At 67.9% G+C, this 219,962-nt stretch carries 220 protein-coding genes, 5 tRNA genes, 1 other RNA gene and 10 pseudogenes (1 of these 236 cut by a window edge); 118 read left to right on the top strand and 118 right to left on the bottom strand.

Features of this window, described 5'->3' with window-relative positions; genetic code table 11:
• Positions 1-331: 331 nt before the first annotated feature.
• A complete protein-coding gene (locus tag PXD02_RS09620; protein ID WP_275103695.1) occupies positions 332-1,093 on the bottom strand; it encodes a hydroxypyruvate isomerase family protein in 762 nt (253 codons plus the stop codon).
• Positions 1,093-1,635, bottom strand: a complete 543-nt coding sequence (locus tag PXD02_RS09615; protein WP_275103694.1) for a DUF1285 domain-containing protein — start codon at positions 1,633-1,635, stop codon at positions 1,093-1,095. Before PXD02_RS09615 ends, PXD02_RS09620 begins: the two co-directional genes overlap by 1 nt.
• A 64-nt stretch (positions 1,636-1,699) precedes the next feature.
• Between PXD02_RS09615 and PXD02_RS09610 the strand changes: the two genes are divergently transcribed.
• From PXD02_RS09610 to lpxB, 8 genes are read left to right on the top strand one after another with little or no spacing between them, the layout of a single operon-like run.
• Positions 1,700-2,707, top strand: a complete 1,008-nt coding sequence (locus PXD02_RS09610) for an AAA family ATPase (protein WP_275103693.1) — start codon at positions 1,700-1,702, stop codon at positions 2,705-2,707.
• Between the two features lie 7 nt (positions 2,708-2,714).
• Complete coding sequence (locus tag PXD02_RS09605) at positions 2,715-3,611, top strand: DUF58 domain-containing protein (RefSeq protein ID WP_275103692.1); 897 nt, start codon at positions 2,715-2,717, stop codon at positions 3,609-3,611.
• Complete coding sequence (locus tag PXD02_RS09600) at positions 3,611-6,358, top strand: DUF4159 domain-containing protein (protein ID WP_275103691.1); 2,748 nt, start codon at positions 3,611-3,613, stop codon at positions 6,356-6,358. Before PXD02_RS09605 ends, PXD02_RS09600 begins: the two co-directional genes overlap by 1 nt.
• A complete protein-coding gene (locus tag PXD02_RS09595) occupies positions 6,355-8,502 on the top strand; it encodes a hypothetical protein (protein ID WP_275103690.1) in 2,148 nt (715 codons plus the stop codon). Before PXD02_RS09600 ends, PXD02_RS09595 begins: the two co-directional genes overlap by 4 nt.
• Before the next feature lie 59 nt (positions 8,503-8,561).
• Positions 8,562-9,041 carry a 3-hydroxyacyl-ACP dehydratase FabZ gene (gene fabZ, locus PXD02_RS09590; protein ID WP_275103689.1) on the top strand — a complete coding sequence of 160 codons (480 nt, stop codon included), beginning with the start codon at positions 8,562-8,564 and terminating at the stop codon, positions 9,039-9,041.
• Positions 9,034-9,816, top strand: coding sequence for an acyl-ACP--UDP-N-acetylglucosamine O-acyltransferase (lpxA, locus tag PXD02_RS09585; RefSeq protein ID WP_275103688.1), 783 nt, complete (start codon positions 9,034-9,036; stop codon positions 9,814-9,816). The genes fabZ and lpxA overlap by 8 nt, the downstream gene beginning before the upstream one ends.
• Positions 9,813-10,625 (top strand): LpxI family protein, encoded by an 813-nt coding sequence (locus PXD02_RS09580; RefSeq protein WP_275103687.1) that lies wholly within the window; start codon positions 9,813-9,815, stop codon positions 10,623-10,625. The genes lpxA and PXD02_RS09580 overlap by 4 nt, the downstream gene beginning before the upstream one ends.
• Positions 10,626-10,671: 46 nt before the next feature.
• Positions 10,672-11,826, top strand: coding sequence for a lipid-A-disaccharide synthase (gene lpxB / locus PXD02_RS09575; RefSeq protein WP_275103686.1), 1,155 nt, complete (start codon positions 10,672-10,674; stop codon positions 11,824-11,826).
• Here the strand turns inward: lpxB and PXD02_RS09570 are convergent.
• Positions 11,810-12,157, bottom strand: coding sequence for a RidA family protein (locus PXD02_RS09570; RefSeq protein WP_275103685.1), 348 nt, complete (start codon positions 12,155-12,157; stop codon positions 11,810-11,812). The two genes, lpxB and PXD02_RS09570, sit on opposite strands and share 17 nt — an antisense overlap.
• A gap of 2 nt (positions 12,158-12,159) precedes the next feature.
• Positions 12,160-12,915 (bottom strand): sulfite exporter TauE/SafE family protein, encoded by a 756-nt coding sequence (locus PXD02_RS09565; protein WP_275103684.1) that lies wholly within the window; start codon positions 12,913-12,915, stop codon positions 12,160-12,162.
• Between the two features lie 275 nt (positions 12,916-13,190).
• Here PXD02_RS09565 and PXD02_RS09560 point away from each other — a divergent pair, with 275 nt between their 5' ends.
• From PXD02_RS09560 to PXD02_RS09540, 5 genes are all read left to right on the top strand, one after another.
• On the top strand, positions 13,191-14,294 hold the full coding sequence (locus tag PXD02_RS09560) for an ABC transporter ATP-binding protein (protein ID WP_275103683.1): 1,104 nt from the start codon (positions 13,191-13,193) through the stop codon (positions 14,292-14,294).
• A 70-nt stretch (positions 14,295-14,364) separates the two neighbouring features.
• A complete protein-coding gene (locus PXD02_RS09555) occupies positions 14,365-15,435 on the top strand; it encodes an ABC transporter substrate-binding protein (RefSeq protein WP_275103682.1) in 1,071 nt (356 codons plus the stop codon).
• 64 nt (positions 15,436-15,499) lie between these two features.
• Positions 15,500-16,585 carry an ABC transporter substrate-binding protein gene (locus PXD02_RS09550; protein WP_275103681.1) on the top strand — a complete coding sequence of 362 codons (1,086 nt, stop codon included), beginning with the start codon at positions 15,500-15,502 and terminating at the stop codon, positions 16,583-16,585.
• A gap of 61 nt (positions 16,586-16,646) precedes the next feature.
• Positions 16,647-17,945, top strand: coding sequence for an ABC transporter permease (locus tag PXD02_RS09545; RefSeq protein WP_275103680.1), 1,299 nt, complete (start codon positions 16,647-16,649; stop codon positions 17,943-17,945).
• Positions 17,946-17,948: 3 nt separating this feature from the next.
• Positions 17,949-18,899 carry an ABC transporter permease gene (locus tag PXD02_RS09540; RefSeq protein ID WP_275103679.1) on the top strand — a complete coding sequence of 317 codons (951 nt, stop codon included), beginning with the start codon at positions 17,949-17,951 and terminating at the stop codon, positions 18,897-18,899.
• Positions 18,900-18,955: 56 nt separating this feature from the next.
• Here PXD02_RS09540 and PXD02_RS09535 read toward each other — a convergent pair whose 3' ends face one another.
• The 7 genes from PXD02_RS09535 to PXD02_RS09505 all read right to left on the bottom strand — a co-directional run bounded on the left by PXD02_RS09535 (position 18,956) and on the right by PXD02_RS09505 (position 25,033).
• The gene (locus tag PXD02_RS09535) at positions 18,956-19,900 is read right to left on the bottom strand and encodes an AEC family transporter (RefSeq protein WP_275103678.1); all 945 of its coding nucleotides are present in this window, start codon (positions 19,898-19,900) and stop codon (positions 18,956-18,958) included.
• A complete protein-coding gene (locus PXD02_RS09530; RefSeq protein WP_275103677.1) occupies positions 19,897-20,715 on the bottom strand; it encodes an MBL fold metallo-hydrolase in 819 nt (272 codons plus the stop codon). The genes PXD02_RS09535 and PXD02_RS09530 overlap by 4 nt, the downstream gene beginning before the upstream one ends.
• On the bottom strand, positions 20,712-21,521 hold the full coding sequence (locus PXD02_RS09525; RefSeq protein WP_275103676.1) for a TatD family hydrolase: 810 nt from the start codon (positions 21,519-21,521) through the stop codon (positions 20,712-20,714). Before PXD02_RS09525 ends, PXD02_RS09530 begins: the two co-directional genes overlap by 4 nt.
• A 3-nt stretch (positions 21,522-21,524) precedes the next feature.
• Positions 21,525-22,631, bottom strand: coding sequence for a DNA polymerase III subunit delta' (locus tag PXD02_RS09520; RefSeq protein WP_275103675.1), 1,107 nt, complete (start codon positions 22,629-22,631; stop codon positions 21,525-21,527).
• The gene (gene tmk, locus PXD02_RS09515; RefSeq protein WP_275103674.1) at positions 22,628-23,224 is read right to left on the bottom strand and encodes a dTMP kinase; all 597 of its coding nucleotides are present in this window, start codon (positions 23,222-23,224) and stop codon (positions 22,628-22,630) included. Before tmk ends, PXD02_RS09520 begins: the two co-directional genes overlap by 4 nt.
• Complete coding sequence (locus PXD02_RS09510) at positions 23,224-24,369, bottom strand: D-alanyl-D-alanine carboxypeptidase family protein (RefSeq protein ID WP_275103673.1); 1,146 nt, start codon at positions 24,367-24,369, stop codon at positions 23,224-23,226. The genes tmk and PXD02_RS09510 overlap by 1 nt, the downstream gene beginning before the upstream one ends.
• Positions 24,370-24,460: 91 nt before the next feature.
• Entirely contained in the window at positions 24,461-25,033 is a 573-nt protein-coding gene (locus PXD02_RS09505) for a thymidine kinase (RefSeq protein WP_275103672.1), read from the bottom strand.
• A 138-nt stretch (positions 25,034-25,171) separates the two neighbouring features.
• Here PXD02_RS09505 and PXD02_RS09500 point away from each other — a divergent pair, with 138 nt between their 5' ends.
• On the top strand, positions 25,172-26,359 hold the full coding sequence (locus tag PXD02_RS09500; protein ID WP_275103671.1) for a multidrug effflux MFS transporter: 1,188 nt from the start codon (positions 25,172-25,174) through the stop codon (positions 26,357-26,359).
• Positions 26,360-26,431: 72 nt separating this feature from the next.
• Here the strand turns inward: PXD02_RS09500 and PXD02_RS09495 are convergent, their stop codons facing one another.
• The 3 genes from PXD02_RS09495 to PXD02_RS09485 all read right to left on the bottom strand — a co-directional run bounded on the left by PXD02_RS09495 (position 26,432) and on the right by PXD02_RS09485 (position 28,702).
• Positions 26,432-27,658: a DEAD/DEAH box helicase gene (locus PXD02_RS09495; protein WP_275106397.1), complete on the bottom strand. Its 1,227-nt coding sequence runs from the start codon at positions 27,656-27,658 to the stop codon at positions 26,432-26,434.
• Between the two features lie 349 nt (positions 27,659-28,007).
• Positions 28,008-28,457 (bottom strand): D-aminoacyl-tRNA deacylase, encoded by a 450-nt coding sequence (dtd, locus tag PXD02_RS09490; protein WP_275103670.1) that lies wholly within the window; start codon positions 28,455-28,457, stop codon positions 28,008-28,010.
• Positions 28,457-28,702, bottom strand: coding sequence for a hypothetical protein (locus PXD02_RS09485; protein WP_275103669.1), 246 nt, complete (start codon positions 28,700-28,702; stop codon positions 28,457-28,459). The genes dtd and PXD02_RS09485 overlap by 1 nt, the downstream gene beginning before the upstream one ends.
• Positions 28,703-28,800: 98 nt before the next feature.
• Here PXD02_RS09485 and PXD02_RS09480 point away from each other — a divergent pair, with 98 nt between their 5' ends.
• From PXD02_RS09480 to dusA, 5 genes are all read left to right on the top strand, one after another.
• Positions 28,801-29,049: a DUF2312 domain-containing protein gene (locus PXD02_RS09480; RefSeq protein WP_275103668.1), complete on the top strand. Its 249-nt coding sequence runs from the start codon at positions 28,801-28,803 to the stop codon at positions 29,047-29,049.
• 150 nt (positions 29,050-29,199) lie between these two features.
• The gene (locus tag PXD02_RS09475; RefSeq protein WP_275103667.1) at positions 29,200-31,086 is read left to right on the top strand and encodes a DEAD/DEAH box helicase; all 1,887 of its coding nucleotides are present in this window, start codon (positions 29,200-29,202) and stop codon (positions 31,084-31,086) included.
• 220 nt (positions 31,087-31,306) lie between these two features.
• Positions 31,307-31,543: a hypothetical protein gene (locus tag PXD02_RS09470; RefSeq protein ID WP_275103666.1), complete on the top strand. Its 237-nt coding sequence runs from the start codon at positions 31,307-31,309 to the stop codon at positions 31,541-31,543.
• A 57-nt stretch (positions 31,544-31,600) separates the two neighbouring features.
• Positions 31,601-31,675 (top strand) — tRNA-Val (locus PXD02_RS09465).
• 30 nt (positions 31,676-31,705) lie between these two features.
• Positions 31,706-32,689: a tRNA dihydrouridine(20/20a) synthase DusA gene (gene dusA, locus PXD02_RS09460; RefSeq protein ID WP_275103665.1), complete on the top strand. Its 984-nt coding sequence runs from the start codon at positions 31,706-31,708 to the stop codon at positions 32,687-32,689.
• 116 nt (positions 32,690-32,805) lie between these two features.
• Here the strand turns inward: dusA and mazG are convergent, their stop codons facing one another.
• Positions 32,806-33,606 carry a nucleoside triphosphate pyrophosphohydrolase gene (gene mazG / locus PXD02_RS09455; RefSeq protein WP_275103664.1) on the bottom strand — a complete coding sequence of 267 codons (801 nt, stop codon included), beginning with the start codon at positions 33,604-33,606 and terminating at the stop codon, positions 32,806-32,808.
• Positions 33,607-33,667: 61 nt separating this feature from the next.
• On the opposite strand from mazG, the gene PXD02_RS09450 reads away from it, so the two are divergent.
• Positions 33,668-34,834 (top strand): M20 aminoacylase family protein, encoded by a 1,167-nt coding sequence (locus PXD02_RS09450; RefSeq protein ID WP_275103663.1) that lies wholly within the window; start codon positions 33,668-33,670, stop codon positions 34,832-34,834.
• Here the strand turns inward: PXD02_RS09450 and PXD02_RS09445 are convergent.
• Positions 34,831-35,283: an Lrp/AsnC family transcriptional regulator gene (locus tag PXD02_RS09445; protein ID WP_275103662.1), complete on the bottom strand. Its 453-nt coding sequence runs from the start codon at positions 35,281-35,283 to the stop codon at positions 34,831-34,833. The two genes, PXD02_RS09450 and PXD02_RS09445, sit on opposite strands and share 4 nt — an antisense overlap.
• A gap of 90 nt (positions 35,284-35,373) precedes the next feature.
• Between PXD02_RS09445 and PXD02_RS09440 the strand changes: the two genes are divergently transcribed.
• The 10 genes from PXD02_RS09440 (at position 35,374) to PXD02_RS09395 (ending at position 42,213) form a co-directional block, all read left to right on the top strand.
• Positions 35,374-35,958 carry a LysE family translocator gene (locus PXD02_RS09440; RefSeq protein WP_275103661.1) on the top strand — a complete coding sequence of 195 codons (585 nt, stop codon included), beginning with the start codon at positions 35,374-35,376 and terminating at the stop codon, positions 35,956-35,958.
• Between the two features lie 156 nt (positions 35,959-36,114).
• Positions 36,115-36,450, top strand: a complete 336-nt coding sequence (yajC, locus tag PXD02_RS09435) for a preprotein translocase subunit YajC (RefSeq protein ID WP_275103660.1) — start codon at positions 36,115-36,117, stop codon at positions 36,448-36,450.
• A 36-nt stretch (positions 36,451-36,486) separates the two neighbouring features.
• Complete coding sequence (gene secD, locus PXD02_RS09430; protein ID WP_275103659.1) at positions 36,487-38,151, top strand: protein translocase subunit SecD; 1,665 nt, start codon at positions 36,487-36,489, stop codon at positions 38,149-38,151.
• 10 nt (positions 38,152-38,161) lie between these two features.
• Positions 38,162-39,142 (top strand): protein translocase subunit SecF, encoded by a 981-nt coding sequence (gene secF, locus PXD02_RS09425; RefSeq protein WP_275103658.1) that lies wholly within the window; start codon positions 38,162-38,164, stop codon positions 39,140-39,142.
• Positions 39,142-39,495 carry an Mth938-like domain-containing protein gene (locus PXD02_RS09420; protein ID WP_275103657.1) on the top strand — a complete coding sequence of 118 codons (354 nt, stop codon included), beginning with the start codon at positions 39,142-39,144 and terminating at the stop codon, positions 39,493-39,495. The genes secF and PXD02_RS09420 overlap by 1 nt, the downstream gene beginning before the upstream one ends.
• Entirely contained in the window at positions 39,492-40,118 is a 627-nt protein-coding gene (ccmA, locus tag PXD02_RS09415) for a heme ABC exporter ATP-binding protein CcmA (RefSeq protein ID WP_275103656.1), read from the top strand. Before PXD02_RS09420 ends, ccmA begins: the two co-directional genes overlap by 4 nt.
• A complete protein-coding gene (gene ccmB, locus PXD02_RS09410; RefSeq protein WP_275103655.1) occupies positions 40,115-40,771 on the top strand; it encodes a heme exporter protein CcmB in 657 nt (218 codons plus the stop codon). Before ccmA ends, ccmB begins: the two co-directional genes overlap by 4 nt.
• A gap of 41 nt (positions 40,772-40,812) precedes the next feature.
• Positions 40,813-41,538 carry a heme ABC transporter permease gene (locus PXD02_RS09405; protein WP_275103654.1) on the top strand — a complete coding sequence of 242 codons (726 nt, stop codon included), beginning with the start codon at positions 40,813-40,815 and terminating at the stop codon, positions 41,536-41,538.
• Complete coding sequence (gene ccmD / locus PXD02_RS09400) at positions 41,535-41,678, top strand: heme exporter protein CcmD (protein WP_275103653.1); 144 nt, start codon at positions 41,535-41,537, stop codon at positions 41,676-41,678. Before PXD02_RS09405 ends, ccmD begins: the two co-directional genes overlap by 4 nt.
• On the top strand, positions 41,671-42,213 hold the full coding sequence (locus PXD02_RS09395; protein ID WP_275103652.1) for a DsbE family thiol:disulfide interchange protein: 543 nt from the start codon (positions 41,671-41,673) through the stop codon (positions 42,211-42,213). The genes ccmD and PXD02_RS09395 overlap by 8 nt, the downstream gene beginning before the upstream one ends.
• 5 nt (positions 42,214-42,218) lie before the next feature.
• Here the strand turns inward: PXD02_RS09395 and PXD02_RS09390 are convergent, their stop codons facing one another.
• From PXD02_RS09390 to PXD02_RS09365, 6 genes are all read right to left on the bottom strand, one after another.
• Positions 42,219-42,485 carry a DUF2934 domain-containing protein gene (locus tag PXD02_RS09390; RefSeq protein ID WP_275103651.1) on the bottom strand — a complete coding sequence of 89 codons (267 nt, stop codon included), beginning with the start codon at positions 42,483-42,485 and terminating at the stop codon, positions 42,219-42,221.
• 20 nt (positions 42,486-42,505) lie between these two features.
• Entirely contained in the window at positions 42,506-44,581 is a 2,076-nt protein-coding gene (gene glgX, locus PXD02_RS09385) for a glycogen debranching protein GlgX (protein ID WP_473092008.1), read from the bottom strand.
• A gap of 13 nt (positions 44,582-44,594) precedes the next feature.
• The gene (locus PXD02_RS09380; RefSeq protein WP_275103649.1) at positions 44,595-45,725 is read right to left on the bottom strand and encodes a sugar phosphate nucleotidyltransferase; all 1,131 of its coding nucleotides are present in this window, start codon (positions 45,723-45,725) and stop codon (positions 44,595-44,597) included.
• 87 nt (positions 45,726-45,812) lie between these two features.
• Complete coding sequence (gene treY, locus PXD02_RS09375) at positions 45,813-48,062, bottom strand: malto-oligosyltrehalose synthase (protein WP_275103648.1); 2,250 nt, start codon at positions 48,060-48,062, stop codon at positions 45,813-45,815.
• Positions 48,059-49,774, bottom strand: a complete 1,716-nt coding sequence (treZ, locus tag PXD02_RS09370) for a malto-oligosyltrehalose trehalohydrolase (protein WP_275103647.1) — start codon at positions 49,772-49,774, stop codon at positions 48,059-48,061. Before treZ ends, treY begins: the two co-directional genes overlap by 4 nt.
• Positions 49,771-50,628 (bottom strand): SDR family oxidoreductase, encoded by an 858-nt coding sequence (locus tag PXD02_RS09365; protein ID WP_275103646.1) that lies wholly within the window; start codon positions 50,626-50,628, stop codon positions 49,771-49,773. The genes treZ and PXD02_RS09365 overlap by 4 nt, the downstream gene beginning before the upstream one ends.
• Before the next feature lie 176 nt (positions 50,629-50,804).
• Here PXD02_RS09365 and PXD02_RS09360 point away from each other — a divergent pair, with 176 nt between their 5' ends.
• Positions 50,805-51,017 carry a hypothetical protein gene (locus PXD02_RS09360; protein ID WP_275103645.1) on the top strand — a complete coding sequence of 71 codons (213 nt, stop codon included), beginning with the start codon at positions 50,805-50,807 and terminating at the stop codon, positions 51,015-51,017.
• Positions 51,018-51,024: 7 nt separating this feature from the next.
• A complete protein-coding gene (locus PXD02_RS09355; protein ID WP_275103644.1) occupies positions 51,025-51,270 on the top strand; it encodes a hypothetical protein in 246 nt (81 codons plus the stop codon).
• On the opposite strand, the gene PXD02_RS09350 is transcribed toward PXD02_RS09355, so the two are convergent.
• Positions 51,267-51,902: a cysteine hydrolase family protein gene (locus PXD02_RS09350; protein WP_275103643.1), complete on the bottom strand. Its 636-nt coding sequence runs from the start codon at positions 51,900-51,902 to the stop codon at positions 51,267-51,269. The genes PXD02_RS09355 and PXD02_RS09350 overlap by 4 nt on opposite strands.
• Before the next feature lie 106 nt (positions 51,903-52,008).
• The gene (locus PXD02_RS09345; RefSeq protein ID WP_275103642.1) at positions 52,009-52,458 is read right to left on the bottom strand and encodes a pseudoazurin; all 450 of its coding nucleotides are present in this window, start codon (positions 52,456-52,458) and stop codon (positions 52,009-52,011) included.
• Between the two features lie 190 nt (positions 52,459-52,648).
• Between PXD02_RS09345 and dinB the strand changes: the two genes are divergently transcribed.
• Both dinB and PXD02_RS09335 read left to right on the top strand, forming a co-directional pair.
• Positions 52,649-53,761, top strand: a complete 1,113-nt coding sequence (gene dinB / locus PXD02_RS09340) for a DNA polymerase IV (RefSeq protein WP_275103641.1) — start codon at positions 52,649-52,651, stop codon at positions 53,759-53,761.
• Positions 53,762-53,886: 125 nt separating this feature from the next.
• Positions 53,887-54,864 (top strand): annotated as a pseudogene (locus tag PXD02_RS09335) (sugar phosphate isomerase/epimerase family protein); the annotation flags it as partial.
• On the opposite strand, the gene PXD02_RS09330 reads toward PXD02_RS09335, so the two are convergent.
• The 4 genes from PXD02_RS09330 to PXD02_RS09315 all read right to left on the bottom strand — a co-directional run bounded on the left by PXD02_RS09330 (position 54,809) and on the right by PXD02_RS09315 (position 56,738).
• A complete protein-coding gene (locus tag PXD02_RS09330) occupies positions 54,809-55,084 on the bottom strand; it encodes a Gfo/Idh/MocA family oxidoreductase (RefSeq protein WP_275103640.1) in 276 nt (91 codons plus the stop codon). The pseudogene PXD02_RS09335 and the gene PXD02_RS09330 sit on opposite strands and share 56 nt — an antisense overlap.
• Before the next feature lie 23 nt (positions 55,085-55,107).
• Positions 55,108-55,374, bottom strand: coding sequence for a Gfo/Idh/MocA family oxidoreductase (locus tag PXD02_RS09325; RefSeq protein WP_275103639.1), 267 nt, complete (start codon positions 55,372-55,374; stop codon positions 55,108-55,110).
• On the bottom strand, positions 55,374-55,823 hold the full coding sequence (gene aroQ / locus PXD02_RS09320; protein ID WP_275103638.1) for a type II 3-dehydroquinate dehydratase: 450 nt from the start codon (positions 55,821-55,823) through the stop codon (positions 55,374-55,376). The genes PXD02_RS09325 and aroQ overlap by 1 nt, the downstream gene beginning before the upstream one ends.
• A gap of 96 nt (positions 55,824-55,919) precedes the next feature.
• The gene (locus PXD02_RS09315) at positions 55,920-56,738 is read right to left on the bottom strand and encodes a transporter substrate-binding domain-containing protein (RefSeq protein ID WP_275103637.1); all 819 of its coding nucleotides are present in this window, start codon (positions 56,736-56,738) and stop codon (positions 55,920-55,922) included.
• A gap of 88 nt (positions 56,739-56,826) precedes the next feature.
• Between PXD02_RS09315 and PXD02_RS09310 the strand changes: the two are divergent.
• Positions 56,827-57,192: pseudogene (locus tag PXD02_RS09310) on the top strand (3-keto-5-aminohexanoate cleavage protein); the annotation flags it as partial.
• A gap of 158 nt (positions 57,193-57,350) precedes the next feature.
• Positions 57,351-58,223, top strand: a pseudogene (locus PXD02_RS09305) (MFS transporter); the annotation flags it as partial.
• A gap of 50 nt (positions 58,224-58,273) precedes the next feature.
• On the opposite strand, the pseudogene pcaG reads toward PXD02_RS09305, so the two are convergent.
• The 4 genes and pseudogenes from pcaG to pcaD all read right to left on the bottom strand — a co-directional run.
• Positions 58,274-58,867: pseudogene (gene pcaG / locus PXD02_RS09300) on the bottom strand (protocatechuate 3,4-dioxygenase subunit alpha); the annotation flags it as partial.
• 1 nt (position 58,868) lies between these two features.
• Positions 58,869-59,597, bottom strand: coding sequence for a protocatechuate 3,4-dioxygenase subunit beta (gene pcaH / locus PXD02_RS09295; protein WP_275103636.1), 729 nt, complete (start codon positions 59,595-59,597; stop codon positions 58,869-58,871).
• The gene (gene pcaC, locus PXD02_RS09290) at positions 59,594-59,977 is read right to left on the bottom strand and encodes a 4-carboxymuconolactone decarboxylase (RefSeq protein ID WP_275103635.1); all 384 of its coding nucleotides are present in this window, start codon (positions 59,975-59,977) and stop codon (positions 59,594-59,596) included. The genes pcaH and pcaC overlap by 4 nt, the downstream gene beginning before the upstream one ends.
• Positions 59,974-60,759, bottom strand: coding sequence for a 3-oxoadipate enol-lactonase (gene pcaD, locus PXD02_RS09285; RefSeq protein WP_275103634.1), 786 nt, complete (start codon positions 60,757-60,759; stop codon positions 59,974-59,976). The genes pcaC and pcaD overlap by 4 nt, the downstream gene beginning before the upstream one ends.
• Positions 60,760-60,845: 86 nt before the next feature.
• Between pcaD and PXD02_RS09280 the strand changes: the two genes are divergently transcribed.
• The gene (locus PXD02_RS09280; RefSeq protein ID WP_275103633.1) at positions 60,846-61,748 is read left to right on the top strand and encodes a LysR substrate-binding domain-containing protein; all 903 of its coding nucleotides are present in this window, start codon (positions 60,846-60,848) and stop codon (positions 61,746-61,748) included.
• A 149-nt stretch (positions 61,749-61,897) separates the two neighbouring features.
• Positions 61,898-62,398 carry a YciE/YciF ferroxidase family protein gene (locus tag PXD02_RS09275; RefSeq protein WP_275103632.1) on the top strand — a complete coding sequence of 167 codons (501 nt, stop codon included), beginning with the start codon at positions 61,898-61,900 and terminating at the stop codon, positions 62,396-62,398.
• Positions 62,399-62,591: 193 nt separating this feature from the next.
• On the opposite strand, the gene PXD02_RS09270 is transcribed toward PXD02_RS09275, so the two are convergent.
• Genes PXD02_RS09270 through PXD02_RS09260 form a run of 3 tightly spaced genes read right to left on the bottom strand, consistent with a single transcriptional unit; the run spans position 62,592 to position 68,019 of the window.
• Positions 62,592-65,864 (bottom strand): ATP-binding protein, encoded by a 3,273-nt coding sequence (locus PXD02_RS09270; protein WP_275103631.1) that lies wholly within the window; start codon positions 65,862-65,864, stop codon positions 62,592-62,594.
• Positions 65,864-66,913, bottom strand: coding sequence for an effector-associated domain EAD1-containing protein (locus PXD02_RS09265; protein ID WP_275103630.1), 1,050 nt, complete (start codon positions 66,911-66,913; stop codon positions 65,864-65,866). The genes PXD02_RS09270 and PXD02_RS09265 overlap by 1 nt, the downstream gene beginning before the upstream one ends.
• Entirely contained in the window at positions 66,910-68,019 is a 1,110-nt protein-coding gene (locus PXD02_RS09260; RefSeq protein ID WP_275103629.1) for a trypsin-like peptidase domain-containing protein, read from the bottom strand. The genes PXD02_RS09265 and PXD02_RS09260 overlap by 4 nt, the downstream gene beginning before the upstream one ends.
• Positions 68,020-68,109: 90 nt before the next feature.
• Here PXD02_RS09260 and PXD02_RS09255 point away from each other — a divergent pair, with 90 nt between their 5' ends.
• Positions 68,110-70,392 (top strand): coiled-coil domain-containing protein, encoded by a 2,283-nt coding sequence (locus tag PXD02_RS09255; protein WP_275103628.1) that lies wholly within the window; start codon positions 68,110-68,112, stop codon positions 70,390-70,392.
• Here the strand turns inward: PXD02_RS09255 and PXD02_RS09250 are convergent.
• Positions 70,389-71,309 carry a trypsin-like serine peptidase gene (locus PXD02_RS09250; protein ID WP_275103627.1) on the bottom strand — a complete coding sequence of 307 codons (921 nt, stop codon included), beginning with the start codon at positions 71,307-71,309 and terminating at the stop codon, positions 70,389-70,391. The two genes, PXD02_RS09255 and PXD02_RS09250, sit on opposite strands and share 4 nt — an antisense overlap.
• A 13-nt stretch (positions 71,310-71,322) precedes the next feature.
• The gene (locus tag PXD02_RS09245; RefSeq protein WP_275103626.1) at positions 71,323-71,595 is read right to left on the bottom strand and encodes a hypothetical protein; all 273 of its coding nucleotides are present in this window, start codon (positions 71,593-71,595) and stop codon (positions 71,323-71,325) included.
• Positions 71,596-71,656: 61 nt separating this feature from the next.
• Here PXD02_RS09245 and PXD02_RS09240 point away from each other — a divergent pair, with 61 nt between their 5' ends.
• Positions 71,657-72,079 carry a hypothetical protein gene (locus tag PXD02_RS09240; protein WP_275103625.1) on the top strand — a complete coding sequence of 141 codons (423 nt, stop codon included), beginning with the start codon at positions 71,657-71,659 and terminating at the stop codon, positions 72,077-72,079.
• Between the two features lie 361 nt (positions 72,080-72,440).
• Here the strand turns inward: PXD02_RS09240 and PXD02_RS09235 are convergent.
• Positions 72,441-73,369 (bottom strand): annotated as a pseudogene (locus PXD02_RS09235) (IS5 family transposase).
• Between the two features lie 296 nt (positions 73,370-73,665).
• Here PXD02_RS09235 and PXD02_RS09230 point away from each other — a divergent pair.
• From PXD02_RS09230 to PXD02_RS09220, 3 genes are all read left to right on the top strand, one after another.
• Positions 73,666-74,088, top strand: coding sequence for a YsnF/AvaK domain-containing protein (locus PXD02_RS09230; protein WP_275103624.1), 423 nt, complete (start codon positions 73,666-73,668; stop codon positions 74,086-74,088).
• A complete protein-coding gene (locus PXD02_RS09225) occupies positions 74,078-74,995 on the top strand; it encodes a DUF2382 domain-containing protein (protein WP_275103623.1) in 918 nt (305 codons plus the stop codon). The genes PXD02_RS09230 and PXD02_RS09225 overlap by 11 nt, the downstream gene beginning before the upstream one ends.
• A gap of 745 nt (positions 74,996-75,740) precedes the next feature.
• Positions 75,741-75,914 (top strand): hypothetical protein, encoded by a 174-nt coding sequence (locus PXD02_RS09220; RefSeq protein ID WP_275103622.1) that lies wholly within the window; start codon positions 75,741-75,743, stop codon positions 75,912-75,914.
• Positions 75,915-75,963: 49 nt separating this feature from the next.
• On the opposite strand, the gene PXD02_RS09215 is transcribed toward PXD02_RS09220, so the two are convergent.
• The 4 genes from PXD02_RS09215 to PXD02_RS09200 form a co-directional block, all read right to left on the bottom strand.
• On the bottom strand, positions 75,964-76,620 hold the full coding sequence (locus PXD02_RS09215) for a YjbF family lipoprotein (RefSeq protein ID WP_275103621.1): 657 nt from the start codon (positions 76,618-76,620) through the stop codon (positions 75,964-75,966).
• Positions 76,617-78,791 carry a YjbH domain-containing protein gene (locus tag PXD02_RS09210; protein WP_275103620.1) on the bottom strand — a complete coding sequence of 725 codons (2,175 nt, stop codon included), beginning with the start codon at positions 78,789-78,791 and terminating at the stop codon, positions 76,617-76,619. Before PXD02_RS09210 ends, PXD02_RS09215 begins: the two co-directional genes overlap by 4 nt.
• Positions 78,792-78,906: 115 nt before the next feature.
• A complete protein-coding gene (locus tag PXD02_RS09205) occupies positions 78,907-79,809 on the bottom strand; it encodes a COG3650 family protein (protein ID WP_275103619.1) in 903 nt (300 codons plus the stop codon).
• Between the two features lie 106 nt (positions 79,810-79,915).
• Positions 79,916-81,298 carry an L-serine ammonia-lyase gene (locus tag PXD02_RS09200; protein WP_275103618.1) on the bottom strand — a complete coding sequence of 461 codons (1,383 nt, stop codon included), beginning with the start codon at positions 81,296-81,298 and terminating at the stop codon, positions 79,916-79,918.
• Positions 81,299-81,528: 230 nt separating this feature from the next.
• On the opposite strand from PXD02_RS09200, the gene dusB reads away from it, so the two are divergent.
• From dusB to hflX, 9 genes are all read left to right on the top strand, one after another.
• Positions 81,529-82,527, top strand: a complete 999-nt coding sequence (dusB, locus tag PXD02_RS09195; RefSeq protein ID WP_275103617.1) for a tRNA dihydrouridine synthase DusB — start codon at positions 81,529-81,531, stop codon at positions 82,525-82,527.
• Positions 82,524-83,642 carry a two-component system sensor histidine kinase NtrB gene (locus PXD02_RS09190; protein ID WP_275103616.1) on the top strand — a complete coding sequence of 373 codons (1,119 nt, stop codon included), beginning with the start codon at positions 82,524-82,526 and terminating at the stop codon, positions 83,640-83,642. Before dusB ends, PXD02_RS09190 begins: the two co-directional genes overlap by 4 nt.
• A gap of 11 nt (positions 83,643-83,653) precedes the next feature.
• Complete coding sequence (locus PXD02_RS09185; protein ID WP_275103615.1) at positions 83,654-85,120, top strand: response regulator; 1,467 nt, start codon at positions 83,654-83,656, stop codon at positions 85,118-85,120.
• Positions 85,121-85,192: 72 nt separating this feature from the next.
• Positions 85,193-87,457: a sensor histidine kinase NtrY-like gene (locus PXD02_RS09180; RefSeq protein ID WP_275103614.1), complete on the top strand. Its 2,265-nt coding sequence runs from the start codon at positions 85,193-85,195 to the stop codon at positions 87,455-87,457.
• Positions 87,454-88,845 (top strand): nitrogen assimilation response regulator NtrX, encoded by a 1,392-nt coding sequence (gene ntrX, locus PXD02_RS09175; protein ID WP_275103613.1) that lies wholly within the window; start codon positions 87,454-87,456, stop codon positions 88,843-88,845. Before PXD02_RS09180 ends, ntrX begins: the two co-directional genes overlap by 4 nt.
• Before the next feature lie 63 nt (positions 88,846-88,908).
• The gene (gene trkA, locus PXD02_RS09170; RefSeq protein ID WP_275103612.1) at positions 88,909-90,285 is read left to right on the top strand and encodes a Trk system potassium transporter TrkA; all 1,377 of its coding nucleotides are present in this window, start codon (positions 88,909-88,911) and stop codon (positions 90,283-90,285) included.
• Between the two features lie 6 nt (positions 90,286-90,291).
• Positions 90,292-91,920 (top strand): potassium transporter TrkG, encoded by a 1,629-nt coding sequence (locus tag PXD02_RS09165; protein WP_275103611.1) that lies wholly within the window; start codon positions 90,292-90,294, stop codon positions 91,918-91,920.
• A gap of 93 nt (positions 91,921-92,013) precedes the next feature.
• The gene (gene hfq, locus PXD02_RS09160; RefSeq protein ID WP_020949330.1) at positions 92,014-92,247 is read left to right on the top strand and encodes an RNA chaperone Hfq; all 234 of its coding nucleotides are present in this window, start codon (positions 92,014-92,016) and stop codon (positions 92,245-92,247) included.
• Positions 92,248-93,570 (top strand): GTPase HflX, encoded by a 1,323-nt coding sequence (gene hflX, locus PXD02_RS09155; RefSeq protein ID WP_275103610.1) that lies wholly within the window; start codon positions 92,248-92,250, stop codon positions 93,568-93,570. It begins immediately after the preceding gene.
• A gap of 31 nt (positions 93,571-93,601) precedes the next feature.
• Here the strand turns inward: hflX and PXD02_RS09150 are convergent, their stop codons facing one another.
• Genes PXD02_RS09150 through PXD02_RS09140 form a run of 3 tightly spaced genes read right to left on the bottom strand, consistent with a single transcriptional unit; the run spans position 93,602 to position 95,849 of the window.
• The gene (locus tag PXD02_RS09150; protein WP_275103609.1) at positions 93,602-94,240 is read right to left on the bottom strand and encodes a uracil-DNA glycosylase; all 639 of its coding nucleotides are present in this window, start codon (positions 94,238-94,240) and stop codon (positions 93,602-93,604) included.
• Positions 94,237-95,262: an anthranilate phosphoribosyltransferase gene (gene trpD, locus PXD02_RS09145; RefSeq protein WP_275103608.1), complete on the bottom strand. Its 1,026-nt coding sequence runs from the start codon at positions 95,260-95,262 to the stop codon at positions 94,237-94,239. Before trpD ends, PXD02_RS09150 begins: the two co-directional genes overlap by 4 nt.
• Positions 95,259-95,849 (bottom strand): anthranilate synthase component II, encoded by a 591-nt coding sequence (locus tag PXD02_RS09140; RefSeq protein ID WP_275103607.1) that lies wholly within the window; start codon positions 95,847-95,849, stop codon positions 95,259-95,261. The genes trpD and PXD02_RS09140 overlap by 4 nt, the downstream gene beginning before the upstream one ends.
• 105 nt (positions 95,850-95,954) lie before the next feature.
• Here PXD02_RS09140 and PXD02_RS09135 point away from each other — a divergent pair, with 105 nt between their 5' ends.
• The 4 genes from PXD02_RS09135 to trpE all read left to right on the top strand — a co-directional run bounded on the left by PXD02_RS09135 (position 95,955) and on the right by trpE (position 101,261).
• Positions 95,955-96,662: a hypothetical protein gene (locus tag PXD02_RS09135; RefSeq protein ID WP_275103606.1), complete on the top strand. Its 708-nt coding sequence runs from the start codon at positions 95,955-95,957 to the stop codon at positions 96,660-96,662.
• Entirely contained in the window at positions 96,655-97,839 is a 1,185-nt protein-coding gene (locus tag PXD02_RS09130; RefSeq protein WP_275103605.1) for an aminotransferase, read from the top strand. Before PXD02_RS09135 ends, PXD02_RS09130 begins: the two co-directional genes overlap by 8 nt.
• Positions 97,840-97,905: 66 nt before the next feature.
• Complete coding sequence (locus tag PXD02_RS09125) at positions 97,906-99,759, top strand: peptidylprolyl isomerase (RefSeq protein ID WP_275103604.1); 1,854 nt, start codon at positions 97,906-97,908, stop codon at positions 99,757-99,759.
• Positions 99,759-101,261, top strand: coding sequence for an anthranilate synthase component I (gene trpE, locus PXD02_RS09120; RefSeq protein WP_275103603.1), 1,503 nt, complete (start codon positions 99,759-99,761; stop codon positions 101,259-101,261). The genes PXD02_RS09125 and trpE overlap by 1 nt, the downstream gene beginning before the upstream one ends.
• 62 nt (positions 101,262-101,323) lie before the next feature.
• On the opposite strand, the gene PXD02_RS09115 is transcribed toward trpE, so the two are convergent.
• The 4 genes from PXD02_RS09115 to fabI form a co-directional block, all read right to left on the bottom strand.
• Entirely contained in the window at positions 101,324-102,133 is an 810-nt protein-coding gene (locus PXD02_RS09115) for a PRC-barrel domain-containing protein (protein WP_275103602.1), read from the bottom strand.
• Positions 102,134-102,242: 109 nt separating this feature from the next.
• A complete protein-coding gene (gene gpt / locus PXD02_RS09110; protein WP_275103601.1) occupies positions 102,243-102,743 on the bottom strand; it encodes a xanthine phosphoribosyltransferase in 501 nt (166 codons plus the stop codon).
• Between the two features lie 11 nt (positions 102,744-102,754).
• Positions 102,755-103,366, bottom strand: coding sequence for a LysE family translocator (locus PXD02_RS09105; protein WP_275103600.1), 612 nt, complete (start codon positions 103,364-103,366; stop codon positions 102,755-102,757).
• Positions 103,367-103,376: 10 nt separating this feature from the next.
• On the bottom strand, positions 103,377-104,204 hold the full coding sequence (gene fabI / locus PXD02_RS09100) for an enoyl-ACP reductase FabI (protein WP_275103599.1): 828 nt from the start codon (positions 104,202-104,204) through the stop codon (positions 103,377-103,379).
• Positions 104,205-104,284: 80 nt separating this feature from the next.
• Here fabI and pdxH point away from each other — a divergent pair, with 80 nt between their 5' ends.
• The 5 genes and pseudogenes from pdxH to PXD02_RS09075 all read left to right on the top strand — a co-directional run.
• On the top strand, positions 104,285-104,899 hold the full coding sequence (gene pdxH, locus PXD02_RS09095; RefSeq protein WP_275103598.1) for a pyridoxamine 5'-phosphate oxidase: 615 nt from the start codon (positions 104,285-104,287) through the stop codon (positions 104,897-104,899).
• A 155-nt stretch (positions 104,900-105,054) separates the two neighbouring features.
• On the top strand, positions 105,055-105,660 hold the full coding sequence (locus PXD02_RS09090) for a cold-shock protein (RefSeq protein ID WP_275103597.1): 606 nt from the start codon (positions 105,055-105,057) through the stop codon (positions 105,658-105,660).
• Positions 105,647-106,147 (top strand): DUF192 domain-containing protein, encoded by a 501-nt coding sequence (locus tag PXD02_RS09085; RefSeq protein WP_275103596.1) that lies wholly within the window; start codon positions 105,647-105,649, stop codon positions 106,145-106,147. The genes PXD02_RS09090 and PXD02_RS09085 overlap by 14 nt, the downstream gene beginning before the upstream one ends.
• Positions 106,148-106,318: 171 nt before the next feature.
• A tRNA-Pro gene (locus tag PXD02_RS09080) sits at positions 106,319-106,395 on the top strand.
• A 251-nt stretch (positions 106,396-106,646) separates the two neighbouring features.
• Positions 106,647-106,894: pseudogene (locus tag PXD02_RS09075) on the top strand (IS5/IS1182 family transposase); the annotation flags it as partial.
• Positions 106,895-106,961: 67 nt separating this feature from the next.
• On the opposite strand, the pseudogene PXD02_RS16870 reads toward PXD02_RS09075, so the two are convergent.
• A pseudogene (locus tag PXD02_RS16870) lies at positions 106,962-107,162 on the bottom strand (IS30 family transposase); the annotation flags it as partial.
• Between the two features lie 43 nt (positions 107,163-107,205).
• Between PXD02_RS16870 and PXD02_RS09070 the strand changes: the two are divergent.
• The 3 genes and pseudogenes from PXD02_RS09070 to PXD02_RS09060 all read left to right on the top strand — a co-directional run.
• Positions 107,206-107,331, top strand: a pseudogene (locus PXD02_RS09070) (IS3 family transposase); the annotation flags it as partial.
• A gap of 488 nt (positions 107,332-107,819) precedes the next feature.
• Positions 107,820-107,909, top strand: a tRNA-Ser gene (locus tag PXD02_RS09065).
• Between the two features lie 388 nt (positions 107,910-108,297).
• Positions 108,298-109,130 (top strand): annotated as a pseudogene (locus PXD02_RS09060) (protein NO VEIN domain-containing protein).
• Between the two features lie 3 nt (positions 109,131-109,133).
• On the opposite strand, the gene PXD02_RS09055 reads toward PXD02_RS09060, so the two are convergent.
• A complete protein-coding gene (locus tag PXD02_RS09055; RefSeq protein ID WP_275103595.1) occupies positions 109,134-109,517 on the bottom strand; it encodes a hypothetical protein in 384 nt (127 codons plus the stop codon).
• Positions 109,514-109,915 (bottom strand): hypothetical protein, encoded by a 402-nt coding sequence (locus PXD02_RS09050; RefSeq protein WP_275103594.1) that lies wholly within the window; start codon positions 109,913-109,915, stop codon positions 109,514-109,516. The genes PXD02_RS09055 and PXD02_RS09050 overlap by 4 nt, the downstream gene beginning before the upstream one ends.
• A 121-nt stretch (positions 109,916-110,036) precedes the next feature.
• Between PXD02_RS09050 and PXD02_RS09045 the strand changes: the two genes are divergently transcribed.
• A protein-coding gene (locus tag PXD02_RS09045) for an IS3 family transposase (protein WP_275103593.1) occupies positions 110,037-111,163 on the top strand; the annotation gives its coding sequence in 2 pieces (ribosomal slippage) (positions 110,037-110,301 and positions 110,301-111,163; 1,128 coding nt in all).
• Positions 111,164-111,411: 248 nt separating this feature from the next.
• On the opposite strand, the gene PXD02_RS09040 is transcribed toward PXD02_RS09045, so the two are convergent.
• Positions 111,412-112,199, bottom strand: a protein-coding gene (locus PXD02_RS09040; RefSeq protein ID WP_275103592.1) for an IS5 family transposase whose coding sequence is annotated in 2 segments (ribosomal slippage) — positions 111,412-111,860 and positions 111,860-112,199 — 789 coding nt in all. Because the reading frame shifts where the segments join, the coding sequence is not laid out codon by codon here.
• A 95-nt stretch (positions 112,200-112,294) separates the two neighbouring features.
• Between PXD02_RS09040 and PXD02_RS09035 the strand changes: the two genes are divergently transcribed.
• The 4 genes and pseudogenes from PXD02_RS09035 to PXD02_RS09025 all read left to right on the top strand — a co-directional run bounded on the left by PXD02_RS09035 (position 112,295) and on the right by PXD02_RS09025 (position 115,288).
• The gene (locus PXD02_RS09035) at positions 112,295-113,851 is read left to right on the top strand and encodes an anti-phage dCTP deaminase (RefSeq protein ID WP_275103591.1); all 1,557 of its coding nucleotides are present in this window, start codon (positions 112,295-112,297) and stop codon (positions 113,849-113,851) included.
• A 2-nt stretch (positions 113,852-113,853) separates the two neighbouring features.
• Positions 113,854-114,393, top strand: coding sequence for a hypothetical protein (locus tag PXD02_RS09030; RefSeq protein ID WP_275103590.1), 540 nt, complete (start codon positions 113,854-113,856; stop codon positions 114,391-114,393).
• Positions 114,394-114,879: 486 nt separating this feature from the next.
• Positions 114,880-114,972: pseudogene (locus PXD02_RS16865) on the top strand (protein NO VEIN domain-containing protein); the annotation flags it as partial.
• Complete coding sequence (locus PXD02_RS09025) at positions 114,950-115,288, top strand: DUF6362 family protein (protein WP_275103589.1); 339 nt, start codon at positions 114,950-114,952, stop codon at positions 115,286-115,288. The pseudogene PXD02_RS16865 and the gene PXD02_RS09025, both read left to right, overlap by 23 nt.
• 119 nt (positions 115,289-115,407) lie before the next feature.
• Here PXD02_RS09025 and PXD02_RS09020 read toward each other — a convergent pair whose 3' ends face one another.
• Positions 115,408-116,469, bottom strand: coding sequence for a Fic family protein (locus tag PXD02_RS09020; protein WP_275103588.1), 1,062 nt, complete (start codon positions 116,467-116,469; stop codon positions 115,408-115,410).
• 110 nt (positions 116,470-116,579) lie between these two features.
• Here PXD02_RS09020 and PXD02_RS09015 point away from each other — a divergent pair, with 110 nt between their 5' ends.
• Both PXD02_RS09015 and PXD02_RS09010 read left to right on the top strand, forming a co-directional pair.
• A complete protein-coding gene (locus PXD02_RS09015) occupies positions 116,580-117,305 on the top strand; it encodes a hypothetical protein (protein WP_275103587.1) in 726 nt (241 codons plus the stop codon).
• Complete coding sequence (locus PXD02_RS09010; RefSeq protein ID WP_275103586.1) at positions 117,284-117,676, top strand: hypothetical protein; 393 nt, start codon at positions 117,284-117,286, stop codon at positions 117,674-117,676. Before PXD02_RS09015 ends, PXD02_RS09010 begins: the two co-directional genes overlap by 22 nt.
• A gap of 26 nt (positions 117,677-117,702) precedes the next feature.
• Here PXD02_RS09010 and PXD02_RS09005 read toward each other — a convergent pair.
• The 5 genes from PXD02_RS09005 to PXD02_RS08985 all read right to left on the bottom strand — a co-directional run bounded on the left by PXD02_RS09005 (position 117,703) and on the right by PXD02_RS08985 (position 122,679).
• Positions 117,703-118,892, bottom strand: a protein-coding gene (locus tag PXD02_RS09005) for an IS3 family transposase (protein ID WP_275103585.1) whose coding sequence is annotated in 2 segments (ribosomal slippage) — positions 117,703-118,640 and positions 118,640-118,892 — 1,191 coding nt in all. Because the reading frame shifts where the segments join, the coding sequence is not laid out codon by codon here.
• Between the two features lie 479 nt (positions 118,893-119,371).
• Positions 119,372-119,448: transfer RNA gene (locus PXD02_RS09000), tRNA-Arg, on the bottom strand.
• A gap of 59 nt (positions 119,449-119,507) precedes the next feature.
• Positions 119,508-120,530 (bottom strand): hypothetical protein, encoded by a 1,023-nt coding sequence (locus PXD02_RS08995; protein ID WP_275103584.1) that lies wholly within the window; start codon positions 120,528-120,530, stop codon positions 119,508-119,510.
• Positions 120,531-120,601: 71 nt separating this feature from the next.
• A complete protein-coding gene (gene rpoH, locus PXD02_RS08990; RefSeq protein ID WP_275103583.1) occupies positions 120,602-121,510 on the bottom strand; it encodes an RNA polymerase sigma factor RpoH in 909 nt (302 codons plus the stop codon).
• 134 nt (positions 121,511-121,644) lie between these two features.
• Complete coding sequence (locus PXD02_RS08985; protein ID WP_275103582.1) at positions 121,645-122,679, bottom strand: RluA family pseudouridine synthase; 1,035 nt, start codon at positions 122,677-122,679, stop codon at positions 121,645-121,647.
• On the opposite strand from PXD02_RS08985, the gene PXD02_RS08980 reads away from it, so the two are divergent.
• The gene (locus tag PXD02_RS08980; RefSeq protein WP_275103581.1) at positions 122,678-122,983 is read left to right on the top strand and encodes a DUF6476 family protein; all 306 of its coding nucleotides are present in this window, start codon (positions 122,678-122,680) and stop codon (positions 122,981-122,983) included. The genes PXD02_RS08985 and PXD02_RS08980 overlap by 2 nt on opposite strands.
• Here the strand turns inward: PXD02_RS08980 and PXD02_RS08975 are convergent.
• Positions 122,974-123,222, bottom strand: a complete 249-nt coding sequence (locus tag PXD02_RS08975) for an accessory factor UbiK family protein (protein WP_275103580.1) — start codon at positions 123,220-123,222, stop codon at positions 122,974-122,976. The two genes, PXD02_RS08980 and PXD02_RS08975, sit on opposite strands and share 10 nt — an antisense overlap.
• Before the next feature lie 161 nt (positions 123,223-123,383).
• Here PXD02_RS08975 and lgt point away from each other — a divergent pair, with 161 nt between their 5' ends.
• From lgt to dacB, 5 genes are read left to right on the top strand one after another with little or no spacing between them, the layout of a single operon-like run.
• On the top strand, positions 123,384-124,271 hold the full coding sequence (lgt, locus tag PXD02_RS08970) for a prolipoprotein diacylglyceryl transferase (protein WP_275103579.1): 888 nt from the start codon (positions 123,384-123,386) through the stop codon (positions 124,269-124,271).
• A complete protein-coding gene (locus tag PXD02_RS08965; RefSeq protein WP_275103578.1) occupies positions 124,268-125,326 on the top strand; it encodes a class I SAM-dependent methyltransferase in 1,059 nt (352 codons plus the stop codon). The genes lgt and PXD02_RS08965 overlap by 4 nt, the downstream gene beginning before the upstream one ends.
• Positions 125,310-126,074: a peptidoglycan editing factor PgeF gene (gene pgeF / locus PXD02_RS08960; protein WP_275103577.1), complete on the top strand. Its 765-nt coding sequence runs from the start codon at positions 125,310-125,312 to the stop codon at positions 126,072-126,074. Before PXD02_RS08965 ends, pgeF begins: the two co-directional genes overlap by 17 nt.
• Complete coding sequence (locus PXD02_RS08955) at positions 126,074-126,664, top strand: nicotinate-nucleotide adenylyltransferase (RefSeq protein WP_473092080.1); 591 nt, start codon at positions 126,074-126,076, stop codon at positions 126,662-126,664. The genes pgeF and PXD02_RS08955 overlap by 1 nt, the downstream gene beginning before the upstream one ends.
• Positions 126,664-128,022, top strand: a complete 1,359-nt coding sequence (dacB, locus tag PXD02_RS08950) for a D-alanyl-D-alanine carboxypeptidase/D-alanyl-D-alanine endopeptidase (protein WP_275103575.1) — start codon at positions 126,664-126,666, stop codon at positions 128,020-128,022. The genes PXD02_RS08955 and dacB overlap by 1 nt, the downstream gene beginning before the upstream one ends.
• A gap of 26 nt (positions 128,023-128,048) precedes the next feature.
• Here dacB and PXD02_RS08945 read toward each other — a convergent pair whose 3' ends face one another.
• Positions 128,049-128,471 (bottom strand): tellurite resistance TerB family protein, encoded by a 423-nt coding sequence (locus tag PXD02_RS08945; protein ID WP_275103574.1) that lies wholly within the window; start codon positions 128,469-128,471, stop codon positions 128,049-128,051.
• Positions 128,472-128,567: 96 nt separating this feature from the next.
• On the opposite strand from PXD02_RS08945, the gene PXD02_RS08940 reads away from it, so the two are divergent.
• Entirely contained in the window at positions 128,568-130,151 is a 1,584-nt protein-coding gene (locus tag PXD02_RS08940; RefSeq protein WP_275103573.1) for a lysine--tRNA ligase, read from the top strand.
• A gap of 243 nt (positions 130,152-130,394) precedes the next feature.
• Here PXD02_RS08940 and recR read toward each other — a convergent pair whose 3' ends face one another.
• From recR to PXD02_RS08895, 9 genes are all read right to left on the bottom strand, one after another.
• Positions 130,395-130,994, bottom strand: coding sequence for a recombination mediator RecR (recR, locus tag PXD02_RS08935; RefSeq protein WP_275103572.1), 600 nt, complete (start codon positions 130,992-130,994; stop codon positions 130,395-130,397).
• 14 nt (positions 130,995-131,008) lie between these two features.
• Entirely contained in the window at positions 131,009-131,353 is a 345-nt protein-coding gene (locus PXD02_RS08930; protein ID WP_275103571.1) for a YbaB/EbfC family nucleoid-associated protein, read from the bottom strand.
• Between the two features lie 3 nt (positions 131,354-131,356).
• Positions 131,357-133,129, bottom strand: coding sequence for a DNA polymerase III subunit gamma/tau (locus tag PXD02_RS08925; RefSeq protein WP_275103570.1), 1,773 nt, complete (start codon positions 133,127-133,129; stop codon positions 131,357-131,359).
• Positions 133,130-133,260: 131 nt separating this feature from the next.
• The gene (locus PXD02_RS08920; protein ID WP_275103569.1) at positions 133,261-134,073 is read right to left on the bottom strand and encodes a DUF1194 domain-containing protein; all 813 of its coding nucleotides are present in this window, start codon (positions 134,071-134,073) and stop codon (positions 133,261-133,263) included.
• Positions 134,074-134,247: 174 nt separating this feature from the next.
• Positions 134,248-134,997, bottom strand: a complete 750-nt coding sequence (locus PXD02_RS08915) for a molecular chaperone DjiA (protein ID WP_275103568.1) — start codon at positions 134,995-134,997, stop codon at positions 134,248-134,250.
• A gap of 59 nt (positions 134,998-135,056) precedes the next feature.
• Positions 135,057-135,548, bottom strand: a complete 492-nt coding sequence (locus tag PXD02_RS08910) for a GNAT family N-acetyltransferase (RefSeq protein WP_275103567.1) — start codon at positions 135,546-135,548, stop codon at positions 135,057-135,059.
• A complete protein-coding gene (locus tag PXD02_RS08905) occupies positions 135,545-136,108 on the bottom strand; it encodes a VOC family protein (protein ID WP_275103566.1) in 564 nt (187 codons plus the stop codon). The genes PXD02_RS08910 and PXD02_RS08905 overlap by 4 nt, the downstream gene beginning before the upstream one ends.
• Complete coding sequence (gene trpA, locus PXD02_RS08900; RefSeq protein ID WP_275103565.1) at positions 136,108-136,905, bottom strand: tryptophan synthase subunit alpha; 798 nt, start codon at positions 136,903-136,905, stop codon at positions 136,108-136,110. The genes PXD02_RS08905 and trpA overlap by 1 nt, the downstream gene beginning before the upstream one ends.
• 87 nt (positions 136,906-136,992) lie before the next feature.
• Entirely contained in the window at positions 136,993-137,859 is an 867-nt protein-coding gene (locus tag PXD02_RS08895) for a LysR family transcriptional regulator (RefSeq protein WP_275103564.1), read from the bottom strand.
• Positions 137,860-138,077: 218 nt separating this feature from the next.
• Here PXD02_RS08895 and PXD02_RS08890 point away from each other — a divergent pair, with 218 nt between their 5' ends.
• Positions 138,078-138,224, top strand: a complete 147-nt coding sequence (locus PXD02_RS08890; protein WP_275103563.1) for a DUF1127 domain-containing protein — start codon at positions 138,078-138,080, stop codon at positions 138,222-138,224.
• 76 nt (positions 138,225-138,300) lie between these two features.
• On the opposite strand, the gene PXD02_RS08885 is transcribed toward PXD02_RS08890, so the two are convergent.
• The 6 genes from PXD02_RS08885 to PXD02_RS08860 form a co-directional block, all read right to left on the bottom strand.
• Positions 138,301-138,777, bottom strand: coding sequence for an arsenate-mycothiol transferase ArsC (locus PXD02_RS08885; RefSeq protein ID WP_275103562.1), 477 nt, complete (start codon positions 138,775-138,777; stop codon positions 138,301-138,303).
• A gap of 2 nt (positions 138,778-138,779) precedes the next feature.
• A complete protein-coding gene (locus PXD02_RS08880; protein ID WP_275103561.1) occupies positions 138,780-139,259 on the bottom strand; it encodes a UPF0262 family protein in 480 nt (159 codons plus the stop codon).
• Positions 139,256-140,569 (bottom strand): histidinol dehydrogenase, encoded by a 1,314-nt coding sequence (hisD, locus tag PXD02_RS08875; RefSeq protein WP_275103560.1) that lies wholly within the window; start codon positions 140,567-140,569, stop codon positions 139,256-139,258. The genes PXD02_RS08880 and hisD overlap by 4 nt, the downstream gene beginning before the upstream one ends.
• Before the next feature lie 85 nt (positions 140,570-140,654).
• On the bottom strand, positions 140,655-141,146 hold the full coding sequence (locus tag PXD02_RS08870) for a DUF2948 family protein (protein WP_275103559.1): 492 nt from the start codon (positions 141,144-141,146) through the stop codon (positions 140,655-140,657).
• 3 nt (positions 141,147-141,149) lie between these two features.
• The gene (gene murA, locus PXD02_RS08865) at positions 141,150-142,421 is read right to left on the bottom strand and encodes a UDP-N-acetylglucosamine 1-carboxyvinyltransferase (protein ID WP_275103558.1); all 1,272 of its coding nucleotides are present in this window, start codon (positions 142,419-142,421) and stop codon (positions 141,150-141,152) included.
• On the bottom strand, positions 142,422-142,586 hold the full coding sequence (locus tag PXD02_RS08860) for a hypothetical protein (protein ID WP_275103557.1): 165 nt from the start codon (positions 142,584-142,586) through the stop codon (positions 142,422-142,424).
• 123 nt (positions 142,587-142,709) lie between these two features.
• Between PXD02_RS08860 and PXD02_RS08855 the strand changes: the two genes are divergently transcribed.
• The 4 genes from PXD02_RS08855 to PXD02_RS08840 all read left to right on the top strand — a co-directional run bounded on the left by PXD02_RS08855 (position 142,710) and on the right by PXD02_RS08840 (position 145,293).
• Positions 142,710-142,784, top strand: a tRNA-Thr gene (locus PXD02_RS08855).
• A 78-nt stretch (positions 142,785-142,862) separates the two neighbouring features.
• A complete protein-coding gene (locus PXD02_RS08850) occupies positions 142,863-144,458 on the top strand; it encodes a peptide chain release factor 3 (RefSeq protein ID WP_275103556.1) in 1,596 nt (531 codons plus the stop codon).
• 81 nt (positions 144,459-144,539) lie between these two features.
• A complete protein-coding gene (locus PXD02_RS08845; protein WP_275103555.1) occupies positions 144,540-144,929 on the top strand; it encodes a MerR family transcriptional regulator in 390 nt (129 codons plus the stop codon).
• Positions 144,910-145,293 (top strand): carboxymuconolactone decarboxylase family protein, encoded by a 384-nt coding sequence (locus PXD02_RS08840; RefSeq protein WP_275103554.1) that lies wholly within the window; start codon positions 144,910-144,912, stop codon positions 145,291-145,293. Before PXD02_RS08845 ends, PXD02_RS08840 begins: the two co-directional genes overlap by 20 nt.
• 3 nt (positions 145,294-145,296) lie before the next feature.
• Here PXD02_RS08840 and PXD02_RS08835 read toward each other — a convergent pair whose 3' ends face one another.
• Together PXD02_RS08835 and ssrA are read right to left on the bottom strand one after the other, a co-directional pair.
• Positions 145,297-145,767, bottom strand: a complete 471-nt coding sequence (locus PXD02_RS08835; RefSeq protein ID WP_275103553.1) for an SspB family protein — start codon at positions 145,765-145,767, stop codon at positions 145,297-145,299.
• A 140-nt stretch (positions 145,768-145,907) separates the two neighbouring features.
• Positions 145,908-146,262, bottom strand: a transfer-messenger RNA (tmRNA) gene (gene ssrA / locus PXD02_RS08830).
• A 65-nt stretch (positions 146,263-146,327) separates the two neighbouring features.
• On the opposite strand from ssrA, the gene PXD02_RS08825 reads away from it, so the two are divergent.
• A complete protein-coding gene (locus PXD02_RS08825) occupies positions 146,328-146,594 on the top strand; it encodes a PepSY domain-containing protein (RefSeq protein ID WP_275103552.1) in 267 nt (88 codons plus the stop codon).
• A 48-nt stretch (positions 146,595-146,642) separates the two neighbouring features.
• Here the strand turns inward: PXD02_RS08825 and gndA are convergent, their stop codons facing one another.
• The 4 genes from gndA to PXD02_RS08805 form a co-directional block, all read right to left on the bottom strand.
• A complete protein-coding gene (gndA, locus tag PXD02_RS08820) occupies positions 146,643-148,043 on the bottom strand; it encodes an NADP-dependent phosphogluconate dehydrogenase (RefSeq protein WP_275103551.1) in 1,401 nt (466 codons plus the stop codon).
• Positions 148,044-148,116: 73 nt separating this feature from the next.
• Entirely contained in the window at positions 148,117-148,566 is a 450-nt protein-coding gene (locus tag PXD02_RS08815) for a PaaI family thioesterase (protein ID WP_473092007.1), read from the bottom strand.
• Positions 148,567-148,578: 12 nt separating this feature from the next.
• Positions 148,579-149,415 carry a pyridoxal kinase gene (gene pdxY, locus PXD02_RS08810; RefSeq protein ID WP_275103550.1) on the bottom strand — a complete coding sequence of 279 codons (837 nt, stop codon included), beginning with the start codon at positions 149,413-149,415 and terminating at the stop codon, positions 148,579-148,581.
• Complete coding sequence (locus tag PXD02_RS08805; RefSeq protein ID WP_275106395.1) at positions 149,412-150,092, bottom strand: MOSC domain-containing protein; 681 nt, start codon at positions 150,090-150,092, stop codon at positions 149,412-149,414. The genes pdxY and PXD02_RS08805 overlap by 4 nt, the downstream gene beginning before the upstream one ends.
• 132 nt (positions 150,093-150,224) lie before the next feature.
• On the opposite strand from PXD02_RS08805, the gene PXD02_RS08800 reads away from it, so the two are divergent.
• Together PXD02_RS08800 and PXD02_RS08795 are read left to right on the top strand one after the other, a co-directional pair.
• Positions 150,225-151,346 carry a Ppx/GppA phosphatase family protein gene (locus tag PXD02_RS08800; RefSeq protein ID WP_275103549.1) on the top strand — a complete coding sequence of 374 codons (1,122 nt, stop codon included), beginning with the start codon at positions 150,225-150,227 and terminating at the stop codon, positions 151,344-151,346.
• A complete protein-coding gene (locus tag PXD02_RS08795; RefSeq protein ID WP_275103548.1) occupies positions 151,343-152,107 on the top strand; it encodes an RlmE family RNA methyltransferase in 765 nt (254 codons plus the stop codon). The genes PXD02_RS08800 and PXD02_RS08795 overlap by 4 nt, the downstream gene beginning before the upstream one ends.
• On the opposite strand, the gene PXD02_RS08790 is transcribed toward PXD02_RS08795, so the two are convergent.
• Positions 152,095-153,021 carry a helix-turn-helix domain-containing protein gene (locus PXD02_RS08790; protein WP_275103547.1) on the bottom strand — a complete coding sequence of 309 codons (927 nt, stop codon included), beginning with the start codon at positions 153,019-153,021 and terminating at the stop codon, positions 152,095-152,097. The genes PXD02_RS08795 and PXD02_RS08790 overlap by 13 nt on opposite strands.
• Before the next feature lie 148 nt (positions 153,022-153,169).
• Positions 153,170-154,063: a tRNA (adenosine(37)-N6)-dimethylallyltransferase MiaA gene (gene miaA, locus PXD02_RS08785; RefSeq protein WP_473092006.1), complete on the bottom strand. Its 894-nt coding sequence runs from the start codon at positions 154,061-154,063 to the stop codon at positions 153,170-153,172.
• Between the two features lie 93 nt (positions 154,064-154,156).
• On the opposite strand from miaA, the gene pyrH reads away from it, so the two are divergent.
• The 8 genes from pyrH (at position 154,157) to PXD02_RS08745 (ending at position 162,690) form a co-directional block, all read left to right on the top strand.
• Positions 154,157-154,891 (top strand): UMP kinase, encoded by a 735-nt coding sequence (pyrH, locus tag PXD02_RS08780; RefSeq protein WP_275103545.1) that lies wholly within the window; start codon positions 154,157-154,159, stop codon positions 154,889-154,891.
• 116 nt (positions 154,892-155,007) lie between these two features.
• On the top strand, positions 155,008-155,571 hold the full coding sequence (frr, locus tag PXD02_RS08775) for a ribosome recycling factor (protein ID WP_275103544.1): 564 nt from the start codon (positions 155,008-155,010) through the stop codon (positions 155,569-155,571).
• A 6-nt stretch (positions 155,572-155,577) separates the two neighbouring features.
• Entirely contained in the window at positions 155,578-156,315 is a 738-nt protein-coding gene (uppS, locus tag PXD02_RS08770; RefSeq protein WP_473092005.1) for a polyprenyl diphosphate synthase, read from the top strand.
• Complete coding sequence (locus PXD02_RS08765) at positions 156,312-157,157, top strand: phosphatidate cytidylyltransferase (protein ID WP_275103543.1); 846 nt, start codon at positions 156,312-156,314, stop codon at positions 157,155-157,157. Before uppS ends, PXD02_RS08765 begins: the two co-directional genes overlap by 4 nt.
• A 3-nt stretch (positions 157,158-157,160) precedes the next feature.
• Positions 157,161-158,315: a 1-deoxy-D-xylulose-5-phosphate reductoisomerase gene (gene dxr, locus PXD02_RS08760; RefSeq protein ID WP_275103542.1), complete on the top strand. Its 1,155-nt coding sequence runs from the start codon at positions 157,161-157,163 to the stop codon at positions 158,313-158,315.
• Positions 158,312-159,643 (top strand): RIP metalloprotease RseP, encoded by a 1,332-nt coding sequence (rseP, locus tag PXD02_RS08755; RefSeq protein ID WP_275103541.1) that lies wholly within the window; start codon positions 158,312-158,314, stop codon positions 159,641-159,643. Before dxr ends, rseP begins: the two co-directional genes overlap by 4 nt.
• Before the next feature lie 105 nt (positions 159,644-159,748).
• Positions 159,749-162,049, top strand: coding sequence for an outer membrane protein assembly factor BamA (gene bamA, locus PXD02_RS08750; protein WP_275103540.1), 2,301 nt, complete (start codon positions 159,749-159,751; stop codon positions 162,047-162,049).
• Entirely contained in the window at positions 162,049-162,690 is a 642-nt protein-coding gene (locus PXD02_RS08745) for an OmpH/Skp family outer membrane protein (RefSeq protein WP_275103539.1), read from the top strand. Before bamA ends, PXD02_RS08745 begins: the two co-directional genes overlap by 1 nt.
• A gap of 18 nt (positions 162,691-162,708) precedes the next feature.
• Here PXD02_RS08745 and PXD02_RS08740 read toward each other — a convergent pair whose 3' ends face one another.
• Complete coding sequence (locus tag PXD02_RS08740; RefSeq protein ID WP_275103538.1) at positions 162,709-163,647, bottom strand: nucleoside hydrolase; 939 nt, start codon at positions 163,645-163,647, stop codon at positions 162,709-162,711.
• 109 nt (positions 163,648-163,756) lie between these two features.
• On the opposite strand from PXD02_RS08740, the gene PXD02_RS08735 reads away from it, so the two are divergent.
• Positions 163,757-165,562, top strand: a complete 1,806-nt coding sequence (locus PXD02_RS08735) for an ABC-F family ATP-binding cassette domain-containing protein (RefSeq protein ID WP_275103537.1) — start codon at positions 163,757-163,759, stop codon at positions 165,560-165,562.
• On the opposite strand, the gene PXD02_RS08730 is transcribed toward PXD02_RS08735, so the two are convergent.
• Positions 165,559-166,530: a putative zinc-binding metallopeptidase gene (locus PXD02_RS08730; protein WP_275103536.1), complete on the bottom strand. Its 972-nt coding sequence runs from the start codon at positions 166,528-166,530 to the stop codon at positions 165,559-165,561. The two genes, PXD02_RS08735 and PXD02_RS08730, sit on opposite strands and share 4 nt — an antisense overlap.
• 268 nt (positions 166,531-166,798) lie before the next feature.
• Here PXD02_RS08730 and rplU point away from each other — a divergent pair, with 268 nt between their 5' ends.
• The 4 genes from rplU to PXD02_RS08710 all read left to right on the top strand — a co-directional run bounded on the left by rplU (position 166,799) and on the right by PXD02_RS08710 (position 169,231).
• Positions 166,799-167,161 (top strand): 50S ribosomal protein L21, encoded by a 363-nt coding sequence (gene rplU / locus PXD02_RS08725; RefSeq protein WP_275103535.1) that lies wholly within the window; start codon positions 166,799-166,801, stop codon positions 167,159-167,161.
• A gap of 12 nt (positions 167,162-167,173) precedes the next feature.
• A complete protein-coding gene (rpmA, locus tag PXD02_RS08720) occupies positions 167,174-167,446 on the top strand; it encodes a 50S ribosomal protein L27 (protein WP_275103534.1) in 273 nt (90 codons plus the stop codon).
• A 91-nt stretch (positions 167,447-167,537) separates the two neighbouring features.
• Complete coding sequence (locus PXD02_RS08715) at positions 167,538-168,104, top strand: GNAT family N-acetyltransferase (RefSeq protein WP_473092079.1); 567 nt, start codon at positions 167,538-167,540, stop codon at positions 168,102-168,104.
• A 146-nt stretch (positions 168,105-168,250) separates the two neighbouring features.
• Positions 168,251-169,231 carry an LLM class flavin-dependent oxidoreductase gene (locus PXD02_RS08710; protein WP_275106393.1) on the top strand — a complete coding sequence of 327 codons (981 nt, stop codon included), beginning with the start codon at positions 168,251-168,253 and terminating at the stop codon, positions 169,229-169,231.
• 341 nt (positions 169,232-169,572) lie between these two features.
• Here the strand turns inward: PXD02_RS08710 and trpS are convergent, their stop codons facing one another.
• Positions 169,573-170,607 (bottom strand): tryptophan--tRNA ligase, encoded by a 1,035-nt coding sequence (trpS, locus tag PXD02_RS08705; RefSeq protein ID WP_275103532.1) that lies wholly within the window; start codon positions 170,605-170,607, stop codon positions 169,573-169,575.
• Positions 170,608-170,682: 75 nt separating this feature from the next.
• Here trpS and PXD02_RS08700 point away from each other — a divergent pair, with 75 nt between their 5' ends.
• Both PXD02_RS08700 and PXD02_RS08695 read left to right on the top strand, forming a co-directional pair.
• Entirely contained in the window at positions 170,683-171,384 is a 702-nt protein-coding gene (locus PXD02_RS08700; RefSeq protein WP_275103531.1) for a rhomboid family intramembrane serine protease, read from the top strand.
• Between the two features lie 51 nt (positions 171,385-171,435).
• On the top strand, positions 171,436-172,191 hold the full coding sequence (locus PXD02_RS08695) for an SDR family NAD(P)-dependent oxidoreductase (protein ID WP_275103530.1): 756 nt from the start codon (positions 171,436-171,438) through the stop codon (positions 172,189-172,191).
• A 1-nt stretch (position 172,192) separates the two neighbouring features.
• Here PXD02_RS08695 and murJ read toward each other — a convergent pair whose 3' ends face one another.
• From murJ to PXD02_RS08680, 3 genes are read right to left on the bottom strand one after another with little or no spacing between them, the layout of a single operon-like run.
• The gene (murJ, locus tag PXD02_RS08690) at positions 172,193-173,722 is read right to left on the bottom strand and encodes a murein biosynthesis integral membrane protein MurJ (protein WP_275103529.1); all 1,530 of its coding nucleotides are present in this window, start codon (positions 173,720-173,722) and stop codon (positions 172,193-172,195) included.
• A gap of 3 nt (positions 173,723-173,725) precedes the next feature.
• The gene (locus PXD02_RS08685) at positions 173,726-176,485 is read right to left on the bottom strand and encodes a [protein-PII] uridylyltransferase (RefSeq protein WP_473092078.1); all 2,760 of its coding nucleotides are present in this window, start codon (positions 176,483-176,485) and stop codon (positions 173,726-173,728) included.
• 26 nt (positions 176,486-176,511) lie between these two features.
• Positions 176,512-177,720, bottom strand: a complete 1,209-nt coding sequence (locus PXD02_RS08680) for a penicillin-binding protein activator (protein WP_275103528.1) — start codon at positions 177,718-177,720, stop codon at positions 176,512-176,514.
• Between the two features lie 89 nt (positions 177,721-177,809).
• Here PXD02_RS08680 and rsmI point away from each other — a divergent pair, with 89 nt between their 5' ends.
• Together rsmI and PXD02_RS08670 are read left to right on the top strand one after the other, a co-directional pair.
• Entirely contained in the window at positions 177,810-178,718 is a 909-nt protein-coding gene (gene rsmI, locus PXD02_RS08675) for a 16S rRNA (cytidine(1402)-2'-O)-methyltransferase (protein ID WP_275103527.1), read from the top strand.
• Positions 178,719-178,720: 2 nt separating this feature from the next.
• The gene (locus PXD02_RS08670; RefSeq protein ID WP_275103526.1) at positions 178,721-179,161 is read left to right on the top strand and encodes a YraN family protein; all 441 of its coding nucleotides are present in this window, start codon (positions 178,721-178,723) and stop codon (positions 179,159-179,161) included.
• A 456-nt stretch (positions 179,162-179,617) separates the two neighbouring features.
• Here the strand turns inward: PXD02_RS08670 and PXD02_RS08660 are convergent, their stop codons facing one another.
• Complete coding sequence (locus PXD02_RS08660; protein WP_275103524.1) at positions 179,618-180,394, bottom strand: alpha/beta fold hydrolase; 777 nt, start codon at positions 180,392-180,394, stop codon at positions 179,618-179,620.
• The gene (locus PXD02_RS08655) at positions 180,391-180,990 is read right to left on the bottom strand and encodes a 2-hydroxychromene-2-carboxylate isomerase (protein ID WP_275103523.1); all 600 of its coding nucleotides are present in this window, start codon (positions 180,988-180,990) and stop codon (positions 180,391-180,393) included. The genes PXD02_RS08660 and PXD02_RS08655 overlap by 4 nt, the downstream gene beginning before the upstream one ends.
• Before the next feature lie 83 nt (positions 180,991-181,073).
• Between PXD02_RS08655 and PXD02_RS08650 the strand changes: the two genes are divergently transcribed.
• Entirely contained in the window at positions 181,074-182,093 is a 1,020-nt protein-coding gene (locus PXD02_RS08650; protein WP_275103522.1) for a ribose-phosphate pyrophosphokinase, read from the top strand.
• A gap of 55 nt (positions 182,094-182,148) precedes the next feature.
• Here PXD02_RS08650 and purD read toward each other — a convergent pair whose 3' ends face one another.
• Positions 182,149-183,405 carry a phosphoribosylamine--glycine ligase gene (purD, locus tag PXD02_RS08645; RefSeq protein ID WP_275103521.1) on the bottom strand — a complete coding sequence of 419 codons (1,257 nt, stop codon included), beginning with the start codon at positions 183,403-183,405 and terminating at the stop codon, positions 182,149-182,151.
• Between the two features lie 62 nt (positions 183,406-183,467).
• Here purD and xseA point away from each other — a divergent pair, with 62 nt between their 5' ends.
• Positions 183,468-185,021, top strand: coding sequence for an exodeoxyribonuclease VII large subunit (gene xseA, locus PXD02_RS08640; RefSeq protein ID WP_275103520.1), 1,554 nt, complete (start codon positions 183,468-183,470; stop codon positions 185,019-185,021).
• Positions 185,022-185,071: 50 nt separating this feature from the next.
• Here the strand turns inward: xseA and PXD02_RS08635 are convergent, their stop codons facing one another.
• The 3 genes from PXD02_RS08635 to trhA form a co-directional block, all read right to left on the bottom strand.
• Complete coding sequence (locus PXD02_RS08635) at positions 185,072-186,274, bottom strand: MFS transporter (RefSeq protein WP_275103519.1); 1,203 nt, start codon at positions 186,272-186,274, stop codon at positions 185,072-185,074.
• Between the two features lie 2 nt (positions 186,275-186,276).
• Entirely contained in the window at positions 186,277-186,921 is a 645-nt protein-coding gene (gene eda / locus PXD02_RS08630) for a bifunctional 4-hydroxy-2-oxoglutarate aldolase/2-dehydro-3-deoxy-phosphogluconate aldolase (protein WP_275103518.1), read from the bottom strand.
• 101 nt (positions 186,922-187,022) lie between these two features.
• The gene (gene trhA, locus PXD02_RS08625) at positions 187,023-187,673 is read right to left on the bottom strand and encodes a PAQR family membrane homeostasis protein TrhA (protein WP_275103517.1); all 651 of its coding nucleotides are present in this window, start codon (positions 187,671-187,673) and stop codon (positions 187,023-187,025) included.
• A 239-nt stretch (positions 187,674-187,912) separates the two neighbouring features.
• Between trhA and rpsB the strand changes: the two genes are divergently transcribed.
• From rpsB to PXD02_RS08610, 3 genes are all read left to right on the top strand, one after another.
• On the top strand, positions 187,913-188,698 hold the full coding sequence (gene rpsB, locus PXD02_RS08620) for a 30S ribosomal protein S2 (RefSeq protein ID WP_275103516.1): 786 nt from the start codon (positions 187,913-187,915) through the stop codon (positions 188,696-188,698).
• A gap of 85 nt (positions 188,699-188,783) precedes the next feature.
• Positions 188,784-189,701 (top strand): translation elongation factor Ts, encoded by a 918-nt coding sequence (tsf, locus tag PXD02_RS08615; RefSeq protein WP_275103515.1) that lies wholly within the window; start codon positions 188,784-188,786, stop codon positions 189,699-189,701.
• A 121-nt stretch (positions 189,702-189,822) separates the two neighbouring features.
• Positions 189,823-190,422 carry a (d)CMP kinase gene (locus PXD02_RS08610; protein ID WP_275106391.1) on the top strand — a complete coding sequence of 200 codons (600 nt, stop codon included), beginning with the start codon at positions 189,823-189,825 and terminating at the stop codon, positions 190,420-190,422.
• Here PXD02_RS08610 and PXD02_RS08605 read toward each other — a convergent pair.
• Positions 190,409-190,684, bottom strand: coding sequence for an I78 family peptidase inhibitor (locus PXD02_RS08605; RefSeq protein ID WP_275103514.1), 276 nt, complete (start codon positions 190,682-190,684; stop codon positions 190,409-190,411). The genes PXD02_RS08610 and PXD02_RS08605 overlap by 14 nt on opposite strands.
• Before the next feature lie 73 nt (positions 190,685-190,757).
• On the opposite strand from PXD02_RS08605, the gene PXD02_RS08600 reads away from it, so the two are divergent.
• Positions 190,758-191,057, top strand: a complete 300-nt coding sequence (locus PXD02_RS08600) for a hypothetical protein (protein ID WP_275103513.1) — start codon at positions 190,758-190,760, stop codon at positions 191,055-191,057.
• Positions 191,058-191,062: 5 nt separating this feature from the next.
• Here the strand turns inward: PXD02_RS08600 and PXD02_RS08595 are convergent, their stop codons facing one another.
• Positions 191,063-191,608, bottom strand: coding sequence for a superoxide dismutase family protein (locus tag PXD02_RS08595; protein WP_275103512.1), 546 nt, complete (start codon positions 191,606-191,608; stop codon positions 191,063-191,065).
• 121 nt (positions 191,609-191,729) lie between these two features.
• Between PXD02_RS08595 and PXD02_RS08590 the strand changes: the two genes are divergently transcribed.
• The gene (locus PXD02_RS08590) at positions 191,730-192,038 is read left to right on the top strand and encodes an ETC complex I subunit (protein WP_275103511.1); all 309 of its coding nucleotides are present in this window, start codon (positions 191,730-191,732) and stop codon (positions 192,036-192,038) included.
• Between the two features lie 152 nt (positions 192,039-192,190).
• On the opposite strand, the gene PXD02_RS08585 is transcribed toward PXD02_RS08590, so the two are convergent.
• The 3 genes from PXD02_RS08585 to pyrC all read right to left on the bottom strand — a co-directional run bounded on the left by PXD02_RS08585 (position 192,191) and on the right by pyrC (position 195,499).
• Positions 192,191-193,678: a replicative DNA helicase gene (locus tag PXD02_RS08585; protein ID WP_275103510.1), complete on the bottom strand. Its 1,488-nt coding sequence runs from the start codon at positions 193,676-193,678 to the stop codon at positions 192,191-192,193.
• Between the two features lie 109 nt (positions 193,679-193,787).
• Positions 193,788-194,459 carry an orotate phosphoribosyltransferase gene (locus PXD02_RS08580; RefSeq protein ID WP_275103509.1) on the bottom strand — a complete coding sequence of 224 codons (672 nt, stop codon included), beginning with the start codon at positions 194,457-194,459 and terminating at the stop codon, positions 193,788-193,790.
• On the bottom strand, positions 194,459-195,499 hold the full coding sequence (gene pyrC / locus PXD02_RS08575; protein WP_275103508.1) for a dihydroorotase: 1,041 nt from the start codon (positions 195,497-195,499) through the stop codon (positions 194,459-194,461). Before pyrC ends, PXD02_RS08580 begins: the two co-directional genes overlap by 1 nt.
• A gap of 135 nt (positions 195,500-195,634) precedes the next feature.
• Here pyrC and PXD02_RS08570 point away from each other — a divergent pair, with 135 nt between their 5' ends.
• Together PXD02_RS08570 and PXD02_RS08565 are read left to right on the top strand one after the other, a co-directional pair.
• A complete protein-coding gene (locus PXD02_RS08570; RefSeq protein ID WP_275103507.1) occupies positions 195,635-195,934 on the top strand; it encodes an antibiotic ABC transporter in 300 nt (99 codons plus the stop codon).
• A 52-nt stretch (positions 195,935-195,986) separates the two neighbouring features.
• On the top strand, positions 195,987-196,739 hold the full coding sequence (locus PXD02_RS08565) for an SDR family oxidoreductase (RefSeq protein WP_275103506.1): 753 nt from the start codon (positions 195,987-195,989) through the stop codon (positions 196,737-196,739).
• Between the two features lie 33 nt (positions 196,740-196,772).
• Here PXD02_RS08565 and gap read toward each other — a convergent pair whose 3' ends face one another.
• The 3 genes from gap to purB all read right to left on the bottom strand — a co-directional run bounded on the left by gap (position 196,773) and on the right by purB (position 200,398).
• Complete coding sequence (gene gap, locus PXD02_RS08560; protein WP_275103505.1) at positions 196,773-197,774, bottom strand: type I glyceraldehyde-3-phosphate dehydrogenase; 1,002 nt, start codon at positions 197,772-197,774, stop codon at positions 196,773-196,775.
• A 227-nt stretch (positions 197,775-198,001) separates the two neighbouring features.
• Entirely contained in the window at positions 198,002-199,015 is a 1,014-nt protein-coding gene (locus PXD02_RS08555) for a FliG C-terminal domain-containing protein (protein ID WP_275103504.1), read from the bottom strand.
• 69 nt (positions 199,016-199,084) lie between these two features.
• On the bottom strand, positions 199,085-200,398 hold the full coding sequence (purB, locus tag PXD02_RS08550; protein ID WP_275103503.1) for an adenylosuccinate lyase: 1,314 nt from the start codon (positions 200,396-200,398) through the stop codon (positions 199,085-199,087).
• 147 nt (positions 200,399-200,545) lie between these two features.
• Here purB and PXD02_RS08545 point away from each other — a divergent pair, with 147 nt between their 5' ends.
• Both PXD02_RS08545 and PXD02_RS08540 read left to right on the top strand, forming a co-directional pair.
• Positions 200,546-201,271, top strand: a complete 726-nt coding sequence (locus PXD02_RS08545) for a hypothetical protein (RefSeq protein ID WP_275103502.1) — start codon at positions 200,546-200,548, stop codon at positions 201,269-201,271.
• 15 nt (positions 201,272-201,286) lie between these two features.
• Positions 201,287-202,312, top strand: a complete 1,026-nt coding sequence (locus PXD02_RS08540; RefSeq protein WP_275103501.1) for a YihY/virulence factor BrkB family protein — start codon at positions 201,287-201,289, stop codon at positions 202,310-202,312.
• Between the two features lie 2 nt (positions 202,313-202,314).
• Here the strand turns inward: PXD02_RS08540 and PXD02_RS08535 are convergent, their stop codons facing one another.
• The 7 genes from PXD02_RS08535 to PXD02_RS08505 form a co-directional block, all read right to left on the bottom strand.
• On the bottom strand, positions 202,315-203,994 hold the full coding sequence (locus tag PXD02_RS08535) for a peptidoglycan -binding protein (RefSeq protein ID WP_275103500.1): 1,680 nt from the start codon (positions 203,992-203,994) through the stop codon (positions 202,315-202,317).
• A 3-nt stretch (positions 203,995-203,997) separates the two neighbouring features.
• Positions 203,998-205,287 carry a biopolymer transporter ExbB gene (locus PXD02_RS08530; protein ID WP_275106390.1) on the bottom strand — a complete coding sequence of 430 codons (1,290 nt, stop codon included), beginning with the start codon at positions 205,285-205,287 and terminating at the stop codon, positions 203,998-204,000.
• A gap of 154 nt (positions 205,288-205,441) precedes the next feature.
• Positions 205,442-205,999 (bottom strand): gamma-glutamylcyclotransferase, encoded by a 558-nt coding sequence (locus PXD02_RS08525; protein ID WP_275103499.1) that lies wholly within the window; start codon positions 205,997-205,999, stop codon positions 205,442-205,444.
• 56 nt (positions 206,000-206,055) lie between these two features.
• On the bottom strand, positions 206,056-206,976 hold the full coding sequence (locus PXD02_RS08520; RefSeq protein ID WP_275103498.1) for a prephenate/arogenate dehydrogenase family protein: 921 nt from the start codon (positions 206,974-206,976) through the stop codon (positions 206,056-206,058).
• Positions 206,973-208,064, bottom strand: coding sequence for a histidinol-phosphate transaminase (gene hisC, locus PXD02_RS08515; RefSeq protein ID WP_275103497.1), 1,092 nt, complete (start codon positions 208,062-208,064; stop codon positions 206,973-206,975). The genes PXD02_RS08520 and hisC overlap by 4 nt, the downstream gene beginning before the upstream one ends.
• Positions 208,065-208,179: 115 nt before the next feature.
• Positions 208,180-208,800, bottom strand: coding sequence for a 30S ribosomal protein S4 (rpsD, locus tag PXD02_RS08510; RefSeq protein WP_275103496.1), 621 nt, complete (start codon positions 208,798-208,800; stop codon positions 208,180-208,182).
• Between the two features lie 126 nt (positions 208,801-208,926).
• Positions 208,927-209,073: a hypothetical protein gene (locus PXD02_RS08505; protein ID WP_275103495.1), complete on the bottom strand. Its 147-nt coding sequence runs from the start codon at positions 209,071-209,073 to the stop codon at positions 208,927-208,929.
• Here PXD02_RS08505 and PXD02_RS08500 point away from each other — a divergent pair.
• On the top strand, positions 209,048-209,449 hold the full coding sequence (locus tag PXD02_RS08500; RefSeq protein ID WP_275103494.1) for a nucleoside/nucleotide kinase family protein: 402 nt from the start codon (positions 209,048-209,050) through the stop codon (positions 209,447-209,449). The genes PXD02_RS08505 and PXD02_RS08500 overlap by 26 nt on opposite strands.
• Before the next feature lie 110 nt (positions 209,450-209,559).
• Here PXD02_RS08500 and PXD02_RS08495 read toward each other — a convergent pair whose 3' ends face one another.
• The 5 genes from PXD02_RS08495 to PXD02_RS08475 all read right to left on the bottom strand — a co-directional run bounded on the left by PXD02_RS08495 (position 209,560) and on the right by PXD02_RS08475 (position 214,716).
• A complete protein-coding gene (locus tag PXD02_RS08495; protein WP_275103493.1) occupies positions 209,560-210,780 on the bottom strand; it encodes a multidrug effflux MFS transporter in 1,221 nt (406 codons plus the stop codon).
• A gap of 54 nt (positions 210,781-210,834) precedes the next feature.
• Positions 210,835-211,458: a DsbA family oxidoreductase gene (locus tag PXD02_RS08490; protein ID WP_275103492.1), complete on the bottom strand. Its 624-nt coding sequence runs from the start codon at positions 211,456-211,458 to the stop codon at positions 210,835-210,837.
• A gap of 76 nt (positions 211,459-211,534) precedes the next feature.
• Positions 211,535-211,741 (bottom strand): cold-shock protein, encoded by a 207-nt coding sequence (locus PXD02_RS08485; protein WP_089388183.1) that lies wholly within the window; start codon positions 211,739-211,741, stop codon positions 211,535-211,537.
• A 205-nt stretch (positions 211,742-211,946) separates the two neighbouring features.
• Positions 211,947-213,893 carry a threonine--tRNA ligase gene (gene thrS, locus PXD02_RS08480; protein WP_275103491.1) on the bottom strand — a complete coding sequence of 649 codons (1,947 nt, stop codon included), beginning with the start codon at positions 213,891-213,893 and terminating at the stop codon, positions 211,947-211,949.
• A 142-nt stretch (positions 213,894-214,035) separates the two neighbouring features.
• Positions 214,036-214,716, bottom strand: coding sequence for a VPLPA-CTERM sorting domain-containing protein (locus PXD02_RS08475; protein ID WP_275103490.1), 681 nt, complete (start codon positions 214,714-214,716; stop codon positions 214,036-214,038).
• Positions 214,717-214,800: 84 nt separating this feature from the next.
• On the opposite strand from PXD02_RS08475, the gene PXD02_RS08470 reads away from it, so the two are divergent.
• Entirely contained in the window at positions 214,801-215,541 is a 741-nt protein-coding gene (locus PXD02_RS08470; RefSeq protein ID WP_275103489.1) for an alpha/beta hydrolase, read from the top strand.
• Entirely contained in the window at positions 215,528-216,484 is a 957-nt protein-coding gene (locus PXD02_RS08465) for an alpha/beta hydrolase (protein ID WP_275103488.1), read from the top strand. The genes PXD02_RS08470 and PXD02_RS08465 overlap by 14 nt, the downstream gene beginning before the upstream one ends.
• Here PXD02_RS08465 and PXD02_RS08460 read toward each other — a convergent pair whose 3' ends face one another.
• The gene (locus PXD02_RS08460; protein ID WP_275103487.1) at positions 216,485-216,964 is read right to left on the bottom strand and encodes a pyridoxamine 5'-phosphate oxidase family protein; all 480 of its coding nucleotides are present in this window, start codon (positions 216,962-216,964) and stop codon (positions 216,485-216,487) included. It abuts the gene before it with no gap.
• A 65-nt stretch (positions 216,965-217,029) separates the two neighbouring features.
• Positions 217,030-218,352: a polyhydroxyalkanoate depolymerase gene (gene phaZ / locus PXD02_RS08455; protein ID WP_473092077.1), complete on the bottom strand. Its 1,323-nt coding sequence runs from the start codon at positions 218,350-218,352 to the stop codon at positions 217,030-217,032.
• Between the two features lie 409 nt (positions 218,353-218,761).
• Between phaZ and phaC the strand changes: the two genes are divergently transcribed.
• Positions 218,762-219,962 carry the 5' portion of a class I poly(R)-hydroxyalkanoic acid synthase gene (gene phaC, locus PXD02_RS08450; protein WP_473092076.1) on the top strand. The gene runs 587 nt beyond the window's last position, so only the first 1,201 of its 1,788 coding nucleotides appear in the window; its start codon is at positions 218,762-218,764; its stop codon lies off the right edge, out of view.

Here is a 219,962-nt window from a genome sequence, read left to right as displayed (position 1 = left end):
GCATGGCGGGGTTCGATGATGTCCGTCGGATGGCCGCGCCCGACAGGATGGCGGGCCAGTCCATGATGCCGCGCCGCGCGGTCGGGTCGGGGCCGCGCGGTCGGGTCGGGATTGACGCTCATGTCCGATCAGCCTGTCACGGGGCGGGCCTCAGCGAAGGCCCAGGAACGACAGGATGAACAGGACGACGACCACCAAGCCGACGATATAGATGATGGAATTCATGGGTTGTCTCCGCTGTTGACCAGGCGCGCCAGGGAACGGTTTTTCCGAACGGCGTCATGGCGATAACGCGGTCCGGGAACCCCGGTTCCCTTGGCGGGCGATCCCGTCAGGCGGACGGACGCGGCAGCCAGTCCAGCCCCTTGGCCGTCGGGCCGGCGGGATTGTATTCCGCGCTGACCCAGCCCTTGTAGCCCGACTGATCGAGCGCGGCGAAGAACGCCGGATAGTCGATCATCCCGCCCGTGGGTTCGTGGCGTCCCGGAACGCCCGCGATCTGGACATGGCGGGTAATTCCCGCGTGCCTGCGCCAGACGGCCATCGCGTCGCCGGTGATCAGTTGCGCGTGATAGGCGTCGAATTGCAGCCCCAGATTGGTCGCGCCGACCTGACCGATCAGGTCGGCGGCCAGGTCGAAATCGGCCAGGAAATAGCCCGGCTGGTCGACGGGGTTCAGCGGCTCGATCGTCAGGCTGACATGGGGCGCGCGATCCGCCGCCCAGGACAGGTTGCGCAGGAAGGTGTCGCGCGCCTCCTGGCCTTCCGCATAGCCCGCCATGATGTGGATATGGCGCGCCCGCAACGCCCCGGCAAAGCGCAGCGCACGGTCGAAATCGCTGCGGAACCGGTCCTCTCGCCCCGGCTCGGCGGCAAAGCCGCGCGGGCCGCCGGCCCAGTTCGGGGGCGGCGTGTTCATCAGCACGAAGTCCAGCCCGGCGGCGATGGCGGCGCGGGACAGGTCGCGGGCGGGGATGTCATAGGGGAACAGGATCTCGACCCCTTCGAAGCCCGCCTCGGCGGCGGCGGCGAATCGGTCGAGCATCGGCAGTTCGGTGAACAGCATCGTCAGGTTCGCGGCAAAGCGGGGCATCAAGGCTCCAAGGCAAAGAAGGCCCCGCCCGAGCGGATGCCGCTGCGGCCCGCATCCTCGGTCGCGGCGGCGGCAAGGCGGTAGAAGGTCTTGCGGTCGATCAGCGCCTCCAGCCCGGCGCGGACATGGACATAGGGGCGCGGCGCGTCGGCCGTGCCGCGCAGGGTGATGGGGTGGTCCGGTCCCGCCGTCACCCGGTCGCCGACATTGGTGACGAAGGCCACGGCATCGGGAAGGATGTCGGCATCCACCGCGACGAAGGGCGCGTCCACCACGCGGATGCCGACCTTTTCCACGGGCGTGACCAGGAAGAAGCGGTCCCCCTCGCGCCTGAGGATGGTGGAAAACAGCCGCACCATCGCCGGGCGGCCGATGGGCGTGCCCTGATAGAACCAGGTGCCGTCGGCCCGGATTTCCATGTCCAGATCGCCGCAGAAGGGCGGGTTCCACAGGTGCACCGGCGGCAGCCCGCCCCTGGACGCCTTGCTGGCGGCGGCGGCAATGCCCTCGGCGCTCACAGCTTTGTCACCGCGATCTGCCATTCGCTATAGTCGCCTTTCCGTTATCCTCTTATGGTCCGATGTAGAGCAGTCGGGGAACATTGTCATGGCTTCGGATGAGAATCTGGTGACGAAGGTCGAACAGCTTGGGCAGACCCTTGCCGATGCCCGCGCCAGTATCGAGCGGCGCTTCGTCGGACAGCACCAGGTGGTCGAACAGGTGCTGGCGGCGATCCTGTCGGGGGGCCATGCGCTGCTGGTGGGCCAGCCGGGCCTGGGCAAGACGATGCTGGTCGACACGCTGTCCACCGTCCTGGGCCTGGACAGCCAGCGGATCCAGTTCACCCCCGACCTGATGCCCGCCGACATCCTGGGATCCGAGGTTCTGGACGCGCTGCCCCACGGATCGCGCGCCTTCCGGTTCATCGAAGGCCCGGTCTTCACCCAGCTTCTGATGGCGGATGAGATCAACCGGGCGTCTCCCCGTACGCAATCCGCCCTGCTGCAAGCCATGCAGGAACGCGAGGTGACGATCAGCGGCCAGCACCGCCCGCTGGGCCGACCGTTCCACGTTCTGGCCACCCAGAACCCCATCGAGCAGGAGGGCACCTATCCGCTGCCCGAGGCGCAGCTGGACCGCTTCCTGTTGCAGATCGACGTGGATTATCCCGACCGCGACACCGAACGCGCGATCCTGCTGGCGACGACCGGGGTCGAGGACGCGCGCGCCCATGCCGCCTTCGACGCCGATGGCCTGATCGCCGCGCAGCGCCTGATCCGGCAGATGCCGGTGGGCGAGGGGGTGGTGGACTCGATCCTGGATCTGGTCCGCGCCTGCCGACCCGGCGGGCCGGAATCGGCGGCGTTCCTGGGCGATGCGCTGATCTGGGGGCCGGGGCCGCGCGCGGCGCAGGCGCTGATGCTGGTCACCCGCGCCCGCGCGGTGCTGAAAGGCCGCTTCGCGCCCACGCTGGAGGATGTCGAGGCGATGGCCGCCCCCGTCCTGCGCCACCGCATGGCCCTGTCCTTCGCCGCCCGCGCGCGGGGCGAGACGGTCGATGGCGTGATTGCCCGCCTGCTGGGCGACCGCTTCGGCGCGCGGGCGGCGGCATGAGGGCGTCTTGAACCGATCCGCCACCGATCTTGACGCCCATCGCCGCGCCGCCGGCCTGCGGTCCGGGGCGCAGGCGGCCAGCGGCCATCTGCCCGCGCTGATCCTGTCGGCGGAACGGCTGGCGGCGATGATCGCGCCCGGCGCCCACGGCCTGCGCCGCAGCGGACCGGGCGAGGATTTCTGGCAATACCGCCCCGCCAGCCAGGGCGACAGCGCCCGCGCCATCGACTGGCGCCGCTCGGCCCGGTCCGACGCGCAATTCGTCCGCGACCGCGAGGCGCAGACCGCGCAGGCGGTGGGGCTGTGGATCTCGGCCGGGCGGGGGATGGGATATTCGGGCGGCCCCGACCGCCCGTCCAAGGCCGATCGCGCGCATCTGCTGGCGCTGGCCCTGGCGATGGTGCTGCTGCGCGGGGGCGAAAAGGTGGGCCTGCTGGGCCAGCCCGCCCGCGCGGGCCGGGTGCAGGCCGACCGGCTGGCCGAACAGATCGCCCTCGCCCCGCCGAAGGACGGCGACGGCGATGCGCCGACGCCCGAGATGCTGCGCCCCAACCAGCGGCTGGTGATCCTGTCGGATTTCCTGGACGACCCGGCCTGGGTCGAGGCGCTGCTGGCCCGCGCGACCGGCATCGGCGTGACGGGCGTGCTGATGCAGGTGCTGGACCCGGACGAGGAAGCGTTTCCCTGGACCGGCGCGGTGCTGTTCCGGTCGCTGTCGGGGGCCATGCGCCATGACAGCCGCGACGCGGGCGGGCTGCGGGACGCCTATCTGGCGCGGCTGGCCGAACGCCGCGACTGGCTGCGCCACCGGGCCTTGGGCGCCGGCTGGCAGTTCGGCCACCATCTCACGGACCAATCGCCCGCCCTGGCGTTAAGCTGGCTTTATCAGGTGCTTGCGGGCTGATGCTGATGCTTGGTCCCATAGGTTTCGCGGCGCCTTGGGTGCTGACGGCGCTGCTCGCGCTGCCGGTGCTGTGGGTGATCCTGCGGGCCATGCCGCCCGCGCCCCGGCAGGTGGCCTTTCCCGGCGTCGCGCTGCTGCGCGGGCTGGTCGACCGGGTGCCCATCGCCCGGCGCACGCCCTGGTGGCTGCTGCTGCTGCGCCTGGCCGCCGTGGCCGCGATGATCCTGGCCTTCGCCGGTCCAAGCTGGAAGCCGGTGGTCGCCTCGGGGCAGGACGGTCCGCTGCTGGTGATCCTGGACGCGGGCTGGTCGGCCGCCCCCGACTGGCCCGCCCGGCTGACCCGCGCCGAATCGGCGCTGTCTGACGCCGCCGCCGAGGGCCGCCCCGCCGCGCTGCTGCTGGCCGATGGCCGCGCGGCGGGCCTCGTGCCCTTCGCCCCCGCCGACCGCCTTCTGGCGGGGCTGCGCGCCGCCCAGCCCGCGCCCTGGGAAACAACCCTGCCACAGGATCCGGCGGCGATCCTGGCCGATGCCCCCGATGGCCGGCTGGAGACGCTGTGGATCAGCGACGGGCTGGATCATCCCGACCGCGCCGCCTGGCTGTCGGCGCTGACGGATCGCGGGCCGGTGACGGTGGTGCCCCCCGCCCGCGCGGTGCGCGCGCTGTCGCTGCACGCGGGCGACACGCCCTCGCTGACGCTGGCGGCGACGGATGACGGCGCGCCCGCGATTCTCGCCATCGGTCCCGATCCGCAGGGCGTCGAACGCGAGCTGGCCCGGCTGACCCCCGGCGATGCCGCGACCGCCGCCGGGATCGCCTCCCGGCCCGTCGCCATCGACCTGCCGCCCGAGTTGCGCAACCGCATCACCCGCTTCCAGGTCGAGGGCGAGGCCCATGCCGGTGCGGTGGTCCTGGCCGACGATCGCGTGAAGCGCCGCAAGGTCGGGCTGGTGGGCGACGCCGACCGCCAGGCCGAGGGGCAGGCGCTTCTGTCCCAGCTGCATTATCTGCGCCAGGCGCTTGCCCCGACGACCGATCTCGTCGAGGGCGGGCTGGGCGACGTTCTGGACAGCGCGCCCGACGTGATCGTGCTGGCCGATCAGGTCGATCTGGCCGAAACCGGCGATCTGACCGCCTGGGTCGAGGATGGCGGGTTGCTGATCCGCTTTGCCGGGCCGCGCATGGCCGCCTTCGACGGGTTGCAGGACGAACCGCTGATCCCGGTCGCGCTGCGGCAGGGCGGGCGCGACATCGGCGGGGCGCTGTCCTGGGGCGATCCGCGCGCCATCCTGCCCTTTGCGGCAGAGGGCATCTTCGCGGGCCTGATCCCTCCGCGGGACGTGGCGATCCGCGCGCAGCTGATGGCCCAGCCCGCGCCGGATCTGGCCGAAAAGACGCTGGCCTCGCTGTCGGACAACACGCCGCTGGTGACACGCGCCAGGATGGGGCAGGGGCAGGTGGTGCTGTTCCATGTCACCGCGAACGCCGAATGGTCGAACCTGCCGATCTCGGGCCTGTTCGTGCAGATGCTGGACCGGCTGGTCCAGACCGCCCGCGTCTCGCCCGCCGAGGCGCGGGCCGACGACCGGGACCAGCCCTTCTGGACGCCCGAGACGGTGCTGGACGGTTTCGGCCGCGCCGCGCCCGCCGAGGGGCTGGCCCCGGTCGCGGCTGCCGATCTGGCGCTTGGCCCCGCCCCGGACCGGCCTGCGGGCATCTATGCGGCGGGCGACCGGCGGGCGGCGCTGAACGCGGGCGGGCCGCTGGCCGTCGCCGACTGGCCGGGCGCCACGGTCGAGGCCGTGGGCAGGACCGGCGGGCGCGATCTGACCGGGCTGCTTCTGGCCCTGGCGGCGATGATCCTGGCGGCGGATGCGTTGGGATCGGCCGCCATCGCGCGCGGCGGGCGGGTGGCGGCGGCGGTCCTGCTGGCGCTGCTGATCCAGCCCGCGCCCCCGGCCACGGCGCAGGATCCCGGCCCCGAACTGGCCCGCGCCGCGAACGAGGCCGCGCTGGCCTATGTCGTGACCGGCGACGACCGGATCGACGAGGCGTCGCGGCAGGGGCTGCGCGGGCTGTCGATGGTGCTGGCGCAGCGCACCTCGGTCGAGCCGGGCGAACCCGTGGCCATCGACCTTGACGCCGACGACCTGTCGGTGCTGACCTTCCTCTATTGGCCGATCACCGACACGCAGGCGCCGCCCTCGCCCCAGGCTTACGTCCGGCTGAACCATTTCATGCGCTCGGGCGGGATGATCCTGTTCGACACCCGCGACGGCGACGTGACCGGCGTCGGCGGGCCGGATATGTCCGGGGCCTTGCAGGCGCTGGCCTCGCCGCTGGAAATCCCGCCGCTGTCGCCGATCCCCGAGGATCACGTCCTGACCCGCAGCTTCTATCTGCTGGCCGATTTTCCGGGCCGCTGGCAGGGCAATCCCGTCTGGCTGGAAGCCCCGCCCGCCGGGGCCGAGGCGGCCGAGGGCGTGCCCTTCCGGCAGTTGAACGATGGCGTCAGCCCGGTGGTGGTCGGCGGCAACAACTGGGCCGAGGCCTGGGCCGTGGACGACAACGGCTTTCCCGCCTATCCCATCGGGCGCGGCTGGGAGGGTGAGCAGCAGCGCGAGATGGCCTTCAGGTTCGGCGTGAACTTGCTGATGTATGTCCTTACGGGCAATTATAAATCCGATCAGGTCCATGTGCCCGCCCTGCTGGAGCGGATGCGGGTCGAGGAGACGCTTGGCCCGTGACCGAACTGCGCTTCGATCCCCTGCTGCCCTGGTGGGCCGTCGCCGCGCTGGCGGTGCTTGCGCTGCTGGTCGCGGGATTCGCGCTGTGGCGCGGGCTGCGGGGCTGGGCCTGGCGCGGCCTGGCCGGGCTTGCCGCCGCGCTGGCCCTGGCCGGTCCCGCGCTGGAGATCGGCAGCCGCATGGGCCTGTCGGACATCGTGATCCTGATCGACGACCGATCAGCCAGCCAGACCCTGCCCGAACGCGGCGCGCAAACCGATGCCGCCGTCGAGGCGATGACCCGCCGGATCGCCGCGCTGCCCAATACCGAACTGCGCCGCGTGACGGTGGGCGACAATGACGACGGCACCCTGCTGGCGACGGAAATGGCCCGCGCCATCGCCGCCGAACCCGAATCCCGGCTGGCGGGGGTGATCGCCGTCACCGACGGCCGCCTGCACGACCCGGCGATGCTGCCCGCCGCCGCGCCCGCGCCGGTCCCCGCGCCGGTCCATGTGCTGCTGACCGGCCGCCCCCGGGACTGGGACCGCCGCCTGGTGATCGAGGAGGCGCCCGCCTTCGGCCTGATCGACCAGCAGATCGCCATCCGCCTGCGGATCGAGGATCAGGGCGCCGTTCCGCCCCAGGCGCGGACCGGATCGGTCGACCTGCGCCTGTCGCTGGACGGCGGGCCGGAACAGGTGGTCGCCGTGCCCTTGGACCAGTCGATCAGCCTGCCGCTGACCCTGGACCATGCGGGCCAGAACGTCGTGCAGATCGGCTTCGACGCCCCCGAGGGAGGCGAGCTGACCGACCGCAACAACGCCGCCGCGATCAGCATCAACGGCGTGCGCGACCGGCTGCGGGTGCTGCTGGTCTCGGGCGAGCCGCACGCGGGCGAGCGGACCTGGCGCAACCTGCTGAAATCCGACGCGGCGGTCGATCTGATCCATTTCACCATCCTGCGCCCGCCCGACAAGTCCGACGGCGTTCCGGTCAACGAACTGTCGCTGATCGCCTTTCCGACCCAGGAACTGTTCATGGAGCGGATCGAGGATTTCGACCTGATCATCTTCGACCGCTACAGCGTGCGGGGCATCCTGCCGCTCGAATATTATGCCAATATCGCCCGCTATGTCCAAAACGGCGGCGCGATCCTGGTTTCGGCCGGGCCGGAAATGGCGGGGGTGGAAAGCCTGTATCTGTCGCCCCTGGGCCGCGTCCTGCCCGCCCGGCCCACTGGGCAGGTGCTGGAGGAACCCTATCTGCCGCGCCTGACCGACCAGGGCCGCCGCCATCCCGTCACCGCCGGGCTGCCGGGGTCGGGGCCGGGCTTGGGCTCGGGCTCGGGGCCGGACGATCCGACCTGGGGCCGCTGGCTGCGCATGGCGACCGTCACCCCCGATCCCGGCGCGCAGGTGGCGATGACCGGGGCCGACGACCAGCCGCTGCTGATCCTGGACCGGGTGGACCAGGGGCGGGTGGCGCTGCTCACCTCGGATCAGGTGTGGCTGTGGGGGCGGGGATTCGAGGGCGGCGGCCCGCAACTGGAACTGCTGCGCCGCATCGCCCATTGGTCGATGAAGGAACCCGAGCTTGAGGAAGAGGCCCTGCTGGCCGATGTCGCGGGCGACCTGTCGGTGCGCTTCACCCGCCGCACCATGAAGGACAGCGCCGGGCCGCTGGTCGTGACCCGCCCCGACGGCCAAACCGAACAGGTTCCGCTGGAACCCGCCGGTCCGGGCCGCTTCGTCGCCGACTGGACCGCACCGGAGCCGGGGCTGTATCGCCTGGCGGACGGCGACCTGCGCCGGGTTCTGGCGCTCGGCCCCGCCGCGCCGCGTGAATTCGAACAGACCGTGGCCGATGCCGCGGCCCTCGCGCCGCTGGTCGAGGGGACGGGCGGCGGCGTCGTGGCCCTGTCCGAGGGAATGCCCGACCTGCGCAGCGTCGCGCCGGGGCGGATCGCCCATGGCAGCGCGGGACTGGGCGACTGGATCGCCATAACCCCGCGCGAGGCGGCATCGGTCACCGGGCTGGAACGGCGGCCGCTTTTGCCCGGTTGGGCGTGGCTGCTGCTGGTTTCGGGGCTGATCCTGACCGGCTGGCTGCGCGAGGGCAGGGGAGGCAAGGCCGTGCCCATGCGGCGGGGCACGTCCGGCTGACCGCTTGCCAAGCGGCAGAGGCATTGCTAACCGGAAAGAAACGTCCCGAAGGAACGCTCATGGCCGACGAAACGCGCGCCCCCGCCCCCTATACCGAGGCCGACCTGACGCTGATCAAGCGCATCATCCCGCATCGCTATCCCTTCCTGTTCATCGACAAGGTGCGCGACATCGTCGCCCACGAGGGCGGCGTGGGCATCAAGATGGTCACCTGCAACGAGCCGCATTTCCAGGGCCATTTCCCGGAAGAACCCATCATGCCCGGCGTCACCATCGTCGAGGCGATGGCCCAGACGGCGGCCGTGATCGTCGGCATCAGCATGAACGTCATCGACAAGCCGCTGGCGACCTATTTCATGGGCATCGACAAGTGCAAGTTCCGCCGCATGGTGGTGCCGGGCGATGTGCTGGAGCTGCATTGCAAGGCCCTGCGCGGCGGCGGCAAGATCTGGAAATTCGAAGGCCGGGCCACCGTGGACGGCCAATTGTGCGCCTCGGCCGAATTCACCGCCATGATGGCGCTGAAGGCCGATGACTGACATTCACCCCACCGCCATCGTCGAGGATGGCGCCCGGATCGGCGCGGGCGTCCGGATCGGCCCGTTCTGCGTGGTCGGGCCGAAGGTGACGCTGGGCGCGGGCGTGGTCCTGAAGTCCCATGTCGTGATCGCGGGCGACACCGCCATCGGCGACGGCACGGTGGTCTTTCCCTTCGCCTCGATCGGCGAGGTGCCCCAGGATCTGAAGTTCCGCGGAGAGGACGTGCGCCTGGACATCGGCGCGCGCAACCGGATCCGCGAATATGTCACCATGAATCCGGGGACCGAGGGCGGCGGCGGCGTGACCCGCGTCGGCGATGACGGGCTGTTCATGGCGGGCTGCCATGTCGGCCACGACTGCCAGTTGGGCGACCGGGTGATCCTGGTCAACAACGCCTCGCTTGCCGGGCATTGCCACCTGGATGACGACGTGATCGTCGGCGGGCTGTCGGGGGTGCATCAGTTCGTGCGCATCGGACGCGGCGCGATGATCGGCGCGGTGACGATGGTGACGGCGGACGTGATCCCCTATGGGCTGGTGCAGGGGCCGCGCGGGCATCTGGACGGGCTGAATCTGGTCGGGCTGAAGCGCCGGGGCGCCAGCCGGGCCGACATCCACGAATTGCGGGAAATGCTGGACCGGCTGGGCGCGGGCAGCTTTCGCGACACCGCCCGCCACCTGGCCGAGGGCGAGACGGGCGGCATGGTGCGCGATGTGCTGGACTTCATCCTCGGCCCGTCCGACCGCAGCTTCCTGACGCCTAGGCCCGCATGACCCGGACCGCCGTCATCGCAGGCCAGGGCGCGCTGGCTCCGGCCGTCATCGCCGCCCTGGACGATCCGCTGGTCTATGCCCTGGACGGCTTCGCCCCCGCGGGGGTGGAGGCCCAGCCCTTCCGCCTGGAACGGCTGGTGCCCTTCCTGGACAGCCTGCTGGATCAGGACGTGTCGCGCGTGGTCTTCGCGGGCGCGATCCGCCGCCCGCGCCTGGAGCCGGACCTGTTCGACGGCCGCACCGCGCAACTGGTGCCGCGCATCATGATGGCGATGCAGGCGGGCGACGACGGCGCGCTGCGGGCGGTGCTGGACGTGTTCCAGGAACACGGCCTCGCCATCGCCTCGGTCGCCGAGGTCGCGCCCGGCCTGATACCTGCCCAGGGCGTGCTGGCGGGCGAACCCTCGGCGGCCGACCGGCGCGACGCGGCGCGGGCGGCGCTGATCCTGGCGACGCTGGGGCCGCTGGACGTGGGGCAGGGCGTGGTGGTGGCGCAGGGCCAGTGCCTTGCCATCGAGACGCTGCCCGGCACGGCGGCGATGCTGGATTTCGCGGCGCGCCATGCCGGGCTGCGGCCCAATCCGGACGGCCCCAGGGGCGTGTTCTTCAAGGCCCCGAAGCCCGGTCAGGACATGCGCATCGACCTGCCGACGCTTGGCCCGGACAGCGTGACCCAGGCCGCTCAGGCCGGGCTGGCGGGGATTGCCTGGCAAGCGGGCGGGGTGATCCTGCTGGACCGGGCCGAGGCCGTCCGCCGCGCCGATGCCGCAGGGCTGTTTTTGTGGGCGATGCCGCCCTTGGATATTTAGGCACAGAAGTATTCCCAGCCAGCCGACCGGCGAAAGGATGAGGCGCATGAAGTTCTTCCTGATCGCGGGCGAGCCTTCGGGCGACCAGTTGGGTGCTGCGCTGATGGCGGGGCTGCGCGAACTGGTCCCGGATGTGCGGTTTGTCGGCATCGGCGGCCAGGCGATGGCCGCGCAGGGGCTGGACAGCCTGTTTCCCATGCAGGAACTGAGCCTGATGGGCATCTGGGAGGTGCTGCCGAAATACCGCCATCTCAAGCGGCGGATCGCCGGGACGGCCGCCCGTGTCGCCGCCGAAAACCCCGATGCGCTGATCACCATCGACAGCCCGGATTTCTGCCTGCGCGTGGCGCGGGCGGGGCGGGCGGAACGGCCCGGCCTGCGGACCATCCATTACGTCGCGCCCTCGGTCTGGGCCTGGCGGCCGGGGCGGGCCGTGAAGATGGCCGAGGTGGTCGATCACGTGCTGGCGATCCTGCCCTTCGAGCCGCCGCTGATGCAGGCCGCCGGGATGAGTTGCGATTTCGTCGGCCACCCCATCGCCACGGCGCAGGTCGCCGGTCCCGACGAGGCCGCGCTGTTCCGCGCCGGTCACGGCATTGCCCCGGAAAGCCCGGTCCTGCTGTGCCTGCCCGGTTCGCGCGGCGGCGAGGTCGCCCGCCTGCTGCCCCGCTTTGGCGAGGCGCTGACGGACCTGCGCCATCATGGTCTCGACATGCAGGTGGTGCTGCCCACGGTGCCGGGGGTGGTCGGGCAGGTCCGGCATCTGACCGCCGGATGGCCTGACCGCCCGCTGATCGTCGAGGACGCGGACCAGAGGCGCGCCGCCTTTGCTGCGGCCGATCTGGCGCTTGCGGCCTCGGGGACGGTCAGCCTGGATCTGGCGGCGAACCGGGTGCCGATGGTGATCGGCTATGACATGGCGCCGCTCAGCCGGATGCTGATCGGGATGCTGCTGAAGACCGACACGGTGACGCTGGTGAACCTGGTCAGCGACACCCGCGCGGTGCCGGAATTCCTGGGCCGCGACTGCAAGCCCGCGCCGATGGCGCAGGCGCTGCGCCGCCTGCTGGACGATCCCCAGGCCCGGCAGGCCCAGCTGGACGCGATGGACCTGACCATGGACCGGCTGGGCAAGGGGGGCGAGGCGCCGGGCCTGCGGGCGGCCCGGTCCGTGCTGCGGGCGATCAAAGAACCGCGGTGACGATCACCTCGACCTTGTAGTCGGGGGTGGCCAGCTTCGCCTCGCCCGTGGCCCGCGCCGGGGTATGGCCCTGCGGCGCCCAGGCGTCCCAGACGGCGTTCATTTCCGCGAAATCGGCCATGTCGGCCAGCCAGATCTGGGCCGAGACGATGCGGGTCTTGTCGGTCCCGGCCAGGGCCAGCAGGCGGTCCACCTGTTCCAGCACCACGCGGGTCTGGTCGGCGACGGATGCGCCCGGTTCGCCCACCTGGCCCGCCAGCCAGACGATGCCGTTGGCGATGACCGCCTGGCTCATGCGCGGGCCAGTCTCGATACGCTTGATGTCGCTCATGTTCATGCTCCTTGAATGAGACGCCAGAAGAAGATCGCGGTCATGCCAAGGCCGATCACGGCGATCAGCAGCCGCAGGGTTTCGCGCGGAATGCGCCGCGCGACCGGCGCGCCCGCATAGCCGCCGGTGATGGTGCCCGCGGCCATGATCGCGGCGGGCATCCAGGCCACCGCGCCGCCCGCCGCGAAGATCGCGAAGGCCACCACCGACAGCGCGAAGGAAAGCCAGCATTTCAGCCCGTTCATCGCGTGCAGGTCGCTCATGCCCCACATGGCGAAGACCGCCAGCAGCACGATGCCCAGCCCGCCGTTGAAATAGCCGCCATAGATCGCCACCGGCAGCAGGATGCCCAGCCCGAACGGCTTGACCACCGACCGCCAGCGGGACGCCGCGCGCCGCACGTCGTTGGCGAAATAGAACACCAGCGTCGCCGCCAGCAGCAGGAACGGCACCAGGGCCGAGAACGCCTTGTTCGAACTGATCAGCAGCAGCCCGCTGCCGATGGCGCCGCCGATCATCGTCCAGACCGTCAGCTTGGCGAAGGGCGCGTCCTGGATGCGGCGGATGTCGCCCCGGAACGCGATGGCCGCCGACAGGTAACCCGGCAGCGCGGCGATGGTGCTGGTCGCGTTGGCGACGACCGGCGGGATGCCGATGAAGACAAGCACCGGAAAGGTGATGAAGGTGCCGCCGCCCGCGACGGCGTTCAGCATCCCGCCCAGGAATCCGGCGGCGAACAGAAGCAGGGCCTCCAGCATGACGGTCCTTCGGTCGGGGCGCGAAGGACACGCGTCCTTGGCCGATGGCGGGAATCGGATCGGCCGCGACGCTAGCCGCAGGGTTGCAGGGGCACAAGCCCATGCGCCATGCCTGCTTTCCGGGCAGGGGTGGCTGCGGCGCGGGCCGCCGCCGCGATAGCATGTTCGCGACCTGGACCTGGGAAGAAATGTCGCAAACGGTGTTGCGCGGATGGCGGGGCGCCGCTTAACCTGTCGATGCGCCGAACAAGAAACCAGAACAGGGAGAGCGCCTTTTGCTGGACAACCGCCATGGCGACAGCTTCGTTGCCTTCGAACATGTGCAGAAAAGCTATGATGGTCAGACGCTTGTCGTCAAAGACCTGAACCTGTCCATCGGCAAGGGAGAGTTCCTGACCATGCTTGGCCCGTCGGGGTCCGGCAAGACCACCTGTCTGATGATGCTCGCCGGGTTCGAGATGGCGACTCATGGCGAAATCCGCCTTGCCGGGCGGCCGATCAACCAGGTGCCGCCGCACAAGCGCGGCATCGGCATGGTGTTCCAGAACTATGCCCTGTTCCCGCACATGACGGTGGGCGAGAACCTGTCCTTCCCGCTGGAAGTCCGGGGCCTGTCCAGGGCCGAGCGCGAGACCCGGATCGCCCGCGCGCTGGACATGGTGCAGATGGGCAAGTTCGCGAACCGCCGCCCCGCGCAACTGTCGGGCGGCCAGCAGCAGCGCATCGCGCTGGCCCGCGCCCTGGTCTTCGACCCGGAACTGGTGCTGATGGACGAACCGCTGGGCGCGCTGGACAAGCAGTTGCGCGAACACATGCAGTTCGAGATCAAGCACCTGCACCAACGCCTTGGCATCACGGTGGTCTATGTCACCCATGACCAGGGCGAGGCGCTGACCATGTCGGACCGCGTGGCGGTCTTCAACGACGGCCGCATCCAGCAGCTTGCCGCGCCTGCGGATCTGTATGAACGTCCCGAAAACAGCTTCGTCGCGCAATTTATCGGCGAAAACAATAAGCTGCCCGGCGTCATCGAGGAACTGTCCGGCGACAAGGCCCTGGTGCGGCTGGCGACGGGCGAGCTGATCGACGCGACCCCGGTGAACGTGACCGCCAAGGGCCAGCAGACGCTGGTCTCGATCCGGCCCGAACGGGTCGAGTTCAAGCCCGAGATGATGCCGCCGGGCGCCCATATGATCGGCGCGACGGTGGTGGACGTGATCTATATGGGCGACATCCTGCGCACCCGGCTGGCGCTTGCGGGGACCGAGGATTTCGTCATGAAATGCCGCAACACCCTCGGCCAGACCCGGCTGGAACCCGGCCAGCAGATCAAGATCGGCTGGCATCCCGCCGATGCCCGCGCGCTGGATCCCGTTTGACGGACGGGCCGTCGCTGGGCCACAAGAAAATGACGGCGAATGCCGCCCATCCCAACAGTTGGAGTGATAGATGAAAAAGACGCTTGCCCTGACCACCGCGCTTGGCCTGATCGCCTCGCCCGTGCTGGCCGATGTGAACCTGCTGTCCTGGGGCGGGGCCTATGGCAACAGCCATCTGGAAGCCTATGTCAAGCCCTTCGAGGCCGAGACCGGGATCAAGGTCAGGATGGCCGATGCCGACAACCCCGCGACGCCGATCAAGGCCATGGTCGAGGCGGGCAACGTGACCACCGACGTGGCATCGGTGGAATATGCCGACGCGGTGCGGCTGTGCGACGAAGGGCTGCTGGAGGAAATCGACCCCGCGATTCTGGTGGCCGCCGCCGATGGCACGCCGCCGGGCATGGACTTCATCGGCGGCGCCGTCACCGACTGCTTCGTGGCGACCGACGTTTATTCGATGGTCCTGGCCTATGACGACAGCAAGTTCCCGGACGCCAAGCCCGCGACGCCCGCCGATTTCTTCGACTTGGAAAAATTCCCCGGCAAGCGCACCATGCGCAAGGGCGCCAAGTTCAACCTGGAACTGGCGCTGATGGCGGAGGGCGTTCCGGCGGCCGAGGTCTATGATATCCTGGGCACGCCCGAAGGCGTGGACCGGGCCTTCGCCAAGCTGGACACCATCAAGAACGACGTGATCTGGTGGGAAGCGGGCGCCCAGCCGCCGCAGCTTCTGGCCGATGGCGAGGTGACGATGGCCTATGCCTTCAACGGCCGGATCTTCAACGCCGCCCAAGGCGAGGGCAAGCCTTTCAAGATCATCTGGGACGGCCAGATCTATGAGATGGAAGGCTGGGTCGTGCCGAAGGGCGCCGCCAACCTGGAGGATGCGATGAAGTTCGTGGCCTGGACGACCTCTCCGGCGCCGCAGGCGCGCGCGGCCGAGTTCATCAGCTATGGTCCGCCGCGCAAATCCGCCGCCGCCCTGGTCGGCAATATCGAAGGCAGCGACGTGCCGATGGGGCCGAACCTGCCCACGACCGAGGCGAACATGACCAACGCGCTCGGCTCTGACCTGGACTTCTGGGTCGACCACGACGCCGAGCTGAACGAGCGTTTCAACAGCTGGCTGGCCGGCTGATCCCGCGCCGCGGGTGCCGCCGCATCGCTGCGGCACCCCCTTAGGAAAAACAGGAGAGGGGAACATGACGAGACGGCTGATTGCGGGTGCGGCTCTGGCGCTGCTTGCGGCGGGGGCGGCCGCGGCCCAGGACGGGCAGATTGCCATCACGACCTATGGCGGCGCCTTTGGCGAGGCGCTGAACGAATCGCTGGTGAAGCCCTTCACGCAAGAGACCGGCATCGGCGCGACGATGATCGACAACGACGATCCTCCGGCCAAGCTGAAGGCCGAGGTCGAGGCGGGCAATGTCACGAGCGCGATCTATGACGTGGAACAGTCCGACGTGATCGCGCTGTGCGACGAGGGGCTGATCGAGCCGATCGACCCGACGATCCTTCAGGCAGGGGCGGACGGATCGGCGGCTGCCGACGATTACCTGCCGCAGGCGCTGCACGACTGCGCGACCGCGATCATGGTCTGGTCCACGGTGATCGCCTATGACACCGAAGCCTTCCCCGATGCGACCCCTGCCACGGTCGCGGATTTCTTCGACCTGGAAAAATTTCCGGGCAAGCGCGGCATCATCAAGCGGCCCAAATACGCGCTGGAATTCGCGTTGCTGGGCGACGGGGTGGCCCCCGACCAGGTCTATGAGGTTCTGTCGACGCCGGAGGGCGTGGACCGCGCCTTCGCCAAGCTGGACACGATCAAGGACCAGGTGGTCTGGTGGGAGGCCGGCGCCCAGGCTCCCCAGCTTCTGGCAGACAAGGAGGTGGCGATGACGCTGGCCTATAACGGTCGGATCTTCGACGCCATCGTCGGCGAGAGCAAGCCCTTCGCCTTTGTCTGGGACGGCGCCAACCTGGACATGGATTACTGGGTCGTGCCGCGCGGCGCCCCGGACATGGAGGCGGCGATGGAATTCATCGCCTATGCCTCGAACCCGCAGCGCCAGGCCGACCTGTCGAAATACATCGCCTATGGCCCGCCCCGGAAATCAGCCGCCGCCAGCGTCGGCACCTACAAGGACGGCGCCACCGATATGAAGCCCTATCTGCCGACGACGCCGGAAAATGCCGAAAAAGCCCTGGTGAACGATGCCGGTTTCTGGGCCGACCACGGCAGCGAACTGACCGAGCGTTTCAACAGCTGGCTGGCCGGTTCGTGACAGGATGACTGCCGCCGCCCGGCGCGATGCGGGGCGGCGGCCTTGATAGCTTGGGGAATTCATGGCGAACGCTCTTGATCCGCACGCAGCCATTGCGACAACGGCCAGTGGCCTGACCGGCGGGGCGCTGCGGACCGCCGATGGCAGGCCGCTGGTGCGCGCGCTGGCGCGGTCGCAGAAACGCGCCCGCCGCCGCGCCTTTCTGCTGGTGCTGCCGCTGCTGGCCTTTGTCCTGATCACCTTCGTGGTGCCGATCGGGCAGATGCTGCAACGGTCGTTCTATAACGATGGCTTTTCGGCCAACATGCCGCAACTGTCGCAATGGTTCGCCGACCATCCGCGCGGCACCGAACCCGACGAGGCCGCCTGGGCCGCCTTGGCCGCCGACCTGACCGCCAGCGCCGAGGCGCGCACCATCGGCGTCGTCGGCACGCGCATCAACTATGACGTGCCGGGCACGCGGTCGCTGTTCACCTCGACCGGGCGGCAGGTCAGGCGCGGGCTGGAGCCGCCCTATCGGGCGGCCTTGCTGGACATCAACGACGACTGGGCCGAGCCGCGCCTGTGGTCGGCGATGCGCGAGGCATCCCGCCCGGTGACCGGCAACTTCTACCTGGCCGCCCTGGACCGCAGCCGGGCCGACGACGGCAGCATCCAGCAGGTCGAGCCGCGCCAGCGGGTCTATGTGATGCTGTTCATGCGCACCTTCTGGCTGTCGCTGCTGATCACCGCGATCACCTTCGTGCTGGGCTTTCCCATCGCGCATCTGCTGGCGACGCTGCCGATGCGCAGATCGAACCTGCTGATGATCCTGGTGCTGCTGCCCTTCTGGACCTCGCTTCTGGTCAGGACGACAAGCTGGATGGTGCTGCTGCAACAGCAGGGGGTCATCAACGATATCCTGGTCTGGCTGGGCGTGATCGGCGGGACCGGGCGGTTGCAGATGATCTATAACCAGACCGGCACGATCATCGCTATGACGCATATCCTGCTGCCCTTCATGATCCTGCCCTTGTATTCCGTGATGCGCACGATCAACCCGTCCTATGTCCGCGCCGCGCGCAGCCTTGGCGCGACAAGCTGGACCGCGTTCCGCCGGGTCTATTTCCCGCAGACCCTGCCGGGGCTGGGGGCAGGGGCGCTGCTGGTGTTCATCCTGGCCGTGGGCTATTACATCACGCCCGCGCTGGTCGGCGGATCCTCGGGGCAGCTGATCTCCAACATGATCGCCATGCACATGACCGATACGCTGAACTGGTCGATGGCGGCGGCGCTTGCCGCGCTGCTGCTGGCGGCGGTCTTGCTGCTCTATTGGGTGTATGACCGGATGGTCGGCATCGACAACCTGAAGCTGGGGTGATCCATGGCTGTTCCAACCTATGCAAGCCCGCTGGAGCGCATCTGGCATTATGCCTATCTGGTGATCTGCGGGCTGATCTTCTTCTTCCTGATCGCGCCCATCGTGGTGATCATCCCGCTGTCCTTCAACGTCGAGCCCTATTTCACCTTCACCGACCGGATGCTGTCCTTCGACCCCGAGGGCTACAGCATGAGGTGGTATCGCAGCCTGCTGACCTTCGGGATGCAGAACCCGAATGCGACCGGCTGGGCCTTCTGGTCGGATGCCTGGGCCAATGCCAACTGGATCAAGGCGGCCAAGAACTCGATCATCATCGGGGTGTTCTCGACCCTGCTGGCGACGGTGCTGGGGACGCTGGCGGCGCTTGGCCTGTCGCGTCCCGAGATGCCGTTCCGCCGGCTGATCATGGCGATCCTGATCTCTCCCATGATCGTGCCGCTGATCATCACCGCGACGGGGATGTTCTTCTTCTATTCGAACCCATGCGAGATGCTGGGCGTCGTCGGCCTGCCCACCAATTGCGGGCGGCTGGCGGGCACCTATCTGGGGGTGATCCTGGCCCATGCGACGCTGGGGATCCCCTTCGTCATCATCACCGTGACGGCGACGCTGGTCGGGTTCGACCAGTCGCTGAACCGGGCTGCGGCCTCGCTGGGGGCGGGTCCGCGCACGACCTTCTTCCGCGTGACCATGCCGCTGATCCTGCCGGGCGTGATCTCGGGCGCGCTGTTCGCCTTTGTGACGTCCTTCGACGAGGTGGTGGCGGTGCTGTTCATCGCCGGGCCGGACCAGCAGACCATTCCCCGGCAGATGTGGAACGGCATCCGAGAGCAGATTTCGCCCGCGATCCTTGCCGTGGCGACGCTGCTGGTGATCTTTTCCATCGCGCTCTTGACCACCGTGGAGTTGTTGCGGCGTCGGTCCGAACGGATCCGGGGCGTCACGCCGCGGTAAGCCGGGGGCGCTTCGCCGGCCGGACCCCCCGAGGATATTTAGGTGAAGAAGAAGCCCTAAGGCAGGATCGCCAGCCATATCCAGATCGACAGGACCGAGACGGCGGTGCCGACAAGAACGGTCGTGGCTGCGACCCGCTTGGCCGCGCCATAGAGGTTGGCGAACAGATAGGCGTTCACGCCCGGCGCCATCGCCGCCGTCATCACCGCCGAGCGCAGGCCCGCGTCGTCCAGCCCGGTGATCCGGCCCAGGCCATAGGCGATGCCCGGATGGATCAGCAGCGAACAGGCGCAGCACATGGCGATGGCCCCCGTGTCGCCTTCGGGGCGATAGCGATAGAGGATCCCGCCCAGCCCGAACAGCGCGGCGGGCAGGGCGGCGCCGGCGATCATGTCCACGGCGGCCCAGAAGCCCTCGGGCATGACAAGCCCCGCCTGTTGCAGCACGTTCATGGTCAGCCCGGTCAGGATGCCGATCACCAGCGGCGTCCGCAGCACGCCGATCATCGCGCGCAGCGCGACGCGGCCCACCGACAGCCCGCTGCCATGGGCGCGGGTGAACTCCATGAAGGTGATGCCGAAGGTGTAGAGCAGCGGCGAATGGATCGCGATGATCGCCCAGTTGCCCGAGAGCGATTCCGGGCCATAGGCGCGTTCCATGATCGGGATGCCCAGCAGCAGGCTGTTCGAGAACAGGCAGGTGAAGCCGATCGCCACGCAATCCACGGCCGGGCGGTTGAACAGGAAGCGCGCGCCCGCCCAGCCGAGGAAGAAGCTGGTGAGTGCGCCGATATAGAAGGGCAGCATCAGGCCCAGGCGGAATTCCGTGCCCAGATCCAGCCGCGACATCGAGGCGAACAGCAGCGTCGGCGCGGCGAAGTTCTGGGCAAAGACCATCAGCCCGTCCACGGCGCTTTCGCGGAAGATGCCGCGCCAGGCCACCAGATAGCCGAATCCGACGATCAGGAAGACCGGGACGATGATGTTGAACAGCGCGCTCATAGCGCGGCGGGGTGGTCGGGGCTGTCGGCGCTGGCCTCGATCGCCATGCCGTCGAAGGCGGGGGCGACATGGTCGGGCGTGCTGGCCCCGACCGTGGCATAATCCATGTCGATATGCATGTTGGTCAGCACCGCGCGCGGCGCGCCGGATCGGGCGATCCAGTCCAGCGCCAGGGCCAGATGGGCATGGCTGGGATGAGGCTGCGGGCGCAGGGCGTCGCAGATGAAGATCTCGGCCCCCTTGATCAGCGGCCAGGCGGCGGGGGGGATGTCGGACACGTCGGGCAGATAGACCAGGCCGCCGATGCGCAGGCCCAGGGCGGTGATCTCTCCGTGCTGGACGCGGAAGGGGATCAGCGTGACCGGGCCGCCGGGGCCGTCCACGGCGATGGGGCCGTCGATCAGGTGCAGGTCGCAGATCGGCGGGTAATAGCTGCCGGGCGGGGTTTCGAAGATATAGCCGAAGCGTTCCAGCAGGGCCTCGGACGTGGGCATGTCGGCCCAGGCCGACACGCGCCGCCCGGCGTTATAGGCCACCTGCCGCAGGTCGTCGATGCCGTGGATATGGTCGGCATGGGCATGGGTATAGACCACCGCGTCCAGCGTCGCGACATTGGCGTCCAGCAGTTGCGGCACCAGGTCGGGGCCGGTGTCGATCAGCACCTGGGTGGTGCCCTCGGGTCCGGGGCGTTCCACCAGCAGCGAACAGCGGCGGCGGCGGTTCCTGGGTTCGGACGGGTCGCAATCCCCCCAGCGGTTGCCGAGGCGCGGCACCCCCCCGGACGAGCCGCAGCCCAGGATCGTGGCGCGGATCATGCGGCGGCCTTCCAGAACAGCCGGTCGAAATTGGCCGTGGTCTGCGCGGCCAGGGCGGCATAGTCCATGCCCAAGGCTTCGGCCAAGATGGCCGCCGTTTTCGCGACATAGGCCGGTTCGTTGCGCCTGCCGCGATGCGGGGGCGGGGCGAGATAGGGGCTGTCGGTCTCGACCAGGATGCGGTCGCGCGGGGCGGCGGCGAAGATCGCCCGCAGGTCGTCCGAACGCGGAAAGGCCGCGATGCCCGAGATCGACAGGTAGAAGCCCAGATCCAAGGCCGTCTCCGCCAGCGCCGCGCCGGATGTGAAGCAGTGCATCACGCAGGTGAAGGCGCCCGCGCGGTATTCGCCGGTCAGGATCCGGGCCATGTCCGCGTCGGCGTCGCGGGAATGGATGATCAGCGGCAGGCGGGTGCGGCGCGCGGCCTCGATATGGACCGCCAGGCTTTCGGCCTGACGGGCGGCGCTGTCGGCGGTGTAGTGGTAATCGAGGCCGGTTTCGCCGATGCCCACGAATTTCGGGTGATCGGCCAGGGCGACAAGCTGGTCCACGGTGGCCATCGGTTCCTCGGCCACGCTCATCGGGTGGGTTCCGGCGGCGTAGAAGACCCCCTCATACCGTTCGGCCAGGGCGCGGACCTGGGGTTCCTGGCGCAGGCGAGTGCAGATCGTCACCATGCGGGTGACGCCCGCCGCGCGGGCGCGGTCGATCAGGGCGTCGTGTTCGCCGTCGAAATCGGGGAAATCCAGATGGCAGTGACTGTCGACGATCGGCGTGGGTGCCGACAGAGAGGCCGGGTGGGACATGGATCAACCTTTGGCTGGCAGGGCGGATCGCGCGGGCGGCAGATGCGCCAGTTCGATCAGCATATCCATCACCAGGGCGGCAGGGTCAAGGTTGACCGCCCGTCCGGTCCGCGCCCGCGCCGACAGCCGCGCCTGCGCCTCGGCCCAGACCCGCGCCGCCTGGTCGTCGGGCGAGATGCGGGCCAGCAGCGCGCCCTCGCCCCGCGCGGCCTGGGGCAGGGGCGGCCCCATCAGCCCGGCCCGCGCGGTGCGGGTCAGGAAGCGGTCCAGCACCGTCATCGTCAGATCGAAGGGATCGCCATCGGCCCCCGCCCGTCCCGCCGCGCCCTCGGCGAATGCCGCCGCGCGCGGACGGTCCAGCCGGGGCAGGGTGCCGATCAGGTCCACCAACTGCTGATAGCGGTCGAGGCCGCCTTGTCCTGCCAGCCGCAGCGCCTCACCCACCGAACCGTCGGACAGGGCGGCAAGCGCCTCGGCATCCTCGTCGATGCCCAGATGGGACAGGACGCTGCCCATCTGCGCGGGGTTCAGCGGCGACAGGCGCAGCGTCCGGCAGCGCGACCGGATGGTCGGCAGCAGGCCCGCAGGCTGGTGGGCGATCATCAGGATCAGCGCGTCAGCGGGCGGTTCCTCCAGCATCTTCAGCAGGGCGTTGGCGGCGGCGGGGTTCATGTCGTCGGCGGCGTCGATGATGGCGACGCGGCGTCCACCCTCGGCCGCGGACAGGTGGAAGAAGGACAAGAGCCGCCGGATTTCATCGACCGTGATCTGCGCGGACAGCCGCCCGGCCTTGTCGTCCCAGGGGCGGCGGACCAGATGCAGGCGGGGTTCCGACAGGGCGGCCATGCGCCGCGCCTCGGGGCTGTCCGCCGCGCCGAAGGGGCCGGTCGCCCCCGACAGCATCCAGCGGGCGATGGCCCAGGCCAGCGTCGCCTTGCCCACGCCGCGCGGGCCGGTCAGCAGCCAGGCATGGTGCAGCCGCCCGCCCTGCACGGCGTCGGTGAACTCGGCAATGGCGGCGTCCTGGCCGATCACGCGGCCGGTATGGCGCGGATGGGGCGCGCCGGGAACGCGGTCGGGTTCGGGAATGTCGTCGGGGTCAGACTTCACAGCGCGGCCCGGACGCGGGCGGCGACCTCATCCGCGCCGCCGCTGCCGTCGATCAGCCGGACGCGGGTGGGAAATTCTTGCGCAAGCGCGCGGAACCCCTGCGCCAGCCGCCGCTGGAAATCCAGCCCCAGGCTTTCGAAGCGATCCTCGGCCCCGCCGCGCGCATGGCCCCGGCCAAGCGCGGTGGCCGGGTCAAGGTCGATGACGAAGGTCAGGTCGGGGTCGACGCCGATGGCCAGATCGTGCATCCGGTCCACGAAGGCACGCAGGTCGCCGCGCGCCGCGCCCTGATAGACGCGGGTGGAATCCGCGAAACGGTCGGTGATGACGGTCTTGCCCTCGGCCAGGGCGGGGCGGATGGTGCGTTCCAGGTGGTCGCGGCGCGCGGCGGTGAACAGCAGGCATTCGGTTTCGGCCGACCAGCGTTCGCCCGCGCCCTCGACCAGCAGGCGGCGGATCTCCTCGGCGCCGGGACTGCCGCCGGGTTCGCGGGTCAGGACGACCGCGCGCCCTTCGGCCCGCAGGGCATCGGCCAGCAGCCGGGCCTGGGTGGACTTGCCGCAGCCGTCGATCCCGTCGAAGCTGATGAACATCAAAGGCCCGCGGCTTCGACCGCCTTGTGGCCCAGCCGCAGGACGGCGCCCTTCATGCGGCCCGCGAAACCCGCCTCGGGCACGTCCTCGGCCGCCAGCAGGGGGGTGATGGCGTCCTGGGTGCCCGGAACCGACACGACAAGGCGGCCGATCTGGTCGCCCTTGGCGATGGGGGCGGGGATGGGGGATTCAAAGACCGCCTCGACCTTGACCTGATCCCTGGACCCGGCGGGCAGCAGCACGTTCACACCGTCCCGCGTGGTCAGGCCCACGCGCGACCGGGTGCCCAGCCAGACCGGCGCCTCGACCACGGTCTCTCCGGCGGGCACCAGCGTTTCCATGCTGAACTGGCGGAAGGCCCAGTTGACGATGCGCTCCGATTCCTCGGCCCGCGCGGTGTCGCTGGCCAGTCCGCTGATCACGAAGATCACCCGGCGCCCGTCCTGCACGGCCGATCCGACCAGGCCGTAACCGGCCTCTTGCGTGTGCCCGGTCTTGAGGCCGTCGGCGCCGATATCCAGCCGCAGCAGCGGGTTGCGGTTGAAGCGGTTCGACGGCACCCGGTCCATATAGCGGAATTCGGTGAGCGCGAAATCGCCGTAATATTGCGGGAAATCCTGGATCAGACGCATCGCCAGCATCCCCAGATCCTCGGCCGACATGACATGGCCCTCGGCCGGCCAGCCGGTCGAGTTCTTGAAGACCGAATGCTTCAGCCCCAGGGCCTTGCCGCGTTCGGTCATCTGGCGGGCAAAGGCGTCCTCGGTCCCCGCCAGCCCCTCGGCCAGGACCACGCAGGCATCGTTGCCCGACAGCACGATCACGCCCTTGATCAGCTGGTCCACGGTCGGCGTGTCGCGCGGTTCCACGAACATCTTCGACCCGCCCATCTGCCAGGCCTTGGTCGACACGGGCAGGGTGTCGGTCAGCGTCAGGCGGCCGTTTTCCAGCGCCTCGAACACCATGTACAGCGTCATCAGCTTGGACATGGACGCGGGCGGGATCGGCGCGTCGGCATTCTTCGCCATCAGCACCGTGCTGGTGTTCACGTCATAGACCCAGGCCGAGGTCGCGGTCGTCTCGAACGCCTGCACAGGCGCGGCCAGCGAGAGAAGGGCGATCAGCCGCAGCAGGAAAGCACGCATGGAAAAATCCTTTGCCTGTTTGGGGCCGATGGTTACAGCAAGCCCCCGCCCGTCGCAACGCGGGCCACACGCATTCCGCGAGAATTGATGTTCAGTTCCCCGTCGCCTCGCGCCAGTGGCGCCGGCACAGCGAGACATAGGTTTCGTTGCCTCCGACCTGCACCTGCGCGCCCTCGGTGATCGCGCGGCCCTGATCGTCGCGGCGGATGACCATGGTCGCCTTCTTGCCGCAATGGCAGATGGTGCGCACCTCGCGCAGGTCGTCGGCCAGGGCCAGCAGGGCGGCGGAACCCGGAAACAACTCGCCCCGGAAATCGACGCGCAGGCCATAGCACATGACGGGGATATGCAGGTCGTCGGCCACGCGGGCCAGTTGCCAGACCTGGGCCGGGGTCAGGAACTGCGCCTCGTCCACGAAGACGCAGGCGCAATCCGCGCCGCGATCCCGGATCAGGGCGGCCATGTCGGTGCCCGGATCGAAGGTCAGCGCCTCGTCGCTGATGCCGATGCGGCTGGCGATGACGCCATGGCCTGCCCGGCTGTCCAGCGCGGCCGTCAGCAGCAGCGTGCCCATCCCCCGTTCGCGATAGTTATAGGACGCCTGCAAAAGCAGCGTGCTTTTGCCCGCGTTCATGGTCGAGTAATGGAAATAGAGCTTGGCCATCCGCGCCCCATAGCGCCGGGGCAGGGCGGCGGCAAGGGTTGCGCCGCGGCGCGCAAGCTGGCAAAAGGCCGCAGGCGGCGGTTAAATCACACAGCGCGATTCCGCGTTGCCTTCTTCTTTGCATGATCAGGTTTCCAGATGCGCGATCCCCTGTTCCGCATGGCCCTTGTGCTGGGCGTGCTTTCCGCCGTCGGTCCCTTCGCGATCGACATGTATCTGCCCGCGCTGCCGCAGGTGGCCGCCGACCTCGGCACGACCGAGGCCGGGGCGGCGCTGACGCTGACCTCCTATTTCATCGTCTTCGGCATCGCGCAGATGATCTATGGCCCGATGGCCGACGCCTTGGGGCGCAAGCGGCCGCTGGTGATCGGCGTGGCGATCTTCACCGCCGCCACGCTGGGCGCGGCGCTGGCGCCGACCATCGGCTGGCTGATCGCGGCGCGCGCGGTCCAGGGGCTGGGGGCGGCCACGCTGATGGCGGTGCCGCGCGCGGTGATCCGCGACGTGGCGACCGGGCCCCAGGCCGCCCGCGTCATGTCCACGATCATGATCGTCATCGCCGTCTCGCCCATGCTGGCGCCGCTGACCGGATCGCTGGTGATGGCCTGGGGCGGCTGGCGGGAGATCTTCGCCGTCCTCGCCGTCGCCGCCCTGGTCAGCCTGGCCCTGATCCTGTTCGTGCTGCCGGAAACGCTGGCCCCCGAACATCGCCGCCCGGTCAGCCTGGCGCCGATGCTGTCGGGCGCGCGGCGGCTGCTGACGGACCGCCGCTTCATGGGGCTGACGATGATCGGCGGCTTCGGGATGGCCAGCTTCTTCGTGTTCATCTCGTCCGCCAGCTTCGTCTATACGCGGCAATACGGGCTGTCGCCGACGGGTTTCTCGCTGGCCTTCGCGGCCAATGCGATCGGCTTTTTCGGCGCCTCGCAATTCGCGGGGCCGCTGGCGCAGCGATACGGGATGGAGCGGGTGATCTCGCTGGCGATCACGGGCTTCGCGGCGGCGATGATCGCGCTGGCGCTGATCGTCTGGCTGGGCTTTGATGCGCTGCCAGTGGTGATGGCGGGGCTGTTCGTCGGCAATGCCTGCCTGGGCCTGGTGATGCCCACGGCGATGGTGATGTCGCTGGACCCGCATCCCGACATCGCCGGTCTCGCCTCGTCCCTGGGCGGGACGTTCCAGATGCTGACCGGCGGCGTGATGATCGCGCTGACCGGCCCGTTCATGGACAACAGCGCCGCCAGCATGGTCGCGGCCATCGCGCTCTGCGCCGCGCTTGCCTGGTGCGCCGCCGCCGCATCCCTGCCGCGCCTGCGACTCGCATGAAAAAACCGCAGGGCGCGAACCCTGCGGCTTCTTCTTCACTCAAATATCCAAAGGGCGACGCCGCCCCCGGCACTACGCCTGCCGGCTTTTCGGCTGGCGCGAGGGACGCCGCGCCGGACGCTTGTTCGCGCCCGCGCCCATCGGCTTGCCGCGGCCGCCCTGGGGACGGGCCGAGGGCACCGGCCCGACCGGCGCCTCGCCGCCGATCACCGGGATCGGCGACTTCATCGCCTTTTCGATGGCGCGCAATTCGCCCAACTCGGCGGGCGCGCAGAAGGCCACGGCGCGGCCGTCGCGGCCCGCGCGCGCGGTGCGGCCGATCCGGTGGACGTAGTTTTCCGGCACGTTCGGCAGGTCGTAGTTATAGACATGCGCGACCTCGGGGATATCCAGCCCCCGCGCCGCCACGTCGGTTGCCACCAGCACCTGCGTCTGGCCCTTGCGGAAGGCGTCGAGCGCGCGTTCCCGCTGGCCCTGGGACTTGTTGCCGTGGATCGCGGCGACGGCGAAGCCCCATTTCTCCAGCAGCTTGGCAAGCTTTTCCGAACCGTGCTTGGTGCGGCCAAAGACCATCGCCAGTTCGCCCGGATGCTTGGCCAGGTATTCGGCCAGCAGCGTCGCCTTGTCGCCCTGGGTGACGAAATGCACGCCCTGCTCGATCTTCTTGGCCGCCTGGCCCGGAGGGTTCACCGCCACCCGGACCGGATCGGTCAGATAGGTGTCGGCCAGCTCCTCCATCAGCTTGGGCATGGTTGCGGAAAACAGCAGCGTCTGGCGGTCCTTGGGCAGCATCCGCGCGATCTTGCGCAGCGTGTGGATGAAGCCGATGTCCAGCATCTGGTCGGCCTCGTCCAGCACCAGATAGGTGGTGGCCTCAAGGCTGATCGCGCGCCGCTCGATCAGGTCCATCAACCGGCCGGGCGTGGCGATCAGCACGTCGACGCCGCGCGACAGCCGTTCGGTCTGCACGTTGATCGAGGCGCCGCCCACCACCCGGAAGGACCGGATCGGCGTGCCTTCGGCATAGGCGTCGATATTGGCGGCGATCTGGGTCGCCAGTTCGCGGGTCGGCGCCAGGATCAGCGCGCGGCAGGTCCGGGGATCGGGCTTCTTGCCGAAGTTGATCAGCCGGGTCAACATCGGCAGGCCGAAGGCCGCCGTCTTGCCGGTGCCGGTCTGCGCTAGGCCCAGCACGTCGCGGCCCTGCACGACCGAGGGGATCGCCTGGTCCTGGATCGGCGTCGGCTTGGTCAGCCCGATGGCCGCGATATTGGCGTTGATGCGGTGGTCGATGCCCATGTCCGCAAAGGCGCCGGTCGGCAGCGGGTCGCGCGCGGGCGCCCGGCGGCCTTCATTGGCGTCAAGCGGCGGCAGGTTGCGGGGCCGGGGCTTCTGGCCGCGCGAGGGGCGGCGGGTGTTCTTGTGGTCCATCAAACTCTCGTTCCCCGCGTCCCCCGTATCGGACGCAAGGCCATGGCCGCGTCGGATGCGCGGCGATCAGCAGGGATGCGGGCGCGATAGGGTGCCCGCAAGCCTCCCCGCGTGAATGGGAAACTGGAATGGATGCCGGGCCTTGGGGCGAAAATCGCGGCTGCTCACGCGGCAGCAGGCATCGGCACGCCCCAGATGGGGCCTTGCGGCGCGCAAGTCAAGCGCGGTCTGCCGTATCCAGCCAGATCGTCACCGGCCCGTCATTGGTCAGCCGCACGCTCATGTCGGCGCCGAAGCTGCCGGTTTCGACCGGGATTCCCTGCGCGGCCAGGCTGGCGGCAAAGCGGTCGTAAAGCCGCCGCCCGTCATCGGGCGCGGCGGCCGAGGAAAAGCCGGGGCGGTTGCCGCTGCGCGTGTCGGCGGCCAGCGTGAACTGGCTGACGACCAGGGCGCCGCCGCCGACATCCAGCAGCGACCGGTTCATCCGGCCCGCGTCGTCGCGGAAGATGCGCAGCCTGGCCACGCGCAGCGCCAGCGTGTCGGCGGCGTCCCGATCATCGCCCGCCATCGCGCAGACCAGCACCAGAAGCCCCGGTCCCGTCCGGCCGATAACGGTGCCGTCCACTTGGACGCTTGCCTCGGTGACGCGTTGGACCAGGGCGCGCATCAGCCCAGCACGATCCCGCAGATCACCAGCAGCAGCCCGATCATCGACGCGGCCAGGGCGCCCATGTTGACCGCCAGCACGCCCCGCATCCGGTCGCGCAGCGCGGCGTCGTCCAGGCCCCCCTTGCGCGCCCGCGCCACCGTCAGGATGCACCAGATCAGCGCCGCGACCCCCGCCAGCGTCAGCGCCGCGCCGCCCCAGATCAACCCGTCGAAGACCGTCATCGGATCATCATCCCCGCCCATGTTTCCGCTCCGCGCCCTAGCGGCGATTGCGCCGCGCGGCAAGACCGCCTAACAGGTGCCGCCAGGAACGGGCAGGACCAAACGGAAGGAATCCCAGGATGGACGATCAGGCCTACAGCGTGGCAGCCGACGAGCTGCGCCAGTTCATCGAGCAATACGAGCAACTGGAAGCCGAGAAGAAGGACATCACCGAACGCCAGAAAGAGGTGATGGCCGAGGCGAAGGCCCGAGGCTATGACACCAAGGTGATGAAGAAGATCGTCGCCCTGCGCAAGCGCGACCGCGACGACATCGCCGAGGAAGAGGCGATCCTGGAAATGTACAAGGCCGCGCTTGGGATGGGCTGACCGGCCCATTTCCTTTGACTTCCGCGGCCGGTCTGTCTAAAAGCGCCCTTTCGGCCTGGGATTTCCGGCGCGGCGGACCACGGGAGATGTCTGTCGCAAGGATCGCGGTGCCCTCACTCGGGTGTTCGGCACCCCCATTCTGGCGATGACATGACAAACGATACGATAGCCGCGCCGCTGGCCGCGGCCCTGGCGGCCAAGGGCTATGCCAGCCTGACCTCGGTTCAGCAGGCGGTGCTGGAAAGCGACGCGGCGGGCCGCGACATGCTGGTTTCGGCGCAGACCGGATCCGGCAAGACGGTGGCCTTCGGCCTGGCCATCGCGCCGCAACTGCTGGACGGCGACGCGCTGCCCGATGCGGGCGTTCCCCTGGGCCTGGCGATCGCCCCGACCCGCGAACTGGCGCTGCAAGTCGCCGCCGAACTGGGCTGGCTTTACGAACAGGCGGGCGCGCGCATCGCCACCTGCGTCGGTGGCATGGATTACCGCAGCGAACGCCGCGCCCTGGACCGGGGCGCCCATATCGTCGTCGGCACGCCGGGCCGGTTGCGCGACCATATCGAACGGGGATCGCTGGATCTGTCCGGCCTGCGCGTCGCCGTCCTGGACGAGGCGGACGAGATGCTGGACCTGGGTTTCCGCGAGGATCTGGAATTCATCCTGCAATCCGCGCCCGAACAGCGCCGCACGCTGATGTTCTCGGCCACCGTGCCGCCCGCCATCGAACAGCTGGCCCGGACCTTCCAGGACGATGCCCTGCGGATCATGGCCCAGGGCGAATCGCGCCAGCATGTCGATATCGAATACCGCGCCTTCACCGTCGCCGCGCGCGACCGCGAACCCGCGATCTTCAACCTTCTGCGCCTGCACGAGGCGCGGACCGCGATCATCTTCTGCAAGACGCGGGCCAATGTGAACCACCTGCTGGCCCGGATGGGCAATCGCGGCTTCAAGGCCGTGGCGCTGTCGGGTGAACTGAGCCAGCAGGAACGCACCCACGCGTTGCAAGCCCTGCGCGACGGCCGCGCGCAGGTCTGCGTCGCGACCGACGTGGCGGCGCGCGGCATCGACCTGCCGGGGCTGGAACTGGTGATCCATGCCGACCTGCCGACCAATTCCGAAACGCTGCTGCACCGGTCGGGCCGCACCGGGCGGGCAGGGGCCAAGGGCGTGTCCGCCCTGATCGTCATGCCCTCCGAGGTTCGCAAGGCGCAGATGCTGCTGAAACGCGCGCGGGTCGAGGCCGAATGGGGTCCGGCGCCCTCGGCCGACGAGGTTCGGGCGCAGGACGACACGCGGATGTTGGATCATCCCGCGCTGCAGGACGGCAATGACGACGACACCGCGATGGCGCAGATGCTGTTGCAGCGTTTCGGGGCCGACCGGCTGGCCCAGGCCTTCGTCAGCCTGTGGCGCGAAGGCCGCCCCGCGCCCGAGGAGCTGACGGTCTTGCAGGACCGCGCCCCCGCCGCCGCCCGCGAACGCCCGCCCTTCGGCGAGGCGGCGTGGTTCGAACTGTCGGTCGGCCATACCGGCCGGGCCGAGGCCCGCTGGCTGCTGCCCAAGATCTGCGACGGCGGCGGCATCACCCGCGACGCCATCGGCGCCATCCGCGTGCGCCAGGACGAAAGCTTCGTGCAGATCGCCGTGGCGCAGGCGGACCGCTTCGGCAAGGTGATGGAGCTTGAGCCGGGCCTGACCATGCGCCGCCTGGACGGCGAACCCGACCTAGACCGCGCGCCCCGCCCGGCGGAGCCCCGCGCCCCCCGCCGCAAGCCCGAAGGCGACTGGCAGAAGGCGCAGCAGGCCGACGCGCCTGCGCAGGCCCCCGCCGATCCCGCCGCCAAGCCCCGCAAGGCCCGCTGGTCGGCCGAGGACCGCGCGGCCAAGGGCGCCAAGCCCGCCCGCAGCGGGGCCTCCTTCGACAAGCCGGGCGGGTTGCGTTCGGGCGCCCCGCGTCCCGGCGCGGCCAAGGATCGCGGCGCCAAGTTCGCTGCCCCCCGCAAGGGCGGCAAGCCCCGCAAGGGCAGCCAGTAACGACCCGCGCGGGCGCCCCGACAAGGGGCGTCTTCGTGCAACCTGTCGGCGTCGTTCACGAATAATGTTGACCTTGGGTCAAACAAGTCTCACGCTCAAGCCCGTATCCCGTCTTTTTTGGTGGAGTGTGATGATTAAGCGTGTTTCTTCCCCGGACGACGAACCGGCAACGCCGCCCCGAAATCCCCAGCCCGCGCATGTCGTTCAGAAGAAGGATTTCGTGGACCGTGTCGTCGCCGCCAGCGGCGCGAAAAAGGCCGACGCCCGCCCCATCATCGAGGCCACGCTGGCCCAGCTTGGCAAGGCCCTGTCGGCGGGCGAGACGCTGGCCGTCCCGCCCCTGGGCCGCGCCCGCATCAACCTGGAACGCGACCAGCGTGGAGGAGAGATCATCACCCTGCGCCTGCGCCGCCGCCCGACCGGCATCCGCCAATCCGCCCGGCCCTCGGCCGACTGAAATCGAACCGATTCGCCCTTGCGATCACCGTGGGCCCCTGCTAGATGCTGCGCCCACGGGTGATTAGCTCAGCGGTAGAGCGCTTCGTTCACATCGAAGATGTCAGCGGTTCAAATCCGTTATCACCCACCATCCTTTCCTTGTGCGCGTCTTCGGCGGATCATGAAAACCTCTGTCACAGACGCCGCATTGCTGTCCGTCGCACCGATGATGGACTGGACCGACCGGCATTGCCGGGTCTTTCACCGCCTGATGTCGCGCCGCGCGCTGCTGTATACGGAAATGGTGACGGCCCCCGCGATCATCCATGGCGACCGGTCCCGGCTGCTGGATTTCGACGCCTCCGAACATCCCCTGGCCTTGCAGATCGGCGGCTCGGATCCGGCGGAACTGGCGCGGGCCACGCGGATCGCGGGCGATTGGGGCTATGACGAGATCAACCTGAATGTCGGCTGTCCCAGCGATCGGGTGCAATCGGGCTGCTTCGGCGCGGTGCTGATGAAGACGCCCGATCTGGTCGCGGACTGCGTGGCCCGGATGATCGAGGCCAGCCCGGTCGAGGTCACCGTCAAATGCCGCATCGGTGTCGACGACCAGATCCCCGAGGATGTGCTGCCCGATTTCCTGGCCCGGATGCGCGCCGCCGGGATCCGCCGCATCGCCATCCATGCCCGCAAGGCGTGGTTGCAAGGTCTCAGCCCCAAGGAAAACCGGGACGTTCCGCCGGTGGATTACCCGCTGGTCCACCGGATGAAGCGCGATTTCTCCGACCTGCACCTGTCGGTCAACGGCGGCATCGGCAGCTTTGACGCCATCCGCGATCACCTGCATGTCATGGACGGAGTTATGGTCGGACGGGCCGCCTATCACCAGCCCTGGGACATCCTGGGCCGGGCCGACCGGCTGTGGGGCGACGCACCGCCCTTCGATACGCCCGACCAGGTCGCCCATGGGATGCGGCCCTATATCGCCGCCCATCTGGCAAGGGGCGGGCGGCTGCACCAGATCACGCGGCACATGCTGGGCCTGTTCCACGGGCTGCCCGGCGCGCGCGGCTGGAAGCGCACCCTGTCGGAAGGCGCGTCGAAAGGCGGGATCGAGGTCTATGACGCGGCCCTGCGCCAGGTCACGCAACTCGCCGCTTAAGGCTTCTTCTTCACGCAAATATCCTGGGGGGTGAGGAGCGCCCGGAAAAAGGTCCAGTGGACCTTTTTCAGCGACGAACGGGCGAAGCCCAGCCGCAGGGACGGGGGCGAAGCCCCCTATTCGGCCGCCTTGGCCTGATCCCACAGCCGGTCCATCTCGGCCAGGTCGCTATCCTCGGGGCGGCGTCCGTCGGCCGCCAGCGACGCCTCGACAGCCCCGAAGCGGCGGATGAATTTCGCGTTGGCCCGGCGCAGCGCCTGTTCGGGATCCACCTTCAGATGCCGCGCCAGGTTCGCCATCACGAACAGCAGGTCGCCGAATTCCTCCTCCAGGGCTTCGGGACCAAGGCTGTCGCGGGCCTCGACCAGTTCGGCGGTTTCCTCGACGATCTTGTCCAGCACCTCGGCGGGGCCGGGCCAGTCGAAGCCGACGCGGGCGGCGCGGTTCTGCAACTTGACGGCGCGGGTCAGGGCGGGCAGGCCCAGGGCCACGCCGTCCAGCGTGCCGCGTTCGGCCTTGCCCGCGCGCTCGACCGCCTTGATCGCCTCCCAGTCCCTGACCTGCTGTTCGGCGGATTTCTCGCGGGATTCGTCGCCGAAGACATGCGGATGGCGGAAGACCAGCTTGTCGGAAATCGCCGCCGCGCAATCCGCGAAATCGAACATCCCCGCCTCGGCCGCCATCTGCGCGTGGAACACCACCTGCAACAGCAGGTCGCCCAGTTCGCCCGGCAATTCGGTCCAGGCCCGCCGGTCTATGGCGTCGGCGACCTCGTGCGCTTCCTCGATCGTATAAGGCGCGATGGATGCGAAATCCTGCTCGATGTCCCAGGGGCAGCCCGTCTGCGGGTCGCGCAGCTGCGCCATGATGTCGATCAGGCGGGCGATCTCGGCCCCAGGATCGCGTCGGTCGGTCATTGCGATTTCCCCCGGATTCTGTCCTGATGGGCCATTGCCACAGCCAAGGTGTTTAGTCCACATGCCCGTCCTGAACCGCATCGCCGAATTTTCGGATGACATGACCCGGTGGCGCCGCCACCTGCACCAGCATCCCGAACTGGGCTTCGACTGCTACGGCACCGCCGCCTTCGTGGCCGAACGCCTGCGCGACTTCGGCGTGGACGAGATCCATGACGGCATCGGCCAGTCCGGCCTTGTCGGCGTCATCGAAGGGCAGGGGCCCGGACCGACCATCGGGCTGCGCGCCGACATGGATGCCCTGCCGATGGACGAGGCGACGGATCTGGCCTATGCCTCGACCGTGCCGGGGCGGATGCACGCCTGCGGCCATGACGGGCACACGACCATGCTTCTGGGTGCCGCCCGCTATCTGGCGGAAACACGCAATTTCGCGGGCCGCGTCGCGCTGATCTTCCAACCGGCCGAGGAAAACGGCGGCGGCGGGCAGGCGATGGTGCGGGACGGCATGATGGACCGCTTCGGGATCGAACGGGTCTTTGCCATGCACAACAGCCCCGGCCTGCCGGTGGGGATGATGAACACCACGCCCGGTCCCATCATGGCGGCGGTGGATACCTTTGAAATCCATGTCCAGGGCCGGGGCGGCCATGGCGCCATGCCGCATCTGACCGCCGATCCCATCGTCGCCGCCGTGGCGGTGGTGAGCGCGATCCAGACCATTTCCAGCCGCAACCATTACGCGCTCGACGACCTGGCCCTTTCCGTCACGCAGATCCATACCGGCAGCGCCGACAATATCGTGCCCGACACCGCCTATATCTGCGGCACGGTGCGGACCTTCGCCCCCCATGTCCGCGAGATGGTGCGCCGCCGCATGACGCAGATCTGCGACGGGCAGGCGGCGGCCTATGACGTGGCGATCCGGCTGGATTACGTCGAGGGCTATCCCGCCACCGTCAACGACCCCGCCCAGACCGACTTCGCCGTCCAGGTCGCGCAAGAGATCGTGGGCGCCGACAATATTTCCGGCGAGGCGGGGCGCGAGATGGGGGCCGAGGATTTCAGCTATATGCTGCAATCGCGGCCCGGCTGCTATCTGTTCATCGGCCAGGGCGATACGGCCAGCGTCCATCACCCGGCCTATGATTTCAACGACGCGATCTCGCCCATCGGAGCCAGCTTCCTCGCGCGGCTGGTCGAACGCGCGCAGCCGGTGGCGCGTTAGGCGCGTTCGTCCTTGGGGCTGTCCATCACCACATGGGTGGTGATGGTGGCGATCCAGGGAAAGGCGCCCAGCACATCGGCATGGAACTGCTTGTAGGCAGCCAGGTCGGCCACCTCGACCCGCAGCAGGTATTCCATCGTGCCGGTGATGTTGTGGCATTCGCGCACGGCGGGCGCGGCAAGGCAGGTCCGCTCGAACGCCTTTTGCGCATCGTTGGCGTGGCGCGCCAGGCCGACCGCGACATAGGCGACAAAGCCGATGTTCCGCGCCCTGGGGCTGATCACCGCGCGATAGCCCGCGATGATTCCGCGCCGTTCCAGATCCTGCACCCGCCGCAGGCAGGCCGAGGGCGACAGGCCCACGCGCGCGGCCAGTTCGGTATTCGGCAGCCGCCCCTCGCGCGATAGTTCGCGCAAGATATGGTCGTTGATCTGATCGTCCATGCTCATGAATTGCGCCATATGCTGCGTTGCGACCATCTTTGCAACATGTATCCGCCAATATCGCGCTATCGTTGCGCCGCGACGCGGAGAGATGCGATGACTGCCGAGATTCTTCTGGCCCTGCTGGGCTTTTCCTTCGTCACCTCGGCCACGCCGGGGCCGAACAACATGATGCTGATGGCCTCGGGCGCGAATTTCGGCCTGCGCCGGACGGTGCCGCATCTGCTGGGCGTATCGCTGGGATTCGGCGCCATGGTGGGGATCCTGGGGATGGGGCTGGACCGGATCGTCATGGGCAACCCCGCTGTGGCCGGGGCGCTGAAATGGCTGAGCCTGGCCTATGTGCTGTGGCTGGCCTGGAAGATCGCCACCGCCGCGCCGCCGTCCCCGGCCGATGCGCAGGGCCGTCCGCTGGGCTTTCTGGGCGCGGCCGCCTTCCAATGGGTCAACCCGAAGGCCTGGGCGATGGCGCTTGGCGCGCTGTCGGCCTATGCGGCGGGGGTGGGCGGCCCCTTGGTCGTCGCGGCGGTCTTTGCCCTGGTGAACCTGCCGGTGGTCGCGGCCTGGGCCGCCGCCGGGCAGGGATTGCGGGGCCTGCTGGACCGCCCCGGCCGGTTGCGGGCCTTCAACGGCGCGATGGCCGCCCTGCTGGTGCTGTCGATGCTGCCGGTCGTGCTGTAGGGCGTGGGAAACGTCGGGCCGCCGGGGGCGCTCACGATCCTGTTTGCCCGCGCGGCCCTGCGCGGGGCCGGGCTTCCTTGCCAAGCCGGGATGGCGGCGATAGGTTGCGCGCCAATTCGGGCGGGGTCCACCGCCATGACAGCCGAGAGGATAGCCATGTTCGTCACCCCCGCCTATGCCCAGGCCGCCGCAGGCGGCGGCGCCCCCGGCGCCGCCCTGATGCAGTTCGTCCCGCTGATCCTGATCTTCGCGATCATGTATTTCCTGATGATCCGACCTCAGCAGAAGCGGGTCAAACAGCATCGCGAGATGGTCGCGGCGCTGAAGAAGGGCGATCAGGTCGTCACCCAGGGCGGCATCATCGGCAAGGTCTCCAGCGTCCGCGACGAAGAGCTTGAGGTCGAGATCGCGACCGGCGTGCGCGTCCGCGTGGTGCGCGGCACCGTGTCGCAAGTCCTGTCCCGGACCGAGCCTGTCGCCGCCAACGGCTGATCCTTTCCACCATCACGTTCAAGGGCTTCGGCGAAGATGCTTCAGATCGACCGTTGGAAACGCATTCTCATCATCGGGCTGTGCGTCCTCGGCATCGGCTTTGCCGTGCCCAACATGTTCTACCAGCGGGTCGAATCCCATAACGACGCCCTGGCCGAGATCGCCAAGACCGGCGTCGAGACGCCCGAGCTTGCCGCCGCCCGGGACGGCTGGCCGGGCTGGCTGCCCAGTTCGCTGGTGGCGCTTGGCCTGGATCTGCGCGGCGGCGCGCATCTGTTGGGTGAGGTCCGCGTGGCCGAGGTCTACAAGGCGCGGATGGACGCGCTGTGGCCCGAACTGCGCCGCGCGCTTGCCGAGGAACGCGCCACTCTGGGCGCCATCCGTCGCCTGCCGTCGCCCGAAGGCACGCTGAAGATCGAGGTCGAGAACGCCGACCGCATCGCCCGCGCCATCGAGATCGTGCGCGGCTTTTCGACCCCCGTCACCACCCTGACCGGCGCGGGCCAGCAAAGCCTGGCGATCCAGCAGCAGGGCAACACCGTCACCATCCATCTGTCGGATGCCGAAAAGGCCGTGACCGACGACCGCACCGTGCAGCAGAGCGTCGAGATCATCCGCCGCCGCGTCGATGAGGTCGGCACCCGCGAGCCGACCATCGTCCGCCAGGGCGCCGACCGCATCCTGATCCAGGTGCCCGGCATCGGCTCGGCCGAGGAACTGAAATCGCTGATCGGCACCACCGCCAAGCTGACCTTCAATTCGGTGGTGGCGACCGGCACCAATCCCGACGCGCGCCCCGGCGTGGGGCAGGTGATCCTGCCCTCCGCCGAACAGGAGGGCGTCTATTACACGCTGGAGGAAAGCCCCGTCGTCACCGGCGAGGAACTGACCGACGCCGTTCCCGCGACCGACCAGAACGGGATGCCCGCGGTCGATTTCCGCTTCAACCCGACCGGCGCGCGCAAGTTCGGCGCCTATACGAGCGCCAATATCGGCCAGCCCTTCGCCATCGTGCTGGACAACAAGGTGATCTCGGCCCCGGTGATCCGGCAGGCGATCACCGCCGGGTCCGGCCAGATCTCGGGGTCGATGGATTTCGAGGGCGCGAACCAGCTGGCCGTGTTGCTGCGGGCTGGCGCGCTGCCGGCGCAGCTGGATTTCCTGGAAGAACGCACCATCGGCCCGGAACTGGGCCAGGACAGTATCGACGCGGGGCGGCTGTCCTCGGTCATCGCGACGGCGGCGGTGGTGGCCTACATGATCGCCAGCTATGGTCTGTTCGGGGCCTTCGCCTCGGTCTCGGTGATCCTGAACGTGATCCTGATCCTGTCGATCATGTCGATCATGGGCGCCACCCTGACCCTGCCGGGCATCGCCGGGATCGTGCTGACGGTCGGCACGGCGGTGGATGCCAACGTCATCATCTATGAACGCATCCGCGAGGAGTTGCGGGCGGGCAAGCGCGTCGCCAAGGCCATCAGCGACGGCTTCGACGAGGCGATGAGCGCGATCATCGACGCCAACGTCACCTCCTTCATCGCGGCGGCGGTGATGTTCTTCCTGGGCTCGGGCCCGGTCAAGGGCTTTGCCGTGACGCTGACCATCGGGCTTGTCACCTCGGTCTTCACGGCGATCTTCCTGACCCGGTTGATGATCGTGTGGTGGCTGGAATGGCGCAAGCCCAAAGAACTGATCCTGTAAGGGGACCGCTATGGCATTCCGTCTGAAACTCGTCCCCGACAACACCAACTTCAACTTCTTCCGCTGGCAGTGGCTGACCTTCGGGATCTCGGCGGTGGCCATGGCGATCTCGGTCCTGCTGATCGCGGTGATGGGGCTGAACTTCGGCATCGACTTCAAGGGCGGCACCACCATCCGCACCGAAAGCACGACCGCCTTCGAGGTCGGCGATTACCGCGATGCGCTGAACGACCTGGGCTTCAGCGACCTGGCCATCACCGAGGTCTTCGACCCCAGCTTCGGCGCCGACCGCCATGTCGCGATGATCCGCATCGGCACCACCGATGAGACGGGATCGGTCAGCCCCGAACAACTGAACCAGATCGAGGCCGCGCTGCATCAGGTCGATCCGCAGATCGTCTTCGCATCCGTCGAATCGGTCGGGCCGAAGGTCTCGGGCGAACTGATCCGGACGGCGTTCTATGCCGTGGGCGCGGCCTGCCTGGGGATCATGGCCTATATCTGGCTGCGCTTCGAATGGCAGTTCGCCATCGGCTGCGTGGTGGCGCTGATCCATGACGTGCTGCTGACGGTCGGGCTGTTCTCGCTGTTCCAGCTGAAATTCGACCTGACCACCATCGCGGCGCTGCTGACCACGCTGGGATTTTCCTGCAACGATACGGTCGTGGTCTTCGATCGGCTGCGGGAAAACCTGATGAAATACAAGACGCGGCCGCTGATCGACCTGATGAACCTGACCTGCAACGAAACGCTGTCGCGCACCATCATGACCGCCGTGACGACCGCCATCGCCCTGACCGCGATGCTGATCTTCGGCGGCGACGTGATCCGCGACTTCGTGATCGCGATGCTGTTCGGGGTGGTGGTCGGCTGCTATTCCACCATCTATGTCGCCAAGAACATCGTGCTGTGGCTGGGCGTGAAGCGCGACTGGTCCAGGAAGGATCCGAAGCTGGCGGCCTCGCCCTTTGAAAACGCGGAAAGGCCCTGATGAAGCTGACACCCAGCGATTTCGGCGGCTCGGTGCCGGTCGACGGCTATGGGCCGGGGTTCTTCCGGGTCGGCGGCAAGGTCGTGCAGGGCGCGGTGCTTGTCACGGCGGCGGGGGCCGAATCCTGGGGCGGGCTGGACGACCGCGCGGCGCTGACCGCGCTTGCCGGTCGGGTGGACGTGCTGTTCATCGGCATGGGGGCAGAGGTCGCCCATGCCCCCGCCGATCTGGTCGCCGCCCTGCAGGCGGCGGGGATCGCGGTCGAGGCGATGGCCTCGCCCACCGCCGCGCGCACCTATAACGTCACCCTGTCCGAGGGGCGGCGGGTCGCCTGCGCCCTGCTGCCCCTGTGAGCCTGCTCTCCGTCCATGACCTTGCCGTCGCGCGCGGCGGGCTGCGGACGGTCGAGGGTCTGTCCTTCACGCTGGCGGCGGGCCAGGCGCTGATCCTGCGCGGCCCGAACGGCATCGGCAAGACGACCCTGCTGCGCACCGTCGCGGGCCTGCAATCCCCCGTCGCGGGCCGGGTCGAGATGGCCGACGACGCGGTCGCCTATGCCGCCCATGCCGACGGGCTGAAAGGCGCGTTGACGGTGACGGAAAACCTGGCCTTCTGGGCGCAGGTTTTCGGCGGCGGCGATGTGGCGGGCGCGATCGCGGCGATGGATCTGGCGGCCTTGGCCGACCGCCCGGCGGCGGCGCTGTCTGCGGGGCAGAAGCGCCGCCTGGGCTTGGCGCGCCTGCTGGTCGCGCGGCGCCCGCTATGGGTGCTGGATGAACCGACCGTCTCGCTGGACGCCGCCTCGGTGGCGCGTTTCGCCCGCATGGTGCGCGGTCATCTGGGGCAGGGCGGGGCGGCGCTGATCGCCACCCATATCGACCTGGGTCTGGACGCCGGCCTGCTGGACCTGACGCCATACCGGGCCAGGGCGGACAGCACCGCCTCCCCGGCGGGCTTCAACGAGGCTTTCGCATGATCGCCCTTTTGCGCCGCGACCTGCGGCTGGCCGTCCGCGCGGGCGGCGGCTTCGGCCTGGGCGTGGCCTTCTTCCTGATCCTCTGCGCCCTTGTGCCCTTCGGCGTCGGCCCGGACACCGCCGCGCTGCAACCCATCGCGCCCGGCATCCTGTGGCTGGGCGCGCTGCTGGCCTGCCTGCTGTCGCTGGACCGCATCTTCGCCCTGGATCACGAGGACGGCAGCCTGGACCTGCTGGCGACCTCGCCCCTGCCGCTGGAAGGGGCGGTGGCGGTCAAGGCGCTGGCGCATTGGATCACCACCGGCCTGCCGCTGATCGTCGCCGCGCCCCTGTTCGGCATCCTGCTGCACCTGCCCGGCGCGGCGGTCCCGGCGTTGCTGGGCTCGCTTGCTCTGGGCACGCCCGCGCTGTCGATGCTGGGGGCCTTCGGCGCCGCCGTCACCGTGGGGCTGCGGCGCGGGGGGCTGCTTTTGTCGCTGTTGGTGCTGCCGCTCTATATCCCTACGCTGATCTTCGGGACCGAGATGATCCGGCGCGGGCAGCAGGGCGGCGACACGGGAACGCCGCTGCTGTTCCTGGCGGGCATCACGGCGGGAGTGCTGGCGGTGATACCTTTCGCCGCAGCCGCCGCGCTGCGGGTCAATCTGCGGTGATGCGGCTTGAGCCGCGTGCCCGCCGAGGCTAGGGGAACGATATGTCGATCTGGGAATACGCCAACCCCGTCAAGTTCATGCGCACATCGGGCGCGATCCTGCCCTGGGTGGTGGCGGGGGCGGCGGTCTGCACCGTCACGGGCCTGACCTGGGGCTTCCTGACGCCCGAGGATTACCGGCAGGGGTCCACCGTCAAGATCGTCTTCCTGCACGTCCCGGCCGCGATGATGGCGATCAATATCTGGGTGATGATGCTGGTCGCCAGCCTGATCTGGCTGATCCGCCGCCACCATGTCAGCGCGCTTGCCGCGCGGGCGGCGGCCCCCATCGGCGCGGTGATGACGGTGATCGGGCTGATCACCGGCGCGGTCTGGGGCCAGCCGATGTGGGGCACCTGGTGGGAATGGGATCCCCGCCTGACCAGCTTCCTGATCCTGCTGCTGTTCTATATCGGCTATATGGCGCTGTGGTCGGCCATTGAGGATCCCGACAGCGCCGCCGACCTGACCGCCGTGCTGTGTCTGGTCGGGTCGGTCTTCGCGCTGCTGTCGCGCTATGCGGTGTTCTTCTGGAACCAGGGCCTGCACCAGGGCGCCAGCCTGTCCGTGCAGTCCGGCGAACGGATGAGCGCGGTTTACCGATACCCGCTGTATCTGACGATGCTGGGATTCGGCCTGCTGTTCCTGTCGCTGCTGCTGATCCGCACCCGGACGGAAATCCGCAAGCGGCGGCTGGTCGCGCTGCAAGCACGGGAGATGCGCGCATGATCGAGCTTGGGAAATACGCGGGCGCCGTGCTGGGCGCCTATGGGCTGTCGCTGGCGCTGCTGGGCGGGCTGATCTGGCAGACGCTGGCCGCCAATGCCCGCGCCCGCCGCGACTTGGAGAAGCAGGAAAAGCATGGCTAGGATTTCGCCGCTTGTCGCCATCCCTCCGCTGGCCTTCGCGGCTCTGGCGGCGATGTTCCTGTGGGGCATGGGGCGCGACGATCCGAACGAATTGCCCTCGGCCTTGGTGGGGCGGCAGGCCCCTGCGGTCCCGCAGACCACGTTGCCCGGCAAGACCCAACTAACCGACGAGATACTGCGCCAGCCTGGCGTGAAGCTGGTGAATTTCTGGGCAAGCTGGTGCCCGCCCTGCCGCGCCGAACATCCGACGCTGACCGACCTTGCCACCCGGCTGCCGGTCTATGGCGTCGATCTGCGCGACACCGAGGCCAATGCCCTGGCCTTCCTGGCCCAGGACGGCGATCCCTTCGCCGCGCTTGCCACCGATCCCAAGGGACGCGGCGCCATCGACTGGGGCGTCACCGCGCCCCCGGAAACCTTCATCGTCGATGGCGAGGGCCGCGTCCTTTACCGCCATGCCGGTCCCCTGGTCCGAGAGGACTATACCAGCCGGTTCCTGCCCCAGTTGGAAAAGGCCCTCGCGGCCCAGGAGTAAGCCGGTTACGCCCCGTCGTTCAGATAGGGCGTCGGGTCGGCCTGGGCGGGTTTGGCGGACTTGCGCGGCGCCCGCCTCGGCTTCTCGGCGGCCTCAGTCTGGGCCAGTTCGGGCTGGCTGTCATCGCCGCCCTGCGATTCGCCGTCCGTCTGGGTGCGTAGTTCTTCCTCGGCGCGGGACCAGTGTTCCGCGTCGCGACCCTCGGGGCGGCCTTCGCTTTCCCAGATTTCGTGGGCGCGTCGCTTGATCCTTTCCTGATGGTCTTGGTCCATGTCGTCCTCCTTGGTCAAAGTCACTTGGGTTGCCGATCCACGCGCAGGAATGCCATGACGGTCTGCCAGGGCACCGGAACGGTGCCTTCGGCAAGGCTGTCCTGCGCCACCTCATCGGTCGAGGTGTCGATGCGCAGACACCAGTCACCCGGCGGCAGGGCGAATTCCGCGTCATCGCCCGCGTTCAGCAGGATCAGCACCTCGGATCCGCCGGGGATCGCCTGATGCAGCGCGAAGCAGCGCAATTCGCCATCCTGCCAATCGCCGTCCTCCATCGCGCCGCCGCGCGGATGCAGCCAGGTGATCGCGGGCTGGCGGTCCTGGGCGTCGCCGGGCGCCGCGCCGAACCGGGATTGCGACAGGGACGCCGCTTGCCGGAACGCGGCCAGGGCCTGCACGGCGGTCAGGATGCGGTCGTCGGCCTTGTCCCATTCCAGCCAGCTGATCGCATTGTCCTGGCAATAGGCGTTGTTGTTGCCGTCCTGCGAATTGCCGAAATCGTCGCCCGCGAGGATCATCGGCACGCCCTGGCTGAGCATCACGGTCGCCAGCATCGCGCGGACCCGGCGGTCGCGGGCGGCGAGGATGCCTTGATCCTCGGTCGCGCCCTCGGCCCCCAGGTTGTCGGACAGGTTGTGGTCGTGGCCGTCGCGGTTGTCCTCGCCATTGGCGTCGTTGTGCTTGTCGTTGAAGCTGACCGTATCCCACAGGGTGAAGCCGTCATGGGCGGCGACGAAATTCACGCTGGAGGTGGCGGGCCGGTGGCTGTGGTTGAACTGCACCGGCGATCCGGCCAGGCGTTCGGAGATCGCGGGCAGCAGCCCCGGATCGCGCCGCCAGAAGGCGCGGGTGTCGTCGCGGAACTTGTCGTTCCATTCCCGGAAGGGCCAGCGGTATCCGCCGACCTGGTATCCGCCTTCGCCGATGTCCCAGGGTTCGGCGATTAGCTTGACGCCCGACAGCACCGGATCCTGGCGGATGGCGTTGAAGAACGACCCGTCGCGTTCGAAGCCCTGGCTCTCTCGTCCCAGGGTCGAGGCCAGGTCGAAGCGGAAGCCGTCCACATGCATCGCCTCGACCCAATAGCGCAGCGAATCCATGACCATCCGCAGCACCATCGGATGCGCGACGTTCAGGGTGTTGCCGGTGCCGGTGGTGTCGAAGCCGTGGCGCGGATTGTCGGGCGCCAGCAGGTAATAGGACGCGTTGTCGATGCCCCGGAAGGACATGGTCTGGCCCAGTTCGTTGCCCTCGGCGGTGTGGTTGAAGACCACGTCCAGGATCACCTCGATCCCCGCCTTGTGCAGCCTGCGGATCGCCTCTTTCACCTCTCGGATCTGGCCGGATTTCAGATAGGGGGCGTGGGGGGCGAAGAAGGACAGCGTTGAATAGCCCCAGTAATTCGACAGGCCCTTCTCCACCAGATAGCGGTCGTTGGCGAAGGCGTGGATCGGCAGCAGTTCGATGGCGGTGACGCCGATCCGGTGCAGATGTTCGATCACCGCGTCGCTGCCCAGCCCGCGAAAGGTGCCGCGATCGGCTTCGGGAACGCCGGGGTGAAGCTGCGTCAGCCCCTTCACATGCGCCTCATAGATGACGCTGTTCTGCCAGGGGGTGCGGATGGCGCGGTCGGTATCCCAGTCGAACTTGGCGTCCACCACGACGCCCTTGGGCATGAAGGCCGCGCTGTCGCGGTCGTCGAAGGACAGATCGTCCTGTCCCATCCGATAGCCGTGCAGGGCGTCGTCCCAGCGGATCCGGCCGCGCAATTCGCGGGCATAGGGATCCAGCAGCAGCTTGTTCGGGTTGAAGCGATGGCCCTGTTCGGGATCGTAGGGACCGTGGACGCGATAGCCATAGACCTGGCCCGGACCGATTTCGGGCAGATAGCCGAACCAGATCCCGCCCTCCATGTCGGGCAGGTCGATGCGGTGCAGTTCCTGTTCGCCGCTTTCATCGAACAGGCACAGTTCCACGCGCGTGGCATGGTCGGAAAACAGGGCGAAGTTGGTGCCCTCGCCCAGATATTCGGCGCCCAGCATGTCGGGGCGGGTGACGGACAGGTCGAAGGCCGGGCGTTGCTTCATGTCGCGCATTCCGTTCCCCCGGTCAGGCGACATCTTGGCGCGGCATGGCGGTTTGCGCCATGGCCGATGCGGGCAGCCGCATCGCGTCCCGGCGATCCAGCATCGCCTGGGTGATCAGGATCGTGTCGCGGTCGCGGCGGAACCACCGGGCATCCTCGTCGGCGTCTTCGCCCGCGACCAGTCCGGCGGGCACGCGCGTTCCCGGCGCCACCAGGCAGCGCGTCAACCGGGCCGATGCCGGGACAAGCGCGCCCGTCATCGCCACGCTCTCGCGGCCCAGATACCATTCCGACAAGGCCGACATTCGCGGCAGGCGGACGGGATGGCCGCCCAGGAAATCCAGATGCGACCGCCGCAGCGCATCCAGGGTGCCGACGTCGCGCCAATAGCTGTGCCCCGATGGTCCCGGCGGCAGGCGATAGGCGCAGGCCATGCCCTGCGCCACGGCGGCCGGGATCACCTCATGCCCGAAGTCAAGCGCCTGGGCATCCTGCCCGAACAACGCATCGCGCAGCCAAGCCGCCTCGAACACATAGATGCCCATCGAGACCATCGCCTTGTCCGGCTCGCCCGGAATGGCGGGGGGATCGGCGGGCTTTTCCAGGAAGGACAGGATACGGCCGCCGGTATCGGTGTGCATCACGCCAAAGCCGCTGGCCTGAGACAGGGGCACCACGTCGACGGCGACCGTCGCCGCCGCGCCGGAGGCCCGGTGCGCCGCGATCAGCGGGCCGTAATCCATGTCATAGATGTGGTCGGCGGCCAGAACCAGCACCTGATCCGCGTCCCAGTCGCCGATGAGATCCCAGTTGCGCCGCACCGCGTCGGCCGTGCCCTGGTAACGATCGCGGCCGTCGCGCAGGACCATCCCGCCCTCCACGAAATGCTGGCCCCAGCGGGCGGGCAAGTGGTCATGCAGGGTGCGGGGCGCGAACTGGGTGGCGACGATCAGACGATCCAGGCCTGATCGGACGGCATTCGCCATCGCGAAATCCACGATGCGGTTGCGGCCCGCGAAATGCACGGCGGGCTTGCTTTCGGCAGCGGTCAGGTCGTGCAGGCGGCTGCCCTTGCCCCCGGCCAGAAGCACGGTCGCAACCCGATGATCCGGCAGCGAGACGACAGGAGAACGGGGCGACGGTGCTGCTGACACGGGTCTGTCCTTCGATTGGGGGATGCAAGCGCGCGCAGGGCGGCTTGTTTTCCAAACTGAAACAACGCGTGATAGTTCCGGGTGTCATCAAATGTTAGTATTTTCCGCCACCTGGATCAGCCGGACGGAGACGGAACTGCCGTCCTCGAAGACGCGGGCAAGAAGGGGTTCGGCGGGCAGGGCGGCGCCGGGTGAAAATCCGGCGATCACCTGTGTGCCGCCTGCGCTGCGGATCAGGCGCAGACCGTCGCCGTCGATCTGCACGCGGGCAGCGGCATCGCGCAGGAATTCCCCGTGGCTGCCGCGCAGCGCCAGAAGTTGGCGGGTCCAGTGCAGCTTGGCGTTCGGGTCGGCACCTTGCCGCCCGAGGGCGTCCCAATCGACGGGCAGGCGGTTGTCGGGGTCCGTCAGCGCCAGCAAGCCGCCCTCGTCGCCGCGATAGATGTCGGGAAAGCCGGGCATCAGCATCTGGAAGGCCAGTTGGGCGAAGGCCAGGGCCTCGCCCCGGTCCAGCAGGGCTTGCAGCGCGGGATCCGGGCGGGCCGCCCATTGGTCCATCAGGTCGTGGGCAAAGGACTGGGCGGCGGTCTCGGCCGCCTTGTCGGGATTGGTCCAGAAGCTGGTCAGCTTGGCCTCTCGCATCGCCTTTTCGATATGGCCGTCCAGCCGGTCCGCCGCCCGGCCCGCATCGCCGTCCCAGATCGCCAGGGCCGATTGCAGGATATACCACCGCCAGCGGGGTTCGACCCCGCCGGCCGAAGGCAGCCCGGCCGCGGCGTCGAACAGCGCCTGGAAGGATCGCGGCAGGTGGCTGATGGCGACCAGCCGCATCCGGGAATCGCCCGACCGCTTGGTGTCGTGGGACGAGACCAGCACCATGTCGCCCGGCCTGCGCGCGGCCAGGACGGCATTGGCCTGGTCGGCGGTGACATCCGGTTCATCGGGTTCGGCGCCGACCTCGTTCGCGGCCAGATAGCGGGTCCAGCGAAAACCCGCCGTGTCCTCTTGCGCCTTGGCCAGCAGCGCGCCCGAGACCTGCTGGAAGCGGCGGACGAAGGCGCGGGCCGCGTCGGATTGCGGATCCAGCATCAGATCCACCAGCAGGTCGACCACCGCCCGGCTGCGCAGCCCCTGGGCGGCCTCGTCCGCGACGCGGCCCAGCAGGTCGCGGTCATCCGGGCTGGCCCGGCAGACGACATAGCTGCGATAGCGCGGCATGGCCGTCAGCAGCGCCGTCACCGCCTCGCGCAGCGACTCCGGTCCCGGCTGGGCCAGAGGAGAGCCTTGCACGGCCAAGGCCGCCATGTCGCGCAGCTGACGCCGTTCGGCGGCCAGTTCGTTGTCCAGCACATCCAGCTTGGCCTGGCGCAGCTCGGCGCGGAAATCGGTGTCGATGCCGGTGGCCGCGCGCCACAGGCGGTCCAGTTCGGCGATCCCCGCCGGGTCGGTGAACAGCCTGGCGATCAGGCGCGCGGCCTCGTATCCGGTGGTGCCGACGGTCTTCCAGTCCGGCGGCAGCGTCTCATCGCCGACCAGGATCTTTTCGACCCAGACCGGGGTGCCGGGCAGGGCTTGGTGCAGCCGGTCCAAATAGGCCGCAGGGTCGGCCAGCCCGTCGATATGATCGACGCGCAGGCCCTGGACCGATCCCGCGCGGACCAGATCGAAGATCAGCGCATGGGTGTCGTCGAAGACGCCGCGATCCTCGACCCGCATCCCGATCAGGCTGGTGACGTTGAAGAACCGCCGATGGGTAATGCCGTCGCGTTCCAGATCGGAATGGACCAGCCGCCAGTGCTGGGCGTCGTGCAGGACGCGCAGGTCTCCGCTCTCGGGGCTGTCCGGGGCCAGGGGCAGCGCGGCATCGCCGAAATGCCACAGCCCGTCCGCCGCCCGGAAGGCGCCGTCGGCCAGCATCTTCTCGAAGGGCTCGGGCAGGAAGGGCAGGACCAGCGGCCCCGCGTCCCAGTCGATGTCGAAATGCCGGGCATGGCGGCTGGCCGGGCCGTGCTTCAGCACGTCCAGCAGCCAGCGGTTTTCCAGCGTGAAGGCGGTGTGATTCGGCACGATGTCCAGGATGATGCCCAGGCCGCGTTCGCGGGCCGCGCGGGCCAGGGCGTCGAACCCCTCGCGCCCGCCCAGGGCCGGGTCGATGCGGGTCGGGTCGGTGATGTCGTATCCATGGGTGGAACCCGCCCCGGCCTGGAAGATCGGCGACAGATACAGGTGAGAGATCCCCAGACCGGCCAGATAGGGCAGAAGCCGCGTCACCTGCGCGAAGTCCACGCCGTCGCGCAACTGAATCCGGTAGGTCGCCGTGGGAATGGTGGGGATCATGGGAACCTTGTGCTGACGGAAAGGGCATAGGGATCGGTGCCGATGCGGCCCAGGCAGAATGCGGCATCGCCGGCGGCTTGCAGATCGGGCGCGGCCCGACCCAGGCTCAGCCGCAGATCCAGGGTTCCCCGGCGAAACGGCCATGTGGCCGCCAGCGAGGCCGGGCCGTGCCGCACAACCCGTGCGGGCCCGCCGCATCCGCTTTTCAGCAGCGGCACCACATGGTCGCGCCGAAAGGCCAAGGCGCGCGCGGTCAGGGCCAGCCAGTCGCGCCCCGTGGCGTCGTCGCGCCAGTCCAGCCGGGATCGGGCGAAGGTCTCGGGATCCAGCGGGTCGGGCAGGCCGGACCCCATCCGGGCGATCCCGGCGAATTCGGTGGCGCGGCCTTCGCGGACGGCGCGGGCCAGGTCGCCAGAGAAATCCGCGAAGAACAGAAAGGGCGTCGTCGCGCCGCGTTCTTCGCCCATGAAGATCATCGGGACATAGGGGGCCACCAGCAGCAGCGCGAAGCCCGTCTGGACGCCGCGCGGATCGGCCAGAGACAGCAGCCGTTCGCCAAGGGCGCGATTGCCCACCTGATCATGCGTCTGGGTCGCGTTGACGAAGGCCGTCGGCGGCAGGTGACCGCAGGGCTGGCCGCGCGGGTTGTCGCGGGCGGGGCGGGGCTGGCCTTCCTCGACATGGCCGCGCTGCAAGGCCAGGCACAGGTCGCCGATGGGGTCATCCGCGAAGCTGGCGTAATAGCTGTCGGATTCGCCGGTCAACTGGCAGTGGATCGCATGGTGGAAATCGTCGTTCCAGCTTGCGTCATAGCCGTTCTCTCGCAGGAAGGGATCGTTGCGTTCGTCCTCGACGATCAGGTGGATGGCGCGGCTGCCGTCCACGGCGCGGGCGCGGCGGGCAAGGGCGGTCATGAAATCATCCGCGCCCGGCCCGGTGATCTGGTGGACCGCATCCAGCCGCAGCCCGTCCAGGCGGAAGTCGCCCAGCCAGTATTCGGCGCACTGGATCCAGTATTCCCGAACCGCAGCTTGCGAAAAGTCGATGGCCGCGCCCCAAGGGGTATGGCGGTCTTCATCGAAAAAGGCCGGGGCGGCGTGGTGCAGAGAGGCGCCCTCTGGCCCGAAATGGTTCATGACCAGATCCAGGATCACCATCAGCCCCAGCGAATGCGCCTGGTCGACGAAGCGGCGCAGGTCGTCCGGGCCGCCATAGGCCGGATGCAGCGCGAAGGGCAGCACCCCGTCATAGCCCCAGCCGCGATTGCCCTGCCACTGGCCGATGGGCATCAGCTCGATGGCGGTGATCCCCAGATCCGCCAGCCCGGCCAGCTTGTCCGCCGCCGCCCACAGCGTTCCCTGGGGGGTGAATGTGCCCAGGTGCAGTTCATAGATCACCGCATCGGCCCAGTCGCGTCCCGTCCAGGGCGTCCGCCAGCCGTCAGTGGCGGGCGCGGTAACGACGGACGGGGCATGGACATCGCCCGCCTGCAAGCGGCTGGCGGGGTCGGGCATGTCCCGGCCGTCCACCCGCAGCAGATAGCGGTCGCCGGGCCGCGCGGGGACGGTCGCGGACCAGAACCCGTCCGCCTGCCGCGCCATCGGGTGGGCCTTGCCGTTCAGGACCAACGCGACCCGTTCCGCCCGGGGCGCCCAGAGGCCCAGGGTCCAGCCCGCAACGGTCCAGTATCCGCCCCAGCGTCGCGCCGTCATATCATCGGCTTGCCGCCGGTGACGGCGATGGTCGCGCCCGAGACATAGCTGGACATCGGTTCCGCCAGCATCACATAGGCCGAGGCCAGCTCGACCGGCTGGGCGGGGCGCTTCATCGGATAGTTCTCGCCGAATTTCGACACCTTGTCCGGGTCCATGCTGGCCGGGATCAGCGGCGTCCAGACCGGGCCGGGGGCCACCACATTGGCGCGGATGCCGCGTTCGGCCAGCAGTTGCGCGAGCCCCATGGTAAAGTTCTGGATCGCGCCCTTGGTGGTGGCATAGGCCAGCAGCGTCGGGTTCGGATCGTCTGAATTGATCGAGGCGGTGTTGATGATCGCGCTGCCCGCCCGCATATGCGGCACGGCGGCCTTGGTCAGGTAAAACATCGCGTCGATATTGACCGCGAAGGTCTTGCGCCATTCCTCGTCCGGGATGTCTTCCAGCTTGTCGAAGGTTTCCTGATGGGCGGCGTTGTTGACCAGGATGTCGATCCGGCCGAACGCCGCCACGGCGTCGGCGATGATCTTGCGGCAATGGCCTGGGTCGGCGATGTCGCCCGGAAGGGTCAGGCATTCGCGCCCCGCGTCGCGGACCAGTTGCGCGGTGGACCGGGCGTCCTCGGTTTCGTCCAGATAGGACAGCGCCACGTCCGCGCCCTCGCGCGCGAAGGCGATGGCGACCGCGCGGCCGATGCCGCTGTCGCCGCCGGTGATGACGGCCTTCATCCCCTCCAGCCGGCCCGCGCCGCGCCAGCTGTCCTCGCCATGGTCGGGGCGGGGGTCCATCTTCTGGAAGCTGCCGGGCAGATCCTGCTGCTGCTTGGGGAAGGGGGGCTTGGGATAATCGCGCATCTTGCGGCCTTTCCGATGAAAACGTGGCGCCCCTTGCGGACAGCCTGCCCCGGTAGAACCGCCCAGCCGACCAAGGGTTTCCATCTTGCTGTATATCAGTTGAAAAACCCGCCGTGCCCCATGGGAACAACTGCCGCCGCGCGGTCGTTTGATCCTCGAACAACAGGAGCGATGACATGCGCAGTTGCGACATTCTGATAGCGGCGGGAGGGTTCTTGCTGGTAGGCGGGCTGATCGCCAAGGCGATGGGCGGGTCCAATTCTCCCGATCCGCGCTATGTCCGACCGGCGGGACGCCGCGAGATGTCGGCCCCGCCCCGCGACTGGGATCTGGTGGACGAGGCGGCGGACGAATCCTTCCCCGCCAGCGATCCCCCCGGCACCTATTGAGGCCGCCATGGCACCTGACGTCCAGGCGATCGCCCATGCCAAGCTGATCGACGCGCTGCCGGACCTGCTGACCCCGGAGGCGCGCCGGATGCTGTGCGACTGGCTGGCCGAGCGGCAGGTTCTGCATGACGGCCAAGAAGACCCCGGCGCCGTCATGGTCGAGGGGCTGGAAACCGAACTCGCCATTGCCGAGACCTTCCGCCGGATCGCCGAACGGCTGGACTGCCGCCGGGAAGATTACGGCAAAGACTAAACCAGCGCGGCGATCAGCGGGGCGGTGTCCACCATCTCGATCTGCTGACCGAAGCGCTTGGCATACATCTCCATCGCCGCGTCATGGGTGTCGTCCGTCGATGAGCAGACGGCATCCGACACCAGGATGACCCGGTATCCCAGATCGACCGCGCCGATGACCGCCGCCAGAAGGCAGATATCGGTCTCTCCTCCGGTCAGGATCAGCGTGTCGATCCCGTCCTGTTGCAGCAGGGGGTGCAGCCGGCCGTCCATCCAGGGCGAATAGACCGGCTTGTCGAAGACCTGCGCGCGCGGCAGATGGATCTCCAGTTCCGGCAGCAGGCGCAGCCGGTTGGGATCCAGATTGCGCCGCAGCATCTGCGGCCATTTCTCGTAATAGCGCCGCCAGGTGCCGGGCGCGTTGTCCAGCGTCTCGGGCGGGATGAAGCGGGTGAAGATGGTGCGGTCGGGAAGGGTCTCGACCAGACCGCAGACATTCGGCAGCACCCGACGCAGCCAGTCCACCTCCCATTCCGAACCCTTGTCGAACAGCCGCTGCATGTCGATGCACAGATGCACCGCGCGGTCGCCCGGCGGACCATAGGTCAGGCCGTCCTTCGCCCCATGGGCCCCGGCATTCTGCGGAAGCATGTCCTTACCCGTTTCTGAATCCCGTGGGAAAACGGCGCGCGAGGCGGGAAGTTCCGGTCCCGCCCCGTGCCGGGGCAGCCCTGGGCGGCCCCGCCGGATGATGGGGTCACTGGACCTGGGCGATTTCCGCGTCCATGCGCTCGCGCGCCTTCTTCGACATCTTCGCGGTCTTGGCGGCGTCCAGATTCGCGGGCGCGTCGCCCACCTGGATCAGCCCCACCATGCCCATCGCGAAATGCGGCGTGCATTTGACACCGTAAAGGCCGGGTTCCGTCACGGTCAGCGAATATTCCTCGTTGATCTTGCTTTTGAACGGCTCGACGCCCGCGGGCAGGATCTCCTTGATCGCCTCGACATTGTGGCTCTTGTCGGTGGGGACGAAGTGGATCACGTCGCCGGGCTCGGCCTTCACGAAGGCGGGTTCGAACACCATCATCCCGGCCTCGCCCTTGTTGAGCATGTGGACCTCGTGCTCGGCGGCGAAGGCTGTGCCGGACAGGGCCAGGGCGAGGACCAGGGCGGGGGTCGGGACGGCAAGGAAGAGGGCGCGTTTCATCAGTCTTTCTCCTGAAGTCGCGGACCAGGAACGGTCCGTTCGAGGGCCGGATTAGGCCCTTGCGCCGTCCCGCACTTTGACCGAGCGCAAACTGGGTGCGAAAACCGGCGGGCGGCGGAATATTCCGTTCCGTGTTTGTTTCCGCTGCGCGGTCGATTAGACTGGCGGGGCAAGTCAGGGACCGAACCAGATGCCGCAACCCGACGATCCTGCCGGACCGATGGCCGAGGCGGTGATCCGCAAGATCATCCATGTCGACATGGACGCCTTCTATGCCTCGGTGGAACAGCGCGACAACCCCGACCTGCGCGGCAAGCCCGTGGCCGTCGGCGGTTCGGCCGCGCGCGGCGTGGTGGCCGCCGCCAGCTATGAGGCGCGGGTGTTCGGCGTGCGCTCGGCCATGCCGTCGGTGACCGCGAAACGCCGCTGCCCGGATCTGATCTTCGTGAAGCCGCGCTTCGAGGTCTATCGCGCCGTGTCCCAGCAGATCCGAGAGGTCTTTGCCGAACATACCGACCTGATCGAGCCGCTGTCCCTGGACGAGGCCTATCTGGACGTGACCGAAAACAAGCAGGCCATCCCCGTCGCCACAACCATTGCGCTGATGATCCGCGACCGGATCCGGCAGGTGACGGGACTGAACGCGTCGGCCGGGATCTCCTACAACAAGTTCCTGGCGAAACTGGCCAGCGACCTGAACAAGCCGAACGGGCAGGCGGTCATCACCCCGGCGCGGGGACCGGCCTTCGTGGCCGAACTGCCGGTCAAGACATTCCACGGCATCGGCCCGGCCACGGCGGCCAGGATGGAACGGCTGGGCATCGTCACCGGCGCCGACCTGCGCGCCCGTTCGCCCGAATTCCTGCGCCAGCATTTCGGCAAGGCGGGGGACTGGTATTGGCGCATCTCTCGCGGGATCGACCATCGCCCGGTCGAGCCGCACCGGATCCGCAAGTCCGTGGGATCCGAGGACACCTTTTCCGCCGACATCTTCGACTTCGACCTGGCCCGGCAAGAGATCGCGCCCCTGGCGCAGAAGGTCTGGCGGGCCTGCGACACCAAGCGGCTGACCGGGCGGACGGTGACGCTGAAGGTGAAATACGCCGATTTCCAGCAGATCACCCGCAGCCGGACCTTGACCGGCCCGGTCCACGGCGCCGGGGATCTGGAAACCATCGCGGTGGGCCTGTTGCAGCCGCTGTTCCCGACGGCCAAGGGCATCCGCCTGCTGGGCGTCACCCTCTCCTCGCTGGAGGAGGATGAGGGGCAGGCCGCGCAACTGTCCTTGCCGGGCTTCGATTAACATCGTGTTATCCCCATGGCTGGAACGGTCCTTGCCAGTTATCCCCACGCAGGCATTATGGGTGAAAGCGCCCGATGGACCTGCCCCATGAAATCCCGCATCGCCACCGTTTCCCTGCCGGGCAAGTTCTGTTCTGTTCGTCGGTCCATCCGGCGGCAATGGGCGGGATCAGCCGGGCCGCCGCCGATCTGGCGGAACTGGGCGACATCGCCGCCCAGCGCGGCATCCGCGTGGGATACGAGGCGCTGTGCTGGGGCCGCCATGTCAACGACCACCGCGACGCCTGGGAAATCGTCCGCCGGGCGGATCATCCGAATATCGGCCTGATCCTGGACAGCTTCCATACGCTGGCCCGCCGCATCGACCCCGACACGATCCGCCGCATCCCCGGAGACAGGATCTTCTTCGTCCAGCTTGCCGACGCCCCCGCGATCGAGATGGACCTGCTGCACCGGTCGCGCCATTTCCGCAACATGCCGGGCGAGGGGGATCTGGACGTGACAGGCTTCATGCGCGCCGTGATGGCGGCGGGCTATACCGGCCCCGTCAGCCTGGAGATCTTCAACGACCAGTTCCGGCGCGGGATGCCCCGGCTGGTGGCCCAGGACGGGCGCCGGTCGCTGGTGCATCTGATGGACGCCGTGCGCCGGGCGGAACCGCAACTGCCCGTGGACCTGCCCGCCTTTCCCGGCCCTGTCGCGGTCGAGGGGGTCGAGTTCGTGGAATTCGCGACGGCCCCCAGCGATGCGGGCGGGTTGGAGGACTTTCTTGCCTCGGCCGGGTTCGCGCCGGTGGGGCGGCACCGGTCGAAGTAGCCAAGCCCCCGGGGCGCGGGGCTGATGGCGGTCGATCACATCGCGCAGACCATGGCCTATGACGAGATGCTCAGCTGGTCGCTGTTCTACACCTCGATCTTCGCGGCGGACAAATCGCCCATGGTCGACGTTGCCGATCCCGACGGGCTGGTGCGCAGCCAGGCGATCCGCGCGGGGGCGTTGCGGGTCACGCTGAACGGCGCGGAATCGCGGCGCACCCTGGCCGGGCGGTTCATCGAGGATACCTTCGGCGCCTCGGTCCAGCATCTGGCCTTTCGCAGCGACGAACCGGCCCCGCGCCCTTTTCGCGCCGCCAGGCCAGGTCGAAATAGTCATCGGGCTTGCACAGCCAGAACATCGCATTGGCGACGACCGGGGTGCCGATGCTGCCGTCGCGGATCAATTCGCGCGCCTTCTGCATCAGCGGGTTGTGGCGGCGATGGTGGCCGGTCAGCAGCGCGACGCCCGCCGCCTCGGCCGCCGCGACCAGCCGTTCGGCATCGTCCACGCTGTCGCAGAGCGGCTTTTCGATCAGCGCGGGCAGGCCGCTGCGATGCAGTCCAGGCCGTTCCGCATGTGCATCTGGTTCGGCGTCGCCACGATCACGCCGTCCGGGCGCGGGCCTGCCATCGCCTCGTCCAGCGACCGGACCCAGGGCGCGCCGTACTCCTCGGCCACCGCCTGGCCTGCGGGCGAAGGGTCGATGATGCAGGCCAGATCCGCGTCGGACGAGGCCGCGACATGCATCGCGTGGCGCCTGCCGATCAGGCCCGCGCCCATGACGCCGATGCGCGGCATCACGCATCCGCCCCGGTGGTCAGGGTCACGATGCGGCGCAGGGCCAGGCGATAGCCCTCGGTCCCGCATCCGGCGATCACGCCATCGGCGCGCAGGCTGACATAGGAATGGTGGCGAAACGCCTCGCGCTTGTGGACGTTCGAGATATGGACCTCGATCACCGGGCCGTCGAAGGCGTTCAGCGCGTCCAGGATCGCGACTGAGGTGTGGGTATAGGCGGCGGGGTTGATGACGATGCCCGCCGCGTCCTCGCGCGCCTGATGGATCCAGTCGATGATCTGGCCTTCGGTGTTCGATTGCAGGAAGCGCGTCTGGACGCCCAGTTCCGATGCCAGCGCCGCGCAGTCGCGTTCCACGTCGGCCAGGGTCTCGGACCCGTAGATATGCGGCTGGCGCTTGCCCAGCAGGTTCAGGTTTGGACCGTTGAGGATATAGACGAGCTTCGGCATGAGCGAGACCTTTGGGGCATGACCTTTGGGGGCAGGGGGCGCCCGGCGGCGGGACCGCCGGGCCGTGGGATTGTCGGGCAGTAGGATTCTCGGGGCTTACTGGGCGATGGCAAAGGGCACGCCGTCCATTTCCGCAGGCAGTTGCGGCGGATCCATGTGCATCCAGGTGTTGTAGATGCCCTTGAAATCGTCGGTCGCCATGAATTCGGTCAGGAAGGCGTTGACGGTCTGGTTCGAGTCGGCCTCGCCCAAGCGGGTGCCGACGCCGTTATACAGCGCCGTCAGCGGCATCTTGTTTTCGTATTTGCCCGGCGCGCCTTCCTCGATCCGGCTGATATAGAACTGATTGCCGCCGACCGCATCGACCTGGCCCGACATCAGCGCCTGGATGGTCGCCGCGTCGTCGTCAAAGCGCATGATGTTGGTGCCCGACGGCGCGATGGCCGTCACCGCGGTGTCCTGGGCCGCCGAGCGCGGCACGCCGATGCGGACATTCGCCAGCGATTCCGGGGTCGAGAGATCGGCGTCCTTCGGACCAACGACCGACAACTGGTTCGCGGCATAAGGGACCGAGAACTGGATGGATTTCGCCCGCTCCGGGTTCATCCCCATGGTCGCGAACAGGACGTCCACCTTGTCGGTGGTCAGCGCCGGGATGCGGTTGGCGACGGCCAGCGGCACGAATTCGGCCTCGACCCCCAGGTATTGGGCGAAGGCGCGGCTCATCGCGGCGTCGTAGCCGTCGGCCTGGCCGGACGAGTTGATGCAGCCCCAGGGGCAGTTGTCGCCCTGGATGCCGATGCGGATCGTGCCGGATGCCTTGGCCTCTTCGACCGAGCGGGCGTCGGCCTGGGTGCCGGCGACGGCGGCAAGCGCCAGGGCCGCGGCGGCGACGATGCGGGTTATCTGAAGCATGGTGTTTCCCCCCCTTGAAGATGCGGGCCGCCGGGCGGTCCCGCTTGTGTTAAAGCGTAATACCGCCGGGCCGTGAAGGCCGCATCCGGGGCAGATCAGGGACCGGCCCTATGTGCAGTTCGTGATGGGCGTGAAGAACGCCATGCCCGCCGAACGCGAGGTGTTCGATTATTACATCCATACCGTCAAGCGGCTGTTCGGCGAGGATGCGCCCTGGTGCGCGGCCGGGATCGGGCCGAACCAGATCGTGCTGAACGACTGGGCCATCGGCGCGGGCGGCCATGCCCGTACCGGGCTTGAGGACAACGTGCGGCTGGACCGCGACCGGCTGGCGCCCTCGAACGCGGGCCTGGTCCGCCGCGCGGTCGAGATCGCCGAGCGGCATGGCCGCCCGGTCGCGACATGGCGGCAGGCGCGCCGGATCCTGGGGCTGCGGATGCCGCAGGCGGCGTGAATTCATAACCCAGAGGATATGGGATTGATGAAAGATTTCATGCCATAGGCTAAGTGTTTCTTCTGTTCGCCGGCGGCTGCGGCGGTACTATCGCCGCCGGGGATGAAGCCGGATCGCAGATCGTCGCAACGGGTTGGACGCCTGTCGCCGTCCCTTTGATGGGAAGAAGACATCATTTGCCGACCACCTTTGTTCAAAGCAGCGCCGCCCGGACCGTCGCGGTCCTGTGCTGGATCGCGACCGTCCTGGACGGCTTCGATCTTGTCGTGCTGGGCGCGCTGATCCCCACCCTGACCGGCGGCGACATGCCCTGGATGACGCCCGCGCAGGCGACCTTCGTATCCACGATCAGCCTTGTCGGCATGACGCTGGGCGCGCTGTCCATCGGCATCGCGACCGACTGGCTGGGACGGCGCAAGGTGATGATCTTCGCCGTGCTGGTCTTTTCGGCGCTGACGCTGGCCTGCGCCTTTGCCCAGAACCATGTCCAGCTGGGCATCTTCCGCTTCCTGGCGGGCTTCGGGCTGGGCGGCTGCCTGCCCACGGCCATCGCCATGGTCACGGAATTCTCCAGCGGCAGGGCCGGCAAGGCATCCACCATGGTGATGACCGGCTATCACGTCGGCGCAGTGGCGACCGCGCTTCTGGGCCTGCTGGTCCTTCCGACGCTGGGCTGGCACGCGATGTTCGTCATCGGCGCCATTCCCGGCTTCATCCTGGCGCCGATCATGTATCGCACCCTGCCCGAATCGCCATCCTTCCTGCTGGCCACCGGCCGCCGGACCGAGGCCGAGGCGATCGCCGCCCGCCATGGCCTGACCCTGCCCGAGGCCGCGCCCCTGCCCGAGGCCCCATCCCTGCCCGAGGACCGCGCCTCGCTTGCCGCGCTGTTCCGGGGGCGGCTGCTGCGCAACTCCATCGCCATCTGCGTGACCTCGTTCATGGGGCTGCTGCTGGTCTATGGCTTGAACACCTGGCTGCCCAAGCTGATGGTGGCGGCGGGATACAGCCTGACGGGCGGGCTGTGGCTGCTGCTGCTGAACGCGGGGGCGATCTGCGGGCTGCTGGCGGCGGGGCGCGTGTCCAGGAACACCGTCTCGCCCTCGCCTTGCAGGCGGATGTCGAAACGGTATCGGCCGTCCCCGGTCTTTTTCGCGATCAGCGTGTCGACGCGCGGGCGCTGTTCGATCCGGGACAGCAGGGGATCGCCCTCGTTGTCCTCGTCCTCGAAATAGATGCGGGTTTGCAGGCCGATATTGATGCCCCGCGCCACCACCCAAAGCGAGATATGCGGCGCGAAGGCCCGGCCATAGCGCGACGGAACCCGGCCCGGCTTGACGGTGCGCAGCGTGAATTCCCCTGTCGCCGCGTCGGCGGCAAAGCGGCGATGGCCGCTGACGGCGGGGTCGGCGCCGTCCTGTCCGGCGAACCTGCCCGACGCGTCCGCCTGCCAGCTTTCGATCAGCGCGTCGCGCAGCGCCCAGCCGGTGCCGTCATAGACCGAGCCGACGATCTCGATGATCTGGCCCTTGGCGCCCTCGGCGATGGGGCTTTCTCCGATTTCCTGGTCGTAAGACCCGGCATTGCCCGCATAGGTCGGCATCAGCCCGATATGGACATAGGGCCCGGCGGTCTGCGACGCGGTTTCCGTCAGAACATTCAGCGGCTGGACCATCTTACATCCCCTCGGGCTTGTTTTCGAACAGGGTCTGGCGGCGTCCGCGCAGCACGATGTCGAATTTATAGGCCAGGTAATCCAGGGGCCGCGAATAGGCCATGTCCAGCGGCGCGACCAGCCGGTCCAGCTGGGACCGGTCGCGGATCGTGGCCGCGATCGGGCACAGCGGGATCAGCGGATCGCCCTCGAAATACATCTGGGTGATCAGGCGCTGCCCGAAGCTGTGGCCGAAGACCGAGATGTGGATATGCATCGGCCGCCAGTCGTTGCCCCGGTTCGGCCAGGGATAGGCGCCGGGCCGGATGGTCAGGAACTGGTAAGAGCCGTTGTCGTCGGTCAGCGTCCGCCCGCAGCCGCCGAAATTCGGATCCAGCGGCGCAAGATAGCTGTCCTTCTTGTGGCGATAGCGGCCGCCCGCATTGGCCTGCCAGATTTCCACCAGCGTGTTCGGGACGGCGCGCGCGTTTTCGTCCAGCACCCGGCCATGCATCAGGATGCGTTCGCCCACGGCGGGCGCTTCGCCTCTGGTCCAGTTCAGGATCGGGTTGTTGTCCAGCGCGCCGATCCGAGAATGCCCGAAGGTCGGGCCGGTTTCCTCGGACGGGCCGGATTCCATGGACAGCAGCGGCAGGTTCTGGGACCGCGCGACGGAGGTCTTGTAGTCGGGACAATACGCATCTGGGTGCGCCTCGCGGTTGCGAGGGATCAGCGGGCCTGGATCGATCATTCGGATGCCGCCTCCATCTCGGCATAGGTTTGCTTTGCCAGCTTGATGGCGTGGTTGGCGCGGGGAACGCCGGCATAGATGGCGACGTGCTGGAACGCCTCCATCACATCGCGCCGGGACGCGCCGGTTCGGGCGGTGGCCCGGACATGCATCGGGATCTCCTCGAAATTGCCGGTCGCGGCCAGCAGGGCCAGCGTCAGCATCGACCGTTCGCGTTTGGTGATCGCGTCGGACGACCAGATGGTCCCCCAGGCGGATTCGGTGATCAGATCCTGGAAGGGCCGGTCCAGGTCGGATGTCGCGGCCTCCGCCCGGTCCACATGGGCGTCGCCCAGCACCGCGCGGCGGGTCGCCATTCCTTGCGCGTGGCGGTCGGTCATGGGGCGGTCCTTTCCAGAAAATCGGTCAGCAGCCGGGCCGTGGCCGCCGGTTGTTCGACGCAGGGGATATGGCCCGCGTCGGGAATGAGGTGGAATTCGGCCCCGCACAGTTCGGCCGTGGCGCGCACCAGATCGGGCGGGGTCGAGCCGTCCCGGTCGCCCGCCATCGCCAGCACCGGCAGGGTCAGCGCGCGGGTGCTTTCGGTCAGGTCGGCGCCCGCGATGGCGGCGCAGCAGCCCGCGTATCCCGCGACCGTGGTGCGGGTCAGCATGTTGCGCCACAGGGGAAATTCCGGGTTCGTGTCGCGGAAGGCGGGGGTGAACCAGCGTTCCAGGATCGGCCCGGCCAGGGCGGCGATGCCGTCCGCGTTGATCGTGTCGATCCGGTCCTGCCACATCTGCGCCGTGCCGATCTTGGCCGCCGTGTCCATCAGCACAAGCGCGCGGACCAGATCGGGTCGGCTGGCCGCAAGCCCCTGGCCGATCAGCCCGCCGATGGACAGGCCCACGAAGGTCACGTCGCGCAGGGACAGGCCGTCGCAGACCGCCTCGGCATCCGCGACAAGCCGGTCGATGGAATAGGGGGCGGGCGTGGCGTCGGTCAGCCCGTGGCCGCGCTTGTCGAAGCGCAGGATCCGCAGCCCGGCCGGCAGCAGCGGCAGCAGCGCGTCCCAGATCCGCAGGTCGGTGCCCAGCGAATTGGCAAACACCACCGCGCGCCCGTCGCGCGGGCCTTCGTCGCGGATATGGATGGTGATGTCGGATGTCGAGATAGTCTGCATTCTTTCCCCCTTGCGCCGCTTATCGCATGACAGATACGGCGATGAAAATTATAATGACGGAAAGATACCATAACCGGAAGGTTATCATGCTGCATTCCCATCTGCGCCTGCGCCACCTGCGCTGCTTTCTGGAAACCGCGCGCCTGGGCAGCCTGTCGGCGGCGGCGGATGCGCTGCATGTCAGCCAGCCCGCCGCCTCGAAGACCATCCGCGAGCTTGAGGAGATCCTGGGCGTCCGGCTGTTCGACCGGTCGGGGCGCAAGCTGGCGCTGACCCCCGCGGGCCGGGTCTATCAGACCCATGCGGGCACCGCGCTGGCCGATCTGGAACGGGCGCAGTCGCTGGTCCTGTCGCCGCCCCCCGAACGCCCGCGCCTGCATCTGGGCGTGCTGCCCACCGCCGCGACCGGGCTGGTGCCGCGCGCCGCCCTGGCGTTCCGGGACAGCCGCCCCGATGTGCTGCTGGACGTGATGACCGGGCCGAACTGGCTGCTGCTGTCGCTGCTGCGGGAAGGCCAGCTTGACCTGGTGGTGGGCCGGATGCCCACCGCGGGCAATACCGAGGGGCTGGGCTTCCGGCGCCTTTACTGGGAACGCGTGGTGCCGGTCGTGCGGGCGGGCCATCCGCTGCTGCGGCGGGACTGGGACTATGGCGACCTGGCCCATCAGCCGCTGATGCTGCCGCCCGCCGGGGCGATGATCGCGTCCTCTGTCAGAAGCTGGCTGCATTCGGTCGGCATCACCGACCCGCAGCCCGCCTTCGAGAACGTCTCGCTGGCCTTCGGGCGCGAGGTCGTGACCCGGTCGGACGCGGTGTGGTTCATCTCCGAGGGCGTGGTGCGCCCGGAAATCGAATCGGGCGCCCTGGTCGTCCTGCCGATCCGAAACGAATTGCTGGGCGGCCCGGTCGGCATTTCCCTGCGCGAGGGCGGCGACCCCTCGCCCCCCGCGCAGGCGTTCATCGCCGCCCTGGAAGCCGCCGCTCAGTAGGGCAGGCCCAGGTCATTCTCGGCCAGGTCGCGGACGATTGATAAAGGTCGGTTCGGCGGCGGGGGCGCGGAACCGATGGGCGGGCCGGTTGTTAAAGAGGCGTCTCATGGCCGCGACCGTCGCGGCGGATCAAGCAACGGAGATTTTCCATGGCCGACAAGACGCTGGACACGCTGTTTCACGAAACGCTGAAGGACATCTATTACGCCGAACGCAAGATCCTGATCGCGCTTCGCAAGATGGCCCGCGCCGCGCAAAGCGAGGATCTGAAGGCCGCGTTCAAGGCCCACGAGGAGGAAACCCAGACCCAGGTCGAGCGCCTGTCCCAGGTGTTCGACCTGATCGGCAAGCGTCCGCGCGGCAAGACCTGCGACGCCATCGAAGGCATCATCGCGGAAGGCGAGGATGTGATCGACGAATTCAAGGGCAGCCCCGCACTTGACGCGGGCCTCCTGGCCGCCGCCCAGGCGGTCGAGCATTACGAGATCAGCCGCTATGGCACGCTGAAGGCCTGGGCCCAGACCCTGGGCCTGGACGAGGCGGTGTCGCTGCTGGACGAGACCTTGCAGGAAGAAAGCGCCACGGATGAAAAGCTGACCAGCCTGGCCGAGGCGGTCATCAACGCCGCCGCCACCCACGAAGCGGCCTGACCCCCGCCAAGGCCCGCGCCCGTCGCGGGCCTTTTTCGTGGGCCGATCCGGCGATGGACCTGGATCGTCGGAGGCCGCAGCATCCGCAGCCCGAGGGGCGCAAAGGCCGCGAATGACCAGGACTTGCTGTCGGCGCGGGATTCGTGACCGATCTGCTGGGACGCTTGCCCGGTGGCGATGCGGCGCGCCCGGTCTAGAAGGCGGCCTTGGTCGTCTGGAACCAGTCCGCATCGCTGACCGAACCGACGCTTTGGCGCCAGGGTAGGGGTTGCCTGCGGTCCTGCGGCAGGGGCAGGAGGCCGCGTCTGGCGTCCAGTTCCGCCGCCAGCAGGTCGGTCGCAAGGGCCATCATCGCATAGCGCCGCTGGGGCGTGTCGGCCTCGGCGATCAAGGTCAGCGCATTCACCATCCCCCCTTCGGGCAGCGCCATGTCGCCCAGGATCGCCTGGGCGCGCGGATCCGAGGTCGCCCCGGCCGCGCGGGCAGGGCCTGCGCCGCCCGGATCCGGGGGGACCGCGACATAGGCGCCCGTCACCCGCAGCGCCGCCGCCAGCAGTTGCGGGTTGCGCATCCCCAGTTCCGCCGCCAGTTCCCGCATCAGCCCCGGCGCGCCGTAAAGCGCCGACAGGCCGATGCGGTCGATGATGCCTTCGGCCTCGGCCACCAGGGCGGCGGGATCGGGACCGTCGGGCCGCGTGGCGTTCCGGTGCAGCCGCAGCAGGCTGGCGATGGATCGCAGGCGCGCCAGGTCGTTATGGGTCAGGGTGGCGACGCGATAGGCCTCGGACGCGGCGTGGCGGATGGCCTGGCGGTCCTGCGCGGGGGCTTGGATCGTGACGATCGGCGGGCCGTCCGCCGCCTTGCCCGCCTCGGCGCGGCCTGCCCTGACCCGGAACCACCCCGCCCCGGCCAGGACGAGGGCGGCGACCAGCAGCAGCCAGGGCAGCCGGTTTTCCTGCCGGGTCTCGGCGGGGGGCGTCGTCTCGGTCGATTGGGGGGCCTCGGGCCAGCCGGTCGCCATGTCGGCCTCGGGCGGGGGCGGCTGGCGGCGCATCGCCGAGGGCGGGACGATCGCACCGGACGGGGGCAGCGGCGGGTTCGGGGACATGGTTGCCGGACCGCCGATGGCCTCCGGCGGCGCGGACGGGCCGTCAGGCCGGATCGCCAGAGAGGCGACCCCCAGCAGCGCCAAGACCAGGGCCAAGATCAGCAGCGGCCACAGCGGCCCCGCGCCACGACGCCGCGCCGCTGCCCTGGACGGCGGCGCGGGCGGGGCGGGCGGCGCGGGCATGGGCGGCGCGGCCTTCGGCGCGCTCCGGTTCCCTTCGCGGGCCAGGCTTTCCAGCAGGCGCAGGTTGACGACCAGCAGCCGGTCGCCCGCCGCCTCGGCGCTGACCAGCCCCTCGGCGATGACATGCAGCGCGGTATCGGACTGGCCCAGCATGGTCAGCGCCTCGGCCTCGGTCAGATACAGGGGCGATCCGGGCAGGCGGGCGGCCCGTTGGTTCAGGACCGAGAGCGCCTGTTCCGGCAGGTCGTCGCGCATCAGGTTGCGGGCGGTCTGTTCGGCGCCTTGTTCCCATTGCCGCTGGTCGGCGGCGTCCTGCAGATCGGGGCGCAGATCCAGGTGCAGGCGGTTGGCCAGCCAGACCTGCGCGCGCGGCGGCAGTTCGTCCAGCGACCGCAGCAGATAGGGCTGCGCCCCGTCCTCCCAGCGGGCGTCGAGGTCGGCGGCATCGGCGTCGCGGGCCAGCAGGTGATAGATTTCCTCGGCCCGCGCGACGGGTCCGTCCTGGTCCCGGTAATAGGCGATGGCCGCGTCGTCCACCCGCGCCGCCAGGTCCGGCTGGTCGGCGCGCAGGTCGGCCAGGATCACCCGGCGCACGTCCTCGCGATAGCGCAGGGCCCCGGTGCCGGGTTCGGGCTCGGCCAGGGCGACCTCGGCCGCGAACAGGTCGAACAGACGCTCGGCCTCGGCATCGTCGGGGATGGGGACGCCGCAGGGTCCGGCCAGGACGTGGCGCAGCACGCCGGGCGTGACGCGGCGCAGGATCAGGCCCGGATAGGCCAGCCGCCGCACCTGAGGGTCGCGGATATGGCCCAGCACCCGGCCGTAAAGCTGGGCCTGGACCTTTTCGGTCCTGATCTGGCCGATCAGTCGCGCCAGATCCACGTCGCGGCGGAAGCTGTCCGGCCCCTCGGCGGCGAGGATCTTTCCCGCCAGATGGGTGGCCAGCGGGTTGCCGCGCGCCACAACGAAGATCTGGTCCGCCAGGTCGTCGGGCAGCGGGCCAAGTCCCGCGACCTTTTCCAGCACCGCCCGCGCCGCCACCGGGTCCAGGGCGCCCAGGGTCAGGGTGCGGCGCGGGGCCTGCGCCTCGTCCACGCGCCCGGCGATGATCACGCTGAGCCGGGGGTTCCCCGCGCGCAGGCTTTCGACCAGCTGCATCAGCCGGTTGACGGCGCTTGGCCCGGTGGTCTGGGCTTCCTCGAACGTGTCGATGACCAGCAGGACGGGTTGCCGGCCGGGGATCAGGGCCATGATGTCGCGGGCGATCCGGCTGACGGCCGACCATTCCACCGCCCCGCCCGACAGCGATTCCAGCGCATCCATCGACCGGCTGCGCCGTTGCAGCGAGGCGATATAGTCGCGCATCTCGTCCAGGCGGGGGTTCAGGACCGGATGCTGGATGCGCAGTTGCCGCCCGGCCTCTTGCAGCAGGGTGAAGGGATCGTCGATGACCAGTTGCGGATCGTCCAGGTTCAGGACCATCACGGTGGGCGGATGGGGGCTTTTTTCCACCGCGTCCAGGATGAACTTGGCCAGCACCGTGGATTTGCCCACCCCGCCCGGCCCTTGCAGCATCAGCACCGACCCTTCCGGGGCCAGGTCCAGATGCGCGGCGATTTCGGCCAGCACGTCTTCGCGCCCGGCGAAATGTTCGCCCACCAGACGGCGCAGCGGCGCCAGCAGCCGGGCGCGCGACAGTCGGTCGTCGATGTCGCGGGCCGAGGGCAGCCCGTCCAGGATGCCCTCGACCCAGCCCGCCGCCTCGCCCAGGGCGGCCAGCCCGACCGGATCGTTCGAATCCAGCAGCCTGCGGACGGCCGAGGGATCGTCCTGCACCAGGGCCTGAAAGGCCGCCTGCGTCGGATGGTCGGGGGCGGGGTTCAGCAGAAGCTGGGCCGCCATCGCCCGGCGCGTGCCCAGCCGGGCAAGCGCCTGCCTGCGGGCGGCGTGGCGCAGCCGCCGGGCGTGGCGGGCCGCGCGGCTGGGGGCCGACGCGTCCAGCAGATCCACCATCGCGGGCGACATGGGCGACAGGGTGCCCGAATCCGACCGCAGGGTCAGCGGTTCGAAATGCGTCAGCACCGCCGCCGCCGCGATCCAGGGCTGGGCCGCATCGTCGGCGGCGGGGGCGGGGCTGCCGAATGCCGTTTCCGACAGGGCCTGGCGCAGGTCCATTACAGACCGGCCTTGGCGTCAAGCGCCGCCTGGGCGATCCGTTGAATCCGCGTGGTCAGCGTCATCGCCCGCGCGATGGGATCGGCCACCGTGTCCCATCCCTCATAGCACAGGCTGAGGATTTCCTCGGTCGAGGACATGCCGCTGGGCATGGCGAACTGCCGGACCAACTCGTCCAGGTAGTCCTTGACATGCGGCCGGTCGAAGGACTGGACGCCCTGCTCGAACACCCGTCCCGGCGGAGGGCCGGAGATGGGCCGGTCCCAGGCCAGCAGGAACAGCCGGATCCGGCTGGGCTGGCCGTTGCCGACGATCTGGGCCAGGCCATACATCAGCATCCGCAGGCTGTCGTCGATCTTGGGACTGTCGAAGCCGTCGAAGATCAGCCACCAGTCCTCTTTCAGCTCGCTTGCGGCGATGGCGAACCACCGCACCAGGCGGGTGACCGCCGTGGAATCCTGCGGGCCGTCGGCAAGGGTGGGCGGTGCGCCCAGCTTCATCTGGTCGGCCAGATCCGCGATCACCTCCCGGGCGGTGGTGGTCGCCTCGAAGGGCAAAGGGACGTTGATGCGGGCGTTCACGCTGCGCGCGACATGGGCGATCAGATACTGGCTGTAGGTCTTGCCGCTGGTGGGCGCGCCGGTGACGTGCAGGACTTTCGGGCCGTGCGGCTGGGTCATCGTCAGCAGCGCGTGGCGCAGCGGGTGCTGGTTCACGAAGGGCGCACCGTCCAGCAGCAGTTCCAGATGCGCGGGCACGTTCGTCGGCGCGCGCGAGGCCCCGAAGCCGTCGATCAGCGCGATCAGGTCGGGACTGATCCGGTCGGCGGCGCGCAGCCCCTCCAGAAGCTGCCCGATCCAGCCTTCGGCATTCGCCGCCGTGACAAGCTGGAAATAATCGTCCTCCAGCGTTCCGCCCCGGCTGGCGATCCGCGCAAGCGCGGTGTTCATCGGCGGCTGCCCCAGGATGATGTCCAGCCGTCCAGGGGTCGGAAAAGCGTCCAGCAGGCGCCTGAACAGCAGGTTGGCCTCGGCATTGTTCAGCTTCATGGCGGCGCCTGCGTCCAGAAGGGATCGACCTTGCCGTCCAGCCAGCCGACGATGCGGTCCATCGGGATCGCCTGGTTGAACGCGGCGGTGCGGAAATGGTTGGGATCGCCCGCATGGTGCAGCCCGATCAGATCCAGCTTGCGGTTGAAGACCGGAGAACCCGACGATCCCGGCTCGGTCGCGACATCGTGGCGCCACCGCAGCCCGGCCCCGTGCAGCGCGGTCAGCCGCCCGACGCCCAGCTTCAGCGGCGCGCCCTCGGGATGTTGCAGGATGAACAGGTCGTCGTTCTGGGCCGCGTGCAGCGCGGGGTCGATGCCGATCCAGCCGCGCGGCGGATTGTCCGGCCCTTCCTCGCCGCCGCGCGGCAGGGTGCCCAGCGGCCGGGACAGGCGGATCAGCGCGAAATCCAGGTTGTCGGGGGCGGGGATGTCGTCCTCGGCCGGGCTTTCGTCTGCGGGATCGGGCGGGCGTTCCTGGACCAGCCAGTCCTTTGCGACGGGGACCGCCACCCCCTCCTGCACCTGGACGCCGCCCGCGTCGACCAGGTAATCGAACCGGCAGGTCATTCCCGCGCCCGCCCCCAGCCCGTCGATCACATGCTGGTTGGTCATCACCAGATCCGCCCCGACCAGAAAGCCCGTGCCAAGCGCGCGGGGCGGCGAACCGGCAAGCTCGATCCGGCAGGTCTGGCCTTCCAGCGCGGACAGGCGGGCCAGAAAGGTGGCGATGTCGCTGAAATCGCTGTTCTCGCGCACCACCCGTTCCAGCCGGACCTGCGGCTTTTCGGCGATGGCCCGCGGCGCGGCATCGGCGAGGGTGACGCGCGCGCCGCTGGTCAGCCCGTCGTCCAGCATCAGATCCGCAAGGGCAGCGTTTCCCGGCACCGCCTCGTGCGCGGCGCGGGCCAGGGCTTCCATCCAGCCCTCGGCCTGGACCTGGACGACGATGTTCCAGTATTCCACATCCAGCGTGCTTTGCGGGGTCAGTGTGTCATAAAGCACGCCGAACCGCTGGCCCAGGAACATGGCGAATTTGGCGCGAAGCGGGAATGCCGCCTGCAATGCCGTGCTGAGCTTGGCCTTGTTCACCGCGACCGCTTCCATAAAGGCAGCCCGCGCGGCTGCATCGGACTGAAATCTTACCGCGAATCGGCTTTTGTGTCATCATTTCCGCAAAGGTTGTGGGGTGGGAAGATGCGGTCCCGATTGCACCTGGCATTGGCCGTCGCGACGGGGCTTGCGGCCGCGCCCCTGGCGGCGCAGCCCGTGGAACCGGAGACCGCGACCGACGCCGTCCCCGCCATCCAGCGCCTGGCCGAGGGCACGCTGCCCATCGTCCCCTGTCCGGGGGTTGCGAACCAGGGCTGCGTCGAAATCCTGTTCGACGGCGATACGCCGCCCGCCGCCTGCTGGACCCTGCCGCCCTTCGGCAATGCCACCGTGACGATCGAGACCGCGCAGGCGGGCCGGATCGCGGGCAGCACCACCCGGCGCATGAAGATCCTGTTCCGGCCTCTGGACCAGGTGCCGCCCGCCACGCCCGCGACGCTGCGCTTCGGCTTTCCCCGCCCCGGCGCAAGGCTGTCCTGCGACCAGACGGTGGCGGTGCAGCGCCCCGCCGGCGTCCTGGCCCTGCCCGCGGAACTGGACCTGGGCGTCCTGCGGCTGGCACCGTGGGGCGGCGTCCGGGGCGCGGACCGCGTGCAGGCGGTCTTCGCCGCCCCCGGCCAGCCCGCCATCGGGCCGCTGGGGGTTTCGTCCCAGGCGGGCCTTTACGGGACCGACCGCCGGGGCAGCCCGGTTCGGGTCCGGCTGGACCTGCCCGCAGGCGCAACCGTCACGGCGGGCAGCTTTGCCGAACTGACCGTTGCGCCCCGCCGGGCCGGGTTTCTTCCGGCGCTTGGTCCGCTGTCGGGGCAGGTCTGGATCACGGCGCCGCAACTGGTGCAGCCCTTTGCGCTGACGCTCAAGGCCACAGGCCAGATCGGCTGGCCCGCGATCTGCGCGTTTCTGGTCCTTGGCATCCTGCTGGGCTGGGCGGTCCGCCACCAGATCCTGCCGCGCCAGTTGCTGGCCCGCGCCCGGCTGGAGGCGGGCCAGGCGCTTGTCGCGGCCAAGGCGCTGCGCGCCCGTCAGCGCGACGCGGTCGTGGCGCGCGCGTTGCACGAGGTGATCGCCGGTCAGGAACAGCAGGTCCGGTCGGCCAGGGACCAGGATGCCGTCGCGAAGGCGGTCAAGGACATGACCGACGCCCTGGACGCGCAGTTGAAGGAGGCGGACGCCCGGCGCCAGGCGCTGGCCGGGTCCGTCGCGCCGTCTCTGGCCGCGCTGCGTGGCCTGCCTGCGGTGTCGGAACTGCCCGCGCGGCCGCTGGACGACTGGGCCGAGGCGCTGGAAACCGCCCAGGGCCTGATCGAGGCGGGGGAAATCGACCGTCCCCGGCGCCTGATCGAGACGCGCGCCGCACAGGCCGAACGGGCCGCGCTGACGGCGCTGTCGGATTTCGCGGCGGATGCCGGGGCCGCGATCCGGGATCTGGACCTCTGGACGCGCGACGCGGCGATCCAGGCCTTCGCTCCGCTGCAAGCGGCGCGGGCGGGGTTCCTGCCGCCGGACGACGCCAGCCCGGCCGCGACGCTGACCGCGCTGCGCGACGCCCATTACGCGTTACGCCGCGCAGCCGCCAGCGCACATCCGGCCATCGCCCGGCATCTGCGCGCCTTGGCGGCGGGAGCCGCGAACAGCGGTTTCCCGGAAGCCCCCGCCCGGACCGAGGAGATCCTGCGCGACCTGGACGGCACGCCCGTCGCCGCGCTGACCCGGCTGGCGGGGCTGGTCCAGGATTATCAGCGCCATGCGAGGACCGCCAAGCTGGCCTCGTTCGAGGATCTGGCCGATGTCAAACCCTCGGGCGTCGAAGCCGGGACCGATTCGGTCCCCCCGGTCGAACGCCGGAGCGAACCGCCCGAGCCGCCCGTCCCGGCGATCGAGACCGATCCCCGCCTGCCCGTGGCCGGTCAGGATCTGCGGATCGGGCTGGCGGACCTTCCCGCCGATCACATCGCCCGCATCTGGACGCCCTATGGATCGGTGCGCATCGGCAGCCGCGACGATCCGCCGCTGACCATCCGCCCGCCGCATCCCGGCCTGATCCCGGTCCAGATCGTCCTGGCCGACGCCCAGGGCCATGTCCTGTCGCGCCACTCCACCACGCTGACCGTCCAGCCCGCCCCGGACCGCGACATCCCGGTTTTCCAGAAGGAAAAGGACCGGGCCGACCGCCTGGCCACCGGTGCCGCGGCGGTCCTGGCGCTGCTGTCGGGGGCGGCGGTCTTTTCCGTGGTGCCGCTGACAGGCTGGTGGGCGCTGCTGGCCCCGTTCCTGTGGGGCTTTTTCGTGAACCTGAACCTGCCCGACGCGATCCAGGGCCTGCAATCGCGCCGTGACGCCGTGTTCAAGACGCTGAACATCGGCTAGATCGCGGGCATCGCCAGTCCCAGCCGGTCGCAATCGGCCCGCACCCAGTCGCGCAGGATCGCCAGCACCGCGTCGTCGAAGCGCGGCGCGGAATTCGCGGTGATATGCAGGTCGAGGGGCGTTCCCGGCACGCCATAGGCATGGATGCCGACGCAGACGGGCGGGCTGTCCGGGCCATCCTGCGCCCAGACCGGGGCGCCCGACTGGCCGGTGACGGTGTCGATCTCGTAAAACAGCCGCCGGGGCGTGACCGCCATGATCCGGTTGGCGTGGTGATACTGCGCCTTGGCCAGTTCCTTGTCGGTCGGATAGCCCGAGACGTTGACCATCCGCCCCACCAGGTCGGCATCCGCAAGCTGCCGGACCGGAAAGATCCCGGTTCGGTCGCCCAGCGGTTCGGGCAGGTGGATCGCGGCGATGTCGTGGTCGGCGGCCTGGCCGTCGACCCAGACGTTCAGGGTTGAAAAATGCGCGGCCTCGACCTTGCCGAAGGGAAAGCTGTCGCCGGTGCGGCCGGCGGCGATCAGGATGCGGTCGGCCCAGCCGCCGAAGAACATCGGGTAATGGACGCAATGCCCGGCGGTGACGACGGTCGCCGGTCCGGCCAGCCAGCCGGTGCCCTTGAAGATGCCGCGCGGGCCGATCAGGTCAAGCTGGCAGATCCGCTTCCACGGATCGGCCCCCGCGTCGGGCACCCGCCGGCGTTCGTCGTTGCCGATTACGGTTTCCAGCCCCGTCACCGGGTTGCGCGCGCGGGGACCGGGGCTGGGCGGCTGGAAGCCCGTCGCGGGAACGGGTCCGGGGGGCGCGGGCTCGACCTGTCCGGCCTCGAGCGGTCCAGCCTCGACCGGGGTCAGCGGCGCCGGTTCGGGGGCGGACGCGTCGAAGGCGCGGTTGCTGACGCTGAACAGATCCATGCCGGTCACCGGATCAGCGACAGGCGGCCCACGGTGATCTCGGGCAGCGCGCCCGCCTCGACCCCGTAGGTTCAAGGGGCTCGCGGGGTACGATCTGCACGTCGATGGCACCCCCGTCAGAGATGCCCGCCCGGATCTGGCGGTCGATCAGGCCGCTGACATCGAAGGCCTCGACATAGGTATCGCCGCCCTCGGGCGGGGCGAAGGGCGCGAAGAGGCGCGCGAAATAGGCCGGATCCCCGTCGCGGGCGGCGCCTTCCGGGGCGTTCAGATAGACCTCGAACACGTCCACGACCTGTTGGGGTGGTGTATTGGGCGACCACATTGCGGACGCGCGCGGAACTGATATGCGCCTCGATCACCACGGCGGGCAGGCGCACTTCGAATTCCAGGCTGTATTCGACCGCCGCGATGGACCCGCCCTGGCGCAGCACGTCGGCAAAGACCTGCGCGCCCTCGAAGGGCATGTCGGTGACGATGGACAGGGTATTGCGCCCGAACAGGGACGGCCTGCCCAGGTCGATATTGGTGACAAGCTGGCTGCCCGGACCCCTGGCGATGCGCAGCGCGGCGGTGCCGCTGGTGAAATTCACCGGCCGGATCTTGGGCGTGGGGATCGGAGCGCCGGGCGACGGCGCCTCGGCCCGCAGGATCTTCTGCGCCTCGTTCAGGGCCTTGGGGCCGACGATGTCGGCGGGGGCGGTCAGGACCGTGGTCATGACCATGAAGCCGCCGCCCTGCTGCTTGCCTCGATCGGCAGCCCAACCTGATACAGCACGAACTGGAACTGGGCGAGCCGTCGGGGTTGCGGGCCAGCTCTACGGTGTTGGGCAGGTCATAGAAGGTCTCTTTCGCTTCGTCGTCGCGAAAGAAATCGACCCCCTCGATTGAAAATCCGTCGGTCAGCGACAGCATCCGCGCGCATCCATGAAAGGTCAGGCGCCGCCGATGCGGTTCCTGACGTAAGACAAAATTGCGAAAAACAGGGATATTGTTACATTTAATGACTCTGGCGTTGATGAAAGTAAAGAAATTCTTTGTGCATTATGTCGGTGGAACTGATTTTCATATTGCCAAGGCTTTGTTGCGCTATTCGGGATGCGGTCGGAAGTGTCCCTTTCCCGTCTATATTCAGCGCATGCGGACGGTCTCGGGCGTGCCGAGTGATGTAAAGCGGTTCATGAGGGCGATGCGGATCTGAACCTCCGCATCCTGCCTGTCGAAGTCTCTGGCCATGATACGCTCGCCCAGGAGCTTGAGGCATCTCATCTTGGCCTTGACGCGACTTCGTCGGTGATATCCGGACCATTTCTTCCAGTTGGCCCGCCCGAACCGCTTGCAGGCACGTAGCGCTTCGTTTCACGCCTGCAGGCCGGGATCGTGGCCCTTCCAGACCCTGGCATTTCGTCGCGGCGGTATGATGGCATCGGCCCCTCGGGCCGCGATGGCGGTGTGACATCCTTTGGTGTCATGGATGCCGTCGGCGGTAACGCTGCCGATCCGCTCTTGCAGCGGGACCTGCGCCAGCAGATCGCGCAGAACGGGCGCATCTCCGATGCGGTTGCCCGTCATCTCCACCGCGCGAACTTCAAGCGTTTCAGCATCGATACCGATGTGGATCTTGCGCCATTGCCTGCGGCGGCTGGCCCCGTGCTTGCGCACCTGCCACTCACCCTCACCAGAGAACCTGATACCCGTGCTGTCCACCAGCAGGTGCAACGGTCCGGATGATGCACGATACGGGATCTGCACCTTCAGGTGCTTCTGCCGGCGGCAAAGCGTCGTGTAATCCGGCACCTGCCAGTCGAGCCCGGACAGGCTCAGCAGGCTCTCCACGAACCCCGTCGTTTGCCGTAGTGGCAGCCCGAACAGCACCTTGATCGAGAGGCAGAACTGGATGGCCGCCGCCGAGAACCTCTCAGGATGGCGAGGCTTGCCCTTCAGCGCCGCGAACCACGACATCTCCGGTCAAACCACACCATCAGCGAGCCACGCCGCTTCAGAGCCTGACTGTAACTGGACCAGTTCGTCGTGCGAAATAGCGGGACAGGCTTGCTCATGCCGTCAATCTAACCCGCTGACGCACAGACATGAATCCGACAACCAAGGGATAGCGCAACAAAGCCACGGCAAGCGCATTTCATCAACAGAATTGACAACAGGAATATTTTAAGACGGCGGCCCGCCCCATTCTGGTTTCAATGGCTTGGCCGACTTTTCCTGTCGCTGCGGTGGCAGGCGTCCTGCGGCGAACCTTTGCCGATGGCGCGATCGCGTCGATGTGAACGGAACGACTTGGGACGGCGCCCGTTGGTCTTCACCTGGTCAGCCAGGGCCGCTCACCATCGGGGACCGAATGACCGACGAACCCAAGCCCGACGTTCTTCCGCTGGTGGAAGAACGGGTCACCCTGACCAAGCGGACCGTCCCGACCGGCCGCGTGCGCATCGATACCCGGACCGAAACCGTCCAGCAGCACCTTCCCGCCCAGCTTTCCAGCGAAGAGGTCGAGGTGCTGCGGGTGCCGGTGAACCGCCGGGTGGATGCGATGCCCCCAACCACCACCGAGGGCGACCTGACCATCATCCCGGTGGTCGAGGAGCGGCTGGTCGTTACCCGCGAACTGTATCTCCGCGAGGAGGTCCATGTCCGCCGCATCACGCGGCAAGAGACGGTCGACATCCCGGTCGAGACGCGTCGGCAAACCGTCCGCATCGACCGTCTGTCCCCCGACGGCCACACCCAACCCAGCAGCAAGGACCATCACGATGACCTATGACAACGATTTTGCCGCCACGAGCGAAACCTCGGTGACCGCCCTGTTCGACAGTCGCGACGACGCGCAACGCGCGGTGGACCGGCTGACCCAGGCGGGCATTCCCACGGACCGGATCAGGATGGTCGCGGGCGGGTCGGACACCACGACCGCGACCGCCTCGCGCGACGGGGACAAGGGTTTCTGGGACAGCCTCAGCGATTTCTTCTTCCCGGACGAGGATCGCTATGCCTATGCCGAGGGGCTGTCGCGCGGCGGCTATCTGGTGACGGTGACGGGCCTTGAGGCCGCGCAATACGACACCGCCCTGGACATCCTGGACGACGAAGGCAGCGTCAATCTGGACGAGCGCACGGAAAGCTGGCGGTCCGAAGGCTGGGGCGGGTATGAAGGCAGCGACTATGCCGTCCCTGCGGCCGGTGCCGGGACGCTGGCGGGCGGCCGCGCCACGGGCGATCTGGATGCCCGGACCGAATACGGCGCGCATTCGGACCAGCGGGGCCTCGGGACCGACGATGAAACGATCCCGGTGGTCCAGGAACGCCTGCGCATCGGCAAGCGCGACACCAGCCATGGCCGTGTCCGCGTCCGCGCCTATACGGTCGAGGAGCCGGTGAGCGAAAGCGTCGATCTGCGCGAGGAACGCGTGGAAATCGAACGCCGCCCCGTGGACCGCGCCCTCAGCGGCGCCGACGCCGAATTCCAGGACCGCACCCTGGAGGCCGAGGAATACCGCGAGGAAGCGGTGGTCCAGAAGGAAGCCCGCGTGGTCGAGGAAATCGGCCTGCGCAAGACCAGCGACACGCATCGCGAGACCGTCTCGGATACTGTGCGCCATACCGAGGTCGAGATCGAGGATGATCGCGACGGCACCGGCACGATCCGCCGCGACCCCGACCGGAACCTGTAAGATCGAAAGGCGGCGCCCCCAGGGGCGCCGTTTTCCCTCAGCCGCGCATTTGGTCCACCGTGCGGCCGCGTGCCCGGCCGGGACGCCCGCGCCGCCTCCAGTGCGGTGACGATGCCGCCCGATCCGATGATCCCCGCATCCGGGGCCGCCGCGCGTGCCGCGCGGATCGCCTCGGCGGTGGGAATGCCCCGTCCCGCGAAACAGGCCGCGGCGGGGTCGGGCGCCCCGTCGGTGCCGCCCGCGCCCGCCACGTCGAAGATCGCACGCCCTCGGCCGCCAGCCGGCCGACGACGCGGGCGGACAGGCCCATGACGAACTCTTTCACGACGATCGGCATCGGCAGGTTGCGGGCCGGCGACGATCCGGGCGGCAAGGCCCGCCGCCGCGCCCCCCTCGATCATCACCCGCTGCGAGCCGACCGGCAGCGGCAGTGGGACCGTTGGCAGACCTGCGCCAGCGTGCGGTTGATCGCTCTATCCGCACATGTCGGTGCGCCGGAACATCGCCTTCACGATGAAGATGGCGGGCGTGCCCCAGGCCCAGCAGGACCGCCGCACATCGCGGCCGCCGTGAAGCTACCTCGACCGGCAGCCCCGTGAGGAAACCTGTTCGCTGACGGCGGCCGGATACGGCGCCGCGACCATTGGCGTCCGCCCCGAGCACCTGCGCATCTCGGACCAGGGCGGCAAATGGCAGGGCCGCATACGGCGTCAGCGAACAACTTGGATCGGACAGCTTCTTCTATGTGGAAGACACCGGCCTGGCCGAAACCGTCACCGTCCGAGCCAGCGGCAAAATCGGCCTCCACCCCGTTGCGAACGGGACGGTGTTCGGCCCGCTGCGCGCCAATCCGCGATTCCAGGAAGCCTTTGCCCGCAAGCTGAAGCTGGTCCAGGACGCCTATCTGTCGGGCAACTGAAAAAACCGGCCCCGCAGGGGCCGGTTTTTCGCCGATCAGGGCAGCCGTGTCAGGGCCGCAGGGTCTGGATCGTGACATAGCCCAGGACCGGGCCGAGCCATTGGCGCGACACCGGGATCTGGCCGCCCTGCACCATATAGCTGTTCTGGAAGCTGGCGCCATGGCCCTGGCAGGATTCCACGATCACGCCGGGGCGCGGGCCCGCGCCCACCGTGCAGGCGAACCGCAACGGCCGTTCCAGCCCGTCGCCCGACAGATAGCGCATGACGCGCGTGCCGCTGCCGGACGCACCCGCGCGGATCAGCCCTTCGGTTCCCGGCTCGGCGACCGACAGGTCGTTGCCCAGCCCGCGCGTGCCGACCAGCATTCCGTTCCGCAGGATCACCGCTTCCTCGGACGGGGTCATGTAGGTGCGCATGGCGCCGTTCTGGCCGGTCATCGCCATGACCTGCGTGCGGTCCAGGTTTTCGAAGCCGACCTGGATCAGCGGGCCGGGATTGATGCGCAGGGCCTCGGCCGCGGCCTCCTGGGGGGATTTGGCGGCGGCGGCGGGTTGTTGTCCCTCGGCGCGGCGTTCGGCCATCACCTGACCGGCGGTCTGGACCAGAGCGCCGAACGGACCCAAACCCCGGCCATCGTTTCCACAGCCTGCAAGCCCGGCCAGCAGGGTCGCCGCCAGCGTGATTTTCAACGTGCCGTTCATCATCGCCAGAACCTCCCCCAGCCTTCGTAAAGTTCGACGGAATGGCTTTCGCGAACCCGTTCATACAAGCGGTCGTTGACATTCAGCTGCGCCCCGCCATCGCGCGACAGCGACCGCAGGCTTGAATTGACCCGTTCGCGCGATGCCTGCCCGGTCGCCCAGCCCAGCGGGATCGACAGGCTGACGCCCTTGTCAAAGCTGCCTTCGCCGAACTCCTCGGCCGAGAGGTCGGTCTTGGTCGCATAGGCACCGATCCGCCAGCCATTCGCGAATTCGCGGGACAGGCTGATGGTCGCGCCCTTGTCGCCCGCCAGATACTTGCCGACATCCAGTTGCGCGATGAAGCCCTGCCGGAATTCGTAATAGGCCGAGACATGGCCCATCGTCACCTCGTAGTCGCGGAAATCGAACAGCTGGTTGAAGTCGCGCTTCCTGACGTGGTTGATCTCGGCCCCCAGGGCCAGGGGCGATCCCGCGGGTTTCCACAGCACCTCGGTCGAGACGCCGCCGAAGGCGCGTTCCAGCAGGCCGGCGGTCACGCGGGTATAAACGGCCGGTGTGGGCTTTGCGAAATAAGCCAGCGTCAGTTCCGGGATGACCGGGTTGGGATTGTCGCTGTACATGCGGGTATCCGACCGCACCCGCGGCACTCCGTCGGACGATGTTTCCAGCGAGGGGTCGGCCAGGTATTCGTCATAGCTGTAGCGCCGCCCATCGATGGTCGGACCGCGCCGTTCGATATTGCCGAAGGCCCGCTGGCGCAGCGCGCCGGTCGCGACAAGCCCCGGCATGATCTCATAGCTGGCGCGGGCCTGGCCGCCTGCCTCGTAGCTGATTCCGTCCTGCGCATTGAAGACGCCCAGGCTGAAATACGGCCTGACGGACCAGCGGAAGCGCGGATAGACCCCTTCGCTGCGCACCAGGCCCGGCGCGCGCGCCGGAGCATCCGTCAGGGTCGAGACATCGGCGATCTGACCCGCCTCGGTGTTTTCCAGCCGCTCCACGTCCGAGCGTCGCAGGGTCACGGACGAGGTGGGAATGCCATCGGCCGTCGAGGTGATGACGAAGGTTTCCACCGAAGGCGGCAGGGCGCGGGTCATCAGGCGGGCGGTGCGGCCGATGGCCTCGGCCTGGCTGATATAGCGGCCGTTGCGCAGCCGCACCTCGGCCCGGTTGGACGACAGGGCCATGCTTTCCAGGATCTGGCCTTCCTTGGCCATGGCATCGCCAAGGGCGGTCTGGAGGGCGGGCTGGGCGGTCGGATCCTGCGCCCAGACGCCCGACCAGCCATCGGGATCGGCCTGCGGGGCCGGGCGCGGGCGGACAGGCGCCGGAGCCTTTTCCAGGCCCGAGGGATAGGGCGACTGACGCGGGTTCAGCAGCAGCGAGAACTGCGCCCCGAAGGTCTGCCCGCCGATGGTGTAAAGCCCCGCTTCGTAATTCTGGCCGAAGCGGTAATGGGCGGCCAGGTTCAGGCGGCTGGCCGGCTCTTCGCCCTGCTGGTAGACCCCGCCATCGATGTATTTCGCGATATATTTGTTGTTCGAATATTCCGCGACCAGGTTCAGCCGGTCGTTGACCTGCCAACTGACCGAGGCAAAGGGCTTCGTGCCGCCCCGGAACCAGTCGTCGACATTGGGCTCGCCGCCTTGGCCGGTATTGTCGATGGTGCGGGGCTTGCCTGCCAGGATGCCCCAGCCCAGACCGGCCGACACGCGGATGCTGGGCGTCACCGACTTGGTGGCGACGATATACTCGCCCGAATGGACTCCGGTCCCCAGAAAGTCCTGCAACCCTACGGCAACCGCCGGGCGCCAGCCCTGTTCCTCCAGCACCTGATAGCGCAGGTCCAGCGACCGGTCCGTGATCGCATCGTTATCGGCTTCCGTGATGCCGTCGACCCGCGAATACCGCAGGACCGTGGTCAGCTTCGGCAGTGCCTGGAACACCACGCTGCTGCGGCGGCTATAGTCCGACCAGGACACCGTCGCGCCCAGCGTGCCGTCCGGCAGGGTTTCCGCCGTGGGCGTGTCGATGCCGCCCGCCAGGCCATAGGTGGACATGTTCCGCGCATATAGCGGATCGGCCACGGCGGTGGTGCTGACCGACCCCATCACAAGGGCCACGGGCAGGGTTGTCGCCATCAGGCGTCGGATAAGGGGGGATCGGCGCATGGCGTGTCCTCGTTTCGGCTTTGGCCGGATCATAGACGGCAATCCGCCCCGCCGACAGTCCGCGCGCACCAGGAACTGCCTGGTGCGGCATGGCTGCCGCAGGGCGGTCGGGCCGTCATTCGGCGGGTTCGGTGGGGGTCGTCGTCACCGCGTCCTGGGCCGCGTCCGGGGCGGCGCCCGTCGATCCTGCGGGCGGCAGGGTGCGCAGTTCCGGGACGATCGGGGCGGCGGCGCCGGTTTCGCCGGTTTCCGCAGCCGGGGAGGCGGGCGTGGATTCCGCAGCGGGCGGCGGGGGCAGATCGGCGGTGCCCCCGGATGCCGGGGCGGGGGGCGTTGCGGGCGCCGGGGTAGCCGCCGGGGTGGTCGTTGGGGCCGGGGGCGTCGTCGGAGCCGGGGCAGCGGGCGCGGTCTCGGCCGGCGCGGGGGTCGGCGCGGGGCGCGTCGCCGCCGGACGGGTGGCGGCCGGGGTTGCGCGCGGAGCGGCCGGGGCGGGCGCCTTGATGGCGGCGACGGCGGTCGCGACCTCGGGCGCGGCGGGGGCTGCGCAGCCGGCGTTGGACTTGCCCGATACGGTCAGGCGGGCGGTGAAGGGGAAATCCTGCCCCGACATGCTGTCCTGGCATTCGGTCGCGCGGATGTTCAGCACGAAGGGACGGCCCGCATGGACGCCCACATATTCGACGCCCTGCGCGAAGGCCAGGCGGTTCACGCGGATCGCGCGGCCCTTCTGGTTGTCCGGCGTCTTGTAGATCGCGGTGCTGCCCGCCACGTCGACGGCCCAGAACGGCTCGTTCCCGCGCGCGCTGAAGGCGGCGGTGTTATAGGTCGCGGCCTCGGCGGTCGATACGGCCTTCGCCTCGGTGCCGGTCTCTATGGGCTGTTCCAGGGGGGACACGCCGGGGGGGCCTTTGTGGCCCTGGACCTGCGGTTCGGCGGTGCCGAAGCCGGGAAGGGTCACGCCCTCGCAGGCGGCCAGAGGCAGGGTCATCAGCGCGATGAGTGCAAGACGCGGTGTCATCGGTCAGCCTTCTTTGGGGATCACTGTCACGCCAGCGTTAGCAACCGCCGGGCGGCGGCACAAGCGGATGGCGGCGCGGGCGGCGACAGCCCGCCGGAAGGATCGATCAACAATTCGGCACGTTGACGGCCAGCCCGCCCAGCGAGGTTTCCTTGTATTTGTCCGACATGTCCCGGCCGGTCTGGCGCATCGTCTCGATGGCGGCGTCCAGCGGCACGAAATGGCTGCCGTCGCCGCGCAGCGACAGGCTGGCCGCGCTGACCGCCTTGATCGCGCCCAGGCCGTTCCGTTCGATGCAGGGCACCTGGACCAGTCCCTTCACCGGGTCGCAGGTCATGCCCAGGTGATGTTCCAAGGCGATCTCGGCCGCGTTTTCCACCTGTTCCGGCGTGCCGCCCAGCACCGCCGCCAGCCCCGCCGCCGCCATCGCCGACGCGCTGCCGACCTCGGCCTGGCATCCGGCCTCGGCTCCGGAAATCGAGGCATTGTGCTTGACCAACCCGCCGATGGCCGCCGCCGTCAGCAGGAATTCCGGGATCTCGCGTTCGGATGCGCCGGGCACATGGTCCAGCCAGTATCGGATCACCGCCGGAACCGTGCCCGCCGCGCCGTTGGTGGGCGCGGTGACGACCTGGCCGCCCGCCGCGTTCTCCTCGTTCACGGCCATGGCATAGGTCGACATCCAGTCGTTGATGACATGGGGCGCGGTCAGGTTCATGCCGCGTTCGGCCAAAAGCTTCTCGTGGATCGCCTTGGCGCGGCGCTTGACCGACAGCCCGCCCGGCAGGATCCCGTCGGTGGTCAGGCCCCGATCCATGCAGTCGCGCATCACCTGCCAGATCCGCATCAGCCCGTCGCGGATCTCGGATTCGCTGCGGAACACCCGTTCGTTGTCGTGCTTCATCCGGGCGATGGACTTGCCCGAGGCCGCGGCCATCGCCAGCATCTCGGCCGCGCTGGCAAAGGGGAAGGGCACGGCGGGGGCGTCGTCGCTGCGCTTCTCGTCCCCCTTGCGGGCCAGTTCCTGATCGGTCAGCACGAAGCCGCCGCCGATGGAGTAATAGACGCGGTGGAAGATCACGTCGCCCTGCGCGTCGGTGGCCGACAGCGTCATGCCGTTGGCGTGTCCCGGCAAGGCGTGATCGTAATCGAAGCGCAGGTCGCGGTCGGGGTCGAAGGCCAGATCGCCCAGCCCCTCGGGCGACAGGACGCGGGTGTCGCGGTTCGCGGCCAGGGCGGCCTCGGCGGCCTCGGCGTCCAGCGTGGCGGGCAGGAAGCCCGCAAGGCCCAGGATCGTCGCCCGGTCGGTCGCATGGCCCTTGCCGGTAAAGGCGAGGCTGCCGTGCAGGCTGGCCTTCAGCCCATGCGCCTTGAAGGGCTGGGCGCGCAGTTCGTCCAGGAACCGCGCGCCCGCCACCATCGGCCCCATCGTATGCGAGGACGACGGGCCGACGCCCACCTTGAACAGATCGAAAACCGACAGGAACATGCGTCCCCCTTGCAATGACGCCCTTATCTAAACACGTGCAGGGCCGGGCTGCCACGGCGATTGCGGCAAGGCTGCGGGATCTTGGCGACAGGTCGGATCGCGCTGGCCCTGCCTGCAAAGCGGGCTTATTGATTAAAATATAGGCAGGTGCGCGGATGGTTAAAGAAGCGGCATCGGTGCCCGCAACCGCTGGCTTGCGGCCCGCTTGGGTCAAGGCGAAGGAACAGGACATGCAGTTCGGCGATCCGATCATTCTGGGCGACACGCGGCTTGGCCCGCCGGTGTTTCTTGCACCGATGGCGGGAATCACCGATCTGCCGTTTCGCCGCGCCGTTGCGCGTTACGGCGCCGGGCTGATGGTCAGCGAGATGGTCGCGTCAACGGAAATGGTGACGCCGCGCCCGTCCACCCGCGCCGCCGTCCGCGCCAGGGCCCTGACCGAGGGCGCGCTGCCCGTCAGCGTCCAGATCGCCGGGCGCGAGGCCGGGGCGATGGCCGAGACCGCGCGAATCGTCGAGGGCATGGGCGCGCGGATCATCGACATCAACATGGGCTGCCCGGCCAAGAAGGTCACGGGCGGGCTGTCGGGCGCGGCGCTGATGCGCGACCTGGATCACGCGCTGACGCTGATCGACGCGGTGGTGGGTGCCGTCAGTGTGCCGGTCACGCTGAAGATGCGGCTGGGCTGGGACGAGGACTGCCTGAATGCCGCCGATCTGGCCCGCCGCGCCACCGATGCGGGGGTCAGGATGCTGACCGTTCACGGCCGGACGCGGGCGCAGTTCTACAAGGGGCAGGCCGACTGGACGCGGATCCGGGCGGTGGCGAACCTGACGGGCCGCCCGCCGCTGGTCGCCAATGGCGATGTGGTGGACGCGGCCTCGGCGCGGGCGGCGCTTGCGGCTTCGGGCGCCGAGGCGGTGATGGTCGGGCGCGGCGCGCAGGGCGCGCCCTGGCGGCTGGCGCAGATCGCCCATGATCTGGTGGGCGCGCCCGCCCCGCAGGTGCCGCGGGGCGGGGCGCTGGCCGATGCGGTGGCCGAACATTACGAGGACATGCTGGATTTCCATGGCACCGATCTGGGCCTGCGCGTGGCGCGCAAGCATCTGGGCTGGTATGCGGATGCGAACGGCGCGCCGCTGCGCGACCGGATGCTGCGCGCGGACAGCCCTGCGGCTACGTTGGCGCTGATCCGCCTGGCCTTCGGCGATGCCTCGGTGGCCGCATGACACGGCGCAGCCCGGCAGGTTTCGACGAGGTTCGCCCCGGCTCCGGTTGGGCTACCCTGCCGCTGCCCGCCCTGGTGCTGGACGGCCAGGGCCGGGTCGCGGCGATGAACGACGCGGCAGAGGTCTGGCTGAACCTGTCGCGCAACTTTATCCTGGGCCGGACGCTGGATGGCGACGAGATGGCCGCGCGGCTGCGCATCCAGCCGTCCCTGTCGCCGCTGGTCGCCCGCGTGATGCGCAGCGACGAGGCGCTGTATCAGCCCAATGTCTGCTTCGAGATCGGCGACCGCGCGGGCGGCCACCAGGACCGCCGCGCCGCCGTCCATGCCAGTCCCGCCGCCGAGATCGGCGGAGCGGTGTCCCTGCTGCTGGTTCCCCTGGACGAGGCGGGGCTGCAATCGCAAAGCCGCGCCGTGCGCACCGCCGCCCGCAGCGCCATCGGCATGGCGGAAATGCTGGCGCACGAGATCAAGAACCCCCTGGCGGGCATCCGGGGCGCGGCGCAGCTGATCGGCATGAACGCCCCGCCCGAGGACCGCGAGATGGCCGAGATGATCGTCAGCGAATCGAAACGCATCGTGTCGCTGCTGGAACAGGTGGAACGCTTCGGCGACACCTCGGCCCCGAACCTGCGGGCGACCAACGTCCATGACGTGCTGGAACAGGTGCGCCGCTCGGCCGCCGTGGGATTCGCCAGGAAGGTCGGGATCGTCGCGGAATACGACCCCTCGCTGCCCGATGCCCTGGCCGATGCCGACCAGTTGACCCAGGTCTGCCTGAACCTGGTCAAGAACGCGGCCGAGGCGCTGAGGGACACCGACCAGCCCGTGATCCGGCTGCGCAGCTTCTATGACCACAGCCTGCGCCTGCCCCCGGACGAGACCGATCCGACCGGCCGCCCGCTGCCGTTGCAGATCGAGATCGAGGATAACGGCCCCGGCCTGCCCCCCGCCATCGCCGATCAGGTGTTCGAGCCCTTCGTCTCGGGCCGGGAAAACGGCACCGGGCTGGGGCTGGCGCTTGTCAGCAAGATCATCACCGACCACGGCGCGCTGATCCGGGTGGACTCGCGCCCCGGCCGCACCGTTTTCCGCATCTCATTGCCCAAGGCATAAGGACCGACGCCATGGACGGAACCGTTCTGATCGCCGACGACGACCGCACCATCCGCACCGTGCTGACCCAGGCGCTGACCCGCGCGGGCTGCCGCGTCCATGCCACCGGCAGCTTGGCGCAGCTGTCGAAATGGGTCGAGGAGGGGCGCGGCGATCTGGTCATCACCGACGTGATGATGCCCGACGGCAACGGCATCGACCGCATCCCGGCGATCCGCGAGGCGCGGCCCGACCTGCCGGTGATCGTGATTTCCGCCCAGAACACCATCGTCACCGCGATCCGCGCGACCGAGGCCGAGGCCTTCGAATACCTGCCCAAGCCGTTCGATCTGCCCGACCTGATGGCCAAGGCGAACCAGGCCCTGTCGCGCCGCCCGCGCAGATCGGACCCGCCGCCCGATGCCGCCGCCCCGCGCCCCGCCGCCGATCCGGCGATGCCGCTGATCGGCCATGCCGCGGCGATGCAGTCGCTGTTCCGCATGGTGGCGCGGATCCTCAATGCCGACCTGCCGGTGCTGATTGCGGGCGAGCCCGGCGTCGGCAAGACCACCATCGCGCGGTCCTTCCACGACCTGTCCGACCGCCGCGACCAGGGGCTGGCGATCCTGACATCCGCCGATGCCAGCGACGAGGCCATCGCCCGCGCCGCCGACAAGGCGCGGGGCGGGACGATCCTGATCGAAAACCCGGCTGGCTTCGACGCCGCCGCGCAGGCGCGGCTGATCGGGCTGATCGAATCGCTGGAAAGCGGCCCGGACCGCGCCATGGCGCCGCGCATCGTCGCGACCACCGGGCCGGATCCCCAGGCGGACGTGGCGGCGGGGCGGCTGCGGTCGGATCTGTATTACCGGCTGGCCGGGGTGACGGTCACGGTGCCGCCGCTGCGGGCGCGGGTCGACGACATCCTGCCGCTGGCCGCGCATCTGCTGGCCCGCGCGGCGACGCAGGGCCTGCCCGACCGCGCCCTGGGCGACGACGCGGCCGCCCTGCTGCGCGTCCATGCCTTTCCCGGCAATGTGCGCGAGCTGGAAAACATGATGCGCCGCCTGGCCCTGACCGCCAGCGGCCCCACCATCACCGCCGCCGAGATGCGAGAGGCGCTGACCCAGCAGGGCGGCACCCGCGCCGCGCCCCTGGCCGCCTCCCTCGCAGTCGTGCCGATGCCCGCGCCGCCGTCGGCGGGCGAGGGGGCCGGTCCCGCGCCGTATCAGCTGGGCGGCGGCAACGGCCCTCTGTCGGATTCGGTCGAGGCGCATCTGCAACGCTATTTCGACCTGCATGGCGACAGCCTGCCGCCCCCCGGCCTCTATGACCGCATCCTGCGCGAAATCGAACGTCCGCTGTTGCAGGTCGCCCTGGACGCCACCGGCGGCAATCAGCTGAGATGCGCCGATCTGCTGGGCATAAACCGCAACACCCTGCGCAAGAAGCTGACCGAGCTGAATATCGAGGTGACACGGCGCCGCAAACTGATGTAAAACCGCCACAGGGGCCGCGCCATCCGTATCGGCGCTGCAACAGAAAGCCGCGTCAGACGGCAGGCGGGGGCAATGGCAGGTGCCGCATCAGGGCTGAGCTGGGACAGGCTCGCAAGGGTTACGCTGCCGCGTCATTGGCGCGGCGCCATGGCGGTGGGCGTGCTGGCCGTCGGGCTGCTGCTGGCGGGCGCCACGATGACGGTGCTGGGGCCGCTGGCCCAGGGCGCCGAAAGCCGCATGTTGCGGCTGATCCTGCTGCTGGATCTGGCCTATCTGATCGTCCTGATCGGGATCATCGTGCTGCGCATGGCCCGGCTGATCACCGCGCGCCGCAAGACCGCCGCGGGATCCCGGCTGCACGCCCGCCTTGTGCTGATCTTTGCGGGCCTGGCCCTGGTGCCCACGGTGCTGGTCGCGCTGTTCGCGGGGTTCCTGGTCAATATCGGGCTTGAAGGCTGGTTCTCGGGCCGGGTGCAGCAGGTGGTCACGACCTCGCAGGCCGCCGCCGAGGCCTATCAAGAGGAACACCGCCGCGACCTGACCCAGGACGCGACCGCCCTGGCCGGCGTGCTGACCCAGGCGGGCCGCGCCAATCCGATGATCGAGGACGGCGAGATGCGGCAGCTTCTGGTCCAGGGCCAGGCGCTGATCCAGCGGGGCCTGCGCGAAGCCTATATCATCAACGGCGCGGGCGAAATCCGCGCGCGGGGCGAGCGGTCCTACCTGTTCTGGTACGAGGCCCCCGACAGCAGCGACCTGGACCGCGCCCAGTCCGACGGCGTGGTCCTGATCGAGGATTGGGAGAACAACGAATTCCGCGCCCTGGTGGCCCTGCCGCCGCTGGCCGACCGTTACCTGTATGTGACCCGCGACGTGGATGGCGCGCTGCTGGGGCTGGTGGACGACACCCGCGCGACGGTCGGCAGCTATCGCCAGCTTGAACAGACCCGCAGCCAGGTGCTGTTCGAATTCTCGCTGGTCTATCTGGCCTTCGCGCTGCTGCTGGTCGCGGTCGCCGTGCTGCTGGGCCTGTGGTTCGCGTCGCGCCTGTCGCGGCCCATCGGCCTGCTGGCCCAGGCCAGCGAGCGGGTGGGGCATGGCGATCTGGACGTGCAGGTGCCCGAACCCGATACCGGGGACGAGATCCAGACCCTGGGCCAGTCCTTCAACCGCATGACCCGGCAGTTGAAGGCGCAGCGAGAGGAACTGGTGGACAGCTATCGCGTCAGCGACGAACAGCGGCGGCTGTTCGACAACGTGCTGTCCTCGGTCACATCGGGCGTGATCGGGCTGGACGCGGCGGGAGAGATCGACTTCGTGAACCGGTCCGCCAGCCGGTTGCTGGGGCTGGATCCGAAACGCGACATCGACGCGCTGCTGTCCGAAGCCGTGCCGGAATTCGCCGCCCTGTTCGAGCGGCTGGCGGCCTCCGTGGCCGAAACCGTGCAGGACGAGGTCCGGCTGATGCGCGACGGCCGGGTCGAAAGCCTGCTGGTGCGCATGGCCGTGCGGCGCGGCACCGATGGCGATCTGGAGGGCTATGTGGTGGCCTTCGACGACGTGACCGAGCTTGTGACCGCGCAGCGCATGGCCGCCTGGGGGGACGTGGCCCGCCGCGTCGCGCACGAGATCAAGAACCCGCTGACCCCCATCCAGCTATCCGCCGAACGCCTGCGCCGCAAGTTCGGCAAGCTGGCCAGTCCCGAGGACAAGGCGTCGCTGGACCAGTATACCGATGTCATCATCCGCCAGACCGGCGACCTGCGCCGGATCGTCGACGAATTCAGCCGTTTCGCCCGGATGCCCGAACCCGACCGGGCCGAGATCGACCTGGCGGCGCTGCTGCGCGAGGTCGCGCTGCTGCAACAGGACGCGCTGAAAGGCGCGCTTGCAACCGACATTCCCGACCAGCCGGTGATCGTCGATTGCGACGCGGGGATGCTGCGGCAGGCCATCACGAACCTTATCAAGAATGCCGGGGAAGCCCTTGAGGAGAAAGCTGAAAATCTGCCGGACGGCTGGACGCCCCGGATTGCGGTCGATATGCAGGCCGACCATGACGCGGTGACGATCCGCATCGCCGACAACGGCCCCGGCCTGCCCGCCGACCGGTCCCGCCTGTTCGAACCCTATGTCACCCTGAAGGCGGGCGGCACCGGCCTTGGCCTGCCCATCGTCAAGAAGATCGTCGAGGAACATGGCGGCAGCCTGTCCCTGTCCGACCGGCCCGACGGTCAGGGGGCGATCGCCGAAATCCGCCTGCCGCGGGAACGCCATCCCGTGCGCGGCGCGCAGCGTAAGACCAGAACAAAAGAAGATGAGGCAGCACCGATATGAGCGATATCCTGATCGTTGACGACGAACGCGATATCCGCGAACTGGTCGCGGACATCCTGAAGGACGAGGGGTTCGAGACGCGCCTTGCCGCGAACTCGGACGAGGCGATCGCCGCCCTGAACGACCGCCAGCCCGCGCTGATGGTGCTGGACATCTGGCTGAAGGACAGCCGGATGGACGGCATCGACATCCTGAAACAGGTCAAGCGCAACAACCCCGACGTGCCGGTCATCATCATCTCGGGGCACGGCAATATCGAGATCGCGGTGGCGGCGATCAAGCAGGGCGCATACGACTTCATCGAGAAGCCCTTCAACATCGACCAGCTGATGGTGGTGGTGAACCGGGCGATGGAAACCAGCCGGTTGCGCCGCGAGAACAGCACCCTGCGGCGCGGCGGCGACCGCGTGGCCGAGATGCTGGGCCAGTCGGTGGCCTTCAAGCGGCTGCGCGACGCGCTGGACAAGGTCGCCAAGTCGAACGGCCGGGTGATGCTGGCGGGCGAGCCGGGCACCGGCAAGGAAATGGCCGCCCGCTATATCCACGCCCACAGCCCGCGCAGCAGCGCGCCCTTTGTCACGGTTCCCTGCGCCACCATCGAACCCGAACGGATGGAGGAGGTGCTGTTCGGCCGCGAGACCTCTGAACGCGGGATCGAGCCGGGCCTGCTGGAACAGGCCCATGGCGGCGTCATCTATTTCGACGAGGTGGGCGACATGCCCCTGGGAACGCAGCCGAAGATCCTGCGCGTGCTGACCGAACAGCAGTTCGTGCGGGCCGGGGGAGCGGATCGGGTGCGGGTCGATCTGCGGGTGATCTCGTCCACCAACCGCGACCTGCCGGCGGAGATCGCGGCGGGCCGGTTCCGGCAAGAGCTTTATGACCGGCTGAACGTGGTGCCGGTCGCCGTGCCCTCGCTGGTGGAACGGCGCGACGACATCGCCCTGCTGGGGCGGCATTTCATCGACCAGTTCCACAAGACCCAGGGCCTCACGCCGCGCGAACTGCCCGAGGAAACCGTGGCCGCCCTGCAATCCATGCGCTGGCCGGGCAATATCCGGCAATTGCGCAACGTCATCGAACGGGTGCTGATCCTGGCCGAGGAAAGCGGCCCGATCCAGCCCGCCGAACTGGAACCCCAGGGCGCCACGCCCGACAACAGCGACGCCCTGGCCTTGGGTCCGCAGATCACCGCCATGGCCCTGCGCGAGGCGCGCGAGATGTTCGAACGCGAATACCTGGTGGCCCAGATCAACCGCTTCGGCGGCAATATCAGCCGCACCGCGCAATTCGTCGGCATGGAGCGCAGCGCGCTGCACCGCAAGCTGAAATCGCTGGGCGTGGTCGGCGGAATGCGCGCCGAGGACGAATTGCTGATGGGCAAGTAGCCCGGTTGCGCCCTGCGCGGCGGCGGCATAGGCAGGGGGGACTCTGGCGGCAGGGGAACGGCCATGAAGATCATCATCTGCGGCGCGGGGCAGGTCGGCTGGCAGATCGCGCGCCACCTGTCGGGCGAACGCAACGACGTGACCGTGATCGACAACAACTCCGAACTGATCCGCCGCGCCACCGACGCCCTGGACGTGCAGGGCGTCACCGGATTTGCCAGCCATCCCGACGTGCTGGACAGCGCGGGCGTCCGCGACGCCGACCTGATCATCGCCGCCACCCATTCGGACGAGGTGAACATGGTCACCTGCCAGGTCGCCCATTCGATCTTCCAGGTGCCGCGCAAGATCGCCCGGCTGCGCAGCAGCGCCTATCTGGATGCGATCTATTCGGATCTCTACAGCACCTCGCACCTGCCCATCGACGTGGTGATCAGCCCGGAGCGAGAGGTCGCGAATGCCGCGCTGCAACGGCTGTCCGCGCCCTCGACCTTCGACGTGGAGACCTTCATGGGCGGCAAGGTGCAGCTTCTGGGCATCCTGCTGGAGGAGGACTGCCCGGCCCTGAACACCCCCCTGCGCCAGCTGAGCGACCTGTTTTCCAGCCTGCGCGCCATCGTCGCCGGGGTGCGCCGCCGGGGGCGGCTGTTCGCGCCGAAACCGGGCGACCAGTTGTTCGCCCATGACCAGATCTATGTCTTCAGCCATCGCGAGGATGTGGGCCGCACGCTGGAAATCTTCGGCAAGCCGCCCCTGAAGCAGGAACGCGTGGCGATCATCGGCGCGGGCAATGTGGGCCTGGCCGTGGCCCAGGCGCTTGAGGCCCGGCCCGACCGGATCCGCGCCAAGCTGATCGAACGCGACCGAAGCCGCGCGGAATACGCCGCCGACCGGCTGGAACGGACCATCGTGCTGAACGGCGACGGGCTGTCCGCCGAACTGCTGGAGGAAGCGGCCGTCCCCACCGCCGACGCGGTGCTGGCGGTGACGGACGACGACAAGACCAACATCCTGGCCTCGGTCCGGGCCAAGCAGGCGGGGGCGAAGCTGGCCATCGCGCTGATCAACGACCCGACCATGGTGTCGCTGATGGAGGTGCTGGACATCGACGCCTATATCAACCCGCGCGCCACCACCGTCTCTACCATCCTGCGCCATATCCGCCACGGCCGGGTCCGCGACATCTATTCCATCGGCGATGCCGAGGCCGAGGTGATCGAGGCGCAGGCCCTGTCCACCTCGCCCATATCGGGCCGGGCGATCCGCGACATCGAATTTCCCGAAGGCGTGCTGATCGGCGCGGTGCAAAAGGGCGACCGCATCGTCAAGCCCGTCCCCGACACAAGGATCGAGGAGGGCGACATCGTGCTGATGTTCGCCCTGACCAAGGACGTGCCAGAGGTCGAGCGCCTGTTGCAGGTCTCGATCGACTTTTTCTGATACGCCATGGCCGTGCTGCTGCGCCTGCCGCTGTTCGTCCTGCTGGCCGCGATGACCGGGCTGGCGATGATGCTGCCCGCCGCCTATGCCTCGGTCCACGACAGCGACGAACTGGCGCGGATCTTCTTCTATTCGGGGCTGCTGGTGCTGGTCGTGGCGGGGCTGATCGGTCTGGCGACCGCCGCCAATCCGCGCCGGACGAGGCCGCGCGACACGCTGCTGATCATGCTGGCGGTCTATGCCGGGATGCCGCTGATCATGGCGCTGCCCTTTTCCGAGGCGATGCCCGATACCGGCCTGTTCAACGCCTGGTGGGAAATGACCTCGGCGCTGACGACCACCGGGGCCTCGCTCTATTCCGCCGACCTGCTGCCGATGCCGCTGCACCTGTGGCGGGCGATGGCGGGCTGGATGGGCGGGTTCTTCATCCTGGCCGCCGCCACCGCGATCCTGGCCCCCCTGCATATCGGCGGGTTCGAGATCATGGCCCAGCCCTATGGCCGCCGCGAATATCTGGAACGCCTGCCCCGGTCCGCCGATCCGCTGGACCGCAACCCGCATCTGTCTGCGCCGGGATTCCAGACGGTGCTGACCCATCCCCATTACCGGCTGATGCGGTCCGCCGCCGCGGTCTTTCCGGTCTATGCGGGGCTGACGCTGGCCCTGTGGCTGATCCTGCTGGTCCTGGGCGATCCGGGGCTGATCGCGCTGTGCCGGTCGATGGGCACGCTGTCGACCAGCGGCATTTCTCCTGTCCTCGGCCCGCCCGGCGCCGGGTCCGGCCTGCCGGGGGAAATGGCGATGTTCCTGTTCCTGATCCCCGCCCTGTCGCGCCGCTTCTGGCCCGGCGGCGGCGCATTGCGCGCCACCGACCGGCTGGTCGACGATCCCGAACTGAAGATGGCGGCGGGTTTCGTGGCCCTGGTCGCGCTGTCGCTGTTCGCCCGGCATTTCCTGGGGGCCATCGACAGCGCCCGCGCGCCCGACGGATCGCTGGAAATCCTGCACGACCTGCGCAGCGGGCTTGCCGCCTTCTGGGGCGGGCTGTTCAACGGGCTCAGCTATCTGACGACGACCGGCTGGACCTCGATCGACTGGCAGGGGGCGCGGGCCTGGTCGGGGCTGACCTCGCCCGGCCTGATCCTGGCGGGGCTGGCGATGATGGGCGGCGGCGTCGCCACCACGGCGGGCGGGGTCAAGCTGCTGCGGGTCTATGCCCTGGCGCGGCACGGGCAGCGGGAAATGGAGCGGATCGTGCATCCGAACTCGATCGCGGGCGGCGGCCAGATCGCCCGGCGGCTGCGGCGCGAGGGGGCCTATCTGGCCTTCATCTTCTTCATGCTGTTCGCGACCTCGATCGCGGTCTGCGTGGCCTTGGTGTCGATCCAGCGGATCGAGATCGAGACGGCGACGATCCTGTCCATCGCCGCGCTGACCAATACCGGCCCGCTGGCCGCCGCGATCCCCCTGACCCCCGCCTTCGAGGCCACGGCGGGCATCGCATCCGCCCCGTGGGAAGGCTGGTCGGGCCTGCCTCCCTTCACCAAGGCGGTGCTGGCGGGGGCGATGATCGTCGGGCGCATGGAAACCCTGGCGATCCTGGCGCTGTTTTCGCCGCAATTCTGGCGCCGTTAGGCCGTAACAGTCCGGCGTCCCGACACGCTTGCAAGGGCCGCATCAACCGCATAGATGTGAATTCGACCGGGACAGCAAAAAACGGAAACAAGAATGGCTGGCGACAAGCAGAACTTGCAGGACGCATTTCTCAATCATGTCCGCAAGGCGAAGGTGCCCGTCACGATCTTCCTGATCAACGGCGTCAAGTTGCAGGGCGTCATTACATGGTTCGATAATTTCTGCGTTCTTCTGCGCCGCGACGGCCAGTCGCAACTGGTCTACAAGCACGCCATCAGCACGATCATGCCGGGCCAGCCCATTTCGCTGTACGAAGGCGAGGACTGATTGACGGAGCCCACCCCGACCGAGGCTCGGCCGACCCGCGCCTATGTCATCCATCCCGACCTGGCCGCCCGCACCCAGCGGCGTGAACCCGAACATGCCCTGGCCGAGGCCGTGGCGCTGGCCCATGCCCTGCCTGGGATCGAGATCGTGGGGGATGAGGTGGTGCGGCTGCGCAAGCCCGATCCGGGCCGGCTGTTCGGCAAGGGCAAGCTGGCCGAGATCGGCGGGCGGCTGGACGCGGCCGAGGTCGATCTGGTGCTGATCGACGGCCCGGTGTCGCCCGTGCAGCAGCGCAACCTGGAAAAGGACTGGGGCGTCAAGCTTCTGGACCGGACCGGGCTGATCCTGGAAATCTTCGCCGACCGCGCCCGCACGCGCGAGGGCGTGTTGCAGGTGGAACTGGCCGCGCTCTCCTATCAGCGCACCCGGCTGGTCCGCGCCTGGACCCACCTGGAACGCCAGCGCGGCGGGTTGGGCTTCGTCGGCGGTCCCGGCGAGACGCAGATCGAGGCCGACCGCCGCGCCATCGACGAACAGATGACCCGGTTGCGCCGCCAGCTTGAGCGGGTCGTGAAGACCCGCACCCTGCACCGCGCCGCCCGCGCCAAGGTGCCCTATCCCATCGTGGCGCTTGTGGGTTACACGAACGCCGGGAAATCGACGCTGTTCAACCGCCTGACCGGGGCCGAGGTTCTGGCCAAGGACATGCTGTTCGCCACACTGGATCCGACGATGCGCGGGGTCCGCCTGCCGGGTGCCAAGGGTGTCTCGGGCGGCGGGCAGGGGCGCCGGATCATCCTGTCGGACACCGTGGGCTTCATCAGCGACCTGCCCACCGAACTGGTCGCCGCCTTCCGCGCCACGCTTGAGGAGGTTTTGGAGGCCGACCTGATCCTGCATGTCCGCGACATCAGCCACCCCGAGACCGAGGAACAGGCCGCCGACGTGGCCGAAATCCTGGAATCGCTGGGCGTTGACGACGATGTCGCCCTGATCGAGGTCTGGAACAAGATCGACGCCCTGTCCCCCGACACCCGCGACGCCCTGCGCCGCACCGATGCCCGGACCCAGGGCATCCAGGCCGTCAGCGCCCTGACCGGCGAGGGGTTGGACGAGCTGACCGCCGCCATCGACGCGCATCTGTCCGAGGCCCTGGACGAACCGAAGGAAACGGGTGCGGTGACGCTGCCTTTCTCGGACGGCCGCCGCCGGGCGTGGCTGCACGAGGCGGGCGTGGTTCAGCGCGAGGAGTCCGGCGAGGACGGCTTGACGCTGCATCTGCTGTGGACCGAACGGCAGAAGGCGGGCTTCGACGCGCTGTAGGGTCAGCCCGCATCCCGAGGGACAGGGCAGGTCATGCCGCCCAATCCACCGGCTCGCGCCCCTGCGCCACCAGCCAGGCATTGATCCGCGAGAACGGCCTGCTGCCAAAGAACCCCCGCTTCGCCGACAAGGGCGAGGGATGCGCCGTCGCGATCACCAGATCCTGCGGGCGGGGCAGGCCCGCCACGGCCTTCTGCGCCTGCGCGCCCCACAGCAGGAAGGCCAGCGGGCCGTGCTTCTGCGCCTCGGTTACGGCATCGCGGGCCAGCCGGTCCCAGCCCCATTTCGCGTGCCGCCCGGCATCCCCCGCCGGCACCGACAGCGAGGTGTTCAGCAGCAGCACCCCTTGGCGCGCCCAGCCCGACAGATCGCCGGTGGCGGGGGCCGCGCCCAGATCGTCGCGCAGTTCGGCAAAGATGTTCTTCAGCGACCGGGGCAGGGCGATGTCGGGCGCGACGGAAAAGGCCAGCCCGTTCGCATGGCCCGGCGTCGGATAGGGATCCTGGCCCAGGATCACCACCCTGACCTGTTCGGGGGGCGTCGCCTCAAGCGCGGCGAAGACCAGGGCGGGGCCGGGCAGCCAGTCGTCCAGGCCCGCAAGGCGGTCGCGGATCGCGGGCCAGTCCTCGCGGAAAAAGGGCAGGTGGTCCCAGGCCGTGGGCGGCCTCATGCCTCGGGCGCCCCGGTGACCTGGGCCAGCCGGTCCAGCCGCGCCTTGGCCGCGCCGCTGTCGATGGATTCCGCCGCCATCGCGGCCCCCTCGCGAAGGTCGGCCACTTTTTCCGCGATCAGCAGCGCGGCGGCGGCGTTCAGCAGCACCGCGTCGCGATAGGCGCTGCGCGCGCCGTCCAGCAGCGCGCGGAAGGCGGCGGCGTTTTCATGCGGCTCTCCGCCGATGATCGCCTCGAACGGGTGGCGGGGCAGGCCCGCATCCTCGGGGGCGATGGTGAATTCGCCGATCTCGCCGTCCTTCAGCGCCGCGACATGGGTTTCGCCCGCGATGCTGATCTCGTCCGTGCCGTCCGCGCCATGGACCAGCCAGGCGGCGTCGCTGCCCAGGTCGCGCAGAACCTCGGCCATCGGGCGGATCCATTCCGCGCTGAACGTCCCCGTCAGCTGCCGCCGGACCGAGGCCGGATTTGTCAGCGGACCCAGCAGGTTGAAGACGGTTCTTGTGCCCAGTTCCGCGCGCGGCGGGCCGACATGGCGCATCGCCGGATGGTGCATCGGCGCCATCATGAAGCAGATGCCCGCGTCGCGGATCGCCGATTGCGCGACCGCAGGCCCGCCCATCACGTTGATGCCCATCTTCGTCAGCGCATCCGCCGCCCCGGATTTCGACGACAGGTTGCGGTTGCCGTGCTTGGCGACCGGCACGCCCGCGCCCGCCACCACGAAGGCCGTCGCGGTCGAGATGTTCAGCGTGCCCTTGCCGTCGCCGCCAGTGCCGACGATGTCGATGGCGCCCTCGGGGGCATGGACGCGGTTCATCCGCTTGCGCATGGCGCGGGCGGCGGCGGCGATCTCGTCGACCGTCTCGCCCCGCACGCGCAGGGCCATCAGCAGCCCGCCGATCTGCGCGGGGGTCGCCGCGCCGTCGAACAGGGCGGAAAAGGCGGCCTCGGCCTCGTCCGCGGTCAGCGGGCGGGTGGCGGCGATGCCGATCAGCGGGCGGATGTCGGTGGGGGTCATGCCGCCGCCTTTCGCGGAGTGCAGCGGGCCAGGAAGGCGCGGATCATGTCGTGCCCGTGTTCCGAGGCGATGGATTCGGGATGGAACTGCACGCCCTCGATGGGCAGGGCCTCGTGGATCAGGCCCATGATGGTGCCGTCGTCCGACGTGGCGGTGACGCGCAGGCAGTTGGGCAGGCTGGCGGGTTCCACCGTCAGGGAATGGTATCGTGTGGCGGTCAGGGGTGAGGCCAGCCCGGCGAACACCCCACTGCCGTCATGATGAATTGCGTCGGTCTTGCCGTGCATGATGCGGTTCGCGCGCACGACCTTGCCGCCGAAGGCCTCTCCGATGGCCTGGTGGCCCAGGCAGACGCCCAGCAGCGGGATCGCGCGGTCGGCGGCCGCCCGGATCAGGTCCAGGCAGATGCCCGCCTGCGCCGGATCGCAGGGTCCGGGAGAGATCACGATTCCGTCAGGTTCCATCGCCAGGGCGTCGTTCACGCTCAGCGCGTCGTTGCGGCGCACCACGACCTCGGCCCCGGCCTCGGCCAGGTAATGCACGAGGTTCCAGGTGAAGCTGTCGTAATTGTCGATCAGAAGGATCATGATGGGCGCCCTGATATGGTGGCGGTTTCCCCGCCTGAACGGGTCCGCTATAGATGGGCCAAAGCAAGCCGGGGGGTCAAGACCGGCAGGGATACGAAGGGGCCTATGGCACGCGGTTTCTGGACAGGTTTGTTGCATGGCGGCGTGGTCAGCATCGCCGCCGTGGCCGCGTTGTCGCTGGCCGCGCCCCTGCCGGTGCCCGCGCCCGTGCCTGAATCCGCGCCGCAGCAATCCGCGCCGCAGCCGGAACCGGTCCCGGTGGCGGAACCCGTGGCCGAACCCGCGGCCGAACCCGCGCCCGTCGCCGTGCCCGAACCGGAACCCGCCGCCGTGGAACCGCAGCCCGCGCCCGCAACGCCCGCCGACGCGCCGGTCGCGGAATCGGTCGACCTGCCGGTCGGGTCGGAATTCGGGCGCGGCGGGGATCTGGCGCCCAGCCTGCCCGCGCCGCTGGCCCAGGACCGTCCCAGCCAGGCCGAGGCGCCCGCCGTCGTGGCGCCGACCTCGGAACCCGCGCCGGTCGCGGTGACGGTCGCCGATCCGCGCCCGCAGCCAGCGGGCGAACGGGACGGCCCGGTCCAGACCGCCCCCGCCGCGGGCGAGGATGCGCCGCAGCTTGACCGTCCCGCCGTCCTTGCCCAGCCCGCCGCGCCAGCCGCCCCTGACCGGGCGGTCGCGGATGCGCCGGACGCAGCCCCGGCGAGGCCCGCCGATCGTCCGGCCGGAAATCCCGCGCCGGGCCTGCCCGCCCCGGCGCTCGATCTGTCGTTGCCGCCCGACCTGTCCGATCTGCAAGGGCTGTCGCGTGACTGACACCGCGGCCCTGAACCCGGCTTTGGCCGCGACCTTCGCGCCCCCGGTGATGGAGGCACGGCGCTGGCTGGCGGGCGCGACCTTTCCGCCCGACCGCCCGCTGATCAATGTCAGCCAGGCCGCCCCCGTCGATCCGCCGCCGCTGGCGCTGCGCCAGGCGATGGCCGATGCGGCGCTGAACCGGGCTGACGCGCATCTCTATGGCCCGGTGCTGGGCAATCCCGACCTGCGCGCGGCGGTCGCGGTCGAGTTTTCCCGCAGCTATTGCGGTGCGGTGGATCCCGCGCAGGTGGCGATCACGCAGGGCTGCAACCAGGCCTTCTGCGCGGCCATCGCGACGCTGGCGCAGGCGGGGGATCGGGTGATCCTGCCGACGCCCTGGTATTTCAATCACAAGATGTGGCTGGACATGCAGGGCATCGGCGCGCTGCCCTTGCCCTGCGGCGACGACCTGCTGCCCGATCCCGAACGGGCGGCGGATCTGATCGGGCCGCGCTGCCGGGCCATCGTGCTGGTGACGCCGAACAACCCCTCGGGCGCGGAATATCCCGCCGAACTGGTGGCGCGGTTCTTCGATCTGGCCAGGCGGCACGGGCTGGCGCTGATCCTGGACGAGACCTATCGCGATTTCGACAGCCGCAGCGGGCCGCCGCACGACCTGCCGACGCGGCCCGGCTGGGATCGGACGGTGATCCAGCTTTACAGCTTTTCCAAGGCCTATCGCCTGACGGGGCACCGGGTCGGCGCGCTGATCACCTCGTCCGACCGGATGGCGCAGGTCGAGAAATTCCTGGACACGGTGGCGATTTCGACCTCTCAACTGGGCCAGATCGGCGCGCTGTGGGGGATGGAGCACCTGCGCGGCTGGCTGGCCGGGGAACGGGCCGAGATCCTGGCGCGGCGCGATGCGACCGTCGCGGCGATCCGGGCGCTGCCGGGCTGGCGCGTCAAAAGCGCGGGGGCCTATTTCGCCTGGGTGGACCATCCGCTGGCTGAATCCTCGGCCGATCTGGCGCGGCGCATGGTGGCCGATATCGGCGTGCTGGCGCTGCCGGGCACGATGTTCGTGCCGCCCGACGATCCCGCCGGGCCGCGCCATCTGCGCATCGCCTTCGCCAATATCGGCGGCGACCGGATCGCCGCCCTGGCTGATCGGCTGCGGGGCCTGTCCGGCTGACGGGCTTGTCGCGGACCCCCGCGCGCCCTAAAGAAACCCGACAGGATCACGAAGGAAGGCCGGGCCATGAAGAACCTGCGGACACACGGAAAGTCCACCATCGTCTGGGTGCTGATGGGCCTGATGGTTCTGGGCCTGGGCGGTTTCGGCGTGACCAGCTTTTCCGGCGGATCGACGGCCATCGGGTCGGTGGGCGACACGACCATCACCGCCGACGACTATGCCCGCGTGCTGCGCCAGCAGATGAACGCCTATCAGCAGCAGACCGGCCAGCCGCTCAGCATGGCCCAGGCCCAGGCCATCGGCCTGCCCCAGGCGGTGCAGTCGCAGCTGATCACCGCCGCCGCGCTTGAGGAAGAGGCCCGCAAGATCGGCGTATCGGTGGGCGACGAAAAGGTCCGCCAGGCCATCCTGGAGGCTCCCGCCTTCCGCGGCCCCACCGGCAGCTTCGACCGCGCCGGCTATGCCGAGATCCTGCGCCGCGAGAACCTGTCCGAGGCCGAATTCGAACGCGAGGTCCGCATGGACGAAGCGCGTCTGCTGATCCAGCGGGCCGTGGCGGGCGGCGTCGATGCCCCCAGGGCCGCCGTGGACACCACCGCGAAATGGATCCTGGAACGGCGCGACGTGGCCTGGCGGGAACTGACCCCCGACCTGCTGCCCGCCCCCATCGCCGAGCCGGACGAGGCGACGCTGAAAGCCTGGCACAGCGCCAACGCGGATCGCTTCACCGCGCCCGAGATGCGCAAGATCACCTATGTCTGGCTGACGCCCGAGAGGCTGGCCCCGACCGTGCAGCTGGACGAGGCCGCGCTGCGCGCCGCCTATGACGCCAATATCGACGAATACCGGAAACCCGAACGCCGCCTGGTCAGCCGCCTGGTGTTCCCCTCGGCCCAGGACGCCGAGGCCGCCAAGGCCCGGATCGACGCGGGCACCGCGCCTTTCGAGTCCTTCGTGCTGCAACGCGGCCTGCAACCCGAGGATGCCGAACTGGGCGAGGTGTCCCAGGCCGATCTGGGCGCGGCGGGCGCGGCGGTCTTTGCCCCCGATCAGCCGGGCGTCGTCGGGCCGATCCAGACCGACCTTGGCCCCGCGCTGTTCGCCGTCCATGCCGTGCTGGAGCCGGTGAACATCCCCTTCGAGGAGGCGCAGGAGGATCTGCGCGCCGAGGCCGCGCTGGACCGCGCCGCCCGCACCATCGAGGATCGCACCGCCGATTACGAGGATCTGCTGGCGGGCGGCGCCTCGCTGGAGCAGGTGGCCGAGGAGACCGAGCTTGAACTGGGCACCATCGACTGGTCCGCCGGTGCCGTGCCGGGCGAAGGCAGCATCGCGGGATACCAGGCGTTCCGCGACCGCGCGGCCGAGGTATCCGAGGCCGACTTCCCCGAACTGGCCAGCCTGGACGATGGCGGCGTGTTCGCCCTGCGGCTGGATCAGGTGGTTCCGCCCACCCTGCGCCCCTTCGAAGACATCCGGGCCGAGGTCGAGGCGGACTGGCGGCAGGCGGAAACCCATCGCCAGCTTCTGGCCCTGGCCGAGGAGCAGCGCCTGTCCCCGACGCCGCCCGAAGGCCAGCCCGCGCCGGAATGGACCGCCGCCCCCGACATCACACGCGACGGCTGGATCGAGGGCGTCCCGGCGGATGCCGTCACCCGCGCCTTTGCCATCGCGGAACCGGGCGAGATCGAGATCGTGGACGCCGAAAACCGGGTGATCCTGCTGCGCCTTGACGCCATCGACGAGGCCGACCTGGCGGGCGAGGATGCGCAGCGCATCACCGATGCGGTCGGCGGCCGCCTGGGCCAGTCGCTGCAATCCGACATCTTCGATTACTATGCCCGCGCCGTGCAGCGGGAGGCGGGGATAAAGCTGGACCAGTCCGCGATCAACGCCATCAACGCGCAGGTCCAGTAATGGAACTCACCCCCGATTTCGCGGCCTTCGAATCCGCCTGGAAAGCTGGCCAGAACCAGCTTGTCACCATCCGCCTGGCCGCCGACCTGGACACGCCCGTCAGCCTGATGCTGAAGCTGACGGATGCCGCGCCGATGTCCTTCATGCTGGAATCGGTCACGGGCGGAGAGATCCGGGGCCGCTATCAGATCATCGGCATGAAGCCCGATCTGATCTGGGACTGCCGCGACGGCAAGGCGCGGATCAACCGGCAGGCGCGGTTCTCGGACGATTTCGTGGCCGACGACCGCCCGGCCCTGGACAGCCTGCGCGGCCTGATCGCCGAAAGCCGGATTGAGCGGATGCCCGACGGCATCCCGCCGATGGCGGCGGGGCTGTTCGGATACCTGGGCTATGACATGATCCGGCTGGTCGAACGCCTGCCCGACGTGAACCCCGATCCTCTGGATCTGCCCGACGCGATGCTGATGCGGCCCTCGGTCGTGGCGGTCCTTGACGGCGTCAGGGGCGAGGTGACGCTGTGCGCGCCCGCCTGGCACGACGGGTCCGACAACGCGCGCGCCGCCTATGCCCAAGCCGCCGAACGGGTCATGGACGCGCTGCGGTCGCTGGACCGCCAGCCGACCGAACCCCGCGCGCTTGGCCACGACGCCCGGATCGGAGAGCCGGTGTCGAATTTTTCCAAGGCCGACTATCTGGCGGCGGTGGAAAAGGCCAAGGATTACATCCGGGCGGGCGACATCTTCCAGGTCGTGCCCAGCCAGCGCTGGCGGATGGATTTCCCGCTGCCGCCCTTTGCGCTGTATCGCAGCCTGCGCCGCACCAACCCGTCGCCCTTCATGTTCTTCCTGAACCTGGGCGGCTTCCAGATCGTCGGCGCGTCACCCGAAATCCTGGTGCGGCTGCGCGATGGCGAGGTGACGATCCGTCCCATCGCGGGCACCCGACCGCGCGGCGCGGACGAGGCGCAGGACCGCGCCCTGGAAGCGGATCTGCTGAGCGACCGGAAGGAACTGGCCGAACATCTGATGCTGCTGGATCTGGGGCGCAACGACGTGGGCCGCGTGGCCAGGCCCGGCACGGTGAAGCCGACCGAGCAATTCGTGATCGAACGCTACAGCCACGTCATGCATATCGTCAGCAACGTGGTGGGCGAATTGCGCGAGGGCGAGGACGCGCTGTCCGCGCTGCTGGCGGGCCTGCCTGCGGGCACCGTCTCGGGCGCACCGAAGGTTCGGGCGATGCAGATCATCGACGAGTTGGAGCCGGAAAAGCGCGGTGTCTATGGCGGCGCGGTCGGCTATTTCGCCGCCAATGGCGAGATGGACATGTGCATCGCCCTGCGCACGGGTGTGCTGAAGGACGGCGCGCTGTATATCCAGGCGGGCGGCGGCGTGGTCTATGACAGCGACCCTGACTCCGAATTCCTGGAAACGGTGAACAAGAGCCGCGCCCTGCAACGGGCTGCCGAGGGCGCGGCGCGCTTCGTTCGCGGAAACTGAAACGGTCCCGCCGTGACGGGGACCGGTGCGTGTCGTGCTGCGGCGGAAGGTCGCCGGATCAGTCAGTTGGCCGGGGCGGGCGCGGTGCCGTCAGCCGGTTCGGCGGGCGGGGTTGCGGGGGTTTCCGCCGTATCCGCCGGGGCAGGGGCGCCGGTCGCGGCCGGATCGGGCGTCACTGCGGGATCCGTGACGGCGGGATCGGCGGTCGTGGTCGAATCAGGAGTCGCGGCCGAATCAGAGGTCGTAGCCGGGGCTGCGGCGGGGTCCGTCGCCGTCGTGCCTGCGGGCGGGACCGCAGCCGAATCCGTCGCCGCTCCGGGGGCGGCCGTGGTGTCGGGGCTGGCCTCTTGTTCGCGGAAGACGTATTCCGGCGCGGCCTCGGCCTCTTCCTTGGTGAGGTCGCTGGTGATCTCTTGCGCGTCATAGTTGATCGTCAACTGATCCCAAGGCACCGCGATCTGCTTTTCGCCGATGCCCAGAAAGCCGCCCACGCCAATCACGGCGGCTTTCACGGTGCCCGCGCCGCCGTCCACGATCACATCGGTGATGTCGCCGATGGCGCTGCCGTCGGGCGCGTTGACGGTCGCATCGGTGATCCAGTCGATGCGCAATTCGTTGGCGGCCTGCTGCTGTTCGACCTTGCCGCTGGCGGCGACCGCGGCCGCGTCGGCGGCATCAGCGGCGGCCTCGGCATTCTCGGCCGCGGGGTCGGTGTCCGCGCCCATGGTCGTGCTGTCGGTCGGCACCGTATCCGTGGTGGCGGCATCCGTTGCGGGATCGGCGGGGGCAGGCGTCGTCGCGGTGTCCTGTGCGAAGGCCTGGCCCATCATCAACGGCAGGGCGAGGGCGGTGCCGAGCATCAACTTGCGCATGTCTTTCCTCCTAAGGTTGGCGCATGACGTGCATGCGCGATTGATGAGACAATGCCCGATCACCCTGCTGGTTCCGAAGGCAGAACCGAAAAACGGCCCTGGGCGGGCCTCAGTCCTCGCCCCGGTAGGGCTGGACGTATTGCAGCGCCATGTCCCAGGGAAAGAAGATCCAGGTGTCCTGGCTGACCTCGGTCACATAGGTCTGGACCATCGGCTTGCCCTTGGGCTTGGCATAGACTGTGCCGAAATGCGCCCTGGGATACATGGCCCGGATCAGGTCCAGGGTGCGGCCGGAATCGACCAGATCGTCGATGACCAGGATGCCGTCGCCGTCGCCCATCAGGGCGGGGTCCGGGGTGTTCAGCACCTCAAGCTGGCCCTGGCCGGCCTCGGCCGCGACGCCCTTGTAGGACCGGATCGAGATCGAGTCGATCACCCGGATGTCCAGTTCGCGCGCGACGATCATCGCCGGAACCAGCCCGCCGCGCGTGACCGCCACCACCGCACGCCAGTCGGTGCCGTCCAGCCGCCAGGCCAAGGCGCGGGCGTCGCGGTGCAGTTGGTCCCAGCTGACGTGGAATCCCTTTTCATGGGGCAGGCGGTCGATCATGGCGGTTCCTTTCAATGACGCAGGATCAGCGACAGGCCCAGCAGCCCCAGGGCCAGCCCGGCGATGCGGTCGATCCAGAATTTCGCCGCATAATATCCGCGCCGCAACCAGGGCAAAGCCATCAGCGACGCAAGCGCGGTATAAAATGCCAGTTCCACCGAAACCGCCGTCGCATAGATCGCCAGCTTGTCGCCTGCCGACAGCAGGGCCGGAAAGATCGACAGCAGCACCGCCGAATAGAACAGCGCGGGCTTGGGGTTCGACAGGTTCAGCATCATTCCGCCCGGAAAGCCCATGCCCCGGCTGCTTTCCGCCGGGTCGGGCAAGGGGTCCGGGGCGTGGCGCCACATCTTCCAGGCGATCCAGACCAGATAGGCCCCGCCCAGGATCTTCAGCGCGGCATAGGTCCAGGGCAGGGCGCGAAAGACCACCGTCAGGCCCAGCAGCGCGAAGATGCACCAGAACGACGCGCCAAGCGCCAGACCCCAGCCATAGGGCAGCGCGCGGCTGCGGCCCAGGGCGAAGGCTGCCTGACTGACCGCGATGACGCCGGGGCCGGGCGACAGGATCGCCACGCCCAGGGTTCCCACGAACAGGGCAAGCTGGTCGGCGGTGATCGCCATTCCCCTTTGGTCAGTCCTTCTTGGCGGTCGAGATGTCGGGCGCGTCCACCGCCTTCATCCCCACCACATGATAGCCCGCATCGACATGGTGGGTTTCCCCCGTCACGCCCGCGCCCAGACGGGACAGCAGATACAGCGCGGAGTTGCCCACATCCTCGGTCGTGACATTGCGGCGCAGCGGAGAGTTCAGCTCGTTCCACTTCATGATATAGCGGAAATCGCCGATGCCGCTGGCGGCCAGGGTCTTGATCGGCCCGGCGCTGATCGCGTTGACGCGGATCCCGTCCTTGCCCAGATCCTCGGCCAGGTAACGGACGCTGGCTTCCAGCGCGGCCTTGGCGACGCCCATCACGTTGTAATGCGGCATCACCCGTTCCGCGCCGTAATAGGTCAGCGTCAGCAGGCTGCCGCCGTCGGGCATCATCGCCGATGCGCGGCGGGCCACTGCGGTGAAGGAATAGACGGAAATATCCATCGTCATCAGGAAATTGTCGCGGGTCGTGTCGGCATAGCGGCCGCGAAGCTGGTCCTTGTCGGAAAAGCCGATGGCATGGACCACGAAATCCAGGCTGCCCCAGGTCTGGCGCAGCGTCGAGAACAGCGTGTCGATGGATGCCTCGTCGCTGACATCGCAGGGCAGGACCAGGGTCGAACCCAGTTGCGCCGCCAGCGGATCGACGCGTTTCTTCAGCGCATCGCCCTGATAGGAAAAGGCAAGCTCGGCCCCTGCATCCGCCACCGCGCGGGCGATCCCCCAGGCGATCGACTTGTCATTCGCCAAACCCATGATCAGGCCGCGCTTTCCAGCCATCAGCCCTTGCTTCTGCTCGCTTGACATGTGCTGCCTCTCGCGCTTTCAACCCTGTGTGAAAGGTGCTTAGGCCAAAGGATTGCAAGCATCAAGCGCAAGGAACCATCATGGCTGACAGGGACGGACTATTCGCGGGCGACGACCCGTTCGACATCGCCAGACGCTGGCTGGCCGAGGCTCGGGCGACCGAGCCGAACGATCCGAACGCCATCGCGCTGGCGACGGTGGACGCCGAGGGGATGCCCGATGTGCGCATGGTGCTGCTGAAGGACATCGAGGGGCAGGGCGCCGACGGCGGCTTCGTCTTCTATACCAATTACGACAGCGCCAAGGGCCGGCAGATCGCGGCCACCGGCAAGGCCGCCTTCGTGATGCACTGGAAATCCCTGCGCCGCCAGATCCGGGTGCGCGGCGCGGTGACCCGCGTCGAGGGCGAACAGGCCGACGCCTATTACAACAGCCGCGCGCTGCAAAGCCGGATCGGGGCCTGGGCGTCGCGCCAGTCGCAGCCCCTGGAAAGCCGCGCGGCCCTGATGGCGGAAGCCGCCCGCCAGGGGCTGCGCCACGGCACCCGGCCGCCCCGGCCCCCCTATTGGGGCGGCTTCAGGATCGCCCCGGCGCAGATCGAGTTCTGGGCCGATGGCGCTTTCCGGTTGCATGACCGGTTCCGCTGGGACAAAGAGGATTCGGGGGCCTGGTTCGTCAGGCGGCTTTCACCCTAGGGCTTGACGAAAAGGTCTTGGTGGCTGACCATGGTGGATAGGCGCGGCACTTGCGCCTTGTCTGCCGTGAACCACCGCCGCTTCGACGTCACAGGAATTGAACGGTGGGTTGGTTGAATTCGAGGCAGGACAAGACGCGCTGAGCGCATGGTGGAATGATGACGGATGAGAAGGGACTGAAGCTTGTGTCGGGGTTGGTCAAGTGGTTTGACCCGTCCAAGGGCTATGGCTTCATCCTGAACGAGGAAGGCGGCGCGGATATCCTGCTGCACGCCAATGTTCTAAGGAATTTCGGACGCAGTTCGGTCGCCGACCAGTCGCGGGTGACGGTCTGGATGCAGCCCACGCAGCGCGGGCTTCAGGCGACCGAGGTGGTGTCGATCGAACCCCCGATCTCGGACGGGTCGGCGCCGATCGCGGATCTGGACAACGGCGTCATCGAACACCTGGAGGCGCTGCCGCTGCGCCCGGCCCGCGTGAAGTGGTTCGACAAGGCCAAGGGGTTCGGCTTTGCCAATATCTTCGGCCATCCCGACGATGTTTTCCTGCATGTCGAGGTGCTGCGCCATTCCGGTTTCGCCGACCTTGCCATCGGCGAGGCGATCGGCATCCGGGTCGTCGAAGGCCCGCGCGGCCTGATGGCGGCGCAGGTGACCAGCTGGGACCGGGGCACCGAACAGGGCGCAACCTCTCTGGCCGCAGAAAATCTGGGCGACCAGGTGCAGGATATCAAGGATTTCATGGCGCATGTCGCCGAATAGGGCCGGGCTTGCGGCCCTTGTCCTGTCGGCGGCTTTCGCAGTTTCCGCTGCCGCGCAAATCGCCTGCGCGCCGGATCGGGCGATCTTCCAGACCGATGGCGGCCCGGTCGCCTTTCAGGTCGAACTGGCCGACGACGAGGCCGAGCGCGCCCAGGGCCTGATGTTCCGCAAGGCGCTGCCCCAAGGCACGGGCATGTTGTTCATCTATGACACGCCGCGCCCCGTCAGCTTCTGGATGCGCAACACCTATATCCCGCTGGATCTGGTGTTTCTGGACGAACGCGGCGTGATCCGCCACATCCACCGCAACGCCCGGCCCTTGGACGAGACGCCCATTCCGGGCGCGGCGCCCGGCGATCCCGACCCCTATCGGCAGGTGATCCTGGAAATCGGCGGGGGCGAGGCCGCGCGCCTGGGGCTGGCCGTCGGGCAGGCCATGGCCCATCCCCGGCTGCATCGGGATTTGGCCGAACTGCCCTGCGGCTAGGGCTTTCCCCTGTCGGCGCTATCGGCTAAGCGTAAGCGGTCGGGGCGTAGCGCAGCCTGGTAGCGCGACGGTTTTGGGTAGCGTAAGTCTGGCTCCTGAAATACGTTGCAAATCAAGCCTGTAAAAGCTCGAGATCGGGTCAGTTTACATGTGTCGTTTTGGCGTCCGATTCGGAGTGTAGCGCAGTCTGGTAGCGCGCCTGGTTTGGGACCAGGATGTCGGGGGTTCGAATCCCTCCACTCCGACCACTCCTTCTCCCTACGTTTGCTCGTTTCAACCCGGAAAGCAGAAATCTCTACTGCCCCTTTTCGGGCGTCGTTAAAGCGTTTCGGTAAAAACGTGAATCGCGACGGGCTTCCCACAAGGCGTGGTCTGTGATCCTCTTGTTTGGGGAGAATGGATCATGTCAGCACCTTTGCCGGATGCGCTCCGGACGCGGTTTCAGCGGTATATCGAAGAGGGTCTGAGCGGCCGTGCCGCAGCCATGCACCTGAAGCTGTCGCCTGCGGGCGCGACTGCCCGGAACGAGGCCCTTCGCGCATCGAATTACCTTGGCCGCGCGATCTGGCGAAAATGGCCTGGATATCACGCCGAACCCGCGCCGAGACGAAGATGCATTGCGTGAAGCTGCTGGGGCAGAGCCTCATGGCACGCGACTTCGATCGCCAAGTCGCCGAACTCCAGATCCGCGCCGCCGTGCTCAACGACTACACCGCGCTCGGCATCCCGATCACGGAGCCCGCAGGACAAGGGCATCTGGGAAAGGGGAAGTCCGGGCTTCACGCTCTTTGCACAACAAAGGCCCGTCGATTAGCATTCCGCCAGAACTCCGAAACCACCGGATACCCACGGGGCCGGAAACACCCGCTTCGACCGCGACATCTTCACTGGACAGACCCGCAGCCACGCCCTGCCAGAACCGACATAGATTCTCACCCTGCCAAATCGGCGGTTGTCCTGGCGAACACAATTTGCGCCGCGTTGAGCGCTGCGACTTCCGTCGTCCCGTCGTCATCTGCACCTCCAGCAATAGGGTGATGCGACGACCGGTTGAATCCGCCCAATACTGTGCCCATGAATACCAGAAGCTCCTGCGGTATCGTGGGTTCAAGGTATCGATGAGCGGCAAGGGCAAGTGTTACGACAATGCGGCCGTCGAGAGCTTCTTCAAATCGCTGAAGGCTGGTGCGGCTGTTCGGCCCGGCCATCGAGGTGATCGGGATCAACCATCATGCTTGCTGGTCCGGCGCTCCGCTGCGCGGCCGACCGCTACCCGGATCATCGATCGCGCTGAGCGAATGCTCCTGGCACGATGGGCTGCCTGATGCCGAGGCGCGGTTCCCGGCCATCCGCAGTCGCGCAGACTGGTGGCAGCATGTGCAAGATGAGATCGACGCATCCGGCGTGCCGCTGGTCTGCGCAACCTGGGCGCCGTGGCTGCCGATGGCGTGGGAGCCGGGGGAAGGTCTGGCCCAACGGCTGGCCAGGGCTGGCGGCGTGAGGCCGTTTCGGGGCGAATCAGGGTCGGACGTTGACGAAATCTTGCCATAGAACAGTGCTTGTTCTTGCGCCGTTCTGCGCGACGGGCTGGTCTGCGAAAGTTTTGATGGATGTCATCATGAAGCACTTTTTCGCCTTGTTTCCTGTGGTTCTGACCCATATACCGCTCAGTGGAGTGGTGGCCGAGTGGTCGAAGGCACACCCCTGCTAAGGGTGCAGGCGGGAAACCGTCTCGAGGGTTCGAATCCCTTCCACTCCGCCACTTTCAGATACTGAATCCGTCCAAGGGCCCCGATTGGGGCCTTTTTTCTTTTTGTTTCAAAGGGCGTTGGCCGGGCTATCCGCCCTTCGGAGACTGGACGCTTGACGCAGAACGGGTCTCCGAATGGCCTGCGTCTCTCTTTGAACGCCCCTCAACGACCACGGGACGGTGCCAAACATCTTCGTATTTCCAATGGGTTGTCGGGTTCATGGGGTCGCCCCGTTCGCGAGTTAGTCCGGTGACGGAGAAGGACACGAAGGCGCAGGGCGGTCAGAAGGACGGCTCCGTGGCGTCCGATCCCGAAGTCCGGCAGAAGCGTCTGAAGCGAGCCGGGACCCTGCCGGAAGTCTCTGATGACAAACAGACTTCGCGCCCATAGCCTGGCGCAATGTCGAACGGGGCGTGGACAGATGAAGAGAACGACCTGATCGTCGCGGATTACTTCGCGATGCTGGCCGATGACATCTCCGCGCGCCGCTACAGCAAGGCCGAGCATCGCCGCGCGCTGCTGCCTCTGCTGAACAACCGGTCCGAGGGGTCCGTCGAGTTCAAGCACCAGAACATCAGCGCGGTGCTGAAGGGGCTCGGCGAGGACTGGATCCCCGGTTACAAGCCCGCGTTCAACTTCCAGATGACCTTGGTGGATGCCGTGGCGCGGTGGCTGGCGCTAAACCCGGCCTGGCTCGGGCGCCAACCGGGGCGGCACCCCGCTGCGGGTCTACGCGAGGCGGCGCAGATCTGGATCGGCCCGCCGCCGACGCTGTCGAACCAGCCGCCCCCGCAGGAGTTGGACCAGATGCTGCACATCGCCCGCAAGTTCGACGTGGCGGGCCGGGACGAGCGCAACCGGGCCCTCGGACGCGCGGGGAGCGCGTGCTGGCGCATGAGCGCGCGGCCTTGCGGACGGCAGGACGGGACGATCTGGCGCGCAAGGTGCGCTGGGTGTCGGAGGAAGATGGCGACGGCGCGGGCTACGACATCGCGAGTTTCGCCCCGGACGGGCTCCCTCGGCTGATCGAGGTCAAGACGACGAACGGCTGGGAGCGCACCCCCTTCCACAATACGCGCAACGAGCTGGCCGTGGCCGAGGAACGCCGGTCGGAATGGCGCCTGTTCCGGCTTTGGAATTTCTCACGCGAGCCGAAGGCGTTCGAGCTGCATCCGCCGCTGGACGCGCATGTCTCGCTGACTGCGACGACGTTTCAGGCGAGCTTTCACTGAGCCTCAGTCGAACACCCGCTCGGTCTGTTCGTGCCACGGCAGGGCCGCGATATCGGTCAGTTTCAAAAGGGTCACGGCGGGCACCTCGCGTTTGTAGACCAAGCGCTTGAGAACCCCCGGCGCGAGATAAGCGAGGCGCAGCTGTCGGCTGACATGGCGTTCGGCAAGCCCGACGGCTTTCGCCAGATCGGTGACCGTGTTGAATTCGCCAGCCTCCATGCGCCGCCGCCAGCCCCACGCCCGGCCAATGGCGCGCAAGATATGCGGATCCTGTGTCCGGTCTTCGCTCGGCAGATAGGTGGCAGGCGGCATGATCTTCGGCCGCCCGTTCTGCTTGCGGACCTTGAGCGGCACGAAGATCTGGATGGACTCATCAGGGTTCATCATTCCGCCGCCACCTTCTTTCGTGGCGCCATCATGTCGCGCATGACGCCCGAGACGCCGTCGGTCCGGATATCGATCACCAGCCCTTCGGACGTCACGGTGACCCGGCGCACCAGCAACTGCACGATCCGGGTCTGCTCTGCAGGGAACAGCTGACTCCAGACGTCCTCGAACGTCTGCAACGCGGAGATCACATCGGCCTCGGCGAAGGCGTGACCCTCGCGCGCCAAGTGGGCGATGAACCACGCGACCGCCCCCGCGCGCTGAGCCGCGCAATGTCCGGACCCTGGAACGACTTCAACTCCGCGCAATCCAACACCAACGTCATCCCGAAGGGCACGCTCGCCAAGGTGCGCCTGACGCTCCGCCCGGCGGCTTCGACGACCCGCGTCGCTCGCCAACCCCGTCGTCTTCGGCACACCGGAAGTGGCGATGCTGGACCTGCCGCAGATCAGCTGGAGTGCCCCCACTGAAGTGGTCCGCCAACTGGGATACAAATATCCTGTTCAGGAGGACCATCAGATGGCAGGCAAGCGAGACAAACCGGAAGACATCGTTCTGAAGCTTCGACAGATCGAAGTGCTTCATGGACAGGGAATGGCGATTTCCGACGCGGTGCGGCAGATCGGCGTGACCGAGCCGACGTATTATCGCTGGCGCAAGCAGTATGGCGGCATGAACCGGGATCAGCTGAAGCGTCTCAAGGAGCTTGAGGCGGAGAACCAGCGGTTGCGGCGCGCGGTGTCAGATCTGACCTTGGACAAGATGATCCTGAGCGAGGCTGCACGGGGAAACTTCTAAGCCCTTCGCGCCGTCGCAAGTGCATCGATCATGTGCGGCAGGCGCTTGGCATATCCGAGCGCCGCGCCTGCCGCACCCTCGGGCAGCACCGCTCAACGCAACGCAAGGTTCCTTGCGGCGCCCCGGACGAAGAACGGCTGACGGAGGACATCATCGCGCTCGCTCGCACCTACGGGCGATATGGCTATCGGATGATCACCGGACTGCTGAACAACGCCGGTTGGCATGTAAATCATAAACGCGTGGAACGGATATGGCGGCGTGAAGGGCTGAAGATCCCACAAAAGCAGGCAAAGAAGGGTCGGCTCTGGTTGAACGACGGGTCCTGCGTCCGTCTCCGACCGGAGCACCCGAACCACGTCTGGTCCTATGATTTCGTTCAGGACCGGACACATGACGGACGGCTGTTTCGGACGCTCAATATCATCGACGAATTCACGAAGGAGGCGCTGGTGATCCGTGCAAACCGCAAGCTCAATTCCACCGACGTAATCGACGCCCTGACGGAGCTGTTCATCTTGCGTGGCCCGCCTGCGTTCATAAGGTCCGACAATGGCGCGGAATTCATTGCCAAGAAGGTGCAGGGCTGGATCGGCGCAGTTGGTGCCAAGACCGCGTTCATCGAGCCGGGTTCACCCTGGGAGAACGGGTATTGCGAGAGCTTCAACGCTCGATTCCGCGACGAACTCCTGGACGCAGAAGTCTTCTATTCGCTTAGGGAGGCCCAGATCCTCATCGAGCGATGGCGCCGCCACTACAACACTGTCAGGCCGCACAGCTCCCTGGGATACCGCCCGCCCGCACCGGAAGCCCTCATCCCAATAGACCAGCGGCCGACGATGCACTAACAATCAACCCGGACCACTCCGTGGGGGCAGTCCATTACTCAATGAGCTCGATGGGTCTGGTCCAGTCACAGCCAGCACCTTATGTGCCAGCTAGGGTCGGTACGATCCTGATTGACTGGCGCGGCGATCAAGGTGATCGTCCTACACGTGACGCCGGCCCATACACGAACATTGCGGGGAATGTCTTGTCGAAAGTTGTAGAAAAAATCTCTGGCAAGGCTGAAAAATCGAGCGCAAAAGAATCTAGGTCATGTTGACAAATGGCGGAGCCAGATGCGGATCGAGGTGATGTCGATGAAGCCCAGGAAGCTCTCTGCGGTTTTGTCGTAGCGGGTGGCGACGCGGCGGGCATTCTTGAGCTTGTTGAAGCAGCGCTCGACGAGGTTGCGCAGCCGGTAAAGGGTTCGGTCCACGGCCACGCGCAGCTTGCGGGACTTTCGCATCGGGATCACCGGCACGACGTTGCGCGCCTCCATGGTTTCTCGAACCCTGTCAGAGTCATAGCCGCGATCCGCCAGCAGGACGGAGGGCTCTGGCAGGTTGTCGTCCATGATGAGGTCAAAGCCCAGATAGTCCGATGTCTGGCCCGGCGTGATGTCCGACCTCATGGGCAGGCCTGCGCCATTGACGCGGAGGTGGATCTTTGTCGTGAAGCCACCTCGCGAACGGCCAAAACCCTGTCGCGGAGTCCCCCTTTAGCGCCCGCTGCCTGATGATGGGCGCGGACCACGGTGCTGTCGATCATCTGCAAGGCCGCTGGAACCACCCCGCTCTCGTTCAGGGCCTCCAGTATCCCTTCCCACAGCCCGGCCAGGGTCCAGCGCCGGAACTGGCGGTAGACCGACGACCACTTGCCGAACTCTTCCGGCAGGTCACGCCACGGCGAACCTGTGCGGGCTATCCAGAAAATCCCATCCAGAACAAGACGATGGTTCATGGGTTTGCGCCCGTTCGGTGCGCGGACGGCCAGAATGAAGCGTTCGTGAAACGCCCATTCCTCGTCAGACATCAGGTCTCGTGCCAAGCTGGTCTCCATCGCAGATACCAGCTTGAATCACGTTCAGCACGTCCTGTGAATCCCTTTTGTCAACACGGCCTAAGGATGTAATTTCACAGAACCGATCCAGTGAGATGTTTTTTGCGGTTGTTGGACCGGTTGGCGCAGGTGGCTCAAGAGTTATTGAATCCTTGAAGCGGGCCTGCGAGGCTTCAGGTTATAAGACTGAATGGATCAAAGCCAGCGCCTTGATAAAGCAGTGGCACGAGGAGAATGGGAATCCCGTCCCAGTGTCGACTGAAAAAACATTAGAGCTTGTCGAGGCATATCAGGATGCTGGAGACAAGATGCGCGAGCGAGATGCAGCCGAAGTGGCACGAGCGGTGATGCGTGAAATAGCTCGACGCCGGGCTGAGGCAACCGAAGTCACCTACGTTCGAGGTGAGCCAGTGCGGCCAAACAATGAACGGCGCGCCTATCTAATAGACTCCATAAGGCATCCCGCAGAGGTAAGCTTACTTCGGCGCACATATGGTAATGCTTTTGCGCTTGTTGGTGTTGTTTGTGAGGAAAGCAGGCGAGAGCAACGGATACTTGAGAAGTATTTTCGCAAACCACGCCATGGAGAGCAGGCGGTAAAGGATCAGGTCAAGCGTTTCATGCAGCGTGATTCTGACGATGCCGGGAATAAACGTGGGCAACATGTAGCTGAGGCATTCTTTGAGGCGGATTACTTTGTCGACAACTCAGAGGATGATCCCGAGGGCAAGAAATTCGCCCTCGATGAGCCGCTCGGGCGACTGGTGAATATCGTTGCGCACGATCAAATCGTTCGGCCAACCATGGAAGAAACTGCCATGCATCATGCTCACTCCGCCAGAGTGAGAAGCGCTTGTCTGTCACGCCAGGTGGGGGCAGCGCTGGTCGATAGTGATGGCACAGTTGTTGCTACAGGTGTCAACGAAGTGCCCGCTGCGGGTGGCGGGGTATATGGCGAAGGGTTTGGGAAGCCCCATGAGCATGAGGACCATCGCTGCGCTTTTCGCGAAACAAAGTTCTGCAGCAGTAACAAGCAGCAGAACAAGATTATTGATGAGCTGATCGCTGCGCTGCCGGAGCTCGACGCCGTTGGCGACAAACTTGGGCTCGCAGCGCGGATCAGGAAGACTCGCTTAGGCGGGCTCATCGAGTTCAGCCGGGCAGTGCATGCAGAAATGGACGCCTTGCTCTCGGCCGGTCGCGAGGGCGTGTCGACGGTGGGCACGAGACTGTTCGTGACGACTTTCCCATGTCACTACTGCGCGCGGCACATCGTGGGCGCAGGTGTGTACGAGGTTCAGTACATCGAGCCTTACCCAAAGAGCCTCGCGCTTGAGCTGCATGACGATGCCATCGAAACAAATCCGTTCAACTGGCAGCCACCAGAGCGTAAGTCTATGGCGACTCAGAAGAAAGAGGTTGAGCAGAAAGACCGCACAGAGTCTGCACCTACGCCGCGCCTACCAGGGAAGGTGCTCTTCCGACCGTTCGTCGGCGTGTCCCCGCGCATGTACACGAGGGCGTTTGAGAAAACCTGGCGCTTGAAGGACAAGGTGACTGGAAATTTTGAGATGGAAGCGCCAGAGTGGGGGGACGAGTGGTCCCCGTTCACCGTGGGGTACCCGGAACTCGAAGCAGCCCTGACCAAGTAGCTATGACACATCCTATCCTACGCCTCATAACCAAGGAAAGCTATGACCTCCCGGCGCCAGAAGTGGTGTCCGACGCAGGCCGCTTTCGCGGGCGTTCGAGCGAACAGCTTTCTTTTTCATTCGAGGATGTGGGAGCGCAAGACAATCATAAGGTCGAAATCGTTTCGATGGATGGATTGCACGGTAAACGACTGTGCGAACTCATCATGTCGAAGAAGCCTAAGGTCGCATTAGACTTGCGTCATGTCATCCGTTTTGATTTGCCCGGAACCAGTCGTGAGCAAGTACTGAACTATTTTCGTGCGACGAATACGCTTTACGTACGTGACCCTCTTCCATGGCACGCTCTGCAGCGAAGAGATTTCATTGCGGGTGACAAGGTCATATCTCAAAGGCTTGAGCATGAGACTGTCGAAAGAAAGCAGTCGCCGATAATGTTGTTTGTTCCGAAGGAAGAGCACATAGGTTTTCTCACTGCGTATTTGAATCGAGTTTTTTCAAGTCGTGGCGATGGTTTCTGGGAAATCGTCACTGCCCATTGACGCGACTTTTGCAACTTTTCGCAGTATTTCGCAAACGCCACGCAAAGGCAGACACTGGCACGGGAGAGAGTTCGTTATTAGTTACACCTCCTCCGCCACATTCAGATACTGAATCCGTCCAAGGGCCCCGATTGGGGCCTTTTTTCTTTTTGCTTCAAAGGGCGTTGGCCGGGCCGTCCGCCCTTCGGAGACTGGGCGCTTGACTCGGAATGGGTCTCCGAATGGCCTGCGTCTCTCTTCGAGCGCCCCTCGACGACCATGGGACGGCACAAAACATCCTCGCATTTCCAATGGCTTGCTGCGTTCATGGGCTCGCCCCGTTCGCGAGATTATCCGGTGACAGAGACCGACACGAAGGCGCAGGGCGGTCAGAAGGACGGTTCCGTGGCGGCCGATCCCCAAGTCAGGCGGCAGCGTTCGAAGCGAGACAGGACCTTGCCGGAAGTCTCTGATGACAAACACACTTCGTGCCCATAGCCTGGCGCAATGTCGAACGGGCCTTGGACGGATGAAGAGAACGACCTGATCGTCGCGGATTACTTCGCGATGCTGGCCGATGACATCTCCGCGCGCCGCTACCCTGCGCAAGCTGCCGCCGGTGAAGGCGCAGGGCTACTTCAACACTTGGCCCGACATCGTGCGGACCAGCCGCGAGATTGCGGCGATGGAGCCGCAGCCGATGCGGGTCTGGCCCTCGGCCGCCGCGATCACCCGGCTCGAGCAGACCTTCGACTGGGTGCTCTGGATCGAGGAGGCGGAGCGCAAGCTGGTCTGGTCGCGCGCGGCCCGGGTGCCGTGGAAGCAGATCAGCGGCGAGCTCGGCTGCGACCGCACGACCGCATGGCGTCGCTGGCAGCTGGCGCTGACCAAGATCGCCGCGCGCCTGAATGCGTGAGCGACTCCAATGTGTTGCAACACTTTTCCCTTCGACATCTGCAACATGATCGTGCTATCCGAAGGACAAGATGGGGAGAGTGCGCCGAAGGGCTCGCTCTCCCCTTTGCGTTGAAGCGTCTACGGCAGCGTATACCAGGTCGTCCGTCCTCCGCCGTGCCGAACCAGATGGCCGTTGTCGACGAGTTGACGGAATTGCTGTTTCAGCGTGTTCCGGCTGGCGCCCGTCAACCTGATCATGTCGCCTGCGCTCACACGGCCGTGCTCACGGGCATGATCCAGAATGCGCAACGACAGTTCGGGCAGACTCGGCAGCACCAGCTTCTCGCGCTCGACCTTGGCGGCGAGCCGCTTCATCTGCTGCTGCAGGGCGCGCAGGAAGAAGGTCAGCCATGGCTGCCAGTTCGGTGCCTCGCTGCGGATCGAGCCCTGCGTCTGCCGAAGAGCGAGGTAGTAGCCCTCCTTGCTCTGCTCGATCACGCTTTCGAGCGAACTGTAGGGCACATAGGCATAGCCTGCCTGTAGCAGCAGCAGCGTGGTCAGGATGCGGCTGAGCCGTCCGTTGCCGTCCTGGAAGGGATGGATTTCAAGGAACACGACGGTGAACACCGCGATCACAAGCAGCGGATGCAGCCGTCGTTGCTCGCGCTCGGACGTCAGCCAGCCGACGAGTTCGGCCATCAGGCGGGGGGTATCGAAGGGAGTCGCCGTCTCGAAGACAACGCCGATCTGCTTGCCGTCCTCATCGAAGGCGGCGACGCTGTTCGAGGAGGTCTTGTAGTTGCCGCGATGCCAAGCGTCCTTCTCGCTGTGGACGAGCAGGTCGCGGTGCAACTGCCTGATGTGGTTTTCGGTGATCGCGATGTCGTCCCAGGAACGGAAGACAAGCTCCATCACCTCGGCATAGCCGGCCACCTCCTGCTCGTCGCGCGTGGCAAAGGATTTGACGTCGAGATTGGCGAGCAGCCGCTCGACGTCGCGATCGGAGAGCCTGCTTCCCTCGATGCGTGTCGACGACCCGATGCTTTCGATGGTGGCGACGCGACGCAGGGCCGAAAGCCGCTCGGGCGCCAAGGTACCGAGCGCACGCCACGCGCCCTTGAACTCGTCGATCTCGGCAATGAGCGCGAGGATCTCCTGAGTGATCAGGATCGTCTCGGTATTGATCGGATTCTGTGCCATGCCCGAATATACACCCAATTACACCCATTTTGGCAAGGCCATTTCGACGCCCATTTACGCCCGAATGGGGTGAATCGCCAACTTCGCGGGTCCTTCCTCGCGAAAACCGTATGCTGGCGGGCGAAGCGCGGCGCATCGCCAGCGACAGGGCCGGATTTTTGGGAAGCCAGCCGAAGCTTCAGAATACCGATGCCCCCGCTGCGCCCGACACCGAGGCTGTCGCCACGCGCGCCCGTGAAGCCGAGCGCGACCGCGTCTCCACCATCTACGATCTGGCCGGGCGGCTGAACCTCGAGCGCGGCTTCGCCGAGGATCTGGTCAAGCGCGGTATCAGCGTCGACGAGTCCCGCCGCCTGATCCTTGACCAGGTCGCCGCCAAGTCGGACGAGACCCGGACCTTCCCCCATGTCTCGATCCCCCTCGGCGGCCGGGACGAGCGCGCCACCCGCCGCGACGCGGTGGCGAATGCGCTGCTGCACCGCTACAGCCCGACGCTGTTCCAGCTGGAAGACGCCGCGCGCCAGTACCGCGGCATGACGCTGCTGGAACTGGCTCGTGAAAGCCTCGGCAATGCCGGGGTGAACACGCGCGGCCTGTCGCGCGACGAGGTGGCGACGCGGGCGCTGCACTCGACCTCGGACTTCCCCGAGATCCTTTCGGCCGTCACCAACAAGCCGCTGCGGCAGGCCTATGACGCCTATTCAAGCGCAACCGCGGGTAATGCTTCCTCATCGAAGAGGAGAAACCGATGGTTACAGTTACCGAGCCGCTGCCTGATCCGTTCCCGTGCCCTGTTTGCGGGGGTAAGGATGTCTTGGTCAATGCCGATATTCTAGTGGACTTGGGTACCCTCAAGCCGGCCCGCGGCTACCCCTTCCTTCTTGCAGACCGCGCGCGCTGGAATTGTGAGAGCCCAGAGTGTGGCGGATTTGGCGAGCTTGACTCCGTAGGTCCGCTTCAGCTGCCCAGCAATCCTAGCGAAGCAGAAGAAGCGCTGCCGCTTCGGCATTACCGAAGACACGCAGACCACTTGTTGGACCTGGTCGCAGGCCAGGGCCGACTAAATGGCGACATGTCTGTGTGGATGGCGGACATCAACCGCGCGACTTTCCCGCAGTTAATGTCGCTGATTCAGCAATTGGAGGGAATGCTCAATCTACCAGATCCGGAGCCCTTGCCATTGCTTGAAGAGAACCCGTCACCATAGAGAAGGCCTGACCTGCCACTGGTCTTTCATCCAGTTGCGACCGGAGCCCAGTGATCATTTGTGGGTGTCTTCGATGTAAAAGCAATGGCTCGGCTTGCATGGGCCTCCATTCGCGCAACGGGGCGGTCGATTGCGGTGATCAGAGCCCGGGCAAAGTCTGCCGGCGTCTGATAGCCGAGCGCCGAGTGGGGCCGCTCTGTGTTGTAGTCCCGGACCCAGGACGCGATCAGATGGCGAGCATGGGCCAAGCTATGGAACAGCGTTTCGTTGAGGAATTCGTCGCGCATCCGGCCGTTGAAGCTTTCGACGAAGCCGTTCTGCATGGGCTTTCCCGGCGCGATGTAGTGCCACTCGATCCGATGCTCGCCGCACCATTTCAGGATGGCATTCGAGGTCAGTTCCGTGCTGTTGTCGGAGACGATCATGCCCGGGCGCCCCCGCCGTTCGATCAGTGCCGTCAGCTCCCGCGCGACACGGCGGCCCGAGATCGACGTGTCGGGGATGGCGGCAAGGCATTCCCGGGTCACGTCATCGACCACATTCAGGATCCGGAACCGGCGCCCGCAGGCGAACTGGTCGTGAACGAAGTCGAGGGACCAGCGTGCATTGGCCCGCGGCTCGACCAGGATCGGCGCGCGGGTGCCAAGCGCCTTGCGGCGGGCGCTGCGTTTACGGACGGTTAACCCCTCTTCGCGGTAGAGCCGATAGATCCGGTTGATGCCAGACGGCTCTCCTTCCCGCCGCAGCAGCACGAACAGCCGCCGGTATCCGAACCTGCGCCGCTCGTTGGCAAGCTCGCGCAATCGTCCGCGCAGCGCCCCATCTGCCGGGCGCCGCGACCGATAGCGGACCATCCTGCGATCGGCGCCCGCGATCCGGCACGCCCGCCGCTCCGAGACCCCGAACCGGGCCTGCAGATGCGCGACCGCCTCGCGCTTCACGACGGGCGTCACCATTTTTTTGCCAGCAGATCCTTCATCGCGGCCATGTCGAGCATCTGCTCGGCCAAGAGCCTCTTCAGCTTGGCATTCTCATCCTCGAGCGCCTTCAGCCGCTTCGCCTCAGGCACCGTCATGCCGCCGAGCTTGGCTTTCCAGTTGTAGAAGGTGCCTTCCGACATCCCGTGCTTCCGACACAGATCGGCGCACTTCGCGCCCGCGTCGTGCTCGGCCAGAATGCCGATGATCTGCTCGTCCGTGAATCTCGTTCGCTTCATTGTCCGTCCTCAGGTTGGGCCGGACTCTAATCGACGGTGGAGGAAAAATCCCGTGGCAGGTCACGGTCGCCCCTCGGGGCGGCCTTTCCTTGTGAGGGCCGGTCGCTACTCTGGCTTCTGGTACCGACCACGTCTCGCCGTATGCGTGTCTGCTTTCCACGCCGCCTCACATCCCGGTTACGAGTTCGGCGCCGTTGTGCGGGGCACGGCCGGGACACCCCTCTTGCTGACGGTCGATCGGCCCGCCGTTGGCCATACCCACCTTCCACCGCAAGAGCAGGAGGGTGGCGGAGAGCGCCTTCCACAGCGTTCCCAGTTCAAGAGAGATATAGGCCTTTATCAGGACTATCCAAATCGGGACGGCGATTCTCGCAAGAAATCTGCAACCGGATGTAGGCGCCAGCCTGCGTTTATGTGCAGCAATCTGTACTGGCGACATGGGCCGCCAACATCGCATCACCATAACATCTTGATTTCGTTGGCGCACCCGAAGGGATTCGAACCCCTGGCCTCTGCCTTCGGAGGGCAGCGCTCTATCCAGCTGAGCTACGGGTGCCTGGGCCGTGAATAGCCGCAGCCGGGGCGGGGCGCAACGGCGAAAACGATGCTGTGCCGTCAGCCCGCGCAGATCTGTTGCAGGGCCAGCCATTGTTCGTCGGTCAGCAGCGCGCGGGCGGGGGGGGCGTCGCGGAAGGGATCGCCCTCGATCAGCGGCAGGACCGTCTGGCCGGTGGGGTCCAGGGTGCGGGCATAGGGTTCGGCCGGGATGCCGCGTTCGGCAAGAGAGGACAGCAGGTCGGCATCGGCGGGCCGGGGCGCGGGGGTCGACAGCATCGCCGCGCCAAAGCCGCGCATCGCGTCCTGCGGCAGGTGGCCCAGCGTCATCAGCCGCAAGGAGGCCAGCAGTCCGGCGTGACGGGCGGCGGCTTGGCGCAAATCCTCGTCCCTGGTGGCAAGGCGGGCGGCGATCAGGTGGGCGGCGGCGGATTCGGGTCCGGGGGCGGTCCGCAGAAGATCGCCGCCGATCACATAGATGTTCCCGGGCAGGCGGCGCGCGCCGCCCACAGGGCCGGGGACCACCCGGATCGCGGCGTCGGGGCCAAGCAGTTGCGGGGCCAGCCAGTCCAGCACCGCCTGGCCGGAGTCGCGCCTGCACACCGCGCCCGACCCTTGTTCCAGATCCGCCAGGATCGCCCAGCCCATGTCGCGGGCTTGGGCGGGGGGCGCGATGCGGGCGGCATGGGCAACCAGGGCGCCGGGCAGCCAGAAGACCAGCCCGCCCAGCACGGCCAGGATCGCCAGGATCAGCAACCCGCTGCGCAGCCGCCCGCTGTGGGCGCGGTGGCTGGCGACGGCGCCCTGGACGCGGGCGATCGCCTGGATCATCAGGGGGTCGTCGATGGCGACGGTTTCATCCTCGCTGCCGAGACCGGGCGCATAGATCGCGGGCAGGGCGCCGGGGTTCAACTGGATCACGGCGGGCAGGGACCAATGCGACAAGGGCCGGTCGGTTCGGGGATCGGAGAGGATCAGCGTCGCTTCGCCCACCGATATGATCACCTCGCGCGGGGGCGCATCCGGGGCTGCGCGCCACGAGCCCTGGGCCTCGAGCCGTTGAAAGTCCGTAAGCGCGGTCATCGGGTCCGGTCTGCCATCCTCAAGCCGACCATAGCGCGCGCCGGGAACAGGTCAATTGCGCCCCGCCGGGGTCAGGTCGCGCTTTCAGGCACCTTCATGCCCTTGTCGCGGGCCAGGACGCGCATCCGGTCTTGCAGCTTTTCGAAGGCCCGCACCTCGATCTGGCGGATGCGTTCGCGCGACACGTCGTAACGCGCCGACAGATCCTCCAGCGTCAGGGGGTCGTCGCGCAGCCTGCGTTCGATCAGGATGTCCTTTTCGCGCTCGTTCAGCACGTCCATCGCGGCCAGCAGCATCTGGCGGCGGGTGTCCAGCTCCTCGGATTCCGCATAGGCTTCGGCCTGGTTGGCATCCTCATCCTCCAGCCAGTCCTGCCATTGGGACACCGAGTCGCCCTCGCCGCTGCCCACGGTCGCGTTGAGCGACGCGTCCCCGCCCGACAGGCGGCGGTTCATGTCGATCACTTCCTGTTCCGTCACGTTCAGGTCGTTGGCGATCTGGGCAAGGTTTTCCGGGCGCAGGTCGCCTTCTTCCAGCGCGCCGATGCGGGACTTGGCCTTGCGCAGGTTGAAGAACAGTTTTTTCTGCGCGCTTGTGGTGCCCATCTTCACCAGCGACCAGGATCGCAGGATATATTCCTGGATCGAGGCGCGGATCCACCACATCGCATAGGTCGCCAGTCGGAACCCCCGTTCCGGGTCGAACCGTTTGACCGCCTGCATCAGGCCGACATTCGCCTCGGAGATGACCTCGGCCTGGGGCAGGCCATAGCCGCGATAGCCCATGGCGATCTTGGCGGCGAGGCGCAGATGCGATGTGACCAGCTTGTGCGCGGCCTCGCTGTCCTGGTGGTCGGCCCAGGCCTTCGCCAGCATGTATTCCTCTTCCGGCTGCAACAGCGGAAACTTGCGGATTTCTTGCAGATAGCGGTTCAGCCCCTGTTCGGGGCTGGGGGCGGGAAGATTTCCGTAATTCGCCATGGTCTGGCCTTTCGCAAGTATCCTGGGAACGCAACCTGCGCGGCAGCGGTTCCGGCGGAACCGTCGCAGCGCATGGCCCGGCAGGGATCGGGATCATTCTGACGGATAATCGTCAGCAGGTAAGGGGCGGATCGTCACGTTTCCGTCAAGGCGACCCCCCGCAGCATGTCCAGCAACGCCTGCATGTCGGCGGGCAGGGGGCTGTCGAAGGACAGCGCATTGCCCGTCACCGGATGGTCGAACCCCAGATGCGCCGCGTGCAGGGCCTGGCGGGGAAAGGCCGTGACCGCCTCTGCCGCCGCGCCAAGCGCCTTGGCCGAGGCGCGCCGGGCGCCGCCATAGACCGGATCTCCGATCAGCCCCAGGCCCGCATGGGCCATGTGGACGCGGATCTGATGCGTGCGCCCGGTCTCCAGCCGGCATTCGACCAGCATCGCCCCCGGCGGCCGACCAAAGCGTTCCAGCATCCGCGCCCGCGTCACCGCATGGCGGCCCTTGTCGAAGAACACCGCCTGCCGTTGCCGGTCCGTCGCGTGGCGGGTCAGGCGCGAGGCGATCTTCAGCACCGCGCCGTCTTCGAAGCTGACGCCCGGCGTGCCGCGCAGGCGCGGGTCGGCGCCGTCGATCACGCCATGGGCCAGCGCCAGATATCGGCGCTGCGCCGTATGCGATTCGAACTGCGCGGCAAGACCGTGATGCGCGCGGTCGGATTTCGCCACCACCAGCAGGCCCGAGGTATCCTTGTCGATCCGATGCACGATGCCGGGGCGCTTTTCCCCGCCGATCCCCGACAGCGAATCGCCGCAATGTGCCAGCAGCGCATTGACCAGGGTGCCGCGGGGCGAACCGGGGGCAGGGTGGACCACCATGCCTGCGGGCTTGTCGATGACGACCAGGTCGTCGTCCTCGAAGACAATGACCAGCGGGATCGCCTCGGGCCGGGTCTCGACGGGTTCCGGGTCGGGGATGCTGATACGGTAATCCTGCCCCTCGGCCACGCGGGCCTTGCCGTCGCGGATCACGCCGTGGGGACCGCTGACCGCGCCATCCGCGATCAGCCGCGACAGCCGCGACCGCGACAGGGCCGCGGCCTCTGGCACCGCAAGGGCAAGCGCCTTATCAAGCCGGTCGGGCGGATTGGCCGGGATGGTCACAACAAGGTTCGACATGGATCAGGATGATAGCGACTGGAAAAGGGCGGCGAAAGCGGTGCCGGAACTGCGGCTGCTGCGCTGGCTGGTGACCGGGCTGGCCCTGGTGATGGGTCTGGGCATGATCGCCCTGGTCGCGCTGCTGTGGCTGCGGCTGGGCCAGCCGGTGCTGCCCGACCTGCCGGACGCGATCACGCTACCCGACGGGGCGCGGGCCGAGGCCGTGACCTTCGCCCGCGACTGGATCGTCGTGGTGACCGAGGCGGGCGAGGTGCTGCTGTATGACCGCTCCGGCGCGCTGAGGGACCGGGTTCAGCCCTGACGCCCGGCCTCCAGCTTGTCCAGCCTGGCCTTCAGCTCGGCATTCTCGGTCCGGGCCTTGATGGCCATTTCGCGCACGGCGTCGAACTCTTCGCGGGTCACGAAATCGCGATCCGCCAGCCAGCGGTCGATCCAGCCCTTCATGGCCGTTTCCGCCTCGGACCGGGCGCCCTGGGCCACGCCCATGGCATTGGTCATCAGCTTCGAGATGTCGTCAAAGAACTTGTTTTGCGTGGTCATTTGGCCTTCGCCCCCGATAGATGCTTGGCGTCCTATATGGGCCGGGCGGCGCGGGGGTTCAATGCGCGCCATGCCGCATCCGCGCCGCGACGCCGCCGGGCCCGCTGTTGACACCGCGCCCCGGCTGGCTAGCGTGCCCGCCGCAACCGCCCCGAGGCCCCATGATCCCGTTTCCCAATATCTCGCCCGAGATCTTCACAATTCATCTGGGCGGGCTGACCCTGTCGCTGCGCTGGTATGCGCTGGCCTATCTGGCCGGGCTGCTGATCGGCTGGCGGGTCGTTGCCGCGATGATGCGCCGCGACGCCCTGTGGGGCGACCATGCGCCGATGCGGGCCGACCGGGTGGACGACCTGCTGACCTGGGTGATCCTGGGGGTGATCCTGGGCGGGCGGCTGGGCTTCGTGCTGTTCTACGAGCCGGGCTTCTATCTCTCGAACCCGGCCGAGATCGTCAAGGTCTGGCAAGGGGGCATGAGCTTTCACGGCGGCTTCGCGGGCGTCATCGTCGCCACCTGGGCCTTTTGCCGCGCCAATGGAATCCCGCCGCTGCGGCTGGCCGATGCCATGGCGGTGGTCGCGCCGATCGGGCTGTTCTTCGGCCGCATCGCCAATTTCATCAATGCCGAATTATGGGGTCGCCCCACCGATCTGCCCTGGGGCGTGATCTTCCCCGGCGAGGCCGCGCAGACCTGTCCCGGCATCACCGGCCCCTGCGCCCGCCACCCCAGCCAGCTTTACGAGGCGGGGCTGGAGGGGCTGGTTCTCGGCCTGATCCTGCTTGCCCTGGTCCGCGCGGGCGGGCTGCGCCGTCCGGGACTGGCCTTCGGGGTTTTCCTGGCCGGATACGGGCTGGCGCGCATCTTCGTGGAACTGTTCCGCGTCGCGGACGGGCAGTTCATCACCCCCGACAACCCGCTGGGCCATGTGATCGGCGGGCCGGTGGTGGGGCTGACCATGGGTCAGCTTCTGTCGCTGCCGATGGTGCTGGTCGGGCTGTTCTTCATCTGGCGTGCCCGCCGCCGCCCGGCGGTGGGCGCCGCCGCATGACGCCTCTGGCCCGGATCATCGCGACGCGGATCCGCGCGACCGGGCCGATCACCCTGGCCGACTATATGGAGATCTGCCTGCTGCATCCCCGCCACGGCTATTACGCCACGCGCGATCCTTTCGGCGCGGCGGGCGATTTCACCACATCGCCGGAAATCCACCAGATGTTCGGGGAACTGTGCGGCCTGGCGCTGGCGCAGGCGTGGCTGGACCAGGGCAGGCCCGCGCCCTTCACGCTGGCCGAACCGGGACCGGGGCGCGGCACGCTGATGGCCGACATGCTGCGCGCGATCCGCGTGGTTCCGGGCATGGCGGATGCCGCCCAGGTCGCGCTGATCGAGGCGTCGCCGCATCTGCGGCGCGTGCAGCAGGACCGGCTGGGCCCTGTCCAGCACCTCGATTCGATCGAGGATTTGCCGCGCAGCCCGTTGTTCCTGATGGCGAATGAATTCTTCGATGCCCTGCCGATCCGGCAGTATCAGCATACGGATGACGGCTGGGCCGAACGGATGGTCGGTCTGTCCGATGACGGGTTGCAATTCCACCTGGGCCTGCCGGTGGATCTGCCGCGCCCCGGCAAGCCCGGCGATGTGGTCGAGGACTGCCCGGCAGCCGTCGCCGTCACGGAAACCATCGCCCGCCGCATCGCCGCCCATGGCGGGGCGGCGATCTTTGTCGATTACGGCGGCTGGAACGGCTATGGCGATACCTTCCAGGCGCTGCGCGACCACCGCCCCGAACACCCGCTGGCCCATCCGGGGCAGGCCGACCTGACCGCCCATGTCGATTTCGCGCCCCTCGCGGCGGCGGCGATCCGGGCGGGGGCGGTCGCCTCGGCCCCTGTGCGGCAGGGCGATTGGCTGCTGTCGCTGGGCGCCGGCCAGCGGGCGGAACGGCTGGCGGCGGCAGGGGACGCGGGCGCGATGGCGGCGCTTCGGCGCTTGACCCATGCCGATGAAATGGGTCACCTGTTCAAGGCCATGGCCATCTGGCCGAAATGGGCGCCCCCCGTGCCCGGATTTGCTGCGCTGAGGCTTCATGCAGACCACGCTTGAGATTCTGACACATCCCCTGCTGCGCCCGGTCAGGCACGGGTTCTTCACCCGCAAGGGGGGCGCGTCATCGGGGCTGTTCTCGGGGCTGAACTGCGGCCGCCGGTCCACCGACCAGTCCGAGATCGTGGTCCTGAACCGCGGCCGCGTCGCCACCGCCATGGGCGTTCCCGCCGGGGCGCTGGCGACGGTCAGGCAGGTCCATTCCGCCGATGTGGTCACGCTGACCGACGACAGCGACATCCCCACCGTCGCCAATACCGAAGCCGACGGCATCGTCACCGCGCGCCGCGGCGTCGCCCTGGCGGTGCTGACCGCCGATTGCCAGCCGATCTTGCTGGCCGATGCGGATGCGGGCGTGATCGGTGCCTGCCACGCGGGCTGGCGCGGCGCGCTGGACGGCATCATCGAGGCGACGGTCGAGGCCATGCGCGCCTTGGGCGCCACCCGGATCCGCGCCGTGATCGGCCCGACGATCAGCCAGCGCGCCTATGAGGTCGGGCCGGATTTCATGGACAGCTTCCTGGCCGAAGATCCCGGCTACAGCCGCTTTTTCAGCGGCGGCCCGAACGGTCGGCCGATGTTCGACCTGCCGTCCTTTGGCCTGATGCGCCTGCGCGATGCCGGGGTCGATGCGGAATGGTCCGGCCACTGCACCTATTCCGACCCCGACCGGTTCTTCAGCTATCGCCGCGCCACGCACGAGGGCGAGGCCGACTATGGCAGGCTGATCTCGGCCATCACGCTTTGATCCGGGCGGGGCTTCCGCTTGCGATGCCGGGGATGCGCATCGGCCTGCTGGGGGGATCCTTCGATCCCGCCCATGACGGCCATGTCGCCATCACCCAGGCCGCGATGCGCCGCTTCGGGCTGGATCGCGTGTGGTGGCTGGTGTCGCCCGGCAACCCGCTGAAGGCGCACGGGCCTGCGCCCATGGCGGACCGCATCGCCGGGGCGCGGCGCCTGCAAACCGATCCGCGCGTGATCGTCACCGACATCGAACAGCGGCTGGGCACCCGGATGACGGCGGACACGATCGCGGCGCTGAAGCGCGTCTATCCGGGCGTCCGCTTCGTCTGGCTGATGGGGTCGGACAATCTGGTGCAGTTCCACCACTGGGACCGCTGGCGGTCCATTGCGGCGGCGGTGCCCATCGGCGTTCTGGCCCGGCCCGGCACGCGCACGCTGGCGCGCCATTCGGTCGCCGCGCAGATCATGGAGCGGGCGCGCCTGCCGCAATCGCGCGCGGGATCGCTGGCATTCCGCCCGCCGCCCGCCTGGGTGCTGGTGAACCTGCCCATGTCGCGCCAATCCTCGACCGCGCTGCGAGGCGTGCGGTGATGCGCCGCCGCGCGCTGCTGGCGGGCCTTGCCGCCCTGCCCACGGCGTCCTGGGGGCGCCCGCCCGCGAAGCCCGCCTTTTCCGCGGGGCGGCTGGTGGCGGTGGCGGACCTGCCGGGCATCGTCGCCTATGCCTGGCTGGACGCGGCCGGCGGGGTGCTGGCCGACGCGGCCCTGGCCGCCGCGCCGATGATGCCCGCCAGCACGCTGAAGGCCGTGACGGCGCTTTATGCGCTGGACCGGCTGGGGCGGGACCGCCGCTTCACGACGCGGGTGATCCGGGCGGGCGACATGCTGGTCCTGGCCGGGGGCGGCGATCCGGTGCTGTCCACTGACGACCTGGCCCGGCTGGCGGGCGATCTTGCCGCGACGGGCCAGCCTGCGCCCGCGCGTTTTGCCGTCTGGGGCGGCGCGCTACCGCAGATCCCCGAGATCGCGCCGGGGCAGGCCGATCATCTGGCCTATAACCCGGCGCTGTCGGGTATGATCCTGAACTTCAACCGCGTGCATCTGGGCTGGCGGCAGGGCGGAACCCAACTGTCGCTGGAGGCGCGGGCGGCCAGCCATTCGCCGCGCGCCTATACGATCACCGCCGCGCCCGCCGATCAGTCCGACCCGTTCGCCTGGCGCCAGGACGGTTCCCGTGAAAGCTGGACCGTCGCCCGCAGCGCCATGGCCCGTCCCGGCAGCCGCTGGCTGCCCGTGCGCAAGCCGGAACTCTATGCGGGCGACGTGTTCCAGACGCTGTGCCGCGCGAAGGGGCTGGTCCTGCCCGCGCCCGAGGTCATCCATGACCTGCCCGTGGGCGAGGTGCTGGCCAGCCATGAAAGCCCGCCGATGGAGCAGATCCTGCGTGGGATGCTGCGTTTCTCGACCAACCTGACGGCCGAGGTGGTGGGCCTGCACGCCAGCGGGGCCGCCGATCCGGCGGGATCGGCCCGCGCCATGCAGGACTGGCTGACGGCGCAGGGGCAGGGCGCGGATTTCACGCTGGCCGATCATTCCGGCCTGTCGCCGGACAGCCGCGTCACGGCGCAGGGCATGGCGCGGCTGCTGGCCGGTCCGGGGCTTGCGGTGGGCTTGCCCGGCCTGTTGAAGGCGAACCCGCTGGATGAGGATCTGGGCCCCGACCCCGCGCAAACCGCGCGGATCCGCGCCAAGACCGGGACGCTGAATTTCGTATCCAACCTCGCGGGCTATCTGGACCGCGCGGATGGCGGGCAGTCGGCCTTCGCGATTCTGACCGCCGATCCAGCGCGGCAGGCGGCGACGGCGGGGCAGGAGCTTCCGCCGGGCGTGCTGGCCTGGACGCGGGACGCCAAGCGGCTTCAGCGGGACATGCTGACGATCTGGTCCTGACGACGGCACCCGACGACGGCACCCGACTACAGCACTCGGTGGCGCACCTGGGCCGACAGTTCGATCGCGGCGGCGTGCAGGCGGGGGATGTTCAACTGGTGCCGGATCTCGGCCAGCATCGCCACTTCGCCTTCGTAAAGCTGGCCGTCGGCCGCGCCCACGTCGCAGGCCAGGGCATAGGCGGTCTCGTACAGCTTTTCGGGCAGCGCGTCGCGGACCAGGCCGAACAGGGCGTCGATGCCGTCCTCATGCTCGAACAGGCTGATGACGGTCTGGCTGATGGCGCGAATCCGGTCCTCGTCATAGGCGGCGAAGACCGGGGCGTGATCGACATTGCGCTGGATCGCCACCAGTTCCGAGGTGCGATAGGTCTGGCCCGACGCCAGCACCGCCACCATGATCGCCACCAAGGCATCGCAGGGCGAGAACGAAGGCAGGTCGATGGTCATGGCGGGTCCTTGTGGCAAGCCGGTTCCGGTGCAAATTATTGACCATTCGGGCGGCTTTCAATAAGGCGTCAAGGTCTTGGAACAGGAGAAGACGCGATGACAACCCTGCGCGATGCCGCGATGCAATCGAAGGCCTGGCCGTTCGAGGAGGCGCGCCGGGTGCTGAAACGCTATGAGAAGAAGGATCCCGACAAGGGCTATGTCCTGTTCGAGACCGGCTATGGCCCCTCCGGACTGCCGCATATCGGGACGTTCGGAGAGGTCGCGCGCACCACGATGATCCGCCGCGCCTTCCAGATCATCAGCGACATCCCGACCCGGCTGTTCTGCTTTTCCGACGACATGGACGGGATGCGCAAGGTGCCCGAGAACGTCCCGAACCAGGACATGCTGCGCCAGCATCTGCAGGAACCGCTGACCACCGTGCCTGATCCCTTCGGGGAATACGACAGCTTCGGCGGCCACAACAACGCCATGCTGCGCCGCTTCCTGGACACGTTCGGCTTCGAATACGAATTCATCAGCGCGACCGAGTTCTATAAATCGGGCCGGTTCGACGACACGCTGCGGCTGGCCGCCGAACGCTACGACGCGATCATGGAGGTGATGCTGGCCAGCTTGCGCGAGGAGCGGCAGCAGACCTATTCCTGCTTCCTGCCGATCAGCCCCAAGACCGGCAAGGTTCTGTATGTGCCGATCAAGCATGTCGACGCGAAGAACGGCACCATCACCTTCGACGACGAGGACGGGCAGGAACTGACTCTGCCGGTCACGGGCGGGCAGGTGAAGCTGCAATGGAAGCCCGATTTCGGCGCTCGCTGGGCGGCGCTGGATGTCGATTTCGAGATGTATGGCAAGGATCATTCCACCAACACGCCGATCTATGACGGCATTTGCGAGATCCTGGGGGGCCGGGCGCCGACGCATTTCACCTATGAGCTGTTCCTGGACCAGCACGGCCAGAAGATCAGCAAATCCAAGGGCAACGGGCTGTCGATCGACGAATGGCTGACCTATGCGGCGACCGAGAGCCTGTCCTATTTCATGTATCAGAAGCCCAAGACCGCCAAGCGGATGTATTTCGATGTCATCCCCAAGGCGGTGGACGAATATCACCAGCAGTTGCGCGCCTATCCCGGCCAGTCGGTGGATCAGCAACTGGCGAATCCGGTCTGGCATATCCACGGCGGCAATGTGCCCGCCAGCGACATGGTCGTGCCGTTCCAGATGCTGCTGAACCTGGCATCCGTTGCGGGGGCCAAGGACAAGGACGGCCTGTGGGGCTTCATCCGCCGCTATGCGCCCGAGGCCTCGCCCGAGACGCATCCGGGGCTGGATCAGGCGGCAGGCTTTGCGGTGCGCTATTTTGCCGATTTCGTCGCGCCGACCCGGACCTTCCGCGCGCCTACCGAGGTGGAGCGCCGCGCCATGGAGGATCTGGCCGGGCGGCTGGCGGCCTGGGACCAGCCCGCCGATCCCGAGGCGCTGCAATCCATGGTCTTCGCCATCGGCAAGGATCACGGGTTCGAGCCGCTGCGCGACTGGTTCGCGGCGCTGTATCAGGTGCTGCTGGGCGCGGACCAAGGGCCGCGCTTCGGCGGGTTCATCGCGCTTTACGGCATCGACGAAACCCGCGCGCTGATCGAGAGGGCCTTGGCCGGGGAATTGGCCGAGGCGTGATGCCCGGGGATCGGGCGGGACCAGAAAACGTATACGTTTCCCCCGCCCCTTAAGTGACGGCGCAACCGAAGACGGTGCTGTCCCACGACCACGGAAGGCCTGCGCCCGACCCGGTGGGCGTGAAGCGCCCGCCGAGGGCGGGGCGGGCGCAGGCCGGGCCTGTGAGGCCCGTCTGGTTCCGGTTGATATGTCAAAAGTGGCGAAGGCGATGGCCTTCGCCAGCCCAAGGGCGGCGTGTATTGCTTACAACCGCCGCCGCGCGCGCAGGGCCGCGCTGATCGTGCCATCGTCGAGGTAATCCAGTTCCCCGCCGATCGGCACGCCCTGCGCCAGTCCCGTCACCGTCGCGCCTGAATCGGCCAGGGCATCGGCGATGTAATGCGCCGTCGTCTGCCCGTCCACGGTGGCGTTCAGCGCCAGGATCACTTCTCGGATCCCCTCGCGCTCCACCCGGTCGATCAGCGCGGGAATGCCCAGGTCGTCGGGGCCGATCTCATCCAGCGCCGACAGCGTGCCGCCCAGAACGTGATAGCGTCCGCCAAAGGCGCGGCCCCGCTCCATCGCCCACAGGTCGGCCACGTCCTGGACCACGCAGATCTCTCCGGTCGCGCGGGCGGGGTCGGTGCAGATCGCGCATTCGTCGCGGTCGGTGATATTGCCGCAGGTCACGCATTCGCGGGAATTGACGGCCACCCGCTCCAGCAGCCCGGCCAGCTGCGACATCTGCCCGCTGCGCTTGCGGATCAGGTGCAGCACGATCCGCCGGGCCGAGCGCGGCCCAAGCCCCGGCAGCCGCGCCATCAGCCCGACAAGCGCCTGGATGTCGTCGCTGCCTTCCTTCATCCGCGGGCCGCCATTCAGAAGGGCAGCTTCATGTCGGCGGGCAGGCCCAGTTCCTGGCTGATGCGGGTCATTTCGGACTGCATCTTGTCCTGCGCCTTGCGCTGCGCGTCCTTGATGGCGGCCAGGATCAGATCCTCGACCACTTCCTTTTCCGAGGGCACGAAGATCGACGGGTCGATCTCAAGCGCGGTCAGATCGCCCTTGGCGGTGGCGGTCGCGCGAACCAGCCCCGCGCCGGATTCGCCGGTCACGGTGATGGTGTCCAGATCGGCCTGCATCTTCTGCATCCGGTCCTGCATGTCCTTCGCGGCCTTCATCATCTTGGCCATGTCGCCAAAGCCGCCCAAACCCTTGATCATCGCTTAATCCTCGTCCTCGAAGGGATCCCATTCCTCGACCTCGGCCACCGGGCCTTGGGTCAGTTCGTGCGGGTTCGCCGCGCCTTCGGCCAGTTCGACGGCCTCGGCCGCGACCGGCGCGTGGCGCACCTGCTTCAGCCTGGCGCTCGGAAAGGCCGCCAGCACCTGCTGCACGATGGGCAGGCGCAGGGCGCGGGCCTCGCGTTCCCGCTGCTCGGCCGCCTGCTGTTCGGCGATGGTCGGCGCGCCGCCCGTATTCGTGACGGTGACGGCCCAGCGTTGCCCGCCGGTCCAGCCGCGCAGCCGTTCGGCCAGCTTCGAGGCCAGCTCGCGCGGGGCGTCCGCGCGCGGCTCGAACTCGATCCGGCCGGGGCTGTATCGCACCAGCCCGACATGGCGTTCCACCTGCACCAACAGCAGCATGTCGCCCATCCGCCGGATCAGATCCAGGACCGAGGCGAAGTCGGGATAGGCCGCGAAGGCCTCCGGGTTGACCGCCAGCGCCGTCGCCGCGCCCGAGGCCTGGGCGATCACCGGGGCGGGGCGGGACGCGCGGGGCGCCTGGGCAGGGGCCGCAGGGGCGCCCGTCCGCGCGAAATCGCCCGCCGCCTGGGCCTGCTGGACGCGGCGGATCAGGGCTTCGGGGTCGGGCAGGTCGGCCACATGGGTCAGGCGGATCACCGCCATTTCCGCCGCCATCATCGCGTTGGGCGCGGCCGAAACCTCGTCCAGCGCCTTCAACAGCATCTGCCACAGCCGGGTCAGCACCCGCATCGCCAGCTTGCCGGCCAGTTCCTTGCCGCGCAGCCGTTCGTCGGGCGCAATGGTCGGATCCTCGCCCGCATCCGGCGTGATCTTCACGACCGAGATCCAATGCGTGATCTCGGCCAGGTCGCGCAGCACGGCCACCGGGTCGGCTCCGTCGGCATATTGCGATTGCAGTTCGGTCAGGGCGGCGGCGGCATCGCCGCGCAGGATCATCTCGAACAGGTCGATGACGCGGCCCCTGTCCGCCAGGCCCAGCATGGCGCGGACCTGTTCCGCCGTGGTTTCCCCCGCGCCGTGGCTGATCGCCTGGTCCAGCAGGCTGGTCGCGTCGCGGGCCGATCCTTCCGCCGCCCGCGTGATCAGCGCCAGCGCGTCGTCGGTGATCCGCGCGCCTTCCGCCGTGGCGATGCGGCGCAGCAGGGCGATCATCACCTCGGGTTCGATCCGGCGCAGATCGAACCGCTGGCAGCGCGACAGGACCGTGACCGGAACCTTGCGGATTTCCGTGGTGGCGAAGATGAACTTCACATGCGGAGGCGGCTCCTCAAGCGTCTTCAGCAGCGCGTTGAAGGCACTGGTGGACAGCATGTGGACTTCGTCGATGATATAGATCTTGTAGCGCGCGCTTGCCGCCCGATAGTGGACGGATTCGATGATCTCGCGGATGTCGTTCACGCCGGTGCGGCTTGCGGCGTCCATTTCCAGCACGTCGACATGGCGGCCTTCACTGATCGCCACGCAATGCTCGCAGACGCCGCAGGGCTCGGTCGTCGGACCGCCCTGGCCGTCGGGGCCGATGCAGTTCATGCCCTTGGCGATGATCCGCGCGGTGGTGGTCTTGCCGGTGCCGCGGATGCCGGTCATGATGAAGGCCTGCGCGATCCGGTCGGCGGCGAAGGCGTTCTTCAGCGTGCGCACCATCGCGTCCTGGCCGACCAGGTCGGCGAAGGTCTCGGGCCGGTATTTGCGGGCCAAGACCTGATAGGTCGGCGCGGCGTCCTGGGGCATCGTGTGGTCCGTCACAGTGTCGACTGGAACCTAGCGATTGCGGGATTGCGCGACAAGGACAAGGACAAGAAAAGGCGCCGGTTGACCGGCGCCCCTCGTTTTTGATGATGGCCCTTGAAAGGACCGGCCGCTCAGCTGCGCTCGCGGCGGCGGACAGCGCCCAGGCCCGCCAGGGCGCCGCCCAGCAGCCAGACCGCAGCCGGCAGGGGAACCGGTGCCGGATTGCCGCCGGTGATTTCAAGTTCCAGCTTCTTCTGAACGGCGTTGGAGAAATCGCCAAAGGTCGCTGCCGCGACCAGGAACGATCCCGTCCCGCCGATCACCGACTTGGCATAGAAGTCCTCGACTGCTTTCTCTCCGCCGATGGGCAGGCCGTTGATGCGGTCGATCCCGGCGGCCAGGGCGGCATCGCGCGCCGCCGCGGTCCATGTGGCACTGCTGGTTCCGTCGCCCGAAACGTCGATCACCTGGGTGGTCCCCTCGTAATCGTTGGTGTTGAACCGGGGATAGCCGAAGTTGATGGCGCTATCGGCATCGGTGCCACCCGAGTAGGGCCGTGCGGCGGCGGCGATTGCGTCGGCGAAGGTATTGATGCTGCTGACGCTGTCCAGCAGCGACCAGCCCACGGCCACCGCCTGCTGACTGGCCGATGACCAATAGATGAGTTCCGCGGCGATCTTGCCCAGCCGACCGTTGCTGGTGCCGAGGATCGCATTCTGGATGGCGTCGGTCTTGAACGCGTTGACATAGCCGTCGCGCTGCAACGCGAACTCGCTGGAATCGACGCTGCCCGACACATCGACAAGCAATTGCAGTTCGACATCCACGGCCGTGGCTGCATTGGCGGCGCCCAGGGACGCGACCGAGATCGCGCTGATCAGCGCCGCAGAGAAAACATGCTTCATGATTACTTCACCCTCATTCGTTAAGAAGAGCGTCCACATCGTCCGCCCACATGCCTGCATACCATCAAATCTGCGTCATCTTAAGCAAAAATTAATCGGTGTAAGCAAAACAAAATAATTGGATGTCCCAGGATCGGTCATCAGGATGAATTAAAGAGGATGTATTCCGGCAGGGTCGATGACCCTCAGCCGACGACATCCTTGGGCGCGATGTCACCTGACCGAGGCCGCTTCCTCGGCTTTGGCCGAGGACGGGATCGCGCGCATCTGCCGGAACTTGTCCCACGCCTCGTTCAGGCGGCGGGTGCGCGCCTCGGCCAGGCGCACGGCCTCGGGCGGCAGGCCGCGGGCGACGGCGCGGTCGGGATGGGCTTCCAGGATCAGGGCGCGGAACCGCTTGCGCGCCTCGGGCAGGGGGGTGTCCGGCGGGATGCCCAGCACGTCGCAGGGCGGGCAGTCGGATTTGCGGTCGTGGCGCAGGCGGATCGCGGCCACGCGTTCGGCGGGCAGGCCGAAGATGCGGCCGACCTCGTCGATGAACAGGATCTCGTTCTCGTGCATTCCGCCATCGGCGACGGCGATGATGCACAGGCCTTCGATCACGTCGGACAGGACCGGATCGCCCGGCGGGAACATCGCGGCGATGCGGCGCGCCCAGGCGTCGAAGCCCGCCACGTCCTGCCGCGCCAGGTCGAAGACGCGGGCGGCGTTCTTTTCCTCGGACCGGGGGATGATGAAGACCCGGCGGAAGGCCGCGACCTCGGACCGGGCGACGGCGCCGTCGGATTTCGCCAGCTTCGCGCCAAGCGCGATCACCGCGATGGTGAAGGCCACCGACCGTTCGGGCGGGGTCGCCGCGCGCCTGCCGCCCAGCATCGCCGCCATCCGGTCGCCGATGCGCTGCCAGAAGCTGCGCGGCTTCGGCAGGCGGGGGCAGAGCTGGGTGGGCGTTCGCGTGTCCATGAAATCACGTTACCCGCTTGCGCCGCGCAAGGGTAGGGGCAGGGTGTCGCGTCCCGCGCCTAGCGCGCCAGATCCTTGCCCATCAGCACAAGGTCGTGAAAGCTGCCGAATTTCCACCCCGCGCAGGGAATCCGGCCCCATTCGGCATAGCCCGCCCGCGCATGAAACCGCAGCGATCCCTCGTTTGACGCGGTGATGCCGCCGATCAAAAGCCGGTGTCCTGCGGCGCGGGCGTGATCTTCCAGCGCCGCAAGCAGCCGCCCGCCGATTCCGCCGCCGCGCGCGTCGGGCGCCAGATAGATCGTGTGTTCCATGCTGCGGGCATAGCCGCCGCCGTGGCGGAACTGGCTGTAGGTCGCAAAGCCCCGCAGGCCCGCCGCGTCCTCGGCGACGATGAAGGGATGGCCCGCCGCCTGCCGGTCGCGGATCAGCGCGGCGATCTGGGCCTCGCTGCGTTCGGTCGGCCAGAAGGTGATGGCGGTGTCGCGGATAATCGGGTTCCAGATGGCGGCGACGGCCGGACCGTCGTCGGGCCGGGCGGGACGGATCACAAGGCGACCTCGCCGTCCGGGGTGGCGATCATGGCGGCGAAGGCCGCGCCCGGAACGATGCGCGGATCGTCCAGCGGCATCCGCCCCAGCGGCAGCGTCAGGCGGGCAAGGCGCAGACCCCGGTCGGGCAGGCGGTCCGAGGGGTGCGCGCCGCCGCCCCAGTCGATCCGCATGGGCTGCGCGCCGTCCTGCGGCATCTGGCCCGCGTCCGGCAGGGTGATCCGCCAGCGAAGATCGCCCCGGCTGGCCTGGCTGACCGTCATGCCGGGGATCGGCTCAAGCGGGGATTGCCGCATGACCCAGCCCGCCAGGCGCGGCGAGCCGTCGAAGCCGTCCAGCCCGAACCAGCGGCGGCGGCCGGGGGCGGGCGCGTCGGGATCGACCGCGATCAGTTCCAGATATTCGCCCGGTCCCAGCGACAACAGCAGGTTATGGGTGCCCATCAGCGGATGCTTGCCGCCGGGTTCCGGGGCCGCGCCCAGCCGGTCGGCAAGCCAGGCCGCGCCGTCCTCCAGCGACCGGGCGGCGATGGCGATGTGATCGAAGCCCGGTATCCGCATCAGCCGCGATGCGCCCCGGAGGCGAGATCTCGCACGAAGTCCAGAACCTCGGCCACCGGGCGGCCTTCGCCGATCTTCCTGACGATGGCGCTGCCCACCACGCAGCCATCGGCGACGCCGGCGATCCGTTCCGCCGCCTCGGCGGTCGAGATGCCGAAGCCCACCACCACCGGCAGGTTGGCGGCGGCGCGGATCCGCGCGACCTCGGGGGCGACCTCGGCGGCATTGGCGGCGGGGCCGCCGGTGATGCCGGTGACGCTGACATAATAGACGAAGCCCGAGGTGTTCCTGACCACCGCGGGCAGGCGGCGGTCATTGGTCGTGGGCGTCGCCAGGCGGATGAAGTTCAGCCCGGCCCGGTTGGCGGGGATGCACAGCTCCTCGTCTTCCTCGGGCGGCAGGTCGACGACGATCAGGCCGTCGACGCCCGCCTCCTTGGCCTCGGACAGGAAGGCATCGACGCCGCCGCGCCGGGCATAGATCGGGTTGTAATACCCCATCAGCACCACCGGCGTGATGTCGTCGGTCTTGCGGAATTCGCGCAGGATCTCCAGCGTCCGCGTGACGCTGCCGCCTGCGGCCAGCGCGCGCTGGCCCGCCGCCTGGATCGTCGGGCCGTCAGCCATGGGGTCGGTGAAGGGCATCCCCAGTTCGATGATGTCCACCCCGGCGCCGGGCAGGCCGCGCATGATCTGCAACGTGGTGTCCGCATCGGGATCCGAGGCCATGATATAGGTCACGAAGGCCTTGCGCCCCAGAGCTTGCAATCGCTGAAAGGTATCGTCGATCCGGGTCATGGCCATTCCTTGTGCGAACCGGCCTTCTCTGTCCCAGTTCGCCCGCGGGATCAAGTGGCCGGTCCCTGTCCGGCGGCCGATCCGCCGTCAAGCCGCCATGGCGGCCACTTCGCAGACGGCGCGTCGAAGATAGCCCGCGAACTCGGCCGCCTCGCGCCGGGCCGGGCCGTCGGCGACATAGACGTTCAGCCATGTCGGCGGCAACGGCGGCAACCCGCCGCCATGGTCCAAAGGCTCCAGCCCCGCCTGGGCGATGCCGCGCGGCAGGATCGTCACGCCCAGATCGGCGGCCGCCGTGACCCGCCAGGTGTCGCTGCCGCCATCCGCGACCCCCTGGACCCATTCGATGCCCGCCCGCTCCAGCGCCGCCAGGCCGACCGGATAATATGCGCAATGCGGCGAATTCGCCAGGGGAAGCGGACGCTGCGTCCAGGCCGTGCCGCCGATGGCGCCGAACCAGGCCAGATCGATCTTGGACAGATGGATCGCGCCCGGCGGCGATTCGAATTCCGTCGTCAGGATCACGTCATGTTCGCCCCGCTTCATCTGCTGGCGCAGATCCTTGCTGCGGCCGTCGTTGATGATCAGTTCGATCCGAGGGTTGGCCTGCCGAAAGGCGCGGACCGCCTGGGCGACCTTGGTGAACAGCCAGTCGCTGGTCAGGCCGACCCGCAGCCGCGCCTCGGGCCGCAGGCCGGTGAAGCGGGACAGGATGGCGTCATTCAGCGCCACCAGCTTGCGCGCCTCGATCAGCAGTTCGGTGGCGAAATCGGTCAGCACCACGCCGCGTCCCTGCTTTTGCAGCATCGCCTCGCCGAACAGGTCGTCCAGGCGCTTGATCTGCATGGACAAGGCGCTTTGCGTCATGTTCAGCGATTCGGCCGCCCGCGTGACGGCGCCATATTCGGCCACCGCCAGAAGCGAACGCAGGGTGGCGATATCAAGGTTGCGCATCGTTCGATTCCCCTGATGCAAGCGATCAAAAACATTCGTTTCAAAGATACGAAATCGGGGGCTATTGATCAATCACGGAAATTCAAAGGCAACCTTGCATCACATCCCGTGATGCAATCCATCATCGGAGACGAACGATGTCCCTCAAGACAGCCGCTTCGCTTCCCCGTGTTGCCGGGCACGGCCTTTCACCGCGCCCGTCACTGGGCAAGCGTATCATGACCCTGCTGACCCTGCGCCGGTCGCGCCTCGATCTCGCCTCTCTGAGCGACGATCAGCTGCGCGACATCGGCCTGACCCGCGATCAGGTCGCGGCCGAGATCGCCCGCCCGATCTGGGACGTGCCTGCCAATTGGCGTCGCTGATCCTACCCCATCGCGATGGCCACACTGCCGCGCCGCCCTTGCCGGGCCGGCGCGGCTTTTTTCGATCCCGCCGCCGTCAGGACGCCGTGTCGTCGGTCAGGATCGGCGGGCCGAACCGCTCGACCATCCGGGCCTGGATCTGGTCGCGGGTCTGGCGATAGGCGGCCAGCTTGGCGTCTCGTCCCTCGGCCAGGCCGGTCGGATCCATGATCGGCCAGTATTCCACGTCCAGGTGGAAGACGCGGGTCAGTTCCAAGGCCTGACGCTGGCTGGCGGGCGACAGCGCCACGATCAGGTCGAACCCGCCCAGGTCGTCGCCCCAGTCCTTCATCTCGTCAAAGGAACGGCTGCGGTGGTTTTCGATCCTGACGCCGATCTCGTCGCAGACGGCGATGGCGAAGCCGTCCACCTCCATGTCGTTCTTGACCCCCGCCGACTGGACATAGGCGGCGCGGCCATAGAATTTCTTCATCATTCCTTCGGCGATGGGCGAGCGGATGGAATTATGGTCGCAACAGAACAGGACCGAGGCGGGGATCGTGTTCCGCGCCATCGTCAGCCTTGCGGCACCAGGGCGCAGATCAGGGTGAACAGGCGCCGGGCGGTGTCGATGTCCAGTTCGGCTTTGCCCTCCAGCCGTTCCTGAAGGGTGCGCGCGCCTTCGTTATGGATGCCGCGCCGGGCCATGTCGATCGCCTCGATCTGGGCGGGGGGCAGGCGCTTCACGGCCTCGAAATAGCTTTGGCAGATCTGGAAATAGTCCTTGACCACCTGCCGGAACGGGCCAAGCGACAGGTGGAATTCGGCCACCTTGTCGCCCTGTTCGGCCGTCACGTCGAAGACCAGGCGGCGTTCGCGGATGCACAGGTCCACCCGGAACGGGCCTTGCGGCGCGGGCTGGCCGTCGCGGCCGGGAACGGCGAAGCTGTTGTCCTCGATCAGGTCGAAGATGGCGACACGGCGCTCCTGCTCCAGTTCCGGGGTCGCGGGGAGGGCCTGGGAATCGTCGATCTGAATCTGGATGATCCGGGTCATTCGGGCGCCCTTTCGTTCAGCCGTTCCAGACGCAGCCGGATGGATTCGCCATGGGCCTGCAAGCCCTCGGCGGCGGCCAGCCGCATGGCGGCATGGCCGATCGCATTCAGCGCGCCGGGCGTCAGCCGGGCCATCGTCGTGCGTTTCAGAAAGTCCATCACCGACAGGCCGGACGAAAACCGCGCCGACCGCGCGGTGGGCAGGACGTGGTTCGGACCGCTGATGTAATCGCCCACCGCCTCGGGCGTGTGCGGTCCCAGGAAGATCGCGCCCGCATGGACGCATTTCGCGGCCAGTCCCTCGGGATCGTCCACGCACAGTTCCAGATGTTCGGGGGCGATGCGATTCGACAGGGCGGCGGCCTCATCCAGGTCGCGCACGATGATGATGGTGCCGTAATCGCGCCAGCTTGCCCCGGCGATCCGGGCGCGGGGCAGGGTGGGCAGGATCCGGTCCACCGCGCCCGCGACCGCATGGCCCAGGGCGGGATCGGTGGTGATCAGGATCGACTGCGCGTCGGCATCATGTTCGGCCTGGGCCAGCAGGTCGAGCGCCAGCCAGTCAGGGTGCTGGTCGCCTTCGGCGATCACCAGAACCTCGGACGGGCCGGCGATCATGTCGATGCCCACGCGGCCGAAGACCTGCCGCTTGGCCGCCGCCACATAGGCGTTGCCGGGGCCGGTGATCTTGTCCACCGGCACGATGCTGTCCGTGCCATAGGCCATGGCGGCAATCGCCTGCGCGCCGCCGATGCGATAGATCTCGGCCACGCCCGACAGCTGCGCGGCCAGCAGGACCAGCGGGTTGATATGCCCGTCGGGCGTCGGCACGCAGATCACCAGCCGTTCCACCCCCGCGACCCGCGCCGGGATGGCGTTCATCAGCACCGACGACGGATAGGCCGCCTGGCCGCCCGGCACATAGAGGCCCGCCGCCGATACCGGCGTCCACCGCCAGCCCAGGGTCGCGCCTTCGGGATCGGTCCAGCTGGCATCCTCGGGCATCTGCCGGGCGTGATAGGCGCGGATGCGCTCGGCCGCCAGGGTCAGGGCCGCGCGATCCTCGGGGGCGACGCGGTGGATCTCGGCCGCGATCTCCTCGGGCGAGAAGCGCAGCCGGTCGGGGGTCAGGTCCAGCCGGTCGAAGCGGCGGGTCAGGTCGCACAGGGCCGCGTCACCGCGCTGCCGCACATCCGCAATGATCGCGGCCACTGTGTCGTTCACATCGGTCGAATCCTCGCGCTTGGCCGACAGCATGTCGCCAAAGCGCGATTCGAAATCGGAATCGGATGTGTTCAACGTGACCGGCATGATCTGTCCCCTGCAATCACGTCTTGTTAGCCGCAAGTCGCGCCCCGCTTCAAGCGGACGGCGTCGGGCCGTTCAGTCGGGCCATTCAGTCAGGATGGGCGGGCGCCTTGCCGGAAACCGCGCGATAGGGGCGGGTCACGTCGCGCAGCTCGACATTGATGCATTCCACCTCGGTCGCCAGGGTGCCGTCGCCCGCGAATTCCAGCAACAGCCGCCCGGTCCCATCCTGCCCCGGCTGCCAGACCAACGCCAGCAGCTCCAGGACGGTGTCGCCGTCGCGGCCGATCCCGTCCGACAGCACCCGCTGCACGTCGCGGATCAGCAGGACCGACCGCACCCGTTCGTAATCCCGCCCCTCGGCCGCCGCCTGATCGGCATCCTCCCAGCGGAACCGGTTCAGCAGCAGCGCCAGCGACCGCCCCCGCCGGTCATAGGACATTTCCGAGGCCGGCAGCACCGCATCCTGCAACAGCGCCGACAGGATGCGCAGATCCTGTTCATCCTCGGCCATGAGCGCCAGGGGCGCGGGATCGGCATCGGCGAAGCGGGCATCGGCAATCCGGGAATCGGCGGGCATGGCTTACTCCTTTGTCACGCGTTCGATATGGGCGCCGACGCCGCGCAGCTTGCGCACCACATGTTCATAGCCGCGATCCAGGTGATAGACGCGGCTGACCGTGGTCTGCCCCTCGGCAGCAAGACCCGCCAGGATCAGGCTGACCGAGGCGCGCAGGTCGGTCGCCATCACCGGAGCGCCGCGCAGCCGTTCGACGCCGGTGACGGTGGCATGGCCGCCGTGCACCTCGATCCGGGCGCCCATGCGGGTCAGTTCCGGGGCGTGCATGAAGCGGTTCTCGAAGATCGTCTCCTCCAGAACGCTGGTGCCTTCGGCCAGGCACATCAGGGCCATGAACTGGGCTTGCAGGTCGGTCGGGAAGCCGGGGAACGGCTCGGTCGTGACATTGACGGCGCGGATGCCGCCGTTCTTGCGGCCGACCTTCAGCCCGCGCGCCGTTTCGGCGACGCTGATCCCGGCCTCGTCCAGCTTGTCGCAAAAGGCCGACAGAAGCTCGATCCGGCCGCCCAGGCACTCGATTTCGCCCCCGCAGAGGGCGGGCGCCAGCATATAGGTTCCCAGCTCGATCCGGTCGGTGACGACGGGGTGGGTCGCGCCGTGCAGGGCGTCGACGCCCTGGACGCTGATGGTGCCCGTGCCCTCGCCCTCGATCTGGGCGCCCATGGCGCGGAGGCAGCGGGCCAGATCGACGATCTCGGGTTCGCGCGCGGCGTTGTTCAGGACCGTGGTCCCGCGCGCCAGGGTGGCGGCCATCAGCGCGTTTTCCGTCGCGCCGACCGAGACCAGGGGGAAATCCACGACCGCGCCCCGCAGCCCGCCCGAGGGCGCCGTGGCATGGACATAGCCGTCGCGCAGATCCAGTTCCGCGCCCATCGCCTCGAACGCCTTCAGATGCAGGTCCACCGGACGCGCGCCGATGGCGCAGCCGCCGGGCAGCGAGACCTCGGCCCGCCCGTCGCGCGCCAGCATCGGCCCCAGCACCAGGATCGAGGCGCGCATCTTGCGCACGATGTCGTAATCGGCGCGGTGGCTGGTCAGGGCATGGCTGGACAGCGCCAGCACCTGGCCGTCCTGGAGGCTGGCGACCTCGGCCCCCAGGCTTTGCAGCAGGGCGGTCATGGTGCGGATGTCCGACAGGCGCGGCGCATTGGTCAACGTCAGCGGCTGGTCGGTCAGCAGCGTCGCGGGCATCAGCGTCAGGCAGGCGTTCTTGGCGCCCGCGATGGGGATTTCCCCCGAAAGCGGGCCGTTCCCGCGAACGATGATCTGGTCCATCTAAGCGTCGTCCTTGCCTGTGTCGCTGTCCTGCCGCCCGCCATCGTCCTGCGCCGCGCGCGCGCGCGCCTGCGCCTTGCGCCGTTGCAGGTTGGCGCGCAGGGCGGCGCGCAGCCGATCCTCGCGGCTGTCCTGTTTCTTCTTGTCGTCCGGGCGGTCATTCATCCGAAACCTGTTACCGCCCGCCGCGCCAACAGTCCAGCAAAGCCCGCGTCGGCAGGCCGCCCGATTTTTCCGCCGACCCCCCTTGCGTCACGCATCCGCTTTGTCTAAACGCCCCCTCACGGCGCTGCGGTAGCTCAGTGGTAGAGCACACCCTTGGTAAGGGTGAGGTCGAGAGTTCAATCCTCTCTCGCAGCACCATCTTCCACACCACACCATCCCACACCACACCACACCGCATGATTGCGCTTCCGCGTTCTGCGCGCTACAGCCCGCGCCATGACAAACCGCCTCGACCTGCCGCCCGAAATCGCCCGCCGCCGGACCTTCGCGATCATCTCGCATCCCGATGCGGGCAAGACCACGCTGACCGAAAAGTTCCTGCTCTATGGCGGTGCGATCCAGATGGCGGGGCAGGTGCGCGCCAAGGGCGAGGCGCGGCGCACCCGGTCGGACTTCATGAAGATGGAGCAGGAGCGGGGGATCTCGGTCAGCGCATCGGCCATGTCCTTCGACTTCGACGGCCATCGTTTCAACCTGGTCGATACGCCGGGCCACAGCGATTTTTCCGAGGATACCTATCGCACGCTGACCGCCGTGGACGCGGCGATCATGGTGATCGACGGCGCCAAGGGCGTCGAATCCCAGACCCGCAAGCTGTTCGAGGTCTGCCGGTTGCGCGACCTGCCGATCCTGACCTTCTGCAACAAGATGGACCGCGAATCCCGCGACACCTTCGAGATCATCGACGAAATCCAGGAAAACCTGGCTATCGACGTGGCCCCGGCAAGCTGGCCCATCGGCGTCGGGCGCGAGTTCATCGGCTGCTATGACATGCTGCACGACCGGCTGGAGCTGATGGACCGCGCCGACCGCAACAAGGTGGCGGAATCGGTCAAGATGGAAGGGCTGGACGATCCCAGGCTGGCCGATCACGTTCCCGCCGACCTGCTGGAAAAGCTGCGGGAAGAGGTCGAAATGGCGCGCGAACTGCTGCCCGCCTTCGACCGCAAATCCTTTCTTGAAGGGCACATGACGCCGATCTGGTTCGGCAGCGCCATCAACAGCTTCGGCGTGCAGGAACTGATGAAGGGGATCAGCGAATACGGCCCCGCGCCGCAGCCGCAGAATACCGCCGAGCGCGAGATCGCGCCCGAGGAGAAGGCGGTGACGGGCTTTGTCTTCAAGGTCCAGGCCAACATGGATCCGAAGCATCGCGACCGGGTGGCTTTCGTGCGCCTGGCGTCGGGCCATTTCGAACGCGGCATGAAGCTGACCCATGTGCGCACGAAAAAGCCGATGGCGGTGACGAACCCGGTGCTGTTCCTGGCCGCCGACCGCGAACTGGCCGACGAGGCCTGGGCGGGCGACATCATCGGCATCCCGAACCACGGCCAGCTTCGCATCGGCGACGCCCTGACCGAGGGCGAGGCGCTGCGCTTCACCGGCATCCCGTCCTTCGCGCCGGAACTGCTGCAAACCGTGCGGGCCACCGATCCGATGAAGGCCAAGCATCTGGAAAAGGCGCTGATGCAATTCGCCGAGGAGGGCGCCGCCAAGGTCTTCAAGCCGATGATCGGGTCGGGCTTCATCGTCGGCGTCGTGGGCGCCCTGCAATTCGAGGTTCTGGCCAGCCGGATCGAGATCGAATACGGGATCCCGGTCCGCTTCGAGTCCTCGCAGTTCACCTCGGCCCGCTGGGTCGCCGGGCCGAAGGAGAAGGTGGAGGCCTTCGTGAACGCCAACAAGGGCCATATCGCCCAGGATCACGATGGCGACATGGTCTATCTGACCCGGCTGCAATGGGACATCGACCGCGTGGCCCGCGACCATCCCGAATTGCGGCTGACGGCGACCAAGGAAATGATGGTCTGACGCCTTGACCTGGAGCGCGCTCCAACCCCTAGATCAAGAGGCGTTCCTTGGGGAAAGCCTCGAATCGGCCGGGTTGGCGCCATGCAGATTTCCGATTTCGCGCGGCAGACCGGGCTGAGTGCCGATACGCTGCGCTATTACGAAAGGATCGGGCTGATGCAGCCGCCGCTTCGCGACAGCGGCGGGCGGCGGGTCTATCAGGCGCGCGACCTGGATTGGGCGCGCTTCCTGATCCGGCTGCGCCAGACCGGGATGCCGATCGCGGAGATGCAGCGCTATGCCCGGTTGCGGGCGCAGGGCGATGCCACGGCGGCGGCCCGGCGCGACCTGCTGGTGGTTCACCGGGAGGGGTTGCGGCGCAGGCTGGCCGACCTGGCCGAGTGTCTTTCCCTCATGGATCAGAAGATCGCCACCTATCAGGCGATGATTTCCAGCGGAAAGGACGCAACCGATGACACAGGACATTCATGAAACCCGCAACCAACGCGGCCGCCGCCTGCTGGCCCGGATCGACGGAGAGGCAGGGCAGGCGGTCATCGACAGCCTGGCCGACATCGCGCCGGATTTCGCGGATCTGCTGTTCGAGTTTCCCTTTGGCGACATCTATGCCCGTCCGGGCCTGAGCCTGCGCGACCGGGAAATCGCCACCATCGCGGCCCTTGCCGCAATGGGCAATGCCCGCCCGCAGCTCGAGGTGCATATCCGCGCCGGGCTGAATGTCGGGCTGACACGACAGGAGATCGTCGAGGTGCTGATGCAGATGGCGGTCTATGCCGGGTTCCCGGCGGCCTTGAACGGCATCGCCGCGGCACGCGCCGTGTTTCGCGACGCCTAGGCGCTACTTCCGCCAGCGGTCCAGCCGCACGACCTCGCCGCCGCCGGGGGGCGGGCTGTCGGGGTTGTCGTCGCCGTCCTCATCGTCGTCGCCGTCCTCGTCATCGTCGTCATTGGCCTCCTGCGTCTCGAACCGCAGGCCGAATTCGACCGAGGGGTCGACGAAGGTGCGCAGCGCGTCGAAGGGGATCCGCAGCGGCTCGGGCGAGTTGCCGAAGTTCAGCGTGACGGTAAAGCCCAGGTCGTCCACGGTCAGGTTGTCGAACCAGTGCTGGATGACGATGGTCATTTCCTCGGGGTAACGCTCGCGCAGCCAATCGGCCATTTCCACGCCGTTTTCGCGGGTGTCGAAGGTGATGAAGAAATGATGGTCGCCCGGAAGGCCATGCGTCGACACGCGTTCCAGCACGTCGGCGATCAGGCCTTGCAGCGCGCGATGCATCATTCCGCCATAGTCGATTCCCGATCGCGCCATGCCCGTCCCCTTATTTCGGGCCAGCATAGGCATATGACCGACGATGAAAAGGGGGGCGGCCAAGGGTTTGGGCAAGAAACCGGCGCGGTCCGGCAGGACGTTTCCCCCGCGTCAGCGGACATATCGCGCAAATGGCTGAAAGTGCAGGATTCTGTTGCCAGGCTCCTGCGGGCCCCGCCTTACGCTGCTAGGCGGAAGGGCTTAGGTTTCGATCTTGCGGACTGCTTACGCAGCCAGCGCGACCGGAGCACGGTTGTCGTTGGCAACTGTACATTTTGCACCGATGACGGTGGTAGCTCACCGAGACAAAGCAAACATCTTTAGACGTTCGTCGATCCTGTTTCGACCCCATTGTCCCCCAACGAGGGTGATCTGGTGGAGTCGCCGGGTACCGCCCCCGGGTCCGATCCGCTTATTCCATGCGCGTTTATGTCCATAGTCCGGGTTGCCCCGGACAGATCGAATATAGGCGCGGTCGATCCGCCCCGCAAGGGTCCGAAAAGGGGGAACCTGCAGGGGTCAGGCGGTTGACTGCGGCAACCCGTCAAAGGAGCTTTCCGATGAAATCCGTCATCCCCGCATTCGCCCTGGCATCGCTGATCGCCGCGCCCTCGGCCCTGACGGCCCAGCAGACCCCGCCTGCCGGATCGCTGCCGCTGTCGCAGGTGGTGACCAAGCTGGAAACCGACCTGGGCGGCGATCTGGCGTTCATCTCGGAGGTGTCCTGGGACGACGACGGCTATTGGGAGGTCGAATACCACACCGCCGACAATCGCGAGGTCGATATCCGCGTGGATCCGGCCTCGGGCGAGATTCGCCAGCGATAAGGACAAAGGCAGGCGGTTCCGCCGCCCGCCCCCTCCGTTCCAGGCGGATCAGGCGGATCGGCCCCAAGGCCCGTGCGGGTCGTCCAGCCCGTCGATCCGCTGGAAGCCGTGCGCGCCGAAAAAGTCGCGCTGCGCCTGGATCAGGTTCGCCGTTCCGCGCCCCGTCCGCATCAGATCGAACCACATCAGCCCCGAGGCCAGCGCGGGCAGCGCATGGCCCCGCGCGGCGCCCTCGGCCACCACCTGCCGCAAACCGGGCAGGGCGGTTTCGATCAGCCCGGCGAAGAACGGCGCCAGGACCAGGTTGCGGCCCGGATCCTCGGCCAGGGCGGCGGCCATGTCGTTCAGCATCGCCGACCGGATGATGCAGCCCGCCCGCCAGACCCGCGCGATGCCGGGCAGGTCCAGCGTCCAGCCGAACCGCTGCGAGGCGGCCGCGATCATCGCGAAACCCTGCGCATAGCAGAGGATCTTGCCCGCGATCAGCGCCTCTTCCAACCTCTGCGGCGCGATCCGGATCGGCTGCGGAGCGGGACCGAAGCGCGCCTCGCCCGCCAGCCGCTCGTCCAGCCGGGCCGAGACGTTGCGCGCCATCACGGCGGCCTCGATCACCGGGATGGGGGCGGACAGGTGCTGCGCCTCGATGGCGGTCCAGCGGCCGGTGCCCTTCTGGCCCGCGCGGTCCAGGATCAGGTCCACCATCGGGCGGCCGGTATGGGGATCAGCGGCGGCGGTGACGCTGGCTGAAATCTCGATCAGATAGGATTGCAGCGCGCCTTCGTTCCAGCCGGCAAAGGTGCTGCTGATCGCGGCGGCGTCCATGCCCATGCCGTCACGCATCAGGCCATAGACCTCGGCGATCATCTGCATGTCGGCATATTCGATGCCGTTATGGACCATCTTCACGAAATGCCCCGCGCCCGCATCGCCCATCCGGGCGGCGCAGGGGGTGCCGTCCTCGGCCCGCGCGGCGATGGCGGTCATCACATCGGCCACGCGGTCCCAGTCGGCCGCATCGCCGCCGCCCATGATGGCGGGACCATTGCGCGCCCCCTCTTCTCCGCCCGACACGCCCATGCCCAGGAAGCGGAAGGGCAGCCCAGAGGCATCGCGGCGGTTGGTGTCGTGGAAATCGGCGTTGCCCGCGTCGATCACCAGATCCTCGGCATCCAGCAGCGGGGCCAGGGCGGCAAGCTGGTCGTCGACCGCCTGGCCCGCGGGCACCATCAGGATGATGGCGCGCGGCGGGGCGATGGCGGCGACCAGATCGGCCAGGGTCTCGGTCGGGATCACATTGGCGGCCAGGGGACCGGCCGCTGCCGCGAAGCCGCGCGTCACGGCGGTGGTGCGGTTCCAGACCGCGATGGGAAAGCCCTTTTCCGCGATGTTCAGCGCCAATGCCGCGCCCATCGTCCCCAAGCCGATCAGCCCGATCCGAGCCTGCGCCATGATGCGTTTCCTTCCGCTGGTGTGTGTCAGGCGGCTGATTACGCTAACATCGCCGCGTTGTCACGGGGGGCGATCAGGCGGGCCTGCCCTGCACGCAAATCAGGGTCTGAAGCCCGGTCGCGACATGGACCCGCCGGTCGGCGGTGACGCCCCAGACATCCAGCTGGCAGATCGTCAGGGTCCGGCCCGGCTTGATGACGCGGCCCACGGCCTCCAGGCGATCGCCCTGCGCGGGGTTCATCAGGTTCAGCTTGAATTCGACGGTCAGGACCGAGCTGTCGTCGGGAAACAGCGTGAACCCGGCATAGCCGCCCGCCGTATCCGCGACAGAGGCGGTGCCGCCCGCGTGGAAATAGCCGTGCTGCTGCGTCAGGTCGGACCGGAAGGGCAGGCGGATCGTCACCAGCCCGGCCTTGACCTCGGCCAGTTCGGCGCCCAGCAGGCCCATCAGCCCCTGGCGGGCAAAGCTGTCGCGGATCCGGGCCACAGTCTCGTCGGGCAGGGTGCTGCCGATATCCATCATCTCCTCCGGCGGTTACAGGGTCAGCAGGGCGGCGCGGAAGCCGGGATCGGACAACACGACCTCGGTCGCGCCGATCCGGTCGGCCTGGGCCAGGGCGGCGGATGTCAGAAGCTGCGCGGTCTCGACCGCCTGCGGCAGGCTGCGGCCCCGGCCCAAGGCCGCGACGATCAGGCCCGCGAACAGGTCGCCCGTTCCCGGCAGCGCCACCGGCAGGCGCGGGGTCGGATGCCGCGTCGCGCCGTCGGGGGCCAGGATCACGCTTTCCAGATGGCCGGCCGGGCTGTCGTCCAGAACGCAGCCGGTGGCGATCAGCGTGGCGCCCGGCGCCAGCGACAGATCGGCGGCCGCGCCGCGCAGATCGGCCATGCCGCCGATGACGCGGCCGGTCAGATGCCCAAGCTCGAACGAATTCGGCGTCGCCAGATCGGCCAGCGGCAGCAGGCGGTCGCGCATGATCCGGGCCAGTTCGGCGGGCACGTAAAGCCCCGGCCCGTGATCGCCCATCACCGGGTCGCACAGGTATCGCAGCGCCGGGTTGGCGGCCTTGGCGCGGGCCACGAAATCCGCGACAAGCCGCCCGACCTGAACCGAGCCGATATAGCCCGTCACCAGCCACAGCGCGCGCTGCGGCAGGCCGCGTTCCTCGGCCCCCAGCAGCAGGTCGGCGAACAGCGCGGGCGGCAGGGGCGCGCCGCGCAGGGTGGGATGGGCGGGCTGGTTGGAAAACAGCACGGTCGGGATGGCCGCGACCTCCAGCCCCGCCGCCTGCATCGGAAAGACGGCGGCGGAATTGCCGACATGGCCGAAGACCACCTGGCTCTGGATCGAGATCACCAGCGGCGGCTTCATGCCTTGCCCTCCAGCCGGGGGCGCCAGTCCTCGACCCGGCCGCTGTCCAGGCGGCGGCGCGCGTAACGCCGCCAGCCCTCGGCCAGGACATCAAGCGCGGCGATCCCCTCCAGTTCGGCGCGGTTCAGGCGGTCCACATACATCGCCCGCCACAGCCGCCGCAGCGTCCAGCCGGGCGCCGGCCGGTCGACCAGGACCAGATCGTCGCCGGGCGAGACCTCGCCCGTTTGCAGGACGCGGTAATACCAGCCGGTGCGGCCGGTGTTCTGGACCCGCCGCGCCATGTCCGGGACGCCGAAGCGGTGGTTCAGCTTCCAGCAGGGCTGGCGGCCCTGGGACACCTGGATCAGCGCGCCGCCCAGCCGGAAGATGTCGCCCACCGCCACCCTGTCCTCGGTCATGCCCTGGGTCGAGACGTTTTCGCCGAAGGCCCCCGGCGCATCCAGCACCGGCAGCGCCCCCAGATCGGCCCGCCAGGCCGCGTAATGATCCAGCGGATAGTGATGCACCGCCTTCTCGGGGCCGCCATGGACGCGCCGGTCGGCCTGCGCATCGCCCGCCAACCCCTCGGCGCCCAGCCACAGGGAACCGCCGACCGGAACCTTGGCGATGCCGCTTGTCGCGGATGTCCCCGGCAGGGGGGCGATGGGACCGGTCAGCAGGGTCGTGGGCATGATGTTCCGTGCGCAAACTTGCGGCCTTTATCAACCGATTGGCATCCCTTGGGCAATCACCGTTTCGCCGCCCCTTGATCGGGTCGGGGGGCCGCGTTACGTTTCGTTCAACTTGATATCGGAGGGCGTGTTGTCATGACGCCCAAGCGTCCTGCGGGTGCGGACGCGTTCCCGAAACCTGCGGTAGAGCCGTCTGGCACCCGAAACCCCGAGGAGGGGGCGCTTTATGCTGCCCTCGACCTCGGCACAAACTCGTGCCGGATGCTGATTGCCCGACCGAAGGGCAGTCAGTTCCAGGTCATCGACAGCTTCTCCAAGCCGGTGCAGCTTGGCCAGGGGCTGGAGGCTTCGGGCCGGCTGTCCCGCGGCTCGATGGTGCGCACGGTCCACGCATTGCAGGTCTGCCGGCGCAAGCTGGAACAGCACCGGGTGCGCCACATGCGCCTGGTCGCGACCGAGGCCTGCCGCCGGGCGAGGAACAGCCGCGACCTGATGCGCACCATCCGGCGCGAGACCGGGTTGCAGATCGAAACCATCGGGGCCGAGGAAGAGGCCCGGCTGGCGGTGATTTCCTGCGCGCCGCTGGTCAGCCACAAGACCGAGACGCTGATGGTCGTCGATATCGGCGGCGGATCGACCGAGCTTGTCTGGATCGACCTGGAAGACGTGGAACCCAAGGAACGCCCCCGCGCGATCATGCGGCTGTCGGACGGTTTCGGCAATCCGCAGCCGGGCGGGGCGCGGGTCGTGGACTGGATCAGCGTGCCCCTGGGCGTGGCGACGCTGCGCGACCAGTTCGCCGATGTCGAGGACGACCAGGGCCGCTTCGCGCTGATGAGCTGGTATTTCGAGGAGATGCTGTCGGGCTTCACCCCCTATGCGCAAGGCTCGCCCGATGACGGGTTCCAGATCATCGGCACGTCCGGCACCGTCACGACGGTCGCCGCCAGCTTCCTGGGCCTGCGCCGTTACGACCGCACCAAGGTCGACGGGCTGGAGATGACCAGCGACCAGATCGACCGGGTGATCCATTCCTATCTGCAACTCGGTCCCGAGGGCCGCCGCGCCGATCCGCGCATCGGCCGCGAACGCCATGCGCTGATCATGTCGGGGGCGGCGATCCTGCAAACGCTGATGCGGGTCTGGCCCACCAGCAAGCTGTCGGTCGCCGATCGCGGCCTGCGAGAGGGGTTGCTTTACGCCCAGATGGTGCGCGATGGGGTGCTGGCAGCCGATGGATTGAACGGAGTGGCATGACGATGACGAAGGCTCCCGGCAGCCGCGAGGGCAAATCCAGCGGGCGCGGCCAGCGCGACCTGCGGGTGCGGGTCAAGACCGCCAAGGGCCGCAAGCTGTCCAGCACGCTGTGGCTGGAACGGCAGTTGAACGACCCCTATGTAGCGCGGGCCCGGCGCGAGGGCTATCGCGGCCGCGCGGCCTACAAGATCCTGGAACTGGACGACAAGTATCGCTTTCTGGTGCCCGGCGCGCGGGTGGTGGACCTGGGCTGCGCGCCCGGCGGCTGGTGCCAGGTCGCCGTGGGCCGGGTGAACGCCCTGGGCGAGAAATCCGGCAAGGCGGTCGGCAAGGTTCTGGGCGTCGATCTGCAAGAGGTCGATCCCATCGCCGGGGCCGAGATCCATCAGCTCGATTTCCTGTCCGAGGGCGCCGACCAGCAGGTCAAGGACTGGCTGGGCGGTCCCGCCGATGTGGTGATGTCGGACATGGCCGCCGCGTCCTCGGGCCACAAGGGCACCGACCATCTGCGCATCGTGGCCCTGGTCGAGGCGGCGGCAGCCCTGGCCTTCGACATCCTCGAACCCGGTGGAACTTTCGTCGCCAAGGTCTTGGCCGGCGGGGCGGAAACGGACATGCAGGCGATGCTGAAACGCAATTTCGACAAGGTGGCGAATGTCAAGCCGCCCGCCAGCCGCAGCGATTCATCCGAGAAATTCGTGGTCGCCACCGGCTTTCGGGGCAGGCCCCAAGCGGATCAGCAGGCCAATCAGCAGGACTGAGCGCGGAAGGCGTCGGGGGTGCGTCCCGTCGCCGCCACGAAGGCGCGGATGAAATGGGCATGGCTGGAATAGCCCAGGTCGGCCGCGATGCGCAGCGTGGGGCGCCGCGTGCCCCGCAGCAGATCGACCGCCCGTTCCAGTTGCAGGTCGTGGATCAACTCCACCGCCCGCTTGCCGCGCGCCGCCAGGCAGGCCTGGTCCAGCGCGCCCATGGTGCTGTTCAGGTCCGCCGCCAGTTCCGCCACCGATCCCGCCGATCCCAGCCGCTGCACCGCAAGCGCCAGGAAGGCTTCGATCAGCGGCAGATCCGGCGCGGCGCCCGCGGCCTGTTCGGGCGGGCGGCCGGGCTGAAGCTGGCCCAGGCGCAGCGACAGCAGGTTCAGCAGGCAGGACAGCGTTCCGGCATCGGGATCGGCGGTTTCCATGGCCAGTTCGTGCAACGTCGCCTCAAGTTGCGCGGCGTGAGAGCCGACATGCGCGGCCATCCCCCGATCCGGCAGCGGCGGTTCGGCCCGCGCCGCAAGCCTGGCCGAGATCAGCGCGACATGGCCCAGCGTTCCCGGCGCCGGCATCGCGGCGAAGGCGGTTCCCGCCGGAATATGGCGCAGATCGCCCGCGCGCAGGATGACATGGCTGCGGGGAAAATCCAGCTGCATCCGCCCTTCGGTGACCCAGATCAGCGTGTGGTCGGGCCGTGTTCGCGGCTGCGGCGGCATCGCCCGGCTGCCCCAGATGAAGGCCTGCAAGGGCAGCAGCCGCATTCCCTGCTGGCGCCCGATGGGGCGGCCTTTGCGCAGGGCGGGCCGCAGCGCGGCGGGGGCGGCGGCCGGCGTGGGCGTGACGACCGCCGGGCGGTCGGGTGCGGCGTCGGCGGCATCGGGAATGCCGGGCGCGTTGACATCGCTGTCCGTCACGCGCCGTCCCGCCCGGATGCGGCTGGGCGAGAAAGGAAAACCGTCCCACTGCGAAGGCCCGAACGCTGACATGAGGACCGCCTGAACATCACTAGATAAGCGGATCATCGCCGAAACTCGGCGGCCGCTCAATCAGGCGCTGCAAGGATCAATCATGGCGTGTGTTTTTTGCATCAGCGGCAACGGGTTGCCAGTCCTTCATCCGCCCCCGGAACCAGATCCGCTGGCCCTTGGCGTATTGGCGGGTGGCGATGATCGCCCGGTCCGTGGCGGTCGGCAGATCCGTCTTGCCCCGCAGGAAGGCGGCCAGTTCCGGGGCGCCGATGGCCCGCGCCCATTGCCGCGCCGGATCCCACTGCGGCAGCATGGCCCGCACCTCGTCCAGCGCGCCCTGCCGCATCATCAGGTGGAACCGGCGCGCGATCCTCTGGGCCAGCCAGTCGCGGTCCGCCGTGACCAGGATGCGCTGCGCGTCGGCGGGGGCGATCAGCGGCGGGGGGGTGTTGGCCTGCCAGTCGGCAAGGCCGCGCCCGGTGGCCTCCAGCACCTCCCAGGCGCGTTGGACGCGGGCGGGGTTCAGGGTGTCGATCCGCGCGCGGGTGGCGGGATCCAGATCGGCCACCATGCGCGCCAGCCCGCCCGGCGCGGCCAGCCGGGCGTCGCCCTCGGCCCGGATCGCGGGCGGTGTTGGCGGGACATAGGCCAGCCCCTGCGTCAGCGCGGTCAGATAAAGTCCGGTGCCGCCCACCACGATCAGCCTCCGGTCCAGAAGCCCCGCCACGTCCCGCAGCCAGTCGCCCACCGAATAGGTGACGCCCGGCGCGACATGGCCGTACAGCGCATGGGGGGCCGCCGCTTCGTCGGCGAGGGACGGGCGCGCGGTCAGCACCCGCCAGCAGGACCAGATTTGCAGCGCGTCGGCATTGACGATCAGCCCGCCCTGCGCCTGGGCCACGCGCAGGGCCAGGGTGGATTTGCCGCTGGCGGTCGGACCTGCGATCAGCAGGTGGCGCGCGGGGTCGATCTGGTCCAGGTCGATCACGGCAGGCGGGCTTTCGAATGGTTGAACACCGCCGCCTTTTGCGACATTTTGCGCGGCGATGAAAGCGACCGGCGCTGACACGAAGGAACCAACATGACCGATCATCGGACGACGGCGCCCGCGCAATACGGCAGGGTAATGCTGAAAATCTCGGGCGAGGCGCTGATGGGCGATCAGGGTTACGGCCTGCACCCGCCCACCGTGGCCCGCATCGCCGACGAGGTCGAATCGGTCCAGAAGATGGGGGTCGAGGTCTGCATGGTCATCGGCGGCGGCAACATCTTCCGCGGCCTGCAAGGCAGCGCCCAGGGGATGGAGCGGACGACCGCCGATTACATGGGGATGCTGGCCACGGTCATGAACGCGCTTGCCATGCAGGCCGCCTTGGAGGCCAAGGGCCTGCATTGCCGCGTCATCAGCGCCATCCGCATGGACGAGGTTTGCGAACCTTACATCCGCCGCCGCGCCATCCGCCACCTGGAAAAGAAGCGGATCGTGATCTTCGCCGCAGGCACCGGAAACCCCTATTTCACCACCGACACCGCCGCCACGCTGCGCGCGAACGAGATGAACTGCGAGGCGATCTTCAAGGGCACCAAGGTCGATGGCGTCTATGACAAGGATCCGAAGAAATTCCCCGACGCCAGGCGTTACGCCGAGGTCAGCTATGACGAGGTGCTGCAAAAGCACCTGGGGGTGATGGATGCCTCGGCGATCGCGCTTGCCCGCGACAACCGCCTGCCGATCATCGTCTTCTCGCTGGACGAACCGGGCGGGTTCCGGGGGATTCTGGAAGGCCGGGGCACCTATACGCGGGTCCATAACTAGAACCGTAACCGGCCGGAGCGGACTGGCGAAGGCTTGCCCAGATCCAGGGCAAAGTCTTTGCCAATGTTTGCATCTCTGGTTACAAGCGATCAAAATTCAATGCAGAGGCAGTTCCCATGGCAGAGGACATCGAAATCGACATCGACGATCTGGAACGGCGGATGAAGGGCGCGATGGAAAGCCTGCGCCACGAATTCTCCAGCCTGCGGACGGGCCGGGCCTCGGCTGCGATGGTGGAACCGGTCCAGGTCGAGGCTTACGGCCAGATGACCCCGATCAACCAGCTTGGCACCGTCAACGTGCCCGAACCGCGCATGGTCACGATCAACGTCTGGGACAAGGGCATGGTCGGCAAGGTCGAAAAGGCCATCCGCGAAAGCGGGCTGGGGATCAACCCGCAGTTGAACGGCACCATCATCATGCTGCCGATCCCCGAGCTGAACGAGGAACGCCGCCGCGAGCTGACCAAGGTCGCCGCGCAATACGCGGAACATGCCCGCGTCGCGATCCGCAACGTGCGCCGCGACGGCATGGACCAGATCAAGAAGGGCAAGGCCAACGGGATGCCCGAGGATGACCAGAAATTCTGGGAAACCGCCGTGCAGGAATTGACCGACAAGATGATCGCCCTGGTCGATCAGGCGCTTGAAGGCAAGCAAGCCGAGATCATGCAGGTCTGAGGAACGATGATGGCCGCTGAAACCGCACCGCTGCTGCAAACCGGCGGGGCCGATCAGCGGCCCCGCCATGTGGCGATCATCATGGACGGCAACGGCCGCTGGGCCACGCAACGCGGCTGGCCGCGCCTGGTCGGCCACCGCCGGGGCGCCGAGCGCGTCAAGCAGATCGTCCGCGCCTGCCCGGATCTGGGCGTGAACTGGCTGACGGTCTATGCCTTTTCCACGGAAAACTGGAAGCGCACGGCCGAGGAAGTCCTGGGTCTGATGAAGATCTTCCGCCGCTATATCCAATACGAGGCCGACGGCATGGCGGCCGAGGGCGTGCGGCTGCGCTTCATCGGCGGGCGAGAGCGGCTGGACGACAAGCTGCGCGCGCTGATGTCCTCGATCGAGGCGCGGACGGCGGGCAATACCCGGCTGAACCTCACCGTGGCGATCAATTACGGCGGCCGCGACGAACTGGTCCGCGCCTCGGCCCGGCTGGCGCAGAAGATCGCGCGGGGCGAGATCGAGACGCCGACCGAGGCCGATCTGACCGCCTGCCTGGACACGGCGGGCCATCCCGATCCCGACCTGGTGATCCGCACCTCGGGCGAGACGCGGACCTCGAACTTCCTGCCCTGGCAGGCGGCTTACGCGGAATACGAATTCACGCCGACGCTGTGGCCCGATTTCACCCCCGACCACCTGGCGCAGATCCTCGACCGCTTCGGGATGCGCGACCGGCGTTTCGGGGGCGCATGAGCGCGGGGCGCGTCAATGCCGTGAAGCCCCCGCCGGGAAAATGGGCCGACCTGTCGCGGCGCGTCGCCTCGACGCTGGTGCTGCTGGGGATCGGCATCATGCTGGCGGTGGCGTCCGGTATCTGGCTGCGGCTGGCGATGGCGATGATCTCGGCGGTGACCTTCTGGGAACTGGCGGCGATGACCGGCTGGCGCCATCCGCGCCTGCATCCCGGCATCTTCGGTGCCTGGCGGCCCTTTGCCCTGGCGGTCATCGCCTTCATGTCGCAGGTCGTGGCGCAGATGTTCGACCATCCGGCGGCGGTTTTGGCGTTGCTGTTTCCGCTGCTCGCGGGGTTGCCCGGCGCGGCCACGCGCGACCGCTGGACCTATGCGATCTTCGGGCTGGCGATCATGCTGGCCGCCTATGGCCTGGTCGGGTTCCGCGAGGAGCTCGGCCTGTCCTTCGTGCTGTGGCTGATGGGCATCGTCATCATCTCCGACACGGCGGGCTATTTCTTCGGGCGGATGATCGGGGGGCCGAAATTCTGGCCCTCGCTCAGCCCCAAGAAAACCTGGTCGGGGACCGTCGCCGGGTGGATCGGCGCGGCGCTGCTGGGGGCGGCCCTGTATGCGGGGGGGCATGGCGATCTGCTGCTGATCTGGATATCGCCCCTGGTCTGCCTTGCCGGGCAGATGGGCGACATCGCCGAAAGCTGGCTGAAGCGGCGCGCGGGGGTCAAGGACAGTTCGAACCTGATCCCCGGCCATGGCGGCTTCATGGACCGCTTCGACGCGGTGACGGGGGCGGTGCTGGCCACCATGCTGATCGGGCTGCTGACGGCGCTGCCGGCGGTGAACTGAGGGATGCGGCGAATCTCGATCTTCGGGGCCACCGGGTCCGTGGGCGCGAATGGCGTCGACCTGATCCGCCGGGCGGGGCCGGGGATCTATCGCACCGTGGCGCTGACCGGCGGGCGGAATATCCCGCGGCTGGCGCAGATGGCGCGCGATCTGCGGGCCGAGGTCGCGGTGACGGCGCGACCCGAGCTTCTGGACGAGCTGCGCGACGCCCTGGCGGGCAGTGGCGTCGAGGCGGCGGCGGGACCGCAGGCGCTGATCGAGGCGGCGGGGCGTCCGGCGGATTGGGTGCTGTCGGCCATCGTCGGCGCGGCGGGGCTGGTGCCGGGGCTGACGGCGCTGGCGCAAGGCGGCGTCCTGGCGCTTGCGAACAAGGAATCGCTGGTCTGCGCCGGTCCCATGATCCATGCGGCGGCCGCGCGCGGCGGCGCCACGATCCTGCCGGTCGATTCCGAACATTCGGCGATCTTTCAGGCGCTTGGATCTGATAATCTCGATTCCGTCACGGATGTGACCATCACCGCGTCGGGCGGCGCCTTCCGTGACTGGCCGCTGGAGCGGCTGGCCGCGGCGACGGTGGCCGAGGCCTCCACCCATCCCAACTGGGCGATGGGCCAGCGGATCACCATCGACAGCGCGTCGATGTTCAACAAGGCGATGGAAGTCATCGAGGCGAAAGAGTTTTTCGGCCTGCGCCCCGACCGGATCAAGGTGCTGGTCCACCCCGAATCGATCATTCACGCGATGGTCAGCCATGTCGATGGCGGCACCATCGCCCATCTGGGCGCGCCCGACATGCGCCACGCCATCGGCTATGCATTGAACTGGCCCGCACGCGCGCCCCTGCCGGTGGCGCCGCTGGATCTGGCCGCGCTTGGCAGCCTGACCTTCCGCGCCCCGGACGAGACCCGCTGGCCCGCCCTGCGCCTGGCGCGCGAGGTCATGGCGGCGGGCGGCATGGCGGGGGCGGTCTTCAACGCCGCCAAGGAACAGGCGCTTGACGATTTCATCGCCGGGCGCATCGCCTTCACGCAGATGGCCCCTCGCGTGGAAATGACCTTGCAGGCCCTGTCGGCGCGGGCGGGTTTCGGCGATGATCCGGCCGACCTGGAAACGGTCCTGCATTGGGACCGCGAAGCACGCAAGGAAGCCGCCGCATGAGTGATCTGATCCCGCAATTCGGCGGCACGCTGTGGACGCTGGCCGCGTTCTTCGTGGCCCTGGCGGTGATCGTCACCGTCCATGAATTCGGCCATTACTATATCGGCAGGCTGTCGGGGATCCGGGCCGAGGTGTTTTCCATCGGCTTCGGCCCGCGCCTGCTGTCGCGCCGCGACCGGCGGGGGACGCTGTGGCAGGTGGCGGCGGTGCCGCTGGGCGGCTATGTGCGGTTCCTGGGCGACGCCAACGCGGCCAGCGCGGGGCCGGGGCGCGCGGTCGATCCGGCGCTGCGGCGGCAGACGCTGACCGGCGCGCCGCTCTGGGCGCGGTTCGCCACGCTGCTGGCCGGGCCGGTATTCAACTTCATCCTGTCGATCCTGATCTTCGGCGGTTTTGCCCTGGTCCAGGGCCTGCCGACCGCGGAACCGCAGGTCGGCATGATCGCCGAGGCACCGCCCGGCACGGTCAACGACCTGCGGCCGGGCGACCGGATCCTGGCCCTGGGCGGCCAGCCGGTCGAGACATGGCGCGACATCGGCCGGATCGCCGAAACCCTGCCGGTGGCGGATCACCAGGACTGGCGCGTGTTGCGCGACGGGTCCGAGATCACCGTGCGCGGCCCCGACCCGATGCCCGCCCGGATCAGCGGCGTGGCCCCGCGCAGCGCGGCGGCGGATGCCGGGCTGCGCGCGGGCGATGTGGTCACCGCCATCGGCGGCCGGCCGGTCAGCCGCTTCACCCAGATGCGCGAGGCGGTCGAGGCCGCCGAGGGCCACCCGCTGGCCTTGCAGGTCTGGCGTCCCGGCGCGGGCGTCGCGGATTACACGCTGGTCCCGAAGATGCAGGATCTGCCCGCCGAGGGCGGCGGCTATGAACGCCGCTGGCTGATCGGCGTGACCGGCGGCGAAAGCTTCTTCGCCCCCGCCATGCGCAGCGCCGGGCCGCTGGAATCGCTGGGGCTGGGCGCGGCGCAGACCTGGGGCATCATCACCTCGTCCCTGTCGGGGATGTGGGCGATGATCTCGGGCCAGATCGGGACGTGCAACCTGGGCGGCGCGATCAGCATCGCCGAAAGCACGGGGCAGGCGGCCAGCGCCGGGGGCGGCAGCTTCCTGTGGTGGATCGCCGTCCTGTCGGCCGCCATCGGCTTCCTGAACCTGCTGCCGATCCCCGTCCTGGATGGCGGCCACCTGATGTTTTACGTGTGGGAGGCCGTGACGGGCCACCCGCCCTCGGACAGGGCGCTGAGCCTGCTGACCGCGATCGGCATGGCCGCGGTGCTGTCGCTGATGATTTTCGGCCTGACCAACGATCTTTTCTGCCCCTGACCGCGATGCGCTTTTGACAGCGCAGGCGGTTTGAGGCACAAGCTGGATGCAAAAGAAGGCGCCGCAAGCAGCGCCAAAGCAGGCTGACGATCAAGAGGGGCAGCGATGACACGGAAACTGGGCAAGGGCGCGGTCGCCCTGGTGACGGCCTTGACGATTGCAGCCCCGGCGGCGCTGATCCCCGGCGCGGCCTCGGCCTATGTCTTCAACGACGTGCGGATCGAGGGCGCGGCCCGCGTCGAACCGGCGACCGTGCTGTCCTATGCCAATATCGCGCGCGGTCAGGACGTGTCGGCGGGCGAGTTGAACGACGCGCTGCAACGGCTGCAAAATTCCGGCCTGTTCGAGACGGTGGAAATCGTTCCGCAGGGCGGCGTCCTGGTGATCCGGGTCAGCGAATATCCGACCATCAACCAGATCAGCTTCGAGGGCAACCGCCGCATCAAGGACGAGCAGCTGTCCGAGATCGTGCAGAGCCAGTCCCGCCGGGTCTATCAGCCCAGCCAGGCCCTGCAGGACGCCAACAACATCGCCCAGGCCTATGCCGCGCAGGGGCGCCTGGCCGCCCGCGTCGATCCGCGCATCATTCGCCGCAGCGACAACCGCGTCGATCTGGTCTTCGAGGTCCGCGAGGGCAATGTCACCGAGATCGAGCGCATCGGCTTTACCGGCAACCGCGCCTTTTCCGACCGCCGGCTGCGCAACGTGCTGGGCACCAAGCAGGCGGGCATCCTGCGCACCTTCATCCGCCGCGACACCTTCGCGCCCGAACGGCTGCAACTGGACGAACAGCTTCTGACCGATTTCTACCGCTCTCGCGGCTATGCCGATTTCAGGGTGCAGGCGGTGGCGCCGGAACTGGCCCGCGAACGCGACGCCTTCTATATCACCTTCAACATCCAGGAAGGCCCGCGCTATCGCTTCGCGCAGGTCAACACGATCTCGGAAATTCCGGGCGTCGATGCGGGGCCTTTCGCCGCGCAGAACCGGGTGGACCGGGGCGATGTCTACAACCCCGCCGCCATCGACAACACCATCCGCCGGATGGAGACGGTGGCGATCCAGCAGGGCCTGAACTTCGTCAATATCGAACCGCGCGTGACGCGCAACCCGCAAAACCAGACGCTGGATCTGACCTTCGCGCTGACCCGCGGGCCGCGCGTCTTCGTCGAACGCATCGACATCGAGGGCAACACCACCACGCTGGACCAGGTGATCCGCCGCCAGTTCAACACGGTCGAGGGCGATCCCTTCAACCCCCGCGAAATCCGCAACGCCGCCGAACGGATCCGAGCGCTTGGCTATTTCAGCGACGCGCAGGTGGACAGCCGCCCCGGCAGCAGCAACGAACAGGTCATCGTCGACGTGAACGTCGAGGAACAGCCGACCGGGTCGCTGTCCTTCGGGGCATCCTATGGCGTGTCCTCGGGCGTGGGGCTGAACGCGTCCTTGCAGGAAAACAACTTTTTGGGGCGCGGCCAGACGGTGGGGCTGACGATTTCCACCGCCGATGGCGACCAGGCGTCGTCGCTGACCTTCATCGAGCCGTATTTCCTGGGCCGCGACCTGCGCTTCGGCTTCAACACCTATTACAACGTCACCGAAAGCCTGAACTCGGACTATAACACCCGGTCCGTGGGGGTGCGTCCGTCGATCGAATTTCCGGTCTCGCAGAACGGGCGGCTGGAGTTGCGCTATCGCCTGTCCAAGGAAACGCTGAGCGGGGTCGAGGCCGAAAGCTCGGATCTGCTGAAGGACGAGGAAGGGCAGCGCGTCACCTCGGCGCTTGGCTATAGCTACAACTGGGACACGCGCGTCACCGGGCTGGATCCGCTGACCAGCTACAAGCTGCGGTTTTCCCAGGATTTCGCGGGGCTTGGCGGCGATACGAAAAGCGTGACGACCGGTCTTCTGGCGGGTGTGGAAAGCACCGCATGGCGCGAGGACGTGACCCTGCGCGCCGAATTCGAGGCGGGGGCGATCCATTCCTACAGCGATTATTCCACCTGGATCCTGGACCGCTATCGCGGCGGCAACCGCATCCGGGGATTCGAACCCAATGGCATCGGCCCGCGCGACCTGGCGGCGGAAAACGAGGACGGTCTGGGCGGCAACTATTTCTGGGTGGTCCGCACCGAGGCGCAGTTCCCGGTCGGCCTGCCCGAGGAATACGGGATCTCGGGCGGCCTGTTCGCGGATGTCGGGTCGATCTGGGGGCTGGACAACACGGTCGGCACCGGGGGCGCCAACGTCGACGATTCGATGAACATCCGCGCCTCGGTCGGCGCGTCGCTGTTCTGGACGACGCCCATCGGGCCGCTGCGGTTCAACTTCTCGAAGGCGATCCGGAAAGAGGATTATGACGAGCCGCAGAACTTCGACCTGACCATTTCGACGCGGTTCTGATGGCTTGTCGCTGGCGGCTTGCGGTCGCTCTGCTGCTGATCCTGCCGGGGCCGGCCCTGGCGCAGCAGGCCCCGCAGGATGCCGCGCCCCCGGCGCCCGCCCTGCCGTCGCCCGTCCTGCCGCCGCCCGCCATCCAGCCCCCGGCTGCTGCGCTGCCCGGTGCGGCACCGATCCTCACCGTCGATCAGGACGTGCTGTTCGCCGCATCCGACTGGGGCCGGCGGACGCAGCGCGTGCTGGACGAGGAAGGCGGCAAGATCGAGGCCGAGAACGAGCGTCTGGCAAGCCAGCTTTCCGCCGAGGAAGCGTCCTTGACGGAACGGCGCGGCACCCTGGATCCGGCCGAATTCCGCAAGCTGGCCGAGGCTTTCGATACCCGCGCGACCGAGGTGCGCCGCCAGCGGGCCCAGGTGGTCCAGGATCTGAACGCCTGGGCCGAGGCCGACCGCACCGCCTTCTATCGCGCGGCGCGGCCGCTGATGGCCGAGATGATGCAGGAACGCGGCGCTGTGGCGGTGCTGGACCGGCGCACGGTCTTCGTGTCGATGGACGCCATCGACATGACGCAGGCCCTGGTGGCGCGGCTGAACGCGGCCCTGGGGGATGGCGCGGGCACCGTGCCGCTGCCCGGCCAGAAATAGGTCAGGGCAGGAAATAGGTCAGGGCAGGCTGGCCAGCCGGTCGGCCAGCAGCGTGAACAGCGCGTCGCGGTCCACGTGGCGGATGAAATTCGCGTTGGCCGGACGGTCGGTCACGCGCCACCAGTCGGCCACGGTCATGCCTGTGGTGAAGCGGCCCGCGGTCTCGATCTCCACGTTGATGTGGCGGCCGGTGAACAGGTCGGGGCGCAGCAGCCAGACGATGGCGCAGGGATCGTGCAGCGGCGCGCCCTCGCTTCCGTATTTCTCCTTGTCGAAGCGTTCGAAGAAATCCGTCCAGCTTGCGATGGCGGGGCCGCAGCGGCCGGGCAGGGCGCGCATCCGATCAATCCAGTCGCGCGATGTCAGGGCCTCATGCGTCGCGTCCAGCGGCATCACCACCAGCGGCGCGCCGGCCGCGAAAACCTCGGCCGCCGCTTCGGGGTCCACGAAGATGTTGAATTCGGCGGCGGGGGTGATGTTGCCCACCTCGAAATAGGCGCCGCCCATCAGGACGATTTCCTGAACCCGGCCCGCGATGTCGGGCGCCTGGCGAAAGGCCTTGGCGATGTTGGTCAGCGGGCCGATGGGCACCAGCGTCACGGTGCCCGCCGGTTCGCGGCGCAGGGTTTCGACGATGAAATCCACCGCGTGCTGCGGGTGCGGGCGGATCCGCGGTTCCGGCAGGTCGATTCCGTCCAGGCCGGAGTTGCCGTGGACATGTTCCGCCGTGATCAGCGGGCGCGTCAGGGGCCGGTCGCAGCCCGCGAAGACCGGAATGTCGGGGCGGCCCGCCAGTTCCAGGATCTTGCGCGCGTTCAGTTCCGTCAGGGCCAGCGGCACGTTCCCGGCGACGGCGGTCAGGCCCAGCACCTCCAGTTCCGGGCTGGCCAGCGCCAGCAGGATCGCCACGGCGTCGTCCTGGCCGGGATCGGTGTCGATGATGATCTTGCGCGCCATGGCGGCCTCCTGAGCCTTGGCCCGAGTTTTGAAAGCGAATTGCACGATGCGCAAGTCCCCTTGAGCGGGATCCATTGACCGCCTGCCCGGCGCGCGCTAGGGCGCGGGCATGGCACGCGCACCCCTTCTTCAACTGACCGACATTTCCCTGACCTTCGGCGGCGATCCCGTGTTCGCCGGGCTGTCGCTGACCGTCCAGCCCGGCGACCGGGTGGCCCTGGTGGGGCGCAACGGATCGGGCAAATCGACGCTGATGAAGGTCATGGCGGGCCTGGTCGAACCCGACCGGGGCGAGGTCGTGGTCAGCGCCGGGGTCTCGACCGGCTATATGGAACAGGATCCCGACCTGTCGGGATTCACGACGCTGGGCGAGTTCGCCGCGTCCGGCCTGCCCGAATCCGAAGCCTATCGCGTCGAGATGGCGGCCGAGGGGCTGAAATTCGATCCCGCCCGTCCCGTCGCCACCGCATCGGGGGGCGAACGCCGCCGCGCCGCGCTGGCGCGCCTGCTGGCCCAGGCGCCCGAACTGATGCTACTGGACGAACCGACCAACCATCTGGACATCCAGGCGATCGGCTGGCTGGAGGATCACCTGTCCCAGACCCGCGCCGCCTATGTGCTGATCAGCCACGACCGCGCCTTCCTGCGCCGCCTGACCCGCGCCACCCTGTGGATCGACCGGGGCGAGGTGCGCCGCCAGGAGCGCGGCTTCGAGGGGTTCGAGGATTGGCGCGAAGCCGTCTGGGCGGCCGAGGATGACGCCCGCCACAAGCTGGACCGCAAGATCAAGGCCGAGGCCCGCTGGGCCGTCGAGGGGATCAGCGCGCGGCGCAAGCGCAACCAGGGCCGGGTCCGCGCCTTGGCCGCGCTGCGCGCCGAACGCGGCGCCCAGATCCGCCGCCAGGGCACGGCGGCGATGGCGTTCGATTCGGGGCCGCAATCGGGCAGGAAGGTGATCGAGGCCAAGGGCATCGCCAAGGCCTTCGGCGGGCGGACGATCCTGCGGCCCTTCGATCTGCGGGTGAACCGGGGCGACCGCGTGGCCTTCGTCGGCCCCAACGGCGCGGGCAAGACCACGCTGATCAAGATGCTGACGGGGGAAATCGCCCCCGACCAGGGCACCGTCACGCTGGGCACCAATCTGGAACTGGCGGTCTTCGATCAGGCCCGCGCGGCGCTGAATCCCGACCAGACGCTGTGGGAATCGCTGACCGGCGATCCCGAGATGCGCGTCTCGGGCCGGGCCGACCAGGTGATGGTGCGGGGCCAGCCGCGGCATGTGGTGGCCTATCTCAAGGATTTCCTGTTCGACGACGCCCAGGCCCGCGCGCCGGTCCGCAGCCTGTCGGGCGGCGAGAAGGCGCGGCTGCTGCTGGCCCGGCTGATGGCCCGGCCTTCGAACCTGCTGGTGCTGGACGAACCGACCAACGACCTGGACGTGGAAACGCTGGATCTGTTGCAGGATCTGCTGGGAGATTACGACGGAACTGTGCTGCTGGTCAGCCACGATCGCGACTTCATCGACCGCGTGGCCGACACCACCGTGGCGATGGAGGGGGATGGGCAGGCGACCGTCTATGCGGGCGGCTGGACCGATTACCGCGCCCAGCGGGGCGAGGATGCGCCCACAACAGCCGAACCCGTGAAAAAAACCGAGGCCGCGCCCGAGAGAGCCAAGGCCGCCCGCTCCGGCCTGTCCTTCACCGAACGCCACCGCCTTGAGGCGTTGCCCGGCCTGATCGAACGGCTGGAGGCGGAAATCGCCAAGCTGTCCGAATTTCTGGCCCAGCCCGACCTGTTCCAGACCGCCCCCGCCAAGTTCCAGAAGGCGACCCAAGCCCTGGCCGAGCGTCAGGACGCCCTGTCCGCAGCCGAGGAGGAATGGCTGATGCTGGAGGAAAAGGCCGAAACCTAGGCCCCGCGCGCGGCATGGTCGCTGATCCAGCCATGCGCGAAGGTCATCTTCGCGCGGATGGTCGGCGTCAGGATGAAGGGATACAGATCCGAATTGTCCAGGGCGCGGTTGATGTCGTTGATGGCGATGGCAACTTCGGCCGCGATGTTCAGCAGGTTGTCGGCGTTCTGGTCGGCATAGGGCCGATAGCCGCCGGGCACCCCCTGCATCGACAGGCCCGCGCTGACGAAGCTGTCGGTGAAATCCACCATGTGCAGCAGATGCGCCACCGTCTCGGCCCAATCCTCGTGCGGGTGAGAGGTGGCATAGGCGGTGATGAAATCCTCTCCGGGAGATTTGGGGTTGGCATAGTGTTCCCGAAGGGCGCCGTTGTAGTCGGCGGTCTCGTCCCCGAACAGCGGGCGGAACCCGTCCAGGAAACCCGGCGCCACGGCCAGCCGGTCGAACAGGAAATGCGCCAGCTCGTGCCGGAAATGGCCGACCATCGACCGGTATTGTTCGCCCAGCTTGTGCCGGCGCTGGATGCGGATCAGCTCGTCGGCTTCGGTCACGTTGATGACGATCTCGCCGTTGTCATGGCCCATCATGATCTGCACGGCCCGCCCGCCGGTGTTTTCGGACAGCATCTGGAACCGTGGCCGCATTCCCCCGTCGGCGTCGGTGAACCACTGCCAGTTCGACAGGTTCGCCAGCACCCAGCGTTTGGCCCGTTCGGCCCGTTCCAGAAGCTGCTGGTTGTCGCCGATATGCAGCGCCGGGACGACATCGGACATGGCGCAGGACCGGCACAGCGATTCGCCCGGAATTGCGGCCCAGTTGCATCGGATGGTGTCGCGGTTGGCGCAGGGGACGGCCTGGTTCCACATCGCGCGCGCCTCGGGCTCATAGAAAAGCGGCTCGCCGCAGGCGCAGAAGGTGTTCTCGAAATAGACGCGGGCGTGACAGGCCGGACAGGTGAAGCTCTGCATGATCGGTGTCCTTGGTGGGCTGCTGACCAAGCCCCGGTCGATGCCGAGGTTCCTGGGCGCAACAAAAATTCCGGTTCGGGCAAGGCGGCTTGACTTGAATGGGGGAATGCGTCATATGCAGGCGGACCGGCCGGGCGAACGCCCTTGGCCGGTGTGTTATTTTCAATGACATCCCCATGCGCGGGATGCGCTGTCCGAAGGCGGGTCTGATCCCTCAACGCCGGTTCGATCCGGGGCCGAAGGACGCGGCAACGAAGGAAACGAAGCGATGTTCGCGGTTCTGAAGACAGGCGGCAAGCAATACAAGGTGCAGGCGGGCGACGTCCTGCGCGTTGAAAAGCTGAATGCCGCGGCTGGCGACAAGGTCCAGTTCAACGAAATCCTGATGGTCGGCACGACCCTGGGCGCGCCGCTGGTCGATGGCGCCTGCGTGCAGGCCGAGGTGATCGACCAGATCAAGGCCGACAAGGTCATCACCTATGTCAAGCGCCGCCGCAAGCACAGCTCTCAGCGCACGCGCGGGCATCGCCAGCAGTTGACCCTGCTGCGCGTGACCGATGTTCTGGACAACGGCGCAGACAAGACCGGTGTGAAGGCCGCCCTCGGCGCGCGCACCAAAGAAAACGCGTAAGGAGACTGACCCATGGCACATAAGAAAGCAGGCGGTTCGTCCCGCAACGGCCGCGATTCGGCCGGTCGCCGTCTGGGCGTCAAGCTGTTCGGCGGGCAGGAAGCCAGTGCCGGCAACATCATCGTGCGCCAGCGCGGCACCAAATGGTGGGCGGGCGACAATGTCGGCATGGGCAAGGATCATACCCTGTTCGCGCTGACCGATGGCCAGGTGACCTTCAAGAAGGGCCTGAAGGGCCGCACCTTCATTTCGGTCCTTCCCGCAACCATCGAAGCCGCCGAGTAACCCGAACTTAACAAATCGCTGTTACAGGGGATCGGCGAAAGCCGGTCCCCAGTTGTTTTTCCGGGGAGGAAAAATGGTCATGTCAGCACCGATGCGGGAGGGGACGCCTTTGGACGACCTCAAGATCTCGGACGCCGCGCTGAACCAGCCCGTCATCGTCACCGAACGCTTCATCCTGCGCCCCCTGCGTCCGTCCGACGCGGGAATGATCGCGCATTACACCGCGGACAAGCGGGTGGCCGAAGGAACACGGGCGATCCCGCACCCCTTGCCGCCCGGCGCGTCCGAGGGATTCGTGGCACGCGCCCTGTCCGCCGACCGGACCGAGGATGTCTGGGCCATCGACGGATCGGCCAACAAGCTGGCCGAACTGCTGGGCGTCGTCTCTCTGACCCGGATGGAGGGTGACCAGTCCGAACTGGGCTTCTGGATCGGCGCGGGGTTCTGGAACACCGGCTTCGCGACCGAGGCGGTCGAGGCCCTGGTCAAGGCCAATCCGCACAAGGCCCGCACCCTGTTCGCCGAGGTGTTCCAGGACAATCCCGGCTCGGCCCGCGTGCTGACGAATTGCGGCTTTGTCTATCTGGGCGACGCGGAAAGCTGGTCGGTCGCCCGCGATGCGCGCGTTCCGACCTGGACCTATCTGCGCAAGATGTGAAGGGCAGGGGGCGCTCGCGCCCCCTCTGGCGCGCGGGCGCGCCATTCACCCCCCGAGGATATTTGGGTGAAGAAGAAGGCGGGTCGCCGATTTCGCAGCCGGCCGCTTGCATTCCGGGGGCGAGATCATAACTCGGCCTCATGAGCATTCCGTTTTCCCTTTTGGATCTGTCGCCGGTGCCCGAAGGGTCCGAACCCGCCGATGCGATCCGCAACACCCTGGATCTTGCGCGTCATGCCGAGGACTGGGGTTATCGCCGGTTCTGGCTGGCCGAACATCACAACATGCCGGGCATCGCCAGTGCCGCGACCGCCGTCCTGATCGGGCTGGTGGCGCAGGTGACGCGCACCATGCGCGTGGGCGCCGGCGGGATCATGCTGCCCAATCACGCGCCGCTGACCGTGGCCGAGGCGTTCGGCACGCTGGCGACCGCCTTTCCCGGTCGCATCGACCTGGGGCTGGGCCGCGCGCCGGGCGGCGATGGGGCCGTGATCCGGGCGCTGCGCCGCGACCGGATGGCCGACAGCTTTCCGCAGGATGTGGTCGAGCTGCTGGATTACCTTGGACCCGAACGGCCCGGCGCCGCCGTCCGTGCGCTGCCGGGCGAGGGCACGAACGTCCCCGTCTGGATCCTGGGCAGCAGCCTGTTCGGCGCCCAGCTTGCCGCGCATCTGGGCCTGCCCTATGCCTTTGCCAGCCATTTCGCGCCGGGCGACATGGAGCATGCCGTCGCCCTCTATCGCGAACGGTTCCGCCCCGGTCCATGGAACGACAGGCCGCAGGTGATGATCGCGATCAACGTCTTTGCGGCGGATGACGCGGAACAGGCCCGCTATCTGCGGACCTCGATGCAGCTGGCCTTCGCGCGGCTGCGCACGGGAATGCCCGGCAAGCTGCCGCGTCCGGTGGCCGATCTGGATGCCGAGATCGGCCCGCAGATGCGGCGCATGGTGGATGAGGCGCTGCGGATCAGCGCGGTCGGCGACAGGGGCCAGGTGAAGGACCAGCTTCAGGCGCTGATCGCCCGGCATCGCCCGGACGAGGTGATCCTGACCGGGCAGATCCACGATCATCAGGCGCGGCTGCATAGCTTCGAGATCGCGGCGGATGTGATGCGATCCCTTTAGGGCTGCGAGGCGGTGCTGGCAGGATGGCGCGAGGCTGTCTTGCTGGCGGATGTCCCGATGGTGCTGGCAGGTTGAACCACGGGCTGGCTGGCGGAACGCTGGCTTGCTGGAGGTTCGGAAAGCTGGCTGGCGGTGTCGCTTGCTGGCTTTGTTCCACCCCTTTTAACGGCACTGGCCGAGGAGTGCAAGAAAAACCATTGAAATCAAATAGTTGACTGTTTCAGTCGGAAGTATCGCAAGGCCTTGTCCGCAAAGGAAAACTGCCGCCACGCGCCGCAGGCCGTGAAAAAGCCGCCGATGCGGCGGGCAAAGGCGGCTTGGGAATGGCGGGCGTCGGGGAATCAGGGCCGGGTGCGCAGCAGGCCCATGATGTCCTTGGTCCGCTCCAGAATCGGGGTCGCAAGTTCGTCTGCGCGAACAGCGCCTTCGCCCAGGATGCGGTCGATTTCGGCCGGGTCGGCCATGAAGTCGTTCATCCGCCGCGTGATCGGTTGCAGCGACGCCACGGCCAGGTCCGCCAGCGCCGGCTTGAAGGCGCCGAAGCCCTGCCCCTCGAATCGGGACAGCACCTGGTCGGGGGTCTCATCGGCCAGCGCGGCATAGATGTTGACCAGGTTCTTCGCCTCGGGCCGGTCCTTCAGCCCGTCGAGGCTGCCCGGCAGCGGGTCGGCATCGGTGCGGGCCTTGCGGATCTTCTGGGCGATGGTGTCGGCGTCATCGGTCAGGTTGATGCGGCTGGCATCCGAGGGATCGGATTTCGACATCTTCTTCGACCCGTCGCGCAGGGACATGACGCGGGTCGCCACGCCCTCGATCAGGGGTTCGGTGATCGGGAACTGCTCGACCCCGTAATCGTGGTTGAACTTGGCGGCGATGTCGCGGGTCAGTTCCAGATGCTGTTTCTGATCCTCGCCCACCGGCACGGCGGTCGCCTGATAGGTCAGGATGTCGGCGGCCATCAGCGCCGGATAGGCCAGCAGGCCCAGGCTGACGTTTTCGGTGTTCTTGCCCGCCTTGTCCTTGAACTGGGTCATCCGGTACATCCAGCCGACGCGAGCCACGGTATTGAAAAGCCAGCCCATTTCGGCATGGGCGGACACCTGGGACTGGTTGAACAGGATCGACTGCCGGGGATCGACGCCCGAGGCCATGAAGGCCGCCGCCGCCTCGCGGATATTGCGGCGCAGGGTTTCGGGATCCTGCCAGACGGTGATCGCGTGCAGGTCCACCAGGCAATAGATCGTCTGCGCATCGCCGCCTTGCAGCGCCGCGAAGCGTTTCAGCGCACCCAGGTAATTGCCCAGCGTCAGCCCGCCCGAGGGCTGGATCCCGGAGAAGATGCGGGGGGTGAAACGAGTCTTCGGCGTCTCGGTCATGTCGGGCCTGCTTGGATTTTCGCTGCCAGTGGCTTAGCCCTTGGCCAAAGCGATCGCAACCGCGAAGGAAACCCGATGCGCCAGGCCATGCCCGTCTCGCCCCTCAACCCGATTCCCGCCGCCGTCTGGGCGCTGTGCCTGCCCGCGATCGCCGGAGAGATCCTGTTCCTGTTGGGCCAGACCGGGCTGATCGGCGGCGCGCAGGGCGTGGGGCTGCGGCTGTCGGCCATGCAGATGACCGCCTTCGCGCCCGAGATGGTGCAGCGCATGTGGCAGTTGGGCGCGGTCGATTGGGACCAGGCTTACCGCATCCTGTCCTACAGCTTCGTCAATTCGTCCTTCACCCATGCGGCCTTCGTGGTGGTCTTCACCCTGGCGCTTGGCAACATGATCGCGCGCGAGTTCCGGCCCTGGGCGGTGATCGCGCTGTTCCTGGGATCGGCCATCGGCGGCGCCCTGGTCTATACGGCGGCGATTTCGCTGCTGCCGGGGCGGCCGGGACCTCTGATCGGCGGCTATCCGGCGGTCTATGGGCTGGTGGGGGCCTTCACCTTCCTGCTGTGGACGCGGCTTGGCGCCGTCCACGCCAACCGGATGCGGGCCTTCACGCTGATCGGGATGTTGCTGGCCTTCCAGCTTGTGTTCGGCATCGTCTTCGGCGGCGCGGGCTTTGGCTGGATCGCCGAGATCGCCGGGTTTTTCGTGGGCTTCGGTCTCAGCTTCCTGCTGGTCGACGGCGGGATGCAACGGGTCTTGCGCCAGATCAGGGCGCGCTGACGATTCCCGTGCGATGATCGGCACGGTTCCATATCCAGGAAAGGACAAGGCATGAAGATCGAATTCGCAGGCAGAACGGGCGTCGTGACGGGCGCGGCATCCGGCATCGGGCGCGCCATCGCCGAAGGCTATGCGGCGGCGGGCGGCACGGTCGTGGTGTCGGACCTGAACCGGGACGCCGCGCAGAAAGTCGCCAATGCCATCGTCGCAGCGGGGGGCAGGGCCCTGGCCTGCGCCGCCGATGTGGCGTCCGAAAGCGATATCCAGGCGCTTGTGCGCTTTGCCGAGGATGAGACCGGGTCGCTGTCGCACCTGGTCAACAATGCCGGGATCGGCGGCGCCCAGGCGACAACGGGCGACTATCCGGTCGAGGCCTGGAGGAAGGTCATCGACGTGAACCTGATCGGCGTCTTCCTGGGGATGCGCTTTGCGATCCCGGCGATGAAGCGCGCGGGCGGCGGGGCCGTCGTCAACATGTCCTCGATCCTGGGTTCGGTGGGATTCGCCAAATCCTCGGCCTATGTCGCGGCCAAGCACGGGGTGAACGGGCTGACCAAGGCGGCCGCGCTGGAACATGCGGCGGATGGGATCCGCGTGAACGCGGTCGGGCCGGGCTTCATCAGCACGCCGATGTTGGACGAGAATCTGGACAGCCGGACGCTGGACTATCTTGCCACGCAACATGCCTTGCAGCGGCTGGGCACCGCTGATGAGGTCGCCTCGCTGGTGCTTTACCTGCTGTCGGACCAGGCCAGCTTCATCACCGGATCCTATCACCTGGTCGATGGCGGCTATACGGCGCGCTAGTCTAGCGCCGGCGCATCGCCGCCTTCAGGTCGGACAGCCGATAGGCGCGGGTCGCGAAGCTGAGCGTGAAATAGATCGCGGCCCCGCCGAAGACGAGGATCGCCAGACCCGGCACCTTCCCGACCTGGGCGGCGTCCAGCCAGCCCATCACCAGCCACAGCGCCCCCGCCATCAACGCCGAGGACAGCACGATCAGCGGCGTCTTGCGGCACAGGCGGGCGTCGGCGCGGGCCGCGTCGCCCATGGCGCGGGTGCCCCACCACAGTTGCGCGACCATGATCCAGGCGGCGACCGTGGTGCCCAGGGCGGCGGCCAGGAAGCCCAGCCAGGGCATCAGCCCGAAGGCCACGATGGCGTTGACCAGCATCGACCACAGCGCATAGCGGAACGGGGTCTTCGTATCCTCGCGCGCGAAATACAGCGGTTGCAGGATCTTTTGCAGCACGAAGGCGGGCAGGCCGAAGGCATAGACGATCAGCGCGCGGGCGGTCTGCGTGGTGTCATATGCGGTGAACTGCCCGCGCTCGAACAGGGTGCTGACCATCGGTTCGGCGATGACCGCGATGGCGAAGCCGGCGGGCAGGGTCAGGAACAGCCCGAATTCGGTGGCGCGGGAATAGGCCGACTGGCCGCCCGCGTGATCCCCCGCCCGCAGCCGCCGCGACAGTTCGGGCAGCAGCACCACGGCCACCGCCGCGCCGACCACGCCCAGCGGCAGTTGATACAGGCGGTCGGAATAGGACAGCCAGGAAATCGCGCCCTCGAAATGGCTGGCGACCTGGCGGCCGACCAGCAGGTTGATCTGCACCACGCCGCCCGCGAAGGCGGCGGGCAGGGCCACGGCCAGCAGGCGGCGCATGTCGGGGGTCAGGCGCGGGCGGCGGGGCGTGAAGGACCAGCCGGTGCGATGCGCGTCCCACCAGACAAGCGCAAGCTGCGCGATCCCGGTCAGCGGCGTGGCCCAGGCCAGCGTCAGGCCCACGTCCCAGCCCCGCCACCAGGCCACCGCCATCGCCGCGATGAACAGCAGGTTCAGCAGCACCGGCGCGGCGGCGGCGGCGGTGAAGCGGCCGTTCGCGTTCAGCACGCCCGAGATCATCGAGGCCAGCGAGATCAGCAGGATATACGGAAACATGATCCGGCCATATTGCACCGCCAGCGGAAAACGCTCGTCTCCGGCAAAGCCGGATGCCATCAGCCAGACCAGCCCCGGCATGAACACCATCGCCACGGCCGACAGGATCAGCACGCTCATCAGCAGGCCGGAAAACGCCTCGGACGCGAAGCGTTGCGCGTCGGCGCGATCGTCCAGCTTCTTGGCGAACATCGGCACGAAGGCGGTGTTGAAGGCGCCCTCGGCGAAGAAGCGGCGGAACATGTTGGGCAGCGACAGGCCCACGAAGAAGGCGTCCGCCATCGCGCCGCTGCCCAGCCAGGCGGCCATCAGGATGTCGCGGACAAAGCCCGAGACGCGCGACACGAAGGTCCAGATCCCTACCGAGAGGAATCCGCGCACCAGTCCCGATTTCATGATTTATGCCTCTGCCCGTTTTGCCCCGTCGGCGATGGCCGCGCGCAGTTTCTTTTCCAGGGCGTCGCGTTTCGCGTCGCTGTGCAGTTTCAGGCCGAACATATCCTTGACATAGAAACTGTCCACCACCTGCGCGCCGAAGGTGGCGATCACCGCGCTGACGATCTGGATATGGTTCGCGGCCATCGTCCGGGTCAGGTCATAGAGCAGGCCGGGACGGTCGCGGGTATCCACCTCGATGATGGTATAGATGTCGCTGCCTTCGTTGTCGAAGGTGACATGGGTCGGGAACCTGAATTCCCGTGTGCGCTTCTTGGGCTTGTCGCGGGTGGCGAAGGCCTCGCGCGCGACGATCTCTCCCCTCAGGATGCTCAGGATCTTCTGGCGCAGCCTGGGCATCCGGTCTTCGTCAAAGGGGCTGCCATCGGGATCCTGCACCCAGAAGACGGCGGTCGCGAAGCCGTCCCGCGTCGTATAGGTCCGCGCATCGACCACGTTCGCGCCCATCAGCGTCAGCGCCCCGCAGAGGCGGGAAAAGATCCCTGGATGGTCGGCCAGCACGAAGGCCGCGCGCGTGGCGTCGCGGTCGGGGTCGGCGCGCAGGTCGATGCGGATCTCATCCGGTTCGATGCCGTTCAGCATTTCGGCAAAGCTGGCCTGCGTTTCGGTGGGCAGCCCCGACCAATAGCTGTCGTAATGGCGCCCAAGCTCGGCCCGGATGGCCTTGGCCTCCCATCCCTTGGCGATCAGCAGGTGGCGCAGGCTGCGCTTGGATTCGGTCTGGCGGCGGTCGCGGTTCAGCTCCTCCATCCCGTTTTCCAGGACCAGGGCGGTTTCCTCGTGCAGCTTGCGCAGCAGCGCGGCCTTCCAGTTGTTCCAGGTGCCGGGGCCGACGCCGCGAATGTCGCAGACCGTCAGCACCAGCAGCATGTCCAGCCGCCTGCGGGTCTTCACCGCCTTGGCGAAATCGCGCAGCGTGCGCGGGTCGGCGATGTCGCGCTTCTGCGCCACGTCCGACATCAGCAGGTGGTTGCGCACCAGCCATTCCACGGTGTCGATCTCGTCCTGCGGAAAGCCGAAGCGGGTCGCGATCCGCCGCGCCAGCCGCGCCCCCAGGATCGAATGATCCTCTCGCCGCCCCTTGCCGATGTCGTGCAGCAGCACCGCGAGATAAAGGACGCGGCGGTTGATGCCGGTCTCCATGATCTCGCTGGACAGGGGCAGGTCTTCGGGATGCTCGCCCCGCTCGATCTCGGCCAGGGCGGCGACGCATTGGATGGAATGTTCGTCCACCGTATAGTGGTGATACATGTTGAACTGCATCATCGCCACGACCGGTTCGAATTCCGGGATGAAGGCCGCCAGCACGCCCAGTTCGTTCATGCGGCGCAAGCCACGTTCGGGGTTGCCGTGCTTCAGCAGCAGATCCAGGAAGATCCGCGTCGCCTCGGGGTCGCTGCGGACCTTGTCGTCGATCAGATCCAGATTGGCCGCGACCAGCCGCATGGCGTCGGGATGGATCAGGATGCCGGTGCGCAGCGCCTCCTCGAACAGGCGCAGGATGTTCAGCGGGTCTTGAAGAAAGGCCGCGTCGTCGGCGATGGCCAGACGGCCCAGGTTGTCGACGAAACCGTGCCGCAGCTTGCGGCGGCGGCGGAACAGGCGGCCCAGGAAGGGCGCGCTGCGGACATGGCGGGCCTCAAGCTCGGTCAGGAAGACGCGGGTCAGCTCGCCCACATGGGTGGCGTGGCGGAAATAGTCCTGCATGAAATATTCCACGCCGCGCCGGGCGGTCGTGTCCTTGTAGCCCATGCGCCGCGCGACCTCGACCTGCATGTCGAAGGACAGCACGTCGGCCGGCCGCCCCGCGATCAGGTGCAGGTGGCAGCGCACGGCCCAGAGGAAATCCTCGGCCTGCCAGAAGGCCAGGTGTTCTTCGCGCGTGAAGACCCCCAGATCGACCAGTTCGACGGCGCGGTCGACGCGGTGGATGTATTTCGCGATCCAGTACAGCGTTTGCAGGTCGCGCAGCCCGCCCTTGCCCTCCTTGACGTTGGGTTCCAGGACATATCGCTGGCCGCCCTGCCGCTGGTGGCGGGCCGAGCGTTCTTCCAGCTTGGCCTCGATGAATTCGGGGATGGTGCGGGAAAACAGCTCGACCCACAGGCGTTCGCGCAATTCCTCGGCCAGGGGGGCGTGGCCCGCGACCAGCCGGTGTTCGACCAGCGAGGTGCGGATGGTCATGTCGCCCGCGCCCAGGCGGATGCAGTCGTCCACGCTGCGGATGGAATGGCCGATCTTCAGCTTCAGATCCCACAGGATATACAGCATCGATTCGACCACGCTTTCCGCCCAGGCGGTGATCTTCCACGGCGTCAGGAACAGCAGGTCCACGTCGGATTCGGGCGCCATTTCCGCCCGGCCATAGCCGCCTACGGCCAGCACCGCCAGCCGTTCGGCCTCGGATGGGGATTGCTGGGGATGCAGCCGGGTCGTGGCGACGTGATGGGTGGCGATGACGATGCCGTCGGTCAGGCTGGCGATGGCGCGCACGGTTTCGCGCGCGGCGCGGGGGTGGCTGGCAAGGCCCGCCTCGATGGCGCGCATGGCCTCGGACCGGGCGTCCGACAGCAGGGCCACGGTGCGCGCCCGGATCGCCCGGCCTTCGGACAGGCCCGACAGCGCCCCGTCCAGGATCGGCAGGAAAGAGGCGGGGTCGAAGATGGGATGCGCCCCGGACAGGGCCGGGGCGCTTTGCAGAATCGTCGTCTCGGGCAGGTCGGACAAGATCAGAACCCGGCGCCGCCAAAGCCGCGCTGCGCCGGATCCAGGATCACCAGCCGGTTGCCGCGCAGGGTGGCGACCGCCAGGGCTCGTTCCGAGGTGCCGTCGGGCCGCAGCCGGAAGACGCCGCCGACGCCCGCGAATCCCGCGCGCTGCGTCAGCCCGGTGGTCGTCAGGGCATTGCGCTGTCCGCTGCGGACCAGCGACGCGATCGCCGCCACCCCGTCATAGGCTAGGCTGGCCAGGTCGTGCGGCTGTTCGCCGTGAGCGCCGCGATAGCGGGCGTCGAACTGCGCGCGCAGGCCCTGGTCCGGGATCGCGAACCAGCCTTCCTGCAACTGCGGCAGGGAGATGCGGGCGGGGGGCTGGTCCCAGCGGGTCAGGCCCATCATCTGCGTGACGGGCGACCGGACCCCGGCGGCGGCCAGCTTTTCCGTCAGATAGGGCAGGACGGCCTGGTTGTTGGCCGTCATGAACACCGCGTCCACCTGGCCGGACCGGGCCGCTGCGGCGATCTGCGGGGCCACGGTGTCGATGCCGGTCACCGAGACCGGGTGGTTGATGCGCCCGGCCAGCCGCGCGCGGTTGCGGGCGATGGCGGTCTCGATGGCGCGCCCGCCAAGCTGGCCGGCGATGTCGTCCTCGGCCACGACATAGATGTTGCGCTTGCCCTGGCGGACGCCATAGCCGACCAGCCGGTCGGCGATATTGGCGAAGCTGTTGCCCAGGATGAAGACGTTGCCGCCCGCGATCTCGGCGTTGTTGGAAAAGGACAGGACGTTGATGTTGCGCGGCCGCATGGCATTGCCCACGGCATTGGCGCCTTCGGCGAACAGCGGGCCGACGATGATCTGCGCGCCCGCATCGGCGGCGGCATTGGCCTGGGCCACGGCCTGTTCCGTGCTGGTCCCGGTGTCATAGACGCGCAGGTCGATCGTCGCGCCCTGCGCATCGGCGGCGGCCATGCGCGCGGCGTTCTTGAGGCTGCGCGACAGCCATTCCAGATCGGCCGATCCGCTGCCGCCCGGCGCCAGCAGGGCAACCCGCACCGGTTCGCCGGGGTTGATCAGCGGGCCGATGGCGGGACCGCTGGCCTGCTGCGATCCTCCGACGGGGTCGCAGGCGGCCAGGACGAAGGCGGACAGGATGGCTGCGGCACGGGTAAAGGCGCGGCGCAATCCGGCGGCGGGCCGGGTTGTGGCGGAAACGACCATATGAAACTTCCCTGCTGTAAGGTATCGGCGAGGTGCGGCCAGCCTAGGACCAACAGGCTTGCTTGGCAATCAGTCGGAAGGAGAAGGCGATGACCGGAGCACGCGACGAACCCCAATCCGCCCATCGCCTGTCGGCCCATGTCGAGGCGCCGCGGCTGGACTCCGGCCTCTATCTGGTGGCGACGCCCATCGGCACCGCGCGCGACATCACGCTGCGGGCGCTTGACGTGCTGAATGCCGCCGATGTGCTGGCGGCAGAGGATACGCGCGTGCTGCGTCACCTGCTGGACATCCACGGCATTCCGCTGCGGGGCAGGCGGATCGTGCCCTATCACGACCATAACGGCGAACGCGCCCGGCCCGGATTGATGGCGGCCCTGGCGGGCGGGGCCAGCGTCGCCTATGCCTCGGACGCGGGCACGCCCCTGGTGGCCGATCCGGGCTACCGCCTCGCCCGAGAGGCCGCGTCCCTGGGCCACCGGGTCCAGGCGATTCCCGGCCCCTCGGCCCCACTGGTGGCGCTGAGCCTGTCGGGCCTGCCCAGCGACCGTTTCCTGTTCCTGGGCTTTCCGCCATCCACCAAGGGCGCGCGGCTGACCTGGCTGCGCGACTGGATGGCGGTCGATGCCACGCTGATCCTGTTCGAAAGCCCGAGGCGCGTTAATCAAACATTGAAAGAGATGTGCGAGGTTGATGCGAATCGACTTACAGTGGTGGCGCGGGAACTGACCAAACGGTTCGAGGAAGTGATCCGGGGCACCGCCGCCGAACTGGCGCAGGATCCGCGCATGGCCACCCTGAAGGGAGAGGTCGTGATGCTGGTCGACCGGCCCCAGCCGGTGCAGGCGGACGGCCAGACGGTGCGCGCCGCGCTGCAAGCACGGCTGGCGTCGATGACGGTGAAGGATGCCGCCCGCGAAGTGGCGGCGGAACTGGGAATGGCGCGGCGCGATGTCTATCAGATCGCGCTCGGGCTGTCGGATGAAGGGAAGGATTGAAGATGGGCCATGCCGTCAGATCGCTGGACCTGCCATGGGCGGTGCCCTTGCAGCCCCGGCAGGTGTCGTCGGTCCGCAGGACGCGGGGACGCCTGGCGCATTTGTCCGGCGCGATGGCCGAGGACAGCGTGGCCCGCCTGCTGGAACGCAAGGGCATGACGATCCTGGCGCGACGCTGGCGTGGCAAGGCCGGAGAGGTCGACCTGATTGCGAGGGACGGGAAATGCCTGGTCTTTGTCGAGGTCAAGCAGTCCTCGACCCATCAAGAGGCTGCCTGCCGGTTGGGCGCCGCGCAACAAGGCCGCATCATGCGCGCGGCATTGGAATATTGCGAGGCGGCCGGGCAGACGCCTTTGCCGGAATTGCGCTTTGACGCCGCCTTGGTGGACGGTCGGGGACAGGTGGAAATCCTGGAACGCGCCTTCGAGGAAGCCTTCGCCTGAGAGGCGAAAGTCAGGCCGTTCAGAAGGTTGTCGAAATTTGTAGCCACCGGCCGTACTGGACCGGCGACGGGATACCCTTCGGTCGAAGGAAGGGTGGGGGATGAAGCCTTTCAACCATCACGCGATCGGCCTCTGCCAGGGAGCCTCCCTGCTGTTCTCCGCATTCGAAAATCACGATCCCATGTGGTCGGGCGAAGGCCCGCGCGCGATCCGCCAGACGGGGTTCTTCGACGAAGCCTTCGCGGCACCGCCCGCCGTTCACGCCCGCCGTTCACCTCGCCGTCGCCATGTGGGACATCGACCGCAGCGCCAACCAAAGGGCCGATATCCGGGCGGACAGGATCACCCGGTCAGGCTTCGACATCGTTTTCCAGACCTGGGCGATACGCGGGTTGCGCGGATCCGGGCCGAGTGGCTGGCTCTGGGCGCGCTCCCGCACAAGGACCGACTTCGCGGTTAGGCCCTGTCCAGGTTCAGGGCGATCAGTCCTGCGGTCTGGTCGGGATGGGTCAGGGGCAGCATGTGGCCCGCATCCGGCACCGCCGCCCGCCCGACATCCGCAAGACGGGCGGCCAGAGCATCGGCAATGCGGTGGATCACGGCGGGAGAGCGTTCGCCCGCGATGATCATGACCGGCGCCTCGATGGATTCCAGCCCTCCGTCCCGCAAGATGCCGGCCCGGTCCCGCGTCAGAGTGTCGTCCGTCTGGGCGGCGAGGCCGATCTGGCCGGTCATGGTCTGCTGCGCGGGGCGGGGGAGCGTATCGAAGGGCTGTGCCCCCCAGATGTCGATGAAGCCGCGCGCGGCGTCCTCGGCCTGTCCCTGGGCCAGAAGATCCGTCATGGTCCTGTCGCGCGCGGCCTGTTCCGGGTCCGGCGCGGCGGCGAACAGCACGGGTTCGATCAGCGTCAGGCTGCGCACGGCATCGGGCGCGGCCACGGCGATGCGCAAAGCGACGGTTGCGCCCAGGCTGTGACCGATCAGATCCAGCGGCCGGTCGATGAAGCTGGCGGCGATCCGGGTCACGGCGGTGTGGAAATCCGGGCCGCCGGGCTGGGCCGTCCAGGGCCCGCTGCGGCCGTGGCCCGGCATGTCGAAGGCCGACAGATCGACCCGTCCGTCAAGCCGCGCGGCGATCGGCCCCCAATAGGCGGCGTTGCCCATCATGCAATGCAGCGCAAGGGCCGGGCGATCCCTGTCGCCGGGCCAGTGCCGCTTGTGGATGCCGGTCATGCCGCGGACAGGTGCCAGTCCAGGAAATCCAGCCGGTCCTGGCCCCAGAACCGCTGGCCCGTTTCGCGGACGATATAGAAGGGGGATCCGAAGGCCCCGGCCTCGACCGCCTGTTCCAGATTGCGGCCATAGGTTTCGGCGCCGATGAACAGCCCCTTGTCCGCCAAGGCAGGATCGAAGCCATGCGCCCCCAGCACATCGCGGATCACGGCATCGTCGCTGATGTCACGATCCTCGGCCCAGACGGCGCGCAGGAAGCCCCGCACCAGTCCGCCCGGATCGCCGCCGCCCGCCTGCTGCGCGGCGATGATCGCATAGGAGGACGGCGCCATGTTCACCGGCCAGAACGCAGGCCTCTGGTTCAGCGCCATGCCCAGGTATTCGGCCCAGCGGAGCAGTTCCTGGGCGCGATACTCCATCCGGCTGGGATGGCGGTCGGCCGGGCGGACGCCTCCGGTGCGGTCGAAAAGCTGAAGGATGTCCAGCGGCTTGTAGGCGATCGTCGCGCCGTGGCGGTCGGCGATCCGTTCCAGCCGGTCGCCGGCCAGATAGGCCCAGGGGCTGATCGTTCCGAAATAATAGTCGATGGTGGCCATGACGATCCTTCGCGGTTTGCCCGCAGGCTAGCCCGGTGATAAGGCGGGCGCAATCTGGCGAATCCACGCGAAAGGCCCCCTTTATGCCCGTCATGACCGAACCCAAGCTGATTTCCGGCAATGCCAACCGCACCCTTGCGGCGGCCATCGCCCGGCGCATGTCGATGCACCGGGGCATGAATGTCAGCCTGTGCGAGGCGCGGGTGGAGCGCTTCAACGACCAGGAGATCTTCGTCGAGGTGTTCGAGAACGTGCGCGGCGAGGATATGTACATCATCCAGCCGACCTCGAACCCGGCGAACGACAACCTGATGGAACTGCTGATCATGTCGGACGCGCTGAAGCGGTCCTCGGCGGCGCGGATCACGGCGGTCATCCCCTATTTCGGCTATGCCCGGCAGGACCGCCGGGCCAAGGCCCGCACCCCGATCAGCGCCAAGCTTGTGGCGAACCTGCTGACCGAGGCGGGGATCCACCGGGTTCTGACGCTGGATCTGCACGCGGCCCAGATCCAGGGGTTCTTCGACATTCCGGTGGACAACCTTTATGCCGCGCCGGTCTTTGCCCTGGACGTGCAGCATCATTTCCGGGGCCGGATGCAGGATCTGATGGTGGTGTCGCCCGACGTGGGCGGCGTGGCCCGCGCGCGGGAACTGGCGACGCGGATCGGCGCGCCCCTGTCCATCGTTGACAAGCGCCGCGAGAAGGCGGGCGAGATCGCCGAGATGACCGTGATCGGAGACGTGGCGGGCAAGGTCTGCATCATCGTCGACGACATCTGCGACACCGCCGGGACGCTGGTGAAGGCCGCGCAGGTGCTGACCGACAGCGGCGCGACCGAGGTCCATGCCTATATCACCCATGGCGTGCTGTCCGGGCCGGCGGTGGAGCGGGTCACCAAGTCGGTGATGAAGTCGCTGGTCATCACCGATTCGATCCAGCCGACCGAGGCCGTGAAGGCCGCGCCGAACATCCGCATCGTGCCGACCGCGCCGATGTTCGCGCAGGCGATCCTGAACATCTGGAACGGCACCTCGGTCAGCAGCCTGTTCGAGACGGATACGCTGCTGCCGATCTATGAAGGGCTGTATTCCAGCCTGTAGGTGCCGGTTGCCTCGTCGGATGCCTCCGGCGGGGATATTTGAGTGAAGAAGAAGCCTAGAGCGCGCGCCAGCCGATGTCGCGGCGGCAGAAGCCGCCGGGCCAGTCGATCGCGTCGACCTGCGCATAGGCGCGCCGATGCGCCTGGGCCAGGGTCGCGCCGCGACCGGTGCAGGCGAGGACGCGGCCGCCGCTGGCGATGACCGCGCCGTCCCTGCTGGCGGTGCCCGCGTGGAAGGTCATCTGGAAACTGCTTTCGGACAGGCTGTCCAGCCCCTTGATGACGCTGCCTTTTTCATAGTGGCCGGGATAGCCGTTCGCGGCCATCACCACCGTCAGCGCGTGATCGTCGGCCCAGTTGACGGCCGTTCCGGCCAGTCGCCCCTCGGCGCAGGCCAGCAGCAGGTCCAGCACCTGTGCGCCAAGGCGCATCATCAGCACCTGGCATTCCGGGTCGCCGAAACGGACATTGTATTCGACAAGGCGCGCGCCTCGGTCCCGGATCATCAGCCCGGCGTAAAGCACGCCCTGGAAAGGGGTTCCGCGCGCGGCCATTTCCGCCACCGTGGGGCGCACGATCCGCGCCATCACCTGCGCCTGCAAGGCATCGGTCAGGATCGGGGCGGGGCTGTAGGCGCCCATCCCGCCGGTATTGGGGCCGGTATCGCCGTCGCCCACGCGCTTGTGGTCCTGGGCGGTGCCGATGGGAAGGCAGTCGGTGCCGTCGCAGAGGATGAAGAAGCTGGCCTCCTCGCCCGCCATGAATTCCTCGATCACGACCGACATTTCGCCGAATTCGCCGTCGAAGATGGCGTCGATGGCCTGATGGGCCTGATCCAGGGTTTCGGCCACGGTGACGCCCTTGCCCGCCGCCAGGCCGTCGGCCTTGACCACGATGGGGGCGCCCTGTGCGGTGACGTAATCGCGGGCGCTTGCGGCATCGGTGAAGCGCGCCCAGGCGGCGGTGGGCGCCCCGCAGGCATCGCAGATCTCCTTGGTGAAGGCCTTCGATGCCTCAAGCTGCGCGGCGGCCTGGGACGGGCCGAAGACCAGGAAACCGGCATCGCGCAGGGCGTCGGACACGCCCGCGGCCAGGGGCGCCTCGGGGCCGATCACCACGAAGTCGATGGCGTTTTCCTGTGAAAATTCCAGCACTTCGGCGCGGGACAGGATGTTCAGGTCGGCGCATTCGGCGACATTGGCGATGCCCGCATTGCCCGGCGCGACGATCAGGCGGTCGCATTTCGGGTTCTGCCGGATCGCCCAGGCCAGCGCATGTTCGCGCCCGCCGCCGCCGAGGATCAGGATGTTCATGGGCCGCCCTTTCGCTTCTGGTCGCGGCGTTCTAGTCTGGGCCGCGAAAGGGAACAAGACGCATGGATTTGCTGGAAGACGCGCCGGGCAGCAACGCGCATGAATTCACGGTTTCCGAACTGTCGGGGGCAGTGAAACGCAGTCTGGAGGATCAGTTCGGCCGCGTCCGCGTGCGCGGAGAGATCGGGCGCGTGTCGCGGCCATCCTCGGGGCATGTCTATTTCGATCTGAAGGACGACCGCTCCGTCCTGGCCGCCGTGACCTGGAAAGGGCAGGCCGCCAGGCTGGCGCAGCGCCCCGAGGAGGGGATGGAGGTTATCGCGACGGGCCGCCTGACGACCTTTCCCGGCCAGTCGAAATATCAGCTGATCGTCGACCAGATCGAACCGGCGGGCCTGGGCGCGCTGATGGCGATGCTGGAAAAGCGCCGCCAGGCCCTGGCCGCCGAAGGGCTGTTCGACGAGGCGCGCAAGCGGCCGCTGCCATCGCTGCCGCGCGTGATCGGGGTCGTGACCTCGCCATCCGGGGCGGTGATCCGCGACATCCTGCACCGGCTGCGCGACCGCTTTCCGACGCGCGTGCTGATCTGGCCGGTTGCCGTGCAGGGCGAGGGTTGCGCGCCGCAGGTCGCCGCCGCGATCCGGGGGTTCAACGCCTTGCCTCAGGGCGGCCCGATCCCGCGCCCGGATCTGCTGATCGTCGCGCGGGGCGGCGGCAGCCTGGAGGATCTGTGGGGCTTCAACGAGGAAGCGGTGGTCCGCGCCGCCGCCGAAAGCCGCATTCCGCTGATCTCGGCCGTGGGGCACGAGACGGACACGACGCTGATCGACTTCGCCTCGGACCGCCGGGCGCCGACGCCGAGCGCCGCGGCGGAAATGGCGGTGCCGGTGCTGGCGGAACTGGCGGCGCGGCTGGCGGAATCGCAGGCCCGGCTGACGCGGTGCAGCCAGCATCACATCGACCGCCCCCGGCAGCGGCTGCGCGACCTGTCGCGCGCGCTTGGCCGTCCGGCCGCGCTGACCGAAAGCGCCCGGCAGCGGCTGGATCTGTGGGCGGGGCGGCTGGATCCGGCGCTGCACGGGTTGGTCCGCGCCCGCAGGCACCAGCTTGCGGTGCGGGCGATGCCGGTGGCCCTGCTGCGCCGGTTCACGGATCGCAAGGCCCATGCGCTTCACGGGATGGAACATCGGCTGGACGCTGCGGCGACGCGCAGGCTGGAACGGCGGCGCGATCGGATGACGGCCATGGCGGAACGGCTGGATGCCTCGCTGGCGCGGATGGTGGCCACGACGCGGCGGGCGATTACGGTGCAGGACGAAAAGCTGTCCGACCTGTCCCGCAGGCTGGGCCTGGCGGCGCAGCGGGCGATCCGCACCCGCAGCGATGCACTGCAACGGGCGGACCGGATGCGGCAGTCGCTGGGCTATACCGAAACGCTGAAGCGGGGCTTTGTCGTCGTGCATGGGCCGGATGGCGTGATCACGACCGCAAACGCGGCGCGCAGGACCGCGCAGGTGGAACTGGAATTCGCCGATGGCCGGGTGACGGCCCGCCCGGAAGGCGCACCGAAAACTCCGCGCAAACCAAGCCCGCCGGATCAGAAATCCCTGTTCTGATCTTCATCTTGGCCGAAATATCCCGGGGGCGCGGGGGCCGGCCCCCGCTGCTACGCCTCTGTCGGGCGCAACATCAGCCAGATCAGCGCGCCGCCCGCCAGCACCAGAAAGGGCAGCATCGCCAGGTTGACCGCGTTCCAGCCCGCCACGACCGATCCGCCGCTGCAATTCATCAGCCCGCCCGAGGACAGCGAGGCGAGGAACACGCCCCCGAACACCACCGCGTCGTTCAGGCCCTGCACCCGGCCCCGTTCCTCGGGCCGGTGGGCGCGGTTCAGCATGGCGGTCGCGCCGATATAGCCGAAGTTCCAGCCCATCCCCAGCAGGATCAGGGCGGCATAGAAATGCGACAACTGAACCCCCGACAGCGCGGCGGCCCCGGCCAGCGCCAGAAGGAACAGGCCGATGGCGACGATCCGTTCGGGCCCGAAGCGGGCGACCAGGTGGCCGGTGAAGAAGCTGGGGCCGAACATCGCCAGCACATGCCAGCTGATGATCGAGGCGACATCCGTGGGCGCGAAACCGCAGCCCACCACCGCCAGCGGGGTCGAGGTCATCACCAGGTTCATCAGCGCATAGGCGACCATGCCGCAGATCATCGCCACGGCGATCTGCGGCTGGCGCAGCAATTCGCCCGCGCTGCGGCCCGCGGGTTGCTGGCTGACCGCCGCCTGGGGCCGGGGGCTGTCCAGGAAGGCGAACAGGAACGGGCCCAGGGCATTCAGGCCGATCACCGCGAGATAGGTGGCCAGGAACGGCTCGGCCGTCAGGCCATCGGTCGCGCGCACCACCGCCGGACCGATGATCGCCGCCGCCAGCCCGCCGGCCATCACCCAGCTGATCGCGCGGGGGGCATAATCCTCGGATGCGAGGTCGGTCGCGGCAAAGCGATAGAATCCTTGTGCCGCCATATAGATGCCGGTCAGCAGCGACCCGGCCATGAACAGCCAGAAGGATCCGGCGGACAGGCCCCAGGCGGCCAGCGCCGCGCCCGCTCCGCCCGCCAGCACCGCCAGCAGGAACCCCGCCTGCCTGCCGCGCGCCTGCATGAAGCGCGCCAGAGGCCGCGCGGTCAGCGCCGATCCCAGAACGATCATCGACAGGGGCAGGGTGGCGATGCAGGGATTGGGGGCCAGGATCTGCCCGGCCAGGCCGCCGACGATGAAGATCACCGACATCTGCGCGCCCAGGGTCGCCTGGGCCGCCACCAGCACGATCACGTTGCGGCGGGCGCGCCGGTCGTCGGGGACCAAGATCAGCCCCGGCTCAGCCGGGATGCGGCATGGGCGCGTTCCTGGATCGCGCCCCAGTTCTCGGCGCTGACATCGGCGTCGGCGGCGATCCAGCTTCCGCCGACGCAGACCACGTTCGGCAGCGACAGATAGCTGGCGGCATTGGCCGTGGTGATGCCGCCGGTCGGGCAGAAGCTGATCCGGGGCAGGGGTCCGGCCAGCGATTTCAGCGCGGGCGCGCCGCCGATCGCCTCGGCCGGGAAGAATTTCAGCATGTCATAGCCCGCATCGGCCGCGCGCATCACCTCGGACGCGGTGGCGGCGCCGGGCAGCAGCGGCAGTTCCAGATCCTCGCAGGCCGCGATCAGCCGGTCGGTCAGGCCGGGCGAGACCGCGAAACTCGCCCCCGCGTCCTTGGCGCGCTTCGCATCGTCCGGGGTCAGCACCGTGCCCGCGCCGACATGGCCGCCCGACACGGCGGACATCGCCCGGAGGGCGTCAAGCGCCGCGTCCGACCGCAACGTGATCTCCAGCACCGGCAGGCCGCCCGAGACAAGCGCCTGCGCCAGCCCTTCCGCGCGTTCCGCATTGCTGATCACGATCACCGGAATGACCGGGGCCAGGCCGCACAAGGCGCGCGTCTTTTGCGATTGGATTTCAGGGTTCATGGCGCCGCCTTCCGTTCCGCGATCTGCGGGCAAACTGCCCGCTGGCGGACCCCGATGCAAGCGGTTTGCCGCCCCGCCGCGCAAATCCTGGTATCGCTAACCTAGATCGCCGACAGCACCGCTAGGTAATGCAGGGCTGCCGCCGTCACCACGAAACCGTGCCAGATGGCGTTCTGGAACCGCAGCCTTTCCCAGACGTGGAAGATCACGCCCACGGTATAGACGATGCCCCCGATCACGATCAGCAGCATCGACAGGGGCGGCAGGTTGTCGGCGATGGGGCGGATGGCGACAAGCCCGCTCCACCCCATCAGGATATACAGCAGGATCGCCAGCCGGTCATAGCGCCCCGGTAGCAGGCATTTGAGCGCAACGCCGAGCGCGGCCATCGTCCAGACGCAGACCAGCAGCGCGAAGACCACCGGGTCGCCCGATGCCTTGTGCAGGAACGGCGTGTAAGTCGCTGCGATCAGGATGAAAATCGCCGAATGGTCGGCCCGCCGCAGATGCCACTTCAATGTCGAATGCGGCAGCATGTTATAGATGAACGACACCGCAAGCGCCAGGATCAGCCCGCCGCCATAGACCGTGACGGCCAGAAGCTCGGCCCGGCTGGCCGATTCCGCGGCCTGGAGGACCAGCACGGCGACCCCGACCACCGCCAGCACCACGCCGATGGCGTGGACGATGCCATCGGCCAGCAACTCGTGAAAATCGTATGGCCGCCCAAAGCGGACCCGGCTGTTGATCATCGCAAACCTCCTGATGGGCCGATCTTGCCCGACTCGGGCCGGGCGGGCAATTGACAGGTTGTTCAGGTTTTACGTGATCGGCCTGGGAAAAGCCCTTGCAAATCCGGGGCGCAGCGTCTATTTGCCCCACACTTCACAGGCAGGGGCGGGCCCTCGCGGGAGACACCCGCGAATGGTCCACCGGTTGGGGCATCCGCCCTGAATACCCTGCCCCAGGCGCAAACCGGAAAGGACATGGAATGGCGCTTCCCGAATTCAATCTGCGTCAGCTTTTGGAAGCTGGCGTCCACTATGGCCACCAGACGCAGCGCTGGAATCCGCGCATGGCGGAATTCATCTATGGCGACCGCAACGGCATCCACATCCTGGATCTGACCCAGACGCTGCCGATGCTGGACGCGGCGCTGCAAGTCGTGCGCGACACCGTCGCCAAGGGCGGCCGGGTGCTGTTCGTGGGCACCAAGCGTCAGGCGCAAAAGCCCATCGCGGATGCGGCCGAACGCTCGGCCCAGTTCTACATGAACCACCGCTGGCTGGGCGGCACGCTGACCAACTGGAAGACCGTGTCCCAGTCGATCAACCGCCTGAAAGCCATCGACGAGACGATGGCGGGCGGCGCCGAAGGACTCACCAAGAAGGAGCGTCTGCAACTGGAGCGCGAGCAAGCCAAGCTGCAAGCCTCGCTGGGCGGCATCCGCCACATGGGCGGCCTGCCGGATCTGCTGTTCGTCATCGACGTGAACAAGGAAGACCTGGCGATCCTGGAAGCCAAGAAGCTGGGCATTCCGGTCGTGGCCGTGGTCGACACCAACTGCTCGCCCGAAGGCGTGGACTATATCATCCCCGGCAACGACGACGCCGCCCGCGCCATCGCGCTGTATTGCGACTTGGCCAGCCGCGCCGCGCTTGACGGCATGTCGGCCCAGATGGGCGCCGCTGGCGTCGATGTGGGCGCGCTGTCGGATGCCCCCGACGAGCTGCTGGACGAGCCCGCGGCCGAGGAACAGGCGACCGCCGACGCCTGACCGGCGCCCGCGTCCCCGATATTTACGGAATTGTCGTCAGGCGGGGATATTTCCCGCCTGACGCGTTGATCAAAGGAGACGGATCATGGCTATCACCGCCGCGATGGTGAAAGAGCTGCGCGAAACGACCGGCGCAGGGATGATGGACGCCAAGAAGGCGCTGACGGAAACGAACGGCGACATGGAAGCCGCCGTCGACTGGCTGCGCACCAAGGGTCTGGCCAAGGCCGCCAAGAAGGCCGACCGCGTCGCCGCCGAAGGTCTGGTCGGCGTGCAGGTCACCGATGGCCGGGGCGTCGCCGTCGAACTGAACTCGGAAACCGATTTCGTCGCCAAGAACGCCGATTTCCAGCAGCTCGTCCGCGAGATCACCAATGTCGCGCTGACCACCGCCGATGATGTCGAGGTGCTGCGCGCCACGCATCTGAACGGCAAGCCGGTGTCCGAGGTCGTGACCGACGCCATAGCGCGCATCGGCGAAAACCTGACGCTGCGCCGGATGCATGTCCTGGAAGGCGATACGGTGGTGTCCTATGTCCACAACGCCGCGACCGAAGGCATGGGCAAGATCGGCGTGCTGGTCGCGCTGAAAGGCCCGGCGGACAAGGCGCAGGCCATCGGCAAGCAGTTCGCGATGCACATCGCCGCCACCAACCCGGTGTCGCTGTCCGAGGCCACGCTGGATCCGGCGCTGCTGGCGCGCGAGCTGGAAGTGCAGACCGCCAAGGCCCTGGACGAAAACGCCTCTGCCGCCAAGCCGAAGCCCGAGGCCGTGATCCAGAACAACATCATCCCCGGCCGGATGAAGCGGTTCGTGGGTGAAAACACCCTGCTGGGCCAGCCCTTCGTCATCAACCCCGATCTGACGGTCGAACAGGCCGCGAAGGAAGCCGGGGTCGAGATCACCGGCTTTGCCCGCGTCGCCGTGGGCGAAGGGATCGAGAAGAAGGAAGAGGATTTCGCCGCCGAGGTCTCCAAGACCCTCAGCAGCGCATCGTCCTGATCCTGTTCCCGTGACTGCCGAACGCCGGTCCCCCTGGGCCGGCGTTTTGCGTCTCGGAGGTCGGGTGGACCTTGGCCCCCCGTCATGCGATGGGTGGGGGCGAAGAACATCTTGCGTGACCATGCCATTCATCATCGCCATCGACGGACCCGCCGCATCCGGCAAGGGCACCATCGCCCGCGCCCTGGCTGCCCATTTCGGATTTCACCACCTGGATACTGGGCTGCTGTATCGCGCGACCGGCGCCAAGGGCGGCGATCCCGTCGCGGCGGCGCGATCCTTGCAGCCGGGCGACCTGGACCGCCCCGACCTGCGCAGCGCGGAAGCCGGGCAAGCCGCCAGCCGCGTCGCCGCCATCCCCGAGGTGCGCGCGGCCCTGGTCGAGTTCCAGCATCGCTTTGCCGCGCAGGAACCCGGCGCGGTGCTGGACGGGCGCGACATCGGCACGGTGATCTGCCCCGATGCGGCGGTCAAGCTGTATGTCACCGCCTCGGATCAGGTCCGCGCGCAGCGCCGGGCCGCCGAACTGGGCGCCGATGCCGACGAGATGCTGGCCCAGTTGCAGGAACGCGACCGCCGCGACCGGGAACGGGCGGCGGCGCCGCTGAAGCCCGCTGCGGATGCGGTGCTTCTGGACACCAGCCACCTGACCATCGGCGAGGCCATCGCCCGCGCCATCGCCCAGGTCGAAAAGACGCGAACGGGGTTCAGCCGCAGCTGATCCGGGCGATCCAGCCCTTGGCGTCCAGATACATGTTCAGGCGGCCGGGCTGATAGTCCTGCGTCACGATCTGGCCCGGACCGATTTCCCGATAACGCAGGTGGGGCGGCAGGATAACCTCTCCGATATTCATGCCGACAAGCGCCTGGTGCCGTCCCGGATCGCAGCGCGTGCCGGATACCGTGGGCGCATAGGCGGTGTTGCAGGCCGACAGGACGGCGAGGGTCAGGGCGGGCAGGGTCATGCGCGGGAACAGGGTCATCCGATCACCTTTGTGTTTGGACCAGAACGGCCCGCAAGGCCCCGGCGTTCCGTCCTCTGTCTGGAGAACACCAATGAAACAGCCCCTTATGGTCCTTATGACCCTGCTGCCCGGCATGGCATCGGCCTCCAGCGAGGATGCGTGGCGGGATTTCCGCGCCGATGTCGAAACGGCCTGCCTGGCCCTGACGGATGCACCGGATACCCCGTCCGTGACGGTCGAGGTGAACCCCTTTGGATCGGAAAGCTATGGCGCGGCTGTCTTAACGGTGACCCAGGACACCGGCACCGACCGGATGATCTGCATCTTCAACAAGCAGACAAGGGCCACAGAGATCACGGCGCCCTTCGCGGACGCCGCGCCTGCGGAATAGGGGCCTCAATTCGCCTGCGCGAATGTGCCGCAGCCGATGCGGCCGCCTGCATTGCCCGTGGGCTGGCTGACATAATCGTCGGGATGTTCGTGGATGATGATGGCGGACCCGTCCTCGTCGGCCATCAGGTCGGTCGTCAGCCCCGCCACGAAATACTCGACCGTCAGCGCGCCGCTCTCGGGGATGTGGATGTTCGGCAGATCGCCCGGATGGGGACCATTGGCGGCCATCACCCCATGTTCCTTGTTCCCGGCGATATGACCGCCGGCCGATTCGAAATCAGGGGGCGAACATTTGCCCGTTTCATGGACATGCACGGCACGGATGCCCGCAGGCACGCCTTGCAGTTCCAGCGTGACAAGCATCAGGCCCGATGGGGTGGCGACGGCGGTCGCGGTGCCCAGGCTTTGCCCTTCGGCGGTCTTGATCTCGGCGATCATCGGCGCCTCGCCTTCGGTGGGGGCCGGGGTGGGGGCGGGGGCCGGGGCGTCCTGGGCGGCGGCGGGCAGGGCCAGCAACAGGCCCAGGGCGGCGGCGGTTCGAAACGGCATCGGATCCTCCTGTGAGATGCGGTCGCGGGTCAACGCAGGGGGAACGAAGCCGTTCCGGGACTTGATCACTGCGCCGCGATTGGCGATAACTCGCGCGAGATCCGACCGAAAGGCAGCCAGAATGCGCGTCCGCATCTATCGACCCGCCCGCAATGCCATGCAGTCCGGCAATGCGCGGACGAAGAAATGGGTGATGGAATTTCCGCCCCAGGGCCGCGACATCGACCCGCTGATGGGCTGGGTCAGCGCCGACGACACGCAAAGCCAGGTGCGCCTGCGCTTCGATACGCTGAAACAGGCCGAGAATTACGCCCGCGAACACGGCCTGGACTATGTCGTCCAGCCTCCGCACAGCCGCGCCGCCAACATCCGCCCCCGCGGCTATGGCGAGAATTTCGCCACCGACCGGCGCGCGCCCTGGACGCATTGACGGCGGCCGCTTGGCCGAAATCGTGAAAGATGATCCGCGCGCCCCGGCAGATCAGCGAAAAGCCGACGCCGTGCTGCCAGCCGATCTTCTCGCCCGGATAGATCCCGGAAAACAGCGCGAGAACCCACGGCTGACGACGGGGACCGGCGGGCCTAATCCCATTGCGCCTGCCGGTCCTTCGCCAGGTTGCCGAAGCGGGTGAACTGGCCCTCGAAGGACAGCTCGACCGTGCCGATGGGGCCGTGGCGCTGCTTGCCCAGGATCACCTCGGCCTTGCCGTGGCATTGCTCCATCACCTGCTGCCACTTGGCCATCGCGTCCAGGTCGCTGTCCGAGGGCTTTTCCCGTTCCTTGTAATATTCCTCGCGGAACACGAACATCACGATGTCGGCGTCCTGCTCGATGGACCCGGATTCGCGCAGGTCGGACAGTTGCGGGCGCTTGTCGTCGCGGTTTTCCACCTGCCGCGACAGCTGCGACAGGGCGATGACCGGGATGTTCAGCTCTTTGGCGACGGCTTTCAGGCCCTGGGTGATCTCGGACACCTCGTTCACGCGGCTGTCCTTGGCGGACGCGGCCTTCAGAAGCTGAAGATAGTCCACAATCAGCACGTCCAGCCCATGCGTCCGCTTCAGCTTGCGGGCGCGGGCGGCAAGCTGGTTGATCGGCAGGGCCGGGGTGTCGTCGATATACAGCGGGCAGTTCTGCAAGGCATGGGCGGCCTCGACGAAGCGGCGGAATTCGGCCTCGTCCATGTTGCCGCTGCGGATACGCTCGCTGGGCACCTCGGCCGCTTCCGACAGGATCCGCGCGGCAAGCTGTTCGGCCGACATCTCCAGGCTGAAGAAACCGACCACGCCGCCTTCGATGGTGCCGATGGTGCCGTCCGGCCGCTCTCCCGTCTTGTGGGCCTTGGCGATGTTGAAGGCGATGTTGGTCGCCAGCGAGGTTTTCCCCATCGACGGACGCCCGGCGAGGATGATCAGGTCCGAGTTGTTCAGCCCGCCCATCTTGCCGTCCAGGTCGATCAGCCCGGTCGAGATCCCCGACAGCTTGCCGTCGCGCTGATAGGCCGCATTCGCGGCCTGGACCGCGCCCGTCACGGCCTTGAGGAAGGACTGGAAGCCGCGTTCGGCGGTGCCCGCCTCGCCCAGCTTGTACAGCGTCTGTTCGGCGGCCTTGATCTGTTCTTCGGCCTCGTCGCCGACCTCGACGGTGGCGGCGCGGGCGGCGATGTCCTGGCCCAGCTGGATCAACTCGCGCCGCAGCGCGAATTCGCGAATCATCTGCGCATAGTCGCGCGCCGCATAGGCGCTGATCGCGGCCCCCGCCATCCGGGCCAGATAGGGCGCGCCGCCCAGCTCCTTCAGCCCCTCGTCATGCTCCAGGAAGGCCTTGATGGTGACCGGGCTGGCCAGGGCGTTCTTGCGAATCCGTTCGGAACAGATCTCGAAGATCCGGGCATGGACGGGGTGATAGAAATGCTCGGGCTTGATGATCTGGCTGACCCGGTCGAACACGTCGTTGTTGGTCAGCAGCGCGCCCAGAAGCTGCTGCTCGGCCTCAAGCGAAAAGGGGATCGAGGGGGTGTCCTCGGCGCCGACGGGCTGGCCGGGGATGATCGCGCGCAGGTTGGTCATGGGCTGCCCCTTTTTGTTCTTGTCCCCTGTTCTACACCCGATGCGCCGCGCGGGGAACGCCGTGCGACGCGATTTCCGGGGGCCGATCTGTGGACGGCCTGTGGATAAGTCAGGCGTTCGCGGCCTGCCAGGCGCGCGGGTCGGTCAGGAAGGTCTCGACCTCGGCCAGCGTCGCGGGGTCGAAGGCGGCCTGGGCCTTGGCCTCGGCCAGCACGTCCCACCAGGTGCAGAGGTGATGCAGCGTGACGCCGTGATCGGCCAGCCGCCGCGTCGTTTCAGGGAAGATGCCGTAATAGAAGATCACCGCCGTATGCGCGCAGGTCGCGCCGGTTTCGCGAATCGCGTCCACGAAGGACAGCTTGCTGCCGCCGTCGGTGGTCAGATCCTCGACCAGCAGCACCCGCTGACCCTCGGTCATCACGCCCTCGATCCGGGCGTTGCGGCCGTAGCCCTTGGGCTTCTTGCGCACATAGGTCATCGGCAGGCCCAGCCGTTCGGCGACCATGGCGCCGAAGGGGATGCCCGCGGTCTCGCCCCCCGCCACGTTGTCGAAGGCCTCGAATCCCGCATCGCGCAGGACGGTCGCGGCCATGAAATCCATCAGGGTGGCGCGCACGCGCGGAAAGCTGATGATCCGGCGGCAATCGACATAGGTCGGCCCCTTCAGGCCGGACGCATAGGTGAAGGGCTGGGCCGCGTTGAAGTCGACGGCCTTGATTTCCAGCAGCATCCGGGCGGACAGGCGGGCGATCTCCTCGCGCGCGGGGAAGGTCGGGCTCATCAGTCCTCCAGATGCCAGAAAAGCGGGAAACCGGGGTCGAAGACGGTCACGATCTCGTCGCCCGCCGCGATCTGCGACGGATAGGCGGCGGGCGTGTCGCGCCTGACCAGCGTGATCCGGTCGTCGTTCGGCGGCAGGCGATAGAAGGCCGCGCCGTTCAGGCTGGCAAAGCCTTCCAGCCTGTCCAGGGCGCCCTCGTCCTGAAACACCTGGGCCAGGATCGACATGGTGTTCGGCGCCGTGAAGCAGCCCGCGCAGCCGCAGGGTTGCAGCTTGGCGGCATCGGTATGGGGGGCGCTGTCGGTGCCCAGGAAGAACCGCGCCTCGCCGCCGGTCGCGGCCTTGCGCAGCGCCAGGCGGTGGCTTTCGCGCTTGGCGACGGGCAGGCAGTAGTAATGCGGGCGGATCCCGCCTGCCAAGAGGGCGTTGCGGTTGATGACCAGGTGATGCGTGGTGATCGAGGCCGCCAGATCGTCGCCGCCCGCGCGCGCATAGTCCGCGCCCTCGCTGGTGGTGATATGCTCCATCACCACACGCAGGCCGGGGGTGCGGCGGCGCAGCGGGTCCAGAACGCGGTCGATGAACACGGCCTCGCGGTCGAAGATGTCCACCGCCGGATCGGTGACTTCGCCATGGACGCACAGCGTCACGCCCGCCTCGGCCATCGCCTCCAGCACCGGCTGGACGCGGTCGAAATCGGTGACGCCGCTGGCGGAATTGGTCGTGGCGCCCGCCGGATACAGCTTGACCGCGCGGATGATGCCGTCGCGGAAGGCGGCGACCACATCGGCGGGGTCGGTCGCGTCGGTCAGATACAGCGTCATCTGCGGCTGCAACGCGGCGCCTTGGGGTAGCGCGGCCAGGATGCGGTCGCGATAGGCGGCGGCCTGGGCGCCCGTCACCACGGGGGGCACCAGGTTCGGCATGATGATGGCGCGGCCGAACCCCGCCGAATGGGGCGCGACCGCCGCCAGCATCGCGCCGTCGCGCAGATGCAGGTGCCAGTCGTCGGGGCGGCGAAGGGTGATGCTGTCGGTCATGGCCTGCCTCTATACATGGCGGGGCAGGGTTGCCAAGCGGCCATGCAAGAAATGCAGCCCTTATCGTCGCAACGTCGGGGTTGTGCTGATCCCGGCGCGCCATCAGATTGGCCGGATGATCCAAAGGATGACCCCATGTTTGCGATGATGCCCAAGAATCCTGTCCGGCTGTGGACGCAATTCGTCCGAATGGCCATCGACGCGCAGATGGTGATCGGCCTGCGAACCGCGGGCATGATGGGGATCATGACCCAGGCGCCGGGGGAACCCTTTCGCATGGTGGCCGAAAAACAGGCCGCCGCGACGGAATCGCTGTTCGCGATGGCGCAGGCGGCGGGCCGGGGGGCAAGCGCGGACCGCGTGATGTCCGCCGCGCTGCGCCCCTATGGCAAGCGGACTCGCGCCAATTCGCGCCGCCTGACCAAGCTGCGCTGAGGGAACGATCCCCGGACGCCGCCGTTTCTCCGACTGGCGGCAGGGGAATGGCATGAAGACGGCACTGATCACCGGCGGCGCGCAGGGCATCGGCAGAGGTATCGTCCAGCGGTTGAGGGCGGACGGCTGGCATGTCGCCCTGTTCGATCTGGACGGCGAGGCGGTGGCCGAAATGCAGGCGCGCGATCCCGGCCTGCTGGCCCTGACGGTGGATGTCGCGGACGAGGCCGGGGTGCAGAAGGGCTTTGCGCGAATCCGGGACTGGCTGGACGGCGCGGGGCTGGATCTGCTGGTCTCGAATGCCGGCATCGCCGATCCGCGGAACGGCCCGATCGAGGATTTGTCGCTGGGCGACTGGCGGCGGATGCTGGACAGCCACGTCACGGGCGCGTTCCTGACGGTGCGCGCCGCCGTGCCGCTGCTAAGGGCGGCGCGCGGGTCGATCGTCCTGATGTCCTCGACCCGCGCCTTGCAGTCGGAAGCCGATACCGAAAGCTATGCGGCGTCGAAAGGGGCGCTGCTGGCCCTGTCCCATGCGCTTGCGGTCAGCCTGGGGCCCGAGGTTCGGGTGAACAGCATCCTGCCGGGCTGGATCGAGACGGCGGCCTATCGGAAACGGGAAAACCGCAGCGAACCCCACCATTCGCAGGCCGAGAAGGCGCAGCATCCGGTCGGCCGTATCGGCGATCCGCAGGATGTTGCGGGCCTGGTCGCCTATTTGGCGTGGGACCAGGCGGGCTTCGTCACCGGCCAGCGGTTCGTCGTGGATGGCGGAATGTCGGCGCGGATGATCTATCCGGCGTGATGGGGCGGCGGGACGCTCCCGCCGCCGCAAGGGTCAGATCAGCTTGCCCATGGCGACCGCCGTGTCGGACATCCGGTTCGAGAAGCCCCATTCGTTGTCGTACCAGGTCAGGATGCGGCACAGACGGCCTTCCATCACCTTGGTCTGGTCCATGTGGAAGACCGACGAATGCGGGTCGTGGTTGAAGTCCGAGGATACGAGCTTCTCCTCGGTATAGCCGAGGATGCCCGTCAGCGGGCCGTCCGCCGCCGCCTTGATCGCGGCGTTGATTTCCTCGACCGAGGTCTCGCGAGCCGCTTCGAAGACCAAATCCACGACCGAGACGTTCGGCGTCGGCACGCGGATCGCCACGCCGTCCAGCTTGCCCTTCAGCTCGGGCAGCACAAGTCCCACGGCCTTGGCGGCCCCGGTCGAGGTCGGGATCATCGACAGGGCGGCGGCGCGGGCGCGGTACAGATCCTTGTGCATCGTGTCCAGCGTCGGCTGGTCGCCGGTATAGCTGTGGATCGTGGTCATGAAGCCCTTGGCGATGCCGATGCTGTCGTTCAGCACCTTGGCGACCGGAGACAGGCAGTTGGTGGTGCAGCTGGCATTCGACACCACCAGATCGTCGGCGGTCAGCGTGTCGTCGTTCACGCCGAAGACGATGGTCTTGTCGGCATTGTCGCCGGGGGCCGAGATCAGCACGCGCTTGGCGCCGGTCGACAGGTGCGGCTGGACCTTGTCCTTGGACGCGAAGATGCCGGTGCATTCCATGATCACGTCGATGTCGCCCCAGGGCAGGTCGGCGGGGTTGCGGATCGCCGTCACCTTGATCGGCCCGCGGCCCACGTCGATGGAATCGCCGCTGACCGTGACCTGGGCCGGGAACCGGCCATGCACGCTGTCATAGCGCAGCAGATGCGCGTTGGTTTCGACGGGGCCAAGATCGTTGATCGCGACGACCTCGATATCGGTGCGGCCCGATTCGATGATGGCGCGCAGCACATTGCGCCCGATGCGCCCGAAACCGTTGATCGCAACTTTGACAGCCATGGTTCTCTCTCCCGACCAAGTGACGTTGCGCCTCTCGTATCGCGCTGTCCCGGCTGATGCAAATGCCCTGTGGCGCCTGTCTGACCTGGGTATGGCCCGGCCTGCGATGTTAGCGCCAGAAGCCGAGCTGTTCCGTCGGATCGTCCATCGACCGCGCCGCCGGCGGCGATGGCGATGGAACTGGTCATCGTCGCATATCCGCCTGCCGCTGCGCCGCGCAGGCCGGGTCAGTCATCCTCGTCCTGCGGCAGGACCAGGGCGATTTCCCCGGCTTCCTCAAGGCGGCGGATGGCGCTGACGACCTCGGTCATGGCCTCCTCGATCTCGGAGGCGCGGAGCCTGCCCAGTTCGTTGCGTTCCTCGCGCAGGCCGTCGGACATGCGCTGCGACAGATTCGACAGGATGAATTCGGCGGCCGCGGCCTCGGCCTCGCCGCTGGCGGACAGGGCGCGGACCAGGACCGGCTGCTCGACCTCGCGGACGACGCGGGGGATGTCGCGGGGCAGGACGCGGGCGGGGATATGGGCGAAGATGAAGATCGCCTTGCGCACGTTGCCGGCGAAATCGGCGTCGTGGCTGTCCAGACTGTTCAGCACGTCGTCGCGCAGGTCGGCGGTGGCAAAATTCAGGATCGCGCCCATCCGGTCCGTCGCGGGGGTCGGGATCGCGGGCCGGGGCAGCGCCTCGGCCGCCTGAAGCAGGATCAGGCCAACCCGGTGCAGCGATTCGGGCGTGACGCCCGCCGTCATGGACATGGCCTGGGCCACGGCCCGCGCCCGTTCGCGCGGCAGGCCCACGAACAGTTCCGAGGCGCGTTCCACCGGCAGCTTGGACAGCATCAGGGCCACCATCTCGACAGCCTCGGTCCTGGCAAGCGCCGCGAGGGCCGGGGCGGGCAGGGCGGCGATGCGGGGCCAAGGATCGCCCCGCCCCGATACCGCCGCGCGGCGGCGCAGCCGGTCGGTGCTGTCTTCGGACAGTTGCGCGCCCAGCATCGCCAGCGTTCCGTCCAGATCGCCCGGAAAGGTCACCCCGACCGATTCCAGGCTGTCGCAGAATTCGGTGATGATCGCATCGCGGGTCTGGCGGTCGATCAGTTCCATGCCTGCCATTTCCTCGGCCAGCAGGGTCTGGCTTTCGCTGTCCAGTCGCGACAGGCCGGATGCCGCTTCGTCATCCAGCAGCAGCCGCACGATCACCGCCGCCTTTTGCCGCTGATTCAGTCCCGTTTGTATCGTCATGGCCCCACCTGATCGACCGTCCGTGCGGCCAATCTGGCAGGGCTTTCCTAACATCCGGTTTACGCGCGGCTATTTCTGGCGGTCTTCGAACACGCGCCGGAAGATCGTGTCGACATGCTTGGTGTGATAGCCTAGGTCGAACTTTTCCTCGATCTGGGCCGGGGTCAGGGCGGCGGTCACTTCGGGATCGGCCAGCAATTCCGTCTTGAAATCAGCGCCTTGTTCCCAGACCTTCATGGCATTTCTCTGCACCAAGCGATAGCTGTCCTCGCGCGAGACGCCCGCCTGGGTCAGCGCCAGCAAGACCCGCTGCGACATGACCAGCCCTTTGAACCTGTTCATGTTCTTCAGCATGTTGTCGGGATAGACCACCAGCTTGTCGATCACGCCCGCCAGCCGGTTCAGCGCGAAATCCAGCGTGATCGTCGCATCCGGCGCGATGCCGCGTTCGACCGAGGAATGGCTGATGTCGCGTTCGTGCCACAGCGACACGTTCTCCATCGCCGGAATCACCGCCATGCGCACCAGACGGGCCAGTCCCGTCAGGTTCTCGGTCAGGACCGGGTTGCGCTTGTGGGGCATCGCCGACGACCCCTTCTGGCCGGGGCTGAAGAATTCCTCGGCCTCCAGCACCTCGGTCCGCTGCATGTGGCGGATCTCGATGGCGATGTTTTCGATGCTCGAGGCGATGACGCCCAGCGTGGCGAAGAACATCGCGTGACGGTCGCGCGGGATGACCTGGGTCGAAATCGGCTCGGGGCGCAGGCCCAGCTTGGCGCAGACATGCTCCTCCACCGCCGGGTCGATATTGGCGAAAGTGCCGACCGCGCCGGAAATCGCGCCGGTCGCGACCTCCCAGCGGGCCTTTTCCAGGCGGTTCCGGTTGCGATCCATTTCCGCGTAAAAGCGCGCGAAGGTCAGGCCCATGGTGGTGGGTTCGGCATGGATGCCGTGGCTGCGGCCGATGCGCAGCGTGTCCTTGTGTTCATAGGCCCGGCGTTTCAGCGCCGCCAAAACGCGGTCCAGATCGGCCAGCAGGATGTCGGCGGCGCGGACAAGCTGGACGTTCAGCGTCGTGTCCAGCACGTCGCTGCTGGTCATGCCCTGGTGGACGAATCGCGCCTCATCCGCGCCGACATGTTCGGCCAGATGGGTCAGGAAGGCGATCACGTCATGCTTGGTGACGGCCTCGATCTCGTCGATGCGGGCCACGTCGAAGTCCACGTCCTTGGCACGCCAGACCGCCTCGGCATTCTCGCGCGGGATCACGCCCAGATCGGCCTGGGCGTCGCAGGCATGGGCCTCGATCTCGAACCAGATGCGGAATCGGGTTTCGGGCGACCAGATGGCGGTCATTTCGGGGCGGGCATAGCGCGGGATCATGGCGGGCCTCTTGTTCTGCTGGGGCGGGCATAGCGGCGCCGTGGCGCGGGGGCAAGTTTTCGATCGCACCGCGCCGGCGTCCGGGAACATTACTGCCGCGCAAGCTGTTGAGGAAACGAACCGATCCGATCATGCCGGAGAGCAGCAATGACCCCCACCCCCGACGACTTCAACCAGGACGACCGCCCCCGGACCGAGGCCGACCGCACCAGCCAGACCCGTTTCGGCCCGCGCCCCGTTCCCCCCGGCCACCACGTTTCGCAGTCCCGCCGGGTGATTCCGTCCGGCCGGGTGTCGCCGGACGGGCGTCCGTCCCATCCGACCCCCTCGACCGGCGCCAAGATCGCCCTGTGGGGCGGGGTGGCGCTTGGCGTCGCGGGCGGAACGGCGGCGGCCATCTTCGCGATCCGCAAGATCGCCGAGGCCATTTCGGATGACGAGGGTCCGCGCCCGTCCCACCACGCCCGCCCCCGTCGCAACCACGCGGCGCCGCGCTTTGCCCGCATGGACGAAGAGGAACGCGAGGCGATGCGCCGCCGTGTCCGCGACCAGGATCGCGAGGACCGCCAAGAGGTCGCTCGCCTGCGCGCCGAGGCCGCGCGTCGCCGGCCAGCCCCCGCCGCCCCCCGGCGCAAGAAGGAAAATTTCGCGGAAGGCCTGATCGAGACCTCGACACGGCTGTCGCAGGGGCTGGAAGGCGTGGCGAAATCCGTGGCTCTGGCGGTCGAATCGTTCCGCGGTGTCGCGGGTCAGGCCACGGGGATCGTCCAGGAATTCGCCGCGGCGGCCGATCAGCTGCGATCCGCGCTGCGCGGCGACAATCCTTCCGAACCGCATCGTCCCCATGACGACGACCGCACCCATCGGCTTTGAGGCGGAGACGGCACGATGAAAAGCGGCACGCCCGGCGTTCTTGACGCGTTGTTCGGCGATCTGGATGACCGGACGCGCCGGCGCTTCGGCATGAAGACCGGAAACGGTCCCGCCGACAAGAAGGAACGCTCCGTCGCGGCCACAGCGCGGCGAAATGTGGGACTGCGGGACTTGGGCATGGCCGATCTGTGGGCCATTGCGCAGGCCACCTTGACGCAGATCGGCGCCGATCGGGTGACGGCCGTGGCGGGAGGCATCACCTTTTTCGGCCTTCTCTCGCTGTTTCCGGCGCTGACGGCCTTTGTGTCGATCTATGGGCTTGTGGCCGATCCCGCCACGATCGCGGGGCATCTGGACATGCTGGAAAGCTTCCTGCCGCAGGGGGCGCTTGGCATCATCCGCGATCAGGTGCAGGCGATCACCTCGTCGCCCGGAACGGCCCTGTCGCTGGCGGGGATCGGCGGACTGCTGGTGGCGTTTTATTCCGCCAATGGCGGGATGAAGGCGCTGCTATCGGCTTTGAACGTCGCCTTCTTCCAGTCCGAGACGCGGGGCTTCGTCAAGCTGAACCTGCTGTCGATGGCCTTCACGCTGGGCGGGCTGGTGCTGATCATCCTGATGCTGGGCTTCATTGCGGTGATCCCGATCCTGTTGCAGATGCTGCCGATGACGTCCTCGACCAGCGTCCTGGTCGGGCTGATCCGCTGGCCCATCATGTTCGCCGTGCTGATCCTGGCGCTGGCGGCGCTGTATCGGTGGGGACCGGACGCGCCCGATTCGCGGTGGCGGTGGATTTCGCCGGGCGCGGTGATCGCGGCAGTGGGGCTGGTCCTGACCTCGATCCTGTTCAGCTGGTATGCCGCCAACTTCGCCGATTACAACGAAACCTACGGTTCCCTGGGCGCGGTGATCGCGCTGATGATGTGGCTGTGGTTCGCCTCGACCGTGGTGCTGGTCGGAGCCGAGGTCAATTCCGAGATCGAGGCGCATCTGAGAAAACTGGCGGGCGTGCCCGACGGGCGGCAGGCCGATCAGGTCTGATATCAGCGTTCCGTCAGCTTCAACTCGATGCGGCGGTTGGCGGCCAGGGCCTCGGGCGACTCGCCTTGGGCGACAGGCCGCGTATCGGCAAATCCGGTCGCGGCCAGCCGGTTCGACGGAAAGCCCAGATCGTCGATCATATAGCGCACGACCGCCAGGGCCCGGCCCTGGCTGAGTTCCCAGTTGTCGCGATAACGGCCGGTTCCCGACAGCCGGGTGGTGTCGGTATGGCCGTCCACGCGGATGATCCAGTCGATCTCGGGCGGGATGTCGCCCGAGATCTCGGACAGCATCCGGGCCACGCGGGCGACCTGATCCCGGCCCGCCGGTGACAGCGTCGCCTCGCCCGGCGCGAACAGAACCTCGGACTGGAAGACGAAGCGGTCGCCCACCACCTGGACGCCTTCGCGGCCCGACAGGATCTGCGACAGGCGGCCGAAGAACTCCGAGCGATAGCGGGCGAGGTCGCGCACCTCGTCCTCGGCCCGCTGGCGGGCCTGTTCTTCCAGGGCCAGGCGGCGGTCCTTTTCCTCGGCCGCCAGCAGCAGGGCCGCGTTCAGTTGCTGTCCCAGGTTCTCGACCCGCAGTTCGGCCTGGCGCTGATCGTCGCCCGCCGCATCCAGCAAAGCCTGCAAGGAGCCCAGTTGCGCGGTCAGCGAGGCCACCTGTTCGTTCAACAGCGCAACCCGCCGCTGCCCGTCCTTTGACAGGGCCTCCTGGTCGGCCAGGGCCTTTTCCGCCGTCGCCAGCAGGGCCGCCTGACGCTGAGCCTCGGTCCGGGTTTGCCGGGCCTGATCGGCGGCCTGATCGCGCGCGGCCTCGGCTGCGGCCAGCAGGGTCAGCGTTTCCTCGGCCCGCTTGCGGCTTTCCTCAAGCGACAGGGTCATGGCGGTCAGTTCGGCATCGGCGCTTTCCAACCGTTCGCGCAAGGCCCGCGCGGCTTCGGCATCGGTCAGGCGGGCGGCCTCGGCCTCGGTCAGGTCGGCTTGCAGGGCATCGGCCCGCGCGGCCGCTTCTTGATTCTGACGGCGCAGGTCGGCGGTCAGGGCCTCCAGAGCGTCTCGCCGGGCGGCGGCAAGGCGGGCCTGTTCGGCCTGGGCGTCGATCTCCTGGCGGGCGGCGGCCACCGCCAGTTCGGCGGCACTGGCGCGGTTTTCCTGCTGGGTCACCTGCGCCTGCATCTGCCGCTGCCGGGCGTCGGCCTGTTCGCGGTCGGCGGCGCGCGCGGCCATCAGGGCAGCCACCTCGGCCTCGAAATCGGTCAGGCGCGACCGGGCCTCTGCCAGTTCTCCCTGGCTGTTTTCCAGTTGCGCCGACAGCCGGGTGATCCGCGCGGCCCGGTCGCGGGCCTGGGCCTGGGCATCGGCAAGCTGGCCTTGCAGGGCGGTTTCGCGATCCCCGGACACGGTCAGGGCCTGGCCCAGGGCCGCGACCTGCCGGCCCAGCTGTTCCAGGCGGCGCTCCTGACCGGAAATCACCCGCTCCTGGCTGGCGATGACCTGATCCTGTTCGCCGATGGTGTCGTCCTGGTCGGTGATCTGGTCGCGCAGCACCGATTGCATGACGGTAAAGATCGTCAGCACGAAGACCAGCACCATCAGCAGGGTCGCCAGGGCATCCACGAATCCCGGCCAGATATTGGCCGAGAAGCGGTGCCCCGAGGCGGCGCGGCGCAGGGCCATCCCCTAGCCCCTGTCCCGAGAGACCAGCGGATCGCGCAGCAGGTCGTCGCGGAACGGATCGTTGAACCGCGCCGCGCGCACCGCGCGGGTCAGGACCAGAATGTCGGACCGCAATTCGGCCACCATCTCGTCGCGTCCTTCGGCCAGATCCGAGGCCAGCCGGTTCAACGCGGTCTCGATCCCCCTCATGTCGGGCGGGGTGGGCGTGGCGCGGTCCGCCTGGGCGCGCGCCAGATCGACCAGCCGGTCCTGGCCCTGGGCCAGCCGCGACAGGGTTTCGGTCAGCGCCGCGACGCGCGACTGCGCGTCCCGGTGGTCGGCTTCGCTGCGCTGGACCAGGGCCTCGATCGCCTGGGCCATCACCACGACGCGTTCGTCGGCCATCGCGGCGGCTTCGTCGCGTTGCAGGTCGCGCCCGGCCTGGATCTGTTGCAGGCGGTCCATCTGGCCCGCCATCTGCTCCAGAAATCCCGCCAGGGCGGCCTGGTTCACGCCCTCCCCATCCGCTCCGGCCAGACTGACGCGGGTGAAGCCCGACATCCATTCCTCAAGCTCGCGGTAGAAGCGGTTCTGGCCATGGGTGGCGAACAGTTCCAGAAGCCCCACGACCAGCGAACCGGCAAGGCCCAGCAGCGACGACGAAAAGGCCGTAGCCATGCCGCCAAGCTGGGCTTCAAGCCCGCGCATCAGCTTGTCGAACACCTGGATGCCGCTTTCGCCCTGCTGCGGGGCCAGGTTGCGGATCGTTTCGACCACGGCCGGGATGGTCGTGGCTAACCCATAGAAGGTGCCCAGAAGCCCCAAGAAGATCAGCAGGTTGGAGAGGTATCTTGTAATATCGCGCAATTCGTCGATGCGGGTCGCGACGGAATCCAGGATCGAGGTCGCGGCCCCGGTCGAGATCGTGCCCCCCACCGGTCCGCGCGTGCCCAGCAGCGCCGCCAGCGGCGCCAGCAGACGCGGGGGCTGGTCGCCCGCATCCGCCTGGCCCCGCGCGGCGATGCCCTTTTCCACTGCATTGCGGCGGCGTTGGGCAAAGCGTTCGATCCAGCTGACCGACCGGATCAGCTGTCCGACCTGCCAGAAACAGGCCAGGATGCCCAGGGCGAAGACCGCCAGGATCAGGCCGTTCAGCCACAGGTTCGCCTGGAAGATCGGCAGGATCCGCCCATAGGCGACCCAGCCGCCCGCCAGGACCAGGATCAGCACCGTCACCATCAGGACAATCTGGCGGACGGGCTGCGAAAAGCGGGGATGGGCGGGGCCTGTGTCGGACGAACGGGTCGCAGTGATCCGGCGATGCGCGGCGCCTGCGCGGCGGCCGAGCACGGGGGTATCGGGCCGTTGGCTGCTGGTTGGTTCGCTCAACTGATCGCCTTCCCTGGCCAGGACTGTCCTTGGACCCGACTGTAGGATGCGGCCCGGCGCTTGCCAAGCGATCCGAAAGTCAATCGTCGGGGTTTTCGCCCGTTTCCAGCAGCTTGCGCACTTGGGCGGACAGGTCGTCCAGCACCGCGTCCCCCAGGCCGATCTGCGCCAGATGGGCGGCGGTGTTGAACAGGTAATCCGCGTTCGGCCCGCGCGCGCCATGAGCCTGGGCGATGATCCGCGCCTGTTCGGCCAAGGCCAGCCCGCCCGCATATTGGACATGATCGCGCCGCATCACATAGGCCAGGGCCTCGACCTGGCGGTCGTCCTCGAGCCGCAGGGGCAGGATCGTTTCCTGATAGGCTTCCGTCACCAGTTCGCGGGCGCGCAGATAGGCCAGCACCTCGTCATGGTCGTGATCCGCGATGCGCAGCGCCACGCCGCCGCATTCGGCATCCGGCTGTTCGTCCAGGCCCAGCACCAGACCCGGCAGCGCCTGCGTGCCGCGATGCTGGACCGAGCGCAGGCAGAAGCTGCGGGCATAGCCCGCCACCCAGGCGCGCGCGGTCTCGACCGGGGAAAAACCCGGATCCCAGATCAGCGAACCGTAACCGAAGACCCAATCAATCCGTCGCATCTGTCCCAACCGTCCATATCCGCCACGCTAGGGCAGCGCGGTCCGGGATGAAAGCCTCAGCGGGCCGGAGCGATCCGCCCGAAATCGGGGGCGGCGGTATCCTGACCGGCCTCGATGATGCCGCGCCGGATCGCGCGGGTGCGGGTGAAATAGTCGAACAGCTGCTGGCCGTCGCCCATGCGGATGGCCCGTTGCAGGACGAACAGCTCCTCGGTGAAGCGGCCCAGGATGTCCAGCGTGGCGTCCTTGTTGTGCAGGAACACGTCGCGCCACATGGTCGGGTCGCTGGCGGCGATCCGGGTGAAGTCGCGGAACCCGGCGGCGGAATACTGCACCACCTCCTCGTCCGTGACGCGGCGCAGGTGGTCGGCGACGCCGACCATGGTGAAGGCGATCAGGTGCGGGGCGTGGCTGGTGACGGCCAGCACCAGATCGTGATGCGCGGGCTCCATCCGGTCGGTCTTGGCGCCCATGGCGCGGACCAGTTCGGTCAGTCGGTCGACGGCGGCGGGGTCGGTGTCGGGCAGCGGGGTCAGCAGCCACCAGCGGTTGCGGAACAGATCGGCAAAGCCCGCGCGCGGGCCGGAATGTTCCGTCCCCGCCAGGGGGTGGCCCGGCACGAAATGGACGCCCGGCGGAATATGCGGCGCCACGGCGTCGATCACCGACTGCTTGACCGAGCCCACATCCGTCACGGTCGCGCCGGGCTTCAGATGCGGCGCGATATCCGCCGCCACCGTCGCCATGGCCCCCACGGGCACCGCCAGCACCACCAGATCGGCATCCGCCACGGCCTCGGCCGCGCTGTCCACGACGCGGTCGCAGAGGTCGATCTCGCGCGCGGTCTCGCGCGTCTCGGCGCTGCGGGCGTAACCGACGATCTCGCGCGCAAGGCCCCCCTTGCGGATGGCATGGGCCATGGACCCGGCGATGAGACCCAGGCCGATCAGCGCCACGCGGTCATAGATCACGCTCATGCGCCCCTCCGATCCGCCATGAAGCGGCCCAGCGTCTCCAGCACGCGGGTCACGCCCTGTTCGTCGCCCACGGTGATGCGCAGGGCGGCGGGCAGGCCATAGCCCGCGACGCGGCGCACCAGGATGCCGTCGCGGCGCAGGGCGGCATCGGCGGCCTCGGCCTCGGCCGGGCCGGCAAAGCGGGCCAGCACGAAATTGGCGAAACTCTCGTCGCAGCCGATGCCCATCTGGATCAGCGAATTGCGCAGGCGGTCGCGCATCCGGGCGTTCAGATCGGCGCAATGGTCGCGGAAGGCGGTGTCGCGGATGGCGGCCTCGGCCGCGGCCATCTGGGCGTTGGACAGGTTGAAGGGCTGGCGGATGCGGTTCAGCACGTCGATGATGTCGCGGGCCGCATAGCCCCAGCCGATCCGCAAGCCGCCCAGCCCGTGGATCTTTGAAAAGGTGCGCGTCATGATGACGTTGGGATGGCGGTCCACCAGTCCCGCGCCGCCATCGGCGCCCGCCGCGAATTCGGTATAGGCGCCGTCATGGACCAGCAGCACCGTCGCGGGCAGGCCGTCCACCAGCCGCCGCACCTCGTCCGGGGTCAGCATGGTGCCGGTCGGGTTGGCGGGGTTGGCGATGAAGACGATCCGGGTGCGGTCCGTCACCGCCGCAAGGATGGCGTCCACGTCGATGCGGCGTTCGGCCTCGGGCACCGTGACGGGGACGGCGCCGACCATGCGGGCCAGGATCGGATACATCGAAAAGCCGTGTTCGGTGGTGATGACCTGATCCCCGATCCCGGCAAAGGCCTGGACCACGAATTGCAGCACCTCGTCCGAGCCGACGCCGCAGATAATCCGGTCGGGATCCAGCCCGTGGACCTCGCCGATGGCCCGGCGCAGGGGGGCGTGATCGGTGTTCGGATAGCGGTGCAGATCCGCCGCCGCCGCCGCATAGGCCGCGCGGGCCTTGTCGCTGGAACCCAGCGGGTTTTCGTTCGACGACAGCTTCAGCACGTCGCTGCGCCCCGGCAGACTGCTTTCGCCGCTGACGTAGAGCGCGATGTCCATGATGCCGGGCTGGGGGGTGATCTGCGTCATGTCGGGATCCTCTCGCGCCCCCTTTAGTGCATGATGAAACGGCAAGAAAGGTCGGCGGCAACGAAAAAGGCCGCGCCCCGAAGGACGCGGCCCGATGCCCTGCAAGAGGACAGGATCAGTTCTTGGCGTAATATTCGACGACCAGGTTCGGTTCCATCACCACGGCATAGGGCACGTCGCCCAGGGCCGGGGTGCGCACGAAGGTGGCGGTCATCTTGTTGTGGTCGACTTCCAGGTAGTCGGGCACGTCACGCTCGGCCAGGCCGACGGCTTCCAGCACGATGGCCAGTTGGCGCGACCGTTCGCGGATCGAGATCACGTCGCCTTCCTTCACGCGATAGGAGGCGATGTTGACGCGCTGACCGTTCACCTCGATATGGCCGTGGTTCACGAACTGGCGGGCGGCGAAGATGGTCGGCACGAATTTCGCGCGATAGACCACGGCGTCAAGCCGGCGCTCCAGCAGGCCGATCAGGTTCTCGCCGGTGTCGCCCTTGACGCGTTCGGCCTCGGCATAGATGCGGCGGAACTGCTTTTCGGTCAGGTCGCCGTAATAGCCCTTGAGCTTCTGCTTGGCGCGCAGCTGGGTGCCGAAATCCGACAGCTTGTTCTTGCGGCGCTGGCCGTGCTGGCCGGGGCCATATTCGCGGCGGTTGACCGGCGACTTGGCGCGGCCCCAGATGTTTTCGCCCATGCGGCGGTCGATCTTGTATTTGGCAGAGGTGCGTTTGGTCACCGCTGATCTCCTTCTTTCACGTTGTCGAAGGGCGTTGTCCTTTGGCCGAAAGGCCCGACAGGCTTCCCCTTGCGGGGTCCACCAACACCAATGGAAGCGGCGCTTATAAGGGCGGGCGCGCCGCTGTCAAGCCAGCGCGCCGTCCGGTTCGAAGAAATGCGCCAGCGGCAGGGCGGCGGCGCCCAGGATGCGGGCGCTGCGGGCCAGGCTGCCCTCGATCACCACGACCGGAATGTCCAGCAGCGCGGTGGCGGGGGCGCCGGGGTCGGGCAAGTCCACCCTGGCCGAGGCCCTGGTGGCGCGGCTGGACGATGCCGTTCTGGTGCCGATGGACGGGTTTCACCTGGATGACCGGGTGCTGTCCGCGCGCGGTCTGCTGGCGCGCAAGGGCGCGGTCGAGACATTCGATGCCGAAGGATTTGCGGTTCTGGTCGAACGGCTGGCGCTGCGGGGGACCGAGGTGATCTTTCCGGTTTTCGACCGAAGCCGGGAAATCGCGGTGGCCGGGGCCGGGGTCGTGGCCCCCCATCATCGGATCGTGGTGATCGAGGGCAATTACCTGCTGCTGGACGCGGCGCCTTGGAACCGGCTGCGTTTCGATCTGACGGTCTGGCTGGATGTGGGGTCGGCGAGCTGGAACGGCGCCTGACCGCGCGCTGGCGGGGCTTCGGCAAGGATGCCGACCGGATCGCCGCGCATCTGCGCAACGACCTTGCCAATGCCCGGTTCGTGGCGGCGCGGTCCCGCCGGGCGGATCTGTCAGTCTCGCAGACGCCGCATCAGGAACCACGCCAGGGCTGAGCAGATCAGCGTGGCCGTGATCGCCGGGACCGCCGTGCCGTCATAGAGCAGCCCCACCGGGGCCGCGATCAGCGTGGCGGCGATGGTGGACAGGGCCGCGATGATGGATGCGGCCATTCCGGCGATATGGCCCATGCGTTGCAGCGCCAAGGCGTTCAGGTTACCGAAGGTCACCCCCGCCATGAAGAACACGCTGACCGCCCAGAAGAAGAAGGCCGGGAAGCGCAGGCTTGCGGGCAGGGCGTCGGCCAGGGTCAGGGCCAGCATCGCCGCCGAGACCACCGTCTGCATGATATAGGCCCATTTGGCGATCCGCCGCATCCCGAAGCGCATCACGAAGGTCGCGTTGAGCAGCGTTCCCGCCCCGGACAACAGCGCCATCAACGCGAACCAGGCGGGGAAATTCTCGCCCTTGCCATAGGCCTCGCCGAACAGTTGCTGGGCCGAGGACAGCAGCCCGAACATCTGCCCGAAGCCCAGCGTCAGCACGACCGTGCAGAGCATCACCTGGCGGTCGGCCAGCACCTCGCGCGCCGCCGCGCTGAGCGGTCCCAGCCGCAGCGGACGGCGCCTCGCGGGGGGCAGCGTCTCGGCCTGGCGAAGGCCCAGCCAAGTGGAGCCGATCAGGGCGAACAGGATGAAGGCCGCGAAAACCCCGTGCCAGCCCGAAAACCAGATGATGCCCGCCCCGATCGACGGCGCCAGCGCGGGGATCAGGATGAAGACCATCATCACGAAGCTGGAGATCCGCGCCATCTCCCGGCCCGAATACAAGTCTCGGATCAGCGCCATGCCGACGATGCGCGGACTGGCCGCGCCAAGTCCCTGGACAAAGCGGGCCGCCAGCAGGAATTCGAGGGAATGGGCGAAGATCGCCGCCAGGGTTGCCACGACATAGATCGCGGCCCCTAGGTAAATCGCGGGCTTGCGGCCGATGGCGTCGGAAACGGGACCGACGAACAGGGTGCCAATCCCCATGCCCGCCATGAAGACGGTCAGGATCAGCTGCGCGCGGTTCACGTTGTCGGGCGTCAGCTCGGCCGCGATGTCGGGCAGGGCGGGCAGCATCGCGTCGATGGAAAAGGCGACGGTGGCGAACAGAAAGGCCAGCATCGCCACGAATTCGGGCAGGGGCAGACGCCGCTGCGGCGCAGGTGCATCGGGGGCGATCACGGACATGAGGGGGCCTTTCGTCAGGCGGTTCCTGTAAGCCAAACTTGCACACTGTGCAAGTTATTTCGGGGCCTCGACCAGTTCGTCGATCACCTGCCGCCACAGGCTTGCGGGCTGCGCGCCGCTGATCGCGTGCCGGTCGGCGACGATGAAGGTCGGGACCGAGGCGATGCCGCGATCCCGCGCGTGCTGTTCGCGCGCGGCAAGCTGATCCCGGTCGGCGTCGCTGGCCAGAAGGCGCGTCACCATGGCGGCATCCATGCCCGCCGCCGCCGCGATCCGCGCCAGTTCCGCCGCATCGCCGATGTCGCGGGCTTCCTGCCAATACGCGCGAAGCAGCCCCGACATGACGCGGGTCTGCGCGCCCTCAAGCCCGGCCCAGTGCATCAGCCGGTGGGCGTCGGTGGTGTCCGGTTCGCGCGGCGACGGGTTCAGGACCAGCCCCAGGGCGGCAGCCCGCTGCGCCACGGCGCGGCTGGCATCCTCGGCGCGCGGTCCCAGCTTGGCGCGCAGATAGACGGTCCGGTCCATGCCGCCCGGCGGCATCTGCGGGTTCAGCCGGAACGGGTGCCAGGCGATCCGGAAGGGATGCGACGGGCGGCTTTCCAGGGCCCTGTCCAGTTCGACCTTGCCGATCAGGCACCAGGGGCAGACGGGGTCCGCGAAGATGTCCAGCGGGATCATGGGCCGGTCCTTTCGAGGCGCGCAAATGAAAAACGGCCCGCGCGGGCGGGCCGTTCCGCAATCCTGCAAAGCCGGATCAGAGCAGCTTCAGATCGCTGGCCGAGGCACGGCCGTCGCGGCCCGATTGCAGCTCGTATGCGATCTTCTGGTTGTCCTTCAGGCCCGTCAGCCCGGCGCGTTCAACGGCCGAGATGTGGACGAAGATATCCTTGCCGCCGTCATCGGGGGCAATAAAGCCATAGCCCTTGGTGGCGTTGAACCATTTAACCGTTCCGGTCGCCATAACCGTTCTCTCCTTCAAGTCATCCTGGCGCAGGATTGCGTCAGGCCGTGCAGCCCGCTTTCGGTATTCCGGCTGCCCGTGGAAGGGAGGCGGTAGAAAGGCTTCGCTCACGCTGGTGAGAGGATGGACGAATCGCTAAAAAAGGCAAGCGGGAAACGCGCGCGGAGGAAGGTCCGCACGCGATAAGCTGCCGGAAAGACGCCACTCAACGCAGGTCCGGCGGGGTGGCTTCGTCTTTCAGCGCGGCAATGGCTTCGGTTAACGGTAACGAACGCGACCCCTGCTGATCGAGGCGCCGAAGCGATACCGTCCTATCCTCTACTTCCTTCATGCCGATGGCAAGAATCGCCGGGACTTTCGCCACGGAATGTTCGCGGACCTTGTAGTTGATCTTCTCGTTCCGGGTATCGGCCTCGGCCCGGACGCCCGCCGCGCGCAGTTCGGCCACCACCTCGGCCACATAGGCGTCGGCGTCCGAGACGATGGAGGCCACCACCACCTGACGGGGCGCCAGCCAGAAGGGCAGCTTGCCCGCGCTGTTCTCGATCAGGATGCCGATGAAGCGTTCGAACGATCCCAGGACCGCGCGATGCAGCATGATCGGCCGGTGCTTGGCGCCGTCCTGGCCCACATATTCCGTGTCCAGCCGTTCGGGCAGGTTCGGATCCACCTGCAAGGTGCCGCATTGCCAGTCCCGGCCGATGGCGTCGGTCAGCACGAATTCCAGTTTCGGCCCATAGAAGGCGCCTTCGCCGGGGAACAGTTCGTAGTCGTATCCGGCGGCCTTGCAGGCATTGCCCAGTGCTTCCTCGACCCGATCCCAGCTTTCGTCGCTGCCGATGCGCTTTTCCGGCCGGGTCGACAGCTTGATGCGCCATCCCGAAAAGCCCAGGTCGGCATAGACCAGGGCCAGGAATTCGATGAACTTCCTGGTCTCGGCCTCGATCTGATCCTCGGTGCAGAAGATATGCCCGTCATCCTGGGTGAAGCCGCGCACCCGCATGATCCCGTGCAGCGCGCCCGAAGGCTCATAGCGGCTGCACGATCCGAATTCGGCCAGGCGCAGCGGCAGATCGCGATAGGATTTCAGGCCGTGGTTGAAGATCTGCACATGGCCGGGACAGTTCATCGGTTTCAGCGCGTTGATGGTCTTGGTCTTGGCGTGCTCCTCGTCCACTTCGACGATGAACATGTTGTCCTGATAGTTTTCCCAATGCCCCGAGGCTTCCCACAGCTTGCGGCTGACCACCTGGGGGGTGTTCACCTCGACATAGCCGTCGGCGCGCTGGCGGCGGCGCATGTAGGCTTGCAGGGTGGTATAGATGCTCCAGCCGTTCGGGTGCCAGAAGACCTGGCCCGGCGCCTCTTCCTGCATGTGGAACAGGTCCATCTCGCGGCCCAGCTTGCGATGGTCGCGTTTCGCGGCCTCCTCCAGCATGGTCAGATGGGCCTTCAGCTCGTCGCGGTTGCGGAAGGCCACGCCATAGATGCGTTGCAGCATCGGGCGAGAGCTGTCCCCCAGCCAGTATGCGCCGGCGATATGGGTCAGCTTGAAGGCATCGGCGGGCAGTTGTCCGGTGTTCTGCAGGTGCGGACCACGGCACAGATCCTGCCAGTCGCCATGCCAATACATCCGCAGATCCTCGCCCTCGGGGATGCGGTCGATCAGTTCCAGTTTGAACGGCTCGCCCCGGTCCTTGTAATAGGCGATGGCGCGGTCGCGGTCCCAGACCTCGGTCCGCACGGGATCGCGGGCGGCGATGATCTGCTTCATCCGTGCCTCGATCAGGCCCAGATCCTCGGGCGTGAAGGGTTCCGCCCGGTCGAAGTCGTAGAACCAGCCGTAATCGCGGACCGGGCCGATGGTGACCTTCACATCGGGCCAGAGTTCCTGCACCGCGCGGGCCATGACATGGGCGAAGTCGTGGCGGATCAGTTCCAGGGCGGGGGCATCGTCCTTCAGCGTATTGATGCTGATCGCGCCCGATGCGGTGATCGGCCATTGCAGGTCGATATGCCGCCCGTCCAGGCTGGCCGAGATGGCGCGTTTCGCCAGGCTGGGCGCGATGCTTTCGGCCACCTGCGCCGCCGTGATCCCGGCGGGATAGTCGCGCGAATTGCCATCGGGGAAAGTCAGGGAAATCTGGGACATATCGTCCTCCTCGTCGGTCTGGCGCCCACGGAACGCCCGGTTGCGGGTTATCTGCGTGGGCCTAACGATATGACGAGGCTTGTCAAGAGAAAGGCCGGGGGTTTCTTTTCCCCGGCCCTGAAAGTTCCGCCAGTGTGACCGATCAGGCCCGCTTGCGGCGGCGCGCCACGGCAAGCCCACCAAGGGCCGTCACCAGCATCACGCCGGCCGCCGGAACCGGAACGGGCGCCGGCTGAACGGCGTCGATCAGCATGTTGGGGCCGATATTGGCCAGCGCGTCGGTCCGGCTGATCGTCGGGAAGGCAAGGCCGGTGCCGCGGCCGCTGTCGAGATCGCCTTTCAGGGCGATGCGGTCATCGACCGTGACCCCGAGAGACCCACCGAGATGCGCCTGCCAGTCGGATTTGAAATAGAAGCGCGGATCATTCGACCAGGTGGCGATCACATAATCCGACGCGGCGGACAGGCGCACGGGCGACAGCAGATCCAGATAGCGGAAGGCACCGACCAGATAGCCTTCGGCCCCGTTGATCGTGGCCGAGGCCAGCAGGTTGCCGGTCAGGTCGAACAGACCGATCTCGGCGCGGCCCGGCAGATTGCTGCCGAACAGGAAGCCGTTCTGCTGATAGTCATAATTGCCCAACGCGACGACATCCAGGTCGGTATTGGCGGTGAACCGGAAACCCGCGTTCCAGTAGTTGCTGCCATAGATGGCGGGCGCTTTTGCGACATCCACTGCCGAGACAGGGGCGGCGACCCCGGCACTGGCGCCAAACGCGAGGGCGGTGGCGGCAATCAGGCCGCGGATGGAAAGGACGGACATTCTTGACCTCATGAATCACTTGTGATGCCGTTACGCATAGAGAACGACGATGACCCGACTGTGACATATCCGAGGAGGATCGCCATGGCCGAGCGGCTGCAAACCGCAAGCGGACGGATGCTGGCCTTTCAGCGCAGCAGCGGGCGCGGGCCGGGCGTGGTGTTCCTGGGCGGGTTCAAGTCCGACATGACGGGCACCAAGGCGCTGTGGCTGCACGACTGGGCGCGCGAACAGAACCGCGCCTTCCTGCGTTTCGACTATTCCGGGCATGGCGACAGCAGCGGCAGTTTCGAGGAAGGCTGCATCGGTGACTGGTTCCAGGACGCCCGCCAGGTGATCGAGGCGCTGACCGACGGGCCGCAGGTGCTGGTCGGATCCTCGATGGGCGGCTGGATCAGCCTGCTGGTGGCCCGCGCGATGCCGCAGCGGGTGGCCGGGCTGGTGACCATCGCCGCCGCGCCGGATTTCACCGAACAGGGGTTCTGGGCGGGCTTCGACGATGCGCAGCGCCAGGCGCTGATGACGACGGGGCGGGTGGCGCTGCCCAGCGATTACAGCGACCAGCCCTATGTCATCACCCGCCGCCTGATCGAGGACGGGCGCGACCATCTGGTGATGGACCAGCCGCTGCCGCTGCCCGTCCCGGTGCGGATGCTGCAAGGCACGGCCGATGCCGACGTGCCGGTCGATTGGGCGATGCGGCTGCTGGATCACGCCACCGGCGGCGACATCCGGCTGACGCTGGTCAAGGGCGCGGATCACCGCTTTTCCACGCCGGAATGCCTGCGGCTGATCGGCCAATCCATCGACGATGTTCTGGCTTAGGCTGGGGCTTGGCCTGCTGGCGGCTTTGGGGCTGTTCTGGGCCTTCGCGCCGCGGGACAGGCTGCGCCAGGATCAGGACGGCGTCGATCCGCCCGGCGACCTGCGGGCCTGGCTGGCCGGACGAGAGTCCGGGGTCCGTCCCGAGGTCGCGTCCGCCCTGCATTGGGCCGGGCAGCCGGGGCGGATCGCCGACATCGCCATTCTCTATGTCCACGGCTTTTCCGCCAGCCCTGCGGAACTGCGCCCCTTGCCGGAACAGGTCGCGCGGAATCTGGGGGCCACTCTTCTGGCGATCAGGCTGACCGGCCATGGCATGGATGGGGCCGATCTGGCGGAGGCGACCGCGCAGGACTGGTGGCAGGATCTGGCGCTAGGGCTGGGGGCCGCGCGGCGGATGGGCCGCCGGGTCGTGGTGATCGGCATGTCCACGGGCGCCACCCTGGCGGCCCTGGCGGCGCGCGATCCGCGACTGGGACGGATGATGGACGGGGCGATCCTGATCTCGCCCAATTTCCGGCTGCGGGCACGGACGGCATGGCTGCTGGATTTGCCCTTCGCGCGGGGGCTGATCCGGCTGGCGGGCGATCCGCAGCGATGCTTCACGACCCGCAACGACCTGCATCGCGCCCGGTGGACCAGCTGCTATCCGCTGTCCGCGACGCTGGCGGTGGGCACGCTGCTGCGGCAGGCGCGACAGGGCGGCTGGGGCGGCGCGATGGTGCCCGCGCTGTTCATCTGGTCTGATGCGGACCGGATCGTGGATCACGCCGCCTCGGCCAGGGTGGCGGCGGATTGGGGCGGGACGGCGACGGTCCTGAAGGTGGCGCCGGGTCCGAAGGACGATCCCGACGCCCATGTCATCGCGGGCGAGGCGCTGTCGCCCGCCCTGACGCCACGGCTTGAAAGGGTGATCACCGGCTGGATCGGCCGGATCCTGCGCTGATCAGAAGGTCAGCCTGTAATGCTCGCCCATGTCGGGCTTCAGGCCCGTCACCTTGGACTTGGCGATCTCATAGACGAAGGCCAGCTTGCCGCCGGTTGCCCAGACCTCGGCCTCGGTCATGTCGAAGCGCATCAGTTGCACGTCTTCGTCGCGCTTGCCGTCCTCGAACCAGCTTGAGGCGACGGCGTTCCACAATTCATCCAGCTTGACCCGGTCGTCTGACAGCGACAGGGTGCCGTCGATCCGGGCATACAACCCTTCGGCCGCGTCGCTGACGACATGCAGGGCCGGCTTGCCGCCCCCCGCGACCGAGGTCGCAAGATCGGTGCCCTTGGCCGTGATGAACCACAGCCTGTCGGCTTCCGGTTCGGCGTAATGCGACATCGGGACCAGCCGGGCATCGTCCACAAGCCCCAGCATCCCGGTATTGATGTCGTCCAGGCGGTCCCAGAAGGTCGCGGCGTGCTTGTCGTCGGTCATTCGATATCCCCGTGCCGCCCCATGCGGCTGTCCGGGGATGAACGACCGACCGCGAGGCCGGGTTCCTAGACGGCGATCTTGCTGCTGTCGGTAAAGGGATCCGTCGCGCCGCAATCCGCCGCGATGCCGCCGCGCACCCGCTGCTTGCGGGGCCTGGAGGTGTCGGGCAGGGTCACGTGTTCGTCGATGAAATCCAGCACCAGGGGCCGGATGTTCAGCCGCCAGGACTTGCCCGCGAAGATGCCGTAATGGCCCGCGCCCTGTTCCAGATGCTGCCGCTTGCGCGCCTGCGGCACGCCGGTGCACAGCGCCAGCGCCGCGACGCATTGGCCGGGGGCCGAGATGTCGTCGTTCGACCCTTCGACCGTCATCACGGCCACGTCGGTGATCCTGCCGATGTCGACCGGACGGCCGTTGACCACGAAGGCGTTCCGGGCGATCTCGCCGTTCTTGAAGATCCGCTCGACCGTGGAGAGATAGAATTCGGCCGTCATGTCCATGACCGCCAGGTATTCGTCATAGAACCTGTTGTGCTTGTCGCCTTCGCTGCCGGTGCCGCGCGCCTCGGACCAGATCTTGTCAATGAAGGCCTTGGCATGGGTTTCGGCATTCATCGCGATGAAGGACGACAGCTGCGCCAGCCCCGGATAGACCATCCGCCCGGCGCCGCGATACTTGAACCCGACCGACTGGATCATCGTATGTTCGAGCTCGCCCATGGTCATGCGGTTGCCGAAATCGGTGACCTCGGTCGCGGCGGCGTCGGGATCGACGGGACCGCCGATCAGCGTCAGCGTGCGCGGCTGGGACGCGGGATCATCCTGGGCCAGGATCGCGGCCGCGGCCAAGGCCAGGGGCGCGGGCTGGCAGACGGCAATGACATTCGTGTCCGGCCCCAGGTGGCGGATGAAATCGACCAGATACTGGGTGTAATCCTCGATGTCGAACTTGCCTTCGCTGACGGGGATGTCGCGGGCATTGTGCCAGTCGGTGACATAGACCTCGCAATCGGGCAGCAGCGACGTGACCGTGGACCGCATCAGCGTGGCGTAATGGCCCGACATCGGCGCGATCAGCAGCACCTTGCGGGGCTGCACCTCGCGCCGGGCGACGCGGAAGTGGATCAGGTCGCCGAAGGGGCGTTTCAACACGGGTTCCACATAGACGATGTGGTCCTGGCCCTGATCGCCGGCGATGGGCGGGATTTCCCAGTCGGGCTTGATGACCATGCGGGCATAGCTGCGTTCGGTGACGCGGCCCCACGCGCTCATCAGCTTGAAGATCGGATGGGCGTTCAGCGCGAAGACCGGATAGGATGCGATCGCGCGGGCCGATGCCCCCATCCATTCGTTCGTGTTCCGAATGGTTTCCATCGCGTCATAGGACATGATGCCCTTGATACCCTTGAGCGCCACAGGGGTCGTCCTTTCGTTGCTGCGTCGGGGCGGAACGCCTCGCTGGGGCAATGGGTTCAAAACCCGTGTTTGCGCAATTGCCGCCCTGCGCCTATGATGAAATCAGTCATAGGGGGGAAGCGGAACCATGGCAAGAAGTGCAGAATCTGACGGCAACAAAGTTGCGGGACAGCGTGGCGAATCGGACATGACTGAAAAGGCCGCGCCGACGCCTGCCAAGAAGCCGGGCAGGGCAAGAGCCAAGCCGCCCGCCGCCAGGGCCGCCGCTGCGCAGCCAACCCCGGCCGCCGAATCCCCCGCGCCCGTCGCCGCCCCGCCGCTGCATCGGGACCAGGCGTCCCCGGCCGAACCCGCCGCCGGTCCGGGCCGCGCCCCTCAGGCCATGGCCGAGGCCCTGGCGCGCGGATCGTCGGGCGCGACCGCCCGCAAGCTGGCCGAGAACATTGAGCGGATCGAGGCCCTGGGCCAGCGGCTGATGGCCGCGCTGACCGCTCGGCCCCGTCCCAATCCGGGGATCGAGGCGCCGGGGCCCGATCTGTTCCTGACCGCCGCCAATGCCTGGGTCAAGACGCTGTCCGAACAGCCCGCCCGCATCCTGGAAAACCAGGTCAATTACTGGGGCGAGACGCTGAAGAACTATGCCAGCGCCCATCGCGCGCTGACCCTGGGCAAGGCCGAGCCGGAGGGGGGCGAAGGGCATAGGGGCGACAAGCGGTTCGCCAACCCGCTGTGGGACAGCCATCCCTATTTCAGCTTCGTCAAGCGGCAATACCTGATCAATTCCAAGGCGCTGAAGGACGCGGCGGGCAATCTGCAACTGTCCGACGACACCGCCCGCCGCCGCATCACCTGGCTGACCGATCAGATCGTCGACATGATGGCGCCCACGAATTTCCTGGCCACCAATCCCGACGCCCTGGAACGGGCTGTCGAGACCGAGGGCGAAAGCCTGGTGCGGGGGCTGGAAAACCTGGTCCGCGACGTGGAACGCAACAGCGGCGACATCGTGGTGTCGCTGGCCGACCGGGATGCCTTCTCGATCGGCGACAACATCGGCACCTCGGAAGGCAGGGTCGTGCATCGGACCCCGCTATACGAACTGATTCAGTACAGGCCCGCGACCGACCGGGTGTTCGAAACGCCGCTGCTGATCTTTCCGCCCTGGATCAACAAGTTCTACATCCTCGACCTCAAGCCGCAGAACAGCCTGATCAAGTGGCTGACCGAACAGGGCCACACGCTGTTCGTCGTCAGCTGGAAGAATCCCGATTCCAGCTATGCCGATGTCGGGCTGGAGGAATACGTCGCCGCCTATCTGGAGGCGATGGACAAGGTCCGCGACCTGACCGCCCAGCCCCGCCTGAACGTCGTGGGCTATTGCATCGCGGGCACCACCCTGTCGCTGACCCTGGCGCTGCTGAAACAGCGCAACGACGACCGGGTCGCCTCGGCCACGCTGTTCACGACCCTGACGGATTTTTCCGATCAGGGCGAATTCGTCAGTTTCCTGCAAGACGATTTCGTGACCGGCATCGCCGACGAGGTGAAGCGCCACGGCCTGCTGCGCGCGCAGTTGATGTCGC

The sequence above is a fragment of the Paracoccus sp. S3-43 genome (assembly GCF_029027965.1).
GTDB lineage: Bacteria > Pseudomonadota > Alphaproteobacteria > Rhodobacterales > Rhodobacteraceae > Paracoccus.
The sequence above is the reverse complement of the archived record's forward strand: the minus strand, read 5'-3'. Positions and strand labels throughout refer to the sequence as shown.

What these genes read in the sequence shown, in the direction of transcription:
- PXD02_RS09620 (WP_275103695.1), bottom strand. Translation starts at nt 1,093, where the DNA reads ATGCCCCGCTTTGCCGCGAACCTGACGATGCTGTTCACCGAACTGCCG.
- PXD02_RS09615 (WP_275103694.1), bottom strand. Translation starts at nt 1,635, where the DNA reads ATGGCAGATCGCGGTGACAAAGCTGTGAGCGCCGAGGGCATTGCCGCC.
- PXD02_RS09610 (WP_275103693.1), top strand. Translation starts at nt 1,700, where the DNA reads ATGGCTTCGGATGAGAATCTGGTGACGAAGGTCGAACAGCTTGGGCAG.
- PXD02_RS09600 (WP_275103691.1), top strand. Translation starts at nt 3,611, where the DNA reads ATGCTGATGCTTGGTCCCATAGGTTTCGCGGCGCCTTGGGTGCTGACG.
- fabZ (WP_275103689.1), top strand. Translation starts at nt 8,562, where the DNA reads ATGGCCGACGAAACGCGCGCCCCCGCCCCCTATACCGAGGCCGACCTG.
- lpxA (WP_275103688.1), top strand. Translation starts at nt 9,034, where the DNA reads ATGACTGACATTCACCCCACCGCCATCGTCGAGGATGGCGCCCGGATC.
- PXD02_RS09580 (WP_275103687.1), top strand. Translation starts at nt 9,813, where the DNA reads ATGACCCGGACCGCCGTCATCGCAGGCCAGGGCGCGCTGGCTCCGGCC.
- lpxB (WP_275103686.1), top strand. Translation starts at nt 10,672, where the DNA reads ATGAAGTTCTTCCTGATCGCGGGCGAGCCTTCGGGCGACCAGTTGGGT.
- PXD02_RS09570 (WP_275103685.1), bottom strand. Translation starts at nt 12,157, where the DNA reads ATGAGCGACATCAAGCGTATCGAGACTGGCCCGCGCATGAGCCAGGCG.
- PXD02_RS09565 (WP_275103684.1), bottom strand. Translation starts at nt 12,915, where the DNA reads ATGCTGGAGGCCCTGCTTCTGTTCGCCGCCGGATTCCTGGGCGGGATG.
- PXD02_RS09555 (WP_275103682.1), top strand. Translation starts at nt 14,365, where the DNA reads ATGAAAAAGACGCTTGCCCTGACCACCGCGCTTGGCCTGATCGCCTCG.
- PXD02_RS09550 (WP_275103681.1), top strand. Translation starts at nt 15,500, where the DNA reads ATGACGAGACGGCTGATTGCGGGTGCGGCTCTGGCGCTGCTTGCGGCG.
- PXD02_RS09545 (WP_275103680.1), top strand. Translation starts at nt 16,647, where the DNA reads ATGGCGAACGCTCTTGATCCGCACGCAGCCATTGCGACAACGGCCAGT.
- PXD02_RS09540 (WP_275103679.1), top strand. Translation starts at nt 17,949, where the DNA reads ATGGCTGTTCCAACCTATGCAAGCCCGCTGGAGCGCATCTGGCATTAT.
- PXD02_RS09535 (WP_275103678.1), bottom strand. Translation starts at nt 19,900, where the DNA reads ATGAGCGCGCTGTTCAACATCATCGTCCCGGTCTTCCTGATCGTCGGA.
- PXD02_RS09530 (WP_275103677.1), bottom strand. Translation starts at nt 20,715, where the DNA reads ATGATCCGCGCCACGATCCTGGGCTGCGGCTCGTCCGGGGGGGTGCCG.
- PXD02_RS09525 (WP_275103676.1), bottom strand. Translation starts at nt 21,521, where the DNA reads ATGTCCCACCCGGCCTCTCTGTCGGCACCCACGCCGATCGTCGACAGT.
- tmk (WP_275103674.1), bottom strand. Translation starts at nt 23,224, where the DNA reads ATGTTCATCAGCTTCGACGGGATCGACGGCTGCGGCAAGTCCACCCAG.
- PXD02_RS09510 (WP_275103673.1), bottom strand. Translation starts at nt 24,369, where the DNA reads ATGCGTGCTTTCCTGCTGCGGCTGATCGCCCTTCTCTCGCTGGCCGCG.
- PXD02_RS09505 (WP_275103672.1), bottom strand. Translation starts at nt 25,033, where the DNA reads ATGGCCAAGCTCTATTTCCATTACTCGACCATGAACGCGGGCAAAAGC.
- PXD02_RS09500 (WP_275103671.1), top strand. Translation starts at nt 25,172, where the DNA reads ATGCGCGATCCCCTGTTCCGCATGGCCCTTGTGCTGGGCGTGCTTTCC.
- PXD02_RS09495 (WP_275106397.1), bottom strand. Translation starts at nt 27,658, where the DNA reads ATGGGCATCGACCACCGCATCAACGCCAATATCGCGGCCATCGGGCTG.
- dtd (WP_275103670.1), bottom strand. Translation starts at nt 28,457, where the DNA reads ATGCGCGCCCTGGTCCAACGCGTCACCGAGGCAAGCGTCCAAGTGGAC.
- PXD02_RS09485 (WP_275103669.1), bottom strand. Translation starts at nt 28,702, where the DNA reads ATGGGCGGGGATGATGATCCGATGACGGTCTTCGACGGGTTGATCTGG.
- PXD02_RS09480 (WP_275103668.1), top strand. Translation starts at nt 28,801, where the DNA reads ATGGACGATCAGGCCTACAGCGTGGCAGCCGACGAGCTGCGCCAGTTC.
- PXD02_RS09475 (WP_275103667.1), top strand. Translation starts at nt 29,200, where the DNA reads ATGACAAACGATACGATAGCCGCGCCGCTGGCCGCGGCCCTGGCGGCC.
- dusA (WP_275103665.1), top strand. Translation starts at nt 31,706, where the DNA reads ATGAAAACCTCTGTCACAGACGCCGCATTGCTGTCCGTCGCACCGATG.
- mazG (WP_275103664.1), bottom strand. Translation starts at nt 33,606, where the DNA reads ATGACCGACCGACGCGATCCTGGGGCCGAGATCGCCCGCCTGATCGAC.
- PXD02_RS09450 (WP_275103663.1), top strand. Translation starts at nt 33,668, where the DNA reads ATGCCCGTCCTGAACCGCATCGCCGAATTTTCGGATGACATGACCCGG.
- PXD02_RS09445 (WP_275103662.1), bottom strand. Translation starts at nt 35,283, where the DNA reads ATGAGCATGGACGATCAGATCAACGACCATATCTTGCGCGAACTATCG.
- PXD02_RS09440 (WP_275103661.1), top strand. Translation starts at nt 35,374, where the DNA reads ATGACTGCCGAGATTCTTCTGGCCCTGCTGGGCTTTTCCTTCGTCACC.
- yajC (WP_275103660.1), top strand. Translation starts at nt 36,115, where the DNA reads ATGTTCGTCACCCCCGCCTATGCCCAGGCCGCCGCAGGCGGCGGCGCC.
- secD (WP_275103659.1), top strand. Translation starts at nt 36,487, where the DNA reads ATGCTTCAGATCGACCGTTGGAAACGCATTCTCATCATCGGGCTGTGC.
- secF (WP_275103658.1), top strand. Translation starts at nt 38,162, where the DNA reads ATGGCATTCCGTCTGAAACTCGTCCCCGACAACACCAACTTCAACTTC.
- PXD02_RS09420 (WP_275103657.1), top strand. Translation starts at nt 39,142, where the DNA reads ATGAAGCTGACACCCAGCGATTTCGGCGGCTCGGTGCCGGTCGACGGC.
- ccmB (WP_275103655.1), top strand. Translation starts at nt 40,115, where the DNA reads ATGATCGCCCTTTTGCGCCGCGACCTGCGGCTGGCCGTCCGCGCGGGC.
- PXD02_RS09405 (WP_275103654.1), top strand. Translation starts at nt 40,813, where the DNA reads ATGTCGATCTGGGAATACGCCAACCCCGTCAAGTTCATGCGCACATCG.
- ccmD (WP_275103653.1), top strand. Translation starts at nt 41,535, where the DNA reads ATGATCGAGCTTGGGAAATACGCGGGCGCCGTGCTGGGCGCCTATGGG.
- PXD02_RS09395 (WP_275103652.1), top strand. Translation starts at nt 41,671, where the DNA reads ATGGCTAGGATTTCGCCGCTTGTCGCCATCCCTCCGCTGGCCTTCGCG.
- PXD02_RS09390 (WP_275103651.1), bottom strand. Translation starts at nt 42,485, where the DNA reads ATGGACCAAGACCATCAGGAAAGGATCAAGCGACGCGCCCACGAAATC.
- glgX (WP_473092008.1), bottom strand. Translation starts at nt 44,581, where the DNA reads ATGCGCGACATGAAGCAACGCCCGGCCTTCGACCTGTCCGTCACCCGC.
- treY (WP_275103648.1), bottom strand. Translation starts at nt 48,062, where the DNA reads ATGATCCCCACCATTCCCACGGCGACCTACCGGATTCAGTTGCGCGAC.
- treZ (WP_275103647.1), bottom strand. Translation starts at nt 49,774, where the DNA reads ATGACGGCGCGACGCTGGGGCGGATACTGGACCGTTGCGGGCTGGACC.
- PXD02_RS09365 (WP_275103646.1), bottom strand. Translation starts at nt 50,628, where the DNA reads ATGCGCGATTATCCCAAGCCCCCCTTCCCCAAGCAGCAGCAGGATCTG.
- PXD02_RS09360 (WP_275103645.1), top strand. Translation starts at nt 50,805, where the DNA reads ATGCGCAGTTGCGACATTCTGATAGCGGCGGGAGGGTTCTTGCTGGTA.
- PXD02_RS09355 (WP_275103644.1), top strand. Translation starts at nt 51,025, where the DNA reads ATGGCACCTGACGTCCAGGCGATCGCCCATGCCAAGCTGATCGACGCG.
- PXD02_RS09350 (WP_275103643.1), bottom strand. Translation starts at nt 51,902, where the DNA reads ATGCTTCCGCAGAATGCCGGGGCCCATGGGGCGAAGGACGGCCTGACC.
- PXD02_RS09345 (WP_275103642.1), bottom strand. Translation starts at nt 52,458, where the DNA reads ATGAAACGCGCCCTCTTCCTTGCCGTCCCGACCCCCGCCCTGGTCCTC.
- dinB (WP_275103641.1), top strand. Translation starts at nt 52,649, where the DNA reads ATGCCGCAACCCGACGATCCTGCCGGACCGATGGCCGAGGCGGTGATC.
- PXD02_RS09325 (WP_275103639.1), bottom strand. Translation starts at nt 55,374, where the DNA reads ATGCCGCGCATCGGCGTCATGGGCGCGGGCCTGATCGGCAGGCGCCAC.
- aroQ (WP_275103638.1), bottom strand. Translation starts at nt 55,823, where the DNA reads ATGCCGAAGCTCGTCTATATCCTCAACGGTCCAAACCTGAACCTGCTG.
- PXD02_RS09315 (WP_275103637.1), bottom strand. Translation starts at nt 56,738, where the DNA reads ATGCTTCAGATAACCCGCATCGTCGCCGCCGCGGCCCTGGCGCTTGCC.
- pcaH (WP_275103636.1), bottom strand. Translation starts at nt 59,597, where the DNA reads ATGATCGATCCAGGCCCGCTGATCCCTCGCAACCGCGAGGCGCACCCA.
- pcaC (WP_275103635.1), bottom strand. Translation starts at nt 59,977, where the DNA reads ATGACCGACCGCCACGCGCAAGGAATGGCGACCCGCCGCGCGGTGCTG.
- pcaD (WP_275103634.1), bottom strand. Translation starts at nt 60,759, where the DNA reads ATGCAGACTATCTCGACATCCGACATCACCATCCATATCCGCGACGAA.
- PXD02_RS09280 (WP_275103633.1), top strand. Translation starts at nt 60,846, where the DNA reads ATGCTGCATTCCCATCTGCGCCTGCGCCACCTGCGCTGCTTTCTGGAA.
- PXD02_RS09275 (WP_275103632.1), top strand. Translation starts at nt 61,898, where the DNA reads ATGGCCGACAAGACGCTGGACACGCTGTTTCACGAAACGCTGAAGGAC.
- PXD02_RS09270 (WP_275103631.1), bottom strand. Translation starts at nt 65,864, where the DNA reads ATGGACCTGCGCCAGGCCCTGTCGGAAACGGCATTCGGCAGCCCCGCC.
- PXD02_RS09265 (WP_275103630.1), bottom strand. Translation starts at nt 66,913, where the DNA reads ATGAAGCTGAACAATGCCGAGGCCAACCTGCTGTTCAGGCGCCTGCTG.
- PXD02_RS09260 (WP_275103629.1), bottom strand. Translation starts at nt 68,019, where the DNA reads ATGGAAGCGGTCGCGGTGAACAAGGCCAAGCTCAGCACGGCATTGCAG.
- PXD02_RS09255 (WP_275103628.1), top strand. Translation starts at nt 68,110, where the DNA reads ATGCGGTCCCGATTGCACCTGGCATTGGCCGTCGCGACGGGGCTTGCG.
- PXD02_RS09250 (WP_275103627.1), bottom strand. Translation starts at nt 71,309, where the DNA reads ATGGATCTGTTCAGCGTCAGCAACCGCGCCTTCGACGCGTCCGCCCCC.
- PXD02_RS09240 (WP_275103625.1), top strand. Translation starts at nt 71,657, where the DNA reads ATGCGCCTCGATCACCACGGCGGGCAGGCGCACTTCGAATTCCAGGCT.
- PXD02_RS09230 (WP_275103624.1), top strand. Translation starts at nt 73,666, where the DNA reads ATGACCGACGAACCCAAGCCCGACGTTCTTCCGCTGGTGGAAGAACGG.
- PXD02_RS09225 (WP_275103623.1), top strand. Translation starts at nt 74,078, where the DNA reads ATGACCTATGACAACGATTTTGCCGCCACGAGCGAAACCTCGGTGACC.
- PXD02_RS09215 (WP_275103621.1), bottom strand. Translation starts at nt 76,620, where the DNA reads ATGATGAACGGCACGTTGAAAATCACGCTGGCGGCGACCCTGCTGGCC.
- PXD02_RS09210 (WP_275103620.1), bottom strand. Translation starts at nt 78,791, where the DNA reads ATGCGCCGATCCCCCCTTATCCGACGCCTGATGGCGACAACCCTGCCC.
- PXD02_RS09205 (WP_275103619.1), bottom strand. Translation starts at nt 79,809, where the DNA reads ATGACACCGCGTCTTGCACTCATCGCGCTGATGACCCTGCCTCTGGCC.
- PXD02_RS09200 (WP_275103618.1), bottom strand. Translation starts at nt 81,298, where the DNA reads ATGTTCCTGTCGGTTTTCGATCTGTTCAAGGTGGGCGTCGGCCCGTCG.
- dusB (WP_275103617.1), top strand. Translation starts at nt 81,529, where the DNA reads ATGCAGTTCGGCGATCCGATCATTCTGGGCGACACGCGGCTTGGCCCG.
- PXD02_RS09190 (WP_275103616.1), top strand. Translation starts at nt 82,524, where the DNA reads ATGACACGGCGCAGCCCGGCAGGTTTCGACGAGGTTCGCCCCGGCTCC.
- PXD02_RS09185 (WP_275103615.1), top strand. Translation starts at nt 83,654, where the DNA reads ATGGACGGAACCGTTCTGATCGCCGACGACGACCGCACCATCCGCACC.
- PXD02_RS09180 (WP_275103614.1), top strand. Translation starts at nt 85,193, where the DNA reads ATGGCAGGTGCCGCATCAGGGCTGAGCTGGGACAGGCTCGCAAGGGTT.
- ntrX (WP_275103613.1), top strand. Translation starts at nt 87,454, where the DNA reads ATGAGCGATATCCTGATCGTTGACGACGAACGCGATATCCGCGAACTG.
- trkA (WP_275103612.1), top strand. Translation starts at nt 88,909, where the DNA reads ATGAAGATCATCATCTGCGGCGCGGGGCAGGTCGGCTGGCAGATCGCG.
- PXD02_RS09165 (WP_275103611.1), top strand. Translation starts at nt 90,292, where the DNA reads ATGGCCGTGCTGCTGCGCCTGCCGCTGTTCGTCCTGCTGGCCGCGATG.
- hfq (WP_020949330.1), top strand. Translation starts at nt 92,014, where the DNA reads ATGGCTGGCGACAAGCAGAACTTGCAGGACGCATTTCTCAATCATGTC.
- PXD02_RS09150 (WP_275103609.1), bottom strand. Translation starts at nt 94,240, where the DNA reads ATGAGGCCGCCCACGGCCTGGGACCACCTGCCCTTTTTCCGCGAGGAC.
- trpD (WP_275103608.1), bottom strand. Translation starts at nt 95,262, where the DNA reads ATGACCCCCACCGACATCCGCCCGCTGATCGGCATCGCCGCCACCCGC.
- PXD02_RS09140 (WP_275103607.1), bottom strand. Translation starts at nt 95,849, where the DNA reads ATGATCCTTCTGATCGACAATTACGACAGCTTCACCTGGAACCTCGTG.
- PXD02_RS09135 (WP_275103606.1), top strand. Translation starts at nt 95,955, where the DNA reads ATGGCACGCGGTTTCTGGACAGGTTTGTTGCATGGCGGCGTGGTCAGC.
- PXD02_RS09125 (WP_275103604.1), top strand. Translation starts at nt 97,906, where the DNA reads ATGAAGAACCTGCGGACACACGGAAAGTCCACCATCGTCTGGGTGCTG.
- trpE (WP_275103603.1), top strand. Translation starts at nt 99,759, where the DNA reads ATGGAACTCACCCCCGATTTCGCGGCCTTCGAATCCGCCTGGAAAGCT.
- PXD02_RS09115 (WP_275103602.1), bottom strand. Translation starts at nt 102,133, where the DNA reads ATGCGCAAGTTGATGCTCGGCACCGCCCTCGCCCTGCCGTTGATGATG.
- gpt (WP_275103601.1), bottom strand. Translation starts at nt 102,743, where the DNA reads ATGATCGACCGCCTGCCCCATGAAAAGGGATTCCACGTCAGCTGGGAC.
- PXD02_RS09105 (WP_275103600.1), bottom strand. Translation starts at nt 103,366, where the DNA reads ATGGCGATCACCGCCGACCAGCTTGCCCTGTTCGTGGGAACCCTGGGC.
- fabI (WP_275103599.1), bottom strand. Translation starts at nt 104,204, where the DNA reads ATGTCAAGCGAGCAGAAGCAAGGGCTGATGGCTGGAAAGCGCGGCCTG.
- pdxH (WP_275103598.1), top strand. Translation starts at nt 104,285, where the DNA reads ATGGCTGACAGGGACGGACTATTCGCGGGCGACGACCCGTTCGACATC.
- PXD02_RS09090 (WP_275103597.1), top strand. Translation starts at nt 105,055, where the DNA reads ATGATGACGGATGAGAAGGGACTGAAGCTTGTGTCGGGGTTGGTCAAG.
- PXD02_RS09085 (WP_275103596.1), top strand. Translation starts at nt 105,647, where the DNA reads ATGTCGCCGAATAGGGCCGGGCTTGCGGCCCTTGTCCTGTCGGCGGCT.
- PXD02_RS09055 (WP_275103595.1), bottom strand. Translation starts at nt 109,517, where the DNA reads ATGATGAACCCTGATGAGTCCATCCAGATCTTCGTGCCGCTCAAGGTC.
- PXD02_RS09035 (WP_275103591.1), top strand. Translation starts at nt 112,295, where the DNA reads ATGTTTTTTGCGGTTGTTGGACCGGTTGGCGCAGGTGGCTCAAGAGTT.
- PXD02_RS09030 (WP_275103590.1), top strand. Translation starts at nt 113,854, where the DNA reads ATGACACATCCTATCCTACGCCTCATAACCAAGGAAAGCTATGACCTC.
- PXD02_RS09025 (WP_275103589.1), top strand. Translation starts at nt 114,950, where the DNA reads ATGACATCTCCGCGCGCCGCTACCCTGCGCAAGCTGCCGCCGGTGAAG.
- PXD02_RS09020 (WP_275103588.1), bottom strand. Translation starts at nt 116,469, where the DNA reads ATGGCACAGAATCCGATCAATACCGAGACGATCCTGATCACTCAGGAG.
- PXD02_RS09015 (WP_275103587.1), top strand. Translation starts at nt 116,580, where the DNA reads ATGCTGGCGGGCGAAGCGCGGCGCATCGCCAGCGACAGGGCCGGATTT.
- PXD02_RS08995 (WP_275103584.1), bottom strand. Translation starts at nt 120,530, where the DNA reads ATGACCGCGCTTACGGACTTTCAACGGCTCGAGGCCCAGGGCTCGTGG.
- rpoH (WP_275103583.1), bottom strand. Translation starts at nt 121,510, where the DNA reads ATGGCGAATTACGGAAATCTTCCCGCCCCCAGCCCCGAACAGGGGCTG.
- PXD02_RS08980 (WP_275103581.1), top strand. Translation starts at nt 122,678, where the DNA reads ATGGATCAGGATGATAGCGACTGGAAAAGGGCGGCGAAAGCGGTGCCG.
- PXD02_RS08985 (WP_275103582.1), bottom strand. Translation starts at nt 122,679, where the DNA reads ATGTCGAACCTTGTTGTGACCATCCCGGCCAATCCGCCCGACCGGCTT.
- PXD02_RS08975 (WP_275103580.1), bottom strand. Translation starts at nt 123,222, where the DNA reads ATGACCACGCAAAACAAGTTCTTTGACGACATCTCGAAGCTGATGACC.
- lgt (WP_275103579.1), top strand. Translation starts at nt 123,384, where the DNA reads ATGATCCCGTTTCCCAATATCTCGCCCGAGATCTTCACAATTCATCTG.
- PXD02_RS08965 (WP_275103578.1), top strand. Translation starts at nt 124,268, where the DNA reads ATGACGCCTCTGGCCCGGATCATCGCGACGCGGATCCGCGCGACCGGG.
- pgeF (WP_275103577.1), top strand. Translation starts at nt 125,310, where the DNA reads ATGCAGACCACGCTTGAGATTCTGACACATCCCCTGCTGCGCCCGGTC.
- dacB (WP_275103575.1), top strand. Translation starts at nt 126,664, where the DNA reads ATGCGCCGCCGCGCGCTGCTGGCGGGCCTTGCCGCCCTGCCCACGGCG.
- PXD02_RS08945 (WP_275103574.1), bottom strand. Translation starts at nt 128,471, where the DNA reads ATGACCATCGACCTGCCTTCGTTCTCGCCCTGCGATGCCTTGGTGGCG.
- PXD02_RS08940 (WP_275103573.1), top strand. Translation starts at nt 128,568, where the DNA reads ATGACAACCCTGCGCGATGCCGCGATGCAATCGAAGGCCTGGCCGTTC.
- recR (WP_275103572.1), bottom strand. Translation starts at nt 130,994, where the DNA reads ATGAAGGAAGGCAGCGACGACATCCAGGCGCTTGTCGGGCTGATGGCG.
- PXD02_RS08930 (WP_275103571.1), bottom strand. Translation starts at nt 131,353, where the DNA reads ATGATCAAGGGTTTGGGCGGCTTTGGCGACATGGCCAAGATGATGAAG.
- PXD02_RS08925 (WP_275103570.1), bottom strand. Translation starts at nt 133,129, where the DNA reads ATGCCCCAGGACGCCGCGCCGACCTATCAGGTCTTGGCCCGCAAATAC.
- PXD02_RS08920 (WP_275103569.1), bottom strand. Translation starts at nt 134,073, where the DNA reads ATGTGGACGCTCTTCTTAACGAATGAGGGTGAAGTAATCATGAAGCAT.
- PXD02_RS08915 (WP_275103568.1), bottom strand. Translation starts at nt 134,997, where the DNA reads ATGGACACGCGAACGCCCACCCAGCTCTGCCCCCGCCTGCCGAAGCCG.
- PXD02_RS08905 (WP_275103566.1), bottom strand. Translation starts at nt 136,108, where the DNA reads ATGCGGATACCGGGCTTCGATCACATCGCCATCGCCGCCCGGTCGCTG.
- trpA (WP_275103565.1), bottom strand. Translation starts at nt 136,905, where the DNA reads ATGACCCGGATCGACGATACCTTTCAGCGATTGCAAGCTCTGGGGCGC.
- PXD02_RS08895 (WP_275103564.1), bottom strand. Translation starts at nt 137,859, where the DNA reads ATGCGCAACCTTGATATCGCCACCCTGCGTTCGCTTCTGGCGGTGGCC.
- PXD02_RS08890 (WP_275103563.1), top strand. Translation starts at nt 138,078, where the DNA reads ATGACCCTGCTGACCCTGCGCCGGTCGCGCCTCGATCTCGCCTCTCTG.
- PXD02_RS08885 (WP_275103562.1), bottom strand. Translation starts at nt 138,777, where the DNA reads ATGGCGCGGAACACGATCCCCGCCTCGGTCCTGTTCTGTTGCGACCAT.
- PXD02_RS08880 (WP_275103561.1), bottom strand. Translation starts at nt 139,259, where the DNA reads ATGACCCGGATCATCCAGATTCAGATCGACGATTCCCAGGCCCTCCCC.
- hisD (WP_275103560.1), bottom strand. Translation starts at nt 140,569, where the DNA reads ATGCCGGTCACGTTGAACACATCCGATTCCGATTTCGAATCGCGCTTT.
- PXD02_RS08870 (WP_275103559.1), bottom strand. Translation starts at nt 141,146, where the DNA reads ATGCCCGCCGATTCCCGGATTGCCGATGCCCGCTTCGCCGATGCCGAT.
- murA (WP_275103558.1), bottom strand. Translation starts at nt 142,421, where the DNA reads ATGGACCAGATCATCGTTCGCGGGAACGGCCCGCTTTCGGGGGAAATC.
- PXD02_RS08860 (WP_275103557.1), bottom strand. Translation starts at nt 142,586, where the DNA reads ATGAATGACCGCCCGGACGACAAGAAGAAACAGGACAGCCGCGAGGAT.
- PXD02_RS08850 (WP_275103556.1), top strand. Translation starts at nt 142,863, where the DNA reads ATGACAAACCGCCTCGACCTGCCGCCCGAAATCGCCCGCCGCCGGACC.
- PXD02_RS08845 (WP_275103555.1), top strand. Translation starts at nt 144,540, where the DNA reads ATGCAGATTTCCGATTTCGCGCGGCAGACCGGGCTGAGTGCCGATACG.
- PXD02_RS08840 (WP_275103554.1), top strand. Translation starts at nt 144,910, where the DNA reads ATGACACAGGACATTCATGAAACCCGCAACCAACGCGGCCGCCGCCTG.
- PXD02_RS08835 (WP_275103553.1), bottom strand. Translation starts at nt 145,767, where the DNA reads ATGGCGCGATCGGGAATCGACTATGGCGGAATGATGCATCGCGCGCTG.
- PXD02_RS08825 (WP_275103552.1), top strand. Translation starts at nt 146,328, where the DNA reads ATGAAATCCGTCATCCCCGCATTCGCCCTGGCATCGCTGATCGCCGCG.
- gndA (WP_275103551.1), bottom strand. Translation starts at nt 148,043, where the DNA reads ATGGCGCAGGCTCGGATCGGGCTGATCGGCTTGGGGACGATGGGCGCG.
- PXD02_RS08815 (WP_473092007.1), bottom strand. Translation starts at nt 148,566, where the DNA reads ATGATGGATATCGGCAGCACCCTGCCCGACGAGACTGTGGCCCGGATC.
- pdxY (WP_275103550.1), bottom strand. Translation starts at nt 149,415, where the DNA reads ATGAAGCCGCCGCTGGTGATCTCGATCCAGAGCCAGGTGGTCTTCGGC.
- PXD02_RS08800 (WP_275103549.1), top strand. Translation starts at nt 150,225, where the DNA reads ATGACGCCCAAGCGTCCTGCGGGTGCGGACGCGTTCCCGAAACCTGCG.
- PXD02_RS08795 (WP_275103548.1), top strand. Translation starts at nt 151,343, where the DNA reads ATGACGATGACGAAGGCTCCCGGCAGCCGCGAGGGCAAATCCAGCGGG.
- pyrH (WP_275103545.1), top strand. Translation starts at nt 154,157, where the DNA reads ATGACCGATCATCGGACGACGGCGCCCGCGCAATACGGCAGGGTAATG.
- frr (WP_275103544.1), top strand. Translation starts at nt 155,008, where the DNA reads ATGGCAGAGGACATCGAAATCGACATCGACGATCTGGAACGGCGGATG.
- uppS (WP_473092005.1), top strand. Translation starts at nt 155,578, where the DNA reads ATGATGGCCGCTGAAACCGCACCGCTGCTGCAAACCGGCGGGGCCGAT.
- PXD02_RS08765 (WP_275103543.1), top strand. Translation starts at nt 156,312, where the DNA reads ATGAGCGCGGGGCGCGTCAATGCCGTGAAGCCCCCGCCGGGAAAATGG.
- dxr (WP_275103542.1), top strand. Translation starts at nt 157,161, where the DNA reads ATGCGGCGAATCTCGATCTTCGGGGCCACCGGGTCCGTGGGCGCGAAT.
- rseP (WP_275103541.1), top strand. Translation starts at nt 158,312, where the DNA reads ATGAGTGATCTGATCCCGCAATTCGGCGGCACGCTGTGGACGCTGGCC.
- bamA (WP_275103540.1), top strand. Translation starts at nt 159,749, where the DNA reads ATGACACGGAAACTGGGCAAGGGCGCGGTCGCCCTGGTGACGGCCTTG.
- PXD02_RS08745 (WP_275103539.1), top strand. Translation starts at nt 162,049, where the DNA reads ATGGCTTGTCGCTGGCGGCTTGCGGTCGCTCTGCTGCTGATCCTGCCG.
- PXD02_RS08740 (WP_275103538.1), bottom strand. Translation starts at nt 163,647, where the DNA reads ATGGCGCGCAAGATCATCATCGACACCGATCCCGGCCAGGACGACGCC.
- PXD02_RS08735 (WP_275103537.1), top strand. Translation starts at nt 163,757, where the DNA reads ATGGCACGCGCACCCCTTCTTCAACTGACCGACATTTCCCTGACCTTC.
- PXD02_RS08730 (WP_275103536.1), bottom strand. Translation starts at nt 166,530, where the DNA reads ATGCAGAGCTTCACCTGTCCGGCCTGTCACGCCCGCGTCTATTTCGAG.
- rplU (WP_275103535.1), top strand. Translation starts at nt 166,799, where the DNA reads ATGTTCGCGGTTCTGAAGACAGGCGGCAAGCAATACAAGGTGCAGGCG.
- rpmA (WP_275103534.1), top strand. Translation starts at nt 167,174, where the DNA reads ATGGCACATAAGAAAGCAGGCGGTTCGTCCCGCAACGGCCGCGATTCG.
- PXD02_RS08715 (WP_473092079.1), top strand. Translation starts at nt 167,538, where the DNA reads ATGCGGGAGGGGACGCCTTTGGACGACCTCAAGATCTCGGACGCCGCG.
- trpS (WP_275103532.1), bottom strand. Translation starts at nt 170,607, where the DNA reads ATGACCGAGACGCCGAAGACTCGTTTCACCCCCCGCATCTTCTCCGGG.
- PXD02_RS08700 (WP_275103531.1), top strand. Translation starts at nt 170,683, where the DNA reads ATGCGCCAGGCCATGCCCGTCTCGCCCCTCAACCCGATTCCCGCCGCC.
- PXD02_RS08695 (WP_275103530.1), top strand. Translation starts at nt 171,436, where the DNA reads ATGAAGATCGAATTCGCAGGCAGAACGGGCGTCGTGACGGGCGCGGCA.
- murJ (WP_275103529.1), bottom strand. Translation starts at nt 173,722, where the DNA reads ATGAAATCGGGACTGGTGCGCGGATTCCTCTCGGTAGGGATCTGGACC.
- PXD02_RS08680 (WP_275103528.1), bottom strand. Translation starts at nt 177,720, where the DNA reads ATGGTCGTTTCCGCCACAACCCGGCCCGCCGCCGGATTGCGCCGCGCC.
- rsmI (WP_275103527.1), top strand. Translation starts at nt 177,810, where the DNA reads ATGACCGGAGCACGCGACGAACCCCAATCCGCCCATCGCCTGTCGGCC.
- PXD02_RS08670 (WP_275103526.1), top strand. Translation starts at nt 178,721, where the DNA reads ATGGGCCATGCCGTCAGATCGCTGGACCTGCCATGGGCGGTGCCCTTG.
- PXD02_RS08660 (WP_275103524.1), bottom strand. Translation starts at nt 180,394, where the DNA reads ATGACCGGCATCCACAAGCGGCACTGGCCCGGCGACAGGGATCGCCCG.
- PXD02_RS08655 (WP_275103523.1), bottom strand. Translation starts at nt 180,990, where the DNA reads ATGGCCACCATCGACTATTATTTCGGAACGATCAGCCCCTGGGCCTAT.
- PXD02_RS08650 (WP_275103522.1), top strand. Translation starts at nt 181,074, where the DNA reads ATGCCCGTCATGACCGAACCCAAGCTGATTTCCGGCAATGCCAACCGC.
- purD (WP_275103521.1), bottom strand. Translation starts at nt 183,405, where the DNA reads ATGAACATCCTGATCCTCGGCGGCGGCGGGCGCGAACATGCGCTGGCC.
- xseA (WP_275103520.1), top strand. Translation starts at nt 183,468, where the DNA reads ATGGATTTGCTGGAAGACGCGCCGGGCAGCAACGCGCATGAATTCACG.
- eda (WP_275103518.1), bottom strand. Translation starts at nt 186,921, where the DNA reads ATGAACCCTGAAATCCAATCGCAAAAGACGCGCGCCTTGTGCGGCCTG.
- trhA (WP_275103517.1), bottom strand. Translation starts at nt 187,673, where the DNA reads ATGATCAACAGCCGGGTCCGCTTTGGGCGGCCATACGATTTTCACGAG.
- rpsB (WP_275103516.1), top strand. Translation starts at nt 187,913, where the DNA reads ATGGCGCTTCCCGAATTCAATCTGCGTCAGCTTTTGGAAGCTGGCGTC.
- tsf (WP_275103515.1), top strand. Translation starts at nt 188,784, where the DNA reads ATGGCTATCACCGCCGCGATGGTGAAAGAGCTGCGCGAAACGACCGGC.
- PXD02_RS08610 (WP_275106391.1), top strand. Translation starts at nt 189,823, where the DNA reads ATGCCATTCATCATCGCCATCGACGGACCCGCCGCATCCGGCAAGGGC.
- PXD02_RS08605 (WP_275103514.1), bottom strand. Translation starts at nt 190,684, where the DNA reads ATGACCCTGTTCCCGCGCATGACCCTGCCCGCCCTGACCCTCGCCGTC.
- PXD02_RS08600 (WP_275103513.1), top strand. Translation starts at nt 190,758, where the DNA reads ATGAAACAGCCCCTTATGGTCCTTATGACCCTGCTGCCCGGCATGGCA.
- PXD02_RS08595 (WP_275103512.1), bottom strand. Translation starts at nt 191,608, where the DNA reads ATGCCGTTTCGAACCGCCGCCGCCCTGGGCCTGTTGCTGGCCCTGCCC.
- PXD02_RS08590 (WP_275103511.1), top strand. Translation starts at nt 191,730, where the DNA reads ATGCGCGTCCGCATCTATCGACCCGCCCGCAATGCCATGCAGTCCGGC.
- PXD02_RS08585 (WP_275103510.1), bottom strand. Translation starts at nt 193,678, where the DNA reads ATGACCAACCTGCGCGCGATCATCCCCGGCCAGCCCGTCGGCGCCGAG.
- PXD02_RS08580 (WP_275103509.1), bottom strand. Translation starts at nt 194,459, where the DNA reads ATGAGCCCGACCTTCCCCGCGCGCGAGGAGATCGCCCGCCTGTCCGCC.
- pyrC (WP_275103508.1), bottom strand. Translation starts at nt 195,499, where the DNA reads ATGACCGACAGCATCACCCTTCGCCGCCCCGACGACTGGCACCTGCAT.
- PXD02_RS08570 (WP_275103507.1), top strand. Translation starts at nt 195,635, where the DNA reads ATGTTTGCGATGATGCCCAAGAATCCTGTCCGGCTGTGGACGCAATTC.
- PXD02_RS08565 (WP_275103506.1), top strand. Translation starts at nt 195,987, where the DNA reads ATGAAGACGGCACTGATCACCGGCGGCGCGCAGGGCATCGGCAGAGGT.
- gap (WP_275103505.1), bottom strand. Translation starts at nt 197,774, where the DNA reads ATGGCTGTCAAAGTTGCGATCAACGGTTTCGGGCGCATCGGGCGCAAT.
- PXD02_RS08555 (WP_275103504.1), bottom strand. Translation starts at nt 199,015, where the DNA reads ATGACGATACAAACGGGACTGAATCAGCGGCAAAAGGCGGCGGTGATC.
- purB (WP_275103503.1), bottom strand. Translation starts at nt 200,398, where the DNA reads ATGATCCCGCGCTATGCCCGCCCCGAAATGACCGCCATCTGGTCGCCC.
- PXD02_RS08545 (WP_275103502.1), top strand. Translation starts at nt 200,546, where the DNA reads ATGACCCCCACCCCCGACGACTTCAACCAGGACGACCGCCCCCGGACC.
- PXD02_RS08540 (WP_275103501.1), top strand. Translation starts at nt 201,287, where the DNA reads ATGAAAAGCGGCACGCCCGGCGTTCTTGACGCGTTGTTCGGCGATCTG.
- PXD02_RS08535 (WP_275103500.1), bottom strand. Translation starts at nt 203,994, where the DNA reads ATGGCCCTGCGCCGCGCCGCCTCGGGGCACCGCTTCTCGGCCAATATC.
- PXD02_RS08525 (WP_275103499.1), bottom strand. Translation starts at nt 205,999, where the DNA reads ATGCGACGGATTGATTGGGTCTTCGGTTACGGTTCGCTGATCTGGGAT.
- PXD02_RS08520 (WP_275103498.1), bottom strand. Translation starts at nt 206,976, where the DNA reads ATGAGCGTGATCTATGACCGCGTGGCGCTGATCGGCCTGGGTCTCATC.
- hisC (WP_275103497.1), bottom strand. Translation starts at nt 208,064, where the DNA reads ATGACGCAGATCACCCCCCAGCCCGGCATCATGGACATCGCGCTCTAC.
- PXD02_RS08495 (WP_275103493.1), bottom strand. Translation starts at nt 210,780, where the DNA reads ATGTCCGTGATCGCCCCCGATGCACCTGCGCCGCAGCGGCGTCTGCCC.
- PXD02_RS08490 (WP_275103492.1), bottom strand. Translation starts at nt 211,458, where the DNA reads ATGATCCCGCTGGACATCTTCGCGGACCCCGTCTGCCCCTGGTGCCTG.
- PXD02_RS08485 (WP_089388183.1), bottom strand. Translation starts at nt 211,741, where the DNA reads ATGGCGACCGGAACGGTTAAATGGTTCAACGCCACCAAGGGCTATGGC.
- thrS (WP_275103491.1), bottom strand. Translation starts at nt 213,893, where the DNA reads ATGTCCCAGATTTCCCTGACTTTCCCCGATGGCAATTCGCGCGACTAT.
- PXD02_RS08475 (WP_275103490.1), bottom strand. Translation starts at nt 214,716, where the DNA reads ATGTCCGTCCTTTCCATCCGCGGCCTGATTGCCGCCACCGCCCTCGCG.
- PXD02_RS08470 (WP_275103489.1), top strand. Translation starts at nt 214,801, where the DNA reads ATGGCCGAGCGGCTGCAAACCGCAAGCGGACGGATGCTGGCCTTTCAG.
- PXD02_RS08465 (WP_275103488.1), top strand. Translation starts at nt 215,528, where the DNA reads ATGTTCTGGCTTAGGCTGGGGCTTGGCCTGCTGGCGGCTTTGGGGCTG.
- PXD02_RS08460 (WP_275103487.1), bottom strand. Translation starts at nt 216,964, where the DNA reads ATGACCGACGACAAGCACGCCGCGACCTTCTGGGACCGCCTGGACGAC.
- phaZ (WP_473092077.1), bottom strand. Translation starts at nt 218,352, where the DNA reads ATGTCCTATGACGCGATGGAAACCATTCGGAACACGAACGAATGGATG.